The sequence below is a fragment of the Streptomyces sp. NPDC005898 genome (assembly GCF_040629635.1).
GTDB lineage: Bacteria > Actinomycetota > Actinomycetes > Streptomycetales > Streptomycetaceae > Streptomyces.
In genome coordinates this window covers 57,672-288,357 of record NZ_JBEXWC010000005.1, presented here as the reverse complement: position 1 = coordinate 288,357, position 230,686 = coordinate 57,672, and the positions used below count along the sequence as shown (strand labels likewise).

The 230,686-nt window shown below is 72.3% G+C and carries 176 protein-coding genes, 5 tRNA genes, 1 other RNA gene, 1 pseudogene and 2 riboswitches (2 of these 185 only partly in view); of the genes and pseudogenes, 76 read left to right on the top strand and 107 right to left on the bottom strand.

The window, feature by feature from the left end; genetic code table 11:
• The 6 genes from ABZ385_RS10195 to ABZ385_RS10170 form a co-directional block, all read left to right on the top strand.
• Positions 1–1,001: the 3' portion of a hypothetical protein gene (locus tag ABZ385_RS10195; protein WP_358910882.1), read on the top strand. Its footprint begins 148 nt before the window's first position; the window shows 1,001 of its 1,149 coding nt (coding positions 149–1,149); its start codon lies beyond the left edge, outside the window; its stop codon occupies positions 999–1,001.
• 157 nt (positions 1,002–1,158) lie between these two features.
• Positions 1,159–2,745, top strand: a complete 1,587-nt coding sequence (locus ABZ385_RS10190; RefSeq protein WP_358910796.1) for a hypothetical protein — start codon at positions 1,159–1,161, stop codon at positions 2,743–2,745.
• Positions 2,745–4,109, top strand: coding sequence for an AAA domain-containing protein (locus tag ABZ385_RS10185; protein WP_358910794.1), 1,365 nt, complete (start codon positions 2,745–2,747; stop codon positions 4,107–4,109). The genes ABZ385_RS10190 and ABZ385_RS10185 overlap by 1 nt, the downstream gene beginning before the upstream one ends.
• Before the next feature lie 112 nt (positions 4,110–4,221).
• Entirely contained in the window at positions 4,222–4,575 is a 354-nt protein-coding gene (locus ABZ385_RS10180; protein WP_358590075.1) for a hypothetical protein, read from the top strand.
• 144 nt (positions 4,576–4,719) lie between these two features.
• Positions 4,720–5,460 (top strand): bifunctional DNA primase/polymerase, encoded by a 741-nt coding sequence (locus ABZ385_RS10175; RefSeq protein WP_358910792.1) that lies wholly within the window; start codon positions 4,720–4,722, stop codon positions 5,458–5,460.
• Positions 5,451–5,524 (top strand) — tRNA-Lys (locus ABZ385_RS10170). The genes ABZ385_RS10175 and ABZ385_RS10170 overlap by 10 nt, the downstream gene beginning before the upstream one ends.
• Positions 5,525–5,602: 78 nt before the next feature.
• Here ABZ385_RS10170 and ABZ385_RS10165 read toward each other — a convergent pair.
• Positions 5,603–6,907, bottom strand: a complete 1,305-nt coding sequence (locus ABZ385_RS10165) for a M6 family metalloprotease domain-containing protein (RefSeq protein ID WP_358699508.1) — start codon at positions 6,905–6,907, stop codon at positions 5,603–5,605.
• Positions 6,908–7,981: 1,074 nt separating this feature from the next.
• Here ABZ385_RS10165 and ABZ385_RS10160 point away from each other — a divergent pair.
• Positions 7,982–9,712, top strand: coding sequence for an EAL domain-containing protein (locus ABZ385_RS10160; RefSeq protein ID WP_358910791.1), 1,731 nt, complete (start codon positions 7,982–7,984; stop codon positions 9,710–9,712).
• Positions 9,713–10,376: 664 nt separating this feature from the next.
• Here the strand turns inward: ABZ385_RS10160 and ABZ385_RS10155 are convergent.
• On the bottom strand, positions 10,377–11,450 hold the full coding sequence (locus tag ABZ385_RS10155) for an LLM class flavin-dependent oxidoreductase (RefSeq protein WP_358910880.1): 1,074 nt from the start codon (positions 11,448–11,450) through the stop codon (positions 10,377–10,379).
• 299 nt (positions 11,451–11,749) lie between these two features.
• On the opposite strand from ABZ385_RS10155, the gene ABZ385_RS10150 reads away from it, so the two are divergent.
• Entirely contained in the window at positions 11,750–11,998 is a 249-nt protein-coding gene (locus tag ABZ385_RS10150) for a hypothetical protein (protein ID WP_358584955.1), read from the top strand.
• Positions 11,999–12,063: 65 nt separating this feature from the next.
• A complete protein-coding gene (locus tag ABZ385_RS10145) occupies positions 12,064–12,255 on the top strand; it encodes a hypothetical protein (protein WP_358584998.1) in 192 nt (63 codons plus the stop codon).
• Here the strand turns inward: ABZ385_RS10145 and ABZ385_RS10140 are convergent.
• A complete protein-coding gene (locus ABZ385_RS10140; protein ID WP_358699781.1) occupies positions 12,245–12,982 on the bottom strand; it encodes a decarboxylase in 738 nt (245 codons plus the stop codon). The genes ABZ385_RS10145 and ABZ385_RS10140 overlap by 11 nt on opposite strands.
• Positions 12,979–13,842, bottom strand: coding sequence for a decarboxylase (locus tag ABZ385_RS10135; RefSeq protein ID WP_358584958.1), 864 nt, complete (start codon positions 13,840–13,842; stop codon positions 12,979–12,981). Before ABZ385_RS10135 ends, ABZ385_RS10140 begins: the two co-directional genes overlap by 4 nt.
• A gap of 129 nt (positions 13,843–13,971) precedes the next feature.
• On the opposite strand from ABZ385_RS10135, the gene ABZ385_RS10130 reads away from it, so the two are divergent.
• Together ABZ385_RS10130 and ABZ385_RS10125 are read left to right on the top strand one after the other, a co-directional pair.
• The gene (locus ABZ385_RS10130) at positions 13,972–14,952 is read left to right on the top strand and encodes a D-2-hydroxyacid dehydrogenase (RefSeq protein WP_358910789.1); all 981 of its coding nucleotides are present in this window, start codon (positions 13,972–13,974) and stop codon (positions 14,950–14,952) included.
• Between the two features lie 18 nt (positions 14,953–14,970).
• Positions 14,971–16,410 (top strand): amidase, encoded by a 1,440-nt coding sequence (locus ABZ385_RS10125; RefSeq protein WP_358910787.1) that lies wholly within the window; start codon positions 14,971–14,973, stop codon positions 16,408–16,410.
• Here the strand turns inward: ABZ385_RS10125 and ABZ385_RS10120 are convergent.
• The gene (locus ABZ385_RS10120; protein WP_358910785.1) at positions 16,397–16,897 is read right to left on the bottom strand and encodes a DUF3830 family protein; all 501 of its coding nucleotides are present in this window, start codon (positions 16,895–16,897) and stop codon (positions 16,397–16,399) included. The two genes, ABZ385_RS10125 and ABZ385_RS10120, sit on opposite strands and share 14 nt — an antisense overlap.
• Positions 16,898–16,994: 97 nt before the next feature.
• Between ABZ385_RS10120 and ehuB the strand changes: the two genes are divergently transcribed.
• The 6 genes from ehuB (at position 16,995) to ABZ385_RS10090 (ending at position 21,202) form a co-directional block, all read left to right on the top strand.
• Positions 16,995–17,930, top strand: coding sequence for an ectoine/hydroxyectoine ABC transporter substrate-binding protein EhuB (gene ehuB, locus ABZ385_RS10115; protein WP_358584964.1), 936 nt, complete (start codon positions 16,995–16,997; stop codon positions 17,928–17,930).
• Positions 17,927–18,670, top strand: coding sequence for an ectoine/hydroxyectoine ABC transporter permease subunit EhuC (gene ehuC, locus ABZ385_RS10110; protein ID WP_358910783.1), 744 nt, complete (start codon positions 17,927–17,929; stop codon positions 18,668–18,670). Before ehuB ends, ehuC begins: the two co-directional genes overlap by 4 nt.
• Positions 18,667–19,332, top strand: a complete 666-nt coding sequence (ehuD, locus tag ABZ385_RS10105) for an ectoine/hydroxyectoine ABC transporter permease subunit EhuD (protein WP_358584968.1) — start codon at positions 18,667–18,669, stop codon at positions 19,330–19,332. Before ehuC ends, ehuD begins: the two co-directional genes overlap by 4 nt.
• Complete coding sequence (ehuA, locus tag ABZ385_RS10100) at positions 19,322–20,137, top strand: ectoine/hydroxyectoine ABC transporter ATP-binding protein EhuA (RefSeq protein ID WP_358910781.1); 816 nt, start codon at positions 19,322–19,324, stop codon at positions 20,135–20,137. Before ehuD ends, ehuA begins: the two co-directional genes overlap by 11 nt.
• Positions 20,138–20,295: 158 nt before the next feature.
• Complete coding sequence (locus tag ABZ385_RS10095) at positions 20,296–21,054, top strand: IclR family transcriptional regulator C-terminal domain-containing protein (protein ID WP_358910779.1); 759 nt, start codon at positions 20,296–20,298, stop codon at positions 21,052–21,054.
• Between the two features lie 74 nt (positions 21,055–21,128).
• Positions 21,129–21,202, top strand: a tRNA-Lys gene (locus ABZ385_RS10090).
• A 61-nt stretch (positions 21,203–21,263) separates the two neighbouring features.
• Here the strand turns inward: ABZ385_RS10090 and ABZ385_RS10085 are convergent.
• From ABZ385_RS10085 to ABZ385_RS10070, 4 genes are read right to left on the bottom strand one after another with little or no spacing between them, the layout of a single operon-like run.
• Positions 21,264–22,904, bottom strand: coding sequence for a GH3 auxin-responsive promoter family protein (locus tag ABZ385_RS10085; RefSeq protein WP_358910777.1), 1,641 nt, complete (start codon positions 22,902–22,904; stop codon positions 21,264–21,266).
• Between the two features lie 2 nt (positions 22,905–22,906).
• Entirely contained in the window at positions 22,907–23,524 is a 618-nt protein-coding gene (locus tag ABZ385_RS10080) for a hypothetical protein (protein WP_358910776.1), read from the bottom strand.
• Entirely contained in the window at positions 23,521–24,171 is a 651-nt protein-coding gene (locus ABZ385_RS10075; protein WP_358910775.1) for a DUF6182 family protein, read from the bottom strand. The genes ABZ385_RS10080 and ABZ385_RS10075 overlap by 4 nt, the downstream gene beginning before the upstream one ends.
• The gene (locus ABZ385_RS10070) at positions 24,172–25,314 is read right to left on the bottom strand and encodes a hypothetical protein (RefSeq protein WP_358910774.1); all 1,143 of its coding nucleotides are present in this window, start codon (positions 25,312–25,314) and stop codon (positions 24,172–24,174) included.
• 259 nt (positions 25,315–25,573) lie between these two features.
• Between ABZ385_RS10070 and ABZ385_RS10065 the strand changes: the two genes are divergently transcribed.
• The 3 genes from ABZ385_RS10065 to ABZ385_RS10055 all read left to right on the top strand — a co-directional run bounded on the left by ABZ385_RS10065 (position 25,574) and on the right by ABZ385_RS10055 (position 28,209).
• The gene (locus ABZ385_RS10065; protein WP_358584982.1) at positions 25,574–26,248 is read left to right on the top strand and encodes a DedA family protein; all 675 of its coding nucleotides are present in this window, start codon (positions 25,574–25,576) and stop codon (positions 26,246–26,248) included.
• Positions 26,249–26,461: 213 nt separating this feature from the next.
• Positions 26,462–27,574, top strand: a complete 1,113-nt coding sequence (locus tag ABZ385_RS10060) for a histidine kinase (RefSeq protein ID WP_358697364.1) — start codon at positions 26,462–26,464, stop codon at positions 27,572–27,574.
• Positions 27,565–28,209, top strand: coding sequence for a response regulator transcription factor (locus ABZ385_RS10055; RefSeq protein WP_358584984.1), 645 nt, complete (start codon positions 27,565–27,567; stop codon positions 28,207–28,209). Before ABZ385_RS10060 ends, ABZ385_RS10055 begins: the two co-directional genes overlap by 10 nt.
• A gap of 108 nt (positions 28,210–28,317) precedes the next feature.
• Here ABZ385_RS10055 and ABZ385_RS10050 read toward each other — a convergent pair whose 3' ends face one another.
• Positions 28,318–29,346, bottom strand: a complete 1,029-nt coding sequence (locus ABZ385_RS10050) for an ornithine cyclodeaminase family protein (RefSeq protein ID WP_358584986.1) — start codon at positions 29,344–29,346, stop codon at positions 28,318–28,320.
• Between the two features lie 294 nt (positions 29,347–29,640).
• Here ABZ385_RS10050 and ABZ385_RS10045 point away from each other — a divergent pair, with 294 nt between their 5' ends.
• Positions 29,641–32,148, top strand: a complete 2,508-nt coding sequence (locus tag ABZ385_RS10045) for an MMPL family transporter (RefSeq protein ID WP_358910772.1) — start codon at positions 29,641–29,643, stop codon at positions 32,146–32,148.
• 140 nt (positions 32,149–32,288) lie between these two features.
• Entirely contained in the window at positions 32,289–33,509 is a 1,221-nt protein-coding gene (locus tag ABZ385_RS10040; protein ID WP_358910770.1) for a hypothetical protein, read from the top strand.
• Positions 33,510–33,616: 107 nt separating this feature from the next.
• Here ABZ385_RS10040 and ABZ385_RS10035 read toward each other — a convergent pair whose 3' ends face one another.
• The 9 genes from ABZ385_RS10035 to ABZ385_RS09995 form a co-directional block, all read right to left on the bottom strand.
• The gene (locus tag ABZ385_RS10035) at positions 33,617–34,420 is read right to left on the bottom strand and encodes an alpha/beta hydrolase (RefSeq protein ID WP_358910768.1); all 804 of its coding nucleotides are present in this window, start codon (positions 34,418–34,420) and stop codon (positions 33,617–33,619) included.
• 77 nt (positions 34,421–34,497) lie between these two features.
• The gene (locus ABZ385_RS10030; protein ID WP_358584993.1) at positions 34,498–34,725 is read right to left on the bottom strand and encodes an MbtH family protein; all 228 of its coding nucleotides are present in this window, start codon (positions 34,723–34,725) and stop codon (positions 34,498–34,500) included.
• 29 nt (positions 34,726–34,754) lie between these two features.
• Positions 34,755–41,912, bottom strand: a complete 7,158-nt coding sequence (locus ABZ385_RS10025) for an amino acid adenylation domain-containing protein (RefSeq protein WP_358910767.1) — start codon at positions 41,910–41,912, stop codon at positions 34,755–34,757.
• Complete coding sequence (locus ABZ385_RS10020; RefSeq protein ID WP_358910765.1) at positions 41,912–62,389, bottom strand: non-ribosomal peptide synthase/polyketide synthase; 20,478 nt, start codon at positions 62,387–62,389, stop codon at positions 41,912–41,914. Before ABZ385_RS10020 ends, ABZ385_RS10025 begins: the two co-directional genes overlap by 1 nt.
• Positions 62,386–72,228, bottom strand: a complete 9,843-nt coding sequence (locus ABZ385_RS10015) for an amino acid adenylation domain-containing protein (protein ID WP_358910764.1) — start codon at positions 72,226–72,228, stop codon at positions 62,386–62,388. The genes ABZ385_RS10020 and ABZ385_RS10015 overlap by 4 nt, the downstream gene beginning before the upstream one ends.
• A gap of 76 nt (positions 72,229–72,304) precedes the next feature.
• Complete coding sequence (locus tag ABZ385_RS10010) at positions 72,305–72,616, bottom strand: acyl carrier protein (RefSeq protein WP_358581378.1); 312 nt, start codon at positions 72,614–72,616, stop codon at positions 72,305–72,307.
• 58 nt (positions 72,617–72,674) lie between these two features.
• Complete coding sequence (locus ABZ385_RS10005) at positions 72,675–73,598, bottom strand: hypothetical protein (RefSeq protein ID WP_358910762.1); 924 nt, start codon at positions 73,596–73,598, stop codon at positions 72,675–72,677.
• On the bottom strand, positions 73,595–75,451 hold the full coding sequence (locus ABZ385_RS10000; RefSeq protein WP_358910761.1) for an acyl-CoA dehydrogenase: 1,857 nt from the start codon (positions 75,449–75,451) through the stop codon (positions 73,595–73,597). The genes ABZ385_RS10005 and ABZ385_RS10000 overlap by 4 nt, the downstream gene beginning before the upstream one ends.
• The gene (locus ABZ385_RS09995; protein ID WP_358910759.1) at positions 75,448–77,241 is read right to left on the bottom strand and encodes a fatty acyl-AMP ligase; all 1,794 of its coding nucleotides are present in this window, start codon (positions 77,239–77,241) and stop codon (positions 75,448–75,450) included. The genes ABZ385_RS10000 and ABZ385_RS09995 overlap by 4 nt, the downstream gene beginning before the upstream one ends.
• Positions 77,242–77,586: 345 nt before the next feature.
• On the opposite strand from ABZ385_RS09995, the gene ABZ385_RS09990 reads away from it, so the two are divergent.
• The 4 genes from ABZ385_RS09990 (at position 77,587) to ABZ385_RS09975 (ending at position 81,107) form a co-directional block, all read left to right on the top strand.
• On the top strand, positions 77,587–77,988 hold the full coding sequence (locus tag ABZ385_RS09990) for a cobalamin-dependent protein (RefSeq protein WP_358581388.1): 402 nt from the start codon (positions 77,587–77,589) through the stop codon (positions 77,986–77,988).
• Positions 77,985–79,241: a methylaspartate mutase gene (locus tag ABZ385_RS09985; protein WP_358910757.1), complete on the top strand. Its 1,257-nt coding sequence runs from the start codon at positions 77,985–77,987 to the stop codon at positions 79,239–79,241. The genes ABZ385_RS09990 and ABZ385_RS09985 overlap by 4 nt, the downstream gene beginning before the upstream one ends.
• The gene (locus ABZ385_RS09980; RefSeq protein WP_358910755.1) at positions 79,238–80,068 is read left to right on the top strand and encodes an ABC transporter permease; all 831 of its coding nucleotides are present in this window, start codon (positions 79,238–79,240) and stop codon (positions 80,066–80,068) included. The genes ABZ385_RS09985 and ABZ385_RS09980 overlap by 4 nt, the downstream gene beginning before the upstream one ends.
• Positions 80,069–80,162: 94 nt before the next feature.
• Positions 80,163–81,107 (top strand): TauD/TfdA family dioxygenase, encoded by a 945-nt coding sequence (locus ABZ385_RS09975; RefSeq protein ID WP_358910754.1) that lies wholly within the window; start codon positions 80,163–80,165, stop codon positions 81,105–81,107.
• 84 nt (positions 81,108–81,191) lie between these two features.
• Here the strand turns inward: ABZ385_RS09975 and ABZ385_RS09970 are convergent, their stop codons facing one another.
• The 12 genes from ABZ385_RS09970 to ABZ385_RS09915 form a co-directional block, all read right to left on the bottom strand.
• Positions 81,192–82,106, bottom strand: coding sequence for a kinase (locus tag ABZ385_RS09970; RefSeq protein WP_358581399.1), 915 nt, complete (start codon positions 82,104–82,106; stop codon positions 81,192–81,194).
• On the bottom strand, positions 82,103–85,321 hold the full coding sequence (locus ABZ385_RS09965; RefSeq protein WP_358910752.1) for an amino acid adenylation domain-containing protein: 3,219 nt from the start codon (positions 85,319–85,321) through the stop codon (positions 82,103–82,105). Before ABZ385_RS09965 ends, ABZ385_RS09970 begins: the two co-directional genes overlap by 4 nt.
• Positions 85,318–86,613, bottom strand: coding sequence for an ATP-grasp domain-containing protein (locus tag ABZ385_RS09960; protein WP_358910750.1), 1,296 nt, complete (start codon positions 86,611–86,613; stop codon positions 85,318–85,320). The genes ABZ385_RS09965 and ABZ385_RS09960 overlap by 4 nt, the downstream gene beginning before the upstream one ends.
• The gene (gene argH, locus ABZ385_RS09955; protein WP_358910748.1) at positions 86,610–88,097 is read right to left on the bottom strand and encodes an argininosuccinate lyase; all 1,488 of its coding nucleotides are present in this window, start codon (positions 88,095–88,097) and stop codon (positions 86,610–86,612) included. The genes ABZ385_RS09960 and argH overlap by 4 nt, the downstream gene beginning before the upstream one ends.
• Positions 88,094–89,170, bottom strand: coding sequence for a cysteine synthase family protein (locus ABZ385_RS09950; RefSeq protein ID WP_358581409.1), 1,077 nt, complete (start codon positions 89,168–89,170; stop codon positions 88,094–88,096). Before ABZ385_RS09950 ends, argH begins: the two co-directional genes overlap by 4 nt.
• 74 nt (positions 89,171–89,244) lie before the next feature.
• Complete coding sequence (locus ABZ385_RS09945) at positions 89,245–90,189, bottom strand: ATP-binding cassette domain-containing protein (RefSeq protein WP_358910878.1); 945 nt, start codon at positions 90,187–90,189, stop codon at positions 89,245–89,247.
• 163 nt (positions 90,190–90,352) lie between these two features.
• Positions 90,353–91,093, bottom strand: coding sequence for a TrmB family transcriptional regulator sugar-binding domain-containing protein (locus ABZ385_RS09940; RefSeq protein ID WP_358581411.1), 741 nt, complete (start codon positions 91,091–91,093; stop codon positions 90,353–90,355).
• A 632-nt stretch (positions 91,094–91,725) separates the two neighbouring features.
• Positions 91,726–92,355 carry an HAD family acid phosphatase gene (locus ABZ385_RS09935; protein WP_358581413.1) on the bottom strand — a complete coding sequence of 210 codons (630 nt, stop codon included), beginning with the start codon at positions 92,353–92,355 and terminating at the stop codon, positions 91,726–91,728.
• Between the two features lie 338 nt (positions 92,356–92,693).
• Positions 92,694–93,038, bottom strand: a complete 345-nt coding sequence (locus tag ABZ385_RS09930) for a hypothetical protein (RefSeq protein WP_358910746.1) — start codon at positions 93,036–93,038, stop codon at positions 92,694–92,696.
• A gap of 155 nt (positions 93,039–93,193) precedes the next feature.
• A complete protein-coding gene (locus ABZ385_RS09925; protein WP_358581417.1) occupies positions 93,194–93,796 on the bottom strand; it encodes a lytic polysaccharide monooxygenase in 603 nt (200 codons plus the stop codon).
• A gap of 171 nt (positions 93,797–93,967) precedes the next feature.
• Entirely contained in the window at positions 93,968–95,176 is a 1,209-nt protein-coding gene (locus ABZ385_RS09920) for an SPFH domain-containing protein (protein WP_358910744.1), read from the bottom strand.
• Between the two features lie 169 nt (positions 95,177–95,345).
• Positions 95,346–96,692: a peptidoglycan-binding protein gene (locus ABZ385_RS09915; protein WP_358910742.1), complete on the bottom strand. Its 1,347-nt coding sequence runs from the start codon at positions 96,690–96,692 to the stop codon at positions 95,346–95,348.
• Positions 96,693–96,911: 219 nt separating this feature from the next.
• Between ABZ385_RS09915 and ABZ385_RS09910 the strand changes: the two genes are divergently transcribed.
• The 3 genes from ABZ385_RS09910 (at position 96,912) to ABZ385_RS09900 (ending at position 98,006) form a co-directional block, all read left to right on the top strand.
• A tRNA-Lys gene (locus tag ABZ385_RS09910) sits at positions 96,912–96,985 on the top strand.
• A gap of 67 nt (positions 96,986–97,052) precedes the next feature.
• The gene (locus tag ABZ385_RS09905; protein ID WP_358590480.1) at positions 97,053–97,757 is read left to right on the top strand and encodes a FadR/GntR family transcriptional regulator; all 705 of its coding nucleotides are present in this window, start codon (positions 97,053–97,055) and stop codon (positions 97,755–97,757) included.
• Positions 97,758–97,760: 3 nt separating this feature from the next.
• Positions 97,761–98,006 (top strand): ANTAR domain-containing protein, encoded by a 246-nt coding sequence (locus ABZ385_RS09900; protein WP_358910876.1) that lies wholly within the window; start codon positions 97,761–97,763, stop codon positions 98,004–98,006.
• Between the two features lie 41 nt (positions 98,007–98,047).
• On the opposite strand, the gene ABZ385_RS09895 is transcribed toward ABZ385_RS09900, so the two are convergent.
• The 6 genes from ABZ385_RS09895 to ABZ385_RS09870 all read right to left on the bottom strand — a co-directional run bounded on the left by ABZ385_RS09895 (position 98,048) and on the right by ABZ385_RS09870 (position 101,964).
• Entirely contained in the window at positions 98,048–98,902 is an 855-nt protein-coding gene (locus ABZ385_RS09895) for a class F sortase (protein WP_358910740.1), read from the bottom strand.
• Between the two features lie 16 nt (positions 98,903–98,918).
• Positions 98,919–99,458, bottom strand: coding sequence for a hypothetical protein (locus ABZ385_RS09890; RefSeq protein WP_358910738.1), 540 nt, complete (start codon positions 99,456–99,458; stop codon positions 98,919–98,921).
• Between the two features lie 556 nt (positions 99,459–100,014).
• Positions 100,015–100,200, bottom strand: coding sequence for a DUF397 domain-containing protein (locus ABZ385_RS09885; protein ID WP_358910737.1), 186 nt, complete (start codon positions 100,198–100,200; stop codon positions 100,015–100,017).
• Positions 100,193–101,056 (bottom strand): helix-turn-helix transcriptional regulator, encoded by an 864-nt coding sequence (locus ABZ385_RS09880; RefSeq protein ID WP_358910735.1) that lies wholly within the window; start codon positions 101,054–101,056, stop codon positions 100,193–100,195. The genes ABZ385_RS09885 and ABZ385_RS09880 overlap by 8 nt, the downstream gene beginning before the upstream one ends.
• A 7-nt stretch (positions 101,057–101,063) precedes the next feature.
• Complete coding sequence (locus ABZ385_RS09875; protein ID WP_358580039.1) at positions 101,064–101,585, bottom strand: DUF6879 family protein; 522 nt, start codon at positions 101,583–101,585, stop codon at positions 101,064–101,066.
• Entirely contained in the window at positions 101,545–101,964 is a 420-nt protein-coding gene (locus tag ABZ385_RS09870) for a hypothetical protein (protein WP_358580040.1), read from the bottom strand. The genes ABZ385_RS09875 and ABZ385_RS09870 overlap by 41 nt, the downstream gene beginning before the upstream one ends.
• A gap of 205 nt (positions 101,965–102,169) precedes the next feature.
• Here ABZ385_RS09870 and ABZ385_RS09865 point away from each other — a divergent pair, with 205 nt between their 5' ends.
• The 5 genes from ABZ385_RS09865 (at position 102,170) to ABZ385_RS09845 (ending at position 105,673) form a co-directional block, all read left to right on the top strand.
• Positions 102,170–102,532, top strand: a complete 363-nt coding sequence (locus ABZ385_RS09865) for a hypothetical protein (protein WP_358580043.1) — start codon at positions 102,170–102,172, stop codon at positions 102,530–102,532.
• 370 nt (positions 102,533–102,902) lie between these two features.
• Positions 102,903–103,142, top strand: coding sequence for a DUF397 domain-containing protein (locus ABZ385_RS09860; RefSeq protein ID WP_358910733.1), 240 nt, complete (start codon positions 102,903–102,905; stop codon positions 103,140–103,142).
• 79 nt (positions 103,143–103,221) lie between these two features.
• Positions 103,222–103,728 (top strand): hypothetical protein, encoded by a 507-nt coding sequence (locus ABZ385_RS09855; RefSeq protein WP_358910731.1) that lies wholly within the window; start codon positions 103,222–103,224, stop codon positions 103,726–103,728.
• 24 nt (positions 103,729–103,752) lie between these two features.
• Positions 103,753–104,652: a cupin domain-containing protein gene (locus ABZ385_RS09850; RefSeq protein WP_358580049.1), complete on the top strand. Its 900-nt coding sequence runs from the start codon at positions 103,753–103,755 to the stop codon at positions 104,650–104,652.
• Between the two features lie 238 nt (positions 104,653–104,890).
• The gene (locus tag ABZ385_RS09845; RefSeq protein ID WP_358580051.1) at positions 104,891–105,673 is read left to right on the top strand and encodes an HAD-IIA family hydrolase; all 783 of its coding nucleotides are present in this window, start codon (positions 104,891–104,893) and stop codon (positions 105,671–105,673) included.
• A gap of 221 nt (positions 105,674–105,894) precedes the next feature.
• Here ABZ385_RS09845 and ABZ385_RS09840 read toward each other — a convergent pair whose 3' ends face one another.
• Positions 105,895–106,680 (bottom strand): hypothetical protein, encoded by a 786-nt coding sequence (locus tag ABZ385_RS09840; RefSeq protein WP_358910729.1) that lies wholly within the window; start codon positions 106,678–106,680, stop codon positions 105,895–105,897.
• A 783-nt stretch (positions 106,681–107,463) separates the two neighbouring features.
• Complete coding sequence (locus ABZ385_RS09835; RefSeq protein WP_358910728.1) at positions 107,464–109,026, bottom strand: ROK family protein; 1,563 nt, start codon at positions 109,024–109,026, stop codon at positions 107,464–107,466.
• A gap of 77 nt (positions 109,027–109,103) precedes the next feature.
• Here ABZ385_RS09835 and ABZ385_RS09830 point away from each other — a divergent pair, with 77 nt between their 5' ends.
• Both ABZ385_RS09830 and ABZ385_RS09825 read left to right on the top strand, forming a co-directional pair.
• Complete coding sequence (locus ABZ385_RS09830; RefSeq protein WP_358910726.1) at positions 109,104–110,243, top strand: Gfo/Idh/MocA family oxidoreductase; 1,140 nt, start codon at positions 109,104–109,106, stop codon at positions 110,241–110,243.
• Positions 110,244–110,326: 83 nt separating this feature from the next.
• Positions 110,327–110,767: a heme-degrading domain-containing protein gene (locus ABZ385_RS09825; protein WP_358580173.1), complete on the top strand. Its 441-nt coding sequence runs from the start codon at positions 110,327–110,329 to the stop codon at positions 110,765–110,767.
• 279 nt (positions 110,768–111,046) lie between these two features.
• Here the strand turns inward: ABZ385_RS09825 and ABZ385_RS09820 are convergent, their stop codons facing one another.
• From ABZ385_RS09820 to ABZ385_RS09810, 3 genes are all read right to left on the bottom strand, one after another.
• Complete coding sequence (locus ABZ385_RS09820; protein WP_358580060.1) at positions 111,047–111,904, bottom strand: fumarylacetoacetate hydrolase family protein; 858 nt, start codon at positions 111,902–111,904, stop codon at positions 111,047–111,049.
• A gap of 144 nt (positions 111,905–112,048) precedes the next feature.
• Entirely contained in the window at positions 112,049–112,810 is a 762-nt protein-coding gene (locus ABZ385_RS09815; RefSeq protein WP_358910874.1) for a YidC/Oxa1 family membrane protein insertase, read from the bottom strand.
• A gap of 122 nt (positions 112,811–112,932) precedes the next feature.
• Positions 112,933–113,241, bottom strand: a complete 309-nt coding sequence (locus tag ABZ385_RS09810) for a DUF6412 domain-containing protein (protein ID WP_358580063.1) — start codon at positions 113,239–113,241, stop codon at positions 112,933–112,935.
• Positions 113,242–113,817: 576 nt separating this feature from the next.
• Here ABZ385_RS09810 and ABZ385_RS09805 point away from each other — a divergent pair.
• The 9 genes from ABZ385_RS09805 to ABZ385_RS09765 all read left to right on the top strand — a co-directional run bounded on the left by ABZ385_RS09805 (position 113,818) and on the right by ABZ385_RS09765 (position 125,642).
• Entirely contained in the window at positions 113,818–114,852 is a 1,035-nt protein-coding gene (locus ABZ385_RS09805) for an SEC-C domain-containing protein (RefSeq protein WP_358910724.1), read from the top strand.
• A 299-nt stretch (positions 114,853–115,151) separates the two neighbouring features.
• Positions 115,152–117,731: a Z1 domain-containing protein gene (locus ABZ385_RS09800; RefSeq protein ID WP_358910722.1), complete on the top strand. Its 2,580-nt coding sequence runs from the start codon at positions 115,152–115,154 to the stop codon at positions 117,729–117,731.
• Between the two features lie 5 nt (positions 117,732–117,736).
• Positions 117,737–118,768, top strand: coding sequence for a PD-(D/E)XK motif protein (locus tag ABZ385_RS09795; RefSeq protein WP_358910872.1), 1,032 nt, complete (start codon positions 117,737–117,739; stop codon positions 118,766–118,768).
• Positions 118,765–120,729, top strand: a complete 1,965-nt coding sequence (locus ABZ385_RS09790; RefSeq protein ID WP_358910720.1) for a hypothetical protein — start codon at positions 118,765–118,767, stop codon at positions 120,727–120,729. The genes ABZ385_RS09795 and ABZ385_RS09790 overlap by 4 nt, the downstream gene beginning before the upstream one ends.
• A gap of 29 nt (positions 120,730–120,758) precedes the next feature.
• Positions 120,759–121,622, top strand: a complete 864-nt coding sequence (locus ABZ385_RS09785) for a hypothetical protein (protein ID WP_358910719.1) — start codon at positions 120,759–120,761, stop codon at positions 121,620–121,622.
• Positions 121,623–121,625: 3 nt separating this feature from the next.
• Positions 121,626–123,488, top strand: a complete 1,863-nt coding sequence (locus tag ABZ385_RS09780) for a DUF6339 family protein (protein ID WP_358910717.1) — start codon at positions 121,626–121,628, stop codon at positions 123,486–123,488.
• A gap of 100 nt (positions 123,489–123,588) precedes the next feature.
• The gene (locus tag ABZ385_RS09775; RefSeq protein WP_358910715.1) at positions 123,589–124,704 is read left to right on the top strand and encodes a DNA cytosine methyltransferase; all 1,116 of its coding nucleotides are present in this window, start codon (positions 123,589–123,591) and stop codon (positions 124,702–124,704) included.
• 52 nt (positions 124,705–124,756) lie between these two features.
• On the top strand, positions 124,757–125,152 hold the full coding sequence (locus ABZ385_RS09770) for a very short patch repair endonuclease (RefSeq protein WP_358910870.1): 396 nt from the start codon (positions 124,757–124,759) through the stop codon (positions 125,150–125,152).
• Positions 125,153–125,339: 187 nt separating this feature from the next.
• Positions 125,340–125,642, top strand: coding sequence for a hypothetical protein (locus ABZ385_RS09765; protein ID WP_358910714.1), 303 nt, complete (start codon positions 125,340–125,342; stop codon positions 125,640–125,642).
• A 45-nt stretch (positions 125,643–125,687) separates the two neighbouring features.
• On the opposite strand, the gene ABZ385_RS09760 is transcribed toward ABZ385_RS09765, so the two are convergent.
• The 3 genes from ABZ385_RS09760 to ABZ385_RS09750 form a co-directional block, all read right to left on the bottom strand.
• Positions 125,688–126,695 (bottom strand): helix-turn-helix domain-containing protein, encoded by a 1,008-nt coding sequence (locus ABZ385_RS09760; protein ID WP_358910712.1) that lies wholly within the window; start codon positions 126,693–126,695, stop codon positions 125,688–125,690.
• 49 nt (positions 126,696–126,744) lie between these two features.
• Entirely contained in the window at positions 126,745–128,256 is a 1,512-nt protein-coding gene (locus ABZ385_RS09755; RefSeq protein ID WP_358910710.1) for an MFS transporter, read from the bottom strand.
• Between the two features lie 439 nt (positions 128,257–128,695).
• Complete coding sequence (locus ABZ385_RS09750) at positions 128,696–129,970, bottom strand: DUF445 domain-containing protein (RefSeq protein WP_358910868.1); 1,275 nt, start codon at positions 129,968–129,970, stop codon at positions 128,696–128,698.
• A gap of 344 nt (positions 129,971–130,314) precedes the next feature.
• On the opposite strand from ABZ385_RS09750, the gene ABZ385_RS09745 reads away from it, so the two are divergent.
• Positions 130,315–131,637 carry an SGNH/GDSL hydrolase family protein gene (locus tag ABZ385_RS09745; RefSeq protein ID WP_358910708.1) on the top strand — a complete coding sequence of 441 codons (1,323 nt, stop codon included), beginning with the start codon at positions 130,315–130,317 and terminating at the stop codon, positions 131,635–131,637.
• Positions 131,638–131,664: 27 nt separating this feature from the next.
• Here the strand turns inward: ABZ385_RS09745 and ABZ385_RS09740 are convergent, their stop codons facing one another.
• The 5 genes from ABZ385_RS09740 to ABZ385_RS09720 form a co-directional block, all read right to left on the bottom strand.
• The gene (locus ABZ385_RS09740) at positions 131,665–132,360 is read right to left on the bottom strand and encodes a L,D-transpeptidase (protein WP_358580181.1); all 696 of its coding nucleotides are present in this window, start codon (positions 132,358–132,360) and stop codon (positions 131,665–131,667) included.
• 199 nt (positions 132,361–132,559) lie between these two features.
• Positions 132,560–133,246 carry a DUF1707 domain-containing protein gene (locus tag ABZ385_RS09735; protein ID WP_358910706.1) on the bottom strand — a complete coding sequence of 229 codons (687 nt, stop codon included), beginning with the start codon at positions 133,244–133,246 and terminating at the stop codon, positions 132,560–132,562.
• A 30-nt stretch (positions 133,247–133,276) separates the two neighbouring features.
• A complete protein-coding gene (locus ABZ385_RS09730; RefSeq protein WP_358910704.1) occupies positions 133,277–134,242 on the bottom strand; it encodes an ATP-binding cassette domain-containing protein in 966 nt (321 codons plus the stop codon).
• Positions 134,243–134,248: 6 nt separating this feature from the next.
• On the bottom strand, positions 134,249–135,091 hold the full coding sequence (locus tag ABZ385_RS09725) for an ABC transporter permease (protein WP_358910702.1): 843 nt from the start codon (positions 135,089–135,091) through the stop codon (positions 134,249–134,251).
• Entirely contained in the window at positions 135,084–135,905 is an 822-nt protein-coding gene (locus ABZ385_RS09720; RefSeq protein WP_358580103.1) for an ABC-2 family transporter protein, read from the bottom strand. The genes ABZ385_RS09725 and ABZ385_RS09720 overlap by 8 nt, the downstream gene beginning before the upstream one ends.
• Positions 135,906–136,092: 187 nt before the next feature.
• Here ABZ385_RS09720 and ABZ385_RS09715 point away from each other — a divergent pair, with 187 nt between their 5' ends.
• A complete protein-coding gene (locus ABZ385_RS09715; protein WP_358580106.1) occupies positions 136,093–138,486 on the top strand; it encodes a transglycosylase domain-containing protein in 2,394 nt (797 codons plus the stop codon).
• Positions 138,487–138,508: 22 nt separating this feature from the next.
• On the opposite strand, the gene ABZ385_RS09710 is transcribed toward ABZ385_RS09715, so the two are convergent.
• From ABZ385_RS09710 to ABZ385_RS09700, 3 genes are all read right to left on the bottom strand, one after another.
• Positions 138,509–138,829 carry a multidrug efflux SMR transporter gene (locus ABZ385_RS09710; protein WP_358580108.1) on the bottom strand — a complete coding sequence of 107 codons (321 nt, stop codon included), beginning with the start codon at positions 138,827–138,829 and terminating at the stop codon, positions 138,509–138,511.
• 46 nt (positions 138,830–138,875) lie between these two features.
• A riboswitch (guanidine-III (ykkC-III) riboswitch) is annotated at positions 138,876–138,945 on the bottom strand.
• Positions 138,946–139,047: 102 nt separating this feature from the next.
• The gene (locus ABZ385_RS09705) at positions 139,048–139,392 is read right to left on the bottom strand and encodes a co-chaperone GroES (RefSeq protein WP_358580110.1); all 345 of its coding nucleotides are present in this window, start codon (positions 139,390–139,392) and stop codon (positions 139,048–139,050) included.
• A 43-nt stretch (positions 139,393–139,435) separates the two neighbouring features.
• Complete coding sequence (locus ABZ385_RS09700; RefSeq protein WP_358580112.1) at positions 139,436–139,756, bottom strand: DUF3618 domain-containing protein; 321 nt, start codon at positions 139,754–139,756, stop codon at positions 139,436–139,438.
• Between the two features lie 180 nt (positions 139,757–139,936).
• On the opposite strand from ABZ385_RS09700, the gene bcp reads away from it, so the two are divergent.
• The 5 genes from bcp to ABZ385_RS09675 all read left to right on the top strand — a co-directional run bounded on the left by bcp (position 139,937) and on the right by ABZ385_RS09675 (position 143,718).
• Positions 139,937–140,404 (top strand): thioredoxin-dependent thiol peroxidase, encoded by a 468-nt coding sequence (gene bcp, locus ABZ385_RS09695; RefSeq protein ID WP_358580114.1) that lies wholly within the window; start codon positions 139,937–139,939, stop codon positions 140,402–140,404.
• A 131-nt stretch (positions 140,405–140,535) separates the two neighbouring features.
• A complete protein-coding gene (gene proP / locus ABZ385_RS09690; RefSeq protein WP_358910700.1) occupies positions 140,536–142,032 on the top strand; it encodes a glycine betaine/L-proline transporter ProP in 1,497 nt (498 codons plus the stop codon).
• Positions 142,033–142,175: 143 nt separating this feature from the next.
• A complete protein-coding gene (locus ABZ385_RS09685) occupies positions 142,176–142,796 on the top strand; it encodes an HNH endonuclease (protein WP_358910698.1) in 621 nt (206 codons plus the stop codon).
• Positions 142,793–143,632, top strand: coding sequence for an HNH endonuclease signature motif containing protein (locus tag ABZ385_RS09680; protein ID WP_358910696.1), 840 nt, complete (start codon positions 142,793–142,795; stop codon positions 143,630–143,632). Before ABZ385_RS09685 ends, ABZ385_RS09680 begins: the two co-directional genes overlap by 4 nt.
• Before the next feature lie 11 nt (positions 143,633–143,643).
• Positions 143,644–143,718 (top strand) — tRNA-Leu (locus ABZ385_RS09675).
• A 46-nt stretch (positions 143,719–143,764) separates the two neighbouring features.
• Here ABZ385_RS09675 and rdgB read toward each other — a convergent pair.
• From rdgB to ABZ385_RS09655, 4 genes and pseudogenes are all read right to left on the bottom strand, one after another.
• A complete protein-coding gene (rdgB, locus tag ABZ385_RS09670) occupies positions 143,765–144,367 on the bottom strand; it encodes an RdgB/HAM1 family non-canonical purine NTP pyrophosphatase (protein WP_358580124.1) in 603 nt (200 codons plus the stop codon).
• Positions 144,368–144,401: 34 nt separating this feature from the next.
• Positions 144,402–144,797: a hypothetical protein gene (locus ABZ385_RS09665; RefSeq protein WP_358910695.1), complete on the bottom strand. Its 396-nt coding sequence runs from the start codon at positions 144,795–144,797 to the stop codon at positions 144,402–144,404.
• 107 nt (positions 144,798–144,904) lie between these two features.
• On the bottom strand, positions 144,905–145,645 hold the full coding sequence (gene rph, locus ABZ385_RS09660) for a ribonuclease PH (protein ID WP_358580129.1): 741 nt from the start codon (positions 145,643–145,645) through the stop codon (positions 144,905–144,907).
• Between the two features lie 85 nt (positions 145,646–145,730).
• Positions 145,731–145,970 (bottom strand): annotated as a pseudogene (locus ABZ385_RS09655) (PTS glucose/sucrose transporter subunit IIB); the annotation flags it as partial.
• A gap of 242 nt (positions 145,971–146,212) precedes the next feature.
• Between ABZ385_RS09655 and ABZ385_RS09650 the strand changes: the two are divergent.
• Together ABZ385_RS09650 and ABZ385_RS09645 are read left to right on the top strand one after the other, a co-directional pair.
• Positions 146,213–147,526 carry a PTS transporter subunit EIIC gene (locus ABZ385_RS09650; protein ID WP_358580132.1) on the top strand — a complete coding sequence of 438 codons (1,314 nt, stop codon included), beginning with the start codon at positions 146,213–146,215 and terminating at the stop codon, positions 147,524–147,526.
• 229 nt (positions 147,527–147,755) lie between these two features.
• Positions 147,756–149,006: a PTS transporter subunit EIIC gene (locus tag ABZ385_RS09645; RefSeq protein WP_358580134.1), complete on the top strand. Its 1,251-nt coding sequence runs from the start codon at positions 147,756–147,758 to the stop codon at positions 149,004–149,006.
• 97 nt (positions 149,007–149,103) lie between these two features.
• Here ABZ385_RS09645 and ABZ385_RS09640 read toward each other — a convergent pair whose 3' ends face one another.
• The gene (locus ABZ385_RS09640) at positions 149,104–149,856 is read right to left on the bottom strand and encodes an MBL fold metallo-hydrolase (protein WP_358910693.1); all 753 of its coding nucleotides are present in this window, start codon (positions 149,854–149,856) and stop codon (positions 149,104–149,106) included.
• A 198-nt stretch (positions 149,857–150,054) separates the two neighbouring features.
• Between ABZ385_RS09640 and ABZ385_RS09635 the strand changes: the two genes are divergently transcribed.
• Complete coding sequence (locus tag ABZ385_RS09635; RefSeq protein WP_358580138.1) at positions 150,055–150,516, top strand: type II toxin-antitoxin system PemK/MazF family toxin; 462 nt, start codon at positions 150,055–150,057, stop codon at positions 150,514–150,516.
• Positions 150,517–150,606: 90 nt separating this feature from the next.
• Here ABZ385_RS09635 and ABZ385_RS09630 read toward each other — a convergent pair whose 3' ends face one another.
• The 10 genes from ABZ385_RS09630 to clpS form a co-directional block, all read right to left on the bottom strand.
• A complete protein-coding gene (locus ABZ385_RS09630) occupies positions 150,607–151,560 on the bottom strand; it encodes a cysteine synthase (protein WP_358580140.1) in 954 nt (317 codons plus the stop codon).
• A 12-nt stretch (positions 151,561–151,572) separates the two neighbouring features.
• Positions 151,573–151,851: a MoaD/ThiS family protein gene (locus ABZ385_RS09625; RefSeq protein WP_358580142.1), complete on the bottom strand. Its 279-nt coding sequence runs from the start codon at positions 151,849–151,851 to the stop codon at positions 151,573–151,575.
• A 129-nt stretch (positions 151,852–151,980) separates the two neighbouring features.
• Positions 151,981–152,082 carry a putative leader peptide gene (locus ABZ385_RS09620; protein WP_320590866.1) on the bottom strand — a complete coding sequence of 34 codons (102 nt, stop codon included), beginning with the start codon at positions 152,080–152,082 and terminating at the stop codon, positions 151,981–151,983.
• 69 nt (positions 152,083–152,151) lie between these two features.
• Positions 152,152–152,925: an ABC transporter ATP-binding protein gene (locus tag ABZ385_RS09615; RefSeq protein ID WP_358910691.1), complete on the bottom strand. Its 774-nt coding sequence runs from the start codon at positions 152,923–152,925 to the stop codon at positions 152,152–152,154.
• Positions 152,922–153,938: an iron ABC transporter permease gene (locus ABZ385_RS09610; protein WP_358910866.1), complete on the bottom strand. Its 1,017-nt coding sequence runs from the start codon at positions 153,936–153,938 to the stop codon at positions 152,922–152,924. Before ABZ385_RS09610 ends, ABZ385_RS09615 begins: the two co-directional genes overlap by 4 nt.
• A gap of 179 nt (positions 153,939–154,117) precedes the next feature.
• A complete protein-coding gene (locus ABZ385_RS09605; protein WP_358697353.1) occupies positions 154,118–155,077 on the bottom strand; it encodes an ABC transporter substrate-binding protein in 960 nt (319 codons plus the stop codon).
• A gap of 65 nt (positions 155,078–155,142) precedes the next feature.
• Positions 155,143–155,221: riboswitch (cobalamin riboswitch) on the bottom strand.
• Between the two features lie 26 nt (positions 155,222–155,247).
• Positions 155,248–155,670 (bottom strand): M67 family metallopeptidase, encoded by a 423-nt coding sequence (locus ABZ385_RS09600; protein WP_358580148.1) that lies wholly within the window; start codon positions 155,668–155,670, stop codon positions 155,248–155,250.
• Positions 155,671–155,759: 89 nt separating this feature from the next.
• Positions 155,760–157,256 (bottom strand): amino acid permease, encoded by a 1,497-nt coding sequence (locus ABZ385_RS09595; protein ID WP_358580150.1) that lies wholly within the window; start codon positions 157,254–157,256, stop codon positions 155,760–155,762.
• Between the two features lie 373 nt (positions 157,257–157,629).
• Positions 157,630–158,235 carry a DUF2017 domain-containing protein gene (locus ABZ385_RS09590; RefSeq protein WP_358580152.1) on the bottom strand — a complete coding sequence of 202 codons (606 nt, stop codon included), beginning with the start codon at positions 158,233–158,235 and terminating at the stop codon, positions 157,630–157,632.
• A 28-nt stretch (positions 158,236–158,263) separates the two neighbouring features.
• Positions 158,264–158,569 carry an ATP-dependent Clp protease adapter ClpS gene (gene clpS, locus ABZ385_RS09585; RefSeq protein ID WP_358580155.1) on the bottom strand — a complete coding sequence of 102 codons (306 nt, stop codon included), beginning with the start codon at positions 158,567–158,569 and terminating at the stop codon, positions 158,264–158,266.
• Positions 158,570–158,657: 88 nt separating this feature from the next.
• Here clpS and ABZ385_RS09580 point away from each other — a divergent pair, with 88 nt between their 5' ends.
• Positions 158,658–159,986 (top strand): nicotinate phosphoribosyltransferase, encoded by a 1,329-nt coding sequence (locus tag ABZ385_RS09580; RefSeq protein WP_358697354.1) that lies wholly within the window; start codon positions 158,658–158,660, stop codon positions 159,984–159,986.
• Between the two features lie 78 nt (positions 159,987–160,064).
• The gene (locus ABZ385_RS09575; protein WP_358580159.1) at positions 160,065–160,649 is read left to right on the top strand and encodes an isochorismatase family protein; all 585 of its coding nucleotides are present in this window, start codon (positions 160,065–160,067) and stop codon (positions 160,647–160,649) included.
• Between the two features lie 34 nt (positions 160,650–160,683).
• Here ABZ385_RS09575 and ABZ385_RS09570 read toward each other — a convergent pair whose 3' ends face one another.
• Together ABZ385_RS09570 and ABZ385_RS09565 are read right to left on the bottom strand one after the other, a co-directional pair.
• Complete coding sequence (locus ABZ385_RS09570) at positions 160,684–160,983, bottom strand: hypothetical protein (protein ID WP_358580161.1); 300 nt, start codon at positions 160,981–160,983, stop codon at positions 160,684–160,686.
• A 112-nt stretch (positions 160,984–161,095) separates the two neighbouring features.
• Positions 161,096–163,516, bottom strand: coding sequence for an immune inhibitor A domain-containing protein (locus ABZ385_RS09565; protein WP_358580163.1), 2,421 nt, complete (start codon positions 163,514–163,516; stop codon positions 161,096–161,098).
• A 475-nt stretch (positions 163,517–163,991) separates the two neighbouring features.
• On the opposite strand from ABZ385_RS09565, the gene ABZ385_RS09560 reads away from it, so the two are divergent.
• Entirely contained in the window at positions 163,992–164,318 is a 327-nt protein-coding gene (locus tag ABZ385_RS09560; RefSeq protein ID WP_358580165.1) for a hypothetical protein, read from the top strand.
• A 46-nt stretch (positions 164,319–164,364) separates the two neighbouring features.
• Here the strand turns inward: ABZ385_RS09560 and ABZ385_RS09555 are convergent, their stop codons facing one another.
• Both ABZ385_RS09555 and ABZ385_RS09550 read right to left on the bottom strand, forming a co-directional pair.
• Positions 164,365–165,123 carry an RDD family protein gene (locus tag ABZ385_RS09555; protein ID WP_358910689.1) on the bottom strand — a complete coding sequence of 253 codons (759 nt, stop codon included), beginning with the start codon at positions 165,121–165,123 and terminating at the stop codon, positions 164,365–164,367.
• 55 nt (positions 165,124–165,178) lie between these two features.
• Positions 165,179–166,708, bottom strand: a complete 1,530-nt coding sequence (locus tag ABZ385_RS09550) for an RDD family protein (RefSeq protein WP_358910687.1) — start codon at positions 166,706–166,708, stop codon at positions 165,179–165,181.
• A 279-nt stretch (positions 166,709–166,987) separates the two neighbouring features.
• Here ABZ385_RS09550 and ABZ385_RS09545 point away from each other — a divergent pair, with 279 nt between their 5' ends.
• Entirely contained in the window at positions 166,988–167,467 is a 480-nt protein-coding gene (locus ABZ385_RS09545) for an SsgA family sporulation/cell division regulator (protein WP_358588036.1), read from the top strand.
• 49 nt (positions 167,468–167,516) lie between these two features.
• On the opposite strand, the gene ABZ385_RS09540 is transcribed toward ABZ385_RS09545, so the two are convergent.
• The gene (locus ABZ385_RS09540; protein ID WP_358699963.1) at positions 167,517–168,887 is read right to left on the bottom strand and encodes an FAD-linked oxidase C-terminal domain-containing protein; all 1,371 of its coding nucleotides are present in this window, start codon (positions 168,885–168,887) and stop codon (positions 167,517–167,519) included.
• Positions 168,888–169,032: 145 nt separating this feature from the next.
• Between ABZ385_RS09540 and ABZ385_RS09535 the strand changes: the two genes are divergently transcribed.
• Positions 169,033–170,529 (top strand): tetratricopeptide repeat protein, encoded by a 1,497-nt coding sequence (locus ABZ385_RS09535; protein WP_358588065.1) that lies wholly within the window; start codon positions 169,033–169,035, stop codon positions 170,527–170,529.
• Here ABZ385_RS09535 and ABZ385_RS09530 read toward each other — a convergent pair.
• The gene (locus ABZ385_RS09530) at positions 170,515–170,964 is read right to left on the bottom strand and encodes a MarR family winged helix-turn-helix transcriptional regulator (protein ID WP_358588040.1); all 450 of its coding nucleotides are present in this window, start codon (positions 170,962–170,964) and stop codon (positions 170,515–170,517) included. The two genes, ABZ385_RS09535 and ABZ385_RS09530, sit on opposite strands and share 15 nt — an antisense overlap.
• A 99-nt stretch (positions 170,965–171,063) precedes the next feature.
• Here ABZ385_RS09530 and ABZ385_RS09525 point away from each other — a divergent pair, with 99 nt between their 5' ends.
• On the top strand, positions 171,064–171,621 hold the full coding sequence (locus tag ABZ385_RS09525) for a quercetin 2,3-dioxygenase (protein ID WP_358910685.1): 558 nt from the start codon (positions 171,064–171,066) through the stop codon (positions 171,619–171,621).
• Between the two features lie 51 nt (positions 171,622–171,672).
• Here the strand turns inward: ABZ385_RS09525 and hppD are convergent, their stop codons facing one another.
• Positions 171,673–172,821, bottom strand: coding sequence for a 4-hydroxyphenylpyruvate dioxygenase (hppD, locus tag ABZ385_RS09520; RefSeq protein WP_358588044.1), 1,149 nt, complete (start codon positions 172,819–172,821; stop codon positions 171,673–171,675).
• 121 nt (positions 172,822–172,942) lie between these two features.
• Here hppD and ABZ385_RS09515 point away from each other — a divergent pair, with 121 nt between their 5' ends.
• Entirely contained in the window at positions 172,943–173,413 is a 471-nt protein-coding gene (locus ABZ385_RS09515; protein WP_358588046.1) for an Lrp/AsnC family transcriptional regulator, read from the top strand.
• Positions 173,414–173,443: 30 nt separating this feature from the next.
• Here the strand turns inward: ABZ385_RS09515 and ABZ385_RS09510 are convergent, their stop codons facing one another.
• From ABZ385_RS09510 to ABZ385_RS09500, 3 genes are all read right to left on the bottom strand, one after another.
• Positions 173,444–174,253 (bottom strand): S16 family serine protease, encoded by an 810-nt coding sequence (locus tag ABZ385_RS09510; RefSeq protein ID WP_358699588.1) that lies wholly within the window; start codon positions 174,251–174,253, stop codon positions 173,444–173,446.
• 101 nt (positions 174,254–174,354) lie between these two features.
• On the bottom strand, positions 174,355–174,996 hold the full coding sequence (locus ABZ385_RS09505) for a helix-turn-helix domain-containing protein (protein ID WP_160505296.1): 642 nt from the start codon (positions 174,994–174,996) through the stop codon (positions 174,355–174,357).
• A gap of 329 nt (positions 174,997–175,325) precedes the next feature.
• Complete coding sequence (locus tag ABZ385_RS09500) at positions 175,326–177,125, bottom strand: DEAD/DEAH box helicase (protein WP_358699658.1); 1,800 nt, start codon at positions 177,123–177,125, stop codon at positions 175,326–175,328.
• Positions 177,126–177,697: 572 nt separating this feature from the next.
• On the opposite strand from ABZ385_RS09500, the gene ABZ385_RS09495 reads away from it, so the two are divergent.
• The 3 genes from ABZ385_RS09495 (at position 177,698) to ABZ385_RS09485 (ending at position 179,447) form a co-directional block, all read left to right on the top strand.
• Entirely contained in the window at positions 177,698–178,111 is a 414-nt protein-coding gene (locus ABZ385_RS09495; RefSeq protein ID WP_358910683.1) for a hypothetical protein, read from the top strand.
• On the top strand, positions 178,108–179,268 hold the full coding sequence (locus ABZ385_RS09490) for a hypothetical protein (RefSeq protein ID WP_358910681.1): 1,161 nt from the start codon (positions 178,108–178,110) through the stop codon (positions 179,266–179,268). Before ABZ385_RS09495 ends, ABZ385_RS09490 begins: the two co-directional genes overlap by 4 nt.
• A gap of 104 nt (positions 179,269–179,372) precedes the next feature.
• Positions 179,373–179,447, top strand: a tRNA-Cys gene (locus tag ABZ385_RS09485).
• A gap of 60 nt (positions 179,448–179,507) precedes the next feature.
• On the opposite strand, the gene ABZ385_RS09480 is transcribed toward ABZ385_RS09485, so the two are convergent.
• The 3 genes from ABZ385_RS09480 to ABZ385_RS09470 all read right to left on the bottom strand — a co-directional run bounded on the left by ABZ385_RS09480 (position 179,508) and on the right by ABZ385_RS09470 (position 182,768).
• Complete coding sequence (locus ABZ385_RS09480; protein WP_358910679.1) at positions 179,508–180,107, bottom strand: ABC transporter ATP-binding protein; 600 nt, start codon at positions 180,105–180,107, stop codon at positions 179,508–179,510.
• 100 nt (positions 180,108–180,207) lie between these two features.
• Positions 180,208–182,193: a hypothetical protein gene (locus ABZ385_RS09475; protein ID WP_358910677.1), complete on the bottom strand. Its 1,986-nt coding sequence runs from the start codon at positions 182,191–182,193 to the stop codon at positions 180,208–180,210.
• A 281-nt stretch (positions 182,194–182,474) separates the two neighbouring features.
• Positions 182,475–182,768: a lactococcin 972 family bacteriocin gene (locus tag ABZ385_RS09470; RefSeq protein WP_358910675.1), complete on the bottom strand. Its 294-nt coding sequence runs from the start codon at positions 182,766–182,768 to the stop codon at positions 182,475–182,477.
• 601 nt (positions 182,769–183,369) lie between these two features.
• Between ABZ385_RS09470 and ABZ385_RS09465 the strand changes: the two genes are divergently transcribed.
• Positions 183,370–184,770 carry a glycosyltransferase family 39 protein gene (locus tag ABZ385_RS09465; RefSeq protein WP_358910864.1) on the top strand — a complete coding sequence of 467 codons (1,401 nt, stop codon included), beginning with the start codon at positions 183,370–183,372 and terminating at the stop codon, positions 184,768–184,770.
• A gap of 69 nt (positions 184,771–184,839) precedes the next feature.
• On the opposite strand, the gene ABZ385_RS09460 is transcribed toward ABZ385_RS09465, so the two are convergent.
• The 7 genes from ABZ385_RS09460 to ABZ385_RS09430 form a co-directional block, all read right to left on the bottom strand.
• The gene (locus ABZ385_RS09460) at positions 184,840–185,382 is read right to left on the bottom strand and encodes an AAA family ATPase (RefSeq protein WP_358588059.1); all 543 of its coding nucleotides are present in this window, start codon (positions 185,380–185,382) and stop codon (positions 184,840–184,842) included.
• A gap of 41 nt (positions 185,383–185,423) precedes the next feature.
• Positions 185,424–187,724: a molybdopterin cofactor-binding domain-containing protein gene (locus ABZ385_RS09455; RefSeq protein ID WP_358588061.1), complete on the bottom strand. Its 2,301-nt coding sequence runs from the start codon at positions 187,722–187,724 to the stop codon at positions 185,424–185,426.
• On the bottom strand, positions 187,721–189,838 hold the full coding sequence (locus ABZ385_RS09450) for a 2Fe-2S iron-sulfur cluster-binding protein (protein WP_358910673.1): 2,118 nt from the start codon (positions 189,836–189,838) through the stop codon (positions 187,721–187,723). The genes ABZ385_RS09455 and ABZ385_RS09450 overlap by 4 nt, the downstream gene beginning before the upstream one ends.
• The gene (locus ABZ385_RS09445; RefSeq protein WP_358584580.1) at positions 189,835–190,737 is read right to left on the bottom strand and encodes an FAD binding domain-containing protein; all 903 of its coding nucleotides are present in this window, start codon (positions 190,735–190,737) and stop codon (positions 189,835–189,837) included. The genes ABZ385_RS09450 and ABZ385_RS09445 overlap by 4 nt, the downstream gene beginning before the upstream one ends.
• 311 nt (positions 190,738–191,048) lie before the next feature.
• Positions 191,049–192,749 carry a beta-N-acetylhexosaminidase gene (locus ABZ385_RS09440; RefSeq protein WP_358910671.1) on the bottom strand — a complete coding sequence of 567 codons (1,701 nt, stop codon included), beginning with the start codon at positions 192,747–192,749 and terminating at the stop codon, positions 191,049–191,051.
• 111 nt (positions 192,750–192,860) lie between these two features.
• Complete coding sequence (locus tag ABZ385_RS09435) at positions 192,861–193,160, bottom strand: DUF3039 domain-containing protein (protein ID WP_037825937.1); 300 nt, start codon at positions 193,158–193,160, stop codon at positions 192,861–192,863.
• A gap of 112 nt (positions 193,161–193,272) precedes the next feature.
• Positions 193,273–193,872: a YqgE/AlgH family protein gene (locus ABZ385_RS09430; protein ID WP_358584576.1), complete on the bottom strand. Its 600-nt coding sequence runs from the start codon at positions 193,870–193,872 to the stop codon at positions 193,273–193,275.
• Between the two features lie 253 nt (positions 193,873–194,125).
• On the opposite strand from ABZ385_RS09430, the gene murA reads away from it, so the two are divergent.
• Positions 194,126–195,475 (top strand): UDP-N-acetylglucosamine 1-carboxyvinyltransferase, encoded by a 1,350-nt coding sequence (murA, locus tag ABZ385_RS09425; RefSeq protein WP_358584575.1) that lies wholly within the window; start codon positions 194,126–194,128, stop codon positions 195,473–195,475.
• Positions 195,476–195,558: 83 nt separating this feature from the next.
• On the opposite strand, the gene ABZ385_RS09420 is transcribed toward murA, so the two are convergent.
• The 9 genes from ABZ385_RS09420 to ABZ385_RS09380 all read right to left on the bottom strand — a co-directional run bounded on the left by ABZ385_RS09420 (position 195,559) and on the right by ABZ385_RS09380 (position 206,139).
• Positions 195,559–195,840 (bottom strand): HU family DNA-binding protein, encoded by a 282-nt coding sequence (locus tag ABZ385_RS09420; RefSeq protein ID WP_016645140.1) that lies wholly within the window; start codon positions 195,838–195,840, stop codon positions 195,559–195,561.
• Between the two features lie 230 nt (positions 195,841–196,070).
• Positions 196,071–197,504, bottom strand: coding sequence for an NAD-dependent malic enzyme (locus tag ABZ385_RS09415; RefSeq protein WP_358584573.1), 1,434 nt, complete (start codon positions 197,502–197,504; stop codon positions 196,071–196,073).
• Between the two features lie 359 nt (positions 197,505–197,863).
• The gene (locus tag ABZ385_RS09410) at positions 197,864–200,203 is read right to left on the bottom strand and encodes a UvrD-helicase domain-containing protein (protein ID WP_358910669.1); all 2,340 of its coding nucleotides are present in this window, start codon (positions 200,201–200,203) and stop codon (positions 197,864–197,866) included.
• 108 nt (positions 200,204–200,311) lie between these two features.
• Positions 200,312–201,154, bottom strand: a complete 843-nt coding sequence (locus tag ABZ385_RS09405; RefSeq protein ID WP_358910667.1) for a zf-HC2 domain-containing protein — start codon at positions 201,152–201,154, stop codon at positions 200,312–200,314.
• Positions 201,151–201,726 carry a sigma-70 family RNA polymerase sigma factor gene (locus ABZ385_RS09400; RefSeq protein WP_358584570.1) on the bottom strand — a complete coding sequence of 192 codons (576 nt, stop codon included), beginning with the start codon at positions 201,724–201,726 and terminating at the stop codon, positions 201,151–201,153. Before ABZ385_RS09400 ends, ABZ385_RS09405 begins: the two co-directional genes overlap by 4 nt.
• A gap of 197 nt (positions 201,727–201,923) precedes the next feature.
• Positions 201,924–202,511, bottom strand: a complete 588-nt coding sequence (locus ABZ385_RS09395; protein ID WP_358910665.1) for a CGNR zinc finger domain-containing protein — start codon at positions 202,509–202,511, stop codon at positions 201,924–201,926.
• Positions 202,512–202,713: 202 nt separating this feature from the next.
• Entirely contained in the window at positions 202,714–203,901 is a 1,188-nt protein-coding gene (locus ABZ385_RS09390; protein ID WP_358910663.1) for a uroporphyrinogen-III synthase, read from the bottom strand.
• 105 nt (positions 203,902–204,006) lie between these two features.
• Positions 204,007–205,350, bottom strand: a complete 1,344-nt coding sequence (locus ABZ385_RS09385; protein ID WP_358910661.1) for a nitrate/nitrite transporter — start codon at positions 205,348–205,350, stop codon at positions 204,007–204,009.
• 237 nt (positions 205,351–205,587) lie between these two features.
• Positions 205,588–206,139 (bottom strand): MarR family transcriptional regulator, encoded by a 552-nt coding sequence (locus ABZ385_RS09380; RefSeq protein ID WP_358910659.1) that lies wholly within the window; start codon positions 206,137–206,139, stop codon positions 205,588–205,590.
• 195 nt (positions 206,140–206,334) lie between these two features.
• On the opposite strand from ABZ385_RS09380, the gene ABZ385_RS09375 reads away from it, so the two are divergent.
• Both ABZ385_RS09375 and ABZ385_RS09370 read left to right on the top strand, forming a co-directional pair.
• The gene (locus ABZ385_RS09375; RefSeq protein ID WP_358584561.1) at positions 206,335–207,282 is read left to right on the top strand and encodes an EamA family transporter; all 948 of its coding nucleotides are present in this window, start codon (positions 206,335–206,337) and stop codon (positions 207,280–207,282) included.
• 64 nt (positions 207,283–207,346) lie between these two features.
• Positions 207,347–207,994: an NAD(P)H-binding protein gene (locus ABZ385_RS09370; RefSeq protein WP_358910657.1), complete on the top strand. Its 648-nt coding sequence runs from the start codon at positions 207,347–207,349 to the stop codon at positions 207,992–207,994.
• An 80-nt stretch (positions 207,995–208,074) separates the two neighbouring features.
• On the opposite strand, the gene dacB is transcribed toward ABZ385_RS09370, so the two are convergent.
• From dacB to ftsE, 6 genes are all read right to left on the bottom strand, one after another.
• Complete coding sequence (gene dacB, locus ABZ385_RS09365) at positions 208,075–209,682, bottom strand: D-alanyl-D-alanine carboxypeptidase/D-alanyl-D-alanine-endopeptidase (protein ID WP_358910656.1); 1,608 nt, start codon at positions 209,680–209,682, stop codon at positions 208,075–208,077.
• Between the two features lie 107 nt (positions 209,683–209,789).
• Positions 209,790–210,160, bottom strand: a transfer-messenger RNA (tmRNA) gene (gene ssrA / locus ABZ385_RS09360).
• Positions 210,161–210,303: 143 nt separating this feature from the next.
• Positions 210,304–210,825 (bottom strand): SsrA-binding protein SmpB, encoded by a 522-nt coding sequence (gene smpB / locus ABZ385_RS09355; protein ID WP_358584555.1) that lies wholly within the window; start codon positions 210,823–210,825, stop codon positions 210,304–210,306.
• Positions 210,826–210,843: 18 nt separating this feature from the next.
• Positions 210,844–212,049 (bottom strand): S41 family peptidase, encoded by a 1,206-nt coding sequence (locus ABZ385_RS09350; RefSeq protein WP_358910654.1) that lies wholly within the window; start codon positions 212,047–212,049, stop codon positions 210,844–210,846.
• 78 nt (positions 212,050–212,127) lie between these two features.
• The gene (ftsX, locus tag ABZ385_RS09345; RefSeq protein ID WP_358584551.1) at positions 212,128–213,045 is read right to left on the bottom strand and encodes a permease-like cell division protein FtsX; all 918 of its coding nucleotides are present in this window, start codon (positions 213,043–213,045) and stop codon (positions 212,128–212,130) included.
• A gap of 53 nt (positions 213,046–213,098) precedes the next feature.
• Entirely contained in the window at positions 213,099–213,788 is a 690-nt protein-coding gene (gene ftsE / locus ABZ385_RS09340) for a cell division ATP-binding protein FtsE (RefSeq protein WP_358584549.1), read from the bottom strand.
• Positions 213,789–214,027: 239 nt separating this feature from the next.
• On the opposite strand from ftsE, the gene ABZ385_RS09335 reads away from it, so the two are divergent.
• On the top strand, positions 214,028–214,213 hold the full coding sequence (locus ABZ385_RS09335; RefSeq protein ID WP_358584547.1) for a hypothetical protein: 186 nt from the start codon (positions 214,028–214,030) through the stop codon (positions 214,211–214,213).
• A gap of 228 nt (positions 214,214–214,441) precedes the next feature.
• Here ABZ385_RS09335 and ABZ385_RS09330 read toward each other — a convergent pair whose 3' ends face one another.
• The 4 genes from ABZ385_RS09330 to ABZ385_RS09315 all read right to left on the bottom strand — a co-directional run bounded on the left by ABZ385_RS09330 (position 214,442) and on the right by ABZ385_RS09315 (position 220,799).
• Entirely contained in the window at positions 214,442–215,161 is a 720-nt protein-coding gene (locus tag ABZ385_RS09330) for a hypothetical protein (protein WP_358910652.1), read from the bottom strand.
• 279 nt (positions 215,162–215,440) lie between these two features.
• A complete protein-coding gene (prfB, locus tag ABZ385_RS09325) occupies positions 215,441–216,547 on the bottom strand; it encodes a peptide chain release factor 2 (RefSeq protein WP_358584543.1) in 1,107 nt (368 codons plus the stop codon).
• A 1,205-nt stretch (positions 216,548–217,752) separates the two neighbouring features.
• On the bottom strand, positions 217,753–218,985 hold the full coding sequence (locus ABZ385_RS09320; RefSeq protein ID WP_358584541.1) for a serine/threonine-protein kinase: 1,233 nt from the start codon (positions 218,983–218,985) through the stop codon (positions 217,753–217,755).
• Between the two features lie 116 nt (positions 218,986–219,101).
• A complete protein-coding gene (locus ABZ385_RS09315; protein WP_358910650.1) occupies positions 219,102–220,799 on the bottom strand; it encodes a protein kinase in 1,698 nt (565 codons plus the stop codon).
• Between the two features lie 504 nt (positions 220,800–221,303).
• On the opposite strand from ABZ385_RS09315, the gene ABZ385_RS09310 reads away from it, so the two are divergent.
• The 6 genes from ABZ385_RS09310 to ABZ385_RS09285 all read left to right on the top strand — a co-directional run.
• Complete coding sequence (locus tag ABZ385_RS09310) at positions 221,304–224,840, top strand: FHA domain-containing protein (protein WP_358910648.1); 3,537 nt, start codon at positions 221,304–221,306, stop codon at positions 224,838–224,840.
• Positions 224,841–225,128: 288 nt separating this feature from the next.
• A complete protein-coding gene (locus tag ABZ385_RS09305; RefSeq protein ID WP_358910647.1) occupies positions 225,129–226,529 on the top strand; it encodes an ABC transporter substrate-binding protein in 1,401 nt (466 codons plus the stop codon).
• A gap of 70 nt (positions 226,530–226,599) precedes the next feature.
• Positions 226,600–227,880: a sugar ABC transporter permease gene (locus ABZ385_RS09300; RefSeq protein WP_358589965.1), complete on the top strand. Its 1,281-nt coding sequence runs from the start codon at positions 226,600–226,602 to the stop codon at positions 227,878–227,880.
• The gene (locus tag ABZ385_RS09295) at positions 227,877–228,758 is read left to right on the top strand and encodes a carbohydrate ABC transporter permease (RefSeq protein WP_358589961.1); all 882 of its coding nucleotides are present in this window, start codon (positions 227,877–227,879) and stop codon (positions 228,756–228,758) included. Before ABZ385_RS09300 ends, ABZ385_RS09295 begins: the two co-directional genes overlap by 4 nt.
• A 233-nt stretch (positions 228,759–228,991) precedes the next feature.
• Positions 228,992–230,050, top strand: coding sequence for a hypothetical protein (locus ABZ385_RS09290; protein ID WP_358910645.1), 1,059 nt, complete (start codon positions 228,992–228,994; stop codon positions 230,048–230,050).
• Positions 230,047–230,686, top strand: the beginning of a protein-coding gene (locus ABZ385_RS09285) for a stealth conserved region 3 domain-containing protein (RefSeq protein WP_358910643.1). Its footprint extends 2,204 nt past the window's final position; only the first 640 of its 2,844 coding nucleotides appear in the window; its start codon is at positions 230,047–230,049; its stop codon lies off the right edge, out of view. The genes ABZ385_RS09290 and ABZ385_RS09285 overlap by 4 nt, the downstream gene beginning before the upstream one ends.

Here is a 230,686-nt window from a genome sequence, read left to right as displayed (position 1 = left end):
GCAGACGGCGTGCGCTGCTCGACGGCGCGGGCGTCGACAAGACGGCGCTCGCCCACTCCCTCGGCTCGCCGTCCGGTTTCGGGCAGTCGCAGTTCGCCTTCATGCGGGGCAACGCGTTCGAGGCGCGGGTCAAGGCCGACGGCGGCGCGGAGCTGCTGCGGCTGACCCACGGCCGGCTGGGCGGCGGGGCCGAGCCCGTCCCCGGTGAGGCCGCCGTGCCCGACCTGGCGGCGGCCGGCCCCGAGGGCCGCGCCGCCCGCACGGCGCTGGCGCTGCGCGAGGCGACGGCCTCGGGCGGCTGGACGCTCCTCGACCACCCCATGCTGGCGCTGGAGGTCGCCGGGACGCTCGCCTTCCTGGAGCCGGACGCGGTGGTCGTCCATCCGGACGGCGGCTGGACGGTCGTGGAGATCAAGTCCTTCCCGATGATCGACGGCTCGGCGGACGCCGCCAAGGTGGGCGCGGCGGCGCGGCAGGCCGCGGTGTACGCGCTGGCGCTGGAGCGGGTGGCCGGGCGCCTGGAGCCCGCCCCGCCGGTCCGCCACCACGTCGTGCTGGTCTGCCCCAAGGACTTCTCGAACCTCCCGACGGCCTCGGCGATCGACGTCCGCAAGCAGCTGTCGGTGACCCGGCGGCAGTTGGCCCGCCTCACCCGCGTCGAGGACATCGCGGCGGAGCTGCCCGAGGGCACGACCTTCGACGTACGCCGCCCCGCCGCCGAACTGACGGCCGCCGTCGAGGCGGTCCCCGCGACGTACGCCCCCGAGTGCCTGTCCGCCTGCGAACTGGCCTTCCACTGCCGCACCCGGGCCCGCGCGCGGGGCGAGGTGACGACCCTGGGCCGCGCCGTCCGGGGCGAGCTGGGCGGCCTGACGACCATCGCCGAGGTCCTCGCGGCGGCGAGGGGCACGGCGGGCGACGCGGCCGACCCCGCGGTGGCGATGTTGCGCCGGGCGGCGGCCCTACGGGGGGCTGGCGTGGGTGCCTCGGGGGGTTCGTGAGGGTGCCCGGTGTTCCCTACGCGTCCGGCCGTGCCTGCCCCGGCCCGGGGTCCTTGGGTACGCGGTGGACGCGGGGCAAACGGGTGGGTGGGAGGGAGACATCCGCCGCGAAGCGGCGGGCAGGGCATCGCGAGCCGTACCGGAAGAAGGAGCGTCCGTGTCACTGATCGACAGTCTCGCCCGGCTGGAGGCCGCCGAGACCGGCCGCGCCCGGCCGAGGGCGACGGCCCGGCACCGGCACATCTCCGAGCGCCCGCTGGTGCTCGTCCCGCTCACCACCGCCGGCGAGGCAGGCGCCCCCCTCGGCGCCCTCGTGGGGACGGAGCGCACCTCGCCCCGCCTCCTGATCGTGCCCCAGCCCCGCGACCGCGACCTCCGCTTCGCGTTCCTCGCGCAGCTCGCCGAGATCGTCCTGCCGTACATCGAGGCGTACGCGGACGACGTCGAGGCGGCCGAGCGCAGCGAGACCGACCCGGAGACCGGCAAGCGCGTCAAGGTCGAGGTCGAACTGTGCGCGGAAGCCCCGCAGTTGATCGTCCCGAGCCGCGCCGGCATCGAGTTCGTACGCCTCCTCGGCCGCTCCATGCGATTCCGCCGTACCGCCGAGCAGGACCCCGACACGCCCTATCCCGCCCCGCCCCGCGTCCCCCTGCTCGGCCGGTGGCTGACGCACTTCGGGGAGCGCGCCCGCGTCCCCGGCTCGTCCCTGCTCGTCGCCATGACGGAGCTGCTCTCCCGGCACTGGGCCACCGGCCAGTCCAGCCCGGAGGACCAGCACCTGGGCGCCCTGCTCGCCTGGATCGAGGCCCCGGAGGGCGCCTCGGGCGCCGAGGCCGCGCTCCGCGCCGAGCTGGCGCGCGACAAGGACGGACAGTTGCTGTGCCCGCCCGCGGGCCCGGCCACGGACCCGGCGTTCGACAACGACCTGCTCGCCCCGGCCATCGAGCGCTACGACCGCGCCCGCACCGCCCTGGCCGCCGCCGAGGACGGCGTCGAGGCGGACCGGCGGCTGGCCGCGCTGACGGCCGCCGAGCGGGAGATCCGCGCCCTGGTCGAGAGCCGGACCCGCCCCACCTGGGACGCGGTCTGGCGCGGCCTGGACGCCCTGTGCACCCTGCCCGCGGCCGCGCACGACGCCGACCGGTGGACCCGCGACCGCTGGTCGTTCACCGCCCACCGCGACCGGGTGGCGGCGGGCGAGCCCCCGCAGCCCCGCGTCGACGACGCGATCACCGCGGCGAACAAACTGGCCACGCGCGAGCGCGAGCAGGCGCGCCTGGACGCCCAGGAGGCCCTCGACGACCCCCTGGTGATGGCGGGCCGCCGCCTCGCGGGCGAGGCCTTCGCCGGAGAGGTGACGGAGGTCGTGATGGCGTACAGCGAGGCCAAGAGCCCCCGGCCGCGCCCCCTGGTCACCGTCCGCACGGACGACCGCCCGCACCTCGGCGAGCGCGCGAAGGTGTACCGCTCCCTCCAGGGCAGGCCGCAGACGGCCGAGTTCGTGGCGTACGAGGACGCGGGCACCGTCGTGCTGCGCCTGACCGACAAGATGGGCCGGGGCAAGGAGCCGGAGCCCGGGTCGGTCCCCGAGAAGGGCGACCTGGTCTGCTGGACGCTCTTCGAGCACGAGCAGCGCGGCGGCCCGAAGCTGCCGGACCCGGAGGCCACCCCGTGGACCCATGGCGGCCCGCCCTCGGACACCCCGGAGAGCCCTGATCCCGTGACCGTGGAGGACATCCTGTGATGCAGCTCGCCCCGCCCGCGGGCGGCACCTTCGACCCCGGCGCGGAGGCCGCGCGCGCCACGGACGCGATCCTGCACGACACGCTGCACGGCGCCCACCGCGGTGTCGTCGTCGACTCCCCGCCCGGCGCCGGCAAGTCGACGCTGGTGGTCCGCGCGGCCCGGGAACTGGCCGCGGCCGGCCACAGGCTGATGGTGATCGCGCAGACGAACGCGCAGGTGGACGATCTCGTCCTCCGCCTCGCCGAGAAGGACCCGGAGCTTCCGGTCGGCCGGCTGCACAGCAGCGACCCCGATCCGTACGACAAGGCGCTCGACGACCTGCCGAACGTACGCAAGTCGACCAAGGTGGGTGACCTCGCCGGCCTGGACGTCGTCATCTCGACGGCCGCGAAGTGGGCGCACGTCGACGTCGACAAGCTGGACGCGCCGTGGGGACACGCCATCGTCGACGAGGCGTACCAGATGCGCTCGGACGCGCTGCTCGCCGTGGCGGGGCTCTTCGAGCGGGCGCTGTTCGTGGGCGACCCGGGCCAGCTCGACCCCTTCTCCATCGTCGGCGCCGAGCAGTGGGCGGGCCTGTCCTACGACCCCTCGGCGTCCGCCGTCATGACCCTGCTCGCCCACAACCCCGAGTTGCCCCAGCACCGGCTCCCGGTGTCCTGGCGGCTGCCGGCGTCGGCCGCGCCGCTGGTCTCCGGCGCCTTCTACCCGTACACGCCCTTCCGCAGCGGGACGGACCACGGGGACCGCGCGCTGAACTTCGCGGTGGCGTCGGACGGTTCGGCGCCGGACCGGGTGATCGACGAGGCGGCCCGGGCGGGTTGGGGACTCCTCGAGCTGCCCGCGCGGAACACGCCGCGCACGGATCCGGAGGCGGTGCGGGCGCTGGCGCGCGTGGTGCGGCGGCTGCTGGACCGGGGCGGCGCCGCCACCTCGGAGCGCGGCCCGGTGCCGGTGCCGCTCACGGCCGACCGCGTCGCCGTCGGCACGGCCCACCGCGACCAGGCGGCGGCGGTGCGGGCGGCCCTCGCGGAGCTGGGCGTCCCGGACGTCACGGTGGACACGGCGAACCGGCTCCAGGGCCGCGAGTTCGACGTGACGGTCGTCCTGCACCCGCTGTCCGGGCGCCCGGATGCCACGGCCTTCCACCTGGAGACGGGCCGCCTCTGCGTGCTGACGTCCCGGCACCGGCACGCCTGCATCGTGGTCTGCCGCGCCGGCGTCGACACCCTGCTGGACGACCACCCCTCCACCGAGCCGGTGCAGCTGGGCGTCACGGTGAAGTTCCCCGACGGCTGGGAGGCGAACCACGCGGTCCTCTCACGCCTCGCGGAACACCGGGTGCCGTGGCAGACCCCGTAGGGGCCGTGTCCCGGCAGGATCGCGCCCCTTACGGGGCCCACTTGTGCCACCGGGGAGAATGGAAGACGGCCGAACGCCGCATGGGCGGCACCGCGTCGTACGAGGAGGAACCATGGCGGAGCCCGAGCGGCCCCGGACCGAACAGCGCATGCGCCCCGCGCCCCTGCTCTTCGAGCCCGCCGAGGCGGCGGCCGACCCCGAGCACTTCTTCGACCTGGAGTCGATCGAGGACCCCCGCGAGCTGCTGGACCGGGCGACGGAGCTGACCCACGCGTTCCGTGCCGCGACGGACCGGTCCGTCGAGTTCCAGGCCATCGCGGCCGCCCAGCTCGCCGACCCCCGCCGCTTCGACCGGCTGACGCCCGCGCTGATCGCGGAGCGCGCGGAGTGGACCGAGGACTACGCGAAGAAGATGGTCGAGTTCGGCCGGAGCCTGCTGCGCGGGGGCGGCGAGACGCGGGGCTGAGGGCGGGACAGCGCCGGGCCCGCGACGCTCTCGCGCCTCTTGCGGCATATGCCCGGGGGCACGGTACTCCTCCTCGCCCCCGGCCGTCCCGGCTTCCGGCAACTCTCCGAAAGGGTGCGTTCACCCAGGGTAGATCTGCCTGTCATGGATAACGGCACCCGACTCCGCGCCCGGACAGCCCCCGCGACCCCGCCCCCCGCCGCGTCCGGCGCCTCCACGACTTCCGCCGCCTCCACGGCTTCCGGCGTCCCCGCCGCTTCCAGCGCCCCGGGCGCTTCCGTTCGCGACGCCCGCGAGGTCACCGCCGAGGGAGCCGCCTGGCTCGCCTCGGCCGAGACGTATCCGCGCAGCGCCCTCGCCCACTGGCGGGCCCGGCCCACCGCGCCCGCCGTCCTCCCCTGCGGCACCGCCTTCGACGTGGTCAGCGTCCCCTCGGTCTTCGGACGGCGCATGCTCGACCGGTTATGGGAGGACGGGCCCGGCTCGGGCCCCGTCGCCGACCACCGCGGCCGTACGCTGTTCTTCGCCGCCCCCGGCACCGCCTCGCGCCTGCCCTCGCTCCTGGAGTGGGAGGAGTGGGGCCCAGCCGTCCCCTGCGCGCTCTGCCACGGGCCGGGCGACGCCATCACCGTGCCGCCGCTCAGGGCCGGCGCCGACGGGACCCCGGACGCCCCGGAGGACCCCGGAGTCGAGGCCGCGCCCCGCCCCACGCCCCGCTGGCTGGTGGCGCCGGACACCCGCCACCCCTGGCTGCCGGGGCCCGAGGTGATGCTCTGGGCCTGCGTCCGGGCGGCCCGCGCGGCGGCCTCCTCCGCGGTCCGTATATCGATTTTTCCTGGCGGCGATCAGGGTGCTAAGGTCTACGACGTCAGCAGGCGCCGCTAGCTCAGTTGGTTAGAGCAGCTGACTCTTAATCAGCGGGTCCGGGGTTCGAGTCCCTGGCGGCGCACAGACAGCAAGAAGCCCCTCGCGCGAGCGAGGGGCTTCTTGCGTGTCCGGCCTCCCGCCGTCTCGGCGGCCCGGCCCCTCAGCCGACCGCGACCCGCACCGTCCAGGCACCCGCCGCCGTCCGCGCCTCCACGTCGATCTCGACGCGCAGGTCCTCGCCGGGCACCCGGAAGCTCTCCCCCACCCGCACCGGGGCGTCCGCCAGCTGCGGGTAGACCGAGTCGCCCCAGCAGGACTCCGTCTCCGGGTGGGCGTCGACGACCTCGATGGGGCCGCCGCCCGACGCCGTGCCGTTGCGGACCTCGTAGACGAGCACGCCCTCCGTGCACGCCGCGTGGTCGTTGCCCACGGCGCCCCGCCCCTCCAGGGCGATCGCCGTGTCCGGGCCCGTACGGACCACCGCGAGCCTGGTGCCGCCGACCGCGCCGCCCGTGGCCGGCGCCGACAGCGGCTCCAGGGTCAGTCGCTGGGCGCCCGCCGCCACGCAGCGCACCTGAGGGGACTCCAGCCAGCCCAGCTTCCACTTGTGCCAGCCGAAGAGGTCGGGCGCGAGGCCGAACTGGCTGCCCATGACGTCCCAGTCACCCACATGGGTGTCCCAGTCGCCCTTGCCGTCGGTCGGCCGGTGATAGAGGTCCGGCAGGTCGAAGACATGGCCCGTCTCGTGCGCCAGGACGTTGCGGTCCGGCGGATGCCGCTCGAAGACGGTCACGACGCGCCGGATGTCGGTGCCGTCGGCCCGCATCGGCCGGTCGAGGTTCACCACCTTCGTGGCGTCCGAGTCGACGCCGGGCGCGTCCGGGTCGGCGACGAAGTAGACGATGTCGTACCGCGAGAAGTCCACGTGCGGATCGGCCGCGGCCAGCGCGTCGCGCAGATAGGCGGCGCGGCGCTTGGCGTTCCAGTCGCGCTGTATCGCGTACGCCATGGAGGCCCGCGGCATCTCGACCCACTCGCGCCGCGGATGCGGGCTGAGCCGGAACTTCCCGTAGGAGGCCTGCTCGAAGAAGCGGCTGGTGGCGGGGAAGTGGTCGGCGGCCAGCTCCTCGGGCGTGGTCAGCGGCGGGGAGTCCGGAAAGGACAGGAAGACCATGACCGCGTCCAGGGTCCTGGCCGGGCGCGGATAGGCGGTGTTCCAGGTGTCCAGGCCCTCCGAGTGGTGGGCGGCGGTCCGGCGCAGCTCACACGGGCCCGCGGCGGCCTCGGCGGTGGTCGGGCCCGCGACGAGCGAGGTGGCGGCCAGGGCGGTCAGCGAGGTGAGCAGCGCCCCGGTGCTGCGCAACCGGGGGTCCCGCCATGGCCTGGGGTTCCTCCCTCCACGGGTGAGTCCCCTGGGGGGGAGCTGACGCGGCACGTCGACCTCCGGGTGCGGAATGCGGGACACCCCACCCACCTTGTGGTGACTCGCTGCACTTTGCCCTGTTTGCCTGGCCCTTCCGGGTGAGAGGCGGGCGCGGGCGCGACACCCCGAACGCTCACGGAACGTCACAAGCGGTCGAGTCCCGAAGAAACCAGTTCAGCGCCGGGCAGAAACGATCTGTCAGCGGCGGTGGGCCCTGGCCGGTACGGCCACATGGCTGGATAGGGCATCTGGCGGGCCTCTATGATCGGCACACTTTCCTGCGCGGGCCCGGTCCCCACACCGCCGCCCGCCACCTGCCCGCCGCCCGACGAGACCTGTTCGAGAACAACTGCACTGCGGGAGCAAGCGGTGAACGGAACGTCCCAAGGGCCCACCCCCACGGCGGCCACGCATTCCGGCCGAGCCCGCCCTGTCGTCACGGACCGTCGCGACCGGGAGCGCGAGCCGGTGTGCGAGCCGCCGCGTGACCCGATGTGCGACCCGGTGTCTGACCCCGGGCGCGGCCCGGATCGGCGCCGCCCCGGGTGCGGCCCGGAGTGCGGCCACGGGGGCGGTCCCGGGTGCGGCCCGGAGTGCGGCCACGGGGGCGGTCCCGGGTGCGGCCCGGAGTACGACCACGTATGCGGTCCGGAGCGTGCGCCGGTGCGCGGTGCGGTGCGTGCACCGGAGCGGGGCCCTCAGCGCGAGGGCGAGCGGTGTCCCCGGTGCGAGGCGGACCAGGGCCGCGAGAGTGGGGTCGGCCCCTATCCCGAGCGTGCGTCGGAGCGGGGCCCCCGGCGGGAGTCGGAGCGAGGGTCCGGGCGTGAGACGGAGCGGGGCCCCGGGCGGGAACCGGAGCGGGGTTCCGAGCGCGTGTTGGAGCGGGGTTCCGGGCGGGAGTCGGAACGGGGCCCCGGGCGGGAGTCGGAGCGAGGGTCCGGGCAGGAGTCGGAGCGAGGGTCCGGGCGTGAGACGGAGCGGGGCCCCGGGCGGGAACCGGAGCGGGGTTCCGAGCGCGTGTTGGAGCGGGGTTCCGGGCGGGAGTCGGAGCGAGGGTCCGGGCGGGAGTCGGAGCGAGGGTCCGGGCGGGAGTCGTGGTGGGAGCCGGGGGGTGAGGTGGGGCCGGTCGATTACCACGGGGCCTTTGCCCATGCCCCGCTCGCCCTTGCCGTCGTCGACGGCGACGGCCAGGTGGTCAGTGCCAACGACGCCCTCGCCACCCTCCTCGGCACCACCCCGGAGGCGCTGTGCGGAGGCATCGCCGCCGATCTGGTCGACCTCACCTCCGACGCCCGCACCTGGCACGCCTACCGCGAGGTGCTCCGCGGCCGGCAGGCCAGGCTGCGCTGCGCCCGGCGCCTGAAACACCCCGACGGGCACTCGCTGTGGGTGCAGGTCACGGTCTCGCCGATGCCGGGGTCCGCCGAGCGGGGCGGGGGCCGGACCGTCCTGCTCTCCGCCGCCGACATCAGCGCGCGCCGCGAGCTCCAGGCCCGGCTGCGCCACGTGCAGATGCACGATCCGGTGACCCGGCTGCCCAACCGCAACCTCTTCTTCGAACGCCTCGCCGCCGCGCTCGAGGCGGGCGCCTACGACGACACGAGCACCGGCCGGGTGGGCCTGTGCTACCTGGACCTGGACGGGTTCAAGGCGGTCAACGACACGCTCGGCCACCGGATCGGCGACCGGCTGCTCGCGGCCGTCGCGGAGCGGCTCACGCGCTGCGCCGACCGGGCCGGATACGGCACGGTGACGGCGCCGCTCGTGGCGCGGCTCGGCGGGGACGAGTTCGCGCTGCTGGTGGAGGACTCGACCGGGACGCAGCAGCTGACCGATCTCGCCGACGCGGCGCTGAAGGCCCTCCAGGAACCGTTCGACCTGGCCGGGCAGCGGCTGTCCGTGTCCGCGTCGATCGGCGTCGTGGAGCGGCGTGCGGCGGGCACCACCACGACGGGGCTCATGCAGGCCGCCGACACCACGCTGTACTGGGCGAAGACGGACGGCAAGGCGCGCTGGACGCTCTTCGACCCCGAGCGCAACGCCCACCGCATGACCCGGCAGACGCTCTCCAGCTCCCTGCGGCCGGCCGTGGAGCGCGGCGAGTTCGTCCTGGACTACCAGCCGCTGGTGGGCCTCGACCACGAGGACGTGCAGGGCGTCGAGGCGCTGGTGCGCTGGCGGCACCCCCAGTTCGGGCTCCTGACGCCGAATCGGTTCATCGGACTGGCCGAGGAGGACGGGTCCATCGTGCAGCTCGGCCGCTGGGTGCTGCGCACCGCCTGCCGGCAGGCGCGCCGGTGGCAACTGGCGCATCCCGAGCGGGAGCCGGTGTTCGTCAGCGTGAACGTGGCGGTGCGGCAGGTGTGGGACTCCGACCTGGTCGTGGACGTGGCGGAGATCCTCGCCGAGACCGGCCTGCCCGCCCGGCTGCTCCAGCTGGAGCTGACCGAGTCCGCCGTCATGGGGTCGGCGGGGCGGCCGCTTCAGGCCTTGCAGGCGCTCAGCGACATGGGGGTGCGGATCGCCATCGACGACTTCGGTACGGGGTATTCGAACCTCGCGTACCTGAGCCGGCTGCCGGTGTCCGTCCTGAAGCTGGACGGGTCCTTCGTACGGGGGTTCCAGTACGGGGAGGGGGAGGAGCACGTCAATCCCGCCGACGAGGTCATCGTCGAGGCGCTGGTGCGGTTGGCCCATCGGCTGGGCATCACGGTCACCGCGGAGTGCGTGGAGACGGCGGAGCAGGCTGGGCGGTTGCGGCGCATCGGGTGTGACACCGGTCAGGGCTGGCTCTACTCCCGCCCCGTTCCGGCGGATCGCATCTCCGCGTTGCTGCGGTCCGCGTAGGCCCCGAAGGGGCGTATTGGACGCCGCGCCCAGCCGTCCGGCGGCCCGCGCGAGTGCGTCCGGCCGCAGCGGTTCGTCCACACCTGCGGGCCGCGGTTGGTTGCTCGCGCAGTTCCCCGCGCCCCTGGGGGTTTCCCGTGCCGGCACAGAACACACCCCCTCAGGGGCGCGGGGAACTGCGCGCTCAGCCAGCGGCGATCCGCACAGACGCATCCGACCGCAACGGCTCGGCCGCACCTGCGGGCCGAGGGTGGTTGCTCGCGCCGTTCCCCGCGCCCCTGGGCAGGTTCCACGCGCCGGCACGCGAAAGATTCCGGCACAGCACACCCCCTCAGGGGCGCGGGGAACTGCGCGCCCAGCCGTCGGCGGCCCGCACAGACGCATCCGACCGCAACGGCTCGTCCACACCCGCGGGCCGCAGATGGGTTGCTCGCGCCGTTCCCCGCGCCCCTAACGGGGTCTCACGCACCGGCAAGCGAAAGACCCCCGCACAGCACACCCCCTCAGGGGCGCGGGGAACTGCGCGCTCAGCCAGTGGCGGCCCGCACGGGCGTATCCGGCCGCAGCGGCTCGGCCGCACCTGCGGGCCGAGGGTGGTTGCTCGCGCCGTTCCCCGCGCCCCTGGGGGGGGTTTCACGCGCCGGCATGCGAGAGGTGCTCCCCCCTATGCCCCCGGCAAGCGATACGCGTTGGCGATGAGTTCGTACGAGCGCAGGCGGACCTCGCCGCTGTGGGCGTTTCCGGTGAGCATCAGTTCGTCGGCGCCGGTGCGCTTGGCGAGGTCGTCCAGGCCGGTGCGGACCTGGTCGGCGGTGCCGTGGATGACGTTGGCGTTCCAGCCGGTGACGAACTCGCGTTCCATCTCGTTGAACTCGTACGCCTCCGCCTCCTCCGGCGTGGGGACCAGGCCGGGGCGGCCGGTGCGCAGGCGGACCATGTTCAGGGCCGCGGCCAGGACCTGGCGGCGGGCCTCGTTCTCGTCGTCGGTGGCGAGCGCCGAGACGCCGATCAGGGCGTAGGGGGCGTCCAGGACGGCGGACGGCTTGAACGACTCGCGGTAGAGGTCCAGCGCCGGGATCGTGTTCTGCGCGGAGAAGTGGTGCGCGAAGGCGAACGGCAGGCCGAGGACGCCGGCGAGGCGGGCGCTGAAGCCGGAGGAGCCCAGCAGCCAGATCGGTGGGCGGTGGGTGGACTGGACGCCGCCGGGCGAGGTCGCCTGGACGGGCCCGGGGACCGCGTGGATACGCCGGTAGGGGTGGCCGTCGGGGAAGTCGTCGTCCAGGAAGCGGGTCAGCTCGGCGAGCTGCTGCGGGAAGTCGTCGGCGCCCTCGTTCAGCCGGTCGGTGCGGCGCAGGGCGGCGGCGGTGGCCCCGTCGGTGCCGGGGGCGCGGCCGAGGCCCAGGTCGACGCGGCCGGGGGCCATCGCCTCCAGCGTGCCGAACTGTTCGGCGATGACGAGCGGGGCGTGGTTGGGCAGCATGACGCCGCCGGAGCCGAGCCGGATGCGGCCGGTGTGGGCGGCCAGGTGGGCGAGGATCACGGCCGGCGAGGACGAGGCGACGCCCGGCATGGAGTGGTGCTCGGCCACCCAGTAGCGGTGGTAGCCGCGGGCCTCGGCGAGCTTCGCGATCCGGACGCTGGTGCGCAGCGCGTCGGTGGCGGTGCGCCCGGCGCCGACCGTGACGAGGTCGAGCACGGACAGCGGCACGGGCGCGTCACCGTGCCGCTCACCGCGGATGCCGTCGCCGGCCGCCCGCGCCCCCTCTTCGGCCCCCCGAGCGGCATCCGGGCGTAGGTTCCCGTCGGCGTCCCGAGCCCCCGAGCCCGCTCCCCTCTCGCCCGCCGCGTCCGGACGCACCCCCCGGATGCCGTCGTCGCGGTTGCCGTCGCCGGTCGGGTCCACTGTCACTGGGGTGCCTCCTGCACTGCGTACGTACGTCACATGGGTACGGGAGAGCCAACAGGAGGCACACTCCGTTTTATTCCCCGGGGCAGGGCTCCGCCCCGGTGGGCCGGCCGGGCCAGTACCGTGCCGGCATGGCTGATCCCCTGAAGACCCTCGTCGACGGAGTCGAGGTCGAGGTGCCCAACACCCTTCCGGACATCCGCGCCGCCCTGCCCGAGGAGCGGCGTGCGGACTTCGACCGGGCCATCAACGCCGCCGGGGTCGACGAGATCCACGCCGTGATGCGGCACTGGATGCTGGAGGCCGTGCCCGATCCGGACGCCGAGGCCCGGCTCGCCCGGCTCGCCTCCGACGAGGCGGAGAGGCGGGGTACGGCGTGAGCCCCCGCCACCGCCGCGGCCACCGCGTCACCTACGCGCCGCCCGCCGACGACACCCTCGCCAAGATGGGCGACGCCGACGCCTTCCGCGCCGCCCTCGCCCGCACCATCGGCCGGGACCCCTACGGCCACGGCTCGACACCCGTACGGGAGGACCCCGACCGCAGGGAGGCCACGGTCGACGGCGCCATCGTCCTGTACTACGTCTCCGGGTCGGTCCAGACGTTAACGGTGGTGCGCCTGATCCTCAGCCCCTGACCTGGACCACCGGCTCCTTCGTGAACAGCGAGCCCAGCTCCGGGGCGTTCAGCCGGCGCTCGGCCAGCCGCAGGGCCTCCCAGACCGTGACCTGGTTGGCCGTCAGGACCGGCTTGCCCAGCTCGGCCTCCAGCTCGCGGAGGTGGGCCGCCGTGTGCAGCGCCGTGTCCGGCAGGAGCACCGCCTGCGCGTCCGGGTGGTCGCCCGCGCGGGCCAGCGCGAGGACCTCCGCGCGCCCCCAGGTGCCGACCTCCGCCGCCGTGCCGATGCCGCCGGCCCGCTCCGCGACGACCTCCAGGCCCGCCGCCCGCAGGAACGCCGCGAAGTGCGAGGTCACGTCCTGCGGATAGGTCGCGGCGACGGCGACCCGGACCGCCCCCACCTCCCGTACGGCGTGGGCGAAGGCGAACGACGTCGAGGAGGCGGGCAGACCCGCCGCCCGGGCCAGCTCGCGGACCTGGTCGTGCGCGCCCTCCCAGCCGAGGACGAAGCTGCCGCTGGTGCACGCCCACACCACCGCCTCCGCGCCGGAGAGCCGCAGTTCCTCGACGCCGGCGGCGAGCCGCGCGGGCGAGCCCATCTCCACGAGCGCGTCGAGGCGGTGCGCGTCCTCGCCGATGTCCGTGTGGACGACCTGCAGCCGCACACCGCCGGCGAGCATCTGCTCCATGCGGGGGTAGTCGTCCTCGGCCGAGTGCCCCGGGTAGAGAAATCCGAGTGCCGTCACGTCCAGCCTCCTCCTTCTGCGGGTGGCCCCGCGGGTGGTCCTTCGGGCAGTCCCCTCGGGGGCGGCGGGTCCAGCGGGCTCGCGCCCGGCCGCGCCCCGGGGTCGATCAGCGCCTGGTAAGGCCCTACCGCACGCGTACCCAGCCGACGCAGGGCCGACCACATCGTCACCTGGTTCGCCGAGATCACCGGCATGCGCAGCTCCGCCTCCAGTTGCGGGATCACGTCGTACGTGGGGAGGTTCGTGCAGCTGATGAAGAGGGCGTCCACCCCGGCCCGCACCGCGCGGCGCGCCATGTCGGCCACGTCGCGGTAGGGCACCTTCCAGATGTGCCGGGTCAGGCCCAGGTGGGCGCGGGCGGTGACCGCCACGCCGGCCTCGGCCAGATACTCCTCCAGGGCCCGCGTCACCGACCACGTGTAGGGCGTGACGAGCGCGACACGCCGGGCACCCAGCGCGTCCAGGGCCTCCAGGAGCGCGCCGGAGGTCGTCACGGCGGCGACCGCGCCCTCGCGGGTCATGGCCGCGCACATCGCCCGCTCCCCCGCGACGCCCCGGACGAAACTGCCCGACGTACAGGCGTACGCGAGGACCTCGGGCTCGACGACGGACAGCGCGCGGACCGCGTCGGCGAGGGTCTCGTGCTCGCTGACCAGCCGCGCCAGGTCCAGGCTGACCTCGACGGGCACATACGGCGTGCGGGTCAGATGGAGCGAGACCTCGTCCGGGACCCACCGCCACAGTTCGCGGTCGAGGGCGAAGTCGAAGGGGGCGACGACCCCGACACCCCGCTGCGGGCAGGGGTAGCGCCCGCCCCCCTCGGGCCGTGGGGGAGGTCCGCCGAGAAAGGAGACGTCCATGCGCGGGCCCCCACGTTCACGCCTACTGGGTTGTCGCCATGCCGGTACGGGAGTTGCTCTGTTGACGAAGGTAGGTTCGGGTGCGAGCGTGGTCAATCCGCCCATCTCAGACGGGACGGTTTTCCTCAGATGTCCGAACCGACGCCCGGCCGGCCTCCCAAAACCACCGTTCTCGTCCTGGACGCCGGGCCCCCGGCGCCGCCGCCGCGCCTCGGCGCTCTGACCGGCCGCGCCCGGGTCCTGCACACGGATGAGGCCGCGCTCGCCGCCCGACTGCCGCTCGCCGACGTGCTGTTGGTGTGGGACTTCGCCTCGGACGCGGTGCGCCGCGCCTGGCCGGGCGAGGGGCGCAGGCCGCGCTGGGTGCACACCGCGAGCGCGGGCGTCGACCATCTGCTGTGTCCCGAACTCACCGCCTGCGACACGGTGGTGACCAACGCCCGCGGCGTCTTCGACCAGCCGATCGCGGAGTACGTCGCCGCGCTCGTGCTGGCCCTGGCCAAGGAGCTGCCGCGCACCCTGGAGTCGCAGCGCGAGCGTTCCTGGCGGCACCGCGAGACCCGGCGGGTCGCCGGCACGCGCGCGTGCGTGGTGGGTTCGGGGCCCATCGGCCGGGCCGTCGCGCGCATGCTGGAGGGCCTCGGCGTCACGGCCGCCCTGGTGGGCCGCGCCCGCCGGCCGGGCGTGCACGGCGCGCAGGACCTCGACCGGCTGCTGGCCCGCGCCGACTGGGTGGTGTGCGCGGCGCCGCTCACCGACGCCACCCGCGGCATGTTCGACGCGCGGCGCTTCGGCGTGATGCAGCCCGGCGCGCACTTCATCAACGTGGGGCGCGGTGCCCTGGTGGACGAGGACGACCTGGTGGCCGCGCTGACGAAGCGGTGGATCGCGGGCGCGGCGCTCGACGTCTTCGCGCACGAGCCGCTGCCCGCGGACAGCCCGCTGTGGACGGTGCCGGGGCTGCTCGTCTCCCCGCACATGAGCGGCGACACGGTCGGCTGGCGCGACGAACTGGGCGCCCAGTTCGTGGAGTTGTACGAGGCGTGGGCGGCGGGCCGACCGCTGCGGAACGTGGTCGACAAGGAACGTGGATACGTCCCGGGGCACTGATCACCACCAGGAGGCCGCATGTCCGAGCTGACGGAGCTGACCGCCGTACGACTCCTCGACGGCTACCGCGCGGGCGAGTTCAGCCCGGTCGACGCGGTGCGTGCCGTGCTGCGGCGGGCCGAACAGACGCAGCCCGCCGTGAACGCCTTCGTGCGGATCGAGGCGCGCGGCGCCCTGGAGCAGGCCGAGGCCAGCGCCGGGCGCTGGCGGCGGGGCGAGCCCCGGGGCCTGCTGGACGGGGTGCCGGTGGCGGTCAAGGACCTGCTGCTGCTGCGCGGCGGGCCGACCCTGCGCGGCTCCCGGACCATCCGCCCGGAGGGGACGTGGGACCAGGACGCCCCCGCGGTGGCGCGGCTGCGGGAGCACGGGGCGGTGTTCACCGGCCGCACGACGACCCCGGAGTTCGGCTGGAAGGGCGTCACGGACAGCCCGCTGAGCGGCATCACCCGCAATCCGTACGACGTCTCGCGCACCGCGGGCGGCTCCAGCGGCGGCAGCGCGGTGGCCGTGGCGAGTGGCGCGGGCCCGCTGGCGCTGGGCACGGACGGCGGCGGCTCCGTGCGGATCCCGGCGGCGTTCTGCGGGATCTTCGGGCTGAAGCCGACGTACGGCCGGGTGCCGCTGTATCCCGCGAGCCCCTTCGGCACGCTGTCCCATGTGGGGCCGATGACGCGGGACGCGGCGGACGCGGCGCTCATGATGGACGTCATCAGCGGCCCCGACCCGCGGGACTGGTCCCAGCTGGCCCCGGTGGCGGGCGGCTTCCGCGCGGCCCTGGACGAGGGTGTGCGCGGGTTGCGCGTCGCCTACTCCCCCTCGCTGGGCGGGCAGGTCGCGGTGCGGCCCGCCGTCGCGGCGGCGGTGCGGCGGGCCGTGGAGTGCCTGGCCGCGCGGGGGGCGTACGTCGAGGAGAGCGACCCGGACTTCTCGGGGCCGGTGGACGCCTTCCACACCCTGTGGTTCTGCGGGGCGGCGCGGGTCGTGCAGCACCTGACGCCCGCGCAACGGCAGTCGCTCGACCCGGGGCTGCGGGAGATCTGCGGGCAGGGCGCCCGCCGCAGCGCGCTGGACTACCTCGCGGCGGTCGACGTGCGCACGGACCTCGGGCGTCGCATGGGCCGCTTCCACACGGCGTACGACCTGCTGGTCACGCCGACGCTGCCGATCACCGCGTTCGAGGCGGGCGCGGAGGTGCCGAAGGGGTCCGGGCATCGGCGGTGGACGGGCTGGACGCCGTTCACCTACCCCTTCAACCTCACGCAGCAGCCCGCCGCGACGGTGCCGTGCGGGGTGGACGGGGACGGGCTGCCCATCGGGGTGCAGATCGTGGGCGCGCGCCACGCCGACACGGTGGTGCTGCGCGCGGCGCACGCGCTGTACGAGGCCGGGGCGGGCGGCGTGGCGCCGCCGCCCGCGCCCGGGCCGAGGCCCGACGCGGAGGGCGTCAGGCGCGCCTGAAGCCCAGCGTCTCGCCCTGCGCGCCCGCGCGCCACAGGTCGTTGCAGGCCTCGGCCATCTCGTCGAGGCCCTCGACGACCTGCCCCCAGACGATGCCGGGCACCCAGCCGACGTCGCCGTTCAGGAGGAGGTTGTTGCGTTCGTAGAAGAGGGCGAGGTCGACGACAGTGGGGTTCGCCTGCACCCCGGCCTCCGGTTCGTAGCCGTAGGCCCGCGTCCCCAATTCCGTACCGGAAAAGGAGAAATAGCAGAGATCTCCTGGAATAGGGGTGACTGTCGGGTTCTCCAGGGGCGGTTCGCGGTCCGCGAAGGCCGGGAAAAGGGCGTAGATCTCATTGCGCGCGTATTTCGCGTGATAGACGTCCGACACGAGCGGAAGCGCCTCCCACACCGCCGCGCAGGTCACCGGGGCCCGGTCGGCGAGCAGCCGCGCCGTGCACTGAACTCCCCGCCGGGCGAGGGAGACTTCGATGAATCGGTCTGCCATGCCTCCCATGCTCCTCCGGGGGTCAAGACCACAACGATTGGATCAGGGGCCGGAATTCACCGGCATATCCCGCGTCCGGTCGGGTAGCCGCGCGCCCATGGCTCCACCACTGAGGAAAGACCCAGAGAGCAACGGAACGAATACGTCCGAAAGAGCCCCCGCCGGCGGCGGGCGGGCCGGCCCGCGCCGGCGGTCCCTGCTGGTCGGCGCCGCGTTCGGCGCCGTCGGCACGCTCGGCGCGGCGGGGTGCAGCAAGGTGCCGACGGGCGACACCCTGGCGCGGCTGAAGTCGCAGGGCACGGTGCGGCTGGGCATCGCGGGCGAGGCACCGTACGGATACATCGACGAGGACGGGCAGTTCACGGGCGAGGCGGTGGAACTGGCCAAGGTGATCTTCAAGCGCCTCGGCGTCGACCGCGTGCAGCCGGTCGCCACCGACTTCAGCTCGCTCATCCCGGGCCTGACGACCCAGCAGTTCGACGTGGTCTCGGCCGGGATGTACATCAACAAGGAGAGATGCCAGAAGGTCATCTTCTCCGACCCCGAGTACCAGATGCTGGACTCCTTCATCGTCCGCAAGGGCAACCCGAAGAACCTCCACACCTACGAGGACGCCTTCCGGGCGAAGGCGAGGATAGCCACCGGCCCGGCCTACGCGGAGATCGACTACGCCATCGCGGCGGGCTACGAACGCGACGACATCGCGATCCTCCAGGACCCGGTCGCCGGCATGAACGCCGTCGAGTCCGGCCGGGTCGACCTCTTCGCGGGCACGGCGCTCACCAGTCGGTCGGTGGTCCGCAAGAGCAGCAGGGCGGAGGCCACCAAGGCGTTCGCGCCCGTCGTCGACGGCGAGAAGCAGATCGACGGCGGCGGCTTCACCTTCCGGCCCACCGACACCGGACTGCGCGACGCCTTCAACGTGGAGATCCACAAGATGAAGAAGAGCGGCGAGCTGTTCCGGATCCTGAAGCCGTTCGGCTTCACCGAGGCCGAGATGACCACGCTGACCGCCAAGGAGCTGTGCGCATGACAGCGGGACTGTGGCAACACTGGGTCCTTCCCGGCATCTGGATCACCGTCCAGCTGACCCTCTACAGCGCGGCCCTCGCGACCGCCGTCGCCTTCGGCGTCGGCATGGCCCGCACGCACGGCTCGCGCCTCGTGCGCTTCCTGGCCGGTTTCTACACCGAGGTCTTCCGCGGCACCTCTTCCCTGGTGCTGATGTTCTGGATCTTCTTCGTCCTGCCGCAGCTCGCCGGCTGGGCGCTCGTCCCGATGTGGGCGGCCGTGCTCGCCCTCGGGCTCTCCTACGGCGCGTACGGCGCCGAGATCGTGCGGGGCGCCCTCAACTCGGTGGCATCGGCGCAGCGCGAGGCGGGGGTCGCGCTGAGCTTCACCCCCTGGCAGCGGATGCGGCTGATCCTGCTGCCGCAGGCCGTGCCCGAGATGATCCCGCCGTTCTCGAACCTGCTGGTCGAGCTGCTCAAGGGCACCGCCCTGGTGTCGCTGCTCGGCATCGGCGACGTGTCCTTCGCCGCCTATCTGGTGCGGCTCGCGACCACCGAGAGCGCGCAGATCTACTCGATCACCCTGGTCGTCTACTTCGTGCTCGCCTTCCTGTTCACCCGGGGCATGCGCGCGCTCGAACGCAGGGCGAAGGCGGGCATCGGGCAGCGGCCCGAGCCGCGTACGGGCCTGACGGCCCGGCTCGGCCTCCGCCGGCAGGCGGCGACGGCACCGGTCACCAAGAGCGCGGGAGGCGGCGCATGAACAACGGCACCGACAAGTGGGACTGGGGCGCCGTCGCGGACTTCATGCCGCACTTCTGGGACGGGGTGCTCGTCACCCTCCAGGTCCTGGCCCTCGGCTCGCTGATCTCCTTCTCCCTCGGCCTGGTGTGGGCGCTCGCCCTGCGCGCGCCGACCCGGTTCGTGCGGTGGCCCGTGGGGATCGTCACCGAGTTCATCCGCAACACCCCGCTCGTGGTCCAGCTGTTCTTCCTCTTCTTCGTGCTGCCCGACTGGGGCGTGCAGTTCTCCGCGCTGACCACCGGCACCGTCGCGATCGGCCTGCACTACTCCACGTACACCGCGCAGGTCTACCGCGCGGGCATCGAGGCGGTGCCCGCCGGCCAGTGGGAGGCGGCCACCGCGCTGAACCTGCCCCGCCGGCACACCTGGACCGCGGTGATCCTGCCGCAGGCGATCCGCCGCGTGGTCCCGGCGCTCGGCAACTACGTCATCGCGATGCTGAAGGACACCCCGCTGCTCTCGGCCATCAGCGTCCTCGAACTGCTCCAGCGCGCCCGCCTCCAGGCGGGTGAGACCTTCCAGTACACCGAGGCCCTGACCGTGGTCGGCGTCGCCTTCATCGTCATCGCCTATCCGTCCTCCCTCCTCCTGCGATCCCTGGAGCGCCGCCTTGTCCACTGACACCTCCCTCTCCAAGGACCGGCCGAACCCCGCGGTGGACGGCAGCGAGCTGATCCGCTTCGACAAGGTCGTCAAGCGCTTCGGTTCGAACACCGTCCTCGACCAGCTCGACTTCTCGGTGGCCTCGGGCAAGCACGTCACCCTGATCGGCCCCTCGGGCTCGGGCAAGACGACGATCCTGCGCCTGCTGATGACCCTGCTCAAGCCGGACGAGGGCACGATCAAGGTGGGCGGCCAGTACCTCACCCACCAGGAGCGGAACGGCCGCCTGGTCCCGGCGGGCGAGAAGCACGTCCGCGAGGTCCGCAAGAACATCGGGATGGTCTTCCAGCAGTTCAACCTCTTCCCGAACATGAAGGTCCTGCGCAACATCATGGAGGCGCCGGTCACCGTCCTCGGCCTGTCCAAGGACGAGGCCGAGCAGCGCGCCCGCGAACTGCTCGACCTGGTCGGCCTCGGCGACCGCCACGACGCCTACCCCTCCCAGCTCTCCGGCGGCCAGCAGCAGCGGGTCGCCATCGCGCGGGCCCTCGCGATGCGCCCGCAGGTCCTGCTCCTGGACGAGGTGACCTCCGCGCTCGACCCGGAGCTGGTGGCGGGCGTCCTGGACGTGCTCCGCGACATCGCGCACACCACGGACATCACGATGCTGTGCGTGACCCACGAGATGAGCTTCGCCCGGGACATCTCCGACCAGGTGCTCATGTTCGACGCGGGCCGGGTCATCGAGTCCGGCACCCCGGAGAAGATCTTCACCGAACCGGAGCACGAGCGGACCCGCGAATTCCTGGGCGCGGTGCTGTAGCGAGGCTGCGTGACTGTGGCATATGCAAAATGGCGCGTTCCTGTCGATCGGGCCGGAGCGCGCCATGAATGCGCCCAACATCCGTACGCTATGGGCGACTTGGCGGCTATCGTGGGACCAGCCCGACTGTCCGGAACCTTTCCACGCAGGGGGAAGCCGTGGCGTTGCAGCACCAGGCGAGAGCGCCGCACGACTCCGTCCAGAGCGCCCTGCGGGTGCTGGAGATCGTCGCCCGGCACGATTCAGGCGTCACCACCGTCGAGCTGGCCCGCGAGACCCGCCTGCCCGCCACCCGCCTGGCACCTCTGCTGCGCATGCTGCGCCGCGAGGAGTACGTGACCCGGACGGCCGAGGGGACCTACGTCGCCGGGGCGGCCCTCCACCGCCTCGGCTCGGCCCGCCACCACGACCGGGCGCTGCGCGAGCAGCTCCGGCGCACCCTGGACGGCCTGCGGGACTCCATCGGCGCCGCCGTCTACCTCAGCCGCTACGCCGACGGCGAGGTCCGCGTCACCGACTTCGCCGCCGGCCCCGGCACCCCGGCGGTCAACGAATGGGTGGACTTCCGCTCCTCCGCCCACGCCAGCGCCATCGGCAAGAGCCTGCTCACCCAGCTCGACGTCGACGCCCGCCGCGACCACCTCTCCCGGCACAAGATGGCCCGGCTCACCGCGCGGACGATCACCGACGAGCGGGTGCTGCTCCACCGCCTCGCCGCCCAGCCCGCGACGGCCCCCGTGCTCGACCTCCAGGAGTACGCCGTGGGCACGGTGTGCGCGGCCGTGCCGATCACCGCGGGCTCCTCGGTGGGCTGCCTCGCGCTGTCCCTGCCGGTGCGGCACGCGCACCGCCTGCGCGAGGCGGCGGACACGCTGAGCCGGCGGGCGGCGCCCGTCCTGCTCTCGCTGGCCATCTGACACCCGCCCGGCCGGGAGCACCGTCTCCGGTCAGGAGCACCCTCGCGGACCAGGTACTATTTATGAGTCAGCAGGCGCCGCTAGCTCAGTTGGTTAGAGCAGCTGACTCTTAATCAGCGGGTCCGGGGTTCGAGTCCCTGGCGGCGCACAGACGATGAGAAGCCCTTCGTGAGAGCGAGGGGCTTCTCGCGTATGCCCGCTCCTCGGGCTCAGGGCGCCGTGATCAGGTCCCAGGCCGCCGCGTCGGGCTGGAAGACCTGGTCCTTGACCTCCGGCGGACGCATCCCGGCGGCCACCCTGCGGTGCCAGTGCGCCACGAACGCCGACGGCGGGACGCGCAGCACCCGCGCGGGGGCCAGCCTCCCGTCCTCCCGCGCCCGCCGGTAGTCCGGGCTCCTCCGGCACAGCTCCGCGTCGAGCGCGCCCGCGAAGGACACCGCGTCGAAGGGGCCGGCGCCGTGCGGCGCCACGGCCACCGCGTACCGGTGGGTCCCGGCCCCCCGCTCCGGGCGGGCGGTCAGGTTGACCACGTCGACGCCGGCGTGTCCGGCCGCCGAGGCCACCGCCCGCACCAGCTGCGCCTCGCGCAGCCGCTCCCCCGCCACGTCCGAGAGGCCCGCGCGGCCCGCGTAGGCGACCCGGGGCAGGGTTTTGACGCGGTCCACGACGTGGGTCACGTCACCGAGGACGTAGCGGTACAGGCCGCCCAGGTGGGAGAAGACGACGTGGTAGTCGCGGCCGGGCTCCAGCTCCTCGTGGAGCAGGGTCGGGCTGTCGGGCCGTACGTCCTTTGCCGCGTCGACGAACTCGTACAGCGCGCAGGACACCGCCAGGTGCCCCGCGTGCGGATGCCGGTCGAGCGGCACGCCCACCGGGCCCTCCGACGCGGCCTGGGGAGTGGGCAGGACCGTGACGTCCTCGCCGTACAGCTCCCGCAGGCGCGGGAGGTAGAGCGAGGCGACGCCGCTGGTCCAGCAGTAGAGCAGCCGGATGCGCGGCCAGACGGCGCGCGGTAGGGGGCCGCGGCGCTCCAGCTCGCCGGCCCGTACCGGGTCGGGGGCCGCGCCCGGACGGCCGCCCAGGGTGCCCTCGCGCACGTCCCGCAGGATCCGCGGCCACCACTGGACGAGCAGCTCGGGCACCATCGCGAGCAGGGCCGGGTTGTGGCCGATCACGCAGCGCACGTCGTGCTCCACGGCCATCCGCAGCCGCAGGTAGAGCTTCTCCGGGTAGTCCCCCTCGTCCACCGCGACGGGCAGCTCGGCCCACGGCGCCTCGCTGCCCGGCTCCCGCAGCGTGACGCCGAAGCCGCCGCGCAGGTCGGCCTGGCTCGGCCCGAGGCTGGGCCGGCCCGAGCCGGTGGTGCGGGGCCGGGCGAGGCGGTCGTGGCGGAGGTTCAAGGTCGCCGCGCCCAGGGAGAGCGCGTCGGGGACGTACTCGGCGGGGGCGCCCATCGCCGCCCGGAAGTAGGGCAGGTAGACCCGCTCCAGGAACGTTCGGGTCACCGGGATCCGCTTGCGCGAGCCGGTGCTGCCGCTCGTGGTGAAGAACAGCCGGGGCTCCTCGCGGGTGAGGACGCCGGGCTCGCCGTCGGCGGAGCGGGCCAGCCACGGGTCGTACTCCGCGTAGGAGCGCAGGGGCACCGCCTCGCGGTAGTCGTCGATCGTCCGGACGCGGGCGAGGCCGTGCTCCGCGGCGAACACGGTGCCCCGGCTGTGGGCGAGCAGGTCCTCGAACACCCGGCGCCGCGCCTCGGCGGGTTCGGCCACGGACGCGGCGAGGTCGCGCTTGGCGGCCGTCAGTTCCGCGCGGAACGCGGGGTCGTCGGGATGGTGCTCCAGGGGGCGCATGGTCACTCCTTCATGGCGCGCAGGACGTGGTCGGCGGTGGCGGCGATGCCCTGGCCCGCCGGGACGTGCTCGACGCGCAGCCCCCGCACCTCGTCGAGGAGCCCGGTGCGCAGGTCCCGCTGGAAGCGGGTGAAGGACTCCTCGCCGGCCGTCGGCCCGTAGTGCTCCATGGCATTGAGCAAGGCGCCGCCGCCGCTGCGCAGCCAGGCGGTGCCGGGCGGCACGTCCAGGAAGATCACGCCGACCGGGCGGGGCAGGGACCGCCAGTGACCCTGCCAGGGGCCGCCCGGCAGGCCGAGCAGACGGCACTTGACGAGGATCTTGTAGTAGTAGGAGTCCAGGAGCGGGGTGCGGCCGGGTGGTGCGGTGGCGACGCGGTCCCACAGGTAGGCGACGGCCACGTTGAGCAGCGCCATGACGTACTCCGGTGAGTGGCGTCCCGCGCGTGCCGCGCCGAGGGCGTTCGGCAGCGCGGCGAGGGCCCCGTAGTCACCGGGGAGCAGGGCGGGGTCGTACGACATGGGCTGGACCGGTCCGGTGCGGGCGGCGAGTTCCGCGAGGACGGAGGACTTGCCGCAGTAGTCCGTGCCGAGCAGGACCCAGAAGTCCGGGGCACTCACCCGGTGACCTCCTCGACGCAGGCGAAGGCCCGCAGCCGCTCGGGGGACCGCGGGTCCTGATGGACCCGCACATAGGCGGGCTCGCCCCGCGGTTCGGGCAGCTGGGGGGTGTGCCGGACGGTCAGGCGGTCGCCGGGGGCGAGGACGCCGGTCAGCAGGGACTCGGCCAGCGTGTGGTTGACGTGGACGAGGTAGCGCGGCAGACAGACGTCCGCGGTGGCGACCGTCATCCGCCGGTGCCGTGCGCGGCTCTCGCGGGCGCCCGGCACGGTGAGGGTGAAGTCGCCGGGCGGGTCCGGCGGCAGGTCGCCCTCCACGGCCCGCAGCAGCAGGCGCAGTTCGCGGTGGGCGGTGCGGGCCCCGGGGGCGTACCAGGCGCTCTGCCCGCCGGGGGCGGTCAGGTCGGGCGGCAGCCGGCGCGCGAGGTTGCGGGGGTTGCCCGCGAGGAAGACGGTCCGGGTGAAGTCGGCTCGCCAGCGCTCCCGCTCCTCGGGGGAGAGCCGGGCCGCGAAGGCCAGGGCGGAGCGGGCGAATCCGCAGGGGTCGAACGCGCGCAGGACGGCTACGGCGGGTGCCCGCGCGGGGCGCCCGCCCGCCGCGCGCACGCGGCTGTCGACGATCCGGCGGAGCTGTTCTTGCGTGAGCATTCAGACGTACACCTTCTCCAGCAAGGTCCGGTGCGCGGGCGTCCGGTCCCGGGTGAGCAGGGCGGTGGTGAGCCGGTAGGGATCGACGTACGGGTGGGGGCGGGCGTGGCGGCGCAGCAGCGGTGCCAGCGCCTCCGGGGCCGTCGGGGCGCCAGGGCCCCCGTCCTCCTCGGCGAGCAGCCGGGCGGCGCGGGCCATGCAGCGGCCGAGCAGGTCGGGGCGGTAGGGCTCGCGGTCGCCGCGACCGAGCATCGCTATGAAGTACAGGCGCGTCCCGAGCCGGTGGACGCGCGGGCCCACCCGGTCCAGGAACCGCTCGGCCAGGGCGGCCGCCGTGCGGCCCTGCCAGCCGCCGTGCCTGCTGGAGCGGGGCGGGCCCGTGGCGGTGCCCCCGGTGCGCACCCGGCCCACTCCGAGCACGGTGACGCGGACGCCGAGCACGCGCAGGACGTGGCGCACGAGGACGTAGTCGGGCAGGGAACCGGTGTCGCAAGGCAGCACGAAGTCGTCGTAGGCGCCGATCAGCGGGACGAGTTCGCGCAGCACCCCGGCGAGGTAGTTGCCCCGGCCGTCGGCTCCCACGAGGCGGCGCAGCGGCAGACCGCGCGCGGTGCCGTCCAGGTAGGCCGGGCCGTTCCAGGGGCGGTGGTCGAGGCACAGGCCGTGGCGGGACAGCAGCTCCACGAGCGCGTCCACCGTCATCGGCGGGACCGTGGGCACGCGCAGCCCGGGGTCGGCGATGCCCAGTTCGCGGTAGCGGTCCGTCCACAGGTCGAGGACGCGCGCGCTCGCGGGGTGCAGGGTGCCGGTCGCGTCGACGGGGCCGGGCCGAGCGGGGTCCGAGGCGCGTCCTCGCTGGTAGTCGACGTACAGCTCGCCGATCTTCTCCTCGTCGAAGGCGGTGAAGTCCTGGCCGGGGCGGGTGGCTTCGAGGTGGGCCCAGAAGCCGTGCGTCTGGGCGTTGTCGACGCCGACCGTCCAGCTGTACAGGTGGTCGGTGGGGTACAGCAGTGCGGTCGCCCGGTGCAGCACGTCGCTCCAGAGCAGTCCCTTGACGTGGCTCAGGGTGAGCGGCTTGGTCGGGGCGATGGGGACGGGGGCGATGAGGACGCGCCGCCGTGCGGGGTCGCTGGCGCTCGGCATGCGGGGACTCTATGGCGGTCCGAGCCGTATGCCGGGGGCACGGGCGGATGACTGCAGGAACATGCCAGCCGGCCGTCGGTTCGGCGCGGGCCCGCGCGGGCACCGCCGGGGGCGCTCCTCGCGGAGCACCCGGCATCCTGCGGAAAACCCCACCCCGGTCGACGGCAACCCGCATACCGGGGGCGGGACGCGGTTCGTAGCGTGGACAGCGCATCGCGGCGGCTGTGCCGCAGTCGCCCCTTCAGCTTGGAGAAACCGCATGGACCTCGTGACCCTCGCACTTCCGCAGGAACCCGCGGGCGGCATCGCGGGCTGGGCGGCCGACCTCGTGGACACGATGGGTGGTCCCGGCGCCGGCCTCGCCATCGCCCTGGAGAACCTCTTTCCGCCGCTGCCCAGCGAGGTGATCCTCCCGCTGACCGGGTTCGCCGCCGGGCAGGGCGTGATCAGCCTGGCGTCGGCGCTGTTCTGGACGACGCTCGGCTCGGTGGTCGGCGCCGCCGTCCTGTACTGGATCGGCGTGCTCTTCGGCCGGGAGCGAATGCACGCGATCTGGGCGAAGCTGCCGCTGGTCAAGAGCTCCGACCTGGAGCGCACCGAGGAGTGGTTCGCCAAGCACGGCACCAAGGCGGTCTTCCTCGGCCGGATGGTGCCGATCTTCCGCAGCCTGATCTCGGTGCCCGCGGGCGTGGAGCGCATGCCGCTGCCGATCTTCCTGGGGCTGACCACGCTCGGCAGCCTGATCTGGAACTCGGTGCTCGTGATGGCGGGCTACTGGCTGGGCGACCAGTGGGACGTGGTGGAGACCTACGTCGGATTCCTCTCCAAGGCCGTCCTCGTCGCGGTGCTCGTCGCCATCGCCGTCTACGTGGTGGTCCGCATCCGCTCCAGGAAGCAGCCCCAGTCGCCCTCCCAGCACCGCCGCACCTCCTGACCCGCGACGATGACGAGCGAGACGGCCACCACCCGGCCCCTGTCCGCCCCGACCGGTGGATCTTGCCCCGGCAGTGCCGCGCCAGTAGTGTCGGCAGGCGTGAAGCGGGACCTGGCAGGCTCACCGATCCACCACCTGACGTCGCCGTCCGACCCGCTGCTCGCGGCCGCCGACGCCCTCGTCTCCCCCGCCCCGCGACAGGCCCCGCTCCCGCTGCGGGTGGCGGGCGTCCTGCTCGGCTGCCTCACCGCGCTGCTCGGCCTGGTGTACTTCGTCGTGTGCGGCGTGCTGCTCGGCGGTTTCCTGCTGTGGCCGCGCACCCGCGGCCGGGCCCACGGGCTGTTCGTCGCCGGCGCCCGCAGGCTCACCGCCCTGGAACGCTCCCGGCGGTCGGTCTTCTTCCGCGACACGTTCCCCGAGCACCACGCCTGTGACCAGCAGGTCCTGCGCTACCTCGCGGCCCGCACCTACACCGGGCTGCTGTGCAGCGTCGTCGTCGGGCTGCTCGTCTTCGGCGTCCTGCTGGCCGGGCTGCTCGTCGCCGGCATCGCCCGCTCCACCCTGACCTGGCAGGAACTGCTCACCCAGGCCGGCCTCGGCAGCGTGCTCCTCTTCCTCGACGTGCAGGGCCTGCTCTCGCTGGCCGCGCTGGACACCCGGCTCGCCCGCGAGTGCTTCGGCCCCTCCGAGCGCGAGCTGCTGGAGCGCCGCATCACCGAACTGGCCGCGAGCCGCGCCGCGGTGGTGCGGGCGGTGGACGTCGAGCGGCGCCGGGTCGAGCGCGATCTGCACGACGGGGTCCAGCAGCGTCTGGTGGCGCTCGCGATGCTGCTCGGCCGGGCCCGCCGCAGCAAGGCGCCGGAGCAGGCGGACGCCCTGCTCGCGCAGGCCCACAAGGAGTCCCAGGAAGTCCTGACCGAGCTGCGCGAAGTGGCCTGGCGGGTCTATCCCTCGGCGCTCGACAACCTCGGTCTGCAAGAGGCGCTCGGCGGGGTCGCGGAGCGGTGCAGCATCCCGATAAGGATCGAGTACGACGTGCCCGAGCCGCTGCCTCCCTCGCTGGAGACGGCCGCGTACTTCGTCGTCTCCGAGGCGGTGACCAACGCGGCCAAGCACTCCGGCGCGCAGGACATCTTCGTACGGGTGCGGCGGTACGAGAGCACCGTCGCCGTCCTGGTCCGCGACAGCGGCATCGGCGGCGCCGACCCCTCCGGCAGCGGCCTGACCGGGCTGCACAGCCGGGTCGCCGCGGTCGACGGCAGACTGGACGTCCACAGCCCCTCCGGGGGCCCCACCACCATCATCGCGGAGCTGCCGTGCGCGTAATCCTGGCCGAGGACTCGACCCTGCTGCGAGAGGGTCTGGTCCGCCTGCTCACCGAGGAGGGCCACGAGGTCCTGGCCGCGGTGGGCGACGCCGAGTCGCTGCTGCGGGAGGTGGAGACGCGGACGCCGGACATCGTGGTCACCGACATCCGGATGCCGCCGGGCCACACCGACGAGGGGCTGCGGGCCGCGGTGGAGATCCGCAAGCGCTGGCCGGGGATCGGGGTCCTGGTGCTCTCCCAGCACGTGGAGCGCAACTACGCGGCGCAGTTGCTCACCTCGAACGCCGAGCGGGTCGGCTATCTCCTCAAGGACCGGGTGGCGCAGGTCGAGGAGTTCCTGGACTCGCTGGAGCGGATCCACGCGGGGGGCGCGGCCATCGACCCGGAAGTCGTACGGCAGTTGGTCATCCGCACCACCCACAGCGATCCGCTCGCCCGGCTCACCCCGCGCGAGCGCAGCGTCCTGGAGGCACTGGCCCAGGGGCACACCAACGCGGCCATCGCGCAGAAGCTGCACATCTCGCTCAGCTCGGTCGAGAAGAACCTCAACATGATCTTCGACAGGCTGGAACTGTCGCACACCACCGGTTACAGCCGCCGGGTGCTCGCGGTGCTGCGCTACCTGGAGTCCTGAGGCGCCGGGAGTCCCGCGGCACCTGGAGTCGCGCCGGCCTCGCGCGCCGAGAACCGGCCCCGGATCCGCTCGGCGGATCGGGGGCCGGTCCGGGCCGGGGCGTGCGGACTACTCGAAGGAGTAGGGGTTGAGGGCGTCCGCCGGCAGGTGCTCCAGCTCGACGCGGTCGCCGATGCCCGCCTCGTCGGCGAGTTCGAGGAGGACGTCGAAGGCGACGTGGTCCTCCAGCGCGAAGCCGGTCGAGTCGAAGACGGTCGTACGCTCCCGCAGCGGCTCGGCCAGCGCCGGGTCGGCGCACAGCGCGAGCAGGTCGGGGCCGAGGTCGCTCTCGGCCAGCTGCTGGCACTCGCCCTCGCGCAGCGCCTGACCGACGTGGTCGGCGGTGACGAAGGCCGAGGTGAGCACGGACTTCGGCACCTCGAACTTGCCGATGAGGTCCGCGCCGATGGCGTTGATGTGGACGTGCGGGCGCAGGTTCTCGCCCGGCAGGACGGGGCCCTCGCCGACGCCGACGGACGTGACGGTGCAGATGATGTCCGACTCGGCCTCGATCTCGGCGAGCGTGGCGACGCGGACGTCGAGGTCCAGGAAGTCCACCCGGCTCGCGTACGAGGCGGCGTGCGCGGCGTCGATGTCGTACACGAGGACCTGCTCCAGCGGGAAGACCCGGCTGAGGGCGTGGGCCTGGGTGACGGACTGCGCGCCCGCGCCGACCAGGCCGAGCACCTTGCTGTCGGGGCGGGCCAGCAGCTTGCTGGCGACGGCGGCGGCGGCGCCGGTGCGGATCGCGGTGGGCAGGATGCCGTCGCAGACCGCGAGGAGATGACCCGTCACGTCGTCGTAGCGGGTCAGGGATCCGATGATGGTGGGGAGCTGGAACTTCTCCGGGTTCGTCGGTGTGTAGCCCACCGTTTTGATCGTTATGGAACTCCCCGGCTGATGATGCGGCATCCATTCCAGGATCGCCGTGTCGTCGGGGCCGCGCAGGAATCCTTCGCGGGCGGGCGTCACGCCCGCGCGGCCGGGGGTCGTGAACGCCTCTTCCAGGCGGGCGATCATCCGGTCCATGAAATAGTCGCGGCCGTTCTCCTGGACGAGTTTGGCAACATGCTGCCGGGTGAGGATCAGAGTTTCCACTTTTCTCCCTCGAATACCTTCGCACCGTGGCAATTAACTGCCATTAAATTCTTTCTGCCTGGAACCGCCTTTAGAAAGTAACGGCCGCTTTTTGTTCGGGTCAAGATTATTCGGTCCCCTTACGGTTTCCCGCAGGGTCGACCCTGCGGGAAACCGCAGGGTCGGATGTGCGGAAAGCTCTGGTCAGTGCGGCGGTTTACCTCGTATCCCCGTCCGCCGCGCGTCACTAGCGTTGCTCACGTCGTCACCGGACAGCCGCTCCCCGCGGACCGTGCAGCAACGGAAGGAACAACGGTGCGAAAGAAACCGGCAACGGTACGGATCGCGCGATGGAGCGCGACACATTCGTGGACGGCCATCGGAGCGTGGACCGCCTTCGTCGTCCTGTGCCTGTTCTTGGGCGGGGCCGCCGGCACGAACAAGATCAGCGACGACGAGTCGGGGGTCCGGGAGTCCGGCCGGGCGGGCAAGATCATCGCCTCGGGCGACTTCACCGAGAAGCCCGAGGAGAACGTCCTGATCACCGCCGAGTCCGGCGGCACCCTGAACGAGAAGGCCGCGCGCAAGGCCGTCGCGGACGTACAGCGCCGGATGAAGGCGCTGGACGGCGTGGAGAGTGTGGGGCAGCCCGTCCCCGCGCCGAACCGCAAGGCCGTCCTCGTGCCGGTGGTCATGAAGGGCGACACCGAGAACGCCGACACGCGGGTCCAGCCGCTGCTCGACGCCAGCGCGGCGGCCGAGGAGGACAACGCGGGCCTGCGCATCGAGCAGGTGGGTACGGGCTCGACGGCGAAGGGGCTCTCGGAGACCCTCGGTGAGGACTTCAAGAAGGCCGAGCTGATCAGCCTGCCGCTGACGCTGCTGATCCTGCTCGTGGTGTTCGGCGCGATCATCGCCGCCGGCGTGCCCGTGGTGCTCGCACTGTCCTGCGTGGGCGCCGCGATCGGGCTCTCCACGCTGGCCTCGCACGTGATGCCGGAGACCAGCGCGGTCACCAACGTCATCCTGCTCATGGGCATGGCCGTCGGGGTCGACTACTCCCTCTTCTACCTCAAGCGGGAGCGTGAGGAGCGCAAGCGCGGCAGGGGTCACATCGACGCGATCGAGATCGCCGCCGAGACCTCGGGCCACACCGTCGTGGTGTCCGGCACCACCGTCATCGTCGCGATGGCCGGGCTCTACCTGGCCGACGAACCGACGTTCGCCTCGCTCGCCACCGGTTCGATCATCGTGGTCGCGGTCGCCGTGCTCGCCTCGCTGACCGTGCTGCCCGCCCTGCTCGGCAAGCTCGGCAACTGGGTGGACCGCCCCAAGGTGCCGCTCCTGTGGCGGCTGACCATGCGCTCGGGCGACTCCCGGGTGTGGCCGGTCCTGCTGAGGCCCGCGCTGTCCAAGCCGTGGCTGACGCTCGTCGTCTCCATCGGCGCCATGGCACTGCTCGCCCTGCCGGCCATGGACATGAAGCTCAAGCAGCCCGGCTCGGACGACCTGTCCAGGGACATCGCCGTCGTCCAGGCCATGGACCGGCTGACGGACGCCTTCCCCAGCGAGGGCACCGTGCACAAGGTCGCCGTACGGGTTCCGGCCGGTGAGACCAAGGAAGCCAAGGCCGCCCTGGACAAGCTGCTCGAACGGACCGCGAAGGACGAGCTCTTCGCGCACGACCAGAAGCCGACGATCGAGGAGTCCGACAACCACCGGGTCCTGACCGTGAGCGTGGGCACTCCGCACCCGCCCAAGAGCGACGGCGCCAAGGAGTCCCTGGACGTGCTGCGCGAGTGGGTGCCCGAGGCGATGGCCGACGTGCCGGACGCCGAGTACGGCGTGGGCGGCAAGGTGGCCCAGGGCGTCGACTTCACGGACCACCTCAAGGAGCGCATGCCGTGGGTGGTGGGCTTCGTCCTGCTCCTCACCTTCGCCACCATGATCTTCATCTTTCGCTCTCTGGCCGTGGCGGTCTCGGCGATCTTCCTGAACCTGCTCTCCGCGGCGGCCTCCTTCGGTGTCCTCTCGGCGGTCTTCCAGAACACCTGGGCCGAGACGATCCTGGACTTCCACAGCACGGGGGCGGTCGTCTCCTGGCTGCCCCTCTTCCTGTTCGTGGTGCTCTTCGGCCTCTCGATGGACTACCACGTGTTCGTCGTCAGCCGGATCCGCGAGGCGGCGCTGCGCGGGGTGTCGGTCAAGGAAGCGGTCCGTGAGGGCATCACGAAGTCCGCGGGCGTGGTGACCAGTGCGGCGATCGTCATGGTCGGTGTCTTCGCGATCTTCGGGACGCTGAGCATGGTCGAGTTCAAGCAGCTCGGCGTGGGTCTCGCGGCGGCGATCCTGCTGGACGCGGTCGTGATCCGGATCTTCGTCCTGCCGGCGCTGATGACCGTGATCGGCAAGTGGAACTGGTGGCCGGGCGGCACCGGATCCGGCGGCCGCCACGGGCAGTCCGCGCCGGGCTCCGGCGACGGCCTGCCGGAGCAGCCGCGCGAGCCGCAGCAGCCGCAGTACGCGGAGTTCGGGGCCCCGCAGGGATACCCGCAGCAGTCGCGGACCTCGCAGGGATACGACCGGCAGTCGCCTCCGGCACAGGAGTACGACCAGCAGGGGTATCACCAGCAGGGGTATCAGCGGCAGCAGTCGTACCAGCCGCCCCAGGGGCACCAGGGGCACCAGGGGCACCAGGGGCACCAGGGGCACCAGGGGCACCAGCAGTACGGCCGGCCCTACGGGCAGGCACCGCAGGCGCCCCACCCCCAGCAGCCCCCGAACGCGTCCCGCGATACCACGTGGCCTGACTCCCACCAGTAGGAGAACAGGCCCCTCCTACGGAGGGAGGGCGTCCCGGCACCCCCGGCCGGACGTCCTCCCTCCTCTTTTGGCAGCTTCCTGCGTGCAGGAAGCTGCCGACGGCGTCCCGCAGGCACCGGCCCGCTGCCAGGGTGACGGTCATGCCCAAAACAACCGGCAGAGCCGGGATACGCGCCCTGATTCCGAAGGCGAAGGTACTGCTCCTGACAGCGGCCTTCGCCTTGACGGCCACCACGACGGCCGCGGCGGCACCCGCCGCGGCACCTCCCGCACCCCCCGCTCCCGCCGCCTCCGGGTGGCAGCCCGTGGCGGCGCCCGACGCCCAGGGCTTCAGCTCCTACCTCCCGTTCGGCGGCGGTTCCGCCTTCGCCCGCAGCAGCAGGCAGACCACCGTGACCTGCCTGCCCTGCGAGTACGTCCACACGCTGTGGAGCAAGACGTCCACCACCGCCTGGCGCAAGGTGCCGCTGCCCACCGGTGGCTCCACCGACGTCCTCGCGGGCACCGCCCCCGACGACGCGTGGGGCTTCGGCCGCAACGACCGCGGCTACTTCAGCGGGCACCACTGGAACGGCACGGCCTGGACGAACCGGACCGTGCCCGACATGGAGACGCTGGCCGCCAGGGCGACCTCGCGCGGCACCGTGTGGGCGGTGGGCAACCTCCGCGCGGCCGACGACACGAGCCCCGGCGTCGTCGCCCGCTGGGACGGCGCCAAGTGGTCCCTCGCCAAGTTCGCCGTCCCGGGCCACGCGACCTCGCTGCGGGCCCTGCACGTCGTCTCCGACAACGACATCTGGGCCGTCGGCTCCACCAGCCCGCGGGTGCTGAAAGCCGTCTCACGGCCGTACGCGGTGCACTGGGACGGCACGTCCTGGAGCGAGGTCGAGCTGCCGGCCGTCTCCACGCTGTCCGCCCGAGCCACCGCGGTCACCGTCGGCAGGAACGGCGAGGTGTGGATCGGCGGCATGGACCGCAACCCCTGGGCGGACGCCGGCACGGGCCCGCCGAAGGCCTTCGCGCTGCGCCGGGACGCCGCCGGCTGGAAGCTGACGTTCGTGCCCGTCACCCAGCCGACCGGTGAGGAGAGCCGGGACAGCCTGGAGGTGAGCGCCCTCGCCTTCCACGACGGGCAGCTGCTGGCGGGCCTGACCGCCCACGACAGCAAGAACCAGAGCCTCGCCCGCTGGACCGGCACGGCGTGGGAGCCGCTCCCCGGCCCCGGCACCGGCTCGTACTCCCAGGTCGCCGCCTTCACCACCACGGCGGACGGCACGCTGTGGGCCTCCGGTCTGTACTCGCCGCGCTACAAGTACGAGGGCTTCGCGGCCTCGCTCGCACCGGGGGCGAGCGCGGGCTGACGTGACCCGGGGCGTCGCACGGGAACGCCCAGGGGGGAGGCGCCGGCCGGCGCCTCCCCCCTTCCGCCCGCTGTGCCGGGCCCGTCGCCCGCTTCCCGGGCGACGGCTCAGGCCCCCGCGAGGAACTCCACCAGGGCCTTGTTCACGGTCGCCGGGTCCTCCAGGTAGCCGTAGTGGCCGCAGTCGGGGATCACCGTGTACCGCGCGTCCGGGATGGCGTCGGCGACCTCGCGGCCCAGGTGCGGCGGTGTCACCAGATCGTCGGCGAAGGACATCACGAGGCTCGGGACGCGTATCCCCCGGTAGGCGGCGAGCCGGTCGTCGAGGCGGCTCAGCTGCATCTGGGCCCGCTGGCCGGGGCCGGGCGGGGCCGCGAGCTCGAACAGGTCGAGCCAGTCGGCCAGCTCCCGGTCGTCGTTCAGGGTGCGGGGGGACAGGGACTTCAGGGCCCGGAGCACGGCCGCGTACGAGGCGGGCAGCCGCACCCCGGAGTCGTGCAGGTCGATCTCGGCGCCGGTGAGGCGCGCGCGCAGCGCGTCGGTGCGTCCGCGGGTGGCCATCAGGACGAGCCGGCGGACCAGGTCGGGGCGGGCGAGGGCCAGTTCCTGGGCGACGAACGCGCCGAGCGAGGTGCCCACCACGCGGCACGGGCCGAGGCCGAGGCGCTCGATGAGCCCGGCGACGTCGCCCACCATGTCCTGGAGGGTGAAGCCCTCGGGACACTCGGAGGTGGGCGGGATGCCCCGGTTGTCGAAGGTGATCACCCGGTATCCGGCCTCGGTCAGCGCGGGCACCTGGTGGAGCTGCCAGACGGTGCGGCCGCCGCCGGTGCCCTGGATCAGCACCACCGGCTCGCCCTGTCCGGTCGCCTCGTAGTTGAGTCGGATTCCGTTCACCGGGATGACCGGCATGTCGTCTCCCCTCCCCTGGAGCGAGCGGCCCGCCGACCGGGTGTGCCGGTGGCGGGCCGCATGGCTGCGCGGTGGCGTCAGGCGGTGGCGCCGGAGCCCTCCATGGACGCGATCAGGCTCTTGGGACGCAGATCGGTCCAGTGGGTGTTGACGTATTCGAGGGCCGCGTCGCGCGTGCTCTCGCCGAGGGCGGTCCGCCACCCGGACGGAATCTCGACGAAGGCCGGCCACAGCGAGTGCTGTCCCTCGTCGTTGACGAGAACGAGGTAGGTTCCCTCGGCATCCTCGAAGGGGTTGCTGCTCATTCGATTGCTCCTTGTCGAGAAATGGTGAATTACAGGCGGTCCGCGAGGAGATTGCCGATGCGGGCGACATGCCGCGCATCCGTCATCAGATTTCCGTGCGTCGAGTCTATCGGCCGCACCTCGACCCGTCCGCCGACATAGGGTTGCCACAAGTTGACATTCAGGCGGTTCTCCCGGTCGGCGTCGGACTTCTGGTCGGCGGAGATGAGGAGGATGTCCCCGTCGAAGAAATCCGGCTCGAATTTGCGCATGATCCGGACATTGTTCACGTACACGTCCTTGAGTGCGATCATGTCGTGCGCCTCCAGGTGGGCGAGAGCCTGATTCCCGCCCTGCAGGAACTCCCGGAAACGCAGCAGAACCGCTTCCTGGTCTGCTAGGAGATCGGCCATCTCGAACTCGAACCCCATGGCCTGCATGTTGTGCGCGACGACCTCGTGCTCCACCGGGTCGGAGGTGTCGGCGTCCGCCCCCTGGGGATAGGCGTCGAGCACCGCGAGCAGGCCCACCTCCTCGCCCTCGGCGCGCAGCCGGGTGGCGAGGGCGTACGCGGACAGGCCGCCGAAGGACCAGCCGGCGAGCCGGTAGGGGCCGTGCGGTTGCACCGAGCGGATCTCGGCGAGGTAGTCCTCGACCATCTCCTCCATGGTGGCGGGCAGTTGCCGCCGTCCGTCCAGGCCACGCGCCTGGATGCCGTAGAGCGGCACGTCCGGGCCGAGGTGGCGGACCAGGCCCGAGTAGCACCAGCTGAAGCCGCCTCCCGGGTGCAGGCAGAAGAGCGGGGCGGCGGTGCCGCCCGCCCGCAGCGGCAGCAGCACGGCCGCCGAGTCGCGGGCCGGGCCGGTCTCCCCCGCCAGCGCCGCGGCGAGCGCGGCCGGGGTGGGCGCCTCGAAGACCGCGCGCACCGGCAGTTCGGTGCCCGTCACCTCACGGACGCGGCCCACCAGGCGGGCGGCGAGGAAGGAGTGGCCGCCCAGCTCGAAGAAGTCGTCGTCCGCGCCGGCCCGCTCCACGCCGAGCACCTCGGCGAACAGGCCGCACAGGGTGTGCTCCTCGGGCGTCAGCGGCTCGCGTCCGCCGCCCGCCGCGTACTCGGGCGCCGGGAGCGCGGCCCGGTCCAGCTTGCCGTTGGGCGTCAGGGGCAGCGCGTCCAGGACGACGAACGCGGCGGGCACCATGTGGTCGGGCAGCCGGCGGGCCGCGCGGGCCCGCAGCTCGCCCTCGGCGAGAGCCGCGGACGCCGCCACGTAGCCGACGAGCCTGCGGTCGCCGGGCCGGTCCTCGCGCACCACCACGGCGGCCTGCGCGACGTCGTCCTCCGCGGTGAGAGCGGCCTCGATCTCGCCCGGCTCGACGCGGAAGCCCCGGATCTTCACCTGGGAGTCGGCGCGGCCCAGGTAGACCAGGCGCCCCTCGGCGGTGAAGCGGGCCAGGTCGCCCGTGCGGTACATGCGGGTGCCCGGCGGGCCGTAGGGATCGGCGACGAACCGCTCGGCGGTGAGCCCGGGGCGGCCGTGGTAGCCGCGGGCCAGTGCGGTGCCCGCGATGTACAGCTCCCCCGCGACGCCGGGCGGTACCGGCGCCAGCCACGGGTCGAGCAGGCGCACGGCCGTGTTGGCGATGGGGCGGCCGATGGGCGGCGCGCCCTCGTCCCACTCCTCGGGTCGCTCGGGCAGCTGATGGGACGTCACCACGTGCGTCTCGGCGGGCCCGTAGTGGTTGTGCAGCCGCCGCCCCGGCCCGGCGGCGCAGAAGGCACGGATGGCCCCGTGCGGGGTGAGTGCCTCACCGGCCTGCACCAGGTCGGTGAGGTCGGGCAGGGCCAGGTTCTGGGCGGTGGCGGCCTCGCAGACGGCGTCGATGACGAGGTTCGGCGCGTACAGCTCCTGGACGCGGGTGTCCTGGAGCCAGCGGGCGAGCCGGGCCGGGTCGCGGCGCACGTCCTCGGAGCAGACCACGAGGGTCTTGCCGCCCAGCAGCGCGGACAGGATCTCCTGCACGGACACGTCGAAGCTCACGGCGGTGAACTGCGCGACGCGGGTGCCGGGGCCGCCGGGCAGCGCCTCCTCGTGCCAGTCGAGCAGGTTGCCGAGAGCGCCCGCCGGCATGGTCACGCCCTTGGGGCGGCCGGTCGAACCCGAGGTGTAGATGAGGTAGGCGGGATGGGCGGCCTCCTGGCGGGCACCCGGCCGCTCGACGCCGAGCGCCACCGGTTCCTGCGCCGACTCCTGCGTCCGTTCCTGCGCCAATGCGGGGTCGTCGACCACGAGGACACGCTCGTCCACGGCGGCGGGCAGCACGGGGCGCACCTCGCGGGTGGTGAGGACCACCGAGGGACGGGCGTCGTCGAGCATGTAGGCGATGCGGTCGGCCGGGTACTCGGGGTCGACCGGCAGGTAGCAGGCGCCCGCCTTGCAGGTCGCGAGCAGGGCCACGACCAGGTCGGCGGAGCGGTGCATGGCCACCGCGACCCGGCTCTCGGGGGCCACGCCCCGCGCGGTGAGCAGCCGGGCGAGGCGGCTCGCGCGCAGGTCGAGTTCGGCGTACGTGAGGGAGCCGTCCGGGGCCTGGACCGCCACCGCGTCGGGGGTGGTCGCGGCCGCCGCCTCGAAGCGCTCGGCCGGCGAGCGGTAGGGGTAGGGGCGCCGGGTGTCGTTCCACTCGGTGAGCACCAGGCGCCGCTCCTCCTCGGCGAGGACGGGGATCTCCCCGATGCGGCGCCTGGGGTCGGCGGTGACCTCTTCGAGGAAGCGCAGCAGCCGGGCGACGAGTGCCTCGGCCGTGGCGCGGTCGAACAGGTCGGTGCTGAACTCCAGGCCCGCGCCGAGTCCGTCGGGCGTGCCGTCCTGGGCTCGGCGCTCGGCGAAGGAGAAGAGCAGGTCGAACTTGGCCGACGCGGTGTCCGACACCACCGGTGCGGTGCTCAGGCCCGGCAGGCCGTCTCCGCCCGCCGTCGTCCGGTCGGTGTTGTTGAAGGTCAGCATGGTCTGGAAGAGGGGGTGCCGGACCAGCGAGCGGCTCGGGTTCACTTCCTCGACCAGCCGTTCGAAGGGCAGGTCCTGGTGGGCGTAGGCCGCGAGGTCCGCCTCCCGCACGCGGGCGAGCAGGTCGCGGAAGGCGGGGTTGCCCGAGGTGTCGGTGCGCAGGACCAGCGTGTTGACGAAGAAGCCCACGACCTCGTCGAGCGCGTCGTCGGTGCGGCCCGCGACGGGGGTGCCGAGGGGGATGTCGTCGCCCGCGCCGAGCCGTGTCAAGAGCGCGGCGAGCGCCGCCTGGAGCACCATGAAGGGGCTGGCCTGCGCGGCCCGGGACAGGTCGGTGATCTTCTGGTGCAGCGGTGCCGGCACCTCGTACAGGACGCGGTCGCCTCGGTGGGAGGCGACGGCGGGCCGCTGGCGGTCGACGGGCAGCGCCAGTTCGTCGGGCAGGCCCGCGAGCGTCTCCTTCCAGTGGGCGAGCTGGCGGGAGATGGGGCTGGTCTCGTCGTCCTCGGAGCCGAGGACCTGCCGCTGCCACAGGCTGTAGTCGGCGTACTGGACGGGCAGCGGCGTCCAGGCGGGCGCGGCGCCGGTCAGGCGGGCCGCGTAGGCGGCGGTGAGGTCGCGGGCGAGCAGCGGCACGGACCAGCCGTCGCCCGCGATGTGGTGGACCAGGAGCAGCAGGACGTGTTCGCGCTCCCCGGTGCCGAACAGCCAGGCGCGCAGCGGTACTTCGGTGGCGAGGTCGAAGGCGTGGCCCGCGGTGGCGGCGAGGCGGCCGGGCAGGTCGGCGGCGCTCACCGAGGGCTCGACCGTCAGTTCGGGGCGGGCCCGCTCGCCGTCCAGGACGATCTGGTACGGGCCCTCGGCGTCCTCGGCGAAGACGGTGCGCAGCGCCTCGTGGCGGTCGGCGACGTCGCGGAGGGCGGCGCGCAGCGCCGCCTGGTCGAGGTCCCCGGTGAGGCGCAGCGCGAAGGGGATGTTGTAGGTGGGGCTCGGCCCCTCGAAGCGGTGCAGGAACCAGAGTCTGCGCTGGGCGAAGGAGGCGGGCACTCGTTCGGGGCGCGGGTCGGCGGCTCTCAGCGCGGCGCGCGCGCCGCCGGCCGCGGCGAGGGCGCGGCCGAGGGCGGCGACGGTGGGTGCCTCGAAGAGGCCGCGCACGGCCAGTTCGACGCCGAGGACCGAGCGGATGCGGCTGACCAGGCGGGTGGCGAGCAGCGAATGGCCGCCGAGTTCGAAGAAGTCGTCGTCGATGCCGACGGACGGCACGCCGAGGAGTTCCGCGAACAGGCCGCACAGGATCTCCTCCTGCGGGGTGCGCGGAGCCCGTCCGGCGAGGGCGGCGCCGAGGTCGGGGGCGGGCAGGGCCGCGCGGTCGACCTTGCCGTTGCCGGTCAGCGGCAGCGCGTCCAGGACGACGTACGCCGAGGGGACCATGTAGTCGGGCAGTTCGCCGGCGGCGTGGGAGCGCAGTTCGGCGGGGGTGGGGGCGGGGTCCCGCGCCGGGACGAGGTGGGCGACGACGCGTTTGTCGCCGGGCCGGGCCTCGCGGACGGTGACGACGGCCTGGGCGACGGCCGGGTGGGCGGCGAGGACGGCTTCGATCTCGCCGAGTTCGATGCGGAAGCCGCGGATCTTCACCTGGTCGTCGGCGCGTCCGAGGTAGTCCAGGGCGCCCTCGGCGTTCCACCGCACCAGGTCGCCGGTGCGGTACATGCGGGTGCCCGCGGGGCCGTAGGGGTCGGCGACGAAGCGTTCGGCGGTCAGGGCCGCGCGCCGCCAGTAGCCGCGGGCGAGTCCGGCGCCCGCGATGTACAGCTCACCCGTGCTCCCGGCCGGCACCGGGCGCAGCCAGCCGTCCAGGACGTGCAGCTCGGTGTTGTCCAGGGGGGTGCCGATGGGCAGGGCGGCCGGTGTGTCCGAGCCGGCGGGCAGGGCGTGCCGCGCGGCGAACGTGGTGGTCTCGGTGGGGCCGTAGCCGTCGACGACCGTGATGCGGGGGCAGGCGTCCATGACGCGGCGCACGGACGCGGCGGGCACGACGTCACCGCCGGTCCACACCTCTCGTACGCCCGCCAGGTGTCCGGGGGCCTCGTCGGCGACGAGCTGGAAGAGGCCCGAGGTGAGCCAGAGTCCGCTCACGCCGTGTTCGGCGAGGAGTTTGCCGAGGGTGTCGGCGTCGAGGTCGCCGGGCGGGGCGACGACGGCGGTGCCGCCGGACAGCAGCGGCACCCACAGCTCGTAGGTGGAGGCGTCGAAGGCGTGCGGCGAGTGGACCAGGACGCGGGTGTGCGCGCCGCCGGTGAAGGACCGGTCGTGGGCGAGTGCGACGACGTCCCGGTGGGTGACGGCGACGCCCTTGGGGACGCCGGTGGAGCCCGAGGTGTGCATCACGTACGCGAGCTGGTCGGGGTGGGTCCGCACTTGGGGCGCGGGGCCTGCCGGGGGCTCCTCGTCGCCGGCCGGCAGCACGGTCGCGCCGGTCCGCTCGGCGTGCGCGCGGTGCGTCTCGTCGGCGAGGACGAGGGTGACACCGGCCCGGCCAAGGGTCTGGCGGAGGCGCTCGACGGGGTCGGTGTCGCGCAGCGGGACGTAGGCGCCGCCCGCCTTGAGGATGCCGAGCACGGCGACGACGAGGTCGGCGGAGCGCTCCATGAGCAGCGCGACCGGTGTCTCGGCGCGCACGCCGGCCGCGGCCAGGCGGTGGGCGAGGCGGTCGGAGCGGGCGTCGAGCTCGGCGTAGTCGAGGGCGGTCGTGCCGCAGCGCACGGCCTCGGCGTGCGGGGTGCGGGCCGCCTGGGCGCGGAACGCCTCGGGCAGGCCGCTTGCGGGGACGTCGACGGCGGCGCCCCGGCCCAGGGCGAGTGCGGTCCGCCGCTCCTCGTCCCCGAGCGCGTCGAGCCGTCCGAGGGGCAGTTCGGGCGTGTGGGCGACGGACTCGAGGACGCGTACGAGGCGGTCCATGACGGCTCGGGCCAGAGCGGGCGCGATCAGGTCGGGCTGGTGGTCGACGCGCAGCCGCAGACCGCCGCGGCCGACGGCGACGAACGCCAGCGGGTAGTGGGTGGCGTCGCGGTTGCGGGCGGCGGTGACGGTCAGGCCGCGGAAGCCGCCGGGCTCGTCGTCCTCGGCGCCGATGTCGGTCGGGTAGTTCTCGAACACCATGGTGGTGTCGAAGAGTTCACCGGCCCCGGCCAGGCGCTGCACCTCGGCGAGGCCCAGCTGCTGGTGGGCCTGGAGGCGGGTCTGCTCGTCCTGCACCCGGCGCACGGTGGCGAGCAGCGGCTCCTCGGGCCGCAGCCGTACGCGCACCGGCAGGGTGTTGATGAACAGGCCGACCATGGTCTCGATCCCGGCGATCTCCGGGGGGCGCCCGGAGACGGTCGTGCCGAACACCACGTCGTCGCGGCCGGTGAGCCCGCCGACGACGACCGCCCAGGCGCCCTGCACCAGGGAGTTGAGGGTCAGGGCCCGGTCGCGGGCGAGCGCGGCGAGCTTCTCGTAGGTGGCCTGGTCGATCTCCCGCTCCAGGCGGCCGGGTACGCGCGGGGCGCGCTCGCCGGGGTGGGGGGCGACCAGCGTGGGCCCGTCGAGTCCGGCCAGGGTCTCGCGCCAGGCGGTGAGCGAGGCCTCGCGGTCCTGGCGGGCCAGCCACTGGAGGTAGTCGCGGAAGGGCCGCACCTTGGGCAGGGCGCTGTCGTCGCCCTTGGTGGCGTACAGCTTGAGCAGTTCCCGCACGAGCATCGGCTTGGACCAGCCGTCGAGCAGGATGTGGTGGTTGGTGAGCACGAACCGGAAGCGGCGCTCGCCGAGCCGCATCAGGGTGAACCGCATCAGCGGCGGCTTGGCCAGGTCGAAGCGGCGCAGGCGGTCCCCTTCCAGGGCCCGGTCCGCGGCGGCCCCGCGCTCCTGCTCGGGGTGCCCGGTGAGGTCCAGCTCCTCCCACGGCAGCGCCACTTGGTGGGGGATCATCTGCACGGGCCGCTTGAGTCCCGCGTAGCGGAAGGCCGCGCGCAGGTTCGCGTGCCGGGCCAGGAGGGTGCGGCACGCGGCGCGCAGCGCCGCCGTGTCGAGGTCTCCTTCCAGGTCGATGGCCTGCTGCACCAGGTAGACGTCCGTGGCCGTCTCGTCGTACACGCTGTGGAAGAGCAAGCCCTCCTGCAGCGGTGCCAGCGGCAGTATGTCCTGCAGACCGGACTGGGTCGCCATTACGACGTCCTCCACTCGTCTTCGAGCAATTCGATTTCGTTCTGGTCGAGCAGGGCCAAAGACACGTCGGAGACGGTCAGGCCGCCCGCGTCGGGCCGCTCGGCGTGTTCCGCGAGGGCCTCCAGGGCCTGGAACCACAGGTCGGCGAGTTCGCGTACGCCGCTCTCGGCGAGGATGTCCTTCGCCCAGGTCCAGGTGGCGGTCAGTTCGGGGCCGCGCGGCCCGTCGTTGGTGCGGGCGTTGAGCTCCAGGGCGTGGGCGAGCGGGACCCGGGGGTCCGTGCCGCCGAGGCCGGCCGCGGTGGCGAGCACCGTCCAGTCGGGGATGGCGGCGCCGCCCGCGCCCTCGGTGCCCGCGGTGGTGAAGCGGCCCAGGTAGTTGAAGGCGACCTGGGGGGCGGGGAGATCGGCGAAACCGGCCTCGGTGGCGGGGTTGAGGTAGCGGGCGAGGCCGTAGCCCATGCCCTTGTCGGGCACCGCCCGCAGCTGCTCCTTGATCTCCTTGACGGCGGCCCCGGCGGCGGGTCCGCCCGCGAACGCGTCGGCGAGGTCGCCGACGGCGGCGTCCAGACGTACGGGGTACAGGTTGGTGAACCAGCCCACCGTCCGGGACAGGTCGGCTCCTTCGACCAGGTGCTCCTCGCGGCCGTGGCCCTCCAGGTCGAGGAGCAGACCGTCGCCGCTCCCGGCCCGCCAGCGGGTCCAGGCGAGCGTGAAGGCGGCCAGCAGCACGTCGTTGACCTCGGCGTTGAAGGCGGCGGGGACCCGGGTGAGGACCGCCTCCGTCACGGACACCGGCAGTGTCATGGCCAGGTGCCGCGCGGTGGCGTACGTGTCCTTGGCGGGGTCCAGCGCCCGGGTGCCGAGGACGGGGTCGGCGCGCCGCAGGACGCCCTGCCACCAGGCGGCCTCGGTGGCCCTGGCCGGCCGGGCCGCCTCCTCGGTGAGCCGCTGCGACCAGCGGCGCAGTGAGGTGCCGACCGGCTGCAGCTCGGGGGTGCGGCCCGCGGCCACGGCGCGGTGCGCCTCGGCGAGGTCCGGGACGAGGATGCGCCACGACACCCCGTCGACCACCAGGTGGTGGACGAGGATCAGCAGGACGCCCGGCGCCTCGGTGCCGCGGTCGAACCACACCAGTTGTGCCATCCGGCCGGCGGCCGGGTCCAGGCGCTCGCGGGCGGCCTCGGTCTCGGCGCGGACCAGGTCCTGGCGTGCGCTCTCGTCGAGTCCGGCGGCGGGCACCCGCCGTACGACGGACCCGGCGTCGACCGTGCCCGGCTCGCGGATCTCCAGGCGCCACTCGGGCGCGGCGCCCAGCCTGGCCCGCAGCGCGTCGTGGTGGTCCAGGAGTGCCTGGACGGCGCTCACCAGGTGCTCGTGCCGCAGGGACACGGGCACCTGCACGAGGCGGGACTGGTTGAACTGGCCGGCGGGACCGCCCCGTTCGAGGAACCACCGCTTGATCGGCGTGAGCGGGACCTCGCCGACGCCCGCGCCCGCCTCCTCGACGGGGGCACCGGTCGCCTCCTGGACGACACCGGCGAGCGCGGCGACCGTGCGGTGTTCGAAGACGTCCCGTACGGACAGTTCGAGTCCGGCCCGGCGCGCGCGGCTGACCAGCTGGATCGACATGATGCTGTCGCCGCCGAGGTCGAAGAACCCGTCGTCGATGCCGACTTCGGCGAGGCCCAGCACGTCCGCGAACAGGCCGCACAGGGTCTTCTCGCGTTCGGTGCGCGGCCCGCGGCGGCTCGTGTCGTCCCGCGCCCCGTACTCGGGCGCGGGCAGGGCGCGGCGGTCCAGTTTGCCGTTGAGGGTGAGCGGCAGCTCGTCGAGAACGACCACGGCCGAGGGCACCATGTACTCGGGCAGGGACGCGGCGACGTGGGCGCGCAGCTCGTCCGGCTCGGGCGTGCTCGCGCCGGCGACGACGTAGCCGACGAGCCGCTTGTCGCCGGGACGGTCCTCGCGCAGCACCACGGCGGCCTGCGCGACGTCGGCACGGGCCGCGAGGGCGGCCTCGACCTCGCCCGGTTCGATGCGGAAGCCGCGCAGCTTGACCTGGTCGTCGACGCGTCCGGCGAACCGCAGGCGGCCGTCCGGCTGCCAGGACACGACGTCCCCGGTGCGGTACATCCGCTCGCCGCCGCCCGCGAAGGGGTCGGCGACGAAGCGCTGTGCCGTCAGATCGCCCCGGCCGAGGTAGCCGCGGGCCACACCGGCGCCCGCGATGTACAGCTCGCCCTGCACGCCGGGGGCGACGGGCCGCAGCAGCGCGTCCAGGACGTACAGGCGGGTGTTCCACAGGGGCCGGCCGATGGGCACGACGGCATCGGGCACCTCGGCCGGGTCGCGCAGGGGGTTGACGGCGGAGAACACGGTGGTCTCCGTGGGCCCGTACTCGTTGGCGACGACCGTGCCGGGGCAGGCCTCGAGGACGCGGCGGACCGCGACCGGGGAGACCACGTCACCGCCCGCCCAGATCTCGCGGACCCCCCGGAAGCACTCGGGGTGCTCCTCGGCGAGGACCCGGAAGAGACCGGCGCTGACGAACAGGCCCGTGACGTCCTGCCCGGCGATGGCCGCGGCGAGGTCGGCGGCATCCAGGCGCCCGGCGGGGGCGACCACGACCTGGCCGCCGCCCAGCAGCGGGGCCCAGATCTCGAAGGTCGACGCGTCGAAGGCGTACGGCGAGTGCATCAGGACGCGTGCGTGGTGGCCGCGCCGCCAGTACGCGTCGGCCGCCAGGTGGACGACGTTGTGGTGGGTGTTGGCGACGCCCTTGGGGGTGCCGGTGGAGCCGGAGGTGTACATGACGTAGACGAGCTGTTCGGCCTCGGTGGCGATGCCGGGGTCGTGCGCGGGGCCGTCGGTGACGTCGTGGCCCGCGCCGACGCGCAGCACCGGGGCCTGGACGTCGAAGCCCAGGTCGGCGGGGTCACGGTCGGTGAGCAGCGCGACGGCCGCGGTGTCCCGGAGGATGAACTCCGAGCGCGACGCGGGCTGCTGCGGGTCGATCGGCACATAGGCGCCGCCCGCCTTGAGCACGGCGAGCGTGGAGACGACGAGTTCGGCGGTGCGCTCCTGGAGGACGGCGACACGGCTCTCCTTGCCGACGCCCATGCCGATGAGCCGGTGCGCGAGCCGGTTGGCGCGGGCGTTCAGCTCGCCGTAGGTGAGGCTCAGCGCGCCGGCGACGACGGCCACCGCGTCCGGCGCGGTGGCGGCCCGCTGTTCGAACAGTGCGTGCACGGAGGTGTGGGCGGGGTGCTCGACGGCCGTGTCGTTCCAGTCGACGAGCATGCGGTGCCGCTCGTCCTCGGCCAGGATCTCCGCCTCGCCGATGGCCAGGTGGGGGTCGTCGGTGAGGGCTTCCAGGACGCGTACGAACCGGTCGGCGAGGGCTTGCGCGGTCGCCCGGTCGAACAGTTCGGTGCTGAAGTCGAGCGCGCAGCCGAGTCCGGCGGGGCGGCCCGGGGCCGCTGTGTGCTCCGCGATCTCGAAGGACAGGTCGAACTTGGCGGAGGGCGCCCCGAGCGGCCGCCCGGAGACGGCGAGCCCGCCGAGGTCCACGCGCTCCCCGGTGAGGCGCCCGGCGTTGTCGAAGCTGAGCATGGTCTGGAAGAGCGGGTGGCGGGCCAGCGAGCGCTCGGGGTTGACGATCTCGACCAGCCGCTCGAAGGGCAGGTCCTGGTGGGCGTACGCGGCGAGGTTCTGGGCGCGCACCCGCTCCAGCAGCTCCGCGAACGTCGGGTCGCCCGACACGTCCGTCCTGAGCACCAGCGTGTTGACGAAGAAGCCGACCAGGTCGTCCAGGGCGTCGTCCGTGCGGCCCGCGATGGGCGTGCCGATCGGGATGTCCGTGCCCGCCCCCAACCGCGTCAGAAGTGCGGCCAGAGCCGTCTGGAGGACCATGAACAGGCTCGCGCCGTGCTCACGGGCCACCGCCGTCAGCCGCTCGTACGTCTGCGGGGCCACGTCGAAGACGACCCGGTCCCCCTCGTACGACGCCGCCGCGGGGCGCGGCCGGTCGAAGGGCAGCGCCAGCTCTTCGGGGAGGGCCGTCAAGGCCTGCTGCCAGTAGGCGAGTTGGCGGGAGACCTCGCTGTCCGGGTCGCTCTCGGAGCCGAGGACGTCGCGCTGCCACAGGCTGTAGTCCGCGTACTGGACGGGCAGCGGGGCCCAGGTGGGCGCCCGGCCCTCGCGGCGGGCCGCGTAGGCCGCCGTCAGGTCGCGCACCAGGGCGCCGCGCGACCAGGCGTCGCCGGCGATGTGGTGCGTCAGCAGGAGCAGCGCGTGCCGGTCGGCGTCCAGTTCGAACACCGTGGCGCGCAGCGGGATCTCGTTCTCCAGGTCGAAGACGTATCCGGCGGCGCGGCGCAGCAGCCGGTCCACGGTGTCCTCGTCGGCCGGCTCGACGGTCAGCGGCACCCGCAGGCGCGCGGCGTCCAGGACCACCTGGTGGGCCTCGCCGTCCGCGCCCTCGGCGAAGACGGTGCGCAGGCTCTCGTGCCGCGCGGCGACGTCGGTGAGCGCGGCGCGCAGGGCGTCCGTGTCCAGGGGGCCGGTCAGGTCGAGGGAGACGGGCATGTTGTAGGCGTCGCTCGGGCCCTCCAGGTGCTGGAGGAACCAGAGCCGCTGCTGGGCGTACGACAGCGGCACCCGGGCGGGGCGCGGGACGGGCACGATCCTGCCGCGCGCGCCGGCCACCTCGTCCAGCGTGCCGGCGAGGCGGGCGACGGTGGGTGCCTCGAAGAGGCGGCGGACGGGGAGTTCGGCGTCCAGGGTGGTGCGGATGCGGCTCACCAGCCTGGTGGCGAGCAGCGAGTGCCCGCCGAGCCGGAAGAAGTCGTCGTCGATGCCCACCGCGTCCACTCCGAGGACCTCGGCGAACAGGCCGCAGAGAATCTCCTCGCGCGGCGAGCGCGGGGCACGGCCCGTCTGCTGGGCCTCGTACTCGGGGGCGGGCAGGGCGCGGCGGTCCAGCTTGCCGTTCGGGGTGAGCGGGAAGGCGTCGAGGGTGACGAAGGCGGACGGGACCATGTAGTCGGGCAGCGCGGACGCGGTGTGCTCGCGAAGGTCCTGCGGTGCCGGGGCGGTCGGTCCGGCGGGGATGACGTAGGCGGCGATGCGCTTGTCGCCGGGCCGGTCCTCGCGGACCATCACGGCGGCCTGCGCGACCTGGGAGTGCCCGGCCAGGACCGTCTCGATCTCCCCCAGCTCGATGCGGAACCCACGCAGCTTGACCTGGTCGTCCACCCGGGACAGATACTCCAGCTCGCCCTCGGCACTCCAGCGCACGAGGTCACCCGTGCGGTACATACGGGAGCCGGCCGGTCCGTACGGGTCGGCCACGAAACGCTCGGCGGTCAACGCCGGACGCCCGTGATAGCCGCGTACGACACCCTCACCGGCGATGTACAGCTCGCCCGGGACGCCGGAGGGCACCGGACGCAGGGCCGCATCCAGCACATACACCTGCGTGTTGGCGATCGGGCGGCCGATACGGGGCGCGGGGGCCTTGAGGGCGGGAACGTCCCAGGTGGTGGACCAGATGGTCGTCTCCGTGGGCCCGTACATGTTGGTGACGGACGCGGCGGAAGCCGTCAAAGCCTGCGCGAGGTCTGCGGGAAGAGCCTCACCGCCCACCAGGACCCGTACGCCGGACAGCACCGCCGCGTCCTCGGCGAGCAGCGCCCGCCACAGGCTCGGGGTGGCCTGCATGACGTTCACGCCCCTCGCGGTGACCAGCCGGGCCAGCGCGGCCGGGTCACGGACCGTCTCCCGGTCCGCGACGACCACGGCCGCACCGCTCAACAGCGGCACGAACAACTCCAGGCCCGCGATGTCGAACCCGACCGTGGTCACCGCACCGAGCCGGTCACCCGACCCGAGGCCGAACCGGTCACGCATCGCCACCAGGAAGTTCACCAACGGCGCCTGCGGCACCACCACACCCTTCGGCCGCCCCGTCGAACCCGACGTATAGATGACGTACGCGGAATGGTGGAGGTCGGTGGCAGGGCGGGCGAGGCCGGGGGCCGACGGGTCGGCGAGGGCGGACCGCACCTCCGGGTCGTCCAGCAGCAGTCTCGGCACGCCGGAGTCGGGCAGGCGGTCCGCGGTCCTGGTGGCGGTGAGGATGAGGGCCGGGTCGGCGTCGTCGAGCATGTACGCGAGCCGGTCGGCCGGGTACTCCGTGTCCAGCGGCAGATACGCCGCACCCGCACGCCACACCGCGAGCAGCGCCACCACCAGATCCGCGGACCTCGGCAACGCCACCGCCACGAACCGCTCCGGACCCGCACCACGAGCGGCCAGCAGTGCGGCCAGCCGCTCCACCCGATCGGCCAACTCCCCATACGACAGGGACTCATCGCCCGCGACCACGGCCACCGCGTCACGGTCCACCGCCACCCGCTCCCGGAACAGCTCGACCACCGGCCGCGCCGGCATCTCGCACGCGGTGTCGTTCCAGTCGGTGAGCAGCGTGCGGGTCTCGGCGCCGTCGAGGAGACCGAGGGTGGTGAGCGGCGCGTCGGGGTGGGCGACCATGCCGCCGAGCAGGCGCAGGAAGCGTGCTCCCAGCGTCTCGACCGTGGAGCGGTCGAACAGGTCGGTGCTGTACTCCAGGACGCCTTCCAGGGCCCGCTCGCCCGCCGCGTCCCCGCTCTCCGCGAAGGCGAAGGACAGGTCGAACTTGGCGACCGCCGTGTCCGCGACGGCCCGCGTCACGGAGAGCCCCGGCAGGCCGTCCGCGGCGCCCTCCACGGCGGCGGTGTCCGTGTTGTTGAAGGCCAGGAGCACCTGGAAGAGGGGGTGGCGGGCCAGGGACCGCTCCGGGTTGACGGCCTCCACGAGCCGCTCGAAGGGCAGGTCCTGATGCGCGTACGCCCCGAGGTTGGTCTCCCGCACCCGGGCGATCAGGTCGCGGGCGGTCGGGCTGCCGGAGGTGTCCGTGCGCAGGACGAGGGTGTTGATGAACACGCCGACGAGCTGCTCGACCGCGCTGTCCGTGCGGCCCGCGACCGGCGTGCCGATCGGGATGTCCTCGCCCGCGCCGAGCCGCGTCAGGAGCGCGGCGAGAGCGGCCTGGAGCACCATGAACGGGCTGGCGCCGGCCTCCCGGGCGAGCGCCACCACGTCCGCGTACAGCGCCGCCGGTACCGCGAAGGGCAGCCGGTCGCCGCGGTAGGAGGCGACGGCGGGGCGCGGCCGGTCGTACGGCAGCTCCAGCTGGTCCGGCAGCCCGCCCAGCGCCTGCTCCCAGTAGGCGAGTTGGCGGGATATCTCACTGGCTGGGTCGTCCTCGGCGCCGAGGACGTCGCGCTGCCAGAGGCTGTAGTCCGCGTACTGCACCGGCAGCGGCGCCCAGGCGGGGGCCTGCCCCTCGACACGGGCCGCGTAGGCGGTGGCGAGGTCACGGGCGAGCGGGGCACGCGACCACGCGTCGCTCACGATGTGGTGCAGCAGGAGAAGGAGTACGTGCTCGTCCTCGCCGACGGCGAAGAGGGTGACCCGCAACGGCAGTTCGGCGGCCAGGTCGAACCCGGCGCGTGCCGCATCCCGCAGCCGACCGTCGACCTCGCCGGGTGCCGCCTCCACCACGGCGAGCCGCGGGAGGGCCTGCTCGGCGTCGGCCGGCAGCACGATCTGCCGGGAGCCCTCGTCGTCCTCGGCGAAGACGGTGCGCAGGCTCTCGTGGCGTGCGACGACGTCCGCGAGGGCGAGGCGCAGGGCGTCCCGGTCGAGGTGTCCGGTCAGGCGCAGGGCGACGGGGATGTTGTAGGTGGCGTTGGCGGGCTCGAACTGGTTGAGGAACCAAAGGCGTTGCTGGGCGTAGGACAGTGGGATGCGCTCGGGGCGCGGCCCGGCGACGACGCCGCGACGGGCGCCGAGGGGGCCGCCGTCGAGGGTGGCGGAGATCCCGGCGACGGTCGGCGTCTCGAAGAGCTGCCGGATGGGCAGCTCGACGTCCAGCGTGCCGCGGATACGGCTGACCAGCTTCGTCGCCAGCAGCGAGTGCCCGCCGAGCCGGAAGAAGTCGTCGTCGATGCCGACGGTCTCCTTGCCGAGTACGTCGGCGAAGAGCCCGCACAGGATCTCCTCGCGCGGCGAACGCGCGGCACGGCCTTCTTCCGTCGCCTCGTACGCGGGGGCGGGCAGCGCGCGGCGGTCCAGCTTGCCGTTGACGGTCAAGGGCAGGGCGCCCAGGATGACGAAGGTCGAGGGGACCATGTAGTCGGGGAGCTGGGCGGCCACGTGTGCGTGCAGTTCGTCGGCGGCCGGGGCGTACTCCTCCTGCGGTACGAGGTAGGCGACGAGGCGCTGGTCGCCGGGCTGGTCCTCGCGGATGATGACGGCGGCCTGGGAGATGCCGGGGTGCGTGGTCAGCACGGCCTGGATCTCACCGAGTTCGATGCGGAAGCCGCGCAGCTTGACCTGGTCATCGACGCGACCGGCGTACACGAGCTGACCGTCGGCGTTCCAGCGGGCCAGGTCGCCCGTGCGGTACATCCGCGCACCGGGCGGACCGAAGGGGTCGGCGGTGAACCGCTCAGCGGTCAGATCCGGACGCTTCCAATAACCCCGGGCGAGTACCGCACCGGCGACATACAGCTCACCCGCGACACCGACGGGAAGAGGCCTGAGCTGGGCGTCCAGGACGTAGGCGCGGGTGTTCCAGAACGGGCGGCCGATCGGCACCGGTCCTGAGGCGACCTCCTGCCCTGGCTCGATACGGAAGTCCGTGCAGTTGACCGTCGCCTCGGTCGGACCGTAGGCGTTGACCACCGTGACGTCGGGGTTCGCCTCCCGCCAGGCGGCCAGCGCCTCGCCGGACAGCGCCTCACCACCCGTGATCAACGTGCCCGAAGGCGACACCTGCGACGGCAGAGCCTCCAGCATCGCAAGATGCGACGGCGTCACCTTCATGAACGACGGACGCCCATACCCGGCTGCCTGCTCATCCAGCTCGGCCAGCACCACACGGCCACCAGACACCAACGGCGAATACAAGGCGGTCACCGTCAAATCGAAGGCGACCGAGGAGTGCAGCAGCGCCGAACCGGAAGCGTCCGCGTACACCTCACGGGCCCGCTCCAAGTAGTGACCCACGGACGCGTGTTCAACGACCACGCCCTTCGGCCGGCCCGTCGAACCGGACGTATAGATCACGTACACCGGGTGGTGCGGCTCAAGCGGCGACAACCGATCCCCGTCCGTCACGGGCCCGGCGGCAAAAGCGTCAGCCTCCTCCAGCACCGCCACGTCATCGATGACCAGCACCGGCTCCGCATCCGCCACGATGTGCGCGATCCGCTCCTGCGGATACTCCGGATCGATCGGCACATACGCACCACCGGCCTTGGCGATGCCCAGCAGGGCCACGACCAGTTCCACCGACCGACCCAGCTTCACCCCCACGAACCTCTCGGCACCCACGCCCCGCGAGATCAGCCACCGCGCAACCCGGTTCGACCACGCCTCCAACTCCCCATAAGTGAAAGAGTTCTGACCGGCGACAACCGCCACCGCACCCGGAGACAAAGCCGCCTGCTCCGAGAACAGCACCGGCAGCGAAACCCCCCGTACATCCCGCGCGACACCGTTCCACTCCCCCAGCAGCCGCTCCCGCTCCTCCGGAGCGAGGATCTCCAGCTCACCGAGGGGCCGCTGCGGGTCGGACGCCACCGCCTCCAGGACCCGCACGAAGCGGTCCGCGATGCTCTGGGCCGTCCGCCGGTCGAACAGGTCGGTGCTGAAGTCCAGGGCCCCGCTCAGCGTGACCGGCTCCCCGGTCCCGGCGCTGCGTTCCCCGAGGCGGAACGACAGGTCGAACTTGGCGGTGCCCGCCTCGGCGGACTGGGCGCCGACCGTGAGGCCGGGCAGCGAGGCGACGGCGTCACCGGCGCCCTGGTCCGTGTTGTTCAGGACCAGCATGGTCTGGAAGAGGGGGTGCCGGGCCAGCGAGCGCTCCGGATTGACGACCTCCACCAGCCGCTCAAAGGGCAGGTCCTGATGGGCGTACGCCGCCAGGTTCTGGGAACGGACCCGGTCGAGCAATTCCGCGAACGTCGGGTCGCCCGACACGTCCGTCCTGAGCACCAGCGTGTTGACGAAGAAGCCGACCAGGTCGTCCAGGGCATCGTCCGTGCGGCCCGCGATCGGCGTGCCGATCGGGATGTCCGTGCCCGCGCCGAGCCGCGACAGGAGTGCCGCCAGAGCCGTCTGCACGACCATGAACAGGCTCGCGCTGCTGTCGCGGGCGACCGCCGTCAGCCGCTCGTACGTCTGCGGGGCCAGCTCGAAGACGACCCGGTCGCCCTGGTACGAGGAGACGGCGGGGCGCGGCCGGTCCGTCGGGAGCGTCAGCTCCTCGGGCAGGCCGGCCAGTGTGTCGGCCCAGTAGGCGAGCTGGCGGGAGACCTCGCTGTCCGGGTCGCTCTCGGAGCCGAGGACGTCGCGCTGCCAGATGCCGTAGTCCGCGTACTGCACGGGCAGCGGGGCCCAGGCGGGCGCCCGGCCCTCGCGGCGGGCCGCGTAGGCGGCCGCCAGGTCGCGGGCCAGGGGGCCCATGGACCAGGCGTCGCCCGCTATGTGGTGGACGACGAGGAGCAGCACGTGCTCGTCGGCGCCGAGTTCGAACAGCGTCACACGCAGCGGCAGGTCCCGCGCGACGTCGAAGGGGGCGCGCGTGGCGCCGTTCACCTCGTCGTCGACGCGGGTCTCGTCGGTGGCGACGACGGTGAGTGCCGGGGTGGCATCCGCCGTGTCGCGCACCACCTGGTGGGCGCCCTCGGCGTCCTCGGCGAAGACGGTGCGCAGGCTCTCGTGCCGGTCCACGAGGTCGGCGAGAGCGGCCTCCATCGCCGTACGGTCCAGGGTGCCCGAGAGCCTGAGGGCCACCGGGATGTTGTACGTGGCGTTGGCGCCCTCGAACTGGTTCAGGAACCACAGGCGCTGCTGGGCCAGGGACAGCGGCAGCCGCTCGGGGCGCGGCGCGGCGGCCCGCAGCGGGGTGCGGGCCCGTGCGGCGCCGTCGATCACGTCGGCGAGGCGGGCGACGGTGGGTGCCTCGAAGAGGCGGCGGACGGGGAGTTCGGCGTCCAGGGTGGTGCGGATGCGGCTGACCAGCTTCGTCGCCAGCAGCGAGTGGCCGCCGAGCCGGAAGAAGTCGTCGTCGATGCCCACCGCGTCCACCCCGAGGACCTCGGCGAACAGGCCGCACAGGATCTCCTCGCGCGGCGAGCGCGGGGCACGGCCCGTCTGCTGGGCCTCGTACTCGGGGGCGGGCAGGGCGCGGCGGTTCAGCTTGCCGTTGGCCGTCAGCGGGAGGGCGTCGAGGGTGGCGAAGGCGGACGGGACCATGTAGTCCGGGAGCTGTGCAGCCGTGTGGTCGCGGAGGTCTTGCGGTGCCGGGGCGGTCGGTCCGGCGGGGATGACGTAGGCGGCGATGCGCTTGTCGCCGGGCCGGTCCTCGCGGACCATGACGGCGGCCTGCGCGACCTGGGGGTGCCCGGCCAGGACCGTCTCGATCTCCCCCAGCTCGATGCGGAAACCACGCAGCTTGACCTGGTCGTCCACCCGGGACAGATACTCCAGCTCACCCTCCGCACTCCAGCGCACGAGGTCACCCGTGCGGTACATGCGCGAGCCGGCCGGCCCGTACGGGTCGGCCACGAAACGCTCGGCGGTCAACGCCGCACGACCGTGATAGCCGCGTACGACACCCTCACCGGCGATGTACAGCTCACCCGGGACGCCGGAGGGCACCGGACGCAGGGCAGCGTCCAACACGTACACCTGCGTGTTGGCGATCGGGCGGCCGATACGGGGCGAGCGGGAACCCACCTCCCAGGCCGTGGACCAGATCGTGGTCTCGGTCGGCCCGTACATGTTGGTGACGGACGCGGCGGAAGCCGTCAAAGCCTGCGCGAGGTCTGCGGGAAGAGCCTCACCGCCCACCAGGACCCGTACGCCGGACAGCACACCCGCGTCCTCGGCGAGCAGCGCCCGCCACAGACTCGGGGTGGCCTGCATGACGTTCACGCCCCTCGCGGTGACCAGCCGGGCCAGCGCGGCCGGGTCACGGACCGTCTCCCGGTCCGCGACGACCACGGCCGCACCGCTCAACAGCGGCACGAACAACTCCAGGCCCGCGATGTCGAACCCGACCGTGGTCACCGCACCGAGCCGGTCACCCGATCCGAGGCCGAACCGGTCACGCATCGCCACCAGGAAGTTCACCAACGGCGCCTGCGGCACCACCACCCCCTTCGGCCGCCCCGTCGAACCCGACGTATAGATCACGTACGCGGAGTTCATGAGGGCGGGGGCGTCTGGGAGGCCGGCCGTCGGGATCCCGGCGAGGGCGGCGGTGGTCCCGGGGTCGTCCAGGAGGACCGTCGGGACGTCGCCGGCGGGGAGCACGGCCGTAAGTTCCCGCGTGGTCAGGATGAGGGCCGGGGCGGCGTCGTCGAGCATGTACGCGAGCCGGTCGGCCGGGTACTCCGTGTCCAGCGGCAGATACGCCGCACCCGCCCGCCACACCGCCAGCAGCGCCACCACCAGGTCAGCGGACCTCGGCAACGCCACCGCCACGAACCGCTCCGGATCCGCACCACGAGCGGCCAGCAGTGCGGCCAGCCGCTCCACACGCTCACCCAACTCCCCGTACGTCAGGGCCTCATCGCCCGCGACCACGGCCACCGCGTCACGGTCCACCGCCACCCGCTCCCGGAACAGCTCCACCACCGACAGCGCCGGCATCTCGCACGCGGTGTCGTTCCAGAGTTCGAGGATGCGGCCCCGCTCGGCCGGGCCGAGCAGGTCGATGGCGCCGACGGGCGCCTCGGGCGCGGCGACGGCGGCCTCCAGGAGGCGCAGCAGCCGGTCGACGAAGGTGCGGGCCGTGTTCCGGTCGAACAGGTCGGTGCTGTACTCCAGGGTGCCGCCGAGCGCATGCACCCGGCCGTTCTCGTCGTGGCGCTCCATGAAGCCGAAGGCCAGGTCGAACTTGGCGACGGACGACTCGACCGACTCCCGCTCGACCGTCAGGCCGGGGAGCGTGTCGAGCGAGCCCAACGCACCCTGGTGGTCGGTGTTGTTGAGGGTGAGCAGCACCTGGAAGAGGGGGTGGCGGGCCAGGGACCGCTCCGGGTTGACGGCCTCCACCAGCCGCTCGAACGGCAGGTCCTGATGCGCGTACGCCGCGAGGTTCTGGGTGCGTACGCGGTCGACCAGCTCGGTGAACGTCGGGTCGCCGGAGGTGTCCGTGCGCAGCACGAGGGTGTTGAGGAAGACGCCGATCAGGTGGTCGACGGCCTCGTCGGTGCGGCCCGCGACGGGCGTGCCGATCGGGATGTCCTCGCCCGCACCGAGCCGCGTCAGGAGCGCGGCGAGAGCGGCCTGGAGCACCATGAACGGGCTGGCCTGCGTGGCCCGCGCGACCTCGCTGATCCGCTGGTACAGCCGCGCCGGCACCCCGAACGGCACGCGGTCGCCGCGGTAGGAGGCGACGGCGGGGCGCGGCCGGTCGTACGGCAGCTCCAGCTGGTCCGGCAGGCCTTCCAGGGCCTGCTCCCAGTGGGCGAGTTGGCGGGATATCTCGCTGTCCGGGTCGTCCTCGGTGCCGAGGACGTCGCGCTGCCAGAGGCTGTAGTCCGCGTACTGCACCGGCAGGGGCGCCCAGGCGGGGGCCTGCTCCTCGACGCGGGCGGCGTAGGCGGTGGCGAGGTCACGGGCGAGCGGGGCACGCGACCACGCGTCGCTCACGATGTGGTGCGTCACGACGAGCAACGCGTGATCGTCGTCCGACACGGCGAACAGGAAGGCACGGTAAGGCACTTCGGCGCTCAGGTCGAAGGGCTGGGCGGCGGCGCGCGCCAGCTCGGCGTGCAGGGTCTCCTCGGTGACGTCGACGACCGGCAACTCCGTCCGCGCCTGCTCGGCGTCGGCCGGCAGGACGAGCTGGCGGGGGCCTTCGGTGTCCTCGGTGAACAGCGTGCGCAGGCTCTCGTGGCGTGCGACGACGTCCGCGAGGGCGAGGCGCAGGGCGTCCCGGTCAAGCGGGCCGGTCATGCGCAGCGCGACGGGCGCGTTGTACGTGGCGCTGGGGCCCTCGAACTGGGAGAGGAACCAGAGGCGTTGCTGGGCGTAGGAGAGCGGGATGCGCTCGGGGCGCGGCCCGGCGACGATCCCACGGCGGGCCTGTCCGCCGAGGCCGCCGTCGAGGGTGGCGGAGATCCCGGCGACGGTCGGCGTCTCGAAGAGCTGCCGGATGGGCAGCTCGACGTCCAGCGTGCCGCGGATACGGCTGACCAGCTTCGTCGCCAGCAGCGAGTGCCCGCCCAGCCGGAAGAAGTCGTCGTCAATGCCGACGGACTCCACGCCCAGGACCTCGCCGAAGAGCCCGCACAGGATCTCCTCACGCGGCGAACGCGGGGCACGGGACTCGCTCTGCGCCTCGTACGCGGGGGCGGGCAGCGCGCGGCGGTCCAGCTTGCCGTTGACGGTCAGGGGCAACGCGTCCAGGACGACGAAGGTCGAGGGGACCATGTAATCGGGGAGGTGAGCAGCGGCGTGCGCGCGCAGTACATCGGCAGCCGGGGCCAGGGCTCCCTCGGGCACGAGGTAGGCAACCAGACGCTGGTCACCGGGCTGGTCCTCCCGGACGACAACAGCAGCCTGCGCCACATCCGAATGTGCGCTCAACACGGCCTGGATCTCACCGAGTTCGATGCGGAAGCCGCGCAGCTTCACCTGGTCATCGACGCGACCGGCGTACACGAGCTGACCGTCCGCGTTCCAGCGGGCCAGGTCGCCCGTGCGGTACATCCGCGCACCGGGCGGACCGAAGGGGTCGGCGGTAAACCGCTCGGCGGTCAGATCCGGGCGCTTCCAATAACCCCGGGCGAGTACCGCACCCGCGACGTACAGCTCACCCGCGACACCGACGGGCACGGGGTTGAGCTGAGCGTCCAGGACGTAAGCACGCGTGTTCCAGAACGGGCGCCCGATCGGCACCGGACCCGAGCCCACTTTCTGGCCCGGCTCGATACGGAAGTCCGTGCAGTTGACCGTCGCCTCGGTCGGACCATAAGCGTTGACCACCGTGACGCCAGGATTCGCCTCCCGCCAGGCGGCCAGCGCCTCGCCGGACAGCGCCTCACCACCCGTGATCAACGTGCCCGAAGGCGACACCTGCGACGGCAGAGCCTCCAGCATCGCAAGATGCGACGGCGTCACCTTCATGAACGACGGACGCCCATACCCGGCTGCCTGCTCATCCAGCTCGGCCAGCACCACACGGCCACCGGACACCAACGGCGAATACAGCGCGGTCACCGTCAAATCGAAGGCAACCGAGGAATGCAGCAACGCCGAACCCGACGCATCCCCGTACACCTCACGGGCCCGCTCCAGGTAATGCCCGACCGAAGCATGCTCCACCACCACACCCTTCGGCCGGCCCGTCGAACCAGACGTATAGATCACATACACCGGGTGATGCGGCTCAAGCGGCGACAACCGATCCCCGTCCGTCACCGGCCCGACGTCAAAAGCGTCCGCCTCCCCCAGCACCGCCACGTCATCGATGACCAGCACCGGCTCCGCATCCGCCACAATGTGCGCGATCCGCTCCTGCGGATACTCCGGATCGATCGGCACATAGGCGCCACCGGCCTTGGCGATGCCCAGCAGGGCCACGACCAGTTCCACCGACCGACCCAGCTTCACCCCCACGAACCTCTCGGCACCCACACCCCGCGAGATCAGCCACCGCGCAACCCGGTTCGACCACGCCTCCAACTCCCCATAAGTGAGGGAGTTCTGACCGGCGACAACCGCCACCGCACTCGAAGACAAAGCCGCCTGCTCCGAGAACAGCACCGGCAGCGAAACCCCCCGCACAGCCCGCCCGACCCCGTTCCACTCCCCCAGCAGCCGCTCCCGCTCCTCCGGGGCCAGTACCTCGATGGAGGCGACCGGGCGCTTCGGCTCGGTGGTCACCGCGTCCAGGACCCGTACGAGGCGGGCGACCAGGGTCTCGGCCGTCCGCCGGTCGAACAGGTCGGTGTTGAACTGGAGGGCGCCGCGCAGGCCGCCCGGTGTGCCGGTGGAGCTGTGGGACTCGGCGAAGGAGAAGCCGAGGTCGAACTTGACGCGGTTGGTCTCGACCGGCTCCAGGCGGACGCTGAGGCCGGGCAGCTTGGCGATCTCGTCGAGTGCTTCGACGGGGCCGGCGTTGTTGAGGTTGAGCATGGTCTGGAAGAGCGGGTGGCGGGCCAGCGAGCGCTCCGGGTTGACCGCTTCCACCAGCCGCTCGAAGGGCAGGTCCTGGTGGGCGTACGCGGCCAAGTTCTGGGCGCGCACCCGCTCCAGCAGCTCCGCGAATGTCGGGTCGCCCGAGACGTCCGTCCTGAGCACCAGCGTGTTGACGAAGAAGCCGACCAGGTCGTTCAGGGCATCGTCCGTGCGGCCCGCGATGGGCGTGCCGATGGGGATGTCCGTGCCCGCGCCGAGCCGCGACAGGAGTGCCGCCAGGGCCGTCTGGAGGACCATGAACAGGCTCGCCCGGCCGTCTCGGGCCACGGTGACCAGGCCTTCGTGCTGGGCCGGGGAGAGTTCGAAGGTGACGACGTCCCCGCGGTGGGTGGCGACGGCGGGGCGGGGGCGGTCGTAGGGGAGGGTCAGCTCTTCGGGGAGGCCGGCCAGGGCCGTCTGCCAGTGGTCCAGCTGGCGGCGGAGTTCGGCGCTGCCCTCGGGGCCGTCGCCGAGCAGTGCGCGCTGCCAGATGCTGTAGTCGGCGTACTGCACGGGCAGTGGGGCCCAGCCGGGCGCGCGGCCCTCGCAGCGGGCCGCATAGGCCGTGGTCAGGTCGCGGGCCAGTGGGGCACGCGACCAGGCGTCGCTCGCGATGTGGTGGGAGAGCAGGAGCAGGACGTGCTCGTCGCCGCCCAGGTCGAACAGCCAGGCGCGCAGCGGGGGTTCGGCCGTCAGGTCGAAGGTGTGGCCGGCGGCGCGGTCGAGTTCCGCGCGCAGGTGGTGCTCGTCGGTGGTGACGACGGTGAGGGCGGGCGCGGCGTCGGCCGCGTCGAGGACCACCTGGTGGGGGCCTTCCGCGTCCTCCGCGAAGACGGTGCGCAGGCTTTCGTGGCGCGCCGCGAGGTCGGTGAGGGCCGCCGCCATGGCCGTGCGGTCCAGGGTGCCGGAGAGCCGGAGCGCGACCGGGGAGTTGTAGGCGGCGCTGGGCCCCTCGAACGTGTGGAGGAACCACAGGCGCTGCTGGGCGTAGGAGAGCGGGAGGCGGGCGGGGCGCGGACGGACGGCGGTGACGGCGGTGCGGGCGGCGCCGTTGCCGGTGTCCAGGGCTCCGGAGAGGCCGGCGACCGTGGGCGTCTCGAAGAGCTGGCGGATGGGCAGCTCGGCGCCGAGGGCCGAGCGGACGCGGCTGACCAGCTTCGTGGCGAGCAGGGAGTGCCCGCCGAGCCGGAAGAAGTCGTCGTCGATGCCGACGGACGCCACGCCGAGGACCTCGGCGAACAGGCCGCAGAGGATCTCCTCGCGCGGTGAGCGCGGGGCACGGCCCTCGCTGACGGTCCCGTAGTCGGGGGCGGGCAGGGCGCGGCGGTCCAGCTTGCCGTTCGGGGTGAGCGGGAAGGCGTCCGGGGTGACGAAGGCGGACGGGACCATGTAGTCGGGCAGGTGGGCGGCGGTGTGCGCGCGCACGGAATCGGCGGTGACGGCGGCGCCGCCCGTGGCGACGTAGGCGACGAGGCGCTTGTCGCCCGGCTGGTCCTCGCGCAGGAGCACGGCGGCCTGGGTGACACCGTCGTGGGCGGCGAGGACGGATTCGATCTCACCCAGCTCGATGCGGTAGCCGCGCAGTTTGACCTGGCCGTCGCCGCGGCCGACGAACTCCAGGCGGCCGTCCTCGTTCCAGCGCAGCACGTCCCCGGTGCGGTACATGCGGGAGCCGGCCGGGCCGTAGGGGTTGGCGACGAAGCGTTCGGCGGTCAGGTCGTGGCGGTTCCAGTAGCCGCGGGCCAGGCCGGTGCCGGCGATGTAGGCCTCGCCGGGCACGCCCACCGGGACGGGGCGCAGGCCGCTGTCGAGGACGTACACCTGGGTGTTCCAGAACGGGCGGCCGACGGGGACGGGCCCGGTGGGCGAGGGAGTGCCGGCGGGAATGCGGTACTGGACGCTGTTGACGGTCGCCTCGGTCGCTCCGTACACGTTCAGGAGGTCGGCGTCGGGGTGGCGGGCCCGCCAGCGGTCGGCGACCTCGCCGAGCAGCAACTCCCCGCCCAGCATGATGAGTTCGCTCGGGGAGGCCTCGTCGGGCAGTGCTTCGAGGAGTGCGAGGACGCTGGGCGTGCCCTTGAGGAAGGTGGGGGTGACGCCCTCGGCGGCGTGCTCGTCGAGTTCCGCCACGCGCACCAGGCCGCCGGAGACGAGGGTGGTGTAGAGGGCGGTGACGGTGAGGTCGAAGGAGACCGGGGAGTGCAGCAGGGAGGTGCCGGTCGTCGCCGGGTAGGCGTCGCGGGCCCACTGCAGGTAGGCGCCGAGGGAACGGTGTTCGATGACGACGCCCTTGGGCCGGCCCGTGGAGCCCGAGGTGAAGATGACGTACGCCGGGTGGGCGGGCTCCAGCGGGCTGTTGCGGTCGGCGTCGGTGGGCGCGTGGGCGGGCGCGGCGGCCAGGGCCTCGGCCAGGTCGGGGGCGTCCAGGAGAAGGCGCGGGGTGTCGGTGACGGGCAGGCCCGCGGCGAGTTCGCCGGTGGTGAGCAGCAGGGCGGGCTCGGTGTCGGCGAGGGTGAACGCGATGCGCTCGGCCGGGTGGTCGGGGTCGACGGGGAGGTAGGCGGCGCCCGCCTTGAGGACGGCGAGCAGGGCCGTGACGACCTCGCCGGTGCGGGGCAGGGCGATGGCGACGAACTGCTCGGGGGCGACGCCGCGCGCGATGAGATGGTGCGCGAGGCGGCTGGAGCGGGCGTCCAGCTCGGCGTAGCTGAGGGTCTCGGCGCGGCAGGTGACGGCGGGTGCGTCGGGGGTGCGGGCGGCCTGCTCGCGGAACAGGTCGAGGACGGTGGCGTCGGGGACGTCGCGCGCGGTGTCGTTCCACTCGGTGAGGACGAGGTGGCGTTCGCCGTCGCCGAGCAGGTCGAGCCGGCCCACGGGCTGGTCGGGGTCGGCGGCCAGGGCGCGCAGGACGCGCGCGAAGCGGTCCAGGACGCGGCGGGCGGCGCTCTCGGTGAAGACGTCCGGGCGGTAGTTGAGGCGCAGCCGCATGGTCTCGCGGGCGGAGGCGATCAGGAGCAGGGGATAGTGCGTGGCCTCGCGGTTCTTGCCGGGGGCGACGCTGATGGCGGCGCCGATGCCCTCCCCCGCCGCTCCGGAGCGGTTGACGGGGTAGTTCTGGAACACCATGGAGGTGTCGAAGAGTTCGCCGTGACCCGCGACGCGCTGGATCTCGGCGAGGCCCAGGTGCTGGTGCGGGGTGAGGCGGGCCTGCTCGTCCTGGACGCGGGCGAGGAGGTCGGCGAAGGGCTCGGCGGGGCGCAGGGTGATCCGGGTGGGCAGGGTGTTGATGAACAGGCCCACCATGGACTCGGCGCCGTCGAGCTCCGGCGGGCGGCCGGAGACGGTGGTGCCGAAGACGATGTCGTCGCGTCCGGTGTGGGCGCTCAGGGCGATCGCCCAGGCGCTCTGGACGACGGTGTTGAGGGTGACGCCCCGGGCGCGGGCGGCCTCGCCGAGGGCGGCGGTGTCGGCCGCGGACAGGGTCTCCTGGACCTCGGCTCCGGCGACGGCGGCGCGGCCCGCGTCGGGGGCGACGTGGGTGGGCTCGGCGAGGTCGGCGAGGGCCTTCGCCCAGGCGGCGCGGGCGGCGTCCTTGTCCCGGGCGGCGAGCCAGTTCAGGTAGTCGCGGTAGGGGCGGACGCGGGGCAGCGCCGCGGGGTCGTTGCCGGCGTCGTACAGCGCGAACAGTTCGCCCATGAGGACGGGCAGGGACCAGCCGTCGAGGAGCAGGTGGTGGTTGGTGAGGACCAGGCGGTGGCGGGTGGCGCCGAGTCTGAGGAGGGTGAAGCGGAGCAGCGGGGGCCGGGCCACGTCGAAGCGGGTGGCGCGGTCGGCGGCGACGGTCTCGGCCGCCGCCGTCTCCCGCTCGGCCTCGGGCAGGCCGGTGAGGTCCCGCTCGGTCCAGGGCAGGGCGACCTCGCGCATCACGAGCTGCGCCCAGTCGCCGTTCTTGCGCTCGCGGAAGGCGACACGGAGGTTGGCGTGCCGGGTCAGCAGGGTCCGCGCGGCGCCGCGCAGCACGGCGACGTCGAGGGCGCCCTCGATGTCGAAGGCGATCTGGACGACGTAGGGGTCGAGGCCGCCCTCGTCGTACACGCTGTGGAAGAGCAGGCCCTCCTGGAGCGGGGCCAGCGGCAGGATGTCCTCGATCTTCCGCGGGGTGCGACTCACTTCTGGGCCTCTTCTTCCTCGAACCGGTCGAACTCGTCGTCAAAGAACTCGTCTTCGAACGCGTCGATCTCGTCCTGCGTGATCGACGCGAGGGAGACGTCGGAGGGGGTGAGGCCTCCGGCGTCGGGGCGCTCGGCGTGCCGCACGAGCGCTTCGAGGGCCTGGAACCACAGGGCGGCCAGTTCGCGTACGCCGCTCTCGTCGAGGACCGCGCCGGCCCAGGTCCAGAACGCCACCAGGTGGGCGCCGTCGGGGCCGTCCTGGGTACGGGCGTTGAGTTCCAGGCAGTGGGCGAGGGGCAGGTGCGCGGGGTCACCCGCGACGCCGTCGATGCCGCTGAGCGGCGTCCAGTCGGCGGCCCGGTCGCTGTCGGCGGCCTGGAAGCGGCCCAGGTAGTTGAAGGCGACCTGGGGGGCGGGAAGGTCCTCGAAGCCGGCCGCGGTGTGCGGGTTGAGGTAGCGGACCAGGCCGTAGCCCATGCCCTTGTCGGGCACCGCCCGCAGCTGCTCCTTGATCCGTTTGACGGCGGTCCCGGCGGCGGGCCCGCCCGCGAAGGCATCGGTGAGATCGGCGGTTCCCGTGTCCAGGCGTACCGGGTACAGGTTGGTGAACCAGCCCACCGTCCGCGACAGGTCCGAGCCCTCCACGACCTGTTCCTCGCGTCCGTGGCCCTCCAGGTCCAGGAGCAGGCCGGTGTCCCGCCCGGCCCGCCAGCGCGTCCAGGCCAGGGTGAAGGCGGTCAGCAGCACGTCGTTGACCTCCGCGTTGAACACCGTGGGCACCCGCGTGAGGATCGCCTCCGTGACGGCGACGGGCAGCTCCGCGGTGATCTGGCCGGCCGTGGCGTACGTGTCCTCGGCGGGGTCCAGCGCCCGCTTGCCGAGGACGGGTCCCGCGCCCCGCTGGACGCCCTGCCACCAGGACGCGTCGGCGGCCCAGGCCGGCTTCGCGGCCTCCTCGGTGAGCCGCTGCGCCCAGCGGCGCAGCGAGGTGCCGACCGGCTGGAGCCGGGGCGGACGGCCGGCTGCCAGCGCCTGGTAGGCCTCGGCGAGGTCGGGGATGAGGATGCGCCAGGACACCCCGTCGACCACCAGGTGGTGGATGACGACGAGGAGCGCGCCGGGCACGTCGGCGCCCCGGTCGAGCCACACGGCCTGGGTGAGCTTGCCCGCCGCGAGGTCCAGGCGGTCCCGGGCCGCCTCGCCCTCCTCGCGCACGAGGGCTTCGAACGCGGCCGGGTCGAGGCCCGCCGCCGGTACGCGCCGCACGGCGGACGCGGCGTCGACCGCGCCCGGCCCGCGGATCTCCAGGCGCCACTCGGGGGCGGCGCTCAGCGTGGCGCGCAGCGCGTCGTGGTGGTCGAGCAGGGCCTGCACGGCGCCGGTCAGGGCGGTGGCGTCGAGGTCGGCGGGGACCCGCAGGACGGCCGACATGGTGAACCCGTCGAGGTCGTCGCTGCGCCGGGTCAGCCAGTGCTTGATCGGTGTGAGCGGTACGTCGCCGATGCCCGCGCCCGGCTCCTCGACGAGCGCCCCGGTCGACTCGGTGACGACCTCGGCGAGGGCGGCGACCGTGCGGTGCTCGAAGATGTCGCGGACGGAGAGTTCGAGCCCGGCCCTGCGGGCCCCGCTGACGAGCTGGATCGACATGATGCTGTCGCCGCCGAGGTCGAAGAACCCGTCGTCGATGCCGACGGCGGTGACGCCGAGGACCGAGGCGAACAGGTCGCACAGGACCTTCTCGCGCTCGGTGCGCGGCCCCGCCCCCGGTGCGCCGGCCGGCGCCTCGGGGGCGGGCAGGGCGCGGCGGTCCAGCTTGCCGTTGGCGGTGAGCGGCAGTTCGTCGAGGACCACGACGGACGAGGGCACCATGTAGTGCGGCAGGTGCTGTTCGAGGTGGCCGCGCAGGGTGCGGGCCAGGTCGCCGCGGGCAGGCCCGGCGCCGTGCCCCTCGGGGACGACGTAGGCGACGAGGCGGGCGGGGCCCCCGGTGTCCTCGCGGGTGAGGACGGCGGCCTTGGCGACGGCGGGGTGCTCCTGCAGGACCGCTTCGACCTCGCCGGGTTCGACGCGGAAGCCGCCGATCTTCACCTGGTGGTCGGCGCGGCCCAGGAACTCCAGCTCGCCCGAGCGGTGCCGGCGCACGATGTCCCCGGTGCGGTAGATGCGGCTGCCGGGCTCGCCGTACGGGGAGGCGACGAACCGTTCCGCGGTGCGGTCGGGGCGCCCGAGGTAGCCGCGGGCCAGTTGGGCGCCGCCGATGTACAGCTCGCCGCGGACCCCGGGGGGCACCGGCCTGAGCAGGTCGTCGAGCACGTACACGGTGGCGTTCCACAGGGGTTCGCCGATGGAGGCGGCGGACGGCCACTCGTCGGTGTCGTCGGGCAGGGTGGAGGTGGTGACGGCGTGCGTCTCGGCGGGCCCGTAGACGTTGTGCGCCATGCGCCGCCAGCCGCCCGAGCAGAAGTCGCGCAGTTCGGCGCTGAGCCGGAACTGCTCGCCGCCCTGGAAGAGGTCGGTGAGTGAGTCGAGCGGTTCACCCCGGTCGGCGGCGGCCGCGAGGACCGCGTCGATCACCAGGGTGGGGGCGAACAGTTCGTTGACGCCGTAGCGGGCGATCCACGCGGCCAGCTCGTAGGCGTCGCGCCGCACGTGCTCGTCGGGGATGACCAGGGTCTTGCCCGCGACCAGGGCCTGCAGGATCTCCTGCACGGCGAAGTCGAAGGACACGGCGAGGAACTGCGCGGTGCGGGTGCCGACACCGCCCGAGTAGGTGCCGGTGTGCCAGGCGAGCAGGTTGACCAGCGAACTCATCGGCATGGTGACGCCCTTGGGCGTGCCGGTGGAGCCCGAGGTGTAGACGACGTACGCGGGATGGCGCGGGTCCAGGGGGCGCGCGCGCACCTCGTCGGTGAGGTCGGTGCCGTCGGTGGCGGCGAGCGCGGCGGCGGTGTCCGCCTCGTCCAGGACCGTCCAGGCGGTGGCCGTGTCGCCGAGGAGCGGCCGGGTGGCGCCGTCGGTGATCACGGCGCGGGGCGCGCAGTCGTCGAGGATGGCGCGCAGCCGCTGCGGGGGCGCGGAGACGTCCAGGGTGAGGTAGGCGGCGCCGGCCTTGAGGACGGCGACCAGGGCGGTGACCAGTTCCGGCGAGCGGGGCAGCGCGACGACCACCACGTCCTCGCCGCCGATGCCGTCGGCCGCCAGCCGGCGGGCGAGGCGGTTGGCGCGGGCGTTGAGTTCGCCGTACGAGACGCAGCCGTCGTCGGTGATCAGCGCGGTGGCGCTCGGCACCTCGGCGGCCTGCCGCTCGAAGAGGACCGGGACCGGCTCGGCGGGCACCTCGTGCGCGGTGCTGTTCCACTCGGTGAGGATGCGGTGACGCTCCTCGGGCGCCAGTACGTCGATGGCGCCGACGCGCAGCCCGGGGTCGGCCGCGACGGCGCGCAGGACGCGGGTCAGCCGGTCGGCGAACTCGTGGGCCGTGCGGCAGTCGAACAGGTCGCTGTTGTACTCGACCGCGCCGTGCAGGCCGGTGGGCTCGCCGCCTTGGCCGTACGTCTCGTCGAAGAAGAACGCCAGGTCGAACTTGGCGCGGCCGGTCTGCGAGCCGCTGACGTCGACGGTCAGGCCGGGCAGGCGCAGGACGTCCAGCGCCTCCTGGTTCTTGTCGAAGCCGAGGAGCACCTGGAACAGCGGGTGCCTGGCCAGCGAGCGCGCCGGGCTCAGCACCTCCACCAGCCGCTCGAAGGGCACGTCCTGGTGGGCGTAGGCGCCGAGGTTCGTCTCGCGGACGCGGGCCACCAGCTCGGCGAAGGTCGGGTCGCCGGAGGTGTCGGTGCGCAGCACCAGCGTGTTGACGAAGAACCCGACCAGCTCCTCCACGGCCGCGTCGGTGCGGCCCGCGACGGGGCTGCCGATGGGCACGTCGGTGCCGGCGCCGAGCCGGGTGAGCAGCGTCGCCACGGCCGCCTGGACCACCATGAACAGGCTGGAGCGGGTCTCGCGGGCCAGCGCGGCCAGGCCCGCGTGCAGGTCGGCGGGGATCTCGAAGGGGACCCGGCCGCCCCGGTAGGACTGGCGGGGCGGACGCGGCCGGTCGACGGGCAGTTCGAGTTCTTCGGGGAGCTGGGCCAGCGCCTCCTTCCAGTACGCGATCTGGCGGGCCATCTCGCTGTCCGGGTCGTCCTCGGAACCGAGGACCTCGCGCTGCCACAGGGTGTAGTCGGCGTACTGGACCGGCAGCGGCTCCCAGTCGGGGGCCGTCGACCGCACCCGCGCGGCGTAGGCGAGCGACACGTCCCGGGCCAGGGGGTTCATGGACCAGCCGTCGCCCGCGATGTGGTGCATGACGAGCACGAGCACCTGCGCGCCGCCCTGGACGGTGAACAGCCACGCTTTGAGCGGCAGTTCGGCCGTCAGGTCGAACTCGTACGACGCCGCCGCCCTGACCTGCCCGCTCAGCGCCTCGGGCGCGACGGTGACCTCGACCAGCTCGGGCCGCGCCTGGGAGGCGTCGAGGATGAGCTGGCGCGCCCCTTCGGAGTCCTCGGTGAACAGGGTGCGCAGGCTCTCGTGCCGCGCGACGACGTCCGCGAGCGCCAGCCGCAGGGCGTCCCGGTCGACGGTGCCGGTGAGCCGCAGCTCGACGGGGATGTTGTACGTGGCGCTGGGGCCCTCCAGGTGGTTGATGAACCACAGGCGCCGCTGGGCGTACGACAGGGGGACGCGGGGCGGCCTGACCACGGGCACGACCGGCGGGCGGGCGCCGGACGCCTCGCCGATGGCGGCCTCGACGCCCGCGACCGTGGGGTTCTCGAAGAGTCTGCGGATGGAGATCTCCGCGCCGAGGACGGCACGGATCCGGCTGAGCAGCCGTACGGCGGACAGTGAGTGGCCGCCGCGGTCGAAGAAGCTGTCGTCGATGCCGACGGACGGCACGCCCAGCATCTCCGCGAAGATCGTGCACAGGATCTGCTCGCGCGGACTGCGCGGCGGCCGCGACCGCACGGGCGCGGCGACGGCGGCCCGCTCCTCCTCGGCGGTGGCGGCGAGCATCAGTTCGCCCGCACGCGACCAGCGGCCCACCCGGCCCGTGCGGTACATCAGGCCGCCGCCGTGGAACGGGCACGGCACCCAGCGCGCGGGGTCGGCGGCCGGGCCCTGCTCGCCCGCGACGTACACCTGTCCCGGCACGCCGGTCGGCACGGGGCGCAGCGCCTCGTCGAGCACGTAGACGGCGCTGCCGCGCAGTCCGGCGGGCAGGCCGAGGCGGGCGACGGCGGGGGCGGCGCCCGCACGGGTGAGGTCGCTCCACGCGCCGAGGACGGTGGCGCGCTCGGCCCCGTCGAGCAGGTCCGCGGCGGACAGCTCGCGGTCGGCGCGCTCGGCCATGGCCACCAGCAGCCGCACATAGCGGTCGGCGGTGGCCCGTGCGGTCTCCCGGTCGAAGAGCCCGGCGTCGAACTCCAGGGCCGCGGCGATCCCGGCGGGCCGTCCCCTGGCGTCGAACCGCTCGGTCAGCTCGAAGTTCAGATCGAACTTGGCGTCCCCGATGTCCGGCCGCTCCAGCCGCGTCCGCAGTCCGGGCAGCTGCGCCACCTCGGCGAGCAGGGCGTCCGGGTCGGTGTTGTGCAGGGTGAGGCAGACCTGGAAGAGGGGATGGCGGGCCAGGGAACGCTCGGGGTTGAGGGCCTCCACCAGCCGTTCGAAGGGCAGGTCCTGATGCGCGTACGCGGCGAGGCCCCGTTCCCGGACCCGGCCGATCAGTTCGGTGAACGTGGGGTCGCCCGAGGTGTCGGTGCGCAGCACCAGCGTGTTGGCGAAGAACCCGACCAGATCCTCGACGGCCGTGTCCGTGCGGCCCGCGACAGGCGCGCCGATCGGAATGTCCTCGCCCGCGCCGAGCCGGGTCAGGAGTGCGGCCAGACCGGCCTGGAGGACCATGAACAGGCTGGCGCGGGTCCGCCCGGCGAGCGCGCCCAGGGCCTCGTGCAGCCCGGCGGGGACGAGGAAGTCGACGCGTCCGCCCCGCTCGTCACCGGCCTCGCCGCGCGGTCGGTCGAAGGGCAGCTCCAGCGCGTCGGGGAGGCCCGCGAGCGCGTCCTGCCAGTAGGCGAGCTGGCGGGAGATCTCACTGCCGGGGTCGTCCTCGGCGCCGAGGACGTCGCGCTGCCAGAGGCTGTAGTCGGCGTACTGCACCGGCAGCGGCGCCCAGGCCGGGGCCCGTCCCTCGACGCGGGCGGCGTAGGCGGTGGCCACGTCGCGGGCCAGCGGCCGCATGGACCATCCGTCGCCGGCGATGTGGTGCAGCAGGAGCAGCAGGACGTGCTCTTCGTCGCCGAGCGTGAACAGGGTGGCCCGGAGGGGGAGTTCGCCGGCCAGGTCGAAGGCGTACCGCGCGCCCGCCGTCAGCTCCGCGCCCAGTTCCTCCTCGGTCACGGCCCGCTCGGGCAGCTCGACCCGGGCCTGCTCGGGCGTGCGGATGACCTGCCGGAAGCCTTCGTCGTCCTCGGCGAAGACGGTACGCAGACTCTCGTGCCGCCCGACCACGTCGGCGAGTGCCAGCCGCAGGGCGTCCCGGTCGAGGGGCCCGGTCAGGCGCAGGGCACCGGGGGCGTTGTACGCGGTGCTGTCCTCGTCCAGAAGGTCGAGGAAGCGGAGGCGTTGCTGGGCGTAGGAGAGCGGGATGCGCTCGGGTCGCGGCCCGGCGACGATCCCACGGCGGGCTTGTCCGCCGAGGCCGCCGTCGAGGGTGGCGGAGATCCCGGCGACGGTCGGCGTCTCGAAGAGCTGCCGGATGGGCAGCTCGGCTCCGAGGGCGGTGCGGATGCGGCTGACCAGCTTCGTGGCCAGCAGCGAGTGCCCGCCGAGCCGGAAGAAGTCGTCGTCGATGCCGACGGACTCCACGCCCAGGATTTCACCGAAGAGCCCGCACAGGATCTCCTCGCGCGGCGAACGCGGGGCACGGGACTCGCCCTGCGCCTCATAGGCGGGGGCGGGCAGCGCGCGGCGGTCCAGCTTGCCGTTGACGGTCAGGGGCAGCGCGTCCAGGACGACGAAGGTCGAGGGGACCATGTAGTCGGGGAGGTGAGCAGCGGCGTACGCGTGCAGTTCGTCGCTGGCCGGGTCGTGCTCTCCCTGCGGTACGAGGTAGGCGACGAGACGCTGGTCGCCGGGCTGGTCCTCGCGGACGACAACAGCAGCCTGAGCGATGTGCTCATGGGAGGACAACACGGCCTGGATCTCGCCGAGTTCGATGCGAAAGCCGCGCAGCTTGACCTGGTCGTCGACGCGACCGGCGTACACGAGCTGACCGTCGGCGTTCCAGCGGGCCAGGTCACCCGTGCGGTACATCCGTGAGCCGGGCGGACCGAAGGGATCAGCGGTAAACCGCTCGGCGGTCAGATCCGGACGCTTCCAGTAGCCCCGCGCGAGTACGGCACCGGCGACATACAGCTCACCGGCCACACCCACGGGCACGGGGTTGAGCTGAGCGTCCAGGACATAGGCACGCGTGTTCCAGAACGGGCGCCCGATCGGCACCGGCCCCGAGGCCACCTCCTGCCCCGGCTCGATACGGAAGTCCGTGCAGTTGACCGTCGCCTCGGTCGGACCATAGGCGTTGACCACCGTGACGTCGGGGTTCGCCGCACGCCAGGCGGCCAGCGCCTCGCCGTTCAGCGCCTCACCGCCCGTGATCAGCGCGCCCGAGGGAGACACCTGCGACGGCAGCGCTTCCAGCATCGCGAGGTGAGAGGGCGTCACCTTCATGAACGACGGACGCCCATGTGCAGCCGCCTGCTCATCCAGCTCGGCCAACACCACACGGCCACCGGACACAAGCGGTGAATACAGCGCGGTCACCGTCAAGTCGAAGGCCACCGAGGAATGCAGCAATGCCGAACCCGACGCATCCTCGTACACCTCACGGGCCCGCTCCAGGTAATGCCCGACCGAAGCATGCTCCACCACCACACCCTTCGGCCGGCCCGTCGAACCGGACGTGTAAATGACGTACACCGGGTGATGCGGCGCAAGCGGCGACAACCGGTCCGCGTCCGTCACCGGCCCGGCATCAAAAGCGTCAGCCTCCTCCAGCACCGCCACGTCATCGATGACCAGCACCGGCTCCGCATCCGCCACGATGTGCGCGATCCGCTCCTGCGGATACTCCGGATCGATCGGCACATACGCACCACCGGCCTTGGCGATGCCCAGCAGGGCCACGACCAGCTCCACCGACCGGCCCAGCTTCACCCCCACGAACCTCTCGGCACCCACGCCCCGCGAGATCAGCCACCGCGCAACCCGGCTCGACCGCGCATCCAACTCCCCATAGGTCAAGGAGTCCTGACCGGCGACGACCGCCACCGCACCCGGAGACAAAGCCGCCTGTTCCGAGAACAGCACCGGCAGGGAAGCCCCCCGTACATCCCGCGCGACACCGTTCCACTCCCCCAGCAGCCGCTCCCGCTCCTCCGGAGCGAGGATCTCCAGCTCACCGAGGGGCCGCTGCGGGTCGGACGCCACCGCCTCCAGGACCCGCACGAGACGGTCCTGGTGAGCGATGAGGTCACGCTCGTCGTACAGCTCGGGGTCGGCGTCGAACTCGACGCGCAGGCCCGCGCGGGAGTCGGCCGTACCGTAGAAATTGATCTTCAGGTCGTTGACCGGGCCCGTGGAGAGCGGATGGGCGACGGACGGGCTGTCGCCGAAGAAGGGCTCGTTGGCGAAGGCCATGACGTTGACCGTCGGGCCGAGGCGGGCCTGCCGTCCGCCGGACAGTCCCAGCTCCCTGACCAGTTCCTCGCCCCGGAAGCGCTGGTGGCGCAGCACGTCGGCGAGGGCGCGCGAGACGTGCGCGGTGAGTTCGGCGAACGGCAGCCGCGCGGTGGCCCCGATCCGGATGGGCAGGACGTTGACCATGGCGCTGGGCGTGCCGGCCGATGCGCGGCCCGTACGGCCCGCCAGCGGCAGGGCGAAGGTGAAGTCGGTGCGGCCCGTCATGCGGTGGAAGAAGGCGGCGGTGGCGGCCGTCGCGAGGGCGGGCCACTGCGCGTCGAGGCGGTCGGCCAGGGCTGTGAGGTCGCGTACGAGCGTCGGCGGGAGGGTGATCACGCGGCGCAGCCTGCTGTACGTACTGGGCGCCTGGCGGCCCGCCAGGGCCAGCGGTTCCGGCAGGTCGGCGAAGGCCTCGACCCAGTGGGCGCGGTCGCGGGCGTGGCGGCGCGAGGAGGGGTAGGCGGACTCGTCGGCGACGACCCTGTCGAGGGTCGTGAAGCCGGTCGGAGGGGGCTCCGCACCGGCCAGGAGCGCGGTGTAGAGGGCGGCGACGCGGTCCGCGTACACGGAGTGGCCGAAGCCGTCGAGCACCGCGTGGTGGTAGCGGTGGAAGTAGAACGACCGGTCGTCGGCCAGGGTGAGCAGTGTCTGGGCGCTCAGCGGGGCGCGGGAGAGGTCGAAGGGCTGGGCCATTTCCCGCCGCATCCAGGCGTGGGCGGCGGCCTCGGGGTCGGCCTGGTCGCGCAGGTCGAGCAGCCGCAGCGGCCAGGGGTCGACGGGTTCGACGACCTGCTGGACGCCGGCCCCGTCCACGTCCGCCGCTCCATCGGCGCCGGCACCCCGAGGGCCATCGACCTCGGTGAAGTACGAGCGCAGCGCCTCCGTCTCCTCGACGGCGCGCCGCACCGCGCGGTCGAGGGTCCCCGCGTCGACGGGACCGTTGATCTCGTAGTAGCCGCCGCAGTTGTAGAGAGGGCTGTCCGGCTGGAGTTGCTGGGCGACCCAGATGCCCAGTTGGGCGGCGGACACCGGTCGACGGACCGTACGGACGTCGGACATGAAGAGGCGGTCCTCTCTCGGTTCTGCGGGATGGCGAGCGGCGGGGCGAGCGGCGGGGCGGGGTGAGGCGGGGCGGTCAGGCGTTCTGCGCGGCCAGTTCCTCGACCAGGGCCTTGCTGAGACCGTCGATGGTCGGGTTGTGCCACATCACGGTCGGGTCGAGAGAGATGTCGAGGTGGTCCTCCAGTTCGGCGGCGACCGCGAGGACGTACACGGAGTCCAGGCCGTAGTCGCTCAGCGGGACACCGGTGTCGATGCCGGCCGCGGGCCGCTCCAGGTGGTCGGCGACGCAGTCGATCAGCCAGGCGCTCAGGCTCTCGGCGGTGTGCCCGCTGGGGGGCTCGGTGGCGGTCTCGGGGGCGGGCTGTTCTACGCCGGTCTCCGGCATGGGGATGCTCCTCGGGGTCGGTGGGGCACGTCCGTGCGTGCGTGCGGGGGCGGGGCGGTCAGGGGCGGTCGGGGACCGGGTGGCCGGTGAGGCCGAAGGAGAGGCCCGCGTCGTAGCGGTCGCCGAGCTGTGCGTGCAGTCCTTCGGCGGCGGGGCCGGCCGGCTGGGGCACCCGCCGCGAGGCGCTGGTGAGGAGGCGGCGGCCGGGGGCGGCGGCCAGCAGCCGCGGGTCGCACAGCTCCGCGGCCTCGGGGGTGGCCAGGAGGGCGTCCGGGGTGACGGGGGCCGCCGGGCGGGCGGGGCCGCCGGGGGCGAAGAGGACCCGCTGGGCCTGGCCCAACAGGGCCTGGAACACCGCGTGTTCGCCCTCCCTGAGGTAGAAGCGGGAGCCCATGACGACCGACAGCCGGTCCAGCGCCCCTTGCAGGACCCGCGGGCCGAGGAAGAGGGCGGGCCGGGGGTCGCCGCCGCGCACGGCGAGGACGGTGAGCGTCTCGCTCAGGAGCAGGTCGGCGTAGGCGCCGGCGAGGAGGGCGCGGAGGTAGGGGATGTCGATGGCCGCGGCGCCGTAGAGCCGGCGTGCGCGCAGGTGCCGCAGGGTGATGCGCAGCGCCGAGTCGAGCGCGCCCGCGGTGGCGCCGAGGCGTACGACGTCGGCGGCGGCGCCGGTCGGCGGGTGGCCGGCGGCCGCCCGGGGCGACCGGCGGTGCAGGGCGCGCAGGACGTGCCACAGCGCTTCGGACGCCGGCGGTTCACCCGCGAGACCCAGCGAGGTGAGGATGTCGCCGCCGGGCGGGGTCCGGCCGGCCTCGTCGGCGGCGAGCACCGCGCGGAAGCCGTACGGGTTCGTGTCGTCGAAGGGGTCGCCCAGCCGCTCCTCGACGGCACCGGCCGCGGCGGGAGCGGTGCCAGTGCTGGCGGCGGGAGCGGTGCCGGTGCCGCCGAAGGAGCCGGCGTGGGTGCCGGTGCCGGTGCCGGTCATGAGGCGCTCGCTTCCTGGGCGGTGGCGGGGGCTGGGGCCGGTAGGGAATCGGCGCCGGGGGCCGTGACGTTGGCGCTCGCCCCCAGCCGGTCGAGGAGCGAGTACGGCGCGCCGGGCCCGGCGGGGCGGGCGAGCAGTGCGTCGGCCAGTTCGGCGTGGACCCGCCGGTCCACCGCGTCGACCTCCTCGCCCAGGTCGGTGAGCACCTTGACCAGGCACCCCCGCAGCCAGGCGTCGTCCACCGGGCCGCCACTCGCGGCGCCCTCCGTCGGCACCGCCCGGAGCCACACGTGCAGCGCGGCCGCCGCACCGAAGCACAGCTCGTACCGCTCGGCCAGCTCGAAGCCGAGGACCGGTACGGCGCGCGGTGCGAAGCGGGCGGCGGCCATCTCCTCGTGGAGCCGGTCGGTGGCGGCGCCGACCCGTTCGGCGAGGGCGGCGAGTCGGGCCGGGGCGCGGTGCGCCGCCACCAGGGCCCGCACCTCGGCGACGGCCGTGGGCAGGTTCGCGACGACGGAGACGCCGCCGGTGGAGATCAGCTTCAGGGCCTCGGGCCTGAACGCCCCCGGCGAGCGCCCCACCGTGGTCGCCGCGGCGAGGCCCGCCGCGTCCCGGCGGCCCTTGCGGTAGGCGCGGGCCAGGCTCGGGAACTGGTCGATCAGGGCGTTGCGGTTGACGAGACTGCTGCCGTCGAAGATGCCGATGATGCGGTGGTCCCGCTCGACCTTGGCGAATTCCCCGTGCGGGTCGCCGGGGCCGACGAGCCCGTAGGGGCCCAGCAGATGGAGCAGTCGGGCGATGAGATCGTCGACGTAGGCGGGCACGGCGGCCTTGGCGACCGCGGAGACGACGCTCATCTCCGCCGTGAGGGCGGCCACCGAACGCATCGCCACCAGGCCGGTCGCCTCCGCGAGCAGCAGGGTCGCGGTGGCCTCGCCCAGCTCCTCGCGTACGTGGGGAAGGTCCGTCAGGCGGCCGCCCGGTCCCGCGGGGGTGCGGGCGGCGAAGTCGGCGGCGAGGCGCAGCGCGTGGTCGCCCGCGCCGAGGGACATGGCCACGCATCCCGTGCGGGTCACGTGCAGGGACTTGAGGATCAGCTCGACGCCCTGCCCGGCGTCCCCGACGAGCGTGGCGTCGGTCAGCGGGGCGTCGTGGAAGGCGATGCCGCCGATGGCCGCACCCCTGATGCCGTACGTCGGGACCTTGGCGAGGTCGGTGAACGACCCGGTCGGGAGGCGTTCCTTGTCGATGAGGAAGAGGCTGAAGCCGAGCGGGCCGCCGGCCTCGTCGGTGCGGGCGAGGACGGTGACGAGGTCGGCGCGGGTGACGTTGTTGATGAGCCACTTCTCGCCCGACAGGGCGCGTTCCCCGGCCCCGGAGAGCGGGGCGGCGACCTCGCCGGCGAGCAGGTCGCTGCCGTGGTGCCGCTCGGTCAGGGCGCACGAGACGACCGCGCTGTCGGCGATGCGCCGCCCCAGGCGGGCGGCCCGCTCGGGGTCGCCCGCGATCCAGGTGGACACGGCGCCCAGGTAGGTCTTGCCGTGCGCGGCGGCCACCGTGAGGTCCACCCGTGCGACGGCCCGCAGGAGCTGCATGACGACGGTGAAGTCGTCCAGGGCGCCGCCGTGTTCGGCGGGCACGTAGTAGCGGGGCAGGCCGAAGGCGTCCAGGACGCGGCAGGCCTCCTCGGGAAAGGCGTCGGCCCGGTCGAGTGCGGCGAGCGCCTCGGCGGAGAAGGGCCGGCCGGGCCCGGTGAGCCCGTCGAGCAGGGCCACCAGCTCGGCGACCGGTCCCGGACCGGTGGCCCCGGCGCCGGGTGCGGCGCTCGCGGGCCGCGGGGCGGTGGTGGTCACGCCGGTACCCCCTCGGCTGCGGGTGCGGCCGCGGGGGGCGCGGCCGGCTCCGCGAGGAGGTTCGTGTCGTAGTCGGCGTAGGTCGCTTCGAGTTCCCCGGCGCGGAACAGCTCCCGCATCGCCGAGCGCTGGATCTTCCCGCTGGTGGTCCGGCGCACCGCGCCCGGTCGCAGCAGCAGCACCGCGCCGACGGGGGCGCCGAACTCGCGGGCCACGGCGAGCCGCATGCCGGAGGCGAGTTCGCGCAGCCGCTCGGGGTCCTTGATGCCGCGCACCTCGTGGGTGACGACCAGGACCTCGTCGTCGCCGCGCAGCCCCGGCACGGCGAAGCAGGCGCCGGCCAGCTGGCCCAGCTCGGGCCGCTGGAGGCGCAGTTCGTGCTCGATGTCCTGCGGGTAGAGGTTGCGGCCGCGCAGGTTCAGTACGTCCTTGATGCGGCCGGTGATGTAGAGGTCGCCGTCGTGCAGGACCCCGAGGTCACCGGTGCGGAGGTAGCCGCTCGTGCCGTCGGCGGCCGTGGCGCGGAACTCGGCCTCGTTGGTGGCCTCGCGGTTCCAGTAGCCCTGGCCGATGGCCGGGCCGCGCAGCCAGATCTCACCGACCGTCCCGTCGGGCAGCGGGCGGCGGGTCGCGGGGTCGACGACACGGACCTCGGCGCCGGTCGGCGGGCCACAGTTGACGACCTCGCGGCCGCTCTCGCCCGGCGCGGCGGGCACGAACTCGTGGTGCTCCAGCCGCTCGGCCGAGACCGTGCGGGCACTCGGCGGCATGTCGACGGCGCCGGAGACGAAGAGGGTCGCCTCGGCCATGCCGTAGCTGGGCGAAAGGGTCTCGGGGCGCAGCCCGGCGCCGGCGAAGCGGGCCTGGAAGCGTTCGAGGACGGCGGCGCGCACGGGCTCGGAGCCGTCGACGGCGTGCCGCCAGCGGGACAGGTCGAGCCCCTGGAGCTGGGCGTCGGTGACCCGGCGCGTACAGACCTCGTAGGCGAAGTCGGGGGCGGCGGTGAAGTCGAGGCCGAACCGGTCGATCATGCGCAGCCACAGGTGCGGGCGTTTGAGGAAGGTGCCGGGGCTCATCAGGACGGTGGCGGAGCCCAGCATCAGCGGCGGCATGATCATGCCCATGAGGCCCATGTCGTGGAAGTGCGGGATCCAGCCGCCGCCGGGCGTGCCCGCGTCGAGGCCGAAGCGGCGGGCGAGGTTGTCGGTGTTGTGCAGCAGGTTCCCGTGGCTGATCATCACGCCCTTGGGGTCGCCGGTGGACCCCGAGGTGTACTGGAGCACGGCGAGCGTGGAGTGGTCGGCGTCCGGCGCGGCCCAGCCCTCGGGGCCGGGACCGGCGCCGTCGTCGGTGACCAGCAGGGGAAGCCGGCCGAGGCCCTCCTCGGCGATCCAGTCCGCGACGTCCGCGCGGGTGGCGGAGTCGGTGAGCACCGCCGCGGCGCCCGCGTCGTCCGTGATGCGCCTGACCCGGTGACGCTCGTGGCGGTAGCGGCCGGGCAGGGAGGAGGGCACGGCGACGGCGCCGGCGTACAGGCAGCCGAAGAACGCGGTCAGGAAGGCGAGTCCGGCCGGGTACAGGAGCACCACCCGGTCGCCGGGCGCGACGTGCTCGCGCAGCCGTACGGCGAGGGAGCGGGCCGCACGGTCCAGCTCCGCGTACGTCAGCCACCGCACCCCGTCCTCGCGGTCGGGGTCGGTCACAAATGCCGCCGCGCGCTTTTCGGCCCGCTCCTCGGCGTGCCTCCGAAGTATCGCGACGACATTGAGGGCGGTGACTGTATCCGCCATATTCGAGGCCCTGCCCTTCGCGTTTCCCGAATTTCCGGTCCATGCGCCGATCCGGCACTGCGACACTTTCTACAGGCGGGTCATCGGGCCGGGAAGGCACCTGACAGCAAACTGCACCCCGTGCCACCACCGTCGGCCGCAACGGGGTCAAATCCCCCAAGTCGTACGTCTCCTGGGGGTCCACGAGGCCAGTACCGGCCAGCGGGGGCGGCCTCCGGAGGGCGTTCCTGCCACTAAAGTCGAAGCCCGGGCCCTTTTCGCTCCCCCCTCCCCCACTCCTCTCCTTTTCGCGACTCCGGGATTCTCATGCATTTGATACACGGCACCGAATCGCCTTCCGTTCTCGTGACGGGAACGTCCTCCGACTCGCACACCTGGAATCTGGTCTTCCTGCAATTGTTCCTGGAGGAAATGGGCCACACCGTCGCCAATCTCGGCCCCTGCCCGCCCGACGACCTGGTGGTGGAGAGCGCCCTCGCGGTGCGCCCGGGCCTGATCGTGGTCAGCAGCGTCAACGGCCACGGTTTCACCGACGGCCTGCGGCTGATCCGCGCCCTGCGCGCCCGGCCCGAACTGGCCGCCACCACCGTCGTGATCGGCGGCAAGCTCGGCACCGACGGGCTGCGCAACGTGGGCCTGGTGCGCCGGCTGACCGCCGCGGGCTACGACCGCGTCTTCGACGACGGGGACCTCGCCGAGTTCCGCGAACTGGCCACCACCCGGATGCCCGCCCGAGCCGTGTCGTGACGTCGGCGCCCTTGCGCCCGGTCGCCTTCGGCGAGTTCGTGTCGCGGGCGCACGCGCGCGGCACGCTCGTGGTGCAGCCCAGGATGGGCTTCAGCGATCCCCGGCTGATGCGCGAAGGGCTGGCCGCGACCCGCTCCGCCGACGCCCTGACCGTCGGCACCCTCACGCTGGACAGCTATACGCGCGTGCGGGACCTGCCCGCCGCCCGGAAGGCCGTCGCCGAGGGCGCGCCCCTCAACGGCTACCCGCTGTGCACCCACCCCGCGGCCACCACCCACGCCCTGCTCGACGGCGTCCTCGACGCGGACTTCCCGGTACAGGTCAGGCACGGCTCGCCGCGCCCCGAGCACATCGTGTCCCGGCTGCTGGCGCTCGGCCTCGACGCCACCGAGGGCGGCCCCGTCTCGTACTGCCTGCCCTACGGCCGCACCGGCCTGGCCGACGCGGTGGCCGCCTGGCGCACCGCCTGCACGATGCTCGCCGAGGCCACCACCCCCGTCACCCCGCATCTGGAGAGCTTCGGCGGCTGCATGCTCGGGCAGCTCTGCCCGCCCTCCATGCTCGTCGCCATCAGCGCCCTGGAAGGCGCCTTCTTCGCCCAGTACGGCCTGCGCAGCGTGTCGTTGAGCTACGCCCAGCAGATCAGCCCGGAGCAGGACCGCGAGGCGGTGGCCGCGCTGCGCGGGCTCGCCGGCGAGCTGCTGCCCGGCGTCGACTGGCACATCGTGGTCTACGCCTACATGGGCGTGTACCCGCGGTCGCGGCCCGGCGCCCTGAGCCTGCTGACGGCCGCCGCCCGGCTGGCCGTCGAGTCCGGCGCCGCCCGGCTGATCGTGAAGACCGCGGCCGAGGCCCACCACATCCCGAGGATCGCGGACAACGTGGAGGCCCTGGAGACCGCGGCCGCCGCCGCCGCGCGTGCCACCCGGCTGCCCGGCCCCGCCGACTCCGAGGTGTACGCCGAGGCCCGCGCCCTCGTGCACACCGTGCTCGGCCTGCACGACGACATCGGCGAGGCGCTGGTCACCGCGTTCCGCCGCGGTCTGCTGGACATCCCCTTCTGTCTGCACCCCGACAACGCGGGCCGCACCAGGAGCTTCATCGACCACGAGGGACGGCTGCGCTGGTCGGACACCGGGGCGCTGCCGATCGGCGGCGCGAGCACGTCCTCCCGCACCGTGCTGACGTCCACCGACCTGCTCTCCGCGCTCTCCCACGTGCAGCGGTCCTACGACTGTGGAGGAATCCCATGACCAGCCCCTCGCCCGTCCCGGCCGACGCAGCGCCCGGGCCTTCCTGGCGGGGCTGCAGTCCCCGGGCGCAGCTGCGGATCCTCACCGGGCGTTCGGTCCGGGCACACTTCGCCAACCGCAAGGCCGTCGTGCTGAGCATGCTGCAGCCGGTGTTCATGCTGGTGCTGCTCAGCCAGGTGTTCGGTGCCATCGTGGACCGCGGCCGGCTGCCCGACGACATCTCCTACATCGACTACCTGCTGCCCGCCCTCCTGGTCACCACCGGCATCGGCCCCGCCGTGGCCTCGGGCATCGGCCTGGTCCGCGACATGGACAACGGCGTCGTGTCCCGGCTGCGGACGTTGCCCATCCACGCCTCGCTGATGCTGTTCGCCCGCAGCTTCGCCGATCTGCTGCGTACCGCCGGCCAGCTCGTCGTCCTGACGGTCGTCGCGGTGGCGTTCCTCGGCGCCGACCCGGCGGGCGGCGCCCCCGGGCTGCTGGCCGCGCTGGCGCTGACCTGCGGGGTGGTGTGGGCGATGACGTGGGTCTTCCTCGCGCTCGCCGCCTGGCTGCGCAACTCGGAGGCCATGCAGAGCGCCGGCTATCTGGTGACCTTCCCGCTGATGTTCGCCTCCAGCGCGTTCGTGCCCGCCGACCGGCTGCCCGACTGGCTGCAGGTCCTGGCCATGGTGAACCCCCTGTCGTACGCGATGGACGCCACCCGCAGCCTCGCCCTCGACCGGCCGCTCGGCACCGAGGTGTGGTCGGCGCTCGGCGCGAGCGCGCTGGTCGCCCTGGTCGGCTCGACGCTGGCCGTCCGGGCCTTCCGCAGGCCGGTGCGCTGACCCCGGCGAGGGCCGCGCCCACCCTCGGCCCGGCCCTCGCCCCGTCCCGATCCCGCCCCGTCCCGGGCGGGAGCCGCAGAGTTGGAGACCTCTCATGACCTCGTCCACGACCCCTTTGCTCGCCCGCATCGACGCGGGCCCGACCCCGCCCGCGGACGCCGCCGCGTGGCTGACCGGCGAACGGGACCGGATCCGCGCGGCCGTCGCCGAGCACGGGGCCGTCCTCGTCCGCGGCCTCGGCCTGGAAAGCCGCGCCGCGGCCGTCGAGGCGCTGCGGCGGGTCATCGGCGAACCGCTGGCCGAGCGGGAGGGGTTCGCCCCCCGCGACCGGTACGGCGAGGGCGTGCACTCCTCCTCGCACTGGCCCGCCGACCAGCCCATGTGCATGCACCACGAACTGAGTTACGCCGGTCGGGCGCCCGCCCTGCTGGCGTTCGCCTGCCTCACCGCCCCGGCCGAGGGCGGGGTGACGGCGCTCGCCGACGCCCGTGCGGTCCTGCGCGACCTGCCCGCCCCGCTCGTCGAGACGTTCCGCCGCGACGGCTGGCTTTTGACCCGGCACTACAACCCGCTGGTCGGCCTCGCCTGGCAGGACGCCTTCGGCACGGACGACCGGAAGGCCGTGGAGGAGTACGCGCTCACCCATGACATCGAACTGTCCTGGGACGCGGAGGGCGCGCTGCACACCCGCCAGCGGCGGCCCGCCGTCCTCACCCACCCCGGGACGGGCGAGGACTGCTGGTTCAACCAGATCGCGTTCCTCAACGAGTGGACGATGGCGCCCGAGGTCCGCGAGTTCCTCACCCTGGAGTTCGGCCCCGAGGGGCTGCCGTTCAACACCTTCCACGCCGACGGCACCCCCCTGGACCGGGCCACCGTCGACCTCATCAACGACGTCTACGAGAAGCACACCGTCCGCGAACCGTGGCGGCGCGGCGACCTGATGGTGGTGGACAACATCCGCATGGCGCACAGCCGCGAGCCCTACCGGGGCGAGCGCGAGATCCTGGTCGGCCTCGGCGAACCCTTCCGCCCCTGAACTCCCCGACGCCGCACGGCGCGTACGCCAAGGGGCCGCATCCGGGATGTCCTTTCCGGATGCGGCCCCTTCGGCACGTCCGCGTCAGTGGAAGCTGAGCGTGCGGTAGACCGTCACGTTGCCCGCCAGCTCCTGGCAGGCCTGGGCCGCCGCCGCCAGCTGGTGGGGGCAGTCCGGCGCCGCCGTGTCGAGCAGGACGCCGAGCGTGGTGCCGCTGTGCCCGACCACCACGCCGAGGCCGCCGACCTCACGGCAGATGCGGATCATCGGGTCCAGCGACCGCTTGTGCCGCAGCACCTGGTTCATCCGGGCGCTCTCGGTCGCCACCGCCCCGACCTCGGCGAGGTCGCGGCGGGCCACGGCGCCGGTGACGCGGTCGAGCAGCCGCGCGTACGCCCGCTTGTCGCCGGCGGTGAACGGCTTGGGGATGCTGTTGAAGTCGACGGTGTCCACCGCGCCGCCCTCGTCGATGCTGACCACGGCCATCGAGGGCAGCGACCCGAGCCGGGCGCGCAGCCGCACGCTGCGGTGGTGGAAGGCGACGACGGACGGGTAGAGCACGCCGTCGGTGGGTTCGATCCTGGCGAGGTAGGACTCGATGCGGCGCGGCGGCATCGGCTCGGCCAGGGCGTTGCCCACGGCCCGCGCGGTGGCCACCAGGTCCGCCGAGGAGCTGGCGAGGCCCTTGCCCTCGGGGAGCATGCTGTCGATGCGCAGCACACCGCCCGCGGGCCGCGCCGCGTCCGCCATGATCATGTGAACGAGCCGTCTGGCCTTCTTCTTGTGCGCCGGCCACACCTCCACGGTGTCGGAGTGCGGGTCCAGTTCGAACCGGGCCATGGCCCAGCGCGCGACGGGCAGCGTGACCAGGAAGTCCCCGTCCTCCTCGGGCAGCACGCCCTGGAGCAGTTCCCCGAAGGTCCCGAAGGCCGCGCTGACCCCGGTGGCGCCGACCCGGCGGTATCCGGCCGCGGGTGCGAGCGTCTGAATCGTCTTCACGCCGTCGCTGCTCCTCTCACCAGCGCCGCGGTCTGAGCCGGGCGCGTACTGACGAAATAGTGGCCGCCCTCGTCGAGCACGCGGAGCGTGACCCGGTCGGAGACCGCCTTCCAGTCCTCGTAGGTGTCCGCGAACCGTGCCGTCGCCGGGTCGTCGTGCGCGACGACGACCTCCACCCGCGCGGCGACGCGGAACGGCTCGGCGTCCTCGCGCAGCCGCAGCAGCCGCCGGTCGGTGGTGAGCACGTCGTGGCGGTAGGCGCGGCCGACGACGTCGGCGCGCTCCGGCTTCAGCTCGTCCAGCTCCACGTACGCGTTGTCGGCGCGCAGCCGGGAGAGCAGCGTGTGGTTGTCGGCCCGTTCCATCTCGGCCATCTCGGCGCGCAGTGTCGCCTCGTCGTCCAGGAGCTGGGCGCCGATGAAGACCCGCTCCACGGCGCGTCCCGTCTCCTCCAGGCGGCGCGCCGTCTCCAGGGCGGTGACGGCGCCCGCGCAGTGGCCCCACAGCAGGACCGGCGTGCTCACGCGCGCGGTGATCTCCTGCGCGACGCGGCGGGCGATCTCCTCGATGCCGACGAGCGGCTCGTCGGCGCCCGCCAGGTCGTGGCCGGGCAGTTCGACGCCGAGGACCGCGATGCCGTCACGCTCCAGCGCGGCGGCCAGCGAGCGGAAATTGACGGCGTTGCCGCCGGCGTAGGGGAAGCACACGAGCGTGTGGTGCGGGTTGCGGACGCCGGACAGCGGCTGGAGCAGGCCCGCGGCCGGGGCGCCCGCGCCCGTGCCCTCGCGGTCGGCGAGGACCGTGGCGAGGTCGGCGAGGACCGGGTGGGCGACCAGGTCCTTGAGGGAGAGCGCCCGGTCCATGTTGACCAGGAGCCGCACCGCGGCCAGTGAGGTGCCGCCCAGCTCGAAGAAGTTGTCGGCCCTGCCGATGCGCTCCAGGGGCACGCCGAGGACCTCGGCCCACAGCATCGCCAGGCGCTGTTCGCCGGGAGTGCGGGGGGCGGCGTAGGGGGCGCCGCCGTGACCGAGGGTGCCGGCCAGGCGGATGAGGGCCTTCTTGTCGACCTTGCCGTTCTCGGTGAGGGGCAGCCGCTCCAGCTGGTGGAAGTAGGTCGGCACCATGTAGTCGGGCAGCAGCCCGGCGAGGAAGTCCCTGGCGCGCTCGGCGGGCAGCTCCTGACCCGCGGCGAAGAACGCCACGAGGTTGCGCAGTTCACCGGGCCCGCCGTCGATGACGACGGCCGCCTCGCGGATGCCGTCCAGGGCGAGCAGCTTGTTCTCGATCTCGCCGATCTCGATGCGGAAGCCGCGGATCTTGACCTGTTCGTCGCGGCGGCCGAGGTATTCGACGCGGCCCTCGGGCAGCCACCGGCCGAAGTCGCCCGTGCGGTACATCCGGGTGTTCTCCCGGAACGGGTCGGGCACGAACGCCTGCCGGGTGCGCTCCTCGTCGTTGATGTAGCCGCGGCCCACGGCGACGCCGGAGAAGGCGATCTCGCCCGGGGAGCCGAGCGGCGCGAGCGCGAGGTTCTCGTCGAGGATGTAGGTGTTGACGTTCCGCAGCGACCTGCCGACGGTGACGAAGTCCCGCTCGGGTACGCCGTCGAGGACCTCGTGCATGGTGTCGTCGGACACCTCGGTGGCGCCGTAGGCGTTGACCAGCTTGATGTCGGGGAAGGCGGCGAACCACCGCTGCACCAGCTCGTACTTGAGCGCCTCGCCGGTCACGGACAGGGTGTGCAGGGCGCCCAGCGGCCGGGGGTGCTGCTCCAGGTGCGTGAGCAGCACCTCCAGGTACGAGGGGACGATCTGCGCGACGGTGACCCGCCCCTCGACCAGCTCGTCCAGGAAGCCGCCGACGTCCATCAAAAGCGCGGTGTCCACGATCCGCACGCTGCCGCCGGTGAGCAGCGGCGCGGCGAACTGCCACAGGGAGATGTCGAAGCACTGGGAGGCGGTCTGCGTGACGACCTCGCCGGGGCCCTCCGCCAGCTCCATGTCCTCGATCTTCATGTGGAGGTGGTTGAGCATGCCGGCGTGCTCGCACAGCGCGCCCTTGGGAGCGCCGGTGGACCCGGAGGTGAAGTAGATGTACGCGGCCTGCCCCGGGGTAAGAGGAACGCCGGGCGGCTCGACGGGCACGCCGGACGCCTGGATCTCGGGCACCGAGAGCAGCGCGGGCGGGCGGGCGACACCGGCCGCCGCGTCCCGCATCAGCGCCGCGCTCGCGGGCTCGGTGAGGGCGAACGCGCAGGCGCTGCGCTCCAATTGGGTGGCGACGCGGTCGGCGGGGAAGTCGGGGCGCACCGGCAGGTAGACCCCGCCGGCCTTGAAGACGCCGAGGGCGGCGGCGATCCAGTCCAGGGTGCGGTCCATGGCGACGGCGACGACGTCCTCGGTGCCGGCGCCGGCCGCGAGGAGGGCGTGGGCGACGCGGTTGGCGCGCTCGTCCAGCTCCCGGTAGCTCCAGCGGACCGCGCCGTGCACGGCGGCGACGGCGTCGGGAGCGCTGCGCACACGCTCCTCGAAGAGGTCGACGAAGGTGCGCTCCCCCAGCTCGACGCGGGGCCCGGCCAGGCCGTGGAGCTGGGTCTCCACCTCCGCCTCGGCGAGCAGGCTCTGGCGGTGGTGCGGGCGGGCGGTGTCCGCCACGAGGTGGCGCAGCGCCGCCAGGTGGTAGCCGGCGAGGCGGGAGGCGTACGACTCGTCCAGCTCGGCCCGGTCGTAGGCGATCTCCAGGTCGAGGGTGTCCCCCGCGCGGACCCAGGCGACGCGCAGCACCTCGCCCGCGGCGGTCCCGCCCGCGGCTTCGCGTGCCTCGGGGCGCGCGTCGAGGCCCGACAGGTCGAGGACCGCCTCCGGGACGGCCTCCGCGGTGTGCGTGGCCGTCAGGGCGGCGCCGGCGTGCTCGACCAGCTCCGCCCAGCTGGAGTCGTCGACGGCGAGCCGCAGCGGCGCGGCGGGGCGGCCCGCGGCGGCCACGTGGCCGATGAGCAGGCCCCGCTCCGCGGAGACCGTGGCGAGGACCCTGGCGTGTGCGGCGAGCAGCAACGCGCGCCGGTCGGCGCCCAGTTCGGCGGCGGTGCGGCCGAGGTCGCGCAGCAGTTCCTCGGGCAGTGACGTCCGGTGCAGGCCGATGCCCTCTGCGCGGGCGCCGGGCCTGGTCCACCGGGGAATCCTGGTGAAAGCGTGCTCTCCTGTGCGGTCCTTCATCGTCCCCCGACCCCTTCTCCGTCCAGTGCTTGTGGTGCTGCCTGCTGCTGGAAACCGATCCTGATCAGCCGGGCGGCGTCCAGCGCGTGCCGCTCGGCCTCCTCGCCGCTCCCCCCGGTGGCCACCACACAGGCCAGCCGGTCCTGGAAGGAGTGCGTGACGCGCAGGGTCCGGCCGATGGTGGCGGAGCCGGTGGTGGCGGCGGCCACGACGCGGGGCGCCGCCGCGGCCCGCTCCAGTCCTTCGACGGCGCTCACCCGCCGTTCGGGGTCCTGTGCCGTGCCCGTCGCGAGGAGGAAGCGGATGGCGGCGTGGCCCGCGGCGGGCCCGGCGGCGGGCGCGTCCTGCCCCGCGGCGCGGGCGATCACCTCGTCCACCAGGTCCCGGCCGGTGGCGGCCCGTACGGCGACGGGGATCATGCCGCCCGCGAGGCGCGGGTTGACCTCGATGACGACGGGGCCGCTCGCGGACAGGCGCAGTTCGGTGTGGGCGGCGCCCCAGCCGAGGCCGAGGGCGGCGAGCGCGGCGCGGGCGGTGTCCCCGAGCGCGGCCAGGGCCGCGGGGCCGGCGGGCGCGGGCACGTCGTGCCCGGTCTCCACGAAGTACGGCTCGGGACCGAGGTGCTTGCCGACGACGGTGACGACGTGGTCGTCGAAGGTCTCCACGGAGAACTCGGGGCCCTCCACGGCCGCCTCGACCAGGATCCGGGAGGGCACCGGGGTGCCGCGCTCGTCGGTCGCCCGGCCGAGCAGCTCGCGGGCCCACCGCGTGGTCTCGGCCCGGTCCCGGCACAGCTTCACCCCGACCGAACCGGAGCCGCTGACCGGCTTGAGGACCACGGGGTGCCCGATGTCCTCGGCGGCCGCGACGGCGTCGGCGACCTCGCCGACGGCCGCGAAGCGGGGCACGGGCACGCCCGCGTCGGCGAGCAGGGCCCGCTGGACGTCCTTGGCGCGGCAGCGTGCGACGGCGTCCGCGTCCGGGGCGGGCAGCCCCAGCTTGGCGGCGGTACGGGCGGCGGTCACCACGTAGTACTCGGAGCTGCTGGTGACGCCGGCGAGCCCCGCGCCCCGGGCGAGCGCGGCGCACTCCTCGTACACGGCGTCCGCGTCCGAGGTGTCCAGTACGACGGTGTCGACGCCGTCCTCGGCGACGTACCCGTACCGGCCGGGGTCCCGGGTCAGCAGCACCGGCCGCAGCCCGCGGGCGCGGGCGGCGGCGCAGAAGTCCCGTCCGGTACCGGTGGTGTTGCTCTCCACGAACGCGAACCACCGCGCTCCGGTCCCGCTCATCGGCCCTCTCCCCTCGTCGTCCCCGATGCCAGGAGGTCGCCGACGGCCGTGTCCAGTCGCAGCTCCGCCTCGCGCAGCCGGTCCCGGTGTGCGGTCAGCCGGGCCCCGTGGGCCGCGAGCCGCTCGCGCAGGGTGGCGACGACGGCCGCACAGGTGCCGGGGCCGCCACCGCGGTCGTGGGCGGCGACGACCTCGCTCAGCGAGGGGACCTCCGCGCTCACGTCGGCGGGCATGCCGTCGGGCAGCGTGATCCCGGTGAGTTCGCGCTCGCCCGCCTCGACGGCCTCGCGGACCGCCGCGCCCACGACGTGGTGGGCGGTGCGGAACGGGACGCCCTGGGTGACCAGGCGGTTGGCGATGACGGTGGCGGTGGTGAAACCCTCCCGCGCCCGCTGCGCCATCCGCTCGGGCACCGGGCGGGCCCCGCTCACCAGCACCTGGGCGAGCAGCACGCTGTCGCGTACGGCGGCCAGCGCGCCCCAGGCGCCGGAGACCGCCTCGGTGCCGACCTCGATGGAGTTGGTGAACGGCGTGGACTTCGTGGCGGACGCGGACGCGGTCCAGGCGCCGAGTGCGTGCGCGGCCTTGGCCTTGACGTGTTCCAGGAGGAACGCGTTGCGTTTTTGCGGCATGGCCGAGCTGCCGCCCACCAGCCGCTCGGGGAACTCCACGAAGGCGAACTCCTGGGTGCTCCACAGCTGGAGGTCGGTGGCGAGCCTGCTCAGCGTGAGCGCGGCACCGGCGGCGGCGCCCAGGGCGCGCAGCACGCCGTCCCTGGCCGCGACGGCGTCCATCGCGTGCAGCGGGGGCGCGGTGAAGCCGAGGAGGGCCGCGGTGCGGGCCGGTTCGATCGGCAGGTCGGTGCCGGAGACGGCGCCCGCGCCCAGCGGACAGCGGTCGAGTCCGTCGAGGGTCTGCCGCAGTGCGGTGATGTCCCGGTCGAGTGCGGTGGCGATGCCGGCCAGGTAGTAGCCGTAGCTGATGGGCATGGCCGGCTGGAAGTGCGTGTAGACGGGCATGGGCACGCCGTGGTGGGCGCGGGCGCGGGCCAGCAGGACGCCCTGCATGCGCTGCACCTCGCCCAGCAGGCCGATGAGTTCGGCGCGCAGCCGCATCGCGGTGATCGTGGCCTTGATGTCGTTGCGGGAGCGGCCGGTGTGCAGCTTGCCGCCGATGTCGGCACCGAGTTCGGCGACGAGGTGCCCCTCGTACATCAGGTAGAGGCCGCGGGGCGCGTCCGTGCCGTACAGCTCGGCGAAGTCGTCGGCCCGCAGCCGGGTGATCCGCTCCAGGAGGGCGGCGGCCGCGTCCTTCGGCAGCAGGCCGCACTCGGTGAGCATGACGACATGGGCGAGGTCGACGGTGGTGGTGTGGTGCAGTTCGTCGCGGATCTCGGCGGGTCCCGGCGTCCCGTAGACCACGCGGCGGGTCCGCGGGCCCAGGGTGCGGGTGAGGCGGCCGGTGCCCGGTGCGGCGAGGGTCATGAGCGGGCCCGGGCGGCCAGCGGGCCCACGTCGGTGCGGGGCACGGTGCCCGGCACGTCCTCGTAGCGGCGGCGGTTCCAGGCGAGGCGGGTCCAGCCGTCGCCGGCGTCCGCGAAGTCGTCGATCAGGACGGGCTCCTCGGGCAGGGCTTCCAGGCGCTGCCCGTGCTCGGTCAGCCAGGCGTCGTCGTACACGGTGGCCTGGTAGCGGTAGCCCTCGTCGGGGAGCATCACCACGCACAGCTCGTCGGGGTGGCGGGCGGCGTACCACTGGGCGGCGAGGAAGGCGGCACCGCTGGTGGGGCCCTGGAAGAGGGCGTGCCGGGCGTGCAGGGCGCGGGTGGAGGCGTAGGCCTCGGCCGCGGAGCACCAGTGGACCTCGTCGAAGACGGAGTGGTCGAGGTTGGCGGGCCACAGGCTGTTGCCGAGGCCGCGCAGCGCGCGGGGCCCGTCGGGCTGGCCGAAGAGCACGCTGCGGTGGGTGTCGACGCCGATGGCCCGGGTGTGCGGGGTGACCTCGCGCAGGCCGCGGGTCGTGCCGCACATGGAACCGCCCGAACCGACGGGCCCCACCAGGCAGTCGACGGTGCCGAGCAGCTTGCTGAGCTGCTGCGCGACGACGCCGTACGAGCCCGGGTTGTCGGGGTTGGTGTACTGCTCGGGGCAGTAGGTGTCCGGGAGTTCGGCGCGTATCTCGGCGAGTCTGCGCAGTCGGGCGCCCTGGAAGCCGCCGACGGGCGCGGGCTCCCGGCAGATCTCCACGCGGGCGCCGAGGTCGGTGAGCCGGCGGTAGAGGTTGGCGTCGATGGCGGGGTCGCTCACCAGCACCAGCTCCCGCTCCATCAGGGCGCTCTCCATGGCGAGTGCGAGCCCGAAGGTGCCCGACGTGGTCTCCACGATCACCGTGCCGTCAGCCAGCTCGCCCCGCTGTTCCGCGCTCCGCAGGATGGTGCGGGCGGGCAGCAGCTTCATCAGCGTGAAGACCGCGCCGTACAGGTTGGGGGCGAGCCGGATGACGCGCGGCATCATCGTGGCCTCGGTGATCGAGTAGTACGTGGGCGTGGTGAGCGCCATGGAAGTGCTCCCAGGGTCGGGAAGAGAGAAAAGGGAAGGGGACGAGCGGGGAAGAGGACGAGCAGGGGTGGGGGTCAGGAGTGTGCCGGGGCGGCGGGCAGCCGCTCGGCGAGGTTGATGTAGACGTCGTCCAGGGTCGGTTCGGCCAGGGAGATCTCGACGATTCCCACGCCCGCCTCGTCCAGCGCCCTGACCACCGCGGCCAGTCCGGTGGACGCCTCCACGGGAACGGCGACGAGGCCCTCGGGTTCGCCGGACGCCGGTTCGAGTCCGGCGGCACGCAGCGCGCCGAGGGCGGCGGGCACCGCGGCGCCGTCGGCCAGGGTGGCCCGGACGGTGCTGACGCCGAGGCGGCCCTTGAGCTCCGCGACCGTGCCGTCGGCGATGGTCGAGCCGTGTCCGAGGACGACGACGCGGTCCGCCAGCTGCTCGGCCTCCTCGAGGTACTGGGTGGTGAGGAGCACGGTCGTGCCGTCGGCCACGGTCGCGCGCACCAGCTCCCACAGGGCGTTGCGGCTGACCGGGTCGAGTCCGGTGGTCGGCTCGTCGAGGAAGAGCACCTGCGGGTGGCCGACGAAGCTGCCCGCGAGGTCGAGGCGGCGGCGCATCCCGCCGGAGTACGAACCGGCGGTGCGGCCGGCCGCCTTGGTCAGGTCGAACATCTCCAGCAGCTCGTCGGCGCGGGCCCGCGCCTCCCGCTTGTTCGCGCCGAGCAGCCGGGCCACGAGGATGAGGTTCTCGCGCCCCGAGAGGCTTTCGTCGACGGCCGCGAACTGTCCGGTGAGACCGATGCGCCGGCGCACCTCGGGCGCTTCGCGCACCACGTCGAAGCCGGCGACGCGGGCCGTGCCGCCGGTGGGCGGCAGTGCGGTGGCGAGGATGCTGACCAAGGTGCTCTTGCCCGCTCCGTTATGTCCGAGCAGGCAGAGGACTTCCCCTTTCCCCACGCTGAGGCTGACACCGTTGAGAGCCTGCATGGAGCCGAACTTACGGCTTATTTCTGTGGCTTCGATCATCATGCTGCTCACGGAATGTCATTCCTCGCAAATTGCGTATCAGGGCACCCGAGGTGGAGGCGAAACCATTCCTACACACCCCGCTTCGCACGCCACAAGAACAGCTACAGCAAGCTGCCATGGGGTCCGCGCACGGCCGGGGCGCCCGGTTCCGTGTGACAATTTCTTACCCGGCTCGGCGGCGGTCGACGGGCCTTTCGACGAGCGGGGCGAGCAGTCCGAGTTCGACGGCCCTGGCCCCGGCCTGGAACCGGGAGTTGGCTCCCAGTTCACGGGTTATTTCCGCAACGTTCCTGCGATAGGTGCGCACGGACATGCCCAGCTCGCGGGCGGCGACTTCGTCGGTGCGGCCGGAGTTGAGGGCCAGCAGTATCCGCCGGGCCAGAGCGCTGCGCGAACGGTCGCTCAGACTGCGGTAGTCGGAGAGCGCGGCGCTGCCCGACCACGAGACGCTGAAGAGAGTGCGCAGGTTGCGCAGGACGGCGGAGGCGTGCACCAGGACGGCCTCACGGACGTCGAGGCCGCTGCGGGACCAGACGACGCCCGCCGCCCCGTCGGCCAGGACCATCTCCTGGAGCGGTCCGCGGGCGAGCCGGGCCTCGACGCCCGGCGCGTACTTGTCGAGGTGCTCGGCGAGCACACGGTCCTCCAACAGGCCCACGCGGCCCAGGAGCTGGACCTCGACGCCGCGCGCCGCGGCCCGGCCGAGATGGCCGATGAGCTGGAGCGTCTCCTCTTCGCCCTTGCCGGAGAGGACGACGGCGAGCGTGCGTCCGGCGGAGGCGACCACCTGTTCGGTGGCGGCCCCGACGGAACCCTCGTCCGGGTCGAGGGCGGCGACGAGGCGCCCTTCGCTGCGGTGGCGGTCGACGGCTGTCTCGACGAGTCTGCGCGCTTCGAGGAGCATGCGCTCGACCTCGCCGTGAGAGGGTGCGGGCGTCTGCGCTCTCAGCGCGGCGAATATCGGCCCGGAATCCGAGGAAAGATCGGCATTGGTAGACATACGCGGTACAGCTCCCCCTGAAGCTTAACCAACATCAGCCCGAAACGACATGATCGTAGTGATCGAAGTGATCGTGATCGAAGTGATCGAACACTCCGCGGAAAGGACATCGCGGAGGACAGTTCAAGAGCCGTCGTATTAACCGGCGTTCATCACCGGGTATTCCCGCGGCGGCACATCCGGTCGGACGGACAACACATGCAGTACATGCGACACACTGGAGATGCCCCCATTCCCCCGTGGAAACCCGGGACGCGCCTCGCGCCGCCGGATTCAAGTCACCCTTCAGGGCTCCTCTTGTTGCAACCCTAACCAAACGGCCCGCACAACGTCAACGAAGGCCAAAGGCGTCCCGGGCCATCGTTTTACGGGAAACCTCATGGTGCGGACCGCGGTCTTCAGGTAGGCCGTCAGGTGCTTGATGTGACGACTTGTTACAAACTGATGAGTAGCATAGCCCGACCTCCCGGGCCCCTCATCCCGGGGTGAATGAAGTACCGGGAGGTCACAGCGTTAAACGAATACGCTCGTTGAACCTAGGACAGCTGCCCGTCATAGTCCGGCAATTTGAACCCGCACTCCGCGTGACCGCCGGCGAAGTCCGAGCCGTTATTGCCTATGTTGGCGATGATCGCGTAGCCGCGGCCCTCGATCTCGGCGCGCTTGGCGGCCTTGAACTCGGCCGGGCTGCCGAAGAGATCACCGAAAGTCCGCTGGTAGAGGCCGTCCACCGGGTAGCCGACGGACGTCAGGTTCGCCTTGGTGACCAGCTCGATGAGGTCGGGGCGCGCGGTGACGAAGAACACAGCCACGCCCCGCTCCTTCGCCTGCTTGGCGATCTCCAGGACCGGCTTGACGGCGGGGGTCGGCGGGAACGGGTGGAAATGCGTCTCCAGCGAGGTGTTGTCGATGTCGAGCACGATCGCCAGCTTCTGCCCGGCGCCCTCCGCGATCCGCTTCTCCAGGTACGGCCGCACCTCGTCCGTCACCTTGAGGACGTCGCGCTGCCAGGTCCCGTAGTCGACGGCGGCCGCGGCGGCGGGGGCCTGGGCGGCCGGCCGCCCTGCGGTCTCGGTCGCCTGCGCCCCGCCCACGGCGCCGAACCCGAAGAGGGTGGCCGCCGCCACCGTCGTGCCTACGCGCCGTCTCCACTGAGCCGTGGTCATGGAAAACCTCCAGATTACGTGCGACACGCGGCCCCAGGGGCCGCGACCTGTGCTCAACATAGGCCGGGGCCAAGGGTGTTGGGGCGGCCCATGTCCGCAACCGGAGCGAGGCGGCGACCTGGCACGTGTCAGGTCCGCGGCCCGTCCTCGGCCTTTCCGCCGAACCGGCTTGATCCTTGGCAGGTAATTGCCAGTGCCTTTTGGCGGGAATAGAAGGTGATGTCCCTTTGGCCGCGGCGGCCCGAGGGCGCGGGGCGGCTTGGGGGGCGGGGCGGCTCGGTGCGGACCTGCGGGGGGCCTCTGGGGTCCTCAGTGCGCTTCGGCGGGCGCGCCCGCGGTTACGACAGCACGACCCCGTCCATCACCAGCGCCGCCACGAGACCCGCCGCGAGGAGCCAGGTGCCGAGCCTGGTCCGGCCGCGGCGGCTCAGCTCGATCACTCCTCCGCAGAGGATGAGCAGCAGCCCGTACACCCCGACGACCAGGACGGACGAGCGGCTCGCCAGCCGCAGCGCCAGGACCACCGCCGCCGCGGCCATCAGCAAGGACGCCGCGGCGACGCGGGCGCGGCGGGCGCGGGCGGCCGGGGTCGGGCCGACGGGCCGGGCGTCCGGCTCGGGACCGGGCGGAGTGGGGGGCTGGTCCGACTGCTCGGACCGGTCGGACTGGTCGGGCGCGCTCATGGTGGTGGATCGTAATCGCTCACGCGAGCGGACCGATGAGGAACGGCCGCTTCACAGCACCGCCCCACGCGGCGCGGGGCCCCGCGTACGCCGTGCGGTCGTGCACGGCGTACGCGGAACCCGTCGGCGGGGCGGGGAAGCCGCTCGGGCAGGGCTCAGTACTTGACGTCCGAGCAGGCGTAGAACGCGTTGCCCGTGTCCGCGATCGTCCAGACCGCGACGATCACGTGGTGCCCGCTGCGGCCACCGGGGACGGTGCCGCTGTGCGAGAGGGTCGCGGGCGGCTGCTGGCTGTTGTACGGCACGGTGAGGAACGGCGTGGTGTCCAGGGCCGCCCTGGTCACCGGCTGGCTGTCGTCCCAACCCTGCTTGGTGATGTAGTACTTGAAGTCCGTGGTGCGGTGGCGCGCGGTGAACTGCCAGCGGAACGTGTAGCTCTGTCCGCCGCTCACCGCCGTCGTGGGCCAGGCCCCGCCCCCGGGCGTCCGCGGCGAGTTGAGCTGGTTGAAGCCGGCTATGCCCGCCGAACAGATCTTGCCGTCGGCCGGTCCGCCCGCCGGGAAGCCCTTGGGACCCTCGACGCTCTGCGGTTCGTACTGGATGGAGCCGCAGTTCGTCACCACGCCCTTGGCGCAGTTGATCTGCCTGCTGGCGGGCAGATCGGTGTAGCCGTGGCCGCTGGCGCCACCGGTGGACAGCGCGACGGCGCCGACCGTGGTGAGGCCGACCATGGCCGCGTACATCTTCTTCTTTCGCATGTGCCGCTCCTGACCGAACGTGGGGAGTTCCGGGGACGTGCGCGCACTGCGGTCTAGACCAAGTCTCAGATTATTGGCGTTAGTTGAACATGTCCATACCAATGCCGGAGAGGATCCGTCCGGATCACGGGGCGGCTCACGAGGCGGATCACGGGGCGGATCACGGGTCGGTCACCGGTGCTCGCCGTGCCCCGTGTAGAACGCCACCGTCAGGTCCTTCACCAAGGCCTTGCGCTCGTAGTCGTCCAGCTCCACCAGGCCCCGCGTGGTCAGCCGCGTCACGGTGTCCTCGACCGAGTCGACCACCGAGGTCAGCACGGTGTCCCGGTGCCGTGCGTCGAGGGCCGCGACCCGGCGGCGGCGCATCGCGGCGGCCACCTCGGGGGCGTACTCGATCCGGGTGGGCCGGGCCGAGAAGACCTCCACGCCGACCGCCTCGACGTCCGCCGCGAGCGCCCGGGTCAGCGCCGCGCCCACGGCGTCGGCGTCCCGCAGCGTGGGGGCGTCCCGCAGCGCGGGCGCGTCGTCGTGGAACGCGTCGGCGGGCAGCCGCGAGAGCACGCGGGCCGTCGCCGCCTCCACGCACTCGCGCAGATATTCCTGGTGGTCCTCCACCGCGAGCGTCGCCCGCGCGGGATCCTTCACCCGCCATACGACGAGGACGACCACCCGCAGCGCGACCCCGTCCCGGTCCACGGCGGGCATCGGCTCGCTCCGCCAGTGCCGCAGGCGTACGTCGACGCGGCGGCGCAGCAGCAGGGGGTTCACCCACAGCAGGCCCGTGCGGCGGACCGTGCCCCGGTAGCGGCCGAAGAGGCTGAGCACCCACGCCCGGCCGACCCGGCCCCGGGCCAGCCCGCCGAAGCCGAACAGGCCGAGCGTGCCCGACGCGGCGAGCGAGGCCCACTGCGCCGGCCCCGGCCCGGTGCCCCCGCCGTCGAGTCCGGCCGCCCGCAGCGCCGGCTCGGGCAGCATCCCCGCCCACCACAGCGACAGCGTGCAACCGGCGACGCCCGCGCATCCGCCGAGGACGCCGGCGAGGCCGGGCAGGACCCGGGCCCGCCGCTCGGCCAGGGAAGGGTCGAGGTCGGGCACGGGGCGCGCCGCGGACTCGGCGGGCCCCGCCTCCGACGCCGACGTGGGCGTGGGCGCGGGGCGGCGCGGCGTCCGGGGCTGCTCCCCCGTACCCCGCCTGCGCCGCACCACGGCGGGCGGCAGCGGGACGGCCACCGGGTCGTCCGGGTCGTCGCGGAAGAGAAGGTGGACGGGGATCTCGGTGGTGGCCTCGCTCTGGATCACCCTCGGCGGCCGCGCGGCGGCCTGCTCGGGCGCCCCGCCGGGCCGCGGGGACTGTGGCTGTGAAGCCGCCGTCGCACTCATCCGTGCCTCCGCCTCATCAGTACCTCCGCCTCATCAGTACTTCCGCCTCATCAGTACTTCCGCCTGGTCCGTCCCCACCTCACGCACGCCCCTGCCTCATCCCTGCCTCCGCCTCACCGACACCTCCGCCGTACCCCGGGCCGAGGCCCGAGGCCCGAGGCCGTGCTCCTCACCGGAACAGCCGTCGCCACGTCTCCGGGCCCGGGTAGCCGTCGGCCGCCGCGCCCCGCCAGCCCTGGGCGCGCTGGAACGCCTCCACGTTGCGTCGGTCGCTCTCGCTCCAGGTGGGGCCGGGGCCCCGGGCGTAGTGGCGGCCGAAGCCCTTCCGCACGAGCTGGACGCCGAGCTGCTCGACCGCCGGGTGGGAGACCCCGGGCCGGAAGACGCCCGCCCCGGGGTAGGCCGGCGCCGTCCGCGCATCGGTGTCCTTCGGGGTCGCGGCCGCCGCGGGGATGTCCCGTCCCGTCCCCCGCATCAGGTACGACCACGTGGCCGGGCCGGGCAGGCCGTCCGCGCTCCCGCCCCGCCACCCCTGCGCCAGCTGGAAGGCCCGCGTCGCCCTGCTGTCCGCCTCGGTCCAGCGCGGTCCGGGGCCCGACCGGTAGAAGCGCTTGCCGCCCCGCGCGACCAGCGCCTCGCCGAGCCGGGTGACGTACGCGTTGTTCGCCCCGGGCCCGAAGGAGCCCGCCCCCGGGTAGCGCGTGCGGACCGGCCCGGAGCCGCTGCCCGCGCCCTTGCCCTCCGTGGTGGTCCCGGCCTCCTCGACGCCCTTGAAGCGATAGGCCAGATAGCGGTCGGAGTTCTCCCAGTAGGCATAGGGAGTCGCCTGCTTACGGGCGTGCGGGCGGGTCTGCTCGTAGGCGACGTAATGCGTTTGAGTGGCGTCCGTCCAGCCACCGAAAAGCGTCACGTGCGACCCCTTGGTCGGGTTCGCCGGATTGTGGAAGAGAAGAATGTCGCCGGGCTGGAGCTGTTCCTTCGTAATGCGCACCGCGTACTTGCCGAGGCTGCCCGTCCATTCGTTGCCGCTCAGGTTCCAGGCCATCGAGACAAAGCCGGAGCAGTCCTGGCGGTAACCGTCGCTCCAGTACGCCTCCATGCTGTACGGCACCTTCGCGTCGACCCACGTCATCGCCCGGTCGATGATCGTCGTCCGGGAGATCGAGTGGTACACCGACGACGCCGGCACGCCCGAACCGCCGTGCAGGGGGCTCGCGGGGCCCTGCGGCGTGTCGGGTCCCTCGTCCGCCGGACGGGCGTCCCGCCGGGCCGCCGCATGGCCTGCCGCCCCGGCACCCCCCACCTCGGTGCCGGCCGCCGCCGGCAGCGTCTGGCCGCCGAGCACCGTCCCCGCCGCCGCCGCGAGGACGAGGGCGCGCCGCGCGCCGTGCGCCGCCGGGTGGCCGCCGAGCCGCACGGGAAGCGCGTGGACCATGGCGCGCCGCCAGTGGAGACAACCGGGACAGCCGCAGTCGCTCTCGGGGTCGATTTCCTCGAATACCGGAGCGGCCTCCATGCGATTCCCCTCACACCCCAGAATAGAAAGTCCGCGCATCTGCACATCCGTCAGTTTCTCAACTGTCCCGGGATACCGCATGTTGACGGTCCGAATGATGTAGCGGCCCGCCCCGGCGGCTCCCCGGGCCCCCGCGAGTTCCCTCTCCGGACGCCGCCCCGGCGGGCCGGGTGGTCAGGAGCACTCCCGGACATCCGGTAGAGTTCTCCAGGTCAGCAGGCGCCGCTAGCTCAGTTGGTTAGAGCAGCTGACTCTTAATCAGCGGGTCCGGGGTTCGAGTCCCTGGCGGCGCACAGACACCGAAGGCCCTCCGTTCACGCGGGGGGCCTTCGTCGTGTGCCCTACCGCTACGGTTGCGCCATGGCGCGCGACATCCAGGAGCGGATCAAGAAGCTCATCATCGATTCCCGGCTGCCCTCCGGGGCCTCGCTCCCCACCGAGCCCGAGCTGATGGAGCGCCTCGGTGTCAGCAGGAACTCCGTGCGGGAGGCCCTCAAGGCGCTCCAGGCCGTCGGGATCGTGGAGATCCGGCACGGTTTCGGTACGTATGTCGGCCCGATGTCGGTCGCACCGATGATCGAGGGCCTCGCCTTCCGCACGGTGGCGGGCCACTACCGCGGCGAGGACAGCCTGCTCCAGCTCCTTGAGCTGCGCGAGGCCGTGGAGACGGGGCTGATCGCGCGCCTGGCGGGCCGGGTCCCGGAGGCCGACCTCGCCGAACTGGACGCCTTGGTGGACCGGATGGACGCCGAGGCCGCCGCCCCCGACGGCACCGTGCGCGCGGAGACCGACCGCGCCTTCCACGCCGCCCTGTACCGCGGCCTCGGCAACCTCCTCCTCGGCGAGGTCCTGGAGGCGTTCTGGGACGCCTTCCACAAGGTCCGCACCGATCTGGTGGACGTACCGCAGGACCCCAAGGTCACCTGCCGCCAGCACCGCGAGATCGTGGAGGCGGTGCGCTCGGGGGACGCCGTCCGGGCCGAGCGGGCCATACGGGAGCACTTCGGCAACATTCGTACGCGTCTCAGCTCACCCGCCCCCACAGGCGCCCCCCATCGCACCTAGCCTCTGGCTCTCACGGGCTGCCGGACGCTCGCCGCGCAGCTCCAGCACGCCCTGGACAGCCGGGTCCGCGTGGAACAGGCCAAAGGCGTGCTCGCCGAGCGCCGGCACACCGGGGCGGACGAGGCGTTCGAGGCGCTGCGGCGCTACGCGCGCACGGAACGCCGGGCCATCGACCTGGTCGCCACCCAGGTGATCGAGGGGACATTCGACTGCGCGGCGCTTCGGCGGGACCGGCCCGCCCCGTCCTGACAACCGGCTCGACACCCACTCCCCCGGGGCACCGATTCGTCCTAGAGTTCGTCACACGGCCCGAGCCCCCGGCCCGTGGGCCGTTCCGCTCCTCGGAATGGCCCGTCGACCTCCCGCGCCGGTGCCGGGTTCCTCCCGCGACCCGCGCGCCCGCGGTCGAGGACCGCCCGGTCGGCGGCTCCCGGGGGGAGCGGGCCGCCGACCGGGTCGGATGCGCCGGACGCCGCGGGCCCGCGGGCGACGCCCGTGAGGTAGGCGGAGACGATGACGTTGGCCGTGTAGGCGCGGGCGGCCCGGTCGAAGGTGCCGCCGCAGGTGATGAGGCGCAGCTCGGCGCGGCCCTCCTCGTGCGCGCCGTAGGCCTTGCGCGCGTCGAAGCGGGTACGGGCGACGACCTGGACGTCGTCGACGGTGAACTCCGCGACGGTCCCGTCGTCGCGCGCCACCCGGATCCGCTCGCCGGGCCGCACCGCGCTGAGGTCGTAGAAGACGGCGGGCTCCGTCTCCGTGTCGACGTGGCCGACGAAGAGGGCGGCGCCCGGGGCGCCGGGGCGGGTGCCGCCGCCGTACCAGCCGACGGTGTCCGCCCGGGCGTACGGAGGCGGGTCGATCGCTCCCTCGGGGTCCAGGCCGCGGGCCGTCACGGGCGCCGTCACGGCCAGGGACGGCACGTCGACGCGGAGCGGGCGCGCGGGCGGCAGCGGTTCGTGCGCGGGCGGCAGGTCGACGTCCGGGGGGCGGCCCACCGCGGCCGCGTCGCCCTTCGTCGGCGCGGACATGCCGCCGGGCAGCGCGGAGAGGCCGCTGCCCCACAGCCCGAGGCCGCCCAGGAGAACCGCCCAGGCGAGGCCGGTCAGCAGGCGCGCGGAGCCGGACGGGCGTTCGCCGCCGGACACGACAGGGGCCCGTCCGTCACTCGGAGCGGTGCCGACGGGCGCTGCGGAAGGCCACGGCGACGGCCGCGACCCCGGCGAGGATCAGGCCGACCACGGCGTGCCGGGTGCCGGGGCCCGCCTCGTCGGCCCCTTCGGACGCGGCCGAGGTGAGCTGCGCGGTGCCGCCGCCACCGGCCCGCACCGGGGCGCTCGGCTCGGCGCTCCGCCCCGCCACGCGGACGGTGCCGACGCCCTGGTGGGGGTGGCCGTCGCAGATGACGGTGAGTTCGTAGGAGCCGGTGACGCCCTTGCGGATCTTCGCGGTGCCCTTGAGGTCGTCGCCGCCCCGCCCGCTGAGCCGCGCCTCCCCCTCGAAGGCCCCCGCCCCGGCCGCCCCGGTGGCGCCCTCGCAGCCGGTCACGGTGACCTCCACGGAGGCGCCGGCGTCGGCGGTGGCGGGGGTGACGGTGGCCTCCACGGAGCCGCTCTCGTGGGCCCGGGCCACCCCGCCGGGCAGGGCGACCGCCACCAGGACGGCCACCTCGGCCGCACGGGGAGCAAGGGAACGTATTCGCATCGTGAACCTCCTGTCCTACGAGATTCACGCCGCGCCCGGCGCCCCGCACCCCGGCACGGGTCAAACGGGGGCCGGGGCTCCAGAGGGCTTCTAGGCCTCCAGGGCGCTGGGCCTCCAGGGCGCTGGGCCTCCAGGGCCTCCAGGGCTCTAGATCCGCTCGACCAGGTCGGCGATGGAGTTCACGACGGTGGAGGGCCGGAACGGGTACTGCTCACCGGACTGACCTCGCGCCGGGACATCGACAACGACGTCGCCGGGAGCAAAGAGCGCAACAGACCTGGGTGTGAGTCGGGTTGCCTGCCCCTCATGACGTAAGCCTCAGCCAAGCAAGAGCCCTCGCCGTTGACCGGGTGTGATCGAGGGTGGGGACATGCGCCGCTACTGCCCGCTGTGCAGGAGGATCTGCGGCTGCAAGTGGTAGCGACGCTCGGGGGGTGTGCGGACGCTCGGCGGCGCACCGAACCGAATCAGGGGCGACGGGATGAGGGCTGACGAGATCATTCACTGATCTGCCCGCGACGGCCCCCTCGCGGAGAGGGGCCGGTCGATGAGCCGCTCACACGTCGAACGCCGTACTGAATTCCACGAAGCTCATCCAGGAAGTGGGGGGAAAGGCCAGAACGGCGCCCTCCTTATTCTTCGAGTCCCTCACCTTGATCTCAGTCGGGTCATTATCGGCGACTTCGACGCAAGTATCCGACTTCGTGTAGCTACTTGTGTGCCAATTCGGCTTTTCATTCACGGTTTTCCCTTCCCATGCGCTGAAAATGCTGGATGGCCTTCAGGATTAGCTCCCTCGCGGCCTGCCCGTAGACGGCAGACTGCCGGTGAAACTCGAATGCCTTCCGGTATTGCTCGACTTCCCGCGGCTGCGTCACTGACATCTCCGCGGAATAGGTCTCCACCATCACGAGCTTGTCGTCGAACATCGAGAAGGCATGTCCGATCCAGAGTTCGAGGGGGGCCGACCGTGGGACGATGCCCAGGCTGAGTCGAGGTAGCGCCATCACCGCTATCAGTCGGTCGAGTTGAGCCCTCATGACCCCCGACCCGCCGTGGTTCGAGTAGAGGGCCTGCTCGCCAAGGAGCACGTTGAAGATTCGATCGCCCTTATAGAGGTACGACTGTCGTTCAAGGCGCTTGGCCACGGCAGCCTCCGTGTCGACCGGCGATTCATAGAAGTTCGACACCTGTTCGAAGATGACCTCCGCATAGTCGGAGGTTTGGATGGTGCCCCAGATCGTGGAGGGGTCCCAGATCCTGAACACCTTCGTCTTCTGGTAGAGCGGCAGGGACCTCTTCTGGCGGTTCTCAGTGCCTTCTTGGAGCTGTCGGCGCCACTCCATCCACAGCTCGTCTATGTGTCGGACGGTGGCGACCAGGTCCGAGATCTCGGCCGAGCGGCCGGTCTTCTCGCACCAGACCCGGATGTCGTCCTCGCTCGCGTTCTGCTTGCCGTTCTCGATGCGAGAGACCTTCGACTCCTGCCAACCGGTGACAGCAGCGAAGGCCCGGCCGCTGGTGAACCCCGCGTCCTTGCGGAATCCACGCAGCCGGGCACCCAACGCCTCGCGGGTCTCCTGTGCCTGGTTGTTCACTGCTCGGTCAAGGCTTGTACTCGGAGTGCTGGATTGCAGAGTCCCAGAGAAGGTCCCGGACACGGACACATTCGGCGACCGTCTCGGGATCGTCGATCACTTCGGAACCGAGGACCCTTCCGTTCTCGTCGAAGTGCCCGACTGCCAGGAGCTTGTCGTCGAAGAGCCACCAGTCGTTGCCTTCGACCGGAAAGACCAGGCCCTCGGGCAACTTGTGGCGCGGCAACCATCGGATCTGCTCGCCGGCCTCCTCGTTGAGCGGAGTTCCCTCGTGCTCCCAACGGATGTATGGAGTGTGCGGCTCAGTCACGACGCGGACCCGCCGCACCGTCTTGCCCTCCTGGGTCAGCCCTCGGACCATCATCAGCCACGAGCCCATGAAGGCGTTGTCGACCACTCCCGCGAGCCACTTCTCATACGGCCCGTCCTCCAACGGCACCGAGTAGTCATCCCTCAGCTCCAGATGGAAGGCATCGTGCGCGACCGCCTCAATGAGCCGGTTGCGCTCGGCGCTGGAGATCAGCTCCACGTGGTTCCTCCAGTAGGGCTGTGATCGCGGCCTTGGAGACCTCGACCACCGTCTCGTAGTCCGGAATCGACATCTGGGCCAGGGTCTCGGGATCGGTCACCTCCTGGCCCTGCACAACGTACGTACCACTCGGTGTGAGGACCATGAGCGGGTCCTCGAGACGCTTGAACTCGCCAGAGGGAAGACCGTCCTTCCCCAGGTGCTCGAACAGCTCGGCGGGAACCTCCACCGCGGTCTTCCCCGCGGGGATGTCGAGCTGGACCCGAGGGTCGTCCAGGGCAATCCTCCAGCCTTGGACGAGGTAAGTGTCCTGGTCGGTGGCGTATAGGGTAGGGCAGTCGCCCACTTTGGAGTCCTTACCAAGGAACCGTAGTTTCATGGTTGTTCTCCTGTCGTCTGCCTTGCGCGAGATTGCGCGGCACCTCGATGGTCGAGGGCGCGTTCGCCACCGTCAATCCGCTTGCTGCAAACTCGCGCAATCTTCTTGGTTGTTGTTTGCAGACCGCTCTACGGTCGTTCCGAACCGAGCAGCCAAGGAATCTGCACTTCGGTGCAATACCGAGGGGAGATGCGTGGTGTCCACCGTGAGCGAGAGCAGCAGCACTTCGAGCGTCGACGGGCCAGCGATCGACGATGAGCTGATCAGGGACAGCACCGACAGCGCCCTCGCGATGCAACTGGGGACGACGACCCGCGATGAGATCGACGCGCGGACGCCCGCCCTGATCGGCCACCTGGAACGGCTTCTGGCTGAAGACCTGGGGGCGGACAGCGACGACATTGTCAAGGAGCTGTACAGCAGGGCGTACAAGCTGCTCGACCTGCGGCACCGTCCCACCCCTGACGCGCCGGCCTTCGCCGCGTACTTCTTCATGCGCGATGTCGCCAACCTGGCTCGACACCTTCTGTGGGTCTACAGCCAGAGGAGCGGGACGGGTGTCTCGTGAGTCCCAGGGCGCAGCAGGTCATTTACGTCCTGATGCTGCTCGCCCTCATGGTGGCGCTCGGGCTCGGCATGGCAAGAGCCGGCGCCGACGCCCACTCGGCTGGCGGCAGTGGTTCTTCCAGGGGCTCATGATCCTGCCCTGCTCGTCGGTCGGCGCAGCCCTCTGGGTCGTCAACCAATGATCTTCCACCCCCGTGAGTGAAAGTCCGCCGGCTCCCCCGTACGGCGTTGCCCTCGCGGGGGTGGAACTGAACGCCCATCCCGGCCAGCCACCCCCCGAAGAAGGACAGGTCGGGCCGGGGCGGGTCGCAAGTGCACGACGGCGCGGAGAACGTCTCTCCGCACAGCAGTTGCACAGGGAGGTCATTCCCATGTCCAGCAGCATCTACAACCTGCCCGTCAAGGGTGCGATGTTCGAAAACTTCTGCGGCGGCAACCTTCAAGGCGAGCACGAGTCCTGCATCGAGGTGGCCGCGATCCCCGGCGCGGAGTCGGCGTTCGTCCTCACCGACAACAAGCCGGAGGGCGCGGGCAAGGAGCTGCGCTTCACCGGCGCTGAGGTGGACGACTTCGTCGTCGGCTGGGCGAAAAAGCGGGGGTTGGCGCTCTGATCTGGCGCTTCCCCACCAGGTGACGAGAAGGGTCGATCCGCTTCGGCGGGGCGGCCCTGCACTTCCCAGAAGGGCACGTATGAGCTGGTCAGGGCATTGGCACGGGTTTGGGCCATGGATCGGAGCCGCGTTCGAGTATGCGAAGGAGGGCAGACGACGGCCGGCGCATCCCAACGGCCCGCCGATGGTGTCAGGCCCCGAGGACGCGAAGCACCAAGAACTCCTCGTTCAGTACCGCGCAGCCGCCGCGGAGTTCCAGACCGGCAACGTGCCGCCGATGATGACCGGCCACTGGCTGATGAAGAAGAACCAGGTCTCCGTCGACCTCACGTGGACGGATGCGGGGGGTGCCCTGGCCTGGATGCGAAAGCAGTACGAGGCGAACCGGCCGTTCGAGCGGGAGGACGGGCGCCAGGCGTATGCCGATCTCGACGTGAAACTGGATTACGCCGCCGACGTGCTGCCGCGCGGAGTCGACGTGTGCTGGGTGCACTACACCTCCTCGAAGGGCCTCCTCTCACTGTCCGTGGTGTGCTGCCCGAACAGGTTCCACCCTGAGATTTCCTGCCCGCTCCCCCCTTCGTGATCCTGCACGGAAGGAGGCGACGCAATGTCGCTGCGTCTCATACTGCCCGAGAACGGCGTAACCGATCTGCTGACCTCGTGGCCGGATGAACCTCGCGTCTATGAGCGCGGTAAGACGGCCCTGGACGAGGTGGCCTCCGCGGAGGTGATCCGGGGCTACGTCTTCAGAGGGTGCGTCCCTGCCGAGGAGATCGCCATCGTCAAGGCGCCCAACCCGTCTCTGAACCAGAAGGCGTTCACCACGGATGGCCGGGCCGACCGCGCGAAGCTCGCGCGACTGTACGAGAGCGGTCACACGATCCGCCTCGGCAACCTCCAGCGCGTCATCCCCGCCATGGCCCAGGTCTCCCGGGACATCCAGCAGGAGACCGGGTACTCGAACTACATCCACACGTTCCTCACCCCGCCGGCCAACCAGGGCCTACGGCACCACTGGGACCAGCAGATGGCCGTGATCGTCCAGATCGCGGGGACGAAACGGTGGCAGCTCTGGGAGCCGCCGGTTGAGGCTCCGATGCGGGAGCATAACGAGAGCTGGCGTGTCTGGCGGGACCACTACATCTCCACGTGGGAGGCCGCCGGCCCGGACATGGAGGTCGACCTGCAGCCGGGCCAGTCCCTCCTGGTGCCGCGCGGGTGGGTGCACAACCCGCACGTCGTCACGGACGAGGACAGCATCCACCTGACCTTCGCCATCCGGGAACGCACCCCGATGTGGCTGGTGGAGAAGCTGGTGGCGGATGCGATCGAGGACCCGGAGTTCCGGCGGACCATCCTCCCTGGCGACATCACCGGGGGCGCGTTGGTCGAGCGACTGCGTGAGGCTCGCCAGGCGCTTCGACGCCACCTGGACTCCCTCAACGTGGACGACCTCGTGCCGGCCGTTCGGCAGATGGCGCTTACAGAGCTGGAGTACTCCACCTGAGATGCGTGAATGAATGATTAGTGGCTGGCCCTTCCCGCTCTGGGGGGGCAGCCGCTGGGCTCGCCGATGCCGTGAGCCCAGCGCAGGAGCCTGCCCAGCCGCCGTGGGCGACAGGGTGCCGTCTCATCGCAGGCCACGGTGAATGAATCAACCGGCGCCCCTCTGGCTACGCTGTGGGCGTCGCGGCACAGTGTCGTCCCGGCACCCAGCAGGCCCTTGCGTACAGGAGACCGGCAACATGGCAGAGCGTAAGCCCATCGAATCGTGGTTGACCGACATGGACGGGGTGCTTATGCACGAAGGCATCCCAGTGCCAGGAGCTGATGCCTTCATCAAGAAGCTGCGTGACTCCGGCCAGCCGTTCTTGGTCCTGACCAACAATTCGATCTATACGGCGCGGGACCTGCACGCCCGGCTGAACCGCATTGGCCTGGACGTGCCCGCGGAGAACATCTGGACCTCCGCTCTGGCCACTGCGAAGTTCCTGGACGACCAGCACCCTGGGGGCTCCGCCTATGTCATCGGTGAGGCCGGCCTGACGACAGCCATGCACGAGGTGGGGTATGTCCTGACGGATACCGAGCCTGATTTCGTGATCTTGGGTGAGACCCGAACCTACTCGTTCGAGGCTATGACCAAGGCGGTGCGGCTCATCAACGATGGCGCTCGGTTTATCGCCACGAACCCTGATGAGACGGGCCCATCTGCCGAGGGAGCGCTTCCCGCCACGGGAGCCGTCGCAGCGTTGATCACTGCGGCTACCGGCAAGAAGCCCTATTTCATCGGCAAGCCCAATCCTCTGATGATGCGGACTGCGCTCAACACTATCGGCGCCCACTCGGAGACGAGCGCAATGATCGGCGACCGAATGGACACGGACATTCTCGCCGGACTGGAAGCGGGGATGGAGACCTTTCTGGTGCTCACCGGCCTGACAGCCACTGCGGACGACGTCAGCCGCTTCCCTTACCGGCCGACCCACGTGAAGGACTCGATCGCGGACCTGGTCGACCTCGTGTGATCGACGGGTGCTCTGGCCGCTGAGGGCTAACTGGCCCAAGCGGCCAGAGCAAGCCCTCGCACACCACTGAACCGACGTTTCCGCAGGTCAGGCCCAAACACGTTGTGTGCGACAGGAAGTCGCGATCTCGCCCCTCGGTCGCCCCTCGGCTGTTCGTCCCCATCTCGCGGTCCGCCACGCCGCCACTCCGGGCACGGTGCCCGGAGTGGGCCCGGCCGGGGTCAGGGGCGGCGGGTGCCCGAGCGCAGGCGCCGGTGGCGGGCCAGCAGGGCCGCGCCGCCGAGGAGGAGCGTGCCGGCGGCGGCCCCGAGGCCGAGCAGGGTGATGACGCCGGTCTGCGCCAGTTGTTCGATGGAGTCCGCGCGCTCGATCGAGTCCGCGCGCCCGGTGGGGGACGGCTCCTCGGGGGCGTCGGCCGCGACGGTGAACGCGTAGTCGTTGGAGTCGCCGACCCACTCGCCGTCGTCGTCCCTGCGCTGGACGAGCGCGGCGGACGCCACGACGCGGGTGGGCCGCGTGTCGGCGCTGAAGCCGAGCCTGACCTTGACCTCGACACTCTCGCCGGGGCCGACCGTGAACCCGGGGAAGCCGTCGTCGAAGACACCGACGTGCTCGTCCTGATCGGTCCGCACGAACCGCACGGGCCGCCAGCGCGTCCCGTCGTGGAACTCCAGCCTGATCTGCTCGGACCGCAGCGGCTGCCGCTGGTCCACCAGGACCAGGATCGGGTGGACGCCCGAGCAGGGGTCGCCGGTGGTGTTGGTGAGGTCGATCGTCCAGCCCTGCCGGTCACCGCCCGGACGGTAGGCGGCGGGCCCCTCGTGGATGCGGGTGTCGATGGGAAAGACGTCGCTGTCGGCGGTGCCGCAGGCGGGCGGCACCACGACGGCGTGCCGCTGCTGACGCACCTGCGGTGCGGCCGCGGCCGGCCCCGGCGCGGCGGCGGACGTGAGAGCGGCGGCGACGGTGGTGGCGACGCCGAAGGTGAGAGAACTGCGGAATCGCATGCGGGGACCTTGCCACGCCCCCGGCCCCACCCCCCGGCGCCACCCGGCGGTAGACCCGATCGGCGGTTCCACAACCGCACGATCAGGCGGGATCACGCCGGGGGCGATTGGCGGGACGCCGGCCTTTGACGACCGGGCGGTAGTCGCGGGAGGGGGAGCCGCATGCGCGATGGGGCGTTCGTTGCCCGGGGGCATGGACGGGGAGCCGTCCTGGGGCCCGGGGGGGGCAGGACTGGTCCGCCGGCGCACAACGCCGCGCGAACGGGCGAGCTGCGCCCGAGGTGATTCGCGGGAGCCGACCTGAGGGGGTGTCAGGGGGCGACAGGGCCGCCCCACGGGCCCACAAACGTACGAACGGATGGGCCCCGCCCGGGGCGATTCGCGGGAGCCGGCCTGAGGCGCCAGGCGGCCACAGGGCCGCCTGGCAGGCCCATGACCGCACGACGACGGGGCCCCTGCCGGGAGCCCTTGACGGGATCCGACCCGAGGGGTCCGGCGGCGGCAGGACCGGTCCGCCGACCCACCGCGCACGATCACGGGCGGCCACGCCGGAGCCATTGGCGGGGACGCCGACCCTGGAGGCCAGGCTGCGGCGAGACCGACAGCCGGCCCACCAGCACCCAAAGAGACGGGGCCCGCCCGGGACCACTGACGGGGAACCCGACCTGAGGGGCGACGGACCGGCGCACCACCGGCGGAGAGGCGGGACCCCCTCCACGGTGATCGCCAGGGGACCCGACCTGACGGGGCACCCGGTGACGGGGACGCCCCGTAGGCGCACGATCAGGCGGGGTCCTGGCCGCGGCGATGGGCGGGGAACGCCACCTCCGCCCGGCCGAACAGCGGCGCGAGGACGAGCTGGGCCGCGCCTTCCGCGACGGCGCGTTCGCCTCCCGGGGCGAGGGCGACGGGCACGTCCGCCGCCCCGCCGCCACGCCGGGCACGGGCGGCGACGACCGTACCCACGCCGCGTACGAACAGCTCCTCGGCGGCGAACACGGTCCGTCCGCCCAGCAGGACGCGGTCGATGTCGAGCAGCCCGACAAGGTTGCCCGCGGCCGTGCCGAGCACGCGCGCGGCCTCGTCCAGATCGCCCCGGGCGACGGCCGCGAGGCACAGCGCCTCGACGCAGCCCCGGTCCCCGCACGCGCAGGGCGGACCGTCCAGCTGCAGCACCTGATGGCCGAACTCGCCGGCCCCGGTGCGTGCCCCGCGGTGAACGGAGCCCGCGAGCACGAGCCCGGCGCCCAGCCCTGTGCCCAGGTGCAGATACGCGAAGGAGCCGCCGGCGTCGGCACCGGCGAGGGCCAGGCCCAGAGCGGCGGCGTTGGTGTCCTTGTCCACGACGACCGGCAGCCCGAGCCGCCCCGCCAGCGCGTCCCGCAACGGATACCCGTCCCAGGCCGGAAACCCCGTCACCCGCCGCAACACCCCGCCCACATGATCGAGCGGCCCGGGCAGCGCGACGCCGACGCCGGACACACGGGGCCCGGGACCGGCCGCCGGCCCGCGTCCGGACGTAACGCCAGACCCGGCCGCTCGCCCGCCACTGGACGCAGCCTCGGACCCCACCGCCCGCTCCGCACCGGGCGCACCCCCAGGCGCCGCCGGGCGCCCGGCACCGGGCACCTGCCCGGATACGTCACCCAGGCCCGCGTCACTCGCCGCCGGAGCGACACCCGCCGCCTCACCGGGCCCCACCGCCCGCCCGACTCCGGGCGCAGGCGTCACTGCCCGCCCGGCGCCGGGCACCGCCCCGGAGACCTCACCGGGGCCCGCGTCACTCGCCGCCGGACCGACACCCGCCCCCTCACCGGGCTCCACCGCCCGCCCGACTCCGGGCACAGGCCCAGTCGCCACCGCCCGCCCGGCGCCGGGCAACGCCCCAGGCGCCCCTGCCCGCCCGGCACCGGGCACCGCCCCCCGGTCGGCCAACTCCGTCAGCAACCCCCGTACCTCCTCCGCCGCCGTCTCCACGACCGCCTCCGCGCCCGCGCCGAAGGCGAGCGGGGCGCGGCGTTCGGCGACCACCGTGCCGGTGAGGTCGACGAGGACCGCCGTCAGCTCGTCGCGGTCCAGATGCAGGCCGACCGCGTGGCCGGCGTCGGGGACCAGGCGCAGGACGGTGCGCGGCTTGCCGCCCGTCGAGGCGCGGCGGCCCGCCTCCGCGGCCAGCCCCTCCGCCCGCAACCGCGCGGTGATCTTGCTGACGGCCTGCGGGGTGAGCCCCGTGCCCTCGGCCAGCTCCAGACGGCTGATGCCCGCCTCGCCCGCCGCGCGCAGCAGATCGAGCACCAACGCGGCGTTGTGCCCGCGCAGCGCCGGCAGGTTCACTCCGGTGTTCACCCTGTTCCCGTACGACTTCACCCCGTCATTGTCCCCTCCGCTTGCACTTTGGCAACACCGTTGCTTAAGTGGAAAGCATGACTGGGACCTCGACCTCCGCAACTGCGACAAGCTCGGCTGCCGGCACCGACAGCGACAGCGATGCCGGCGCCCCCCTGCGCGTCGGCCTCGTGGGGTACGGCCTCGCGGGCTCCGTCTTCCACGCCCCGCTGATCGCCGCCACCGAGGGCCTGACCCTCGACACGGTCGTGACGTCGAACCCCCAGCGGCAGGACCAGGCCCGCGCCGAGTTCGGCGACGGCCTGCGCTGCGCGGCCTCGGCGGACGAACTGTGGGACCGGGCGGACGACCTGGACCTGATCGTCGTCGCGTCCCCCAACAAGACGCACGTGCCGCTCGCCACCGCCGCCCTGAAGGCGGGCCTGCCGGTCGTCGTCGACAAGCCGATCGCCGGCACGGCCGCCGAGGCCCGCGAGCTGGCCGCCCTCGCCGAGGAGCGCGGGCTGCTCCTGTCCGTCTTCCAGAACCGCCGCTGGGACAACGACTTCCGCACACTGCGCCGGCTCTTGGCGGACGGCGCGCTGGGCGACGTATGGCGCTTCGAGTCCCGCTTCGAGCGGTGGCGGCCGAAGCCGAAGGGCGGCTGGCGCGAGTCCGGGGACCCGGAGGAGATCGGCGGTCTCCTCTACGACCTGGGCAGCCACGTCGTGGACCAGGCCCTGGTGCTGTTCGGCCCGGCCACGAGCGTGTACGCCGAGTCGGACGTCCGCCGCCCGGGCGCGGAGGCCGACGACGACACGTTCATCGCCCTGACCCACGCGAGCGGCGTCCGCTCGCACCTGTACATGAGCGCCACGACCTCCCAGCTCGGCCCGCGCTTCCGCGTCCTCGGCTCGGAGGCCGGGTACGTGAAGTACGGCCTGGACCCCCAGGAGGCGGCCCTGCGCGAGGGCGGGCGGCCCGCGACGCGGGACCCCTGGGGCGTGGAGCCCGAGACGATGTGGGGCCGGATCGGCGCCGGGGAGTCCCCGGTGACCGGCGGCGGCCGCCCCGTGCCGACGCTGCCCGGCGACTACCCCGCCTACTACGCGGCGGTGTCCGACGCCCTGCGCGGCACCGGCGAGAACCCCGTCACCGCGCTCCAGGCCGCCGAGGCCCTGGACGTCCTGGAGGCGGCCCGCCGCTCGGGCCGCGACGGTGTGACGGTGACGCTGTGACCGCGGCGCGGGAGACCACGGCCCCGCCTTCCAAGGCCTCGGCCGCCACCGCCCCGACCGCCAGCGCCCCGACCGTCACCGAACTGGAGGCCCAGGAGCGCCGCTTGGTGCTGCCCCGCTTCACGTACGACGACGCGTGGGCGCTCGGCTCGCTCCTGGTGGAACTGGCGCGCGAGCGCCGCGCCCCGGTGGCGATCGACATCACCCGCGGTGGCCAGCAGCTCTTCCACGCGGCGCTGCCCGGTTCGACCCCGGACAACGACGCCTGGATCGCCCGCAAGCGCCGCGTCGTCGAACGCTACGGCTGCTCGTCGTACCTGGTCGGCTCCCGCTTCCGCGCCAAGGGCACGACGTTCGAGGCCTCCTCCCGCCTGGACCCCGACACGTACGCGGCCCACGGCGGCGCGTTCCCGCTGGCGGTCGCGGGCGCGGGCGTCATCGGCGCGGTGACCGTCTCGGGCCTGCCGCAGGTGGAGGACCACGCGCTGGTGGTGGAGGCGCTGGAGCGCTTCACCACCGCGTAGGCGGCGACGCCCCCGGCCGGGCCCTGCGCCGGGACCTCGGACAGGAACCCCAGCCCTACGGTCTCGGCACTCCCCGCTCCATGAACCCGGGCGGGGAGTGCCGAGCCCCCCAGGGCACCCGGCCAGGGAGCACAGGGCCCCACCCAAAGCCCCCCGGGCAGGAGCCACCCCCCCCCAAGGCCCGAGGCCCGAGGCCCGAAGCCCGAGGCCCGAGGCCCGAAGCCAAGGGCAGAGGCAGGGGGCAGAGCACCGCAGCCCCGCAAAAGACCCGGGCCGGGCCTACGCGTCCTTCAGTGACTGCCGCTGCCGCCCCAGCCCCTCGATCTCCAGCTCCACCACATCGCCCGCCCGCAGATACGGCTTCGGCTCGGGCTGCCCCATCGCCACGCCCGCCGGCGTACCGGTGTTGATGACGTCGCCGGGGTAGAGCGTCATGAACTGGCTGACGTAGCGCACCACTTCGGCCACCGGGAAGATCTGCTGCGCGGTCGTGCCGTCCTGCTTCAGCTCGCCGTTGACCCAGAGTTTCAAGGACAGCGCCTGCGGGTCCGGTACCTCGTCGGCGGTGACGAGCCAGGGGCCGAGCGGGTTGAACGTCTCGCAGTTCTTGCCCTTGTCCCAGGTGCCGCCCCGCTCGATCTGGAACTCCCGCTCGGACACGTCGTGCGCCACCGCGTACCCCGCGACGTGCGCCAGCGCCTGCTCGTGCGACTCCAGATAGCGGGCCGTACGTCCGATGACCACCGCCAGTTCGACCTCCCAGTCGGTCTTCACCGACCGGCGCGGCACCAGCACGGTGTCGTCCGGGCCGATCACCGTGTCCGCCGCCTTGAAGAAGACGACGGGCTCGGCGGGCGGTTCGGCGCCCGTCTCGCGGGCGTGGTCGTGGTAGTTGAGCCCGATGCAGACGACCTTGCCGATCCGCGCGACCGGCGGCCCGATCCGCACCCCCTCGGCCGCGAGCGCCGGCAGCACCCCGGCGTCCGCGGCGGCCCGTATCCGGTCGAGCGTGCCGCCGTCGGAGAGCAGCGCCCCGTCGATGTCCGTGACGAGCCCCGACAGGTCCCGCAGGGTCCCCTGGGCGTCGAGCAGAGCGGGCCGCTCCGCCCCGGCCGTACCGACTCGCAGCAGCTTCATGGTCGAACTCCATTCCTTCGGTAGCCCGGCCGATGGGGTGCGGCCATCGGAGGTTTGGTCGATCGTCCAAGGTGACTGTCCGCTCCGCAAGACCCCGTTCACGTACTGGACCCTTACTCAGCGGTAGTCACGCGTCCCGGGCCGTCAGCCGGCTGCGGCCGCCAGCGGCATCCCGCCGGGCATGTCCCGGTAGAGCACCGCCCGCTCGACGGCGCTCCACGTCGTACTGGTCACCACGTACAGCGCGGCGGCCAGGGGCACGACGGCGACGGTGATCAGAGTCATGAACGACATCAGCGGCATGATCTTGGTGATGGCGCCCATGCCGGGCGTCGGCCGGTCACCGGCCTGCGGAAGCGGCGTGGCGGCGAGCTGCCGCTTGGTGCGTACGTAGTTGAACGTGGCGACCGCCGCGACGATCACGAACAGCGCCAGATAGACGAGCCCCCGCGCCCCGAACACCCCGCCGTCGGCCAGGGCGTTCGCCCACCGGCCGCCGAGCGGCGCGGCGCCGAGGGTGTGACCGAGCAGCGCGTTCGACTCGCCGCCGAGGCCGGAGCTGGAGAAGAGGTGGTAGAGCAGGAAGAACGCCGGCAGCTGGAAGAGGCTCGGCAGGCAGCCGGAGAGGGGCGAGACCCGCTCCTTGCGGTGCAGTTCGAGGACCGCCTGCTGGAGCCGCTCGGGATTCTTGCCGTGCTTCTTGCGCAACTCCGCGATCTGCGGCGAGAGCCGGGCGCGCGCCTTCTGCCCGCGGGCCGAGGCGCGCGACAGGGGGTGGACGAGGAGTCGTACGCAGGCGGTGAAGAGCACGATCGCGGCGGCGGTCGCCGAGCCGTGGAACAGCGGGCCGAGCAGGTCGGCCATGCGCGCGACCAGGTCCGCGAAGACGGACATGCAAGGGGACAGGAAGCTGGTCATGGAGGAACCCTCCGAGGGGTCTCGTCGTGCCGGGAGAGGAGAGGCGAGGTCGAAAAGACGTCGCGTCGGCAGGACGAACCGCGAGGGGCTCGGGTGACGTGTGTGGTCCCCTACGCGGCCGTCGGAAGGTGACGGCCGGGTGCTCGGGGACGCCTGCGGCCCCGGGCGTCGGGGTCGCGCTGGGGCAGGAAGGCGGTACGCCGCTCACGGTCGCGGATGGCCGTACGCACGCGGGTGCGGGGCACGGGGGGCGCGCAGCGCGCGGCGAGCAGGGAGCAGACGGCGAGGGCGGCCCCCGCGGCAGCGGTCGCGGCGAGGGCGACGGCCGCGGTGAGGCTGCCGGCGTCGACAAGGACGAGCTCGACGAGCAGGAACAGCAGGAGCAGGGCCGGGCGCGCGGCGGCTTTCCCACTACGCATCAACTCTCGCACCGCGTGTCCTCCTCCCCGACTCCGTCTCCACCCCCGTCTCCGTCTCCGGGGCAGTCCTCTTGCCCCGTTATACAGGACCGATGTCGCTGCACTGAAGGAGCCGGGTGCACGGGCTGGGCCGACCCGACCGACACGCGACTGACCGGATCCCCCGGTTCCGCCCATGGCCGACCCCGATCCGGGCGGCATCACGGACGGGGCCGCACGGATGAGGGGGTCGCCAAGCCCCGTCCTAGGAAGACGGACCGATTCGGCCGGGACGACGAACGACAGACGGCAGGGCGCCCCGGTGGCCGGTCTACTGCTCACCGCCACGCGGACGACCGCGAGGCGCGTCGCCGCGAGGCGCGTCGCCGTGAGGCACGTCGCCGTGAGGCACGTCGCCGTGAGGCACGTCGCCGCGAGGCACGTCGCCGCGAGGCACGTCGCCGCGAGGCACGTCGCCGCGAGGCACGTCGCCGCGAGGCACGTCGCCGCGAGGCGAGGCAGGGAGAAGGATCCCCCCGGCCGATCCGACGGACCGTGCCCTCTGCGGAAGGCCCGCTCGGCAGTACCGTGTCCCGTATGCGCCCCGAGAAGCCTGCCGCCGCCGATCACGTCGACGCCGACCACATCGCCGAAGCCGCGCGCCTGGAACGCACGGCCGGCCTGTACCCGGAGGACGCCGAGCAACTGCTCCTCCAGGCCGCCGCCCACCTCGAACTGGCCGGCGTCCGCGAGCGCGCGACGACGCTCTACGACCGCCTGCTGTCCGCCGACACCGAGCACCCCCCGTCCTCCCCCGTGCTCATCCGCGCCCTGAAGGCCGCGAACCTCTGGGAGTACGACCACGAGGCGGAGGCCCGCGCCATCATCGACGGGGTCCGCGCGGCGGCCCCCCGGGACCCGGCGCCCTGGGTGATCGTGGCGGAGTCCCTGGAAGCGCACGACGAACTGGAGCAGGCGCACGCCACGTTCACGGAGGCGGTGACGCTGCTGCTCCCGCCGGAGACACCGGACCCGCCGTACGCGACGCACCCGCTGCTCTTCGGCCGCCACCGCGTACGCCGCCTGCTCGGCGCGGACCACGACGCGTGGGACACCTTGGCGGACCGCGTCTCGACGGCGCCCGTCCCCCTGGACGAACTGCACGACCCCAAGCGGGTCTGGTCCCTGGGCTCGGAGAACCCCGCGGAACTCCGCGCGGAGATCACCCGCATCCAGGCGGAACTCGGCTCCTACCGCGAGGCCCTGTCCCGCCCCTTCCCGGTGGCGGTCCTGCACTGGCCAAAAGCGGAACTGACGGAACTCGTGACGGCGTACCCGTCCCTGACGGCCGAATACCCCTCGCACGAGGCGCACTTGGCGACCATAGAGTCCTCCCTGCGCGAACTCTCCGCCTCGGGCACCCCCAACCTCGGCATCGTCACCGGCACGGTCCCCTCCTACGAGGCCTTCGCAGCCTCAGAATCCACCTCCCCGGACCACCCGGACCTACTCCCCCAATACGCCACGACGTTGGCAGCCCGAGGCCGCGCGGTGTCCTGGCCGCCGGACACCGGGGGAGAGTGCTGGTGCGGGTCCGGGGTGGTCTATGGGGAGTGCCACGGGCAGCGATAGTGGCGCTGCGTCCCATGCGTGCGGCTCTGCATGTTTTCGGCAGAACGCCGGGCCTGTTTCCGCCACAACAAATTGAATGAGACGCGCGTGCGATACCGTCTCCCTCACCCCCACGCCCTCGACTCGAGGATTCCTCTGTCGAGCAATGCGCATTCCCGGTCGGCCCCGGCCGACCGGTCACCCGCATGCACGATCGAGACACGTTCCGCATCCATTGAATCTGCACGAACACAGCTAGGTCGTTGACCCAGGCAAGTACGCGGCGTACTGGTGCCACGGGTGGTCCGGTAAGGGAAAAAGTGAGCAGCGAACTCGACCAGATGTATGACGTCTTCCGCAGTCTCCTCGAGACCAGCACGCCGGCGGAAGCGGTGAAGCAGCTGGAGATCCTGGGTGTCGACGAAGGTCGGATCCAGCGCATCCGCGAGTTCCACGAACAGCAACTGCTCGCCATCAAGGAGATGGAGGAGCCGCGGGTAGCGGTCTACGGCAACCGGGAGACCTGGTACACCGGACCCCGCGAGAACGACCGCGCGTGGCCCGCCATCCGGAGCGCGTTGGAGAAATCGGGCTGGAGCCCGGATGCCCTCAAGGATCTCGACGCGTCGTCCACGCGGGTCGTCTCCCTGCTGAACCATCCCAAAGAACCCGCCTTCGCCGCGCGCGGCCTGGTCGTCGGTTACGTGCAGTCCGGCAAGACCACCAACTTCACCTCGGTGATGGCCAAGGCGGCCGATCGCGGATACAAGCTCTTCATCGTCCTCGCAGGCATCCACAACGGCCTGCGCCGTCAGACACAGGCCCGCCTCGCCCAGCAGCTGGTGGAGTCGAACCCGACGGCCTGGACACAGCTCACGGGCCTGGACCGTGACTTCGTGCCGACAGAGAATGCGGCGTCATTCTTCGGGGGCAGCAACACCACGCACGTCCTGTGCGTCGTGAAGAAGAACGCCCTCGTGCTCCGCAAGTTCGCCCGGTGGCTGGAGTCGGCGTCGGAGTACCTGCAGCAGGCCCCGGCACTGGTGATCGACGACGAGGCCGACCAGGCCAGTGTCGCCACGACCTCGATCAACCCGCTCATCCTGCGCATTCTCGAAACCCTGCCGAAGGCGGCCTACGTCGGGTACACGGCTACCCCCTTCGCCAACATCCTCATCGACCCGGCGGCGAAGGACCTGTATCCCAGCGACTTCATCGTCAACCTTCCCCAGCCCAAGGAGCACTTCGGCACAGAAGTTCTCTTCGGCCGGTACGCCCTCGACGGGGAGGACCCGGAGGACGTCGACGACGGCTACGACATGATCCGCAGCATCCCCGCCGAAGACGTCCCCCTCGTCACCCCAGCGACGAAGGCGGACGCCGAGGGCTTCACCCCTGAGATCACCGACACCCTCGACGAGGCGATCCAGTACTTCTGGCTCACCACCGCCGCCCGCCGCGTGCGTGGCACCGGCAACAAGCACGCCACCATGCTGATCCACACGAGCATGCGCATCCAGGTCCACAACAGTTTCCGCGCCCCGCTCAGGAAGCTCCGTGCGCACGCCCTGGAGCATCTCGACGACCCTCAGACCCTGCGGCGCCTGCGCACCCTCTGGGACGAGGAGACCGCCCGGGTCCCCGCGGAGGACTTCGGACTGACGAAGGTCCCCTTCGAGAGTCTGCTGGAACAGTTGCCGGGCGTGATCCGGGACTGCCGGATCATCATGGACAACTCCGAGAGCGAGGACACGCTCGACTACGACAACGGACCGGTGGTCGCCATCGCGGTCGGCGGCAACAAGTTCTCGCGCGGCCTCACCCTGGAGGGCCTGGCCGTCACCTACTTCGTACGCGCCGCTTCGGCCTACGACACCCTTCTCCAGATGGGCCGTTGGTTCGGCTTCCGCCACGGCTACGCCGATCTCCCCCGAGTCTGGATGACACCCGAACTCCACGCCTCCTTCCGACATCTGGCCACCGTCGAGGCGGACATGCGTCGTGACATCGACGTGTACCTGCACGAGAACGAGACCCCGCAGACGTTCGCCGTCCGGCTGCGCACGCATCCGGTGCTCCGGGTCACCGCCGCCGCCAAGATGCAGTCGGCGATCCGGGCAAGTGCCGCGTACGGCGGGCGTCGGATCCAGACCCGCTACTTCCACACCCGCGCCGATTGGCTGCGCGACAACCAGGGAGCCGCGCGGGAACTGGTGCACCTCGCCGTGGACGAGGCCGCCACGCATGACTCGCACCCCGAGACGGGCCGACACATTCTGCGCGGAGTCCCGTACACAGGAGTGCTCGACTTCCTGAGCCGGTACCGCTTCCACGAGAACTCCCAGGAGTGCGACGCGCAACTGATCTCCTCCTACATCCGCCGCCGTGTGCAGCGGGGTTCCCTCCTGCGCTGGAACATCGCGATCGTCGGCAACCGCGCGGCGTCCGACGACACGGCGAACTTCACCTTCGCGCCGGACGTCACCGTCGGCCGCATCACCCGTGCCCGTCTCCACAACCTCACGGGTGACCCGGATTTCGCGGACATCAAGACGCTGATGAGCCGGGCGGACGCCGCCGTGGACCTGTCCGACGCCCTTCGGGGATGGACGGAGAAGGAGATCACGGACCAGCGCCGAAAGCAGCTTCCGGACACCGGTCTCATCGTGCTGTACCCCATCGACAAGGACTCCCGCCCCTCGGAGCGCCGCGAACAGTTCCGTGAGCCGCTCGGAGCCGAGGACCACGTGATCGGTGTCGGCCTCGTCTTCCCGGAGACCGGTGACGACAGTGAGGTCAGCTGGGACGGCAGTTACATCTCGGCCGATCTCTCCGGCATCCGGCTGGAGGACACCGACGACGAGGACCTGCGCACCCTCGAGGGTGAGGTCTCGGCGTGAGCGACATGCGGCGAGCCCTGGAAGAGAGCTGGCGTGGCCTCATGGCCGCTCCCGTGTCCGCGGACCATCGGCTCCGTACCGCTCGACTTCCCGTCACCACCGCACGCGGGCCGGTCCTCGCGGCCGTCGACCACGAAGGCCTTCGCCACCTCCTGGTGCCCGTCGCCGGGAATCAGCATGTCCGCGAGATCCGCGACGGCCAGGTCCTGCGCCTGCGCAAGCGACCGCTGGAGGACGCGGACGTCTACCAGCACTACGCCGACCTCGCGTGCCTGCGCCCCGACCTCGATGACTTGTTCACCCGGCTCGGCGAGGACGTCCTGCGGGAGATGGCCGGGCTCGGCGAGGACGACCGGTCTCCCGCAACGTCCCGGCCGCTGAAGGTCCTGCACCGGGTCCTGGACCGCTGGCGGTCCCTGTTCCGTACCTCCGGGACACCGCTGGGCCCCGAGCAACTCGCGGGCCTGTACGGCGAGCTGCATCTGCTCCTTCGCCTGCTCGCCGAGAACCCCAGCGCCCACAGGCTGTGGACGGGGCCGGCCGGTCTGCCGCACGACTTCACGTCGGGGACCGAGGCCGTCGAGGTCAAAACGGCCACCGGTGACGCGTTGCGGGTACGCATCCACGGGCTGCGCCAACTGGAACCACCGGAGGGAGGCTCCCTGCAACTGGCCTGCCTGCGTGTCGAGCGTGTCTCCGAAGGCGGGAACGGAACGAGCGTCGTGGATCTGGTCGAACAGGCCCTGCGACTGAGCGACGACGAGAGCGCTCTGCTCGGCCTCCTCGCCGAGGTCGGCTATCACACCGTGGACGCCGAGCGCTACCGCACGACCCGGTTTCTCGTGCGTGACGAACGCTGGTATGCGGTCGGGGCGGGATTCCCGCGGATAACGGCCGCAGACCTCGCCGTCGCCGAGGTGCCGGGGAACGTGACCGACATCGAGTACACGGTGGACCTCACCGTGCCCACGCCCGGCCCACTGCCGATGACCGAGGTGGAAAGACACCTTGCGGCCATGCTCGGGGAGAACGAGTGACGGACCTGCGCATCGAACCGCGGTGGTACTCCCAGCCCTACCCGCCGGAAGGCGCGAGTGCGGCCGAGGGCATCCGCAACCAACTCGGCCGACCCGAGTTGGACCTGCTCACCGTCCTCGTGCGGGAAGCCGCCCAGAACAGTTGGGACGCCAGGGATCCACGACACGGCGGACCGGTTCGGTTCGGCATCGATCTGGGGTATGTGGGCCCGGCACACGCTGACGCCTGGCGGCGTCTCCTGTCGAACGGTGCCCCGTCGAACGAGCACCTGGCCCTGCGCAGGGCGCTTCGCTCCGGAATCCGGATCATGACGGTCTCCGACCGTGGCACGAACGGCCTCGGTGGCCCCACCCGTGCCCATCAGATCGCCAGAGGACGTCAGGACTTCATCGCCTTCGTCCGGAACGTGGGCGAGCCCCGGGACACCAGCCTCGGCGGCGGTACCTACGGCTTCGGCAAGGCCATCTTCTATCTGCTCTCAGAGCTCGGCACGGTGCTCGTGCACACCCGGTGCCGCAACGAGAGCGGTGAGCTGGAAACCCGCTTGATCGGTTGCGCCCTGGCGCACAGCCATCGAGCCGTCGACGCAGAGGGCAACGAGCGACGCTACACGGGCCGCCACTGGTGGGGGGACGCGTCCGGTGACGTGATCGACCCCCTCATCGGCACCCACGCGGACGAGATCGCGCGCCTTTTGGGCCTCGCGCCATTCGGTGCCGAGGAGACCGGCACGAGTGTCGTCGTGCTCGAACCCCACCTCGACGGCATGGAGGCGAAAGAGGCTGCGGCCTATCTCGCGGAGACGGTCTCCTGGCACCTGTGGCCCAAGATGCTGGAGCGTGCCGACGGCACGCTGCCGATGCAGTTCTCGGTCACCTGCGAAGGGCGTGACTTCCCGGTCCCGGACCCGCGGACCACCTCCCCCCTCAATCTCTTCGTGGACGCCTACCGGCAGCTCGCCACCGACGAGGGCCGGACGCTGTCGTGCCAGAAACCCGTCAGGCAACTGGGCCGCCTGGGACTTGTCCAGCGTCCGCTCGTGCCCCGGGAGCCCTCCCCCGCGGCACGTCGCGCCATGGAGATGGTGCAGATCGAACGGTCCGTGCACCACGTGGCACTGATGCGTCCGGCCGAATTGGTCGTCACCTACTGGCCGGGGCGGGAGACCGGTGCCGAACTCCTCTCGTACGCGGGTGTGTTCCGTGCCACCGAGGAGATGGATGCCACCTACGCCGAGGCCGAACCGCCCACACACGACGCCTGGAACCACCATCGCCTCGAGGGGCATGACCGAACCTTCGTCCGCACCACCTTCACCCGGCTCAAGGAAGCTGTCGACGAGCTCCTCCAACTCGGCGGCGGCGTCCGCGAAGGCTCGGCGAACGTGGCGCTGGGGGCGGCGAGTGCCCGCTTCTCCCCGCTCGTGGGCGGCGCCCGGGGCACCGGCGGAGCCACGGACCACGGCGGCGCGTCCTCCACGGGGCGCGCCGTCGCGGCACCGGACGACGACGAGGAGCCGTCCGGATCTCGCCACGCCGGCCACACCGACTCGCGCCGCAAGGGACGGGGCTCGAACGCCTCCGAGACCCTGTCCCCGACGGACGACACCGTCCGAGCCCCCCGCCCGCGCGTGAAATACGCGGGCGAGACGACGTACGAGGAACGCTTCGGGCATGCCGTCCTCGTGCAGGCATTCACCCTCCCCGCGCCGATGCTGCAGCGCGTTCGGGTGGATCTGGCCGTCGCCCTCCCCGGCACCGGAAACCGCGAGACCGACCCGCCCGCGGGGGCCGCCATGCCCGGTCTCGTCGGTTGGGAGGACCCGGCGGGCACGCTCCACGCCTCACCCACCTTCGTCATCGAAGGCGGCGACGACACCGTCTGGCGCGCCGTCGTCCGCCCAGCACCGGACACCATCACGGAGATCACCGTGAAGACCCAGGCGGTGACCGCGTCGTGAGCAGGCTCGCCCTCCCCTATCGCTCGCCCGTGGCTTCTTGCGTCCGCCCCGAGCCCTGGCAGCTCGTCCTCGACGGGGCCGTGACCGATCTCCCCGAGTCACTCGACTTCTGGGACTACCGCATGGATGTCGAGCTGAGCCGCACCGTGCACGTCGACCTGTCGACCGCCCGAGAGGGGGCAGGTCTGGGCGCCGGCGCCGTGCTCTGCCTCGCGGCGATCTGGACGGCTTCGGGCTCCAACCTCCGCGGTCCCGTACAGCGCGTTCCTCTCAGCGGTGACGGAGTGCGCACGGTCACTCTCGGCGCCGTCCTGCCGGGTGCCCGACTCGGTGGGGTGCTCTCCCTGGAAACGGTGCTCGTCCTCTCCCGTACGGCCGGTCCTGCCGCTCCCTTCGCGCCGCGTCGCGCGGGATCGCTGCTCTGGGGCGACTCCGCGACGCTCCGCCTCCAGGGCGATGCGCCGCTCTTCCCCATGACGGTGATCGACTTCGCCCACACCTCGTTCAGGGATGACGCTGCCTGGCATCTTCAACTCGGCTCGGACCTGAACAGTGCCGCCATGGGCTCCATGCTCCTCATCGTCAACGAGAGAGCAGAGGAGGTGTCCACGGCCTTCGCGCACGCCGCGAGGCCGGGTCCGGTGGACCGCGTCGTCCTTTCGATGGTCTACTCCGACTGCGCCCGGATCATGATGGAACACGCGCTGTCGAAAGAGGAGTTCGTCGACGACGCCGACTTCGCCGACGATTCTTTGGGCGCCACTCTGACCAATCTCTTCCACCGGCTGTTTCCCGGCCGCACCGTCCAGGACCTGCGTCAGCTCCGACAGAACTCCCCGAGTCTGTTCGCCACAGACCTCCAGGCCGCGACCCGCATCCTCAAGGAGGTGTGAGCCATGGCTCTCCTTTACCCCCGCCTTCTCGCCGGTCAGGCCAAGTCGCTCCACCAGCGATACCGGGAGATGTCACCCCGCGACCTGACCGCACACGTCGCACATCGCCACGAGTCGGCGGTCTATGTCGCCACCGGCGGGGATCGGATCACGGAGTCCCAGCTGCGCGAGCTGCGCGAGCGGGTGCTGCGCGTCGCCGAGCACGCGGGCTTCCCCGAGGAACCCTCCCGCGCGGCTCGGGCCCGCTTCGACCTCGAACTGGCCGCGCTCCTGCACGCCGAGATGGACCTGATGCCGGCGGAGGCCGCGTCCGGCGACGTCTGGGCCTTCCTCGCGCTGGTCCTGCTCCCGGACGTGGCCCACTGGCGCTACCCGCGTCCTCCCGGCGACCGGGTCGTCGCCAGTGACCTCACCCGGCACGTCTTCGGCCGCCTGTGGTGGCGCGCCCATCTGGTCCGGGACACGTCGGCCGCCGAGCCGTACGCGGCGCTCGACATCCTCGGAGAGGCGGCGTTCGACCAGATCTACGCCCGCCGCAAGTCCCTGGGCGGCAGCCCTCATCTCGTGCGCAACATCCTGCTCGCCTGGACGGCCGTCGACCTCCGGGGCCTGTCCGAGCGCGAGACCCTGCGCGACTTCCTCAAGCGCCTGCTCCGGCTCGCCCCTTTCGTGATCTTCGAGGCCTTGGAAGACGCCGAACTGCAGGCCGAGTTGCGCGCCGTGGCCGAGGAATCGGTCGCCGCCCTGCACCCCGAGGCGACACAGCAGACGACATCGGAGCCCGCTCCGGTCGCCACGACGGCGCCCCTGCCCGAGAACCGGCCCGGGCCGGCACCCACACCCTTGCAGACACCGGGCCTTCCGGCCCCGGCGCCCATGCCCCGCATGTCCTCACTGGAACTCTGCGCGGGAGCCGGCGGTCTCGCACTCGGCCTCGAATACGCGGGTTTCACACCCGCCCTGTTGATCGACAACCGCCCGGTGGCCCTGGACACCCTGCGCATGAACCGTCCCGACTGGCGCCTCTGCGCGGAGGACCTAAGTGTGCTGGACCCGGGCGTGCTGGCCCGGGACCCGGCCTTGACGGACCTCGACCTGATCGCCGGTGGTCTGCCGCGTCTGAAGGCGTCGGCCGCCGTCGCCCGCGAACGGGGGAACGATCATGAACTGGCCGTCTTCCATGCCACCCTCGATCTGACCCTCGCCCTGCGTCCCCGCGCCCTTTTGATCGAGAACGTTCCGGACCTCGTCACGAGCGACACCTATGCGCCCCTGCGGGAACACGTGGAGCGAGTGCTGTCCGAGATCGGTTGCTCGACCTTCTGGTTCGTCCTCAACGCCGCGCATTACGGTGTGCCGCAGGACCGCAGGCAGGGCATCCTCGTCGCCTTCCGGAGCCCGGATGCCGCCGCCGCGTTCCGGGTCCCCCCGCCCTCCCCCGAACCGCCCCACTCCGTCGGTCAGACGCTCGGCCCCTCCATGGCCTCCCGGGGGTGGCCCCGGGCCGCCGAGTGGGCGGCGCAGGCCACCGACGTCGCTCCGACACTCGTCGGCGGTTCCTGGGATCGCGGCGGGGCGGATCTCGGGCCGACCGGCTCCAAGCGGGCCTGGGCGCGCATCGGCGTGGACGGCGGCACTCTCGCGAACGAGGTGCCGGGTCCGGACTTCGATTGGAATCCGGCCATCGGCCGCGACGGCATGATGGCCCTCACCGTCGAACAGACTGCCATGCTCCAGGGCTTCCCCAAGGACTGGGCCTTCGCGGGGCGCAAGACCGCCCGATACCGCCAGATCGGCAACGCCTCCCCGCCCCCGGTCGGCGAAGTCCTCGGACGCGCGATCAGTGCCGCGCTGGCGGTGTCGTGACATCGAGAGGCTGATCCGCGGGGGCGGCCTGACCCGGATTCGACCGGCCGGGCCCTCCTGCGGCCCCTCGTCCTCTCCAGCCCCTATAAACTCGCTCACCATGACCGTCGCTCTGCCTCACCAGCGCCCACCTGTGGATTTCCGCATCGTGGACCTTTTCGCCGGCCCGGGCGGGTTGGACATGGCCGCGACGATCCTGGGTGTGCCTTCCGTGGGAATCGAGTGGGACGCCAACGCCGTCGCGACCCGGACCGCGGCCGGGCTCCACACCGTCCACGGCGACGTGCGCGCCTACGGACCGAAGGATTTTCCCGAGGCGAACGTCCTCGCCGGAGGCCCGCCCTGCCAGAGCTTCACCGTCGCCGGTTCCGGAGCCGGTCGCCGTGCCCTCGAAGAGCTTTTCGACTACGCGCAGCGCCTCGTCGACCGTGAGGCGCGCGCCGACATCGACGCCGCCCTCGAGGGCATGGACGACGAGCGCACCGGGCTCGTCCTCGAGCCCCTGCGCTGGGTGCTGAGCGCCATCGACGACCCTGAACTGCGCCCGTACGACGCGATTGTCCTCGAACAGGTGCCGGCGGCCATCCGCGTCTGGGAGGAGTACGCGAAAGTCCTCGACAAGGAGGGCTACTCGGTGGACTACGACGTCCTGCACACCGAGGCCTACGGCGTTCCCCAGACGCGACGCCGAGCCATTCTCGTCGCCCGGCGCAACCCGCAGAAGGTCGCCCTGCCCGACCCCACGCATCATCGTTACCGCAAGGGCGCTCCGCGCCCTGAGAGCGACCTCGTCTTCCAGAGCTGGGTCGCCATGGAAGACGTGTTGACAGAGCGCACTCTCCCCTTCCAGGTCGTCTCGAACTACGGCACGGGCGGCGATCCCAAGCTCCGCGGTCGCCGTCGTTCCTGCGAACCGTCCGCCACCGTCACCGGCAAGGTGTCCCGCAACCGCATCGTCACCGACGACGCGACAGAGCGTGATCTGCCCCGGCTCAGCCACAGCGAGGCAGGCCGGCTCCAGACCTTCCCGAAGCGGTTCCCGTGGTCCGGCGGTGACATCGCCCAGCAGATCGGCAACGCCGTTCCGCCGCGCCTCGGCATCCACGTCCTCGGAGCGGCGCTCGGGCTGCCGCTCCCGGGCGAGGACGAGTGGTGTGCGCTCGCCGATTGGGCCCCGAAAGCCCGTGACGAGGACGAGGCGGACGCCTCACACTGAGAACGTGTCCGCTCCACGACCCGTCCCCTCGTCGCTCGCCGTTTCGGCGCGCATGAAGAAGCAGCGCTCCCGGGACACCAAACCGGAAATGGCCGTCCGTCGCCTGCTCCACTCCGCGGGCCTCCGCTTCCGGCTGCAGCGACGCATTCCGGGAATGGCCCGCAGCACGATCGACATCGCCTTCCCCGGGGCGCGCGTGGCCGTGTTCATGGACGGCTGCTTCTGGCACGGCTGCCCCGAGCACGCCACCTTCCCGAAGGCGAACTCGGCGTTCTGGCGCGAGAAGATCGACAAGAACGCCCTCCGCGACACCAGGACGACCGCCCATCTCGAATCCCTCGGCTGGACCGTTCTGCGCTTCTGGGAACACGAGGACCCGGAGCTGGTGGCCGCGCGGGTGGCCACCGCACTTCGACCGGTGGAGGACGCCGAGGACCCGGCACCCTGAGGTCGGCGCGGGACGACGTCAAACGGTCATCCGGTCGGCGCCCCGGGTGACCGAGCCGAAGGCCGGTCCCGTCCGAGGCCAAGCGGAGCCGCCCAGCCCGTTCCCGTGCTCCGGCCACCGCGCGTTAGCCTCGAGCCGAGAGACATCCAGGACGTATCAGGGACATACCACTGAGAGGCGGTCGATCATGGCGAGGATTCCGGGGGCAGTCGTGGCCGCGAGCGGCCTCATCGGCGGATACGCCACCGCCCGTTTCACCGAGAACCGGTCCCTCGGCGGGGTCGTGTTGGTCGTGGCCGGGGGTGTTGCCGCTCGGCGGTGGCGGGAGGCCGGCGGGGTGGGGGTTGCCGGGGCGCTCACCGGTGCGTACGTCGCCGCGTTCGCCGGGTCGCATCCGCTGGCCAAGAAGGTCGGTGCCTGGCCGGCCGTCCTCGGGGTTGCCGGTGCCGTCGGAGTCGCCTCGTACCTGTTCGCCGACCGGCGCGGCTGAGGCAGCCGGGCGGCCGCCCACCCCGCCGGCGCATAGAGCGGACCCCTACCGCCCCCCGCCCCGGAACGTCGCTCGGTACGAGCCGGGGGTCACCCCTACTGCCGTGACGAAGTGTTGTCTCAGGGACGTCGCCGTGCCGAAGCCCGATTCCGTGGCTATGCGGTCGATCGTGTGGTCCGTGGACTCCAGGAGTTCGCGGGCCCTGTCCACCCGGCGTTGCGTCAGCCACTGGAGCGGGGTCAGGCCCGTCTCCTCGCGGAAGCGGCGGCTGAACGTGCGTACGCTCATCGTCTCCACCGCCGCCAGGTCCGCCAGCGTCAGCGGGTCCGCCAGGTGGTCCAGGGCCCAGGCCCGCGCCCGGGTCGTCGACGTCAGGCCCGGTTCCGGCAGCGGGCGGCGGATGTACTGGGACTGGCCGCCCTCCCTGTGGGGCGGGACGACCGTGCGGCGGGCCACCTCCGCCGCGACCGCCGCCCCGTGGTCCCGGCGGATCAGGTGCAGGCACAGGTCGATCCCCGCCGCCTCCCCCGCCGAGGTGAGCACCTCCCCCTCGTCCACGTACAGGACATCCGCGTCCACCGTCACCGCCGGGAACCTCCGCGCGAGGAGAGGCGACGACATCCAGTGCGTCGTCGCCCTGCGGCCGTCCAGCAGGCCCGCCGCCGCCAGCACGAACGCCCCCGTGCAGATCGACGCCACCCTGCGCCCCTCCCGAAGGCCGAGCGCCGACGCCACCTCCGGTGACAGGCCGCCCGGCGCCAGGTCCTCGTCGCTCTCGTGCGACGCCGGCACGATCACCGTGTCCGCCGCCGCCACCGTCTCCAGGCCGTGCTCCGCGTAGATCGGGAAGTCGGCGTCCGTGCGGACCCTGCCGGGGCGCGGGGCGCAGGTGCGGACCTCGTAGAGAAGGTCCCCGGACGGTCCGCGCGCCGTGCCGAGGAGTTGGTGGACCAGGCCCAGTTCCATCGGCAGTACGCCGTCCCTGACCAGGACCGCCACCACGGTCCTCGGCGTCGCCGCCGTCGCCGTCGCCTTCTGCTTTACGTCCCTCACCCGCCTCAGCATCGCTGGGATCCGGTCATCCGTTGCCGCACGGCGCCCGTCACGCCGGCGCCCCGCCCTCCTTCGCCTTCACCGCCGACAGCGGCTCCGCGATGTCCTCCAGCGAACGCCCCTCCGCCTTGACCGCGAACACCGCCGCCACCAGGCCCGCCGCGCACATCAAACCCGCGCCGATCTGGAAGGCCAGGACCGTGTCGCCCACCACCCCCGACTCGGTCAGCTCGGCGAAGATCAGGGGGCCGCTGATGCCGCCGGCCGCCGTGCCGATCGCGTAGAAGAAGGCGATGGCCATGGCACGGGTCTCCATGGGGAAGATCTCGGAGACCGTCAGATACGCGCTGCTCGCGCCCGCCGACGCGAAGAACAGCACCACGCACCAGCAGGCCGTCAGCGTCATCGCGCTCAGCGAGCCCCGGTCGAAGAGCCAGGCCGTGCCGAACAGCAGGACGCCGGAGACGATGTACGTCGAGGAGATCATGATCCGGCGGCCGACCGTGTCGAAGAGCTTGCCGAGGAAGAGCGGGCCGAGGAAGTTGCCCGCCGCGATGACGGCGAAGTAATAGCCCGTGCGGCCCGAGGGCACGTCGAAGAACTTGGTCAGGATCGCGCCGAAACCGAAGGTGATCGCGTTGTACAGGAACGCCTGGCCCACGAAGAGGGACAGGCCGAGCGTGGCCCGCTTGGGGTAGTCGCGAAAGACCGTCTTCGCGATCAGGCCGAAGCCGATGCTCTTGCGCTGATGGATGGTGATCTCGCGGTCGGGGCGCGGCAGCGGTGCGCCCTTCTCCTCCTCGATCTCCCGCTCCACCGACGAGACCAGCGTCTCCGCCTCCTCACCGTGGCCGTGGATGAACTGCCAGCGCGGGCTCTCCGGTACGTGGCGGCGTACGAGGAGGATCACGAGGCCGAGGATCACGCCGAGGGCGAAGGTCAGCCGCCAGCCGAGGTCCTTGGGGAAGATGCCGGTGTTGAGCATCACGACGGAGAGCAGGGAGCCGCCGATCGCGCCCAGCCAGTAGCTGCCGTTGATGATGAGGTCGACGCGGCCCCGGTACTTGGAGGGGATCAGCTCGTCGATCGCGGAGTTGATGGCCGCGTACTCGCCGCCGATGCCGAAGCCGGTCAGGAACCGGAAGAGGAAGAACCACCAGGCGTCGAAGGAGAGCGCGGTGAGGGCGGTGGCCCCGAGGTAGACCACGAGGGTCACCATGAACAGCTTCTTGCGGCCGAACTTGTCGGTGAGCCAGCCGAAGAACAGCGCCCCGGCGCAGGCGCCCGCCACGTACAGGGCCGCCGCTACGCCGGTGACCTGCGCGGAGCTGATGGCCAGGCCGCTGCCCTCCTCGGAGAGGCGGCCGGCGATGTTGCCGACGGTGGTGACCTCCAGGCCGTCCAGGATCCAGACCGTGCCGAGGCCGATGACGATCATCCAGTGCCAGCGGGACCAGGGCAGGCGGTCGAGACGGGCGGGTACGGCCGTGGTGACGGTGGCCCCGGGCTCCGGGCCGGGGTCCGGGGGCGGCGACGCGGCTGGCAGGGACGACGCGGTCATGGCGGGCGGCTCCTTCCGCTGTTCCCACGTCGCCGCACCGCTGCGCGCGTACCGCTGCCTGCGCGGTCACTCGCGTGTCGCTGCTTACGCGGCCGGTACCGCACCGCGTGGCCCACGGGCGGTCCCGCACCGTGCGCTCGCACGGACGGACCCGCGCCGCTTCCTCCGCAGCCACTCGCGTACCGCTGCTCGCACCGAGGCGACTGGCACCGCGTGCTCGCACGGCCGCTCGCACCGCGCGGACGACGGCTCACTCAGCTCTGAGTGAGCTACTCCAGAGTGCCCGGCAATCGCCCCCTCACGCGCGCCGGACCCGCCGGAAGATCCCGGCATTCCGAGCCCAGACCCCGGACCCCGCCGGAAGATCCCGGCGCCCCGAGCCCCGCCGGAAGCTCCCGGGGCCCAGCCCCCGCCGGCAGACGCCGGGCCGCGCCGAGCCCTACGCCCCGAACACCCGCGACACCGCGTAGATCGCGAGCCCCGCCAGGGAGCCGACCACCGTGCCGTTGATCCGGATGAACTGGAGGTCCCGCCCGATGTGCGCCTCGATCTTCTTCGAGGTGTGCTCCGCGTCCCAGCCGGCCACGGTGTCGGTGATGAGCGAGGTGATCTCGTCGCGGTACGTCGTGACGACGTACACCGCCGCGCCCTCCACCCAGCCGTCCACCTTCCGCTGGAGCCGGCCGTCCCGCGCCATCCGCGCCCCCAGCGACAGCAGCGAGGCCCGTACGCGCAGCCGCAGCTCGCTGCGCTCGTCCTCGGCGGCGGCCACGATCATGGACCGTACGGCCGACCAGGCGGACGCGATGAGGTCCTGCACCTCGCCGCGGCCGAGGACCTCCCGCTTGAGGCGCTCCACGCGCTCACGGGTGTCGGAGTCCGACTGGAGGTCGGCGGCGAAGTCGGCGAGGAAGCGGTCCACGGCGCCGCGCGCCGGGTGCCCGGGCATGTCCCGCATCTCGGTGACGAAGCGCAGCAGCTCCTTGTAGACCCGCTCGCCGACCCGCTTGTCGACGAACCGGGGCGTCCAGCCGGGGGCGCCGCCCTGCACCGCGTCCATCACCGAGTCGCCGTGCTCGACCAGCCAGTCGTGGGCGCGTACGCAGACCAGGTCGACGACCCGGTGGTGGCCGCCGTCGGCGACGATCTTCTCCAGCGTCTTGCCGAGGCCGGGCGCGATCTCCCGGGCGTCGGCGCGGCGCGTGATGGCCTCGCCCACCACCGCCTGCACGTCGGAGTCGCGCAGCACGGTCAGCGCGCCGCGCAGCGCCGTGGCCAGCTCCGCCGTCACGCGGTCCGCGTGCACGGGCTGGGCCAACCAGGTGCCGAGGCGGGCGCCGATGCCCACCGCGCGCAGGCGCTCCCGCACGACGTCGGCGGAGAGGAAGTTCTCCCCCACGAACTCACCGAGGGAGACGCCGAGCTGGTCCTTCTTGTTCGGGATGATCGCCGTGTGCGGGATGGGCAGGCCGAGCGGGTGCCGGAAGAGCGCGGTCACGGCGAACCAATCGGCGAGGGCGCCGACCATGCCGGCCTCGGCGGCCGCCGCCACATAGCCCGTCCAGGCGCCCGCGCCGGCGGCCGCCGCCCACTTGGCCAGTACGTACACGAGCGCGACGAGAACGAGCAGTCCCGTCGCCGTGGCCTTCATGCGGCGCACGCCGCGCCGCTTCTCCTCGTCGGCGGGGCTGTACGTGAAGCCGCCGGGGGCCACCGCCTCGCGCCCCGCGTCGGCCCCGGGCCCCTTGCCGGGCTCGGGCCTCTTCTCCGCGTCTGTGCTGCGCACTCACTTCACCCGACCCGTCCGCCTCGTACTCGCCTACTCGTACTTGTTCTCGTGCTCGTGCTGGTGCTCGTGCTCGTGCTGGTCCTCATGGTCATGGTTCCCGCGTCATGTGTTCTCCGTCCCTTCCTCCCTACTCCCGGAACGAACGACAAGTTCCCGGCGTCTGAAGGAGCGGAGGGGGGCAGTGTCGGCCGCCTCACGGCCCATGCCGCATCATGGGGTGATCACACCGGAGCCTCGGGGCTCCCCCTGCCCGAGGAGAAACAACCCGCATGACCAAGCGTCACGGTTATGCCCTTCTCGCCGCGGTCATCGCGGTCATCGTGGTGGTCTCCGCCGCCATATACGTCGGCGTCGCCGGTACCGACGACGGCTCGCGGGACACCTTCGGGGCCGGCTCGCGCGGCCCCCGCAACTCCGCCGCCCCCGCCTCCTCCGGCACCTGGGTCGGCTCCTGGTCCGCCTCCCCCGCGGGGTTCGAACCGGGCACGGAGCGCAAGGGCTTCGCCGGCCGCTCCCTGCGCAACGTCGTGCACACCAGCGTCGGCGGCGACAGCGCCCGCATCACCCTGTCGAACCTCTACGGAACCACGCCGCTGAGCATCACGCACGCCTCCATCGCGGTGGCGTCCGCGTCGAACGACCCGGCCGCCGCGCCCGGCACGCTGCGCCGCCTCAGCTTCGACGGCAACACCTCGGTGGTCATCCCGCCGGGCGCCCAGGTGATGAGCGACGCCGCCCGGCTGCGGGTCCCGCACGACAGCGACCTGCTCGTCACGACGTACTCGCCGACCCCCTCCGGGCCGGTCACCTACCACCCGCACGCACGCCAGATCAGCTTCGTCGCCGAGGGCGACCGGACCGAGGACACGGCGGGCGACGCCTACACCGAGCAGAGCCCGTTCTGGCGCTACCTCACCGCGGTGGACGTGCTGAGCGACGAGACCGACGGCACCGTCGTCGTCTTCGGCGACTCGATCACCGACGGCATCACGTCCACGGCGGGCGCCAACCGCCGCTGGCCCGACGTCCTCGCCGACCGGCTGCGCGCCGAGCCGGACGCGCCCCGCTACGGCGTCGTCAACCAGGGCATCAGCGGCAACCGCGTCCTGTCCGACGGGCAGGGCAGGCCCGCCGTCAACCCCAGCGGGCTCTCCCGCTTCGACCGGGACGTCCTGGGCCGCACCGGCGTCAAGGCCGTCGTGATCGCCCTCGGCGTCAACGACATCCTGCGCAACCCGCACCAGAACGATCCGGACCGCATCGTCGATGGCCTGCGCGAGCTGACCCGCCAGGCGCACGCCCACGGCCTGCGGGTCGTCGGCGCCACGCTGATGCCCTTCGGCGGCCACCGCGGCTACGAGCCCGCCCTGGAGGCCGTGCGCCAGTCCGTCAACGAGCGGATCCGCTCCGGGACGGTCTTCGACGAGGCCGTCGACTTCGACCGGGCGCTGCGGGACCCCTACGACCCGCGCAGGCTGCGGGCGCGGTACGACTCCGGGGACCATCTGCACCCCTCGGACGCGGGGTACCGCGAGATGGCGGAGTCGTTCGACCTGTCGTCCTTGAAAGGGTCGGCGGCGGCCCAGCTCTGACGGGCCGCCGCCCGCCCACGGGCGGGATCAGGTGCCCGGCTTGCGGCCGTAGACGAAGACCTCGTCGCCCTTGCGCAGCGTGTCCCAGTACTTCACGGCGTCCTTCTTCGTCATGTTGACGCAGCCGTGGGAACCCGGCGGCGCCCAGACGCTGATGCCCACCGAGTGGAAGGCCTGGCCGCCGTCGAAGAACTGGCTGTAGGGCATCGGCACGTGGTACAGGCTGGAGACGTGGTCGATGTCGCGCCAGTAGACCTTCTTCAGGCCCGTGCGGGTCTCGTGGCCGTTGCGGCCGGTGCGCACCGGGACCGGGCCGTACTTGAGGTTCTTGCCGTCCTGGATCCAGCTGATCTGGAGCGTGAGGTCGACGCAGGCGATGCGCCCCTTGTCGGTCGGGCACTTGCCCGCCTTGTTGGGGTTGTCGCCCACCGCCTTCTGCTTGTTCATGAGGTCCATGACACCCCAGGTGACGCTGCCCGCGTACCCGGCGTTCGGGCTGATCTGATGCTTGGTCTGGAACGCCTTGATGGCCTTGCAGTCGGCCGCCGACTGCTTGCCGTCCACCGGGCGGCCGAGGAACTTCTCGACCTGCTTCTGGTACGGCCCGGTCTGCGTGGAGCAGGACGCGGCCTGCGCGCTGCCGGTCCCGGCCGCCACCGTGAGCGGGGCCACCAGCATGGTGATCCCCAGGGCCACGGCCCCTCGTCTGCGTATGTCCCCCACTGTTTCCTGCCCCTCGTCCGCCGTCCGGCGATCGTCATTCGTCATTCGTCGTGTGTCGTGCGTCCACTGATGGATTCCACCTGCTAGACAGCGCGAACCCCCGGTTCGTTGCAGGACGAATGGGCACAGGTGTGTAACAGGGGGCGATTTGTCGCCACGCCCCCGGCGCGCGACCGCCCGCCGCCGCGCGCAACCGCGCTCAATCGCGCCGCCCGCGCTGCTCGCCCTCCAGCTCCTCGCGGCGCCGCTGCTCCTTCAGCCGCAGCTTCTCGGCCTTGCGCAGCTTGCGTTCGACGCCGACGCCGCCCATCAGGGCGAAGCCCGTGACCACCACGCGGGGCGAGCCCGGGGTGCCCACGCCGGTCGCCCGGTCGTCGAAGCCGCCCATGACGCCGATGCCCTTGACCACGACGTTCAGCTCCGGCGGCACGGTGACCTGGATCCCGCCCATGATCGTGAAGCAGCGGATCTCCACTTCGCGCTCGGCGAAGCGGGCCTCGCGCAGGTCGATCTCGCCGCCGCCCCACATGGCGAACGCGGTGAAGCGCCGCCCGACCGTCCAGCCACCCCTGCGGCCGAAGCCGCTCCAGAAGGCGAAGCCGCCGGTCGAGGTGGGCGGGCCCGCCACCATCCGCGCCGCCCAGTCGACGGCGGCCGCGTCCTCGCCCCCGGGCCGCTTCACCATGGACACCCGGGCGCCGTGCGCCGGCAGGTCGCGGGTGAGCGGCGCCAACTCGCCGTACGTACGGGCCCGGTACGCCGCGTCGAGGCGCTCCTCGAATTCCGCCATGTCGAGGCGGCCCTCGGCCATCGCGTCCCGCAGCAGTTCGGCGACCCGCTCGCGGTCGGCGTCGGAGGCCCGCAGATCGGGGAGTTCTTCACTCATGGGGGCAGCCTACGAGACGCGTGGGGCACCCTACGAGGTCCTCCTGTCCGCGTACATCCTGGCGATGACCGTCTCGATGTCCGGCTCCCGCACGGACAGATCGGCCAGCGGATAGCGCGCCGCGATCTGAGCGACGAGCGGAGCAGCCGACCGGGCGGCGGGGAAGGCGAGCCACTGGCGCGGGCCCTCGATTTTCACCACGCGCGCCGACTCGACCTCGACGGGCGGCAGTTCGCGCTCCAGGTCCACGACGAGGGTGCGCTCGCTCTCCCCCACCTCGTGCAGGCCGGCGAGCGGACCGTCGTACATCAGGCGCCCGTGGTCGATGACCATGACGCGTCCGCACAGTTGCTCGATGTCGGTCAGGTCGTGCGTGGTGAGCAGGACCGTCGTACCCGACCGCGTGTTCAGGTCGCGCAGAAAGCCCCGCACCTTCGCCTTGCTGATGACGTCCAGGCCGATCGCCGGCTCGTCCAGGTAGAGCACCTCGGGGTCGTGCAGGAGTGCCGCCGCGATGTCGCCGCGCATCCGCTGCCCGAGGGAGAGTTGACGCACGGGCACGTCCAACAGGGCGGCCAGTTCCAGGAGTTCGACGCATCGGTCGAGGTTCTCCCGGTAACGGGCGTCGGGGATGCGGTACATGCGGTGCATCAGGCGGTAGGAGTCGATCAGCGGCAGGTCCCACCAGAGCGTGGTGCGCTGGCCGAAGACGACACCGATGCGGTGCGCGAGGCGGGTCCGCTCCCGGGAGGGGTCGATGCCGGCGACCCGCAGCCGGCCCGCGCTCGGCGTGAGGATGCCCGTCAGCATCTTGATCGTCGTCGACTTGCCCGCGCCGTTCGGCCCGATGTAGCCGACCACCTCGCCGCGCGGCACGGTGAAGGAGATCCCGTCGACGGCCCGCACCTCGCGCCGCTCGCGCCGCAGGAAGCCCGTCTTCTTGGACACGTCGAAGACCTTCTCGACGCCGTCCAGCTCAATGAGGTCCGGTTCCACGGAAGTTCAGCTCCCTGTGCTGCGGTACGAACGAAGGCCGGTGCGCCAGGCGAGTCCGGCGAGGGCGAGGCAGGCGACGGCCACCAGCGGCGGCGCGAAGGCCGTCCACCCGGGCAGGTCGAGCGGGTAGGGCCGGTCCAGGATGTACAGGGCGGGCAGCCAGTTCACGAAGGCGAGCGGCAGGACGAAGGTGACGCCGCGCACCAGGTCCTTGGCGAAGACCGACGGCGGGTACTGCAGCAGCGTCGTACCGCCGTAGGTGAAGGCGTTCTGCACCTCCGCCGCGTCCCGCGCCACGAACTGGAAGGCCGCGCCCGCCATGAACACGGCCCCGAAGATCCCCGCCCCGCTGAGCAGCGTCACCGGCACCAGCACCACCTTCATCGGGGTCCAGTCGATGTCCAGGACCACCAGCGCGTACGTGAGGACGAGCGCGCCCTGCGCCAGCCGCCCGAGCCGGTGCAGCCCGAACCGGTCGGCGGCGACCTGCGCGAGGACCGGCGCGGGCCGCACGAGGAGCGTGTCGAGCGTGCCGTCGCGCACCCGCCTGCCCAGGCGGTCCATGGACCCGAGGGACAGGTCGGCGAGTCCGAACGCGGTGCACGAGGTCCCGTACAGGAGGGCGATCTCGGCGAGCGAGTAGCCGCCGAGCCGGTCCACCCGGGAGAACATCAGCACAATCGCCGCGAAGTCGAACCCGGTCACCGCGAAGTTGCCGAGCGCCGTCAGGGCGAAGGACAGACGGTAGGCCATGAGGGAACGGATCCACATGGCGGAGATCAGCCGGTAGGCGCGCAGCCCCGAGCGCGCCTGCGCCCACCGCCGTCGCACTCCGCCCGGCTCAGCCACCCTGGACCACCACCCGGCGCGTCGCCGCCGCCTGGAGCAGCCGGCCGGCCGTCAGCAGCGCCGCGGCCCAGCCGAGCTGGAAGGCGTACGTCCGCAGCAGGCCGAGGCCCGCGGACCGGCCGAGGAACACATCGGCGGGCACCTGGAGCAGCGCCGACCAGGGCAGCGCGCGGGCCAGCTCGCCGAGGGCACCGGGAAAGACGTTCAGCGGCAGCAGCATCCCGGAGAAGAAGGTGCCCGCCAGCATCGCCACCTGCGAGCTGCCCGCCCCGTCCATCAGCCAGAAGGCGGAGAGCGCCACCAGGAAGCGCAGCGCGAAGCTGACCAGCGCGCCCAGCACCACCGCCAGGAGGAACGCGAGCCAGCGCAGCGGGTCGGCCGGCAGCGCCAGGTCGAAGACGAGCGCGCCGATCATCATCGGCACGACGCCGCGCCCGAGCAGCTGGAACAGCGCCCGACCCAGGTCGCTCGCCAGCCACCACGCCTGGAGGTCCGCCGGCCGGTACAGGTCGACGGCGATGTCCCCGGTGCGGATCCGCTCGATCAGTTCGCCCTCGACGCCGCCGCCCATCAGCGCCATGACGGTGAGCAGCGCCTGCCCGAGCCAGACGAACGTGACGGCCTGCGCCTGGTCGTAGCCGCCGAGCCCGGGCCGCTCGTCCCAGAGCGCGACGTAGGTGTAGGCGAGGATCAGCCCGAAGACGGTGTTGGTGAACACCCCGGCCGCCGTCGCGATCCGATACGTGGCGTAGCGGCGGAAGCCTCCCAGGGCGACGGCCGCGTACAAACGGAACCGTCCTGTACGCACACGCATCCCTCTCACCGTGGGCCTCGCCCCTGATCGGACCGAAGCGCAGGATCGTAGTGTGGTCGGGAGCGCTCGCGCCAGGCATTTTCGCCCCGCGGCGCGTGCCTGGCGCCCGACGCGTGCGGCGAAGGTGTGCAATGGGGCCTTACGAGGCTTATCGGATGTATGACGCTGATCAGGAGTTCCGCGAGACATGAGCGACGAGCCGCAGCAGCAGGACGCCGCCGGGGCGGGTGGCGAGCCCGCCGGCACCGGCAAGGCCAAGAAGCCGAGGCGTCCCAAGCGCAAGGGCTGGCGGCGGATCTTCCCGACCTGGCGCATGGTCCTCGGCGGCCTCCTGCTGCTGATCCTGCTCGGCGTGGGCGCCTTCATGACGGGCTACACGCTGGTCGACATCCCCTCGGCGAACGCCGCGGCGACCAAGCAGAGCAACGTCTACCTGTACGCCGACGGCACCGAGATCGCCCGCGACGGCGAGGTGAACCGCGAGAAGGTGCCGCTCAAGCAGATCCCGCTGCACGTCCAGCGCGCCGTGCTCGCCGCCGAGGACCGCGACTTCTACGGCGAGTCCGCGGTCGACCCCAAGGCGATGATCCGCGCGGCCTGGAACACCGTCACCGGCAAGGGCAAGCAGTCCGGCTCCACGATCACCCAGCAGTACGTGAAGAACTACTACCTGGGCCAGGAGCAGACGGTCTCGCGCAAGGTGAAGGAGTTCTTCATCTCCATCAAGCTGGACCGCGAGGTCAGCAAGGACGAGATCCTCTCCGGTTACCTGAACACCAGCTACTTCGGCCGCAACGCGTACGGCGTCCAGGCCGCCGCCCAGGCCTACTACGGCAAGAACGTCAAGGAGCTGAGCACCGCCGAGGGCGCCTACCTCGCGACCCTGCTCAACTCCCCCAACGCCTACGACGTCGCCACCCACCCCGAGAACAAGCAGCGCGCCGCCGGCCGCTGGAACTACGTCCTGGACGGCATGGTCAAGGAGGGCTGGCTGGCCGCGTCGGAGCGGGCGCGGGCCAAGTTCCCGATGCCCGACGAGGCCAAGGGCGCGGCCGGCCTGTCCGGGCAGCGCGGCTATGTCGTCAAGGCCGTCGAGGACTACCTCGCCACCAACAAGATCATCGACGAGGAGACGCTCGCCAAGGGCGGCTACCGCATCACCACGACCCTGCAGAAGGACCGCCAGGACGCCTTCAAGAAGGCCGTCGACGACCAGGTGATGTCCAAGGTCGACAAGGACGCCCGCAAGGCGGACCGCAACGTCCGCGCGGGCGGCGCCTCCATCGACCCGGCCACCGGCAAGGTCGTCGCGATGTACGGCGGCATCGACTACACCAAGCAGTACGTCAACAACGCCACCCGCCGCGACTACCAGGTCGGCTCCACCTTCAAGCCGTTCGTGTTCACCTCGGCGGTCGAGAACGGCTCCGTCACCCAGGACGGCCGCCCCATCACCCCCAACACCGTCTACGACGGCACCAACAAGCGCCCCGTGCAGGGCTGGAGCGGCGGGACGTACGCCCCCGAGAACGAGGACCAGGTCTCCTACGGCGACACCACCGTCCGCGAGGCCACCGACAAGTCCGTGAACTCGGTGTACGCCCAGATGGCCGTCGACGTCGGCTCGGACAAGGTCAAGGACACCGCGGTCGCCCTCGGCGTCCCGGCGTCCACCCCCGACCTGACCGCCTCCCCCTCCATCGCGCTCGGCCCCTCCACCGCGAGCGTCCTCGACATGGCCGAGGCCTACGCGACCCTCGCCAACCACGGCGAGCACGGCACGTACACGCTCGTCGAGAAGATCACCAGGAACGGCGAGGAGGTGGAGCTGCCGGAGCAGAGGACCGAGCGCGCCGTGACCCGCGAGGCCGCCGACACCACCACCTCCATCCTGCAGAGCGTCGTCCAGGGCGGCACCGGCACGGCGGCCCAGGGCGCCGGCCGCCCCGCCGCGGGCAAGACCGGCACCGCCGAGAACGACACCGCGGCCTGGTTCGCCGGCTACACCCCCGACCTCGCGACGGTGGTCGCCGTCATGGGCCAGAACCCCGAGACCGGCGCGCACACCCCGCTCTACGGCGCGCTCGGCGAGTCCCGCATCAACGGCGGCGCCTACCCGGCCCGTATCTGGGCCCAGTTCACCAAGGACGCCCTGGAGGGCAAGCCGGTCAAGGACTTCGACCTGGAGCTGGAGCAGGGCGCGGACCTGCCCGTGCCGCCCGACCCGGCCACCGGCGGCACCCAGGACCCGGCGACCGGCGGCGCCACCACCGGCGGGCCGGACACCGGCGGCGGCACGACCGACGGCGGACCCACCGACGGGGGTACCCTCACCGGCGGGCAGGACACCGGCGGCGCCACCACCGACGGCGGCCAGGATCCCGGCGGGCAGACGGGCGGCCAGACGGGTGACCAGAGCGACGGCGGCACCGGCTCGGACGGCGGCACGGCCGACGGCGGGGCGGTCGACGGCGGCGGCGGCGACCAGGGCGGGCCCACGGGCGGCGGCACCGACAGCGGGGGCGCCACCGACGACGGGGGCGTCACGGACGGCGCGATCGGCGGCCTCACCGAGGGCTGACGGCCGCCCGGCCGGCCGGGGGTCAGTGGCCCGAGGTCGCCTTCAGGCCGACCACGGCCACCAGCAGCAGACAGACGAAGAAGATCCGCGCGGCGGTGACCGGCTCACCCAGCACCACCATGCCGAGCACCGCCGCACCGGCCGCGCCGATGCCCACCCACACGCCGTACGCCGTACCGATGGGCAGCGACTTGGCGGCGTAGGACAGCAACACCATGCTCGCGACGATGCCGGCGCCCGTGAACAGGCTGGGCCACAGCCGCGTGAACCCCTCGGTGAACTTCATCCCGATCGACCAGCCCACTTCGAGCAGACCGGCGACGATCAACAGAACCCAGGCCATGACGGCACCTCCGACGGTGAGAAACGCTCAGCGCGTTGTCCGGTGGGGTGCGTCGTCTTTGCGGAAACCCGGTACGGCGCGTCTCGTCGGGGTCGTTCCACGGTAGCAAACAGGGTCCCGGCGGGGACGCCGCGCGGGCGGGGGCGCGTGCGGGCCCGCCAGGGCCGGGCGCGGGGACGCCTACAGGTACAGGCCCGCCAGGGCCGGGGCGGGCCCGCCTACAGGTACAGGCCCGTCGTGTCCTCGGTGCCCTCGAAACGGTCGGCGGCCACGGCGTGCAGATCGCGCTCGCGCATCAGGATGTACGCCACGCCCCGCACCTCGACCTCGGCGCGGTCCTCGGGGTCGTACAGGACCCGGTCGCCCGGCCCCACCGTCCGCACGTTCTGCCCGACGGCGACCACCTCGGCCCAGGCGAGCCGCCGGCCCACGGCCGCCGTCGCGGGGATCAGGATGCCGCCGCCGGAGCGGCGCTCGCCCTCGCCGGTGTCCTGCCGCACGAGCACACGGTCGTGCAGCATCCGGATGGGCAGCTTGTCGTCGTGGTGGGTCTTCTCGCTCACACCACCGAACCTACCTGCCCCGGCGCCCGCGCGGCCCCGAGGGTCAGCGCTCGCGCCGCCGCGAGCCGACCACGAGCAGCCCGACGACGCCCACGGCGACCAGCGCCACCGGGACGATCCGCTCGATACGGGGCGAACCGTCCACCCCGACGAAACGGCCCTTCACGTCCGAGACGAATCGGTTCGCCCCGACGTACGCCCGTCCCAGCGAGTGGTCCACGCCGGAGACGACCTTCGCCTTCGCGTCGCCGACGATCGTCTTGGGGTGGACGCGCACCCCGATCTCGTCGAGCGTCTCGGCAAGCTGGTCGCGCCGGCGCTTGATGTCCGCCTCGATCTGCGCAGGGGTCCTGGCATCCGACACCGCGCTGCCTCCAGGTCGTATCGATTGTGTGGACGTAACTGTGACCACAGTCTGTCAGCTTCACGCGCGCCGCACCCCACGGCACCCCTATTACGCTCGACTCCGTCACCACACCTTTCGCGCGAAACACGTTTCGCGCGAAGCACCTTTTGTGCGAGCCACCCCGCGAGGAGACCGAAGATGAGCGAGCGACTGCAGCCCGGCGACACCGCCCCCGCGTTCACCCTGCCCGACGCCGACGGCAAGGACGTCTCGCTGGCCGACCACAAGGGCCGCAAGGTCATCGTCTACTTCTACCCGGCCGCCCTGACCCCCGGCTGCACCAAGCAGGCCTGCGACTTCACCGACAACCTCGACGCCCTGGCCGCCGCCGGCTACGACGTCATCGGCGTGTCGCCCGACAAGCCGGAGAAGCTCGCCAAGTTCCGCGAGCAGGAGAACCTCAAGGTCACCCTGGTCGGCGACCCGTCCAAGGAGACCCTGGAGGCCTACGGCGCCTTCGGCGAGAAGAAGCTGTACGGCAAGACGGTGACCGGCGTCATCCGCTCCACCGTCGTCGTCGACGAACAGGGCAAGGTCGAGCACGCCTTCTACAACGTCAAGGCGACCGGCCACGTCGCCAAGATCATCCGGGACCTGGGCGTCTGACCGCCCGGCGCCCCGGGCGCCCGCAGCTGTGACAAAGCCCCCCTCGCCGGGGGCTTTCGTTTGCGCCGGTGATGTCCCGAGCAGGTGAGCCCGGGGGGAGCGTCCCAAGGCAGAACGAAAGGAACCACTCCATGGCGGCCCACGAAGTGACCGAGGCCGATGCCGAGGCGGTCAAACGCCACCGCACGCTGTTCCGCGCCGTCAGACGGCGCAGGAACCCGCCGCTGCGCCGCACCGACATCACGGTCACCGACGAGGCGGCGGTCAAGCGCGCGGTGAAGGCCGCCTCGCTCGGCAACGCCATGGAGTGGTTCGACTTCGGCATCTACAGCTACCTGGCCGTCACCATCGGCCACGTCTTCTTCCCGTCCGGGAACGACACGGTCCAGCTGGTCTCCTCCTTCGCGACCTTCGCGGTGTCCTTCCTCGTGCGCCCCATCGGAGGCATGGTCTTCGGGCCCATGGGCGACAAGATCGGCCGCAAGAAGGTCCTCGCCCTGACGATGATCATGATGGCGGTCGGCACGCTCGCCATCGGCCTGATCCCGTCCTACGCCACCATCGGCTTCTGGGCCCCCGTCCTGCTGATCTTCTTCCGCCTGGTCCAGGGCTTCTCCACGGGCGGCGAGTACGGCGGCGCCTCCACCTTCATCGCCGAGTACGCCCCCGACAAGCGGCGCGGCTACTTCGGCAGCTTCCTGGAGCTCGGCACCCTCGCCGGGTACACGGGCGCGGCCGGTCTCGTCCTCATACTCAACACCGCCCTCGGCGCGGACACCATGGACTCCTGGGGCTGGCGCCTGCCGTTCCTCGTCGCGGGCCCGCTCGGCCTCGTCGGCCTCTACCTGCGGCTCAAGCTGGACGAGACGCCGGCGTTCCAGAAGATGGAGGACGCCACCTCCCACGCGGCGCCCGAAGGCGCCTCGACCGTGGAGAGCACCGCCAAGGGCGACCTCGCGAAGATCTTCCGCCAGTACTGGCGGACGCTGATCCTGTGCGTCGCGCTCGTCGGCGCGTACAACATCACCGACTACATGCTGCTGTCGTACATGCCGACCTACCTCTCCGACGAACTCGGTTACGACGACTCGCACGGGCTGCTGATCCTCATCGGCACGATGATCGTCCTGATGCTGGTCATCAGCCGGGTGGGCCGGCTCTCCGACCGCTTCGGCCGCAAGCCGCTGCTGATGGCGGGCATGCTGGGCTTCCTCTTCCTGTCCCTGCCGTCCTTCCTCCTGATCAAGCAGGGCAGCCTGCTCGCGGTCTCCGCCGGCATGCTGCTGCTCGGCCTCTCCCTGGTCTGCCTCCTCGGCACGATGTCGGCGACGCTCCCGGCCCTCTTCCCCACCTCGGTCCGCTACGGCTCCCTCTCCGTCGGCTACAACATCTCCGCCTCCCTCTTCGGCGGCACGGCGCCCCTGGTGATCACCTCCCTGATCGGCGTCACGGGGACGGACATGGTCCCGGCGTACTACTCCATGGCGGCGGCGGTCGTGGGCGTCATCGCGGTGGCCTGCATGAAGGAGACCGCGCAGAAGCCGCTCTCCGGCTCCCCGCCGTCGGTGGAGACGAAGGAGGAGGCGGCGGAACTGGTCGAGGCCCAGTCCCCGACCCCCCGCTTCTGACCCCCCTCCCCCGCACCGCACCACGGCCCGCCCCACACGCACAAGTGGGGCGGGCCGTTCCGCATATCGGGCGTGACGGTCCGATCAACGGTTCGTTACTCCGTGCGGGGCTGCGAACGCGTGGCCGGGACGGAGGGGACGACATGGCGGTGCGCTACACCCGGGATCTGCTGGAGGAGGCGGCGCGGGAGACGCGTACGTGGGATGAGGCGGTGCGGTGGTGCGGGGGTGAGCCGACGTCCGGCAGTCGCTCCTACCTGCGGCGGAAGATGGCCTCGGAGGGGATCGACACGTCGCACTTCCCTCGGCCGGGGGTGCGGCACACCGAGCAGCGGCTCCGTGCGGCTGTGGCGCAGTCCACCAGCGTCAAGGAGGTGGTTCGCCGCTTGGGCATCAGCAATGTGGGTGGCAATCATGCGCACATCAGCCGCCGGATCACCGCTCTCGGCCTCGACACCACGCACTTCGCCGCCCCACGCGGCGGCCCCAAGGGATCACTGGGGCCCGTGCTCACCCTGAGATCCCCGGACGCGGGTCGGACTCCTGGCACGCGCCTGCGCCGAGCCTTGTTGCGGAGAGGAGTGCCCGAGGAATGCGCGGAGTGCGGTACCGGGACTGAATGGAACGGCAAGCCACTTCGGCTCGAAGTCGATCACATCAACGGGGACTGGTGGGACAATCGTCCCGAGAACCTTCGCCTCATGTGCCCCAACTGCCACGCCGTGACGGACACGTACCGGGGCCGCAAGCGGAGGACGGTATGAGCGGGATCAAGTACCCGCGCGAGACTCTGGCCCGCTTAAGCCCCACGTGCACCAGTCTGGTGGACATGATGCGCCGACTGGGGATGCCGATGGGGGCGGGTCCGCGCCGGTATCTGCGTGACCGTCTTCGGCATTACGGAATCGACACGTCCCATTTCCGTGAGGAGTCTCTGCCTTCTCGTCCGTCTCGCTCCTACTCGAAGGAGATTCTCGCGGACGCCGCTGCCCGTTCCTTCAGCATCCGGGGCATGTTCGTGCACATGGGCATACCGCCGGAGGACGGCCCGTACTGGCACGTGAGGAAGAAGCTCGAGCAATTCGGCATCGATACAGGTCACTTCGCTCCGCAGCGCGGCAAAGCCACAGCTCTCATTCCGCGCGAGGCACTCGCGCGTGCTGTCGCCGAATCCCGCAGTCTGGCCGCAGTGCTACGAGCCCTGGGCCTTCCACCGTTCGGTGGGGCCGGGCGTGCGAGGGCCCTGCGGAGCATCGAGGCGTACGGGCTCTCCACCGCCCACTTCGTGGGGCAAGGACACAACGCCGGTCGTCCCGGGGCCAACCGCAAAAGTGCGGCCGAGGTTTTGGTCCTGCTCGATTCGGACGCGTGCCGCACGCGGACCGTCCTGCTGCGCCGGGCTCTCGACGAGGTCGGGACGCCACGTGTGTGCGGAGCATGCGGATCAGGTGAGGTCTGGCAGGGGAAGCGCCTCGTTCTGGAGATCGACCACATCAACGGCGACCGCCTGGACAACCGCCGGGAGAACCTGCGATACCTGTGCCCTTCCTGCCACAGCCAGACCAGAACCTTCTCGAACCGTCGCCGGACGACGCAGTAGAGTGACCCGGCGGGTCCGTACCCCAGCTGGCCAGAGGGCGCCGGTTTAGGTCCGGTGTGTCGTGGGTTCGAGTCCCACCGGGCCCACGTAGCGAAGGGCGCGACCGTTTTACGTCGCGCCCTTCACCATGCCTCAGCCCAACAACTCCCGCACCGCCGGCACCAGCCCCCGGAACGCCTTGCCGCGATGGCTGATCGCGTTCTTCTCGTCCGCCGTCAGCTCCGCGCACGTGCGCGGTTCTCCCTCCGGCTGGAGGATCGGGTCGTAGCCGAAGCCGCCGGTGCCGGCGGGAGTCGTGCGCAGGGTGCCGCGCAGGCGGCCCTCGACCACGCGTTCCGTGCCGTCGGGGAGCGCGAGGGCCGCCGCGCAGGCGAAGTGGGCGCCGCGGTGTTCGGCGGAGATGTCGCCGAGCTGGGCGAGGAGCAGGTCCAGGTTCGCCCGGTCGTCGCCGTGGCGGCCCGCCCAGCGGGCGGAGAAGATGCCGGGGGCGCCGCCGAGGACGTCGACGCACAGGCCGGAGTCGTCGGCGACGGCGGGCAGCCCGGTGGCGCGGGCGAGGGCGTGGGCCTTGAGGAGGGCGTTCTCGGCGAAGGTGACGCCGGTCTCCTTGACGTCGGGGATCTGCGGGTAGGCGTCCGCGCCGACGAGCTCGTGGGTGAGGCCTGCGTCGGCGAGGATCGCCCGGAGTTCCGTGATCTTGCCGGTGTTGCGGGTGGCGAGGATGAGGCGGGTCATGCCCCCAGTATCCAGCGCCCCGCGTCGGCCGCCGCTACGGCGTGCAGACCTTGGTGAGTTCGCCCGCCGCGTCGGTGACGGGGGTGACGTCGGGCGTGCTGTCGCCCTTCTCGATGGCGTCGCGGACGTTGGCGACGGCCCGGTCGAGGTCGTCGACGGCCTTGTCGACGTCGGTGTCGTCGGTCTTGTCGCTGATCTTGTCGAGGTTCTTGCCGATGTCGTCGAGCGCCCGGTCGGCCTCGGCGGGGTTGTCACCGGCGTTCTCGACGGCCTGCTGGAGGTCGGTGACGCTGTCGGCGATGGTGTCCGCGGTCTGGACGCAGTCCAGGGCCTTGGAGACGGCGTCGCAGCCGACGAGGCCGATGCCGGCCGGTACGGCGATCAGGGCTGTGGCGACAGCGGTGGCGATACGGCGGTGGCGCGCGGCCATGGTTGGGTCCCTCCCCGTGTGCGTACGGGCGCCCGGCTTCGCCCGCGCGCCCGTACTTGTTACAACGCCCGGCAGGGGGTCGTTGGTTGCTCGCCCGCCGTACGTGGTCAGCGGGTGGCGGCCAGTGCCTCGCGCTGGAAGGCGGCGAGGTCCTCGCAGCCGCCGAGGGCGAGGTCGAGGAGGGCGTTGAGCTCCTTGCGGTCGAAGGGCTCGGCCTCGGCGGTGCCCTGGACCTCGACGAAGCGGCCGTCGCCGGTGCAGACGACGTTCATGTCGGTGTCGGCCTTCACGTCCTCCTCGTAGCAGAGGTCGAGGAGCGGTACGCCGCCGACGATGCCGACGGAGACGGCGGAGACGGTGTCGGTGAGGGGCTTGCGGCCGGCCTTGATGAGCTTCTTGCCCTGGGCCCAGGCGACGGCGTCGGCCAGGGCCACGTAGGCGCCGGTGATGGCGGCGGTGCGGGTGCCGCCGTCGGCCTGGAGGACGTCGCAGTCCAGGACGATGGTGTTCTCGCCGAGCGACTTGTAGTCGATGACGGCGCGCAGCGAGCGGCCGATGAGGCGGCTGATCTCGTGGGTGCGGCCGCCGATCTTGCCGCGGACGGCTTCGCGGTCGCCGCGGGTGTTGGTGGAGCGGGGCAGCATCGAGTATTCGGCGGTGACCCAGCCTTCGCCGCTGCCCTTGCGCCAGCGCGGGACGCCTTCGGTCACGGAGGCGGTGCAGAAGACCTTGGTGTCGCCGAAGGAGATGAGGACGGAACCCTCGGCGTGCTTGCTCCAGCCGCGTTCGATGGTGATGGGGCGGAGTTGTGCGGGGGTGCGGCCGTCGATGCGGGGCGTAGAGGACATGGGGGCGAGCCTATCGGGACATGGGCGAGGGGCCCTTCTCCGGCCGGGGAAGGGCCCCTCGGGCGTGAACGCGGGGTTCAGGTGCTCACATCATGTCTTCGATGTCGGCGGCGATCGGGTCGGCGTCGGTGCCGATGACGACCTGGATCGCGGTGCCCATCTTGACGACGCCGTGGGCGCCGGCGGCCTTCAGGGCGGCGTCGTCGACGAGGCCGGCGTCGTGGACCTCGGTGCGCAGGCGGGTGATGCAGCCCTCGACCTCTTCGATGTTGTCGATGCCGCCGAGCCCGGCGACGATCTTCTCAGCCTTGGTGGCCATGTGTTTCTCCCTGGTTCCAAAGGACGCGGCCTCCGTACGTCGGAGGTGCGTACGCCGTAGGTCCGCTGTGTCACGTTAACGCACGGTTGGACCATCTTCGCGGGCGGTCACGGTGTGGGTGCCCGAGGATGACGGTCCAGGTGTCGTCCGCGTCGAGTGGCGTCGAGGCGGCGCTCTCCACCCGTTCCCAACTGGTCTACACCAGTTTTCAACGACCGCCAAACCTGGCCTGTTCCGGGAGGACGCCGATGAGTTCCGACGCCGCCGCGGTGCCGCGGAAGAAGTGGTGGAACGGCCTGTTCCAGGGGTTGCAGAAGATGGGCCGCAGCCTTCAGCTGCCCATCGCGGTGCTCCCGGCGGCCGGCATCCTCAACCGGCTCGGCCAGCCGGACGTCTTCGGTGACGAGGGCCTCGGCTGGACGAGCGTGGCCAAGGTGTTCGCGGCGGCGGGCGGCTCGCTGCTCGACTCCTCGCTCGGGCTGCCGCTGCTGTTCTGCGTCGGGGTCGCGATCGGCATGGCGAAGAAGGCGGACGGTTCGACGGCGCTCGCGGCGGTCGCCGGTTTCCTCGTCTACTACGCGGTGCTGCGCGCCTTCCCCGAGGACTGCCCGGCGGACACGACGTTCGGGGCGGCGGGGATGTGGAGCGGGGTCTGCGTGGCGGAGGACGGGCGGGTCGCGCAGGCCGCGTACCAGAATCCGGGGGTGTTCGGCGGCATCGTGATGGGGCTGCTCGCCGCGTGGTTCTGGCAGCGCTACCACCGGGTGAAGCTGGTGGACTGGCTGGGCTTCTTCAACGGCCGCCGGCTCGTGCCGATCATCATGGCCTTCGTCGGGCTGCTCTTCGCGGGGCTGTGCGTGTGGATCTGGCCGCCGGTCGGTGACGCGCTGACCAGCTTCTCGAAGTGGCTGGTGGATCTGGGCTGGCTGGGTTCGGGGATCTTCGGGGTGGCGAACCGCGCGCTGCTGACGGTGGGCCTGCACCAGTTCCTGAACACCTTCGTGTGGTTCCAGTTCGGCGACTACACCAAGCCGGACGGCACGATGGTGCACGGGGACATCAACCGGTTCCTGGCCGGGGACCCGACGGCGGGCCAGTTCACCTCGGGGTTCTTCCCGATCATGATGTTCGCGCTGCCGGCGGCGGCCCTGGCGATCACGCACTGCGCGCGGCCGGAGCGGCGCAAGGTGGTGGGCGGCATGATGCTGTCGGTCGGTCTGACGTCGTTCGTCACGGGCATCACCGAGCCGATCGAGTACTCGTTCCTGTTCATCGCGCCGCTGCTGTACGTGCTGCACGCGGTGCTCACGGGGGTCTCGATGGCGGTGACGTGGGGGCTCGGCGTGAAGGACGGTTTCAGCTTCTCGGCGGGGCTGATCGACTACGTGATCAACTGGAGTCTGGCGACGAGACCGTGGCTGATCCTGTTGATCGGCCTGGGCTTCGGTGTCGTGTACTACTTCGTGTTCCGCTTCGTCATCACGAAGTTCGATCTGGCGACCCCGGGGCGGGAGCCGGAAGAGGAGGCGGAGGCGCTGGACCGGGAGCAGACGAAGGCCTAGTCGCGCGCTGCGGGTAGCCTCTGTTCTCCCTCCGTTTGAGGCCCTTGGACCGTGCCGTCCGAGGGCCTTTGGTCCGCCCTGTCCGGATATGGCCGAGCCCACAGGAATCACGGGTTCCTTACGTCACCTTCACCGTGCTACAACAGGTCTACACCAGTGAGTGGTGTAGACCACCTGGGTGCTGTCCACCCCCAACTGTCCCCGACAGCGCCCGCACATGGAGGAAGACATGAGTACGGCCACCGCCAAGGCGGCGCCCGCGAAGAAGCGGGGCTCCGGCCTGTTCCAGGGCCTGCAGAAAGTCGGGCGCAGCCTGCAGCTGCCGATCGCGGTGCTCCCTGCGGCGGGCATCCTGCTCCGCCTGGGCCAGCCGGACGTGTTCGGCGCCGACGGGCTGGGCTGGGGCAAGGTCGCCACGGTCTTCGCCACGGCGGGAGACGCCGTCTTCGCGAACATGCCGCTGCTGTTCTGCATCGGTGTCGCGATCGGCTTCGCCAAGAAGGCGGACGGCTCCACCGCGCTCGCCGCGCTGGTCGGCTTCCTGGTCTACAAGAACGTGCTGACCGCGTTCCCGGTCACCGAGTTGAAGATCCAGAAGGGCGCGGACATACCCGCGACCTACAACGACCCGAAGGTCCTCGGCGGCATCGTCATGGGCCTGATCTCCGCCGTCGTGTGGCAGCGGTTCCACCGCACCAAGCTGGTGGACTGGCTCGGCTTCTTCAACGGCCGCCGCCTCGTGCCCATCATCATGGCGTTCATCGGCACCGCGATGGGCGTGCTCTTCGGTCTGGCCTGGGGCCCGGTCGGCGACGCCATCACCAACTTCGGTGAGTGGATGACCGGTCTCGGCTCGGTCGGCGCCGGCATCTTCGGCGTGGTCAACCGCGCCCTGCTGCCCGTCGGCATGCACCAGTTCGTGAACACCGTCGCCTGGCAGGAGATCGGCTCCTTCACCGACTCCGCGGGCGCCGTCTGGCACGGCGACATCCAGCGCTTCATGCACGGCGACCCGACGGCCGGCCAGTTCATGTCGGGCTTCTTCCCGATCATGATGTTCGCGCTGCCCGCGGTGGCGCTCGCCATCACCCACACGGCCCGCCCCGAGCGCCGCAAGGTGGTCGGCGGCATGATGATGTCGCTGGCGCTGACCTCGTTCGTCACCGGCATCACGGAGCCGATCGAGTTCGCGTTCATGTTCATCGCCCCGGTGCTGTACGTGGTCCACGCGCTGCTGACGGCCCTCGCCATGGCGGTGACCTGGGCGCTCGGCGTGCACCACGGCTTCACCTTCTCGGCCGGCGCGATCGACTACGTCCTGAACTGGAAGTTCGCCGAGAAGCCGTGGCTGATCATCCCCATCGGCCTGGTCTTCGCGGCCGTGTACTACGTCGTGTTCCGCTTCGCGATCCAGCGGTTCGACCTGCCGACCCCGGGCCGTGAGCCCGAGGAGGAGGTCGAGGACCTCACCAAGGCGTAGGCCTCACCCCGCTCACGCGAAGGCCCCGGGACCAGGACGGTTCCGGGGCCTTCGCCGTGCGTGCGGCGCGAAGAAAGAGCCGGGCGCGGGCGCGGGGTCACACCTCGTACGTCGCTCCGGGTGCCGCGAGCTCCGTCGGGCCGTCGTACACCGCGCGGGCGTCCGCGAGGTTCACCCGGGGGTCCGTCCACGGCGGGATGTGGGTGAGCAGCAGCTTTCCCGCGCCGGCCCGCTGCGCGCACTCGCCCGCCTCGCGGCCGTTGAGGTGCAGGTCGGGGATGTCCTCCTTGCCGTGGGTGAAGGCCGCCTCGCACAGGAACAGGTCCGTGCCGAGGGCGAGTTCGTCCAGGCTCTCGCAGCTGCCCGTGTCCCCCGAGTACGTGAGGGACCTGCCCCCGTGCTCGACGCGGATGGCGTACGCCTCCACGGGGTGGCGCACCCTCTCGGTGCGCACGGCGAACGGGCCGATGTCGAAGGAGGCCGGTTTGACCGTGTGGAAGTCGAAGACCTCGCTCATCGAGGAGGCCGAGGGCGTGTCGGCGTACGCGGTGGTCAGACGCTGTTCGGTGCCCTCGGGGCCGTAGACCGGCAGGGGGGCGCAGCGGCCGCCGTCGTGCCGGTAGTAGCGCGCCACGAAGTACGCGCACATGTCGATGCAGTGATCGGCGTGCAGGTGGCTGAGGAAGATCGCGTCGAGGTCGTACAGACCGATGTGGCGCTGCAGCTCGCCCAGGGCGCCATTGCCCATGTCGAGCAGCAACCGGAAGCCGTCGGCCTCTACGAGGTAGCTCGAGCAGGCCGACTCCGCGGACGGAAACGACCCCGAGCAGCCGACGACGGTGAGCTTCATGAAGCTGGAACCTCCGCGCTGGCGAAAGAGCTGGGGGGTGGGTGTGCGGTCCGTCGAGCGTAAGGCGCGAAAGGTCGGGTCGCTCCTCCGTCGCGGGGCGTTGTGGGGGAACTCACCTGCGGTGTCACCGGTTCGGGTGGCGCTTGGGGCGGGGGGAGTGGTGGGCGTGCGGGCGGGTGCGCCGGTACGGTCGTGCCCATGGACACGTCCTGGTGGCTCGCGCTGGCCGCCGTGGTGGTGCTCGCCCTCGTCGTCGCGCTGGTCGACGGCTGGGGCCGGGGCCCCCGGCGGTCGAGCACCCGTCCCTCCGGGCCCTCGCGGCCGCCCCGGGGGCCCCGGCGGCGGCTGCCCGCGCCGCGGCCCGCGGAGATCTGGTGGGCGCGGGTGCCCTATGAGGACGGGCCCGGCGGGAAGGACCGGCCGTGCCTGGTCCTCTCGGTGCGCGGGGAGCGGGCGCGCGTCGCGAAGATCACCAGCAAGTTCCACGAGGAGCGGGCGGGGGTGATCCCGCTGCCGCCGGGTTCGGTGGGCGACGCGGAGGGGCGGGCCAGCTTCCTGGAGACCGACGAGCTGCGGGACGTGCCGCTGTGGGAGTTCCGGCGCCGGGCCGGGGTGGTGGACCCGGTCCTGTGGGACCAGGTGCGGTATCTGGCGGACTGAGCCGCCATCCCCTCCGCCCGGGGCTTTCGCCCCGGGGCCCACTCCTCGCAGGCGGGGAGGAGCCGGCCCGGTCCCTTCGGCGGCTGCGGGTCAGGCCCAGAGCTGGCCGTGCAGCGTCTCGATGGCCGCCTCGGTGGTCGGGGCGGTGTAGACGCCCGTCGAGAGGTACTTCCAGCCGCCGTCGGCGACGACGAAGACGATGTCGGCGCTCTCCTTGGCCTTGACGGCCTTCTTTCCGACGCCGATCGCCGCGTGCAGCGCGGCGCCCGTGGAGACGCCCGCGAAGATGCCCTCCTGCTGGAGGAGTTCGCGGGTGCGCGTCACCGCGTCGGCGGAGCCGACGGAGAAGCGGGTGGTCAGCACGGAGGCGTCGTACAGCTCGGGGACGAAGCCCTCGTCGAGGTTGCGCAGGCCGTAGACGAGGTCGTCGTAGCGCGGTTCGGCGGCGACGATCTTGATGTCGGGCTTCTGCTCGCGCAGGTAGCGGCCGACGCCCATGAGGGTGCCGGTGGTGCCGAGGCCCGCCACGAAGTGGGTGATGGAGGGCAGGTCGGCGTAGATCTCCGGGCCCGTGGTGGCGTAGTGGGCGCCGGCGTTGTCGGGGTTGCCGTACTGGTAGAGCATGACCCAGTCCGGATGCTCGGCCGCCAGCTCCTTGGCGACGCGGACCGCGGTGTTGGAGCCGCCCGCGGCCGGCGAGGAGATGATCTCGGCGCCCCACATGGCGAGCAGGTCGCGCCGCTCCTGGGAGGTGTTCTCCGGCATGACGCACACGATGCGGTAGCCCTTGAGCCGGGCGGCCATGGCGAGCGAGATGCCGGTGTTGCCGGAGGTCGGCTCCAGGATCGTGCAGCCGGGCGTCAACCGGCCGTCCTTCTCGGCCTGTTCGACCATGTGGAGGGCCGGCCGGTCCTTGACGGAACCGGTCGGGTTGCGGTCCTCCAGCTTGGCCCAGATGCGGACGGAGTCCGAGGGGGACAGGCGCGGCAGGCGTACGAGCGGCGTGTTGCCGACCGCGGCGAGCGGGGAGTCGTAGCGAGGCATCCGGGATCGGGCCTAGACCATGCCGCCGGCGACGGCCGGCAGGATCGTGACGTTGTCGCCGTCGGCGAGCTTGGTGGAGATGCCGTCGAGGAAGCGGACGTCCTCGTCGTTGAGGTACACGTTCACGAAGCGGCGCAGCTTGCCGTCGTCGACGATGCGCTCGGCGATGCCCGCGTGCCGCGAGTCGAGGTCGGTGAAGAGCTCGGCGAGGGTGTCGCCGCTGCCCTGGACGGCCTTCTCGCCGTCGGTGTAGCTGCGGAGGATGGTGGGGATGCGGACCTCGATGGCCATGGCTGAGGGCTCCTGTCGGAAGGTTCAGGTGAGGGGGCGCGCGGCGGTCCGGCCGTGCTCGTGCACCGGTGTGCGCGGTCGTACGCGGTGGGGCGCCGCGGCCCGTCGCTGGCCGTACGGCGGCAGGGGTCAGCGCGAACAGATGGCGCTGCTGAGCCTGCACAGGTCGACGTGCAGACGCGCCACGAGCAGCATGCCCGGCATCTTGTCGCTCACGTCGTGGGAAACCATGCGCTCATCGTATCGATTCCCGGTCCGGGTCCTGGAATGTGATCTCACATGGTGGATGTTTTCCGTCCATCACCTGGATGCCGGGAGGTAGGTGACCGTCGGCGCCCCGGTCGCGGGGTGTACCGCGACCTCCGCCGTCACGCCGTACACCTCGGCGAGCATCTCGCTGGTCAGGACCTGTTCGGGGGTGCCGGACGCGGCCACCCGGCCGGCCCGCAGGACGTAGAGGCGGTCGCAGAAGTAGGCGGCGAGATTCAGGTCGTGCAGGGCCAGGAGATTGGTCGTGCCGAGGGCGCCGACCAGGGAGAGGATCTCCAGCTGGTAGCGGATGTCGAGGTGGTTGGTCGGCTCGTCGAGGACCAGGACGGCGGGCCGCTGCACCAAGGCCCGGGCCACCAGCGCGCGTTGGCGCTCGCCCCCGGAGAGCCCCGCGAAGGAGCGCTCGGCGAGAGCGTCCGCGCCGACGCGGGCGAGGGCGGTCCGCACCAGTTCCTCGTCCCGCCCGGTGTCCCCCTCCCAGAACCGCTTGTGCGGGGAGCGGCCCATGGCGACGATCTGCCGGACGGTGAGGTCGAAGCCCGCCTGCCCGTCCTGCGGCACGGCGGCGATGCGCCGCGCGCGGGCCTTGGCGCCGAGCCCGGCCAGGTCGGCGCCGTCCAGCAGGACGCGGCCCTCGGACGGGGCGAGCGCCCCGTACACGCAGCGCAGCAGCGTCGTCTTGCCGCTGCCGTTGGGGCCGACGACGCCCACGGTCTCGCCCTCGGCGACGGTCAGGCACACACCGTCGAGCAGCCGCGCCCCGGCGGGCGTGCGGTAGCCGACGTCCTCGGCGCGCAGCGTCACGCGGCCACCCCCTCGTGGCGGTGGCTCCCGCGCAGCAGCCACAGGAAGAACGGGCCGCCCGTCAGCGCGGTGAGCACGCCGACCGGGATGTCCTGCGGGGCGGCCACCGTGCGCGCGGCGAGGTCCGCGACGACCAGGAACACCGCGCCCAGGAGCGCCGCCACCGGCAGCAGCGGCCGGTGCGCGGCGCCGACCAGCATGCGGGCGGCGTGCGGCACCAGCAGGCCGACGAACCCGATGGCGCCGCTGTACGCGACGAGGACGCCGGTCAGGAGCGAGGCGAGGACGAAGACGGCGGCGCGGAAACGGGCGGTGTCCAGGCCGAGGACGGTGGCGCCCTCCTCGCCGACGAGCAGCAGGTCCAGGGGCCGGGCCAGTGCCACCAGCAGGAGCGTGCCGGCGGTCAGGACGGCGCAGGGCAGGGCGAGCATGTCCCAGCGGGCGCCGCCGAGCCCGCCGAGCGTCCAGTACAGGACTTCCTTGAGCTGGTCGGCGCTGTCCGCGGTGACGAGGATGAGGCTGGTCAGGGCGGACAGGATGTACGAGACGGCGACCCCGGCGAGGATCAGGCGGCCGGTGGCGAAGCCTCCGCCGCCGCTTCTGGCCAGGGCGTAGACGAGGGCCAGGGAGATCAGGGCGCCCGCGAAGGAGGCGGCGGGGACGGTGACGGCGGTGCTGAGAGCCGCGCCCAGGCCGAAGACGCCGCCGAGGACGATCGCCGAGACCGCGCCGACGGAGGCGCCCGAGGAGACGCCGAGCAGGAAGGGGTCCGCGAGGGGGTTGCGGACGAGGGCCTGCAGGACGGTGCCGATGACTGCCAGTCCGGCTCCTACGGTGGCGCCCAGTATGACTCTGGGGAGTCTTACGTCCAGGACGATGGTGCGGAACGGGGAGGGTTCCGCGCGGCCCGTCAGGATGTCCAGGACGTGGGACGGGGGGATGGGTACGGAGCCCAGGGCCAGGCCTGCGACGGTCGCTGCCGCTAGGGCTGCGGTCAGTCCCGTCAGTATCAGGAGGCGGCGCCCCCTGTGGCTCGGTCGATCGCCCTTCGGGCTCGTCCTCAAACGCCGGACGGGCTGGAATTTGCCTCCCCCGGGCTGGAAGAGGCGCCGGACGGGCTGGAATTTGCCTCCCCCGGGCTGGATTTTGCCTTCCCCGGGCTGGATCAGGCGCCGGACGCGCTGGGGGGTGCTCACAGCTGGGCCGCCAGCTTTCGCACCGCCTCCGGGGCTCGTACTCCTGTCACCACGTCCGACAGGGGAAGCACCGCGAACCGCTTGTTCCTGATCGCGGGGACGTCCGCCAGGACCGGGTCGTCGAGGAGGCGCTTCTTCTTCTGGGCGACGCTCGTGGCGCCGTAGTCGAGGATCACGACGACCTCCGGCTTGCGTTCGACGACCTTCTCCCAGGACGCGTCGCCGAAGGACCTGCCGAGGTCGGCGAAGACGTTGCGGCCGCCCGCCCGCTCGACGATGTCGTTGCCGATGCCCCGGCCGCCCAGCGTGAACGCCGTCTTGTCGCCGCTGTCGTAGACGAAGACGGACGCCGGCTTCCCGCCCTTCGTCTTCTGCTCGGTGGCGGCCAGCTCCCGCTTCGCGCCGCTCACCCACGTGTCCGCGCGCTCGCGCACCCCGAAGGTCGAGCCGACCTCGCGCACCTCGCGGTAGACGTCGTCCATGGAGACGGCTCGCTTCGCGCACCCCTCGACGTTGAGGCGGCTCTCGATGCCGGACTCGGCGAGCGCGGAGCGGCTGCGGCCGTCGCCGGCGAGGAAGGCGCTGGCGTAACCCCCGTAGACGAAGTCGGGGTCGGTGGCGAGGAGCTTCTCGTAGGAGGGGTACTCCTCGGCGAGCACGGGGACGGACTCGTACGCCTTCTCGTACTTCGGCAGGACCTTGTCGTCGAGGTAGGCGGTGCCGACGAGGCGGTCCGCCAGGCCCAGTTCCAGCATCACCTCGGTGGCGTGCTGGTTCATGGTGACGGCCCGCTCGGGGGGTGCCTCGTACGTCGTCCGCACACCGCAGTTGGTGACGGTGTACGGGAATCCGGCGGCCTCGGCGGCGGGCCCGGCGTCATCGGGTGCGGACGAGGAGCACGCGGCGAGCGGGACGAGCAGGGCGGCGGCGGTCAGGGCGCGCAGGGCTCGGGACATGGCTGAACTGCCTCCTCCGGGGGATTTCCGCGTCCCCCGCGTTGCGTGGAGTGCGGGCGGCAGGTCAGTTCCTGACTCCCCCGCCCCCGGTGCGGGGGTGGGGTCACAGTGGCGGGACCGTGCCGGATTCGCACCGGCTTCCTGGCTCCCGCCGCCCGAGGATGTCGGGCTCAGTATGCCTGGACCACGCGCACCTCTTCCTCGGTGACCTCGCCGTCCACGATGCGGAACGAGCGGAACTGGAAGGGGCCCGCGTCGTCGGTGTCGGCGGTGGAGACCAGGACGTAGTGGGCGCCTGGCTCGTTGGCGTAGGTGATGTCGGTGCGGGAGGGGTAGGCCTCGGTCGCGGTGTGCGAGTGGTAGACGATCACCGGCTCCTCGTCGCGGTCGTCCATCTCGCGGTAGAGCTTGAGCAGGTCGCCCGAGTCGAACTCGTAGAACGTGGGCGAGCGGGCGGCGTTCAGCATCGGGATGAACCGCTCGGGGCGGTCGGTGCCGGCGGGGCCCGCGACCACGCCGCAGGCCTCGTCGGGGTGGTCCTGGCGCGCGTGCGCGACGATCTGGTCGTGGAGGGCCTGGGTCAGGGTCAGCATGGCAGTCAGGATAAGCAGAGGGCCCGCACCGTACCGGAATGCGGTACGGGCGGGCCCGAATGCTGGACAGGTGCCCCGAGGGGCGGGTGTCAGTCCTTGGCGCCCGGTTCGCCGGCGGAGGCGACGGCGGGGGTCTTGCGCTTGTTGAAGGCGGCGGCCTCCGGGTTGCGCTTCTTGAGGATCAGGTAGGAGCCCGCGAGGATCGCGACCCACACCGGAGCGGCGTACAGCGAGATCCGGTTGTCCTCGTCGATGCCCATCATCACGATGACCATGCCGATGAACAGGAGCGCGAACCAGCTCGTGTACGGGGCTCCGGGCGCCCGGAAGGTGGACTGCGGCAGCTCACCGCGGTCGGCCTTGCGGCGGTAGCGGATCTGGCACGCCAGGATCATGATCCAGGCCCACATGCCGGAGATGGTCGCGAAGGAGACGACGTAGGTGAACGCCTTGCCGGGCCACTGGTAGTTGATCCAGACGCCGACCAGCATGCACGCGGCGGAGGCGGTGGTGCCGATCAGCGGCAGGCCGTTCTTCGTGAGCCTGGTGAAGAACTTCGGGCCCTGGCCGTTGAGCGCCAGGTCGCGCAGCATGCGGCCGGTGGAGTACATGCCGGAGTTGCAGGAGGAGAGCGCGGCGGTGAGGACCACGAAGTTCACGATCGCGGCGCCGATGCCGAGGCCCATCTCCTCGAAGGCCGCGACGAACGGCGAGACGCCGGGCTTGAAGTGCGTCCACGGCACGACCGACAGGATCATGATCAGCGCGCCGACGTAGAAGACGGCGATGCGCCACGGCACGGTGTTGATGGCCTTGGGCAGGACGGTCTTCGGGTCCTTGGACTCGCCCGCGGTGACGCCGACCAGCTCGACGGCGAGGAAGGCGAACATCACGATCTGCAGCGTCATCAGCGTGGAGCCGATGCCGTTGGGGAAGAAACCGCCCTGGTTCCACAGGTGGGCCACGGAGGCGGTGTCACCGGCGTCGGAGAAGCCGATGGTGAGGATGCCGACGCAGATCAGGATCATGCCGATGATGGCGGTGACCTTGACCATCGAGAACCAGAACTCCAGCTCGCCGAAGAGCTTCACGGAGATGAGGTTCGCGCCGTACAGGATGACCGTGAAGATCAGCGCGTAGGCCCATTGCGGGATGGAGCCATGGGTCCAGTACTGCATGTACTGGGCGGCCGCCGTGACTTCCGTGATGCCGGTGACGACCCAGAAGAGCCAGTACGTCCAGCCGGTCACGAAGCCGAAGAACGGGCCCATGAATTCGCGCGCGTACTCCGAGAAGGAGCCCGACACGGGGCGGTACATGAGGAGCTCGCCGAGCGCCCGCATGATGAAGAAGATGACGAGGCCCGCGATGGCGTACGCCAGGATGAGGCTGGGGCCGGCCTTGTGGATGGCCTTGCCCGCGCCGAGGAACAGGCCGGTGCCGATGGCACCGCCGATCGCGATCATCTGGATCTGCCGGGCCCCCAGACCACGCTGGTAGCCCTCGCCGGACGGGCCGCCCGCGGCCTGCACGGCACCATCGCCGTCGTGCCCGTCGTGCTGCTCTTCGACCTGCACTGAGGTCATGGTGACGCCTTTCTCCATGCTGATCCGCGCCCGCGTCTCGCGTTGATGGCTGCGGATCAGGTCCTGATCCCCCCGGATATGTATGGAGTGCTACCGGCGGTCTGCCGGCCCGAGCGCCCTCGGTGACATGGGTGGCGTCACCGAGCGGTCGTGAAGATTTATCACGGCGGCAACAGTGAGGGAATCGGCCACCTGTGGCGCACACCACAGGGAGAAGCGGACAAAGTCCGCCTTGGTGCGTATAACCGGACAATGAAGTGACGGGATCGTTATCCGGATTTGAGCGTCCGCTGAGCGAACGGACCGCCATGTGAACAGAAGGTGCCCTGTACAGCAAATGCAGCTGTCCTATGCACCCATTTTCGGCCCCCGCTCAGTCCAGCAACGTCCCGACCAGCGTCTCCTGCAGTCCGCCGAGCCAGAGGTACGCCATCACCATCGGCTTGCGCGGATCCGCGTCCGGCAGCCGGTAGAGCAGATCGGCGTCCTCCTCGTCGGTGACCTCCAGGCGCGTGCCGATCGCGAGCCGCAGGTCATTGAGTGCCCCGAGCCAGTGCCGCGACTCCTCGACCGACAGTTTCAGGACAGCTCCGCCCTCGCCCGGGGACGCCATCGCGTCCAGCGAACGGATCACGACCAGCGCGTCCTCCCGCTTCTTGGCCCGCAGGTCGTTCTCCGTGAACCGGCGGAACTCGGCCGAATACGCGCGCAGTTCGTCCTCGCGCCCGACGTCCCCGGTCTCACTGCCGGGGCCCCCGTACGCGTCCGGCAGCAGGCGCTGCAGCACGGGGTCGGCGGGCGGCTCGCTCGGCCCCTGGGCGAACAGCTCGGCCAGCGGGTCGTCCCCGGGCTCCCCGCCGGGGCCGGGCCCGATCAGCTCCAGGAGCTGCACGGCGAGGGAACGGATGATCGAGATCTCGACCTCGTCGAGCGCGACGGCGGCGCCGCCCCCGGGGATCGGTTCGAAGTGTCCAGGCATCAGATGCGTCGCTGCTTCCGGTCCGCCGCTACTTGCGGTCCTGCTGAAGGGTGGCCCACAGCCCGTACCCGTGCATGGCCTGCACGTCGCGCTCCATCTCCTCGCGGGAGCCGGTGGAGACGACCGCGCGGCCCTTCTCGTGCACGTCCATCATCAGCTTGGTGGCCTTCTCCTTGGAGTACCCGAAGTACGTCTGGAACACGTACGTCACATAGCTCATGAGGTTCACGGGGTCGTTGTGCACGAGCGTGATCCAGGGGACGTCCGGCTCGGGGACGACGAACGTCTCCTCGTCCGATTCCGGGCGGGTGATCTCTGCGGGAGCCGTACTCACACGCCCATGCTGCCACCTCGGTGGGGCACTCGCACAAACGGGCCCACGAAATCGTCAGAGTGACGAGATGCGGGGTAGCATCCTTCGCATGAACACAGCGGACCTTGGCCTGCCGGTGGATGTCCCGTCGACGGCGCTCTTCACGGACCAGTACGAGCTGACCATGCTGCAGGCCGCACTGAAGGCCGGCACCGGCGATCGGCGCTCCGTCTTCGAGGTCTTCACCCGCAGACTGCCCGAGGGGCGGCGCTACGGCGTCGTGGCGGGCACCGGCCGGGTCCTGGACGCGGTGGAGAACTTCCGCTTCGACGCGGACGTCCTCGGCTTCCTGCGCGAGCGGGACATCGTCGACGAGGCCACCCTCCAGTGGCTGGCCGGCTACCGCTTCACCGGCGACATCTGGGGCTACCCCGAGGGCGAGGTCTACTTCCCCGGCTCGCCGATCCTGCGGGTCGAGGGGTCCTTCGCCGAGTGCGTGCTCCTGGAGACCGTGATCCTCTCCATCCTCAACCACGACTCGGCCATCGCGGCCGCCGCCTCCCGGATGTCCTCGGCCGCCGGCGAGCGCCCGCTGATCGAGATGGGCGCCCGCCGCACCCACGAGCTGGCCGCCGTCGCCGCCGCCCGCGCCGCGTACGTCGGCGGCTTCGCGACCACCTCGGACCTCGCCGCCGGCTTCCGCTACGGCATCCCGACCGTCGGCACCAGCGCCCACGCCTTCACCCTGCTGCACGACAGCGAGCGCGACGCCTTCCGCGCCCAGGTCGACTCGCTGGGCCGCGGCACGACCCTGCTCGTGGACACCTACGACGTCACCGAGGCCGTCCGCATGGCCGTGGAGGTCGCCGGGCCGGAGCTGGGCGCCGTACGCATCGACTCCGGAGACCTGCTGCTCGTCGCCCACCGGGTGCGCCAGCAGCTGGACGAGCTGGGCGCGACCGACACGAAGATCGTGGTGACCTCCGACCTGGACGAGTACGCCATCGCCTCCCTGCGGGCGGCGCCCGTGGACGCGTACGGCGTGGGCACGCAGCTCGTCACCGGCTCCGGGCACCCCACCGCCTCCATGGTCTACAAGCTGGTCGCCCGCGCCCACTCGGCGGACCCGGCGGCGCCCCTGGAGCCCGTCGCGAAGAAGTCGCTGGGCGCCAAGAGCTCCGTGGGGGGCCGCAAGTGGGCCGCACGGCGGACCGACGAGCACGGCGTCGCCGAGGCGGAGGTCGTCGGCACCGGCGCCGTGCCCCCCGAGCTGGCGGACCACCAGCTCCTGGTCGAGCTGGTCAAGGGCGGCCGGGTCGTCGCCCGGGAGCCGCTGGACACCGTCCGCGACCGGCACGCGGCCGCGCGCGCCGGGCTGCCGCTCTCGGCGACCCAGCTCTCGCGGGGCGAGGCCGTCATCCCCACGGAATACCTCTGACGGGCCCGGGCAGGCTCCCTTCCCGCACCGCACCCCGCGTCCCTCCGCTCGTCGTCACCCCACCAAAGGACACCGCCCATGCGCCGCGCGCTGATCGTCGTAGACGTCCAGAACGATTTCTGTGAGGGCGGCAGTCTCGCGGTCGCCGGGGGCGCGGACGTGGCCGCGGCCATCACGGAGCTGATCGGGCAGGCCCCGGCCTGCTACCGGCACGTGGTGGCCACCCGGGACCACCACATCGATCCGGGCCCGCACTTCTCGGACCGGCCGGACTACGTGGACTCCTGGCCGCCGCACTGCGTGGCGGGGACGGAGGGCGTGGGCTTCCATCCCAACTTCGCCCCCGCCGTCGCCTCCGGGGCGATCGACGCCGTCTTCGACAAGGGCGCCCACTCGGCGGCGTACAGCGGTTTCGAGGGCGTCGACGAGAACGGGCTGTCCCTGGCGGACTACCTGCGGGAGCGGGAGATCACGGAGGTCGACGTGGTCGGCATCGCCACGGACCACTGTGTGCGCGCCACCGCCATGGACGCGGCGCGCGAGGGCTTCGGTACCACCGTGCTGCTGGACCTCACCGCGGGCGTCTCCGCGGAGAGCACCGAGCGGGCGCTGGCCGAGCTGCGCGCGGCGGGCGTCGAGCTGACGGGCAAGCCCGTCGTCTGACCCGGGACAGGGCTCGGCCGCTCCGGGGCCGGGCTCAGCGGCGCAGCGCCCGGATCGGGTGCCACAGCTCCTGGAGGGAATTGGGCGCCGTACGCCATATCAGGCCGTCCGGGTGGTGCAGCACCGCCGTTATCTCGTCCGGCGTGGGCGGTTCCGCGTTGCCCCGCAGGTACACCGCCCGCAGGCCGAGGTTGCGGAGCCTGGTCAGGGCCCTCGCGCGGTTCACAGCGTGCACGATCATGCGGACCGCGCCGCCGGCCGGCGCCGGGCTCGGCAGGGTCAGTGCCACCACCACGGTGCCGTTCGGCAGCTTGCAGAAACCTCCTGCGGCCATGCCGGATCACTCCCCCGTCAATAAGAAGTACACAGCACGCACCTAAACACGATCGGCCGCCGCCCGCTAGGGGGCGACGGCCGATCATGGCTTGACCTGCACTAACGCTGGATCAGCGCTTGGCGGGGCCCACCTGGACCGTGATCGAAGAGCCGTCCTTCGGCTGCTTCAGGATCTGGATCTTGGTGTTGGTGTCAGTGACCTTGACACTTCCGGTGGGGTTGGACGCGTACCAGTAGGTGCCCTTGTGGTCGTCGAAGGCCGGGACGCCCTTCTGGGACTTGAGCTTCAGCGCGACGTCCGCGTTGTGCAGCGTGAACGCGTCCGTCGCGTACTTGCTGAACGGCGCGTCGTACGGCTGGATCTTGTTGCGCAGCAGGTCGCCGTTCTTCCACTTCAGCGGCTTGGCGTGCGCGTCGACGGGGAGGATCAGACCCTCGCCGGGGTGCTGGCTGGTGTTGTTGTCCTTCTGGGAGGTGTCCCACTGCCAGACCATCAGGCCGGTCTGGTAGGGGTAGTGCTCGACCCAGTCGGGGCGGGTGGTCGAGAAGCCGAAGTTGTACGGGCCGACCTTGAGGGTCTTGTCGTACGAGACGTACTGGCGGTTCTCGGCCAGGTAGTACTGGTCGTACTTCTTGGTGAAGGACTCGCCGATGCGCGAGAAGCCCTTCGTCGCCCAGCCGTTGTCGTCGCCCTCGGCGCCGTCCTCGAAGAGCTTGGCGCCGTCCGCGGTGATCGCGATGGCGTCGGCCGCGAAGCCCTTGCCGCCCGCGCCGCCGTCGGTGGAGTAGCGGAAGCGGACGTCGATCTTCTTGCCGGCGTAGGCGTCGAGCGGGAAGACCAGCTTCTTGTACGCGCCCGAGACACCGGTCAGCGCGGGCTTGTCGCCGGCGTCACGGGTGATCGGCCTGCCGTCCGCGGTGCCGTCGACCGGCGTCCAGTTGGCGCCGCCGTCCGTGGAGACCTCGGTGTAGAGGTAGTCGTAGTTGGCCTCGATGTCCCACCAGCCCTGGAGCGACAGGTCGGCCTTGGCCTTGCCGGTCAGGTCGACGGAGCGCGTCAGGGTGTTCTTCAGGTCGTCGCCCTGGTTGCTCCACCACTGCTTGGAGCCCTCGGCGGGCTTCACGATCTTGGTGGTGACGGCCTTCTTCGGCAGGTCGACCACGAGCGCCTGGCGGTGGCGGGTGTTGTACTCCGAGACGCCCAGCTTGTGCTCGGAGGTGGTGGCCGCCTTGGCCTTGGCGTAGTCGAGCCAGCCCAGCTGGAACTTGTCCCAGGCGGTCATGTCACCGGGCAGGTCGCCGATCGCGTCCTTGCCGGTGCCGAGCCAGGAGCCGGCCGACATCAGCGACCAGAAGCCGACCGAGTTCTCGCCCTTGCCGCTGGTGTCGTACAGGTCCGGCAGACCGAGGTCGTGGCCGTACTCGTGGGCGAAGACGCCGAGGCCGCCGTTCTCCGGCTGCATCGTGTAGTCGCCGACCCAGATGCCCGAGTCGCCGATCTGGGTGCCGCCGGCCTTGTTGTTGCCGGGGCCGGTGCGGCCCGCGTCGTTGCCGTACGCGTACCAGCGGTGCGCCCACAGGGCGTTCTTGCCCTCGGCGCCGCCGCCGGCCGACTCGTCCTCGCCCGCGTGGACGATCTGGAAGTGGTCGATGTAGCCGTCGGGCTCGTTGAAGTCGCCGTCGTTGTCGAAGTCGTAGCGGTCCCAGAGGTCGTACTTGGCCAGGTCCGCCTTGATCTGCGCGTCGGTGCGGCCCTGGGCCTTCTGGGCCTTGGCCCAGGCGGTCACGCCGTCCTTGACCGCGTCCCAGACGTTGGCGCAGTTGGTGTCGCCGCAGTAGTTCGAGCCGTAGCGCGCCTCGTTGTAGTCGACCTTGACCCAGTCGGAGACCGCGCCGTCGACCGAGTAGCGGCCCGAGGAGGTCTTCTCGTAGTAGGTCTTCAGCGAGTGCTTGGCGTTGCCCTTGCTGTCCTTGCCCTCTCCGAAGTACAGGTCCTCGAAGTGCTTGCGGTTGTAGTCCGCCTGCCAGGCCGTGCTGTTGTCCTTCGCCCGGTCGGGCTTGGCTATCTTGTTGTGCAGCGGGCCGGGCTTGCCGCCGTACTTCTTGACGGGCTGCTCCGGGCCCTCGGGGCCGTCCGGGTCGTACATGGTCGTGTCGTCGACCTTGTTCCCGAACTCCACCAGGATCGTGAAGACCTTGTCGGTCTTCTCGCGGCCCAGCTCGACGTACTTCTTGTCGTCGAGCTTGACGACCTTGGAGGCGCCGCGCTTCTGCACCTTGGCGTCGCCCTCGATGACCTGCTGGAGCGCCGCCTTGCGCTGCTGCGCCTGCTGCTTGCTGAACGGACCGTCGAGGTCGTGGTCGACCTGTGCCTTGAGGCGCGACGGGTCCTGCCGGTCGACGGCGGGAGCCGCACCCGGCGCCCCGTCCCCGGGCGCGGCCGCGGCCGTCGACACCGAGTACGTGGCGGCCGCCGCGGCCACCGCTACGGCCACCGCCGTTGCCCTGAACGTGCGTGTTCTGACTGTCACTTGATGAATGTCCTCCCCACGCGCCCGCGCGAATGGCGGACCGAGATCCCGGTCGGAAGGGAGGTCCGCGCGCGATGTACGCGTCACAAGTGACGACATTCGACCGGAAGTGCGGGAGAAAAGACAGACCTTGACTTGAACAGGCCAAGTGCACTATGCGACCTGCGGATCCGCTATCCGGACACCGGGCACGTGCTCACCGTACGTTCGAACAAGCGCGCCGCACCGTCCACTTGATGGACGTCGTGAACCCGTGCGCCCCCCGTGCTCCGGCACCGTGGGTTAGGTCACGCTTACCGCCCGTTCCCGTCGGGCATGCAGCGTCATAGGGTCAAACGACGGTGCGCCACCACGCGGGACGGCACCGGCGTGCACCCTTTGCTTCGCGAAGATCGGTACCCATATCCGCATCCGCCCCCACGGCCAGCACGTGGGGGGATCACTGCCGAGGACGGATCACGTCATGCCTCGTCCCATGCCACGTCCGACCACCGCACAGATCGCCTACGGTTCGGTGACCGTCGTCTTCTCCACGCTCGCCATGCTGCTGCTCTCCCAGACGGGTTCGGGAGTGGCCGGTGTCGCGGTGATAGCGGTGGCCGCGCTCGGCCTCGGCTTACTGGTGGCGATGACGGTGCCGGCGCCCGCACCGGAGACGCCTGTGCAGGAGACACCCGTGTCGGAGGCGCCCGCGCCGGAGGCGGCCGTGTCGGAGGCGCCCGCCGGGGCCGCCGCCTCGGGACGCGTCCCCGCGCAGCGCGCCGTGCTCGCCGAGTCCGTACGTGAAACGGCGGGCCCGTGAGTCACGGGCCCGCCGGTCGTGGTGCCGCCGCACCGGGTGTGTTCCGTCAGACGCCGACCACCACCGTCTTGGCGGCCTTGTCGTGCAGGCCCTGTTTGTAGGGCTTGTCGAAGAAGCTCCAGCCGCCGCAGATCGCCGTCCAGATGCAGGCGCAGCAGAACGCGAACGGCAGCCAGAGCACGGCCGCGCGGACGAGCGCGGTCTGCGTGCTCGGGGTGGCGCCGTCACTGAGGTTCGCGACGCGCATCCCGAGCAGTTTCTTGCCGAGCGTCTGCCCCGTCCTGGAGATCATGACGGTGTCGTACGCGAGGTAGAGCACGGCGGCCAGCAGGGACTGGCCGAATGACCGGCCCGTGTTCACCTTGTCCGGGTCGACGTCGTACTCGGATGTGTTGAACAGCCAGGACAGCAGCCACACGACGATGCCCACGAGGATCATGTCGATGATGCGGGCGAGGACCCGCTTGCCGCTGTCGGCCAGCGGGGGCATGCCGGCCAGCGGATCCTGCCCGCCGTACCCGCCAGGACCGCCGTACCCGCCGGGGCCGCCGGGTCCGCCGCCGTAGGGGCCGCCGCCTCCTCCCCCGTACGGGCCGCCGCCGCCATAGGGGTCGCCGCCGTCGGGCGGGGGCGGGACGCCGTAGGGAGAGCCGCCGGGGCCCGGGGGTGTGTTCCCGTACGGGGCGCCGCCGCCCGGGGGCGGGGTGTCGTAGGGGGAGCCACCGCCCGGCGGGGGCTCACCCGGCGGCTGCTTCTTGAAGGGGTCGTCGTCCGGCGACGGGTTCCGCGGCGGTTGGGTGCTCATGGCCCGAGTCGACCGCGCCCGCCCGGCCCGCGCATCCGGCGAGCGGCCGACCGGGTTACCCGGCGACGAAGGTGCCCGCCGCCTTGTCGTGCCAGCACTGGCGCCACGGCTTGTCGACCAGGCACCACAGCACGCCGACGACACCGATCACCAGGAACCCCGGCACGCTGTAGACGAGCCAGCGCCGCAGTGCCGCGCCGAACGTGGGCGTCTCGTGCTCCTCGATGTCCCGCACCTCGATGCCGCACACCCGCTTGCCCAGCGTGCGGCCCCACTTGGCGGTGGGCAGCACCTCGTACAGGACGCCGAAGAGGAGGACGACGGCGAGGACGAGGCCGAGGCAGCCGGCGGTGGTGCCGTCGAGCAGCCAGACCGTGGTCCTCTCGCCCGACAGCTTCGCCGCGTCGATCTTGCTGTCGATGTGGTCGGCGGCCTTGGCGCCGAGCGGCAGCGCCGCCGCGCCGGTGACGGCGGCGAGGGCGACCGTGTCGATGAGCCGCGCCACCAGACGCCTGCCGAGGCCCGCGGGGCGGGCCGACGCCTGGTTCCTCGCGAGCGCGAGGAAGGGGTCCTCGGCCACCGGCTTCCACGGCACGACCGGCTGCCCCTCGCCCTGCCGCGCCGGGTCCGGGGCGCCACCCGCGAGCTGGTGCACCTGCTGCGCCCAGGAGGCCGAGCCACCGCCCGGCCCCGCGGTGACGGGCGCACCCGCACCGCCCTGCGGGGGCGCTGCGCTGGGCTGGGGGTGGGGGGTCTGCGGGGGCTGGTGGGACTGGGCGGGCTGGTGCGGCGCCGGGGTCTGCGCCGGTGCGGAGGCCTGGGGCGGCACCGAAGCCTGCGGCCGTGCGGAGGACCGCGGTGGTACCGAGGACCGCGGTGGCACGGGAGCCTGCGGCGGTACGGGCGCCTGTCCGGCGGCGCCGCGGTCGGGGTGGTGTTCCGGGGCGGGGCGGATGGCGCGGATCGCCATGGTGCCGTCGGTGCCGGTCGCGGGGGCGGGGACCCCGGCGGACTTCACCGGGCCCGTGGGGCGGCGGAACGTCACGGTGCCCTCGGCGGAGGCCGGCTTGGACGCACCGGAGTTCGGGGCGCCGGAGTTCGGGGCGCCGGAGTTCGGGGCGCCGGCATCGGCGGTGGAGGCCTCGGACGCCGCGGCCCCCGGCTCCGCGGCGCGGCTCGTGACCGCGCCGGGACCGCTCGCGCCCCGCGCGGGGCCGGGCGCCGCCTCGCTCGGTACGCGCGGGTCGGCCCCGCCCGGTCCCGCGCCCCACGAGATCCGGCGCTCCTGCTCGCCGCCGAGGCCGGACTGGCGTGCGGCGTCGGCCTGCCAGGCGGACGCGGGCCCGGACGGCGCGCCCGGGTCCTCGTCGAAGAAGTGCGGCCCCGTCTCCTCCACCGGGGGCGCCACGGCGGCGCCCGCACCGGGCGGGAGCGGCAGGGGTTCGCCGTCGGACGGCGCGGGGCGGCTCGTACCGGGCACCCAGGCGGCGCCGTTCCAGTACCGGACATATCCGGGGATGGACGGGTCGGGGTAATAGCCTTCGCGGGGCCGCTCGTCGCCTGGGGCCGGAGTTGGGGCGCTCATGTCCGTCGTCCCGTATCTGCTCGGGGGTCGTGTGAGGGGTCCACATCTATCAGACCTCCGCGGGTCACCGGGCGGCTCCCGCCCCACGGACCACTTTCCGGGCACGCTTCCCACCCTTTCCCCGCGAGGCCCCCGCTCCCCGCGATCGCGGCTCGGGAGCGGCCCGTGAAAGACACCGGAAGAAATCCCGCGAACCCGCGTAATGCTGCGGGGCCCACGCGCTCTCCACTCGTACGGGTCCGCTCCCCGGGCCCCTCCGAGGAAAGGAAGCGCACCGACATGCACTCCGTGGTGGAACGCGAGCTCGAACTCAAGCTGATCCTCTCGCCGGAGCGGATCATCCCCGTCCCGGCCCGGCTCACCTACCGCACCGACGATCCCTACGCCGTCCACATCGCCTTCCACATCGGCTCGCGGCACCCCGTGCACTGGACGTTCGCCCGCGAGCTGCTGGTGGAGGGGGTGTTCAGGCCGTGCGGTCACGGGGACGTGCGGGTCTGGCCGACGCGGACGGACGGCCGGGGCGTGGTGCTGATGGCGCTCAGCTCACCGGACGGCGAGGCCCTCCTGGAGGCCCCCGCCGGCGCCGTGTCCGCCTGGCTGGAGCGGGTGTTGCGGGTGGTGCCGCCGGGCTCGGAGAGCGATCGGCTGGGCATCGACGACGGCCTCACGGAGCTGCTGGCGCCCACCGGGGGCCGGGTGGACGAGCTGTGGCCGCGCGAGTCGTGGCCCGCGGACGACGCCAAGGACGGTGAGTGAGCCGCGCGGCCACGGGGGCGCCGTCGCGCGGGGCTCGGCGGGGGGCGGGTCAGAACAGCTTGCCGGGGTTGAGGAGCGAGTGCGGGTCGAAGGCCGCCTTGACGGCCCGCTGCATCTCCACTCCCACCGGGCCGATCTCGCGGGCCAGCCACTCCTTCTTGAGGACGCCGACGCCGTGCTCGCCGGTGATGGTGCCGCCGAGTTCGAGGCCGAGGGCCATGATCTCGTCGAAGGACTCGCGGGCGCGCCGCGCCTCGTCGGGGTCCGCCGAGTCGAAGCAGACGGTGGGGTGCGTGTTGCCGTCGCCCGCGTGCGCGCAGACCCCGATGGTCAGGCCGTACTTCTCGCCGATGCGCTCCACCCCGGCGAGCATGTCCGCGAGCCGGGAGCGCGGCACGCACACGTCGTCGATCATCGTGGTGCCCTTGACGGCTTCGAGCGCGGTGAGCGACAACCGCCGCGCCTGGAGCAGCAGTTCGGACTCGGCGGTGTCCTCGGCGGGGACCACCTGGGTGGCGCCCGCGGCCTCGCAGAGCGCGCCGACGGCGGCGAGGTCGGCCGCCGGGTCCGGGGTGTCGAAGGCGGCGAGCAGGAGGGCCTCGGTGGTCTCGGGCAGGCCCATGTGCGCGAGGGCGTTCACGGCCTTCACGGTCGTACGGTCCATGAGTTCGAGCAGCGACGGGACGTGCCCGCCTTCCATGATCGCGCAGACGGCGTCGCAGGCGTCCTTGGAGGAGGCGAACTCCGCGGCGAGGACCAGCTGTCGGGGCGGCCGGGGGCGCAGCGCGAGGACGGCGCGGACGACGATGCCGAGGCTGCCCTCGGAGCCGACGAACAGGCGGGTGAGGTCGTAGCCGGCGACGCCCTTGGCGGTGCGGCGGCCGGTGCTCATCAGGCGACCGTCGGCGAGGACGACGTCGAGGCCGAGGACGTACTCGGCGGTGACGCCGTACTTCACGCAGCACAGGCCGCCGGAGGCGGTGCCGATGTTCCCGCCGATGGTGCACATCTCCCAACTGGAGGGATCCGGCGGGTAGTACAGGCCGTGTTCGCCGACCGCGCGGGACAGCGTGGCGTTGACGACGCCCGGTTCGACGACGGCGATCCGGTCGACGGGGCTGATCTCCAGGATGCGGTCCATCTTGACCAGGGACAGCACGATGCAGCCCTCGCTGGCGTTGGCGGCGCCGGACAGGCCGGTGCGGGCGCCCTGCGGCACCACGGGGACGCGCAGCTCGGTGGCGGTGCGCATGACGTGCTGGACCTGCTCGACGGTGCGCGGCAGGACCACGACGGCGGGGGTGCCCGCCGCGCAGAAGCTCGCCATGTCGTGGGCGTACGCGGAGGTGACGTCCGGATCGGTGAGGACCGCCTCGGCGGGCAGTCCCTCCTGGAGCAGTGCGACGAGGGTGCGGCTCATGATCACAGCCTCGCACCCGGGGCCATCGGTGTGAACCCGTGTGCGACGCCTTCGGCGCGCCGGGATGTGATCTTCGTATTGACGCACAGTGAGCGTCATGAAGTCCTACCGGTCCCGGTCCTCCCTGACGCCCTCCACGTCCCTCATGGAGCCCGCGAGGCCGCCCGGGAGGCCTTCGTCGCTGCGGCGCGTGCTGGTCGCCTCGGCGGTGGGGGCCGTGGTGCTCGGCGCCGCCCACGCGCTGGTGCCGCTGGACGACGAGAAGCCGGCGCCGCGCACGCTCGGGCCCGCGGGGCGCGCGCAGCTGGCCGTGGGGGCGGGGGCGCCGGCCGCGCTGCCCGATCTGACGGCGCTCATCCGGGAGCGCGAGGCGCATCTGCGGGCGCACCCCGGCGACGACCACTCCTGGGCGGTGCTCGGTTCGGCGTATGTGGCGCGGGGGCTGCGTACGGCGGACTTCGCCTCGTATCCGAAGGCCGAACAGGCGCTGCGGACCTCGCTCAAGGTGCGGCCCGTGGGCAATGCGGAGGCTTTGACGGGGCTCGCCGCCCTGGCGAACGCCCGGCACGACTTCCGGGTGGCCCGCGGGTGGGGCGAGCAGGCGGTGCGGCAGGCGCCCGCGCGGTGGACGGCGTATCCCCCGCTGATCGAGGCCTACACCGGGCTCGGCGACGCGAAGGCGGTCGGCAAGGCCCTGGAGTCCCTGCGGAAGCTGGGCTCCGGCGCCTGGGTCAGGTCGCGCACCGGTCAGGTCTACCGCGCCCGCGGCTGGCGCGAGGACGCCAACACGGCCCTGTCCGACGCGGTGGCGCTCGCCGAGACCCCCGCGGAGAAGGCGGCGTGCCTGCACGGCGCCGGGGAGCTGGCCTGGGAGCGCGGCGAACCGGCGCAGGCGCTGCGCTACTTCGACGCGGCGCTCGCCGCCGACCGGGACCACCACGCCTCGCTGGCGGGCCGGGGCCGCGCGCTCGCGGCGCTCGGCCGCACCTCCGAGGCGCTGCAGGCCTACCGCTCGGCGCTGACCAGGCAGCCGCTGCCGGAGTACGCCCTGGAGCTGGGCGAGCTGTACGAGTCGCTGCGGTTGCGGCCGGCCGCGCGCGCCCAGTACGACATGCTGCGGGCGCGCGTGAAGCAGGAGAGCGCGGGTGGCGTCAACAACGAGCGGATCCTCGGCCTGTTCGAGGCGGACCACGGCGACGCGGACGCGGCGGTGAAGCGGCTGACGGCGGAGTACAAGCGGCACGGCGGCCCGGCGACGGCGGACGCGCTCGGCTGGGCGCTGCACCGGGCCGGCGACGGCGAGGCGGCCCTGAAGCTCGCCACCAAGGCGACGGAGAAGGGCCCGGGCAACGCGCTGTTCGCCTATCACCGGGGGGAGATCGAGCGGCAGCTCGGCCACTACGGGGCCGCCCGGCGGCACATCGGGGAGGCGCTGCGGATCAACCCCTACTTCTCGCCGCTCGCCGCGCCCGAGGCGAAGGGCGCCCTGGAGGCGTTGGGCGAGCCGCCGGAGGGCGGTCCGGCGCAGATGTACGCGCCGGCCGACGCGCCTCCGCCACCGCCGCTGCCGAGCCCTCCGGCGCGGCGGACGGCGCCTCGCGGGGCATCGGCGGGGGCCTCCTCGGCGTCAGCGGGCAGCTGAGTCGGGGGCGGGCGGCGGGCCCCAGGGGGCTTCCAGGGCCGTGCGCAGGGCGCCGGCCAGGTCCTCGCCGATGCGTTCGGCGAGGTGTTCCTCCAGGCGGGCGAGGGCGGCCTTGGCCTGGAGGTGCGCGCGTGCGCCGGCCGGGGTGCGCCTGATCAGGCGCTGCCGGGCGGAGGCGGGGTCGGGGATCTGTTCGAGGACGCCGGCGGCGACGAGGCCGTGCACGGCCTGGTGGGCCGTCTGGCGGGTGACGCCCATGCGCCGGGCGAGTTCGGAGACGGTGGTGCCCTCGTCGTCCAGTACGGAGCAGAGCTGCACCTGGGTCGGGGAGACGGGGGCGGCCCCGGCGGCGGCCATGGCCGCGGAGAGCCCCTCCTCGAACCAGCGGCGGGCGTCGCCGAGGAGTTGGGGCAGGTCGCGCTGGGTGGACGGCATGACTTCCTCACAGGATGTGCTCACCGGCTTGCTCACCGGCACCCGGCAATGTCAGGCTACCTGACATCCCGTTCGGTCCCGACTCCTCCGGAGCATTCCATGGCCATCGAGTACGCCACGCGCCACCGGTCCGCCTCCCGCATCCCCGCGGACCCCGGCAAGCCCTACTTCATCGAGAAGGGCGAGGGCGACCGGGCCCATCTGTTCGGCGACCTGATCACCGTCTACGCGGGCGGCGAGCAGACCGAGAACACCTTCAACTTCTTCACCGTGGAGGGCCCCAAGGGCGACCTCATCCCCGCCCATGTGCACGCCGACACCCACGAGGTCTTCTACGTCACCCAGGGCGCCGTCCGCCTCTTCGTCGAGGACACCGAGGGCGAGCAGCAGGAGAGGCTGCTCACCCCGGGCGACTTCGGCTTCGTACCGAAGAACTGCACGCACGCCTACCGCATGGAGCGCCACCACAGCCAGGTCGTCGGCGTCGCCGCGGGACCCGGCGGGACCTTCGAGCGGTTCTTCGAGAACCTCGGCGCGCCCACCGGGCAGCACGGCCTTCCGCACCAGCCGCTCATCCCCGAGCCCCACAAGTGGGGCACGGTCCCCGAGCGGTACGACGTGACGTTCCTGCCCGACCACCAGTGGCGCACCCGGTGACCGGGTGCGCCGGAGCGGCGTGGACCGAAGCGGCGTCGGCCGGAGCGGCGGCTAGAGGTTGCCCCGCTTCTCCTGCTCCCGCTCGATCGCCTCGAACAGCGCCTTGAAGTTGCCCTTGCCGAAGCCCATCGAGCCGTGCCGCTCGATCATCTCGAAGAACACCGTCGGGCGGTCCTGGACCGGCTTGGTGAAGATCTGCAGGAGGTAGCCGTCCTCGTCGCGGTCGACGAGGATCTTCAGCTCGCGCAGGGTCTCCACGGGCACCCGGGTCTCCCCGGCCCACTCCCCCAGCGTGTCGTAGTACGAGTCGGGGGTGTCCAGGAACTGCACGCCGGCCGCGCGCATCGTGCGGACGGACTGCACGATGTCGTTCGTGGCGAGCGCGATGTGCTGGACGCCCGCGCCGCCGTAGAACTCCAGGTACTCGTCGATCTGCGACTTCTTCTTGGCGATGGCGGGCTCGTTGATCGGGAACTTCACCTTCAGCGTGCCGTCGGCCACCACCTTCGACATCAGCGCGCTGTACTCGGTGGCGATGTCGTCGCCCACGAACTCCTTCATGTTCGTGAAGCCCATGACCTTGTTGTAGAAGGCGACCCACTCGTTCATCCTGCCGAGTTCCACGTTGCCCACGCAGTGGTCGATCGCCTGGAAGGTCCGCTTGGCGGGCGGCTCCACGATCGGCTTCGCGGCGACGAAACCGGGCAGGTAGGGGCCGTCGTAGTCGGTGCGCTCCACCAGCGTGTGGCGGGTCTTGCCGTAGGTGGCGATGGCGGCGAGGACGACCTTGCCGTGCTCGTCCTTCTCCTCGTACGGCTCGGTGATCCCGCGCGCGCCGTGGGCGACGGCGTACGCGTACGCGGCACGGGCGTCCGGCACCTCGATGGCGAGGTCCACGACGCCGTCGCCGTGCTCGGCCACGTGGGAGGCGAGGAAGTGGCCGCGCTCGGTGGAGGCCTTGATGACGGAGGTGAGGACGAAGCGGGCGGCGCCGTTCGTCAGCACGTAACTGGCGGTCTCGCGGCTGCCGTTCTCCGGTCCGGAGTAGGCCACGAGCTTCATCCCGAAGGCGGTGGAGTAGTAGTGCGCGGCCTGCTTGGCGTTGCCCACGGCGAAGACGACCGCGTCCATTCCCTTGACCGGGAAGGGATCGGCCTCACGCGCGGTGTCGGGGGTGGGGTGGGTGCTGGTCTCAGTCATGAGCTGAGGCTCCACCCGATTGACAAGGTGCGCAATAGTTTGCGTTTTCAGTGGTCAGATTGCCCAGCGGAGGATCAGGATGAGCGGGCTATCTGTACATCATGACCATCCGGGAGGCCGCATGGCGATCGATCATCTGGACGGCAGGCTCATCGTGCTCCTGGCGCGCGAGCCGCGGATCGGGGTCCTTGAGGCGTCCCGCAGGCTGGGCGTGGCGCGCGGCACGGTGCAGGCACGGATGGACCGCCTCCAGTCCAACGGGGTCATCCGGGGCTTTGGCCCCGAGGTCGATCCCGCCGCGCTCGGCTACCCCGTCACGGCGTTCGCGACGCTGGAGATCAAACAGGGCCAGGGCGCGGACGTCCGGGCCCATCTGGCGACCGTCGCCGAGGTCCTCGAACTGCACACCATCACCGGCCACGGCGACATGCTCTGCCGCCTGGTGGCCCGCTCGAACGCCGACCTCCAGCGGGTGATCGACCGCGTGGTGGGCTTCACCGGCATCGTCCGGGCCTCCACGGCGATCGTCATGGAAAACCCCGTCCCCCTACGGATCATCCCCCTGGTGGAACAGGCGTCCGAGGACCCCTGAGCACAGGCCGCCGGGCCGCGCTGCGGCTGGTCAGCAGTTCGGGACGGCGGTGCCCTTGGCGAGGGAGCGCAGGGCCTCGACCGTTCCCTTCAGGGTGGTGACCGGGACGAGGCGCAAGCCCTTGGGGCGGTTGGCACGGGCGTCGGCGCACTCGGCCTTCGGGACCAGGAAGACCGTCGCGCCGTCGCGGCGCGCGGCCCGCGTCTTCAGGGCGACGCCGCCGACCGGGCCGACCTCGCCGGCGGCGTTGATCGTGCCGGTGCCCGCGATGTCGCGGCCGCCCGTGAGGTCGGCGCCGCTGCCGTCGCCGTCCAGTTTGTCGATGATGCCGAGCGAGAGGAACAGGCCTGCGCTCGGGCCGCCGATCGCGCCGAGGTCGGCCTTGACCTTCACCTTGCCGGTGTCGTCGAAGCCGTTCGCCTTCAGGTAGCCGAGCGCCGCCTTGGTGGCCTCGTCCTGCGACTTCCTCATGTCCCCGAGGTTGTGCTCGCGGACTTCCTTCACGTTGTCACCGGTCGGGTAGACGGAGTCCTTCGGCATCACGGCCCGGTCGCGGCGGAACCAGCCGTCGACCACGTCGCCGAGCCGCACGTCCATCTCGGGCCCCGTCGCGACGATCGTCGTCATGCGCAGGGCGCCCTTCGTCTCCCGCGTGGGCACGCCGGTGATGGTCAGGACCGGCTCGCCCTCGTACTTCCCCAGGACGTTCGCCGTCCCCCCGGGCTGCGCCACGGCGTACGGCAGCGGCGCGAGCCCCGCCACGGCGAGCAGCGCCGCGACGGGCAGCGCGCAGACGAGGAGGACCTGGGGGCGCGTGAAACGAGGCAGGGAGAAGACCACGGGATCAATCTAACGTGACGTCCGGGGCGACCTGGAGCCACCGAGCCCGTCCGGCGTTCGAGGACGAGCCCGGCGCAACCGGCGACGGCGCCCGCCCGAGCTCAGCGCAGCGCGTCCGCGACCTCCCGCGCCGCGTCCACCACCCGCGGCCCCACCCGCTCCGGCACGGAGTCCGCCAGCATCACCACGCCCACGCTGCCCTCGATGCCGGTCACCCCGACCAGGGGGGCCGCGGCGCCGCTCGCCCCGGCCTCCAGCTCCCCGTGGGTGAGCGCGTAGCCGGGGTCGGTCGCCAGCCCCTGCCGGGCGGCCAGGATGGCGCGGCCCGCGGCGCCCCGGTCCAGGGGATGGCGGAAACCGGTGCGGTACGCGACGTGGTAGTCCGTCCAGGTGGGCTCGACCACCGCCACCGCGAGGGCCTCCGTGCCGTCGACGAGCGTCAGATGCGCCGTGGCCCCTATGTCCTCGGCGAGCGAGCGCAGCGCGGGCAGCGCGGCCTCGCGGACCAGCGGATGCACCTGCCGGCCGAGCCGCAGCACGCCGAGGCCGACGCGGGCGCGCCCGCCGAGGTCCCGTCGTACCAGGGCATGCTGTTCGAGCGTGGCGAGCAGGCGGTACACGACCGTGCGGTTCACACCGAGCTTGTTGGACAGCTCGGTGACCGTCAGGCCATGGTCGGTGTCGGCCAGCAGCTTGAGGACGCGCAGTCCTCGGTCCAGCGTCTGGGATGTCTCCGCGGTCACGACGCCCACTCCTTTGGTGAGGGTCGGCGACCTCCTTACGCGGCGGTTGCGCCGCCGGTCCCGTGGGCGACGCGCGTCAGAGGCCGCCGGTCGGAACACCGGCTGCGCTCCGCGGCGGCGCTGCCACGGGGCGTGTGCGTGTGCGGGGACAGTAGCGAGGCCGTCCCGCTGAGCGGAAGACTTCGTCCAGAATCCGGGCATCGGGAGGTCCGCGGCGCCCCCATTGCCCCGTTACGCGGGGCGCGAGGGCAGGCGTGCGCACGCCCTGCGCACAACCCCTCCCCACCCGGAACGCCCCGCTCCTGCCGGACGGCCGAGCGCCGCGCGGCTCACTTCATGCGGGTGGCCCACTCCTGGACCTTCTCGATGCGCTGGCGCAGCTGCCCCGCCGTGGCCTCCGCGCTCGGCGGCCCGCCGCAGGTGCGCCGCAGCTCGGTGTGGATCACGCCGTGCGGCTTCCCGCTCTGGTGGACGTACGCGCCGACCATCGTGTTGAGCTGCTTCCGCAGCCCGAGCAGCTCCTTGTGGGAGACCACGGGACGCCGCTCGGCGGGCAGCTCCAGGAGGTCCGCCTCCTCGTCCGGCTTCTTCCTGCTGTGCGCGATCTGCCGGGCCTGCCGCTTCTGGAGCAGCATCTGCACCTGGTCGGGTTCGAGGAGTCCGGGGATGCCCAGATAGTCCTGCTCCTCCTCGCTGCCCGGGTGCGCCTGCATGCCGAACTCGGCGCCGTCGAACAGCACCCGGTCGAAGACGGCCTCGGACTCCAGCGCCTCGAAGGAGAACTGCTCCTGCTCGCCGGTGTCCTCGTCCTGCTCCTTGTTCGCCTCGTCCATCTCCTTCTCGGACTCGGCGTAGGGGTCCTCCTCGCCCTCCTTCTTGGGCTTGTCGAGGGCGTGGTCGCGCTCGACCTCCATCTCGTTGGCGAAGGTGAGCAGGTCGGGCACGGTGGGCAGGAAGACGGAGGCGGTCTCGCCGCGCCGCCTGGACCGTACGAAACGGCCGACGGCCTGCGCGAAGAAGAGCGGGGTGGAGATGGTGGTCGCGTACACGCCGACCGCCAGACGCGGCACGTCGACGCCCTCGGACACCATGCGGACGGCGACCATCCACCGGTCGGTGCTCGCGCTGAAGTCGTCGATGCGCTGGGAGGCGCCGGTGTCGTCCGAGAGGACGACGGTGGCCCTGGTCCCGGTGATCTCGCGGATCAGCTTGGCGTAGGCGCGCGCGGAGTCCTGGTCGGAGGCGATGACGAGCCCGCCCGCGTCCGGGATGGCCTTCCTGACCTCGGTGAGCCGCTTGTCGGCGGCCCTGAGCACGTTCGGCATCCAGTCGCCCCGGGGGTCCAGGGCGGTGCGCCAGGCCTGCGAGACGGCGTCCTTGGTCATCGGCTCGCCGAGCCGGGCCGCGATCTCGTCCCCCGCCTTGGTGCGCCACCGCATGTTGCCCGAGTACGACAGGAAGATCACGGGCCGCACGACGCCGTCGCCGAGGGCGCTGCCGTAGCCGTAGGTGTAGTCGGCGGCCGAGCGCCGGATGCCGTCGTTGCCCTCCTCGTACGTGACGAAGGGGATCGGGTTGGTGTCGGAGCGGAACGGCGTACCGGTCAGCGCCAGGCGCCGCGTCGCCGGCTCGAACGCCTCCAGGCAGGCCTCACCCCACGACTTCGAGTCACCGGCGTGGTGGATCTCGTCCAGGATGACGAGCGTCTTGCGCTGCTCGGAGCGGTTGCGGTGCAGCATCGGCCGCACGCCGACGCCCGCGTACGTGACGGCGACGCCCTGGTACTCCTTGCTGAGCGGCCCCGCGCTGTACTCCGGGTCCAGCTTGATGCCGATCCGGGCGGCCGCCTCCGCCCACTGCTTCTTCAGGTGCTCGGTGGGGGCCACCACGGTGACCTGCTGCACGACGTGGTGGTGCAGCAGCCAGGACGCGAGCGTGAGCGCGAACGTCGTCTTGCCGGCGCCGGGGGTGGCGACGGCCAGGAAGTCTCGCGGCTGCTCCTGGAGGTACCGCTCCATCGCCCCCTGCTGCCAGGCACGCAGCTTGTTGGCGGTGCCCCAGGGGGCGCGGCCGGGGAAGGCGGGCGAGAGGTGGTGGGAGGAGTTGGCGGCGGCGCTGGTGGTAGTCACGGTCTCCGGGTTTTTACGGCTCGGGTACGTACGACAACCGGGCCACCTTACCGGTGATGGATCGGGGTGCCGGTGAGATCGGGGCGGGGGCCGGGGCGGGTGCGACCGGTCTCACACGGACGTCCCGCCCCTCGCACTTACGTTCCAACGCGTACGTTCCTGCGTCCGTCCCCGTGGCCGGAACGCCGGCCCCCCTCCCGGCGGGGCCCACCGGGATGCCTTCGGCCGTGCGGTGCCTTTGATGGGTGCCGGGGGCCACCCTGCTCATCCGGAGTGTGGCGGCTCCGGCGTGCCGGTCAGAGGCAGGCCCCCGAGGAAGGGGGTGGGTGGTTCCCTTTCGCTGCCGGGTGCGGATTGGTTCGTCAATGCGGACGCCGGGCGGCCCGCCCCGCGCCTCCCCGCCAAATTGCCTCGACCACCTCGTGACGACCACCTCCTGGCACTAGATAGACCGTTCCACTCCCTCTCCTAGTGGAGTCCCTTGCCCCCTCGACCCGACCCTGGTCACCCCGACGGGCATTGCCTACGCTGAGCCGCGTCGGCGCAGCGGGAGCGGGGAAGCGGGGACAGGCGTGGATCCAGAGATCGTCACCGTCGCGGGGGTGGCCGGCACCACCCTGGTGAGCGCGTTGACCACCGACGCGTGGCAGCACGCGCGCGACGGCGTCGTCGCCTTGTGGCGCCGCTTCCGCCCCGAGGGCGCCGACGCCGTGACGCGGGACCTCGACGAGGCCCGCACGACCCTGCTGGCCGCCGCCGGCACCCCACAGGACGAGGTGACGGCGCAGGCCCTGCGCCTGGCCTGGCAGGGGCAGGTGATGGCCGTACTGCTGTCCGACCCGGAGGCGGTCGACGCCGTGCGCACCCTGCTCGCCCGGATCTCCCCGCCGCAGGGGCAGGAGGCGAGCGTCCGGATGCACGCCACCGCCAAGGACCACGGCCGGATCTACCAGGCCGGGCGCGACCAGCACATCACCGAGCGGTGACGCCGGTGCGCCCGGCCGGCGGGAACCCGCCCCGCTTCCACGGGGAGGCCGACGGCGGCGGACGCGTGTACCAGTCGGGGCGCGACCAGCACGTGACGGAGAACCACTTCCACCTCCCGGCACCCCCGCCCACCCCCGCGACCGGAGGCATGGGCATGGGCGCGGACACCGACCGCAGAGGCTTCATCCAGCGCGTCGGCGGCCTCGCGGGCGCCCTCATCACCGACGGCGTCAGCAGGAGCGGCAGCCAGATCAGGATCGACCCCGCGCTCATCGAGTCGCTCGCGACGCTGCGCCGCTCCCTGGTCGCCTCCGAGCGCTCCCTCGGCCCGGCCCAGGTGCTGCCGCTGGCCGAGCAGCAGGTCGCCGTCCTCACCTCGATGCGCAAGCAGACCGGCGACCGCGCGCTCGGCAGGGACATCCTCAAGCTCCAAGCCGCCTGGATGGACTTCCTCGGCTGGCTCTGGCAGAGCCGCGGCGACCACGAGACCGCGGGCTCCTACGCCGAGAAGTCGGCGATGCTGGCCACCGCCGCCGGGGACCCGGAACTCGCCGGGTACTTCCATGCCCGCAGGTCACAGCTGGCCACCGACGGCTTCGACGCCCACGTGGGCCTCGGTCTCGCCGAGCACTCCGTGGCGGGCGACCCGCGGCCGGGCCGCCTCCAGGCCTTCGGGCACCAGCAGCGCGCCCAGGCGTGGGCGCTGCTCGGCGACGCCCGCGAGGCGCTGAACGCGCTGGACATGGCCCAGGAGATGATCCACGGGCCCATGGAGGACCGGCGCGACCCGCTGGGCGTGTCGGCCAGCTTCATGACCGACAACTACCTGCGGGCCCAGCGGGCGATGATCCTGTTCAGGGTGGGCAGTCTGGAGCCGGCCACGGAGGAGATGCGTTCCTGCCTGGAGGTCTGGGACACCGGCTTCCACCACGAGAAGGGCCTGTTCCAGGCCCACTTGGCGCACGCCTATGTCCTCGCGGGCGACTGTGAGACCTCGCTGGCGTACGGGCGCGAGGCGCTGGGCAACGCGTTGGAGACCGGGTCCGGGCGGACTCTGCGCGCCCTCGGGGCCGTGGTCGTCGAGCTGTACGACAAGGTGCGCTGGAGCGCGGAGTTCGAGGCGTTCGCGCGGCGGGTGGAGTTCGCCTGTTCGTGAACGGGGTGTGGCGGTCCCGTTGCGGGGGTGGCCGTTTGCTTGAGGGGGGCGGCGCCGGCGTCTACGTTCAAGGGGTCGGGTTCGCACACCGGAACCCGGTGCACGGCCGTGTGCCCGAGTGGCTGAGGGGCTGGACTGCAAATCCAGTTACGCGGGTTCGATTCCCGCCACGGCCTCCACCGCGGGACGAGCGGGCTTGGACCCACGTCCCCGTGGGCCCAAGTCCGTACTACCTCACGTCACGAGGAGCCGACGAGCGAGGAATCGCGCACGGCGTATACGGCGTCACACCGCTCACGGACGTCGGCATCGTGGGTGGCGATCACCACCGCGCATCCGGCCTCGCTCATCTCACGCAGAATATCGATGACGATAGCGGAGTTGGCGTCATCGAGAGCACCGGTCGGCTCGTCCGCGAGCACCAGGGCCGGCTGCTTGACGATGAGCCGAGCCAGCGCCACACGCTGCTGTTCCCCACCACTGAGATAGTGGATCAGCTCCTTCTCCCGCCCGGCCATGCCGACCCGGCCAAGAGCCTCGGCGATGACCGCGCCTCTCTGCCCTTTCGCTCCCCGCCGTGGCCTGGCAGACACTTCCAGGTTTTCGCCGACAGTCACGTTATCGATCAAGGCATAGTTCTGGAACAGGTAGCCCAGAGTGTCCCTACGGAACTCGCGGGTCTCACGTTTACCGAAACGGGTGATGTCCTTCCCCTCGTACCGGATCACCCCGGCGCTCGGCTTGTCCAGCAGTCCAAGACAGTTGAGGAGGGTTGACTTACCCGATCCACTCGGCCCGACGAGAGCGAGCATTTCGCCTTGGTTGACAGTGAAGGACACGTCCCGCCACAAGGATCTCGCACCAAAGGACTTGGACAGGCTTTGGACGTCTATCACGATACACCCCAACTGAATGAAAATCCTTCTCGCCTGGCGGCACTCATGCGACGGCCGCCCCTTCCTTCACGATTCGACGATGGAAGAGCGCAAGAGCAATGAGCACGGCCCCGAACGCGAAGACAACGAGAGCAGTAATGACTCCGATATCCAGTGTTGTGATGTGCAGTGGTTCGTACGGGGCAGGCGCTCCAGCCGCCGCGAAATCCTTCAGCTCCTGATTCTGTTGCCAGACCTCGAAAGGAACCCGGGTGGCAAAGATGATCGCGATAGCAACCTCGACGGCCAGAATGAAACGATGAGTCGCCACATATCGCCAGCCACTTATACTCTGTACGAATATACGTTGCGCGTTCTTTCGCGAGTAAATGATACAAACACCCACACCGGCGGCGAGAAGAACCAGAACGGCGACAGCAAGATTAAAGACTTGAACCGACATCTCGTTGGCCGCTTTCCTGAGGTCCAGAGCGGTCTTCTGGCCGATGGGACTCACGGAATTAACGTAGTCCTGCAACTTCTCTGCCTTTATGCCATTCAGCGCCTCTTCAGGGTTCGGGAAGACGATCCCGCCCTGCGTTGCGAATGTGGTGTAGGCGTCATTTGTGAGAAAGTTCGATCCATTGGGCACGACGACGACAACCGGGTCGCGCACCACGGAACGATCCTCGTTCGGACTGTGTCCCGCATTGTAGACATATGAGCCGGTGTTGTAACCGAAGAGATATTGCCCCTGCTTGCCCGTCAAGGTCTCCAATGGAATGTCGCGACTGAGATCCGGGTCAATTATTTGGGCAGCAGCTTTGGTGATGACCGATGTCTGCGCGGCGAGAGGAGCAGGGACGATGACGCGTACCGCGCGCGAGTCGGGCTTCTTTCCTCCACCTGCAGGGCGGGCAAGACGCCGCCCTGCAGCATCGAGGACCGGTTGCTCAGCGAGATACTTTTCGTTGACGATGAGGATCTCACCAGCCGGCAGGCGCGCGTCCGGGGCGGACCCCTGGAGATCCCTGCGCCCGGCGACCACCACCTCGCCCCGCTTGTCGGCTTCGCGCAGCCAGGGACCGACGCGTTTGTCCAACTGATCCTGCTGCATGGCATAGGCGCCGCTGAGCCGGATCGAAACCGCATCGCCCACGGCTTCGTAGCGATCCCGGTTCTCCTCGCGCGTCAGGACATCCCGGGCGGCGAGGCTGACGCTCGCGGCGATGCTGAGAGCGAGCAGCAGCGCCGGGATGCGTACGAGGTAGACGCTGACTGTAGCCGCGCGCGAGGGCAGTTCGCCCTTGAGGGCCCGCAGTACATCGACCTTGAAGGTCAGAGCAAGCACGGCCGCATGCGTGGCCAGCACCACGAAGAGCAAGAAGGCGGCGATTCCCACGGCCACCGAGGCGAAGAGCCCGAACCAGGCGAACTCGTTGTAGAGACCGAGGGAGACCAGCGTCACGACCGCCACCACGACGGCGGAAACCGGCCAGAACACCGCCATCTGACGTAGATCGCGAAGAAGGATGCCGGTAAAAGACATCCCCTGCATCCGCAGGACCCCATAGGTCTTCGCGTTGAGCAGCACACTCGCGCCGGTCATCGTCAGCGCCGTGAGGGCTATCACGCACAAGGCCCTGAACAGCGGGTCGCCCGAGTACGTGTCAGCCAGCTCGGTGTACGAGAGAGGGTGGGTGACGCTGGCATTCAGGCCGAGGTCGCTGAACATGGCCACCAGATCATCAGCCGCCCCAGCCGCCCCAAAGACATAGTAGGAACCCCGCGGATCCTGCTGTCCGACTTCGGAGATCGGATGCACGCGCGTTTCATAGTTCCTGCTGAACTCCGGATACCCCTCGTCCAGCCATGTCGCTGCCGAGGAGTCGCCGGCACCGGGAGTCATGTACAGATGGCGGACCGCGTCCGGGTTCTTCAGGTCAGGTACTTCACGAGCCACCCCGACGCCATGTTCGGCCGAGAAAGCCTTGATGGCCTGGACGACTCGAACACCGCTCACCGAATCGTCTGAATCGGCGACGCTCACCAGACCCGAGTTCCCCAGGACGCCGCCCTCGTCCAACCCTCGCACAGACAGAAATGCCAGCACTGCGGACAAGGCCAAGAGGGCGGCGTGGACGAATCGTATACCTCGGTGCAGCATCGGATACCTAGGTTGAGGGCGCACGAGGCGCACGTGCCGAGAAGCGAAAGCCGGGAAGGAGAAGTTCTTGGGGCGAATAACCAGGTCCCATAACCACAGCAAGTCGGGCATGCGCGAGCGGCGCCACTCCCGCATGCCCAGAAAGCTGATTTACGGCCAGAGAATCAGCAGCTCGGGTCGTAGTAGTAGCTGATGTCGCCACCGTTTCGCGTACCCGAGGCCTTGGACCACTGCCCCTTGGCCGTGCACCCGCTCTTGTAGAGCTGCGAACCGATCTTCACCGAGGACGCGTGCTTGTTGTTCGGGTGCTTGTAGTTCGACCACGCCGTGTTGGCGCCCTTGTCGTAGCTCCACGAACCGCCGCCGACGTCGACAGTGGTGGCAAGCGCGGGAGTGGCTGCGGCGAAGATGAGGCCTACGGTCGCGACCGCGGCCTTAATTCCATTTCGCTTGTTCATAGTTGATCCCCTTTTCAACCTGGAGTGCGTCCGGACGGGTCACGGTCCGAACAAGTAGCGATCCTGCTGCGGAGAGTGGCGGCTACGCAACTAGATGATCATGTGACGTAGGTAATATGTGGTTCTTGCATCTTTCATGTTATGTGCGACCGAGGTCGCGTCAGCCATGGGCTGTTTTCGGGCAATCGAGAACCAGGCATAGTGACGCGCGTTGCCGAGCGCGCGGAAGGCTTATGAACAAACGCCCGACAGGGCTGCGATCCCCGAGGAAGAGTCAGCCGCGACGCCACGGACCCAGTTCCGTTGCATGGTTTTCGGCCAGTCGGCGTGGGGAAGGCCGACGCCGCGATGGCATTGTTGATCAAGTCGGCTTGCAACGGGGCCGCGCACCGGGCCGGGGGCCGCGTGCACACGACCGTGGTCATCGATCGGCCTCCTCGTGCCCTCTTGGCTCTCCCGCCTCGTCCAACCGCCGCTCGGGGAGCCCTTTTTCATGCCCATTGACCGCCCAGCACCTCCGTCACCCGCCGGAGACGAGAACACGTTCGTAAAACGTCCCGTGAGCCCGGCGCACGGCCATGTCCTGGTCTGGCTGGTCCCCATGGTGTGGACGTTCGTCTTCGGTCTGTGGGGCTTGTCGCGGCAGGACAGCGTGTGGCGGGACGAGGCCGCGACGTGGCAAGTGGCCCGACGCTCCACGGGCGAGATATGGCACATGCTGGGGAACGTCGATGTCGTGCACGGGTGCTACTACCTGTTGATGCACGTACTGTTCGAATGCTTCGGGCCCAGCACCGCGACCCTACGGCTGCCCTCGGTGCTTGCCATGGGAGTGGCGGCGGCATGCGTGGCGATCATCGGCCGTCGGCTGGCCGACCCCTGGGTGGGCCTCGCGGGCGGGATGGCCTTCGGGCTGCTTCCGGCCGTGCAGTTCTATCTGCAGGAGGGGCGGCCGTACGCGCTGGTCGCAGCCGGGGCCGGCATAGCAACCCTGCTGCTCGTCACCCTGCTTCAAGGGCATGGCCGATCGGCGGGTTGGGCCGCATACGGCGCCGCCGTCCTGGTGTGCGGGTTGCTGAACTGGCTGTCGCTCATGATGCTGCCCGCCCACCTGTTGACCTTGATCTGGTCTCGAGCGGAGCGCGCCGTGTGGACCCGCTGGGCCACGGTCTCCGCGACAGCGACGGCGTGCGTACTGCCCTTGGTCCTCTTCAGCCGGAGCCAGTCCGCACAAGTGTCATGGATACCGCCGCTGACCTGGCACATGCTGATCGGCCCGGCGGTCCTCCTAGTGATCGGTGGCATCGGAGCACTGCTGGACCGGCCCCGAGCAGGGCGGTTGTCGGTGGCGGCCGTGGGGCTGCCGTTGCTGGCGGTGCCGCACATCGGTCTTGTCGGTCTTTCACTGATTCAGCCGCTCTTCCTGGACCGGTACATCCTGTTCGGTCTGCTGGGGCTCGCCCTGCTGATCGGCGCGGTCGTCGGCTCGCTGGTGGCCGCTGTCGCGCCCCGGTTGCCGAGAGCGGCCAAGTGGGTTCTCCCCGCGGTGCTCGCCCTGGCGATGGCGGCGCTGCTGCCCCAGTCCCTGGCCAAGCGCTCCCCGGCCAGCCGCGTCGATGACGTGAAAGCGGCGGCCACAGATGTACGCCGCCTGAAGAAGCCCGGGAACGCCGTCCTCTTCGTCCCGTCGGCCCGCAGGGACACCAAGTCCGTCTCACCCAGTGCCTTCACCGGTCTGCACGACATAGCGCTCGTGGAGAGCCCGGAAAAGTCCGGGACGTTGAAAGGTGTGGAGGCGGACCCGGCCCGCATACGAGCCGCGATGCTGGCCCAGCGCCGGATACTGCTGGTGACGGACGCACCTGGGGTCGCGAGCCCCTTGAAGGGAGCACGGGACAGAATGAAAACCTCCGTGCTGAAGAAGTACTTCAGGGCAGTGACCGACGACCAGGTCCGCGGCCGCAGAGTGACCGTGTACGAGCAGCGCACGGCAGCGCGCTGACCGAGGTCGTCTCGTGTCTGGACTCCAGAGTCGGGCCCGGGCTCCCCGCCGGGCCCGTGGCGGCGGGTCTCAGGCGATCCGCGCGTCCTCCAGGCGCGCCAGGATCGCGTCCACCGTCTCCCCCACCGAGAGCTCCGAGCTGTCCAGCCACAGGCCGAGGCGCGGGGTGGTCTCGCGCAGGCCCGTGTCCAGGTCCTGGACCGTCCACGCGCCGTAGCCCGTCTTGCCGCGTCCGGCCTCCCGGGCGGCGACCGCCTCGGGGCGCGGGGCGAGGACGACGACGTACACGGGGCGGGTGCGCAGCAGGTCGACGTACGTCCGCAACCACGGGCCCAGGATGACGTCCTGGACGACGGCCGTGAAGCCGGCGGCCGCGTACGCGTCGGCGGTGGACGCCGACAGGCCGTACCGCAGGCGCAGTTGCGCCTCCGCCTCTCCCCCGGCCCCCGGCTCGAACTCCGCGCCGCCCGAGACGATCATCCGCCGGTAGACGTCGCCCCGCACATGCGCGGACTTCGGCAGCCGCTCGGCCAACGCCTGGGCCACCGTGGACTTTCCGGCCGCCATGATGCCCGTGACGACGACGACACCGGTGGGGTCGGAGATGGTCATGGCGCCCATGGTGCCACCGGCTCCCCGGGCGCCGCGAGGGATTACTGCGCCACCGCCGCCTGTGGCCGGATCGGCAGGCGGTTGACCGGGCGGCCCGTCGCCGCGCGGACCGCCGAGGCGACGGCCGCGGGAGAGGTGACGACCGGCACCGCGCCGGCCGCCTTCGCGCCGAAGGGGGCGACGACGTCCCGCTCCTCCACCAGCTTCACGATGCGGATGTCCGGGGTGTCCAGGGCCGTGGGCAGGGCGTACCCGGTGAGGTCGGGGTGGCGGACGATGCCGCGCGGGGTGCGGAGGTTCTCCGTCAGCGCCGCGCCCACGCCCTGCGTGACGCCCGCCTCGATACGGGTCCGCAGCTGCTCCGGATTGAGGACGCGGCCCACGTCCTGGGCGACGGCCAGCTCGACGACCCGCACCGAGCCGATCTCGATGTCGACGTCCACCACCGCGCGGATCGCGCAGAACGCCATGCCGACGAAGGCGTCGCCCTGCCCGGCCTCGTCCAGCGGCTCCGTCGGATGCGGACGGCACTGGGCCGTGGCCCACAGCTCCTTGCCCTCCAGCGCCTCGGTGACCGTCGTGGACAGCACCCCGTCGTACGAGGTGATCTTGCCGTCGGTGATCTGGAGCAGCTCGGTGGACATGCCGAACTTGTGGGCGAGCGGCTGGAGCAGCTGGGTGCGGACCATCTTCGCCGCGCGCTCCACGGCGCCGCCGGACACCCAGGTGTGGCGGCCGCGGCAGCTCGGGCCCGCCGGGGGCTGGTCGGTGTCGACGGGGGCGACCCGCACGTCCTCGATGCCGAGGGTCTCCTGGACGATCTGGCGGGCCAGCGTGGTGAAGCCCTGGCCGGTCTCGACGGCCGCGCAGATCACCGTGGCCACGCCGTCGTGGACCTTCACGGTGGCGGTGGAGACCTCGTCCGTGCCCTCGGCGCCCAGGAGCTGGACCATGCCGAGGCCGTAGCCGACCCCGCGCCGCACGGCGCCCGGTTCGCCCGCGCCCTCGGGGCCGCCGGGCAGCAGCCACTCGTCCTCGGGGGTGTCCTTGGGCAGCTCGGGCAGCGGGAAGTCCCGTACGGCGGCGAGGAGTTCGGCCACGGGGGCCGGGCACGTCACCGTCTGGCCGGTGGGCATGATGTCCCCGGTGGCCATGGCGTTGCGCAGCCGCAGCTCGGCCGGGTCGACCCCCAGCTTCTTGGCGATCTTGTCCATCTGGGCCTCATACGCGGCGCACACCTGCATGGCGCCTTCGCCCCGTACGTGCCCGGAGGGCGGGTTGTTCGTCCGGACCGCCCAGCCCTCGATGAAGGCGTTCGGCACCACGTAGGGGCCGCAGGCGAAGGAGACGGCGGCGGCCAGGGCCTCCGAGGAGGTGTCCGCGTAGGCGCCCGCGTCGAGCAGGATCTGCGCCTCCACCTTGACCAGGCGGCCCTCGGCGTCCGCGTGGTGGCGGTAGCGCAGCAGGGTGGGGTGGCGGTGGGCGTGGCCGAGGAAGGACTCCTCGCGGGTCGCGGTGATCTTGACGGGGCAGCCGGTGCGCAGCGCGAGCAGCCCGAGCGGGAGCTGGAAGCTCGCGTCCTCGCGGTCGGCGGTCGCGCCCGGCACGCCGGTGACGACGACCTTCACCTGCTGCGGCGCCAGGCCGTAGCAGGCGGCGGCCCGGTCGCGGTCGGCGTGCGGGTCGGTGGAGGCGATGTACAGCTCCACCCCGCCGTCGGGGCGCGGCACGGCCAGCCCCGCCTCGGCGCCGATCGGCGCCGGGTCCTGGCGGCCGATGCGGTACAGGCCCTCGACGACGAGTTCGCCCGCCGCCTCCGGGTCGCCGTGGCGCAGCGGGATGTGGCGGATGAGGTTGCCGTCGGGGTGCAGCGGCTCGGCCTCGAAGGCCTTCTCGGGGTCGGTGACCGGTTCGAGCGGTTCGTACTCGACGATGACGGCGGCGGCGGCCATCCGCGCGGTGTCGGGGTGGTCGGCGGCCACGGCGGCGATGGCCTCGCCGTGGTGGCGTACGACGTCGGAGGCGAAGACCGGGCGGTCCGGCGTCCTGCGCCCGTGCAGCGCCTCGCCGGGCACGTCCTCGTGGGTGATGACGGCGCGTACGCCCGGCATCTGGAGCGCGTGGCGGGTGTCGATGGAGACGATGCGCGCGTGGGCGTGCGGGGAGCGCAGGACCGCCGCCCACAGCAGGCCCTCGGCCCACAGGTCGGCGGCGTAGGGGAAGGTGCCCTCCGTCTTGGCCCGGGAGTCCGCCGGCGGCAGGGACGCGCCGATGCCGTGCGGCAGCGGCTCGGGGCCCGGCGCGGCGGCGGGCGGGGGCACGGTGGTGGTCTCGTCGCTCACGCCTGGCCTCCGTCCTGGCCGAAGGGGCCCCGCGGCCCTTCGTACGGCCCTTCGTCGTACGCGCCTTGGTGGACGCCGCCCGCGCCCGGGGCCGCCTGGTGCGGGATGCGGGCCTCGTCGCCCTGCTCGGCCCGCTCGGCGGCCGACGCCGGAGTGTCGGCGGCGGCGCTCGCCTCGCGCTCGGCGACCACCTCGCGCACGGCGTCCAGGACACCGCGGTAGCCGGAGCAGCGGCAGAGGTTGCCGCACAGGGCGCGGCGGGTCTCCAGCTCGCTGGGGGCGGGGTTGCCCTCCAGGAGGTCGTGCACGGTCATGGCCATGCCCGGTACGCAGAATCCGCACTGCACGGCGCCGCACGCGGCGAGCGCGCGCTGCACGTCGGAGGGCTGCCCGTCGGTGGCCAGGCCCTCGACGGTACGGATCTCGCTGCCCGCCGTGGTGGCGGCCGGCACCAGGCAGGACGCGACGAGCCTGCCGTCCACCTGGACGTTGCAGGCCCCGCACTCGCCCTGCGAACAGCCGTCCTTGGCGCCCGCGAGACCGAGCCGCTCCCGCAGGACGTACAGCAGGGACTCGCCGATCCAGGCGTCGGTGACGGGACGGTCGGTGCCGTTCACGCGCAGCACGTAGGAGCCGAGGGGGTGGTCGTCGTGCAGGGGGTTGGGGGCGATGACGGGGGCGTCGGCGGTTTCGGCCGCCGCGTCGTCGTCCGGAGCGGTGTGCTCACCGGCCTCGGTGTCCGGTTCGGCGGCCTCGACGGCCTCGGCGGGCGCTTCGGCGGTCCCGGCTGCCGTGTCGGGCGCGTCCGCGTGCTCCGGCCCGGCCATGGGCTCGGGGGCCGGGGCCGGTTCGGGAGCGGCGACGGGCCCGAGGGCGATGGGCTCGGGGGTGACGGCCGGTTCGGCGGGCGCGTCCTCGGCGTGCTCCGGGGGCGTGTCCGGGGTGGCGACGACGGGGGCCCCGTCCGGGGCTTCGGGCGCCGCTTGCGAGGCGGCCTCCGGCAGCGCTGCGGGCTCGGCCTCCTGGGTAGCCTCCGGAGCGGCTTCGGCGAAGGGCCGGGGGAAGGCGTCGTCCAGGGCGCCGTCGGTCGGGTCCGTCTGCTCGGCGGACTCGAACTGCTCCGCCGGGTCCGACGCGTCGAGCACCGCGGCGATCTCCGCCGCCTCGGCGGCCTCGGCGGCCTCCTGGACGGTCTCGACCATCTCCTGCACGGCTTCGGCGGCCAGCGCGGCCTCCGCGGCCCGCGCCGCCTCGATCCCCGACTGCCCGGCGGGCGGCACACTGACCGCCCGCAGCAGCGTCGTGCGCTCGAACCCGTTCTCCCGCGGCTCCCGCGGCTCCCGCGGTTCCTGCGGGGCAGGCTCCGCGGCGGGCTGCTCCGGGGTCTCCTGGGGCTGCTCGCCCCAGGGCGCGCCGGCGCCCGCTCCCGTCGCCCACGGCGCGGGCGCGCCGCCCGGCAGGGTCGCCGGCGGCGTGCCGCCGCCGGGCCAGGAGGTCAGGTGCGTGCCGTAGGGGTAGCCGCCGGCCTGCGCGGACGCCGTGTACTCGCCCGAGTCGTCCGGCAGTTCACCCTCGGCGACCGGGATGGACCACTGTCCGGTGACGTCGGAGGAGGGCGCCGCGCCGGGGTGCGCGTAGGACTGGCCGTACCCCTGGCTGTGACCCTGCTCGTAGCCCTGGTGGTCGTACCCCAGGGGCTCCGACTGCTCGTACCCCGGGTGCTCCGAGGACTCGTACCCCGGGTGCTCCGACGGCTCGTACCCCTGGTGTTCCAGGCGCTCCAGGTGCTCCTGCTGCCCGTACCCCTGGCCCTGCCCGTACGCCTGCGTCTGTGCCGCTTCGGTGCCGGCGAAGGTCCACTGCCCGGTGGCGTCGTAGCCGCCCGCGACCTCGGGGGGCATGACCCACGAGCCGGTGGCCGCCGGGTCGGTGGCGTCGGCGGTGGTCGGCGTGACCGTGATCTGCGGCGGCACGTAGCCGTGCCCCGGCGCGGCGAGCGGGACGTCCAGCATGCCCTCGGGGAGCTGCACGAACGCCGTGGCGTCCGAGTCGTACTCACCCTGCGGGTGCGGCTGCCAGCCGCCGCCGTTGTCGGTGTTCCGGTCGTCGCTCACGACAGCGCCCTCCCCAGTGCTCGTCGGGCCAGCGCGGCGACGGTGCGCCGCAGGTGCAGTACGCCGGGCGACAACGGCTGTTCGGTGCCGTCGGCCGCCGGGGGCAGGTCGGGGACGCACGCGGCCCCCACGTACTCGCCGAAGGCGGTGACCGCCTCCGGCACGAGGCTGCCGCGCTCGCCGTCCCAGTCGATCAACGAGGCGACCCACTGCTCGGCCTCCAGGGGCCGCAGCGGCATCGGCGCGATGGCGCCGACCGCGCACCGCACCCCGCGCCGCGCGGGGTCGAGGACCAGCGCGACGGACGCGGTGGCCCGGCCGGGGCCGGTGCGTCCGGTCGCCTTGAGGAAGACCTGGGGGGCGTGCAGCAGGGGCACGCGCACGAAGCCGATCAGCTCGCCGGGACGGAGCATCTCCATGCCCGCGAGCAGGTTCGCGACGGGCACCTCGCGGCGGGCCCCCTCGGGCCCGGCGATGATCAGGACGGCTTCGAGGGCGGCGAGGACGGGCAGCGCGTCGCCGGTCGGCGCGGCCGAGGCGATGTTGCCGCCGAGGGTGCCCGCGTTGCGGATCTGGGGCGGTCCCGCGGCGCGCGCGGCGGCGGCCAGGGCGGGGATGAGCGCGGCGAAGTCGGGGCGGCCCATGCGGGCATGGGTGAGGCCGGCGCCGAGCAGGGCGTGCCCGTCCTGGTACTGCCAGCCGCGGATCTCGTTGATGCGGCCGAGGCCGACGAGGGCGGCGGGGCGCAGCTGTCCGGAGTTGACGGAGGCCATGAGGTCGGTGCCGCCGGCGACGGGCACGGCGGCGGGCATGGCGGCGAGTGCCGCCACGGCCTCGTCGAGCGTGACGGGCAGCTTCACCGACCGCGGTGTCGCCGCCTGCGGTGCGTGCGTGCTCAAAACCGGCTGCCCCTTCCCGATGCCCGGCCGTGTACTTCACCTGCGTCGCGTACGTGAAGTGCTCGCCGTCCGCGACGTGTCACCGTTCGCCTGTTCCGCCGTACGGTACGTGCTCCCCACCCGGACGTGGCAACTCTGGCACATCTTCCGCGGGGCCCGACGCGGGGGTCCGCTAGGAGGCATTCGTCCCCGGTCCAGGGGGATATGCCGTTTTCGCACGGCTTTTGGCGGCCCGGGGCGGGGCGGGGGCCGCCGGGACCGGGCACGCGGGCAAGGGGCACGCACCCGGAAGGACCTCACCGGAAGGGACCTCACACGATCGGGGGCGGCCCCTCGATCGGGCGGCCGAGGTCACTGTTCGTCAGCCCTTCGGGGGCCGGCCGCCGCTGCCAGGGCAACGGGCCGCCCGGCGGGCGGTAGTGGACGCCGAGGGCGTCGAGCCGCGCGTAGTGGGCCTCCATGCGGCGGCCGAAGTCGGCGAAGTCGCGTTCGGCGGGGGCGGGGAGGTGGCGCCAGGCGACCTCGCAGAAGGCGGCGAGGCGGGGGAAGACCTGGTAGTCGACGCGGTCCTGGTTCTCCATCACCTCGGTCCAGACGTTGGCCTGGGTGCCGATGACGTGCGCGGCCTCCTCGGCGGTGAGTTCGGCGGGGACCGGCTCGAAGCGGTAGACGTCCTCCAGGGTGCGGACGAAGCCGATGGGCATCGGCTCGTCGGGGCCGCCGTCCTGCCGGTGGTCCAAGTACACGTGCTGCTCGGGGCACATGATGACGTCGTGGCCGGACCGGGCGGCGGTGATCCCGCCGCGGTAGCCGCGCCAGGAGGAGACGGTGGCGCCCTCGGCGAGGCCGCCCTGCAGGATCTCGTCCCAGCCGACGAGCCGCCGCCCGCGGGCCGTGAGCCAGGCGTCGAAGTGCCGGATGAACCAGCTCTGCAGCCCCTCCTCGCCCTCGACGCCCAGCTCCTTGATCCGGACTTGCGCGGCCGGCGAGGCCTTCCACTGCACCTTGGGGCACTCGTCGCCGCCGACGTGGATGTAGGGGGACGGGAAGAGTTCGAGGACTTCCTCGAAGACGCCTTCGTAGAAACGGAGTACGTCCTCGGTGGGGGCCAGCACGTTCGGGCTGACGCCCCAGGTGTCCCAGACGGTCAGCGCGCCGGTGTCGACCACGTCGGCGTTGCCGAGGTGCGGGTAGGCGCTGATCGCGGCCTGCGAGTGGCCCGGGACGTCGATCTCGGGGACGACGGTGATGTGCAGGGAGTCGGCGTACGCGACGATCTCGCGGATGTCGTCCTGCGTGTAGAAGCCGCCGTGCGGGCGCTCCTCCCACAGCGGTGAGTTGCGGTGGCCCCACTTGGAGCGGGCGCGCCACGCGCCGGTCTCCGTGAGCTTCGGGTGGCGCTTGATCTCCACGCGCCAGCCCTGGTCGTCGGTGAGGTGGAAGTGGAAGACGTTGAGCTTGTGGGCGGCGAGCAGATCGAGGTAGCGCAGGACGCCGTCCTTGGGCATGAAGTGCCGGGAGACGTCGAGCATCATGCCGCGCCAGCCGAAGCGGGGCGCGTCCTCCACCACGGCGGCGGGCAGCGGGTGCCGGGCGCCGGGCCGCAGTTGAGCGCGCCGGAAGGCGTCGGGACCGAAGAGCTGACGGAGCGTCTGGGCGCCCCAGAAGACCCCGGCGGCCGCGCCGCCGCGGATCTCGACGCGGCTGCCGTCGACCGTGAGCCGGTAGGCCTCCGGCTCCAGGGAGGCGTCGATGAGCAGGGAAACGGAGTCGTCCGCGCCCTCGGCGCCGGGGGGCAGCGCCAGGCCGAGGGCGGCGCCGAGCGTGGCGCGCAGCCAGCGCTCGGTGGACTCGGTGCCGGGGCCCGCCCACAGGGTGGTCGTCGGTCCGGCGGTGAAGGGGGAACCGGGCACGGCCTCGGCGCGTGCGGGCGCCGGGATGAGTTCGGCGAGCGGCGCGAAGCGCCTTCCCTCGGGGTGGTGGTGGGCGACGGGTGGGCGCTCAAGGGTCATGCGACGCAAGGCTGTCACGCGATCGCGGCACGCAAAAGGGGCGTTGCGGCACGCGCAACGCCCCTTCGGCGAGGGGTCTGTGGGTGGCCCCGGAGGGGAGGGAGGAGGGGGTTACTTCTTGCCGCCGTCCTTGCCGCCCTTGTCCTTGTCGCCGCCGGCGCCCATGGACTCGTAGATCTCCTTGCACATGGGACAGACGGGGTACTTCTTCGGGTCGCGGCCGGGGACCCACACCTTGCCGCAGAGCGCGACGACGGGCGTGCCGTCGAGCGCGCTCGCCATGATCTTGTCCTTCTGGACGTAGTGCGCGTAGCGCTCGTGGTCGCCGTCACCGTGCGACACCTGCGGCGTCGGCTCTACGAGGGTCCCCGTACCTGCCCCGCGCTCGGGCTCGGGCTCAAGAGTGCTCATAAGGGCCAAGGGTACTCACGCGCGCCGCCTCCGGGCAGCGGCCGCCGCCCCGAACCCCTCGCCGGTACGCCGGCGGGGCGCCGCACGAGCGCTGGGCGGAGCGCGTCCTCGGTCAGTTGAGCGAAGGGTCGTCCGGATAGGTGGCGACCATCGCCAGCTCGCTGCGCTGGCGTCGGAGCACCGCGCGCCACAGCCGCTCCGGGTCGGGCGAGGAGACGTCCCCCGGCTCGGACTCGACCACGTACCAGGCGCCGTCCGCCAGCTCGGTCTCCAGCTGGCCGGGCCCCCAGCCGGAGTACCCGGCGAAGATCCGCAGGCTGCCGAGCGCCGGGGAGAGCAGCTCCGGCGGGGCCTCCAGGTCGACGAGGCCGATCGCGCCGTGCACCCGGCGGAAGCCCACGGGGTCGACGCGGCCGGTGCGGTAGCGGATGCCCGACGGCGTGCCCTCCTCGCCGGGGATCACCGCGATGCCGAGCGCCGAGTCCAGCGAGACGGGGCCGCCCTGGAAGACGACGCCCGGCGCACCGGCCAGCGCGCCCCAGCCCTCCAGGATGTCGGCCACGTCCACCGGCGTCGGGCGGTTCAGGACCACACCGAGCGAGCCCTCCTCGTCGTGGTCGAGGAGCAGCACCACCGCGCGGTCGAAATTGGGGTCCGTCAGGGCCGGCGTGGCCACGAGCAGCCGCCCTGTGAGCGAGGACACCTCGGTCATGCTCCACATGATCCCGCATCTTCGCCGCGCGCGGGGAGGGAACGGCCCCACGGGGACCGGTGCAGTTCAGGGCGCATGAGAGCGGCCGGAGCGCACGGCGGCGGCGGTGACCCGGAGTGTCCGGTTCCGTACGGTTCGTGTTGTGGCGAACTCATGACCTGTTTTGCACGCCCTTGCCCTTACGGAAGGGGGGTACACGGCCATTACGCTTGCCCCTTGGTCCCCCCGTCCATCCAATCGGAACGCGAGATTCATGACCGTCACCGGCATTGACGATGTACTGCTTGTCCACGGCGGCACCCCGCTGGAGGGCGAGATCCGTGTCCGCGGCGCGAAGAACCTCGTGCCCAAGGCCATGGTTGCCGCGCTGCTCGGCAGCGCTCCGAGCCGGCTGCGCAACGTCCCCGACATCCGCGACGTGCGTGTCGTACGCGGCCTGCTGCAGCTGCACGGCGTGACGGTCCGTCCCGGTGAGGAGCCGGGAGAGCTGATCCTGGACCCGTCGCACGTGGAGAGCGCCAACGTCGCCGACATCGACGCCCACGCCGGCTCGTCGCGGATTCCGATCCTCTTCTGCGGACCGCTCCTGCACCGCCTCGGGCACGCCTTCATCCCCGGCCTCGGCGGCTGCGACATCGGCGGCCGTCCCATCGACTTCCACTTCGAGGTGCTCCGCCAGTTCGGCGCGACCATCGAGAAGCGCGCCGACGGCCAGTACCTGGAGGCCCCGCAGCGCCTGCGCGGCACCAAGATCCGCCTGCCGTACCCGTCCGTGGGCGCCACCGAGCAGGTCCTGCTGACCGCCGTCCTCGCGGAGGGTGTGACCGAGCTCTCCAACGCCGCGGTCGAGCCGGAGATCGAGGACCTGATCTGCGTCCTGCAGAAAATGGGCGCGATCATCGCCATGGACACCGACCGCACCATCCGCATCACCGGTGTCGACAGCCTCGGCGGCTACAACCACCACGCCCTCTCGGACCGCCTGGAGGCCGCCTCCTGGGCTTCCGCGGCCCTGGCGACCGAAGGCAACATCTACGTCCGCGGCGCCCAGCAGCGCTCGATGATGACCTTCCTGAACACCTTCCGCAAGGTGGGCGGCGCCTTCGAGATCGACGACGAGGGCATCCGCTTCTGGCACCCGGGCGGCTCGCTCAACGCCATCGCCCTGGAGACGGACGTGCACCCCGGCTTCCAGACCGACTGGCAGCAGCCGCTGGTCGTCGCGCTGACGCAGGCCGCGGGCCTGTCCATCGTCCACGAGACGGTCTACGAGTCGCGCCTCGGCTTCACCTCCGCGCTCAACCAGATGGGCGCGCACATCCAGCTCTACCGCGAGTGCCTGGGCGGCTCCGACTGCCGCTTCGGCCAGCGCAACTTCCTGCACTCGGCGGTCGTGAGCGGCCCCACGAAGCTCCAGGGCGCCGATCTGGTCATCCCCGACCTGCGCGGCGGCTTCTCGTACCTCATCGCGGCCCTGGCCGCCCAGGGCACGTCCCGGGTGCACGGCATCGACCTGATCAACCGCGGCTACGAGAACTTCATGGACAAGCTCCAGGAGCTCGGCGCGAAGGTCGAGCTGCCGAACGGCAGGACGGCGCTCTAGCAGCCCGCGTGTGCGCCGGCCGGCGCACACGAAAGGGGCGGTCACCCACTGGGTGACCGCCCCTTTCAGCTGCTCAGGGTTACTTACTTCCCCTTGGCCGCTTCCTTCAGCTTGGAACCAGCCGAAACCTTGACGCTGTAGCCGGCCGGGATGTTGATCGGCTCGCCGGTCTGCGGGTTACGGGCGGTGCGAGCGGCACGGTGGGTGCGCTCGAAGGTCAGGAAGCCGGGGATGGTGACCTTCTCGTCGCCCTTGGCGACGATCTCGCCGACAGTCTCGGCGAACGCGGCCAGCACGGCGTCGGCGTCCTTGCGGGTCACCTCGGCGCGGTCGGCCAGCGCGGCCACCAGCTCACTGCGGTTCATGTTTGTACTCCCGTGTTCTTTTGCCGTTGAGGCGTGATCGAAGCCGATGCTGCCAGGGTCCTCGGACAGTCCCCGGACCCGGGTCTTGCGTCAGACCCTCGCGCCCGATTACGCATCCTGCCCCCACCTGCGGCGGGAAAGCCAATCCGGCACCCTCCACAGGGCCGCAGGGCCATGGTCCGCCACCCTAAAGGGGCGTTTACGACCCGGCGTCCCGCGACGCGCCGAGGTCAGGCGGACGTGGGACCCGTCACAGCGGCGCCCGCGGCCTTCGCCGCGGTGCGCACCGCACCGGCCACGGCGCCCGCGACCTTGTCGTTGAAGACGCTCGGGATGATGTAGTTCCGGTTCAGCTCGTCCTCGGCGACGACGTCGGCGAGCGCGCCCGCGGCGGCCAGCATCATCTCCGTGTTGACGGTACGCGACTGGGCGTCGAGCAGGCCGCGGAAGACGCCCGGGAAGACCAGGACGTTGTTGATCTGGTTGGGGAAGTCCGAGCGGCCGGTGGCCACGACCTCCGCCGTCTGGCGGGCGATCGCCGGGTCGACCTCGGGGTCGGGGTTCGCGAGCGCGAACACGATGGCGCCCTCCGCCATGGCCGCGACGTCGTCGCCGTTCAGCACGTTCGGGGCCGAGACGCCGATGAACACGTCGGCGCCGACGACGGCCTCCTTGAGCGTGCCCGTGAGGCCCTCGGGGTTGGTGTTGTCGGCGATCCAGCGCAGCGGCGAGTCGGCGGCGGCGGAGACCAGGTCCTCGCGGTCGGCGTGCACGACGCCGTGGATGTCGGCCACCACGGCGTTCTTGACGCCCGCCGCGAGCAGCAGCTTGAGGATCGCCGTGCCGGCCGCGCCGGCGCCCGACATGACCACGCGCACGTCGCCGATGCCCTTGCCCACCACGCGCAGCGCGTTGGTGAGCGCGGCCAGGACCACGATCGCGGTGCCGTGCTGGTCGTCGTGGAAGACGGGGATGTCCAGGGCCTCGCGCAGGCGTGCCTCGATCTCGAAGCAGCGGGGCGCGGAGATGTCCTCCAGGTTGATGCCCGCGAAGCCGGGGGCGATCGCCTTGACGATCTCCACGATGGCGTCGGTGTCCTGGGTGTCCAGGCACAGCGGCCAGGCGTCGATGCCGGCGAAGCGCTTGAAGAGGGCCGCCTTGCCCTCCATGACCGGCAGGGCGGCCTTCGGGCCGATGTTGCCGAGCCCGAGAACGGCCGATCCGTCCGTTACGACCGCAACGGAGTTGCGCTTGATGGTCAGGCGGCGCGCGTCCTCAGGGTTCTCCGCGATCGCCATGCAGACCCGGGCGACACCCGGGGTGTAGATCATGGAGAGGTCGTCACGGTTCCTGATGGGGTGCTTGGACTGCATCTCGATCTTGCCGCCGAGGTGCATCAGGAACGTACGGTCGGAGACCTTGCCGAGGGTCACGCCCTCGATGGTGCGCAGCTGCTCGACGATCTCGTCGGCGTGCGTGGTGGAGGACGCCGCGATCGTCACGTCGATCCGCAGCATCTCGTGGCCGGAGGCCGTGACGTCGAGGCCGGTGACCGAGCCCCCGGATGACTCGACGGCCGTGGTGAGCTGGGAGACCGCGGTTCCGCTCGCGGGCACCTCCAGCCGGACCGTCATCGAGTAGGAGACGCTGGGCGCCGTTGCCATGGCCGACTTCCTCTGCTTTCACCTTGTAGCTGTTGCCGTCCGATGGTCGCACCTACCAGCGGGTACGTGGTAGTCGCCCCGGATTGAGAACGTTTTGTTCACCGGCGGTCACATCGCGCTGTCCGACTGATTTCGGAAAGATGTTTCCACCATACGAGAAGTTGAAGAAAACAGAAAGAGGCCCACGTCACGTGGTGACGTGGGCCTCTCCCCTTACGTTCATGACACCGGCCCGCCATGCTCGCCTCGCGGCAAGTGGTCGCTCGTGGCGACGAAGGTTGGGCCCGGGGGCTTGGATCGAGCCGGTGCCACATCCAAGGTAACAAACGAATCCCGCAGGGCAATTCCGTCCCGGGAACTCAATCCCGGAGCAGGTCCGGCACGCCCCGCTCGTCCGGTTCGTCCCGGTCCCCCGAGACCACCGTGAGCTGCTGCGTCGCCCGCGTCAGCGCCACGTACAGCACCCGCAGGCCCGCCGGGGACTCGTCGGCGATCTCCGCGGGCGAGACGACGACCGTCGCGTCGTACTCCAGGCCCTTGGCCTCCAGGCTGCCGAGCGCCACCACGCGGTCGCCGAGGCCGTCGAGCCAGCGGGCCGCCTGGTCGCGGCGGTTCATCGCGACGACCACGCCGATCGTGCCGCTCACCCGCTCCAGGAGCCGGGCCGCCTCCGCCCGCACGGACGCGCCGAGGTCCCCGTCGCGCACCACGGAGAACCGCGGCTCCACGCCGGTCGAGCGGACCGCCGACGGGGACAGGGCGCCCGGCATCGCGAGGGCCAGGACCTTGGCGGCCAGCTCCGCGATCTCGGCGGGGTTGCGGTAGTTGACGGTGAGCGTGAAGCGGCGGCGCGGGCGGCTGCCCAGGGCCTCGTCGCGCGCCGCGGCCGCCTCGTCCGGGTCCGACCACGAGGACTGCGCCGGGTCGCCCACGACCGTCCAGGTGGCGTGCCGCCCGCGCCGGCCGACCATGCGCCACTGCATGGGGGTGAGGTCCTGCGCCTCGTCGACGATGACGTGCGCGTACTCGGTGCGCTCGGCCGCCAGGCGCTCGGCGCGCTCGCGCTGGGTCTCCTCGCGCTGCGGCATCAGCTCTTCGAGGCCCGTGAGCAGGTCCAGGGGGTCCAGCTCCTTCTTCTTGCGGGGCCGGTGCGGCGTGCCGAGGATCGCCTGGAGTTCGTCCAGGAGCGCGACGTCGTGCACGGACAGGGCGTCCCGCTTCAGGGAGCGGGCGACCTTGCGGACCTCGCCGGGGTTCAGGACGCGGCGGGCCCAGCGGCCGAGGCGCCGCTCGTCGCCCATCGCGGCGAGCACCGCGCGCGGGGTCAGCTCCGGCCACCAGGCGTCCAGGAAGCGGATGAAGTCGTCCTCGGACGTGATGTCGTCGTCGAAGGAGGAGCGCAGCTCGGCGGCCAGCTCGGGGTCGGAGTGGCGGCCCGCGGCCCCCGACTGCGACCACAGGGCGTCCAGGAGGAGCTTGCGGGCGCGCGGGCGCAGCAGATTGACCGGGGCGGTCCCGCCCAGGGCGTTGCGGCGGATGCGGTCGAGCTGCTCCGCGTCCAGTTCCAGTCGGCGGCCGAACGCGACGACGCGCAGGCGGGAGGGGGCGCCCTCGGGCTCCCTGGGCGCGGGCGCCGGGTCGTCACCGAAGGCCAGCTGCTCGTCGCGCGGGGGCGCGGGCCTGGCCGCCATGCCCTCCAGCGCGCCGCGCGCCGCCTTGCGCAGCACCGTCAGCATCCGCGAGGAGCCCTTGACGCGGGCCACCGCCGGGGAGTCGTAGACCGTGGCCTCGACGCCGTCGACCAGGGAGCCGACCGCGCGGATCGCCACCTGGCCCTCCTCGCCGAGGGAGGGCAGGACGCCCTCGGTGTAGGCGACCAGGAGCGGGGTCGGGGAGACGATGAGGATGCCGCCCGCGTACCGGCGGCGGTCCTGGTAGAGCAGGTAGGCGGCGCGGTGCAGCGCCACCGCCGTCTTGCCGGTGCCGGGGCCGCCCTCCACGTACGTCACCGACGCGGCGGGCGCGCGGATCACCATGTCCTGCTCCGCCTGGATCGACGCGACGATGTCCCGCATGGTGTGGCCGCGGGCCTGGCCGAGCGCGGCCATCAGCGCGCCGTCGCCGATCACCGGGAGCCGCTCGCCGTCGAGGTAGGCGGTGATCTCCGGGCGCATCAGGTCGTCCTCGACGCCGAGGACCCTGCGGCCCTTGGAGCGGATGACGCGGCGGCGCACGACGCGGCCCGGGTCGACGGGCGTGGAGCGGTAGAAGGGGGCGGCGGCGGGCGCGCGCCAGTCGATGACGAGCGGGGAGTAGTCCGCGTCCAGGACGCCGATGCGGCCGATGTGCAGCGTCTCGGCGATCTCGGCCGTGTTGTCCTCGTTGACGGCGCCCTCGGCGGGCTCGACGGCCGTGTACGCGCCGTCGGGCCCCTTCTTGCCGTCCTTGCCCCGGAGCAGGTCGATGCGGCCGAAGAGGAAGTCCTCGAACTCGTTGTTGAGCCGGTTGAGGTGGACCCCGGCGCGGAAGACCTGCGCGTCGCGCTCGGCGAGCGCGCCGGGCGTGCCCACCTGTGCACGCTGCGCGGCGTCGTTCATCAGGAACTCGGCCTCGTGGATCTTCTCCTCGAGGCGCCGGTAGACCTGGTCGAGATGGTCCTGCTCGACGCTGATCTCACGGTCGCGTGTGCCTGACGGCATGACTGCGTTGACGTCGGCCACCGGGGCCCCTTTCAAGCGTGCTGCTGCCCCTGTTGAGCAGCCGTCCACCGTACGCGAAAGGGACCGTGCTTGTGCACCCGGTCGCGGTTACACGTCGACCCTGACCAGCCGGTCGCCGTCGAACGTGGTCACCTCGAAGTGATCGATGTCGTTGCGGTCCATCGCGGCGCCCCCGTGGACGTACAGCGGGCCGCGCGCCCACTTGTCCGGGCTGTCCTTGATGCCGTAGCCCCACTTGGGCACCGACCAGCTGGTGACCGTCTCCTTGGCGCCGTCCTTGCCGACGGCGACCAGGGAGCACTTCAGCGGGCCCTTGACGTTCTTCAGCTCCAGGACGGCGTGGGTGCCCCACGCCTTCTTCTCGGTGCCGACCGTGGCGCTGACCTTCGTCGCCGGGTCCGTGGCCCCCGCCTTCTCGTCCATGTGGTGGAAGAAGGCGTCCTCGGCGGGGCTGGTGGGGTGCGGGTCGGCGGCGACGTCCTCGGGGCCGCCGCCCTCGCCGGTCACCGCGAGGACCGCGAGCGGGCCGCCGACGATCAGTGCGACCGCCGCCGCGACCAGGAGCAGACCCCGCCTGCGCCGCTGCTCGCGCCGGCGCGAGACCTCGCCGAGCAGGCGGTCGGCCAGGCGGGGGCCGGGGCGGGCGGCGAGCTGGTCGCCGACGGTCGGTACGCGGTGGGCGCCGTGTCCGCCGTGATCCCGGTGCCCGTCGTGGCCCCCGTGCCCCTCGGGGAAGCCGGCCAGCGCGGCCAGCATCGGCTCCACGCCGGACAGCTCCTCCAGCTGCCGCGCGCACGGCTCGCACCCGGCGAGGTGCGCCTCGAACCGCGCGGCGTCGGCCTCGTCCAGGACCCCGAGGGCGTAGGCGCCGACGCTCTCGTGGACGGTCTCGTCCTGCCACCCGCCCTGGTGGCCGTGGAACCCGGTCATGCCGTCACCCCCCGCTCCTCCAGTGCGAGCTTCATCGAGCGAAGCGCGTAGAAGACCCGTGAGCGGACCGTGCCGCTGGGGATGCCCAGCGTCTGCGCCGCCTCGTTGACCGTACGCCCTTTGAAGTAGGTTTCAACAAGTACCTCTCGGTGCGCGGGAGTCAGGTCCTCCAGCGCGTCGGAGAGTGTCATCAGCCACAGCGCCTTATCGATCTCGTCCTCCGCGGGGATGACCTCCAGCGGCGACGGATCGACCTCCTGCGGCCGGGCCTGCCGGCTGCGGTGGCCGTCGATGACGATGCGCCGGGCGACCGTCACCAGCCAGGGGCGTACCGAGCCGGTCGCCCGGTTGAGCTGACCGGCGTTCTTCCAGGCACGGATGAGTGTCTCCTGCACGACGTCCTCGGCGCGCTGCCGGTCTCCCGCGACGAGCCGCAGCACGTACGCGAGGAGGGGGCCGGCGTGCTCGCGGTAGAGCGCGCGCATCAGCTCCTCGTCCGGGCCCGCCGGCCGGCCGAGTCGGTGCCGGGGCGGCCGGCGGCGTTCATCGGCCACGGCGGAATCCTTGCGCACGTCTGCCTCCGGTGTCCGCCCTTCGGGCGGGTCGGGCGGGTCTCACGACGGGGATACGTACGCGGGGCGCGGGGCGTTCAACGCCTCGCGGGGCGGGTTTGGTTCGGGTCCGTACCGGGTGCGTATCGGGTGCGGATTCCGGCACGGGTTCAGGTGCGGATTCCGGCGCGGGTTCAGGTGCGGGTCCGCGGGCGGGTTCAGGTGCGGGCGAGGGCGGCCCTGCGGCGGTGCCGGGCGACCCGCTCGCGGTTGCCGCACACCTCGCTGGAGCACCAGCGGCGGCGGTGTCCGCGCGAGGTGTCCAGGTAGACGAGCGGGCAGTTGTCGCCCTCGCACCGGCGGATCCTGGCGCGGGCCCCGGGGTCGGTGAGCAGGTCCACGGCGTCCCTGGCGAGGCAGGCGACGAGCGCCGCGCAGTCCGGGTCCTCGCCCAGGGCGCGGACCAGGGTGCCGTCGGCGGCGCGGACCGCGCGGGGGGCCGGGGGCGCCTCGGCGGCGAGGGCGTTGACCCGCTCCAGGGCTTCGGCGGCGGGCCTGTGCTCGATCTCGCCGAGGACCGACTGCCGTATCTGGCCGCGCAGTTCGTGGAAGGCGGTGAGCCACGCGGGGCCCGCGGCGCGCAGGGGTGTGCCCGCCGGGACGAGGCCGGTGCCCACGAGCCAGGCGCGCAGTCCCGCCACGGAACCGAGCCGTTCCACGGGGTGGGTGGTCGCCACGAGGTCCAGACAGCTCCGCCCGGAGTCGAACCGCGGCTCGTACGGAGCGGGGGCCGTGTGCAGCGCCATGCGTCTGTCACCGCCTCGGGGGTCACCGGTGAGTGAGGGCGGTGGCGTGCCACCGGTTCGAGGCCGCCGCGCACCGCGTACTCCCTACAGTGCCCGTCCCCCGCCGGGTCCGGAACCCCTGCCACCGCACGCATCGGACGCGGCGTCAGCTTTTCGGGGGCGGGCGGTTGCTTGTCGCGGGGCGGCGGGGCCGGCCGGACGGTCACTGGCCGTACTTGGACTCCGCCGTCGGGTCGACCGCCAGCCGGTACCCCCGCTTGACCACCGTCTGGATCAGCTTCGGCGCCCCCAGCGACGTACGCAGCCGGGCCATCGCCGTCTCCACCGCGTGCTCGTCGCGGCCCGCGCCGGGCAGCGCGCGCAGCAGCTCGGCGCGGGCGACCACCCAGCCGGGGCGGCGGGCGAGGGCGCGCAGCAGGGCCATGCCGGCGGGCGGCACGGCCCGCAGCTCCTCGTCGACCAGCACGGCGTGACCCCGGATCTCGACCCGGTGCCCGGCGACGGGCAACACCCGGGCGCGCGAGGGCAGTTCCTGGCACAGCAGCTGGACGAGCGGGCCGAGCCGGAAGCGCTCGGGCTGCACGGTGACCACCCCGCGGGACTGGAGCGGCAGCGCCGTCACGGGCCCCACACAGGCGGCCAGGACGTCGTGGTCGAGGGCGGCGAGGAACTCGGCGGCCATGCCCCGCTCCTCCGCCCGCGCCAGCAGCGAGGCGGCGGCGGGCGCGCTGGTGAACGTCAGCGCGTCCACGCCCCGCCCGGCCGTCGCGTCGAGCAGCCGGTCCACGGGGGCGAGGTCCTCCGGCGGCAGCCACCGGTACACCGGTACGCCGACGACCTCCGCGCCCCCGGCCTCCAGCGCCTCGACGAAGCCGGGCAGCGGCTCGCCGTGCAGCTGCAGGGCGATACGCCGTCCCGCGACGCCCTCGCCGAGCAGCCGGTCGAGGACCTCCGCCATGGACTCGGAGGAGGGCGACCACTCCTCGGTGAGCCCGGCGGCGCGCACCGCGCCCTTCACCTTCGGCCCGCGGGCGAGCAGCTCCACGCCGCGCAGGCAGCCGAGCAGGGCGTCGCCGTACCCCCAGCCGTCGGCGGCCTCGATCCAGCCGCGGAACCCGATGGCGGTGGTGGCGACCACGACGTCCGGCGCGTGGTCGATCAACTGCCGGGTCGCGGCGAGCAGTTCACTGTCGTCGGCGAGCGGCACGATGCGCAGGGCGGGGGCGTGCAGCACGGTGGCGCCGCGCCGCTGGAGCAGCGTGCCGAGCTCGTCGGCGCGGCGGGCGGCGGTCACGCCCACGGTGAATCCGGCGAGGGGTCCGTGCGCCGGCCGCGCACCGGACGACGGGCCGGGTGAGGGGCTGCTGGGCTGTGGTGGAGTGGCGTGCATGGTTACGTCTCGTCTCGTCCCGCTCGTGGCTCGTGGGCGGCGGACGACCGAGCCTGTCAATCGTGCGTGACAGGCCCGGATCACGGCGATGTCCGCCGTGTTACGTCACACCTCGGCGTAGCTGAGCCGCGGCTTCGCGTCCTGGTCGGCTCCGGCGACCGTCCGCGTGGCCGCCTTCCCGCGAAGGTATACGGCCCAGGTGAGGACGGAGCACACCCCGTAGAAGGCGAGGAACCCGACGTAGGCGCCCGTGCCCGACCCGGCGCTCTGGAAGGACTGCCGCAGCGCGAGGTTGATGCCGAGCCCGCCGAGCGCGCCGACCGCCCCGATCAGCCCCATCGCCGCCCCCGACAGCCGCCGCCCGTAGGCCGCGGCCTCCTCGCCCACGAGCCCCTTGCGCTCCGCCTTGGTCTGGAAGATGCCGGGGATCATCTTGTACGTCGAGCCGTTGCCGAGCCCGGTGAGCACGAACAGCGCGATGAAGGCGCCGACGAACAGCGGCAGCGACTCCTTGACGGAGGCCACCACGATGACGCCGGTCGCGGCCCCCATCCCGACGAAGTTGCCGAGGGTGATGCGGGCGCCGCCGAACCGGTCGGCGAACCGTCCGCCCACGGGCCGGATGAGGGAGCCGAGCAGCGGGCCGATGAAGGTGATCTGGGCGGCCTCCAGCGGCGTGCGCCCGAACTGCGTCTGCAGGACGAGCCCGAAGGCGAAGCTGTACCCGATGAACGAGCCGAACGTCCCCACGTACAGGAACGCCATGATCCATGTGTGCGCGTCCCGCGCCGCCGCCCTGACCGCCCCGGTGTCGTTGCGCACGGAGGAGATGCTGTCCATGTGGCGGGCGGCGCAGAAGACGGAGAGGAGGATCAGCGGGATGTAGATCCCGAGCACCACCCGGGGCCCGCCGCTCGCCCCGATGACGGCGAGCCCGACGAGCTGCACGACCGGTACGCCGATGTTGCCGCCCCCCGCGTTGAGGCCGAGCGCCCAGCCCTTCTGCCGCAGCGGGAAGAAGGAGTTGATGTTGGTCATGCTGGACGCGAAGTTGCCCCCGCCGACGCCGGTGAGCAGCGCGCACACCATGAAGGTGGTGTAGGAGGTCCCCGGTTCCATGACCGCGAAGGCGGCGACGGTCGGCGCGAGCAGCAGCGAGGCGGCGATGACGGTCCAGTTGCGGCCGCCGAAGCGGGCGACGGCGAAGGTGTACGGGACGCGGACGACGGCGCCCACCAGGGTGGCCATCGACACCAGGAAGAACTTGCCCGCCGGGTCGATCCCGTACTCCGGTCCCATGAACAGGACCAGCACGGACCACATGCTCCAGATGGAGAACCCGATGTGCTCGGAGAGCACCGAGAAGGCGAGGTTCCGCCGGGCGACGCGCTCGCCCCCCTCCTCCTTCCAGAACCTCTCGTCCTCCGGGTCCCACCGCTCGATCCACATCACGTGCCTCCACGGCTAGTCCGCAACCACGTCCGCGTCCACATCCGCGTCCGCGCCCACCGGCCCCGGCCGGCGCGGCCGGGGTGGCGTCGGTCCCGAAGGTAGGGAGAGCGCGTTTCGGTCCTGTGGCGTCGGGTGACCGGCGGGGAACGTTGCTCTCACCGGGGGCGGGGCGCGGTGGTGAGGGCGGGCCGCCGCCGAGGGGTGCGGGCGGCCGGTGGGGGCATGGGCGGCCGGTCAGCCGAGGTGGGTGTCCCCGAGGGAGACCAGGAGGCGGCGCAGCGCCCGGTCCAGCGCCTCGCGGTCGGCGGGGGTCAGGGCGGCCAGCATGCGCTCCTCGTTGGCGATGTGGTCGACCACCGCGCGGTCCACCAGGTCGAGTCCGGCCTCGGTGAGGCGTACGCGGATGGCCCGGCGGTCGGCGGGGTCGGGGCGGCGCTCGATCAGCCCCTTGCGCTCCAGCTTGTCGAGGCGGTTGGTGATGGCGCCCGAGGTCACCATCGCGGTCTTCAGGAGGCCGCCCGCGGTCAGCTCGTGCGGGGCGCCGACGCGGCGCAGCGTGGCGAGCACGTCGAACTCCGGGAACTCCAGGTTGTACTCGGCGAACACCTTCTTCATGCCCTTGCTCAACAGGTGGTCGGCGCGCTTGATGCGGCCCACCAGGGCCATCGCGTCCAGGCCGGAGAGTGCCAGGTCGGGACGTTCGCGGCGCCACTGGGAGCGGAGCTCGTCGATGGCGTCGGGGCGGGGGTCGGCGGGCTGCTGCTCGGCGGGCTGCTGGTCGGCCATGGGGTGCTGCTCCTTCGGGTTCTTCCTGAGGCGGTTTTCTCAGCGCTCGGTATCTGAGCGTCAGGCATCTGAGCGTCAGGCATCTCAACGAAGAATCTCTCAACATTCAGATACTTGACGTTCGCGGACCGCTGGTCCATATTTATCTCAACGTTGAGAATAACAGCGTTCAGGGGAACAACGAGGGGAACCGTCATGTCCGTCAGCCACAGCACCGCCGCACAGCGTCCGGCCGCAGCGCCCACGGCCCCCGGCACCCGGGCGCCCCGCACCTCGGCCAAGGCCGCCGCCGGTGTCGCCGCGCTCGCCGCCATCGGCCCGGCCACCTGGGGCACGACCTACGTGACGACCACCGAGCTGCTCCCCCCGGACCGCCCGCTGCTCGCCGCCGCCCTGCGCGCGCTGCCCGCCGGCCTGATCCTGCTCGCGCTCACCCGCCGGCTGCCGCGCGGCGACTGGTGGTGGAAGGCGGCCGTGCTCGGGATGCTCAACTTCGGGGCGTTCTTCCCGCTCCTCTTCTTCGGCGCCTACCGCCTGCCCGGCGGGGTCGCCTCCACGATCAGCGCGGTCATGCCGCTGCTGGTGGCGGGCCTCGGGGCCGGCGTCCTGAAGGTGCGGCCCACCCGCCGTACGCTGATCGCGGGCCTGGTCGGCGTCGTGGGCGTCGCCCTGCTGGTGCTGCGCGGCAGCGCGGCGGTCGACGCCACCGGGATCGCCGCGATGCTGGCGGCCACCACGCTGATGGCCCTGGCCGTGGTCCTCAGCAAGCGCTGGGGCCGCCCCGAGGGAGTCTCGCTGCTCACGCTCACCGGCTGGCAGCTCACCGCGGGCGGACTGGTCCTCGCGCCCCTCGCCCTCACCGCGGAGGGCCTGCCCGACCACTTCACCGGCGCCAACATCGCCGGGTACGCCTACCTCGGCGTCATCGGCACGGCCATCGCGTACGCCCTGTGGTTCCGCGGCATCGAACGCCTCCCCGCCTCGTCGGTGTCCTTCCTCGGCCTGACCAACCCGGTGGTGGCGACGCTCGCGGGCCTGCTGCTCCTCGGCCAGACGCTCACGTTCTGGCAGGTCGGCGGCCTGCTCCTGGTCCTGGCGAGCGTCTTCCTCGGCCAGAACCTGCGCCGCGCCGGCAAGTCCTGACCCCGCCCCTCGTCACCGCCCACGCCCCCATACGCGAACACGAACACGAACCCGAGGAGAACCCATGCGCATCACCGTCTTCGGAGGAGCGGGGACCGCCGGCAGCCGCGTCGTCACCGAGGCACTGACCCGCGGCCACGAGGTCACCGCGGTCGTCCGCGACCGGGCCCGCTTCACCGAACTGCACCCCCGCGCCACGCACCGCACGGGCGACGCGGGGGACCCGGCCCAGGTGGCGGAGCTGGCCGCCGGGCAGGACGTCGTGGTGAACGCCACGAGACCGGCGCCGGGCCGCGAGGCCGACCACGCGGCCGTCACCAGGGCCCTCCTGGCGGGCCTCGCCGCCACCCCGGACGTCCGCCTCCTGGTCATCGGCGGGGCGGGCAGCCTGACGGTCCCCGGCACGGACGGCACCCGGGTGATCGACGACCCGAGGTTCGTCCCCCCGGCGTGGCGCCACGTGGCCGAGGCCTCCAACGCCCAGTACGAGGCACTGCGCACCGCGGACACCCCCGTGAACTGGACCTACCTGAGCCCCCCGGCGCTCCTGGAACCGGGCGTCCGTACGGCCCGCTTCCGCCTCGGCAGGGACGAACTCCTTATAGACGCGGCGGGCAAGTCCTCCCTGTCCATGGAGGACTTGGCGGTGGCCCTGCTCGACGAGACGGAATCCCCCCGCCACCCCCGCGGCCGCTTCACGGCCGGATACTGAACGGCCGGCCACCGGGCGGTCACCCCTGTGTGGCCGCACCCCCGAGGCAGGCGGTCGGACCGCCTGCCTCGCCCTGTTGCTCAGCAGCGCGCAGGCTTCCGCCACGAGCACTCCACGTCGGCGTCCTGGCCGTGGTCGCCGTTTTTGGCCGCGCGCGACGAACGGGGCGTGACCGGTACCGCCTTGTCCTCCGTGGACGAGGCGAGGGTGACGACGATCGCGTCCTCCAGCGCCTTCACCAAGGGGGCCAGGTGGTTGTTGAGGATGACGCTGAACACCAGTTCGCGGCCGCCCTTGTCCGTCACGTAGCCGGACAGCGCGGAGGCGCCCGTCAACGTGCCGGTCTTGGCGCGGGCGTTGAGGGCCGCCGGGGTGCCGCACATCCGCGAGCGGAGCGTGCCGCCGACGGACTTGCCGGGCCCGCAGGCCACCGGCAGCGACGCGTACCAGTCCGCGAACCACGGCTCGCCCCGCACCGCACGCAGCAGCGCGATGTACTGGTCGGCCGGGGCGTTGTCCTTGCGCGAGAGGCCCGAGCCGTCGACCTGGCGCAGCCGGCCCGGGTCGACGCCGGCGGTCTTCAGATAGCCGCCGATCGCGGTGATGCCGTCGCCCCAGTTCCCCGGGCGCCCCGTGGCCTCGTACCCCATGGCCTTGGTGAGGCTCTCCGCGTGCATGTTGTTGGAGAGTTTCATGAACGGCACCAGGAGGTCCTTCAGCTTCATGGACGCGTGCGAGGCGAGCCGCCGGGCGCCCTCGGGCGTGGCGGTCCCGGTCCGAGTCGGCCCGCTCACCCGCACCCCGTGCGCGGCCAGCGCGTCCCTGAAGACGGCGGCCGCGTATCCGGTCGGCTCCCAGACGGTGACCCACTCCTTGGTCGTGGCCCCGCCGACCGGGACCGTGCCGCTGACGGTGAGGGTGTTCGTGCCGTGCCGCCGCTCCACGGCGAGGGTGTCCGCGCCGCCCCCGGCGACGGTCCGCGCCCGCAGATCGACGTCCACGTAGTCGGTCCTCGGCGTCAGGGTGACCCGCGGCCTGTCCCCTGCCCTCGCCCCCGGCGCCACCTCGACGATGACCGTGCCGGTGTCGTAGTCCGTGTCGGGGGCAAGGCTCAGGGCGCTGATCTGCGCCGCGTAGTACGCGGACTCGTCGTCGGCGCTCCAGGTGTCGCCGACGCGCCGGGCGTCGAAGCGGGTGTCGTCGGCGATCAGGCGCCCGGAGACGCGCCGGATGCCGGAAGCGGCGACCTGCGCGGCGAGCCGGTCGTAGTCCCCGGCGAGCGTCGTGGGGTCGCCGGTGCCCCGCAGATACAGGTCGCCGCGCAGGACGCGGCCCTGCCGTTGGCCGGCGGCCAGTACGTCGGTGGTGAACCGGTGGTCGGGCCCCAGCAGCTCCATGGCGGCGGCCGAGGTGAGCAGCTTGGTGTTGGAGGCGGGCATGAGGCGGCCGCTGGGCCGGTGCCGGTAGAGGACGTCGCCGGTCGCGGCGTCGGCGACGACGACACTGGCGACGGCGCCCTCCAGCCGGGGGTCGCCGAGGACGGTGTCGATGGCCTCGGGCAGCCCCGAGCGGTCGGCGTCGGCCCCGGCGGGGGAGCCGACGGAGAGGGTGGCCGCCGTGACGGCGAGCACGGCGGGCCAGATCCAGTGGCGCATACGGTGGTTGACGCGTCTCACGGGTCTTCTCATGACCCTGGAGCATCCCGGAAGGCGCCGCCGGGCGACAGACCCCGCTCCGGCCGGACACGGAAAAAGCCCCCTGGCCGGGGCCAGAGGGCTTCAACCTCACATGGGAATTGTGGAGATGGCGGGAATCGAACCCGCGTCCAACGGTGCAGAATCAGGGCTTCTCCGTGTGCAGTTCGCTGCGATTTTCTCGGCCCCGGCGATCACGCGAACAAGTCGCCGACGGGCCCAGTCACTGTTTGATTTCCTCCTGGACCCCGTGACCGGGTCCAGAAGTTTAGTTCCCTAGCTGATGCCAGGATCCGGGTCGGGAACAGCCCCGGGCTGACACTTCACCGAGTCGCTACTTAGGCAGCGAGGGCGAAGGAATCGCGCTTGGTGTTGGCGATTATTGTTTGCGACATATGGTTTACGAGATCATTGCCGCTTCCTCGACACGCTTCCCCTGCTTCGACATCCGCTGTCGAAACCGATCATCCCCATGTTGTTTTTTCAATGTGAGCCCCTGCTGGGCGGGGACCCGGTGCTCCTGCCGTGCGGAGCAAGGCCCATCGTACGTGACCGATGCCCGACGGTGCCAGCCCATTCCCGCGGGTCCCGCGGGCGCCCGGCCCCGGCGGACGGCTAGGCGATGCCCTGCCGGCGCCGCGCCGCCGAGATCGCGCGGTTCGTCTCCCGCGTGTCCTGCTTCTCGCGCAGCGTCTGCCGCTTGTCGTACTCCTTCTTGCCCTTGGCCAGCGCGATCTCGACCTTGACCCGGCTGTCCTTGAAGTACAGGGCCAGGGGCACGATCGTGTGACCCGTCTCCTGCGACTTGGACTCCAGCTTGTCGATCTCCGCGCGGTGCAGCAGGAGCTTGCGCTTGCGCGTGGCGGAGTGGTTGGTCCACGTGCCCTGCACGTACTCCGGGACGTGGATGTTGTGCAGCCACGCCTCGCCCCGGTCGATCTGCACGAAGCCGTCCACCAGGGAGGCCCGGCCCAGCCGCAGCGACTTGACCTCGGTGCCCATCAGCACCAGGCCGCACTCGTAGGTGTCCAGGATGATGTAGTCGTGCCGCGCCTTCTTGTTCTGCGCGACCATCTTGCGGGCGGGGGCCTTCTCATTGGCCTTCGCGGCCTTGCGTTTTACCTTTTCCTTCGCCATAGTGCGGCCATTTTCGCACTACGAGGGGGGTCCGAGGCCAGTCAATACCGCTTCGGCCCGCTCCTTCGCCCCGCGCTCGACCTCCAGGTCCGGGGTGATGCCCCGCCCGTCGACCGCCCGCCCCGAGGGGGTGCGGTAGTGCCCGACGGTCAGCTCGGCGACGGAACCGTCGGGAAGACGGCTCGGCATCTGGACCGACCCCTTGCCGAAGGTCCTGGAGCCCACCACCACCGCGCGGCCCCGGTCCTGGAGGGCGCCCGTGAGCAGCTCGGCGGCGCTCATGGTGCCGCCGTCGACCAGCGCCACCACCGGCCGGTGGGCGTCGCCGCCCCGCTCGGCGTGCAGGGCCCGCTGCTCGCCCCGCACGTCGTACGTGGCGACGAGACCGCCGTCGACCAGCGCCGACGAGGCGGTGACCGCCTCCGAGACCAGGCCGCCGGAGTTCCCGCGCAGGTCGAGCAGGATCCCGGCGCCCTCGGGGGCCTCGCGCACGGCCGTGCGCACCGCCTCACCGGAGCCCTTGGTGAACGCGGCGACCTTGATCATGACGGCCCCGTCGGACAGCTCGGTGACGGTGACGGAGTCCGTGGAGAGGCGGGCCCTGCGCAGCGTCTCGCTCCACGCGCGCGTGCCGCGCGTCAGACCCAGGCGCACCGGGGTGCCCGCGCGGTCGCCGCGCAGCAGGGCGACGACCTCCGTGACGGGGCGGCCGGTGACGCGCTCGCCGTCGACGGCGCGCAGGCCGTCGCCCTCGCGGATCCCGGCGCGCTCCGCCGGCCCGCCCTCTTGGACCCGGGAGACCTCGATGCGCCCGTCGGCCCCGCGCCTGGCCCACAACCCGACGCCGGTGTACGCGCCGTCCAGGGCCTGCTCGAACTTCCGGTACTCCCCGTGGGAGTACACCGAGCCCCAGCGGTCCCCGCTGCGGCTGACGGCCTTCTCGGCGGCGTCCTTGGCGGACTTGCCGTCGGCCATCGCCTCGGCGGCGGCGTCGGCGGCCTCCTCGGCGCTGCCGGCCTCGCCGCCGAGCGGGGCGACGGCTCCCGGCCGCGTCGCGGGGGGCGGCGGGTTTCGGCCGTCGTCCGCCGTGTCGCTCCAGGAGCCGGTGGCGGCGCCGGTGACCAGGACGCTCGCGAAGACCAATGTCAGCGTGGCCCCGCGGCGGAGGCGGCGGACGCGCGGGGGCACGGCGAGCCGATCGGCGAACCGGTCGAGACCTGACATGCCGGTGAGTCTAGGACAACGAGGGGCGCCGCACGGTTGGTTGAACCATGCGGCGCCCTGGGACGACGAGGGTACTCGTCACACCTTGAGGTACTTGCGCAACGCGAAGAAGGCGGCGAGCGCGGGCATCAGCAGGCCGATCGCGAGCACCAGCGGCAGCTTGGTGAGGACCGCGTCCCAGCCGATGAAGTTGATGAGGTTGATCTTCTCGGAGAGCGCGAGACCGTGGTCGATCATGAAGTAGCGGCCCGCGACGAGCATGCCGCAGGCGAGAGCGCCGCCGATGAGCCCGGCGACGGCGGCCTCCATGATGAACGGCATCTGGATGTAGAAGCTGGAGGCGCCGACCAGCCGCATGATGCCCGTCTCCCGCCTGCGGCTGAACGCCGAGACGCGCACGGTGTTGACGATCAGCATCAGCGCGACGACGAGCATCAGCGCCATCACGGCGACGGCCGCCCAGTTCATGCCGTTGAGCAGCTCGAAGAGGTTCTCCAGGTAGTCCTTCTGGTCCTCCACGGACTGCACGCCGTCACGCCCCGAGAAGGCGGTGGCGACGACCTGGTACTTCTCCGGGTCCTTCAGCTTGACGCGGTAGGACTCCTGCATCTGGTCCGGCGTGAGGGAGCTGGACAGCGGGGAGTCGCCGAACTGCTCCTTGTAGTGCTTGTACGCCTCGTCCGCCGTCTCGTGCGTGACCGTGTCGACGACCGGCATCTTCTTCAGATCCCGCAGGATCTGGTCCTTCTGCTCGTTCGTGACGGCGCCCTTGGCGCACTTGGGGTCCTGCTCGGCGTCGGCCTTGTTGCACAGGAAGATCGAGACGTTGACCTTGTCGTACCAGTAGCCCTTCATCGTGCTCACCTGGTCGCGCATGAGCAGCGAACCGCCGAAGAGGGCGAGCGAAAGCGCTACGGAGACGATGACCGCGAAGGTCATCGTGAGATTGCGGCGGAGACCTACGCCGATCTCCGACAGGACGAACTGGGCGCGCATGGCGGCCTTTCAGTGGATCAGGTGGATCAGATGGTACGGGCGGGGCGTAGCCGTCAGTGCTGGTAGCCGTAGACGCCGCGCGACTGGTCGCGCACGAGACGGCCCTTCTCCAGCTCGATGACCCGCTTGCGCATCTGGTCCACGATCTGCTGGTCGTGAGTGGCCATCACGACGGTGGTGCCGGTGCGGTTGATCCGGTCGAGCAGCTTCATGATGCCGACGGAGGTCTGCGGGTCGAGGTTGCCGGTCGGCTCATCCGCGATGAGGAGCTTGGGTCGGTTGACGAACGCGCGCGCGATGGCGACGCGTTGCTGCTCACCGCCGGAGAGCTCACCGGGCATGCGGTCCTCCTTGCCGCCGAGTCCCACCAGGTCGAGGACCTGGGGCACGGACTTGCGGATCTCGCCGCGGGACTTGCCGATGACCTCTTGCGCGAAGGCGACGTTCTCGGCGACGGTCTTGTTGGGCAGCAGGCGGAAGTCCTGGAAGACGGTGCCCAACTGGCGGCGCATGTGCGGCACCTTGAAGTTGGACAGGCGCGCGAGGTCCTTGCCCAGGACGTGCACCTGGCCGTGGCTGGTGCGCTCCTCGCGCAGGACGAGGCGCAGGAAAGTGGACTTTCCGGAGCCGGAGGACCCCACGAGGAAGACGAACTCGCCCTTCTCGATCTCCAGGGAGACGTCCCTGAGCGCGGGGCGGGTCTGCTTGGGGTAGGCCTTGGAGACGTTGTCGAAACGGATCACGGATGCACCACGGGTTGCCGGGGGTAGGTGTGCGTGACCCTACGCGAACCCGGTGCGCGAGCGCAGTCGGCGTCCGGAGTTGCGCGGTTTGTCGCGCTGGTACGGGGGTGCGGAACCCCCGAAACGGTGGCGGGGCGGCGGGCCGCGCCGAAATCCGCGGAAGCTGGCACAGTGGTAGGGGGAACGATTGGGTTCCCCGTAGCGTTGGGCAGGCTGAGACTGTGCGGGAGGAGAAGCGCATGACCCTGGATCGGTTGGTATGCGCGAACTGCGCAGCGCCCGTGAGTGAAGGCCGTTGCCCCGTGTGCCGGGCCAATCGCGCGCGCATGCAGCAGGAGGGGCCCTTCGCGGGCCTCAATCCCGCGGCACTGATAGCGCTGCTCGTCGTCCTGATCGCGGCGGTGGCGCTGCTGGCGCAGCGCTAGTCGCCCGGTCCGCGCAGCCGCTCGAACGCGGAGCGGCAGGAATCGCGGAGCGGCAGGAATCCGGACCCGAGAAGGGCCCGAGGCTTCGATGAAGCCCCGGGCCCTTCTCGCGCGCATGTCCTGCTATGCCTGTCCTGCCCGCCGCGCACACCCGCACTGTGTACGTCGGCACTGCGTACGTCGTGTACGTGCCGTACGTCTCAGTGCGTCACGCGGCTCACGCCTCGGTCAGGCGGCCGCGCCGCGGTTGCCGACGAGGCGCGGCAGGACGCGGAAGCCGATGCCGCCGGCGATCATCGTCGCGGCGCCGATCACCAGGAAGGTGGTCTCGGTGGCGCCGGTCTCGGCCAGCTCGCCGTTGCCGCCCCGGGCAGCGCCTCCGGTGCTGCCACCGGTGCCCTTGTTGCTGCCGCCCTGCTCGACCGGCCGGGAGCCGGTGTCGGTCAGGCTGTCCTTGCCCTGGCCCTGCTCGACGGGGTTGGAGCCGCCGGCCGGGTCGGTGTCGTTGCCGCCGCCGTTGCCACCGCCGTTGCCGTGGCCGTTCCCGCCGCCGTTGCCGTTGCCACCGCCGTTGCCGTGGCCGGGCTCGTTCGGGCCGCCCGGGTCCGAGGTGGGCGGGTCGGTCGGGTCGGTGGGGTCGGTCGGGTCGGGGTCCACCGGGTCCTCGGTCGGCTCCGGCGGGTCCGTCGGCTCACCGGTGGGCTCCGGCGGGTCGTCCGTCGGCTCCTCGGTGGGCACCGGCGGGTCGTTCGTCGGCTCCTCGCCCGGCTCCAGGTCCACGTCCACCCCGACGCCGCTGTCGTCCGCGTGGGCGCCGGCGCCCACACCGCCGAGGTCCACGCCCACGTCGAGGGCCGAGGCGGCACCCGCGGCGGTCAGCGAGGCGCCGGCGGCGATCACCGCACCGGCGGCTATCCGCGCGACACGGATCCGCGTCTTCTTGGTCATCTGGTTGCTACCCCCAGTAGCTGAATCGTCAGAGAGGCAGCGTCCGGGGCGGCGTTCGCCGGGGCGTTCGAGCAGCCCCCGCAGTACCCACGCGCCCCAGTGATACGCATACCGCGCGCCACCCTTTCCACTTTTCACAGCAGCGTCAAGGTCGTTGCGGGCGCGATGTCCGATATTGGGGCAGTTGACCGGCGTAGGGAGATGTGACTGTGACGAAAAAGGCAACTGCCGTCGCTTTGACCGCAGTTGCCTTGTCGATAAAGCCGCTCTCGGCGGTTTTTACTTCTCCTGCTGCTTGCGCCAGCGAATTCCGGCTTCCAGGAAACCGTCGATCTCGCCGTTGAACACCGACTCCGGGTTGCCGACCTCGAACTCCGTGCGCAGGTCCTTGACCATCTGGTACGGGTGCAGGACGTACGAACGCATCTGGTTGCCCCAGGAGTTGCCGCCGTCGCCCTTGAGGGCGTTCATCTTCGCCTGCTCCTCCTGGCGGCGGCGCTCGAGGAGCTTCGCCTGGAGGACGTTCATCGCGGTCGCCTTGTTCTGGATCTGCGAGCGCTCGTTCTGACAGGAGACGACGATGCCGGTCGGCAGGTGGGTCAGGCGCACCGCGGAGTCCGTGGTGTTGACGCCCTGCCCGCCGGGGCCCGAGGAGCGGTACACGTCGACGCGCAGCTCGCTCTCGTCGATCTCGATGTGGTCGGTCTGCTCGACCACCGGGAGGATCTCGACGCCGGCGAAGGAGGTCTGGCGACGCCCCTGGTTGTCGAACGGCGAGATGCGGACGAGGCGGTGGGTGCCCTGCTCCACGGAGAGGGTGCCGTAGGCGTACGGGACGTTGACGGCGAAGGTGGTCGACTTGATGCCGGCCTCTTCCGCGTACGACGTCTCGTACAGCTCCGTCTTGTAGCCGTGGCGCTCGGCCCAGCGCAGGTACATGCGCTGGAGCTTCTCGGCGAAGTCGGAGGCGTCGACGCCGCCGGCCTCCGCGCGGATGGTGACGAGCGCCTCACGGGCGTCGTACTCCCCGGACAGGAGGGTCCTGACCTCCAGCTCGTCCAGCGCCTTCCTGACGGCCGTCAGCTCGGTCTCCGCCTCGGCGCGGGTGTCCGAGTCGTCCTCCTCCTCGGCCATCTCGAACAGCACGCTGAGGTCGTCGATGCGCCCGCGCAGCGCCTCGGCCTTCCTGACCTCCGCCTGGAGGTGGCTCAGCTTGCTGGTGATCTTCTGCGCCGCGTCGGGGTCGTCCCACAGGGACGGCGCGGCCGCCTGCTCCTCGAGCACGGCGATATCGGCCCTCATCTTGTCGAGGTCCAGGACGGCCTCGATCGACTCCATGGTCGAGGAGAGGGACTTGAGCTCTTCGGATACATCGACGACTGCCACGACTCCAGCGTAACGGCTGCGGCAACCGAGCTGGTCCTGGCGGGGGCGCCTCGGGGGTTCCTGCCTGGCCCCGGGTCGGCGGCGCGGGCGTCTCCCCCACCCGCGTCGCCCCCTCCCGCAGGAAGCCGACCAGGCTGGGGCCGACACGGCTCACCCCCCAGGGCGTCTCCCACCCACCCACCCGTTCACCCCGCGTCGAGCCATCCCCGGGAACCCGGACAGGCCGGGGCCGATATGGGTTGCCCCACAGGGTGTTCTCCCACCCACCCACCCGCTTACCCCGCATCAATCCGCCCCGGTGGAACCCGGACATACCAGGCCGATACGGCTCACCCCCAGGGCGTCTCCCACCCACCCACCCGTTCACCCCGCATCAACCCGCCCCGTAGGAGCCCGGCTCACCGGCCGACGCCGGGTGAACGGCCAGGGCCGAAACGGGCCACCTCGCAGGCCGACGCCGGGTAAACGGGCGGGTGGGTGGGAGACATCCGCCGCGAAGCGGCGGGAAACGGTCCACCCACCCGCGGTGAAAAACAAGCAGGCCGCGTCACGGCGCAGACAACCCGGGGTTCCCCCGCCGGGGGCGGGAAACAGCCTCCCCGTCCCCAGACGGGGAACAGGTACGTCACGTCACGGCGCGGACCCCCAGCTCCCCGCCCCGCAGGCCGACCCCGGGTGAACGGGCGGGTGGGTGGGAAACATCCGCCGCGAAGCGGCGGGAGGCGGTCCACCTACGCACGGGCGGGGAACAAGCGGGACGCATCACGGCGGGGGCAGCGCCGGGTCCCCCTTCCGGGGCGGGAGATGGCCCGCCCGTCCGCAGACGCGGAACAGGCACGTCACGTCACGGCGCGGACAGCCCCGGGGCCCTGCCCCGCAGGCCGACGCCGGTGAACGGGTGGGTGGGTGGGAGGCATCCGCCGCGAAGCGGCGGGAGACGGGCCAGCCGCCCGCAGGCGGGGAACGAGTAGGCCACGTCACGGTGCGGACAGCCCCGGGTTCCCCCCTCCGGGGGCGGGGAACATGCCGGGCCGCGTCACGGCGCGGACAGCGCCGGGTCCCCGTCCGGGGGCGGGGAGCACGCCGGGCCACGTCATGGCGCGGGCGGTACCGAGGACGTGCCGGGGTCCGTCCAGGCGCGGGCCGCGCCGAGAAGGTACCGGGGCCCCTCATGGTGCGGGCGGGTCGAGAGCGTGCGAGGCCGCTCACGGTGTGGGTGGGGCCGAGTCGCCGGGGCGGGGGTTCGCGTCGTCGCCCGACGTGGCCGCCCACGTCCCCACCCCCGCCGCCGCGACGAGGACGACCCCCGCCACGCCGAGCGTGATCCTGCGCCGCCGCGTGGACGCCCGATGCTTCGCGGAACCGGGCCGCGCCGCCCCGGCCGGCCGAGGCACCCGGGCCGTGCCCCGCGCCCCGCCGGCCAGCTCGTCGGGCCCCGGCACCCGCATGGACGTATGCGTGTCCCGGTTGGCGTCCGCGGACGCCGGGCCCCGCACCAGGGGCACCGCCCCCCGCCGGGGCGAGGACTGCCGCGGCTCGGGCGCCGACTCCTCGTACGCCTCCTCGGCCGGCGAAGGCTCCGTGTCCGGTTCGTCGACGTCCAGCGGCGGCATCCCGGCGACCAGCGGCAGCAGCTCCCGCAGCCGCGCGGCCAGCTCGGAGGCGCGCAGCCGGGACGCCGGGGCCTTGGCCAGGCACTGCACGAGGAGCTGCCACAGCTCCTCGGGGATGCCCGGGAGCGGCACCACCGTCTCGGTGACGTGGCGCCGCAGGATCGCCCCGGGATGCCCTCCGCCGAACGGCGTGAACCCGGCGAGCAGCTCGTACAGGACCGTCGCGAGGGCGTAGATGTCCACGGCGGCGCGCGGCGGGAGGCCCTCGATGATCTCGGGCGCGAGGTAGTCCGGCGTACCGATGATCTTCGTGGCGCGCGTCCGGCGCGGCGAGTCGATCAGCTTGGCGACGCCGAAGTCGGTGAGCAGGGCGGGATGCGCCCCGCCGGGGCCGAGCGGGCCCTGCATGTCCAGGAGTACGTTCTCGGGCTTGACGTCGCGGTGGACGATCCCCGCGGCGTGCGCGGCGGCGAGCCCGTCGGCGACGTCCGCGACGATGGCGACGGCGGCCTCGGGGGCCATGCGCCGCTCGCGGTCGAGGCGGGTGCGCAGGTCCGTGCCGCGGACGAGGTCCATCACCAGGGCCAGGTCGTTGCCGTCGACGACCAGGTCGTGGACGCCGACCACGCGCGCGTGGTCGAGGCTGAGCAGAGCCGTGCGCTCCTGGACGAAGCGGCCGACGAGTTCCTGGTCGGAGGCCAGGTCCTCGCGCAGCAGCTTGATGGCGACAGGCCCCTCGGGTCCTTCGCCGAGCCACACCGTGCCGGCGCTGCCACGGCCCAGGATCTGGTGGGCGGTGTACCGGCTGCCGATCTTGCGCGTCAAGACTGCTCCTACGGATGCGTGTTGGCGACAAAACTACGCGTCCTCGCCGCCAACCTTCACTCCGGGAGCGGATTTCACTCGGCAGATGTCGACAAATCCATAGAACCGTCCGCGCGCTACTTGGCGCCGAGCTTGCCGATCCAGCCGCTGACCGTGTCGTACCAGTCCGTCAGCTGCTCCCAGTACCCCTTCGTGGAACCGATCCAGTCCTGGAGCGGGCTGAACTCCCAGACCAGCCAGCTCGCCACGAAGAGGATGACGAGCGTGAACAGGCAGCCCTTGAGGCAGCCGAGGCCCGGGATCTTCATCGGGTTGGCGCTGCGCTGACGCGGCGGACGCGGCTCGCGCGCGGGGCGCGGGGCGGGCGCCTGGGGCGCGGGCGGCTCCGGGGGCGCCGCGTACCGCTGCGGCTGGTGCGGCTGGTGCGGCGCCTGGTAAGGCTGCTGCTGGTACGGCTGCTGCGCCGGCCCCTGCTGGGACCGCTGCCCGCGCGGCTGGCGCGGCGCGTAATGCTGGGGCGGGGGCTGCTGCGGCTGCTGCTGGGGCCGGGCGACCTGCCGCTGGGGGCGGCGGCGCAGCGGGTCCTGGCTGGGGTCGAGGTAGGACTGGACCTGCGTCTGTTCGTTGCGGTCGCGGGCCGCGCGCATCTGGTTCTGCCAGGGGTGCGGCTCGTTCGGGTCGCTCCCGGGGCCGTTCGGCGGGACCGGCGGCATGACGGCGGTCGGGTCGGCGGCGCCGTGGTGGGGCAGGACGGACGTGGGGTCGGCGTCACCGGGGCCGTGGCCCGGGGTGCCGGTGTCGCGCATGACGCTGGTCGCCGCGTTCGGGTCGTACGAGCCCGCGTTGTTCGGCAGGACCTGCGTGGGGTCGGCCGCGCCGGGGGCGTCCGGCACGTGCACGGGCGCCGGGTCCGGCATGAGCAGGGCGCCCACGCCCTCCGCGGCGACGATCTGCGCCGGGGTGGAGTGCACGCCGATGCCCTCGGCGACGGTCCGCAGGCCGCGCGCGAGGTTCTCGGCGCTCGGGCGGCGGTCGGGGTTCTTGTCCAGGCAGCGCTCGATGACCGTCCACAGCGGGTCGGGCACGGTCGAGGGACGGCGCGGCTCGGCGCTGAGGTGCTGGTGCAGCACTTCGAGGGCGGAGCCCCCGCCGAACGGCGGACGGCCGGTGACCAGCTCGTACAGCAGGATGCCCGCGCCGTAGATGTCGACGGCGCTGGTCTGCGGGCGGCCCTCGGCGGACTCCGGCGCGACGTACGCGGGCGTGCCGACGAATTCATGCGTGCGGGTCAGGCCCGGGGAGTCCGCGAGGCGGGCGATGCCGAAGTCGGTCAGCATCGGGTGCATGCCCTCGGCGTCCTGCTTCAGCAGGACGTTCGCCGGCTTCAGGTCGCGGTGCACCACGCCGTCGGCGTGGCTCGCGGCGAGCGCGTCGGCGATCTGGGCGGTCAGCAGGGCCGCCGCGACCGGCGTGAACGGGCCGTTCTCGCGCAGGTAGCGGTGCAGGTCGGGGCCGTCCACCAGGTCCATCACCAGGGCGAGGAGGTCGCCCTCGACGACGAGGTCGCGCGTCCTGACGATGTTCTCGTGGGTCAGCCTGAGCAGGACGGACCGCTCCCTGAGGAAGCGCATCACGACGTCCGCGTCGTTGGCGAGCTCTTCCTTGAGGACCTTGATCGCGACCGTCTCGCCGGGCTGGCCGGGAACGGCCGCCTCGGCCCCCGCGGTCTCCCGCTGGCGGGCCCGCCAGACGGTGCCCGTGGCGCCGCGCCCGAGCGGCTCCTCGAGCAGGTACTTGCTGCCTACCGGCCGCACGTCATGCGCTCCCTGCTGGTCTGGCTGGTCCCGACCGGACGCTGGTCCTGTCCGGGGGCTGTCCGAAGGTGTTCCGATCCACTGTAGTGCCGCCGACCGGGACACCGGCCGCTCCGATTCCGCCCCGCCTTTTCCTCTCTCAGGCGTTCCGGAGGCGTTCCGGAAGCGTTCCGAAGGCCTTCCGGAGGCGTTTCGCGGGCGCCTCGAAAGCGTTCCGGATCGGTGTTTCGGAGGAAAGACGCGTCCCGGTGGCCATTGGTTGCCGGGCACTCTCGAATTGACCTTCTCCGGAGACGGTCCACAGATATCCGCAACGGTCCAAGCAGGCACTTTTCCGAGCAGAGCCGACCAATCAAGATCACTTACGGGTGGCCGCCGGGCGTGTTGTCGGTGGCAGGTGCGAGGATGCCTCCAGTACTGGCCGACGTGCCCGTGTGCGGTGGGGGGAATCACAGCGCGAGTCCCCGTGCCGGGCGCCCAGCGCAGAAGGGACCGCTGACGGCGATGCAGATCCGGCTGACCGTCCTCGGGCCGCGCAGCGGCCAGACCGAGCAGCAAGGCCGCCCCACGGCGGCGCCGGGGGTTCACGGCGCCTGTGACGTCCTGGTCACCGCGCCCGCGGGGACCGCGCTCGCGGCGGTGGTCTCCGGCCTCGCCACGACCGTCGCGGGCAGCGAGGGCCCCCTCGTGCTCTACGCGGGCCCCGAGCGCCTCGACGCCCAGCGGTGCACGCTCGGCGAGCCCCCCTTGATCGACGGCGCGGTGCTCTCCCTCGGCGCGCCCGCCGAGCCGGGCCCCGAACCGACCGGCGCGGCCGCCCAGTTGCACGTGGTGGCGGGCCCCGACGCGGGCGGCGTCCATCTGCTGCACGGCGGCCAGATCCGCGTCGGCCGTTCCACCGAGGCGGACGTCGCGCTGGACGACCCCGACGTCTCGCGGCTGCACTGCGCGGTCACCCTCGCCCCGGACGGCCGGGTCACGGTCACGGACCTCGGCTCGACGAACGGCACGTCCGTGGACGGCAGGGAGGTCACCGACCGCCCCGTGCCGCTCGCGCCCGGCTCCCTGCTGCGGATCGGCGAGTCCGCCCTGCGCCTGACGGACGGCGCCCTCGGCACGGCCGCCGGCACCGGCGGCACCCTGGCGACCGCCCCCGACGGCGAGGGGCACGTGCGCGTGCGGGCCGCCGAGGCCCCACAGCCCGCCTTCCCCGCCCCCTCCCACCCCACCGGCCCCGCCCCGCACGCGTACGGCTCGGGGAACTGGGGAGCCGCGGGCGGTGACGGCACGACCGGGCCGTACGGCGGCCACCACCCCGGCGGCTCCCACGGCACGCCCCACGCCCCGACGGCGCACGACGCGGCACACCGGTCCTCGGAGACCCACGCCGGCGCCCCGGGGGCGTACGGGCTGCCCGGCGGTGACGCGCCCTCCCCCGGCGAGGGCGCCCGCCTCGGGACGCCGTTGCGCGGTACGACGGTGCCGCGCGGGCTGCGCAGGCGCGGCGGCCTCTCGGCCTGGGCGCGTCGCCTGACCGGCGGCCGGGACGGCGGCCAGGACCAGGGCGCGTACGAGGAGTACGAGCCGTACGACGGTGAGGCGGACGACGGTTTCGGCGCCCCGGAGCCCACCCCCGAGGAACTCGCCGTGGCCGCCGCCGCGCGCACGCCCGAGTCGTGGCCGGATCCCGCCGCCCTGCTGCTCGCGGCGCTCGGCCCCGGCCCCCGGCTGTGGGAGCGCGGCCCGGACCACCCGGAGGCCCTCGCGGTGCGGCTCGGCACGGTCGACCGGGCGGGGCCCGGCGATCAGGGCCTGCTGCCCGCCGTGCCCGTCACCGTGAGCCTGCGGGAGGCGGGCGCGCTCGGCCTCGCGGGGCCCAGGGAGCGGCTGACCGGCCTGGCCAGGGCCGTCGTCGCCCAGCTCGGCGCGCTGCACTCCCCGGACTGCCTGGAGATCGTGCTGATCAGCACGGACCGGGCCCGCACCACCGCCGAGCGCACCGAGGAGTGGGCCTGGCTCGGCTGGCTCCCCCATCTGCGGCCCACCCACGGCCAGGACTGCCGGCTCCTGCTCGCCTACGACCGCGACCAGGCGGCGGCACGCGCCGACGAGCTGATCCGCCGCCTGGACGACCACATCGCCGACGCGCGCGCCGGGGACGGCGCCCGCCGGGAGCCGGGCTCGCGCACGGTCGTCGTCGTCGACGGCGACCCCGGTGCGGCCGGGCTGCGGGAGGCCGTGGTCCGGCTCGCCGGTGAGGGCGCGCGGGCCGGGATCCACGTGGTGTGCCTCGCCGAGACGGCGGCGGCCTCGCCCGCCTCGCCGGTCCTCGACACCTACGAGGCGGCGTGCGCCGTCTCCCCCGCCTTCCGCGCGTGCGGCGCCGTCGCGCTGCTCAGCGGTGACGTGGCGACCGCGCTGCGGCTGATGCGGACGGCCGGCGGGCGCCCCGCCGGGCACGGCACCGTCGCCACCGTGGACGCGGTGTCGGCGGCCTGGGCCGAGCGGTTCGCCCGGGCCCTGGCGCCGCTGCGGACGGACGGCGCGGCCGGCGAGGGGCACGCGCGCGTGTCCGCCCCGCTGCCCCAGGCCGCCCGGCTCCTGGACGAGCTGGGGCTGGCCCGCGCCACGCCCGCCTCGCTGATGGCGCGGTGGGCGGCGGCCGCGGACGACCCGGAGGCGCTCGGCGGGCGGGCCCTCGCGGTGCTCGGCGCGGGCCCGCGCGGTCCGGTCGTCGCGGACCTCGCCGCCGACGGCCCGCATCTGCTCGTCGAGGGCCCCGCGGGCAGCGGGCGTACGGAGCTGCTGCGCTCGGTCGCCGCGTCCCTGGCCGCCGCCGAGCGGCCCGACCGGCTCGGCATCGTGCTGGTGGACGGCCGGGACAGCGGGGGCGGGGGCGCCGCCCGGCCGGGTGCCGGGCTCGGCGCCTGTACGGACCTGCCCCATGTCACCACCCACCTGGTGGCCAACGACCCGGTGCGGATGAGGGAGTTCGCGCAGTCCCTGGCCGCCGAGCTGAAGCGGCGGGCCGAGCTGCTGGGCCGGCTCGAATTCACCGAGTGGCACACCCAGCGCGAGGTGTCGGGACGGATGGTGAGCCAGCGCTCCCAGTCCTCCTCCCGGACGGGTACGGGAGCGGGAGCGGGCAGGGTCTCGGGAGCCGGGGCCACGAGCGCGTCCGGTTCCCCCTCCGTGCCCGCCCAGACGCAGGCACAGGCCTCCCCGGGGCAGGCGCGGGCCGAGGCCCAGACTCCGTCGACGGCGCAGGCGCAGGGCCGGCCCACCGCGCGGGCGCACGTCCCCTCGCAAGCGCAGACGCGGCCCCGGGGCCAGACCTCCGCGGCAGCACCGACGCAGGCCCAGGACCAGTCCCCCGGGCGGGCGCAGGCCCCCTCGGATGCGCGGGGCCGAACCCAGACCCCCGTAGAAGCGCAGGCCCAGGCAGCGGACGGCGGCCTCGACGTGTCGTCCGGTTCCACCATGCGGCTGCGGCCCGCCGCGGCGCGGCAGCGGGTCGAGCCCGGCCCGCCGCTGCCCCGGCTCGTCGTGCTCGTCGACGACTTCGACGCGCTGCTCTCGCCCGCCCTCGGCTCCCCGGGGCGGCCCGCCGCCGGGTCCGTCGTCCGCGCCCTGGAGGCGGTGGCGCGGGACGGCGAGCGGCTCGGCGTCCACCTCGTGGCGACCACCGGGCGCAGCGAGCGGATGCCGGAGACCGAGCTGGGCCAGCGCGCCTCGCTGCGGGTGGCCCTCGACGCGGTGGTGCCGGGACCGGAGGAGCCCGCGCCCGGGCGGGGCGAGCTGCGCTCCCCGGACGGCCGGGCGACGCCCTTCCAGGCGGGCCGGGTCACCGGACGCATCCCGCGTACGGCGACGCTGCGGCCCACGGTCGTCCCGCTGGAGTGGGAGCGGATGGGGGACCCGCCGGCCCGCCGGCCCGTCCGGGAGCTGGGGAACGGCCCGACCGACCTGGCCCTGCTCGCCAGCGCCCTGGAGCGGGCGGCGCGGTCGGTCTCGGCGGAGCGGGTGCCGTCCCTGCTGTGACCTCGCGGCGCCGCCGTCCCGCCGGCCGTCCGGCGCGCCCGGCCCCACGGCCTGAAGGGGCGGGCGTTACCGGTGAGTTGGCGGGTAAGTCAGCCATGTCCCGCCGGAGCGGGACCTGTTGGTGCCTCATGTCGTCAGTGAGGTGACAAAGCCCGGTACCTGAGAGTGACGGGACGTCACAACGCCATCACGATCTTCGAGTTGACACCGCAGGCCATCTTGCCGCCCCTCCCCGCCCGGGCGTAGACCAGTGCGCACGGGACTCGCCAGGAAGAGAACGGGGCAGTGATGCGCAGCACTCTTCGCAGTACACGCAGGACACCGCAGCACCGGCGTACCAGCGCCAGGATCGCCGCGGCTCTCGTCGCGGGGACGCTCGCGCTCACCGCCACCGCGTGCGGCGGCGGCGACGACAAGGACGACGGCGAGACGGGAGGAAAGACCGGGGGCAAGGGCACCGGGGCCACGGTCGAGCTGCCCAGGCTGGAGGGGCAGAACGTCTCGGTGGCCGCGGTGTGGGGCGGCTCGGAGCGCAAGGTGTTCCTCAAGGTCCTCGACGAGTTCGAGAAGAGGACGGGCGCCGAGGTCTCCTTCGTGCCCGCGCAGGACCCCATCATCAGCTTCCTGGAGTCGAAGGTGGCGGGCGGGGAGCCGCCGGACGTCGCGATGCTGCCGCAGGTCGGCGCGATCGAGCAGGCCGTGGCGAACAAGTGGGCGAAGCCGGTCGGCGCCGAGGCGCAGAAGCAGCTGGAGAAGAACTACGCGAAGGGCTGGCAGGACCTCGGCGCGGTCGACGGCAAGCAGTACGGCGTGTACTTCAAGGCGGCCAACAAGTCGCTGGTCTGGTACAACACGCGGGTCTTCGAGAACGCGGGCGTGAGCGAGCCGAAGACCTGGGGCGACTTCATGAAGACGGCCCAGACGATCTACGACTCCGGGGTGCCGCCGGTATCGGTGGCGGGCGCCGAGGCGTGGACCCTCACGGACTGGTTCGAGAACATCTACCTGTCGCAGGCGGGCCCGGAGAAGTACGACCGGCTCGCCCAGCACAAGATCAAGTGGACGGACCCGTCCGTGAAGGAAGCGCTGACGACGCTCGGTGAGCTGTTCGGCAAGAAGGGCTTCGTGGCGGGCGGCGCGGACGGCGCGCTCCAGACGGAGTTCCCCGCGTCCGTGAAGCAGACCTTCAAGGGCGGCGACCAGCCCAAGGCGGGCATGGTCTTCGAGGGCGACATGGTCTCGCTGCCGATCTCGGAGACGAAGGCGAAGGTGGGCACGGACGCCAAGGTGTTCCCGTTCCCGGCGGTGGGCGACGAGTCCCCGGCGGTGGTGGCCGGTGACGCGGCCGTGGCGCTGAAGGACAGCAAGGGCGCGCAGGCGCTGCTGACCTATCTGGCCTCGCCGGACGCGGCGCGGATCTGGGCCGAGGCGGGCGGGTTCCTCTCGCCCAACAAGAACCTCGACATGGGCGCGTACCCGAACGACGTGCAGCGCAACATCGCCAAGGCGCTCATCAAGGCGGGCGACGACATCCGCTTCGACATGTCCGACCAGGCGCCGCAGTCCTTCGGCGGCACGCCGGGCAAGGGCGAGTGGAAGGCGCTGCAGGACTTCCTGAAGAACCCGAAGGACGTCGAGGGGACGCAGAAGACGCTGGAGACGGCCGCCGCCAAGGCCTACAAGGACTGACGCGGTGACGTCCGTGCACGCCGGGGGCGATGCCAAGGCGGCGCCCCCGGCCCCGACTCCGCGCAAGAGCGTGACCGGCACCCGCACGACCCTGGCGGTGCTGTTCCTGCTGCCCGCCCTGGTGCTGCTCGGCGCGCTCGTCCTCTACCCGATCGGGTACTCGCTGTTCCGCAGCTTCTTCGACAAGTCGGGCGACTTCACGGCGTTCGGCAACTACGAGACGCTGTTCACCGACGACAGCATCCTGACCGCCATCAAGAACAACGCGATCTGGGTGGTCGTGGCGCCCACCGTCGCGACCGCTCTCGGCCTGATCTTCGCGGTGCTGACCGAACGGGTGCGCTGGGGCACGGCGTTCAAGCTGGTCATCTTCATGCCGATGGCCATCTCGATGCTGGCCGCGGGCATCATCTTCCGGCTGGTGTACGACTCCGACCCGGACCGGGGTGTCGCCAACGCGGTGGCGGTGACCGTGCACGACACGTTCGCCGAGTCCTCGGCGTTCCCGCAGGCGCACCCCAGCATGAAGTCGCCCCTCAAGAGCGCGGGAGGCGGCGCCTTCATCACCCGTGAGCCGGTGCGGGCGGGCACCCCGGTGGTGCTGCCGCTGACCGGCGTGGCGCCGGACACCATGCCGGACGCCGCGAAGCCGGCCAGGCCCGCGCAGGCCGATCCGGAGAGGGTCACCGGCACGGCCTGGCAGGACTTCACGCGCGGCAAGGGCCGGGGGAAGATCAACGCCCCGGACGCTGCGGAGTTCGGCTATGCCGGCATCACGGTCGAGGCGGTCAAGGACGGCGAGGTGGTGGCCTCCACGGAGGCCAACGCCGACGGTACGTTCGCGCTGCCGAAGGCCGCCGACGGGGCCCTGCTGCGCTATCCGGCGTCGAACTTCCGGGAGCCCTACAACGGGGTGGACTGGCTCGGCCCGTCGCTGATCACGCCCGCGATCATCGGTTCGTACCTGTGGATGTGGGCGGGCTTCGCGATGGTCCTGATCGCGGCGGGCCTCGCGAGCGTGCCGCGTGAGCTGCTGGAGGCGGCGCGGGTGGACGGGGCCAACGAGTGGCAGGTCTTCCGTCGGGTCACGGTGCCGCTGCTCGCCCCGGTCCTCGCGGTGGTGCTGGTCACGCTCATGATCAACGTACTGAAGATCTTCGACCTGGTCTTCGTGATCCCGCCGGGCTCCTCCAAGGACGAGGCGAACGTGCTGGCGGTCCAGCTGTACAACTCCGCGTTCCTCGACAAGGACCCGGGGGTGGCGAGCGCCATCGCGATGCTGCTGTTCCTGCTGGTCATCCCGGTGATGCTGTTCAACATCCGGCGCATGCGGCGGGAGGGCAGGCGATGACCGCCCAGATCGAAGTGGTCAAGGCCAGGCAGTCGCTCGGCGGGCGGGTGGCGTCCCTGCTGGGGAGCACCGCGCTGCGGGTGTTCCTGGTGCTGGTCGGCCTGTTCTGGCTGATGCCGACGATCGGCCTGCTGCTCGGCTCGTTCCGCACGTCGGCGGACATGAGCGAGAGCGGCTGGTGGAAGGTGTTCTCGGCGCCCTCGCAGATGACGCTGGACAACTACGCCGACCTCCTGAAGGACGAGACGATCACCGACTCGATCCTGTCCAGTGTCATGATCACCGTCCCGGCGACGCTGCTCGTCGTGCTCATCGGCTCGCTGGCCGGGTACGCGTTCGCCTGGATGGACTTCCCGGGCCGGGACTGGTGGTTCCTCGGGGTCGTCAGTCTGCTCGTGGTGCCGGTGCAGGTGGCGCTCGTGCCGATCGCCGAACTCTTCGGCAAGATCGGCATCTTCGAGACCACGGTGGGTGTGGTCACCTTCCATGTGGCGTTCGGCCTGCCGTTCGCCATCTTCCTGCTGCGGAACTTCTTCGCGGAGATCCCGCGCGAACTCCTGGAGGCGGCCCGGCTGGACGGGGCGGGCGAACTGCGGCTGTTCCTGCGGGTGGTGATGCCGCTGGGGGCGCCGGCGATCGCCTCGCTCGGCATCTTCCAGTTCCTGTGGGTCTGGAACGACATGCTGATCGCCCTGATCTTCGCCGACTCCAAGAACCCGCCGATCACGGTGGCGCTCCAGCAGCAGGTGCGCTTCTTCGGCGACAACGTGCAGATCCTCGCGCCCGGCGCGTTCATCTCGATGGTGATCCCGCTGGCGGTGTTCTTCGCCTTCCAGCGGCAGTTCGTCTCCGGTGTCATGGCGGGCGCGGTGAAATAGGCCGGGGCCTGGGGAGAACCCCCCCAGCGGCATGCGTACGGCGATCGAGGCGGCCCGCGTCCGGGCCGCCTCCTTCCGTCCGCGTCCAGGCCCAGCCGGCACCGGCCTGATGTTCGACTCCGCGCGGCGACACGCGGCACCCCACTGCTCCGAGCGGACCGTTTCCGCTGCCCCGGCGGGAGAAACGGCCCGCGCTGCGGGCCATACGGGGTCACAGCGGGCAAAGTAGGCAAATGCACCGCATCGGGTTCCTGTCACCTCACCGCCCCGGGCCCCCGCCGCCCCTGGTCCGACGGCTGCGCGCCACCACGCGAAGCACACGGTTCCGGTTCGAGCGGGCCGCCGCGGGGCGGGCGCGCGGCGCCGTGCGGGCCGAGCCCCTGCTGACGCCCGTGCACCTCTCGCTCCGCGACAGCCGCACGCTCAACGTCGCCCTCGCCGCCCCGGACGCCGGATCCCCCGAGCGGGCCCGGCTGCTGATCAGCCGTGGCGCCCGCAGACGGACCTTCCCCCTGGTCCTCGAACGGCACGCGGCCGGGCCGGCGCTGCTCACCGCCACCGCCACGCTGCGGGACCTGCGCGACGGCGTGTGGCGGCTCACCGTCGAGACCCGGGACGCCGAGGGCCGCGTACGACGACGGGGCCTGACGCCCGCCGAGGAGCCCGCGCCGCCCGCGACCCCGACGCTGCCGTACGCGCCCGACCCGCTCAGCGGGACCCTCGTACGGATCGTCAGGTCGCGCGGCGGACGGGCCGTGCTCCAGGCCACCCGGTCGCGGCCGCGCGCCGAGCTGGCCTGGTTCGAGCCGCGCGGGGACGGCATCACCGTGCACGGCCGGCTGGTCGGGGCGGCGCTGTCCACCGGCCGCGCGCAGGCCGTGCGGCGCAGGGACGGCGTCGTCGTGCCCGCCGAGGTGGCCGGGCGCGGCGCGGCGTTCACGCTGCGGGTGCCGCTCGGTGCGATGGCCGGGGCCGGTCCCGGGCAGTGGGTGTGGGACTTCCGGGTGGCGGGGCTGCCGCTCGGGCGGTGGCTGACGGACGTGCGGGACCCCTCGGCCGCCTACCCGACGCCCTTTCGCGTCTTCGCCCTGCCCGACGGCGCGCTGGTGCGGGCGCACGCCCACTTCACCGGGACGGGCGCCTTCGCGGTGACGTGCCGGGACATCACCGACCTCACCCGCGAGCCGGCCGGCCCCCGCACGGACGGGCCCACCGACCGCACGGACGAGCCCGCCGACCACCCGGACGGGCCCACCGGCCGCACGCGCGAGCCCGCGAAGGAGACCTCATGAAGATCACGTACCTGCTCGGCTGGGGCGACGAGATGGGCGGCACCGAGCTGGCCACCTACACCCAGGCCAAGCACCTCGCCGAGCGCCCCGGCATCGAGGTCGAGGTCGTCTCCGTCTTCCGCACCCGCGCCGAGCCGTTCTTCCCCGAGGCGCGCGCCCTGCCCGTGCGCTACCTCGTGGACCGCACGGCGACCCCCGCCCGCCCGGTCGGGGACTCGGAGCTGGACGACGCCGCGTGCCGCACCCTCGCCGCGCTGCCCAGCGAACTGATCAGGCCCGCCTGGGAGGACACCTTCGACCGGCTCTCCGACATCGAGCTGACCGCCGCGCTCACCGCGCTCGACACCGACGTCCTGGTCAGCACCACGCCCGCGCTGCTCGCCGCCGCCGTGACGCTGGCGCCCGCGCGCGTCGTCACCGTCCACCAGGAGCACCGCCCCACCCAGCGGCGCGGCCCCTCCGGCGAGCCGCTGCTGCTGCACGCGCCGCGCCTGGACGCCCTCGTCACGCTGACGGAGCGCACCCGCGACTGGATCGCGGAGTCCCTCGGGCCCACCGCGCCCGAGCTGGCCGTCATCCCCAACGCCGTGCCGGACGGCTTCCGGCCGCGCGCGGACGGCGAGGGCAAGGTCATCG

Excerpts from the sequence above, each read along its gene's own strand:
- ABZ385_RS10185 (WP_358910794.1), top strand. The coding sequence starts at position 2,745 with ATGCAGCTCGCCCCGCCCGCGGGCGGCACCTTCGACCCCGGCGCGGAG.
- ABZ385_RS10180 (WP_358590075.1), top strand. The coding sequence starts at position 4,222 with ATGGCGGAGCCCGAGCGGCCCCGGACCGAACAGCGCATGCGCCCCGCG.
- ABZ385_RS10175 (WP_358910792.1), top strand. The coding sequence starts at position 4,720 with ATGGATAACGGCACCCGACTCCGCGCCCGGACAGCCCCCGCGACCCCG.
- ABZ385_RS10150 (WP_358584955.1), top strand. The coding sequence starts at position 11,750 with ATGGCTGATCCCCTGAAGACCCTCGTCGACGGAGTCGAGGTCGAGGTG.
- ABZ385_RS10145 (WP_358584998.1), top strand. The coding sequence starts at position 12,064 with ATGGGCGACGCCGACGCCTTCCGCGCCGCCCTCGCCCGCACCATCGGC.
- ABZ385_RS10135 (WP_358584958.1), bottom strand. The coding sequence starts at position 13,842 with ATGGACGTCTCCTTTCTCGGCGGACCTCCCCCACGGCCCGAGGGGGGC.
- ABZ385_RS10130 (WP_358910789.1), top strand. The coding sequence starts at position 13,972 with ATGTCCGAACCGACGCCCGGCCGGCCTCCCAAAACCACCGTTCTCGTC.
- ABZ385_RS10125 (WP_358910787.1), top strand. The coding sequence starts at position 14,971 with ATGTCCGAGCTGACGGAGCTGACCGCCGTACGACTCCTCGACGGCTAC.
- ABZ385_RS10120 (WP_358910785.1), bottom strand. The coding sequence starts at position 16,897 with ATGGCAGACCGATTCATCGAAGTCTCCCTCGCCCGGCGGGGAGTTCAG.
- ehuB (WP_358584964.1), top strand. The coding sequence starts at position 16,995 with ATGGCTCCACCACTGAGGAAAGACCCAGAGAGCAACGGAACGAATACG.
- ehuC (WP_358910783.1), top strand. The coding sequence starts at position 17,927 with ATGACAGCGGGACTGTGGCAACACTGGGTCCTTCCCGGCATCTGGATC.
- ehuD (WP_358584968.1), top strand. The coding sequence starts at position 18,667 with ATGAACAACGGCACCGACAAGTGGGACTGGGGCGCCGTCGCGGACTTC.
- ABZ385_RS10085 (WP_358910777.1), bottom strand. The coding sequence starts at position 22,904 with ATGCGCCCCCTGGAGCACCATCCCGACGACCCCGCGTTCCGCGCGGAA.
- ABZ385_RS10075 (WP_358910775.1), bottom strand. The coding sequence starts at position 24,171 with ATGCTCACGCAAGAACAGCTCCGCCGGATCGTCGACAGCCGCGTGCGC.
- ABZ385_RS10070 (WP_358910774.1), bottom strand. The coding sequence starts at position 25,314 with ATGCCGAGCGCCAGCGACCCCGCACGGCGGCGCGTCCTCATCGCCCCC.
- ABZ385_RS10065 (WP_358584982.1), top strand. The coding sequence starts at position 25,574 with ATGGACCTCGTGACCCTCGCACTTCCGCAGGAACCCGCGGGCGGCATC.
- ABZ385_RS10040 (WP_358910770.1), top strand. The coding sequence starts at position 32,289 with ATGCCCAAAACAACCGGCAGAGCCGGGATACGCGCCCTGATTCCGAAG.
- ABZ385_RS10035 (WP_358910768.1), bottom strand. The coding sequence starts at position 34,420 with ATGCCGGTCATCCCGGTGAACGGAATCCGACTCAACTACGAGGCGACC.
- ABZ385_RS10030 (WP_358584993.1), bottom strand. The coding sequence starts at position 34,725 with ATGAGCAGCAACCCCTTCGAGGATGCCGAGGGAACCTACCTCGTTCTC.
- ABZ385_RS10025 (WP_358910767.1), bottom strand. The coding sequence starts at position 41,912 with ATGGCGACCCAGTCCGGTCTGCAGGACATACTGCCGCTGGCACCGCTG.
- ABZ385_RS10015 (WP_358910764.1), bottom strand. The coding sequence starts at position 72,228 with ATGTCCGACGTCCGTACGGTCCGTCGACCGGTGTCCGCCGCCCAACTG.
- ABZ385_RS10010 (WP_358581378.1), bottom strand. The coding sequence starts at position 72,616 with ATGCCGGAGACCGGCGTAGAACAGCCCGCCCCCGAGACCGCCACCGAG.
- ABZ385_RS10005 (WP_358910762.1), bottom strand. The coding sequence starts at position 73,598 with ATGACCGGCACCGGCACCGGCACCCACGCCGGCTCCTTCGGCGGCACC.
- ABZ385_RS09995 (WP_358910759.1), bottom strand. The coding sequence starts at position 77,241 with ATGGCGGATACAGTCACCGCCCTCAATGTCGTCGCGATACTTCGGAGG.
- ABZ385_RS09980 (WP_358910755.1), top strand. The coding sequence starts at position 79,238 with ATGACCAGCCCCTCGCCCGTCCCGGCCGACGCAGCGCCCGGGCCTTCC.
- ABZ385_RS09975 (WP_358910754.1), top strand. The coding sequence starts at position 80,163 with ATGACCTCGTCCACGACCCCTTTGCTCGCCCGCATCGACGCGGGCCCG.
- ABZ385_RS09965 (WP_358910752.1), bottom strand. The coding sequence starts at position 85,321 with ATGAAGGACCGCACAGGAGAGCACGCTTTCACCAGGATTCCCCGGTGG.
- ABZ385_RS09960 (WP_358910750.1), bottom strand. The coding sequence starts at position 86,613 with ATGAGCGGGACCGGAGCGCGGTGGTTCGCGTTCGTGGAGAGCAACACC.
- argH (WP_358910748.1), bottom strand. The coding sequence starts at position 88,097 with ATGACCCTCGCCGCACCGGGCACCGGCCGCCTCACCCGCACCCTGGGC.
- ABZ385_RS09950 (WP_358581409.1), bottom strand. The coding sequence starts at position 89,170 with ATGGCGCTCACCACGCCCACGTACTACTCGATCACCGAGGCCACGATG.
- ABZ385_RS09945 (WP_358910878.1), bottom strand. The coding sequence starts at position 90,189 with ATGATGATCGAAGCCACAGAAATAAGCCGTAAGTTCGGCTCCATGCAG.
- ABZ385_RS09940 (WP_358581411.1), bottom strand. The coding sequence starts at position 91,093 with ATGCTCCTCGAAGCGCGCAGACTCGTCGAGACAGCCGTCGACCGCCAC.
- ABZ385_RS09935 (WP_358581413.1), bottom strand. The coding sequence starts at position 92,355 with ATGACCACGGCTCAGTGGAGACGGCGCGTAGGCACGACGGTGGCGGCG.
- ABZ385_RS09930 (WP_358910746.1), bottom strand. The coding sequence starts at position 93,038 with ATGAGCGCGCCCGACCAGTCCGACCGGTCCGAGCAGTCGGACCAGCCC.
- ABZ385_RS09925 (WP_358581417.1), bottom strand. The coding sequence starts at position 93,796 with ATGCGAAAGAAGAAGATGTACGCGGCCATGGTCGGCCTCACCACGGTC.
- ABZ385_RS09920 (WP_358910744.1), bottom strand. The coding sequence starts at position 95,176 with ATGAGTGCGACGGCGGCTTCACAGCCACAGTCCCCGCGGCCCGGCGGG.
- ABZ385_RS09915 (WP_358910742.1), bottom strand. The coding sequence starts at position 96,692 with ATGGAGGCCGCTCCGGTATTCGAGGAAATCGACCCCGAGAGCGACTGC.
- ABZ385_RS09905 (WP_358590480.1), top strand. The coding sequence starts at position 97,053 with ATGGCGCGCGACATCCAGGAGCGGATCAAGAAGCTCATCATCGATTCC.
- ABZ385_RS09890 (WP_358910738.1), bottom strand. The coding sequence starts at position 99,458 with ATGCGAATACGTTCCCTTGCTCCCCGTGCGGCCGAGGTGGCCGTCCTG.
- ABZ385_RS09870 (WP_358580040.1), bottom strand. The coding sequence starts at position 101,964 with ATGAAACTACGGTTCCTTGGTAAGGACTCCAAAGTGGGCGACTGCCCT.
- ABZ385_RS09860 (WP_358910733.1), top strand. The coding sequence starts at position 102,903 with ATGTCCAGCAGCATCTACAACCTGCCCGTCAAGGGTGCGATGTTCGAA.
- ABZ385_RS09855 (WP_358910731.1), top strand. The coding sequence starts at position 103,222 with ATGAGCTGGTCAGGGCATTGGCACGGGTTTGGGCCATGGATCGGAGCC.
- ABZ385_RS09850 (WP_358580049.1), top strand. The coding sequence starts at position 103,753 with ATGTCGCTGCGTCTCATACTGCCCGAGAACGGCGTAACCGATCTGCTG.
- ABZ385_RS09845 (WP_358580051.1), top strand. The coding sequence starts at position 104,891 with ATGGCAGAGCGTAAGCCCATCGAATCGTGGTTGACCGACATGGACGGG.
- ABZ385_RS09840 (WP_358910729.1), bottom strand. The coding sequence starts at position 106,680 with ATGCGATTCCGCAGTTCTCTCACCTTCGGCGTCGCCACCACCGTCGCC.
- ABZ385_RS09830 (WP_358910726.1), top strand. The coding sequence starts at position 109,104 with ATGACTGGGACCTCGACCTCCGCAACTGCGACAAGCTCGGCTGCCGGC.
- ABZ385_RS09820 (WP_358580060.1), bottom strand. The coding sequence starts at position 111,904 with ATGAAGCTGCTGCGAGTCGGTACGGCCGGGGCGGAGCGGCCCGCTCTG.
- ABZ385_RS09810 (WP_358580063.1), bottom strand. The coding sequence starts at position 113,241 with ATGCGTAGTGGGAAAGCCGCCGCGCGCCCGGCCCTGCTCCTGCTGTTC.
- ABZ385_RS09805 (WP_358910724.1), top strand. The coding sequence starts at position 113,818 with ATGCGCCCCGAGAAGCCTGCCGCCGCCGATCACGTCGACGCCGACCAC.
- ABZ385_RS09795 (WP_358910872.1), top strand. The coding sequence starts at position 117,737 with ATGCGGCGAGCCCTGGAAGAGAGCTGGCGTGGCCTCATGGCCGCTCCC.
- ABZ385_RS09780 (WP_358910717.1), top strand. The coding sequence starts at position 121,626 with ATGGCTCTCCTTTACCCCCGCCTTCTCGCCGGTCAGGCCAAGTCGCTC.
- ABZ385_RS09775 (WP_358910715.1), top strand. The coding sequence starts at position 123,589 with ATGACCGTCGCTCTGCCTCACCAGCGCCCACCTGTGGATTTCCGCATC.
- ABZ385_RS09770 (WP_358910870.1), top strand. The coding sequence starts at position 124,757 with ATGAAGAAGCAGCGCTCCCGGGACACCAAACCGGAAATGGCCGTCCGT.
- ABZ385_RS09765 (WP_358910714.1), top strand. The coding sequence starts at position 125,340 with ATGGCGAGGATTCCGGGGGCAGTCGTGGCCGCGAGCGGCCTCATCGGC.
- ABZ385_RS09755 (WP_358910710.1), bottom strand. The coding sequence starts at position 128,256 with ATGACCGCGTCGTCCCTGCCAGCCGCGTCGCCGCCCCCGGACCCCGGC.
- ABZ385_RS09745 (WP_358910708.1), top strand. The coding sequence starts at position 130,315 with ATGACCAAGCGTCACGGTTATGCCCTTCTCGCCGCGGTCATCGCGGTC.
- ABZ385_RS09735 (WP_358910706.1), bottom strand. The coding sequence starts at position 133,246 with ATGAGTGAAGAACTCCCCGATCTGCGGGCCTCCGACGCCGACCGCGAG.
- ABZ385_RS09720 (WP_358580103.1), bottom strand. The coding sequence starts at position 135,905 with ATGCGTGTGCGTACAGGACGGTTCCGTTTGTACGCGGCCGTCGCCCTG.
- ABZ385_RS09715 (WP_358580106.1), top strand. The coding sequence starts at position 136,093 with ATGAGCGACGAGCCGCAGCAGCAGGACGCCGCCGGGGCGGGTGGCGAG.
- ABZ385_RS09710 (WP_358580108.1), bottom strand. The coding sequence starts at position 138,829 with ATGGCCTGGGTTCTGTTGATCGTCGCCGGTCTGCTCGAAGTGGGCTGG.
- bcp (WP_358580114.1), top strand. The coding sequence starts at position 139,937 with ATGAGCGAGCGACTGCAGCCCGGCGACACCGCCCCCGCGTTCACCCTG.
- proP (WP_358910700.1), top strand. The coding sequence starts at position 140,536 with ATGGCGGCCCACGAAGTGACCGAGGCCGATGCCGAGGCGGTCAAACGC.
- ABZ385_RS09685 (WP_358910698.1), top strand. The coding sequence starts at position 142,176 with ATGGCGGTGCGCTACACCCGGGATCTGCTGGAGGAGGCGGCGCGGGAG.
- ABZ385_RS09680 (WP_358910696.1), top strand. The coding sequence starts at position 142,793 with ATGAGCGGGATCAAGTACCCGCGCGAGACTCTGGCCCGCTTAAGCCCC.
- rdgB (WP_358580124.1), bottom strand. The coding sequence starts at position 144,367 with ATGACCCGCCTCATCCTCGCCACCCGCAACACCGGCAAGATCACGGAA.
- ABZ385_RS09665 (WP_358910695.1), bottom strand. The coding sequence starts at position 144,797 with ATGGCCGCGCGCCACCGCCGTATCGCCACCGCTGTCGCCACAGCCCTG.
- rph (WP_358580129.1), bottom strand. The coding sequence starts at position 145,645 with ATGTCCTCTACGCCCCGCATCGACGGCCGCACCCCCGCACAACTCCGC.
- ABZ385_RS09650 (WP_358580132.1), top strand. The coding sequence starts at position 146,213 with ATGAGTTCCGACGCCGCCGCGGTGCCGCGGAAGAAGTGGTGGAACGGC.
- ABZ385_RS09645 (WP_358580134.1), top strand. The coding sequence starts at position 147,756 with ATGAGTACGGCCACCGCCAAGGCGGCGCCCGCGAAGAAGCGGGGCTCC.
- ABZ385_RS09640 (WP_358910693.1), bottom strand. The coding sequence starts at position 149,856 with ATGAAGCTCACCGTCGTCGGCTGCTCGGGGTCGTTTCCGTCCGCGGAG.
- ABZ385_RS09635 (WP_358580138.1), top strand. The coding sequence starts at position 150,055 with ATGGACACGTCCTGGTGGCTCGCGCTGGCCGCCGTGGTGGTGCTCGCC.
- ABZ385_RS09630 (WP_358580140.1), bottom strand. The coding sequence starts at position 151,560 with ATGCCTCGCTACGACTCCCCGCTCGCCGCGGTCGGCAACACGCCGCTC.
- ABZ385_RS09625 (WP_358580142.1), bottom strand. The coding sequence starts at position 151,851 with ATGGCCATCGAGGTCCGCATCCCCACCATCCTCCGCAGCTACACCGAC.
- ABZ385_RS09620 (WP_320590866.1), bottom strand. The coding sequence starts at position 152,082 with ATGGTTTCCCACGACGTGAGCGACAAGATGCCGGGCATGCTGCTCGTG.
- ABZ385_RS09605 (WP_358697353.1), bottom strand. The coding sequence starts at position 155,077 with ATGTCCCGAGCCCTGCGCGCCCTGACCGCCGCCGCCCTGCTCGTCCCG.
- ABZ385_RS09600 (WP_358580148.1), bottom strand. The coding sequence starts at position 155,670 with ATGCTGACCCTGACCCAGGCCCTCCACGACCAGATCGTCGCGCACGCG.
- ABZ385_RS09595 (WP_358580150.1), bottom strand. The coding sequence starts at position 157,256 with ATGACCTCAGTGCAGGTCGAAGAGCAGCACGACGGGCACGACGGCGAT.
- ABZ385_RS09590 (WP_358580152.1), bottom strand. The coding sequence starts at position 158,235 with ATGCCTGGACACTTCGAACCGATCCCCGGGGGCGGCGCCGCCGTCGCG.
- ABZ385_RS09580 (WP_358697354.1), top strand. The coding sequence starts at position 158,658 with ATGAACACAGCGGACCTTGGCCTGCCGGTGGATGTCCCGTCGACGGCG.
- ABZ385_RS09575 (WP_358580159.1), top strand. The coding sequence starts at position 160,065 with ATGCGCCGCGCGCTGATCGTCGTAGACGTCCAGAACGATTTCTGTGAG.
- ABZ385_RS09570 (WP_358580161.1), bottom strand. The coding sequence starts at position 160,983 with ATGGCCGCAGGAGGTTTCTGCAAGCTGCCGAACGGCACCGTGGTGGTG.
- ABZ385_RS09560 (WP_358580165.1), top strand. The coding sequence starts at position 163,992 with ATGCCACGTCCGACCACCGCACAGATCGCCTACGGTTCGGTGACCGTC.
- ABZ385_RS09555 (WP_358910689.1), bottom strand. The coding sequence starts at position 165,123 with ATGAGCACCCAACCGCCGCGGAACCCGTCGCCGGACGACGACCCCTTC.
- ABZ385_RS09550 (WP_358910687.1), bottom strand. The coding sequence starts at position 166,708 with ATGAGCGCCCCAACTCCGGCCCCAGGCGACGAGCGGCCCCGCGAAGGC.
- ABZ385_RS09545 (WP_358588036.1), top strand. The coding sequence starts at position 166,988 with ATGCACTCCGTGGTGGAACGCGAGCTCGAACTCAAGCTGATCCTCTCG.
- ABZ385_RS09540 (WP_358699963.1), bottom strand. The coding sequence starts at position 168,887 with ATGAGCCGCACCCTCGTCGCACTGCTCCAGGAGGGACTGCCCGCCGAG.
- ABZ385_RS09535 (WP_358588065.1), top strand. The coding sequence starts at position 169,033 with ATGGAGCCCGCGAGGCCGCCCGGGAGGCCTTCGTCGCTGCGGCGCGTG.
- ABZ385_RS09530 (WP_358588040.1), bottom strand. The coding sequence starts at position 170,964 with ATGCCGTCCACCCAGCGCGACCTGCCCCAACTCCTCGGCGACGCCCGC.
- ABZ385_RS09525 (WP_358910685.1), top strand. The coding sequence starts at position 171,064 with ATGGCCATCGAGTACGCCACGCGCCACCGGTCCGCCTCCCGCATCCCC.
- hppD (WP_358588044.1), bottom strand. The coding sequence starts at position 172,821 with ATGACTGAGACCAGCACCCACCCCACCCCCGACACCGCGCGTGAGGCC.
- ABZ385_RS09515 (WP_358588046.1), top strand. The coding sequence starts at position 172,943 with ATGGCGATCGATCATCTGGACGGCAGGCTCATCGTGCTCCTGGCGCGC.
- ABZ385_RS09470 (WP_358910675.1), bottom strand. The coding sequence starts at position 182,768 with ATGAACAAGCGAAATGGAATTAAGGCCGCGGTCGCGACCGTAGGCCTC.
- ABZ385_RS09465 (WP_358910864.1), top strand. The coding sequence starts at position 183,370 with ATGGTGTGGACGTTCGTCTTCGGTCTGTGGGGCTTGTCGCGGCAGGAC.
- ABZ385_RS09460 (WP_358588059.1), bottom strand. The coding sequence starts at position 185,382 with ATGACCATCTCCGACCCCACCGGTGTCGTCGTCGTCACGGGCATCATG.
- ABZ385_RS09440 (WP_358910671.1), bottom strand. The coding sequence starts at position 192,749 with ATGACCCTTGAGCGCCCACCCGTCGCCCACCACCACCCCGAGGGAAGG.
- ABZ385_RS09435 (WP_037825937.1), bottom strand. The coding sequence starts at position 193,160 with ATGAGCACTCTTGAGCCCGAGCCCGAGCGCGGGGCAGGTACGGGGACC.
- ABZ385_RS09430 (WP_358584576.1), bottom strand. The coding sequence starts at position 193,872 with ATGACCGAGGTGTCCTCGCTCACAGGGCGGCTGCTCGTGGCCACGCCG.
- murA (WP_358584575.1), top strand. The coding sequence starts at position 194,126 with ATGACCGTCACCGGCATTGACGATGTACTGCTTGTCCACGGCGGCACC.
- ABZ385_RS09420 (WP_016645140.1), bottom strand. The coding sequence starts at position 195,840 with ATGAACCGCAGTGAGCTGGTGGCCGCGCTGGCCGACCGCGCCGAGGTG.
- ABZ385_RS09415 (WP_358584573.1), bottom strand. The coding sequence starts at position 197,504 with ATGGCAACGGCGCCCAGCGTCTCCTACTCGATGACGGTCCGGCTGGAG.
- ABZ385_RS09410 (WP_358910669.1), bottom strand. The coding sequence starts at position 200,203 with ATGCCGTCAGGCACACGCGACCGTGAGATCAGCGTCGAGCAGGACCAT.
- ABZ385_RS09405 (WP_358910667.1), bottom strand. The coding sequence starts at position 201,154 with ATGACCGGGTTCCACGGCCACCAGGGCGGGTGGCAGGACGAGACCGTC.
- ABZ385_RS09395 (WP_358910665.1), bottom strand. The coding sequence starts at position 202,511 with ATGGCGCTGCACACGGCCCCCGCTCCGTACGAGCCGCGGTTCGACTCC.
- ABZ385_RS09390 (WP_358910663.1), bottom strand. The coding sequence starts at position 203,901 with ATGCACGCCACTCCACCACAGCCCAGCAGCCCCTCACCCGGCCCGTCG.
- ABZ385_RS09385 (WP_358910661.1), bottom strand. The coding sequence starts at position 205,350 with ATGTGGATCGAGCGGTGGGACCCGGAGGACGAGAGGTTCTGGAAGGAG.
- ABZ385_RS09380 (WP_358910659.1), bottom strand. The coding sequence starts at position 206,139 with ATGGCCGACCAGCAGCCCGCCGAGCAGCAGCCCGCCGACCCCCGCCCC.
- ABZ385_RS09375 (WP_358584561.1), top strand. The coding sequence starts at position 206,335 with ATGTCCGTCAGCCACAGCACCGCCGCACAGCGTCCGGCCGCAGCGCCC.
- ABZ385_RS09370 (WP_358910657.1), top strand. The coding sequence starts at position 207,347 with ATGCGCATCACCGTCTTCGGAGGAGCGGGGACCGCCGGCAGCCGCGTC.
- dacB (WP_358910656.1), bottom strand. The coding sequence starts at position 209,682 with ATGAGAAGACCCGTGAGACGCGTCAACCACCGTATGCGCCACTGGATC.
- smpB (WP_358584555.1), bottom strand. The coding sequence starts at position 210,825 with ATGGCGAAGGAAAAGGTAAAACGCAAGGCCGCGAAGGCCAATGAGAAG.
- ABZ385_RS09350 (WP_358910654.1), bottom strand. The coding sequence starts at position 212,049 with ATGTCAGGTCTCGACCGGTTCGCCGATCGGCTCGCCGTGCCCCCGCGC.
- ftsX (WP_358584551.1), bottom strand. The coding sequence starts at position 213,045 with ATGCGCGCCCAGTTCGTCCTGTCGGAGATCGGCGTAGGTCTCCGCCGC.
- ABZ385_RS09335 (WP_358584547.1), top strand. The coding sequence starts at position 214,028 with ATGACCCTGGATCGGTTGGTATGCGCGAACTGCGCAGCGCCCGTGAGT.
- ABZ385_RS09330 (WP_358910652.1), bottom strand. The coding sequence starts at position 215,161 with ATGACCAAGAAGACGCGGATCCGTGTCGCGCGGATAGCCGCCGGTGCG.
- ABZ385_RS09310 (WP_358910648.1), top strand. The coding sequence starts at position 221,304 with ATGCAGATCCGGCTGACCGTCCTCGGGCCGCGCAGCGGCCAGACCGAG.
- ABZ385_RS09305 (WP_358910647.1), top strand. The coding sequence starts at position 225,129 with ATGCGCAGCACTCTTCGCAGTACACGCAGGACACCGCAGCACCGGCGT.
- ABZ385_RS09295 (WP_358589961.1), top strand. The coding sequence starts at position 227,877 with ATGACCGCCCAGATCGAAGTGGTCAAGGCCAGGCAGTCGCTCGGCGGG.
- ABZ385_RS09290 (WP_358910645.1), top strand. The coding sequence starts at position 228,992 with ATGCACCGCATCGGGTTCCTGTCACCTCACCGCCCCGGGCCCCCGCCG.